The organism is Bacillus sp. ChL18, from assembly GCF_026241425.1.
In the GTDB taxonomy this organism is placed as follows: Bacteria; Bacillota; Bacilli; order Bacillales; family Bacillaceae; genus Bacillus; species Bacillus velezensis.
In genome coordinates, this window is the sequence record NZ_JAPHWE010000002.1 from 287,645 (window position 1) to 517,865 (window position 230,221).

The 230,221-nt window shown below is 46.5% G+C and carries 246 protein-coding genes and 9 pseudogenes (2 of these 255 cut by a window edge); 187 read left to right on the forward strand and 68 right to left on the reverse strand.

Features of this window, described 5'->3' with window-relative positions; genetic code table 11:
* The 3 genes from OQ477_RS12395 to OQ477_RS12405 all read left to right on the forward strand — a co-directional run.
* On the forward strand, positions 1–390 hold the 3' end of the coding sequence (locus OQ477_RS12395) for a 1,4-dihydroxy-2-naphthoate polyprenyltransferase (RefSeq protein ID WP_007614633.1). Its footprint begins 546 nt before the window's first position; the window shows 390 of its 936 coding nt (coding positions 547–936); the start codon falls outside the window, past its left edge; its stop codon occupies positions 388–390.
* Between the two features lie 130 nt (positions 391–520).
* Entirely contained in the window at positions 521–1,153 is a 633-nt protein-coding gene (locus OQ477_RS12400) for a GTP pyrophosphokinase (RefSeq protein WP_007407732.1), read from the forward strand.
* Between the two features lie 269 nt (positions 1,154–1,422).
* Positions 1,423–2,283, forward strand: coding sequence for a glycosyltransferase family 8 protein (locus OQ477_RS12405; RefSeq protein ID WP_029325753.1), 861 nt, complete (start codon positions 1,423–1,425; stop codon positions 2,281–2,283).
* A 57-nt stretch (positions 2,284–2,340) separates the two neighbouring features.
* Here OQ477_RS12405 and OQ477_RS12410 read toward each other — a convergent pair whose 3' ends face one another.
* Complete coding sequence (locus OQ477_RS12410; RefSeq protein ID WP_323054512.1) at positions 2,341–4,086, reverse strand: S8 family peptidase; 1,746 nt, start codon at positions 4,084–4,086, stop codon at positions 2,341–2,343.
* A gap of 161 nt (positions 4,087–4,247) precedes the next feature.
* Here OQ477_RS12410 and celB point away from each other — a divergent pair, with 161 nt between their 5' ends.
* Positions 4,248–5,582: a PTS cellobiose transporter subunit IIC gene (gene celB / locus OQ477_RS12415; RefSeq protein WP_061581634.1), complete on the forward strand. Its 1,335-nt coding sequence runs from the start codon at positions 4,248–4,250 to the stop codon at positions 5,580–5,582.
* Between the two features lie 29 nt (positions 5,583–5,611).
* On the opposite strand, the gene OQ477_RS12420 is transcribed toward celB, so the two are convergent.
* Complete coding sequence (locus tag OQ477_RS12420; protein WP_003150894.1) at positions 5,612–5,995, reverse strand: VOC family protein; 384 nt, start codon at positions 5,993–5,995, stop codon at positions 5,612–5,614.
* 94 nt (positions 5,996–6,089) lie between these two features.
* On the opposite strand from OQ477_RS12420, the gene OQ477_RS12425 reads away from it, so the two are divergent.
* Complete coding sequence (locus OQ477_RS12425) at positions 6,090–7,277, forward strand: class I SAM-dependent rRNA methyltransferase (RefSeq protein WP_061581635.1); 1,188 nt, start codon at positions 6,090–6,092, stop codon at positions 7,275–7,277.
* Between the two features lie 89 nt (positions 7,278–7,366).
* On the opposite strand, the gene OQ477_RS12430 is transcribed toward OQ477_RS12425, so the two are convergent.
* The 4 genes and pseudogenes from OQ477_RS12430 to OQ477_RS12445 all read right to left on the reverse strand — a co-directional run.
* Positions 7,367–8,269: a DUF2268 domain-containing protein gene (locus tag OQ477_RS12430; RefSeq protein ID WP_265972655.1), complete on the reverse strand. Its 903-nt coding sequence runs from the start codon at positions 8,267–8,269 to the stop codon at positions 7,367–7,369.
* Positions 8,256–9,017: a MerR family transcriptional regulator gene (locus OQ477_RS12435; RefSeq protein WP_072176941.1), complete on the reverse strand. Its 762-nt coding sequence runs from the start codon at positions 9,015–9,017 to the stop codon at positions 8,256–8,258. Before OQ477_RS12435 ends, OQ477_RS12430 begins: the two co-directional genes overlap by 14 nt.
* Before the next feature lie 154 nt (positions 9,018–9,171).
* Positions 9,172–9,366 (reverse strand): YwbE family protein, encoded by a 195-nt coding sequence (locus OQ477_RS12440; RefSeq protein WP_003150901.1) that lies wholly within the window; start codon positions 9,364–9,366, stop codon positions 9,172–9,174.
* Between the two features lie 129 nt (positions 9,367–9,495).
* Positions 9,496–9,687, reverse strand: a pseudogene (locus OQ477_RS12445) (LrgB family protein); the annotation flags it as partial.
* A 134-nt stretch (positions 9,688–9,821) separates the two neighbouring features.
* Here OQ477_RS12445 and OQ477_RS12450 point away from each other — a divergent pair.
* The 4 genes from OQ477_RS12450 to OQ477_RS12465 all read left to right on the forward strand — a co-directional run bounded on the left by OQ477_RS12450 (position 9,822) and on the right by OQ477_RS12465 (position 13,148).
* The gene (locus OQ477_RS12450) at positions 9,822–10,256 is read left to right on the forward strand and encodes a hypothetical protein (RefSeq protein WP_025650423.1); all 435 of its coding nucleotides are present in this window, start codon (positions 9,822–9,824) and stop codon (positions 10,254–10,256) included.
* A gap of 61 nt (positions 10,257–10,317) precedes the next feature.
* A complete protein-coding gene (locus OQ477_RS12455) occupies positions 10,318–11,115 on the forward strand; it encodes an ABC transporter permease (RefSeq protein WP_017418638.1) in 798 nt (265 codons plus the stop codon).
* 824 nt (positions 11,116–11,939) lie between these two features.
* Positions 11,940–12,494, forward strand: a complete 555-nt coding sequence (locus tag OQ477_RS12460) for an ABC transporter permease (RefSeq protein ID WP_265972656.1) — start codon at positions 11,940–11,942, stop codon at positions 12,492–12,494.
* A gap of 12 nt (positions 12,495–12,506) precedes the next feature.
* A complete protein-coding gene (locus OQ477_RS12465) occupies positions 12,507–13,148 on the forward strand; it encodes an ATP-binding cassette domain-containing protein (RefSeq protein WP_017418641.1) in 642 nt (213 codons plus the stop codon).
* An 85-nt stretch (positions 13,149–13,233) separates the two neighbouring features.
* Here the strand turns inward: OQ477_RS12465 and OQ477_RS12470 are convergent, their stop codons facing one another.
* The gene (locus OQ477_RS12470) at positions 13,234–13,911 is read right to left on the reverse strand and encodes a CidB/LrgB family autolysis modulator (protein ID WP_017418642.1); all 678 of its coding nucleotides are present in this window, start codon (positions 13,909–13,911) and stop codon (positions 13,234–13,236) included.
* A complete protein-coding gene (locus tag OQ477_RS12475) occupies positions 13,893–14,279 on the reverse strand; it encodes a CidA/LrgA family holin-like protein (RefSeq protein WP_007407725.1) in 387 nt (128 codons plus the stop codon). The genes OQ477_RS12470 and OQ477_RS12475 overlap by 19 nt, the downstream gene beginning before the upstream one ends.
* A gap of 106 nt (positions 14,280–14,385) precedes the next feature.
* On the opposite strand from OQ477_RS12475, the gene cidR reads away from it, so the two are divergent.
* The 6 genes and pseudogenes from cidR to OQ477_RS12505 all read left to right on the forward strand — a co-directional run bounded on the left by cidR (position 14,386) and on the right by OQ477_RS12505 (position 19,145).
* The gene (gene cidR / locus OQ477_RS12480) at positions 14,386–15,294 is read left to right on the forward strand and encodes a cidABC operon transcriptional activator CidR (RefSeq protein WP_044802418.1); all 909 of its coding nucleotides are present in this window, start codon (positions 14,386–14,388) and stop codon (positions 15,292–15,294) included.
* 2 nt (positions 15,295–15,296) lie between these two features.
* A complete protein-coding gene (gene thiM, locus OQ477_RS12485; protein ID WP_265972658.1) occupies positions 15,297–16,115 on the forward strand; it encodes a hydroxyethylthiazole kinase in 819 nt (272 codons plus the stop codon).
* Positions 16,112–16,786, forward strand: a complete 675-nt coding sequence (gene thiE, locus OQ477_RS12490) for a thiamine phosphate synthase (protein ID WP_265972660.1) — start codon at positions 16,112–16,114, stop codon at positions 16,784–16,786. Before thiM ends, thiE begins: the two co-directional genes overlap by 4 nt.
* 76 nt (positions 16,787–16,862) lie before the next feature.
* Positions 16,863–17,182: pseudogene (locus tag OQ477_RS12495) on the forward strand (Efem/EfeO family lipoprotein); the annotation flags it as partial.
* 18 nt (positions 17,183–17,200) lie between these two features.
* Positions 17,201–18,457 (forward strand): iron uptake transporter deferrochelatase/peroxidase subunit, encoded by a 1,257-nt coding sequence (efeB, locus tag OQ477_RS12500; protein WP_089072472.1) that lies wholly within the window; start codon positions 17,201–17,203, stop codon positions 18,455–18,457.
* A gap of 85 nt (positions 18,458–18,542) precedes the next feature.
* Positions 18,543–19,145: a DsbA family oxidoreductase gene (locus OQ477_RS12505; RefSeq protein ID WP_014419194.1), complete on the forward strand. Its 603-nt coding sequence runs from the start codon at positions 18,543–18,545 to the stop codon at positions 19,143–19,145.
* Between the two features lie 20 nt (positions 19,146–19,165).
* Here the strand turns inward: OQ477_RS12505 and OQ477_RS12510 are convergent, their stop codons facing one another.
* From OQ477_RS12510 to OQ477_RS12520, 3 genes are all read right to left on the reverse strand, one after another.
* The gene (locus OQ477_RS12510) at positions 19,166–19,840 is read right to left on the reverse strand and encodes a glycosyltransferase family protein (RefSeq protein WP_017418646.1); all 675 of its coding nucleotides are present in this window, start codon (positions 19,838–19,840) and stop codon (positions 19,166–19,168) included.
* The gene (locus OQ477_RS12515; protein ID WP_014419192.1) at positions 19,840–20,520 is read right to left on the reverse strand and encodes a class I SAM-dependent methyltransferase; all 681 of its coding nucleotides are present in this window, start codon (positions 20,518–20,520) and stop codon (positions 19,840–19,842) included. The genes OQ477_RS12510 and OQ477_RS12515 overlap by 1 nt, the downstream gene beginning before the upstream one ends.
* Before the next feature lie 217 nt (positions 20,521–20,737).
* Positions 20,738–20,899: an anti-repressor SinI family protein gene (locus OQ477_RS12520; protein ID WP_003150917.1), complete on the reverse strand. Its 162-nt coding sequence runs from the start codon at positions 20,897–20,899 to the stop codon at positions 20,738–20,740.
* Between the two features lie 335 nt (positions 20,900–21,234).
* Here OQ477_RS12520 and OQ477_RS12525 point away from each other — a divergent pair, with 335 nt between their 5' ends.
* The 4 genes and pseudogenes from OQ477_RS12525 to galT all read left to right on the forward strand — a co-directional run bounded on the left by OQ477_RS12525 (position 21,235) and on the right by galT (position 25,089).
* The gene (locus tag OQ477_RS12525) at positions 21,235–21,858 is read left to right on the forward strand and encodes a TetR/AcrR family transcriptional regulator (RefSeq protein WP_014419191.1); all 624 of its coding nucleotides are present in this window, start codon (positions 21,235–21,237) and stop codon (positions 21,856–21,858) included.
* Between the two features lie 79 nt (positions 21,859–21,937).
* Complete coding sequence (locus tag OQ477_RS12530; RefSeq protein WP_025649414.1) at positions 21,938–22,324, forward strand: GtrA family protein; 387 nt, start codon at positions 21,938–21,940, stop codon at positions 22,322–22,324.
* Between the two features lie 51 nt (positions 22,325–22,375).
* Positions 22,376–23,558 (forward strand): annotated as a pseudogene (locus tag OQ477_RS12535) (galactokinase).
* Positions 23,548–25,089, forward strand: a complete 1,542-nt coding sequence (galT, locus tag OQ477_RS12540) for a UDP-glucose--hexose-1-phosphate uridylyltransferase (protein WP_265972663.1) — start codon at positions 23,548–23,550, stop codon at positions 25,087–25,089. Before OQ477_RS12535 ends, galT begins: the two are co-directional and overlap by 11 nt.
* Positions 25,090–25,105: 16 nt before the next feature.
* Here the strand turns inward: galT and OQ477_RS12545 are convergent, their stop codons facing one another.
* Complete coding sequence (locus OQ477_RS12545; RefSeq protein ID WP_003150926.1) at positions 25,106–25,351, reverse strand: GlsB/YeaQ/YmgE family stress response membrane protein; 246 nt, start codon at positions 25,349–25,351, stop codon at positions 25,106–25,108.
* A 502-nt stretch (positions 25,352–25,853) separates the two neighbouring features.
* On the opposite strand from OQ477_RS12545, the gene qoxA reads away from it, so the two are divergent.
* Genes qoxA through qoxD form a run of 4 tightly spaced genes read left to right on the forward strand, consistent with a single transcriptional unit; the run spans position 25,854 to position 29,795 of the window.
* The gene (gene qoxA / locus OQ477_RS12550; protein ID WP_087920812.1) at positions 25,854–26,819 is read left to right on the forward strand and encodes a cytochrome aa3 quinol oxidase subunit II; all 966 of its coding nucleotides are present in this window, start codon (positions 25,854–25,856) and stop codon (positions 26,817–26,819) included.
* A 27-nt stretch (positions 26,820–26,846) separates the two neighbouring features.
* A complete protein-coding gene (gene qoxB / locus OQ477_RS12555; RefSeq protein WP_007614578.1) occupies positions 26,847–28,796 on the forward strand; it encodes a cytochrome aa3 quinol oxidase subunit I in 1,950 nt (649 codons plus the stop codon).
* A 14-nt stretch (positions 28,797–28,810) separates the two neighbouring features.
* Positions 28,811–29,425: a cytochrome aa3 quinol oxidase subunit III gene (qoxC, locus tag OQ477_RS12560; RefSeq protein ID WP_003150930.1), complete on the forward strand. Its 615-nt coding sequence runs from the start codon at positions 28,811–28,813 to the stop codon at positions 29,423–29,425.
* A gap of 1 nt (position 29,426) precedes the next feature.
* The gene (gene qoxD, locus OQ477_RS12565) at positions 29,427–29,795 is read left to right on the forward strand and encodes a cytochrome aa3 quinol oxidase subunit IV (RefSeq protein ID WP_007614576.1); all 369 of its coding nucleotides are present in this window, start codon (positions 29,427–29,429) and stop codon (positions 29,793–29,795) included.
* A gap of 43 nt (positions 29,796–29,838) precedes the next feature.
* On the opposite strand, the gene ywcE is transcribed toward qoxD, so the two are convergent.
* A complete protein-coding gene (ywcE, locus tag OQ477_RS12570; RefSeq protein ID WP_003150937.1) occupies positions 29,839–30,099 on the reverse strand; it encodes a spore morphogenesis/germination protein YwcE in 261 nt (86 codons plus the stop codon).
* A gap of 291 nt (positions 30,100–30,390) precedes the next feature.
* Here ywcE and OQ477_RS12575 point away from each other — a divergent pair, with 291 nt between their 5' ends.
* The 4 genes from OQ477_RS12575 to OQ477_RS12590 all read left to right on the forward strand — a co-directional run bounded on the left by OQ477_RS12575 (position 30,391) and on the right by OQ477_RS12590 (position 34,254).
* Entirely contained in the window at positions 30,391–30,849 is a 459-nt protein-coding gene (locus OQ477_RS12575; RefSeq protein WP_265972664.1) for a GNAT family N-acetyltransferase, read from the forward strand.
* A gap of 201 nt (positions 30,850–31,050) precedes the next feature.
* Positions 31,051–32,238 carry an FtsW/RodA/SpoVE family cell cycle protein gene (locus OQ477_RS12580; RefSeq protein WP_007407709.1) on the forward strand — a complete coding sequence of 396 codons (1,188 nt, stop codon included), beginning with the start codon at positions 31,051–31,053 and terminating at the stop codon, positions 32,236–32,238.
* Between the two features lie 102 nt (positions 32,239–32,340).
* Positions 32,341–33,090: an oxygen-insensitive NADPH nitroreductase gene (gene nfsA / locus OQ477_RS12585; RefSeq protein ID WP_007407708.1), complete on the forward strand. Its 750-nt coding sequence runs from the start codon at positions 32,341–32,343 to the stop codon at positions 33,088–33,090.
* A 162-nt stretch (positions 33,091–33,252) separates the two neighbouring features.
* Positions 33,253–34,254 carry an LLM class flavin-dependent oxidoreductase gene (locus OQ477_RS12590; RefSeq protein WP_265972665.1) on the forward strand — a complete coding sequence of 334 codons (1,002 nt, stop codon included), beginning with the start codon at positions 33,253–33,255 and terminating at the stop codon, positions 34,252–34,254.
* 41 nt (positions 34,255–34,295) lie between these two features.
* Here OQ477_RS12590 and OQ477_RS12595 read toward each other — a convergent pair whose 3' ends face one another.
* Entirely contained in the window at positions 34,296–36,707 is a 2,412-nt protein-coding gene (locus OQ477_RS12595; protein WP_174736959.1) for a S8 family peptidase, read from the reverse strand.
* A gap of 525 nt (positions 36,708–37,232) precedes the next feature.
* Between OQ477_RS12595 and OQ477_RS12600 the strand changes: the two genes are divergently transcribed.
* From OQ477_RS12600 to OQ477_RS12620, 5 genes are all read left to right on the forward strand, one after another.
* Complete coding sequence (locus OQ477_RS12600) at positions 37,233–37,547, forward strand: hypothetical protein (protein WP_265972666.1); 315 nt, start codon at positions 37,233–37,235, stop codon at positions 37,545–37,547.
* A gap of 23 nt (positions 37,548–37,570) precedes the next feature.
* Entirely contained in the window at positions 37,571–38,401 is an 831-nt protein-coding gene (locus tag OQ477_RS12605) for a PRD domain-containing protein (RefSeq protein WP_007407705.1), read from the forward strand.
* Between the two features lie 218 nt (positions 38,402–38,619).
* The gene (locus OQ477_RS12610) at positions 38,620–40,002 is read left to right on the forward strand and encodes a sucrose-specific PTS transporter subunit IIBC (protein ID WP_014419178.1); all 1,383 of its coding nucleotides are present in this window, start codon (positions 38,620–38,622) and stop codon (positions 40,000–40,002) included.
* Positions 39,999–41,438, forward strand: coding sequence for a sucrose-6-phosphate hydrolase (locus OQ477_RS12615; protein ID WP_265972667.1), 1,440 nt, complete (start codon positions 39,999–40,001; stop codon positions 41,436–41,438). Before OQ477_RS12610 ends, OQ477_RS12615 begins: the two co-directional genes overlap by 4 nt.
* A gap of 63 nt (positions 41,439–41,501) precedes the next feature.
* The gene (locus tag OQ477_RS12620) at positions 41,502–41,777 is read left to right on the forward strand and encodes a hypothetical protein (RefSeq protein ID WP_042635591.1); all 276 of its coding nucleotides are present in this window, start codon (positions 41,502–41,504) and stop codon (positions 41,775–41,777) included.
* Between the two features lie 30 nt (positions 41,778–41,807).
* Here OQ477_RS12620 and OQ477_RS12625 read toward each other — a convergent pair whose 3' ends face one another.
* Positions 41,808–42,620, reverse strand: a complete 813-nt coding sequence (locus OQ477_RS12625) for a bifunctional hydroxymethylpyrimidine kinase/phosphomethylpyrimidine kinase (protein WP_003150959.1) — start codon at positions 42,618–42,620, stop codon at positions 41,808–41,810.
* A 149-nt stretch (positions 42,621–42,769) separates the two neighbouring features.
* Here OQ477_RS12625 and OQ477_RS12630 point away from each other — a divergent pair, with 149 nt between their 5' ends.
* The 8 genes from OQ477_RS12630 to OQ477_RS12665 all read left to right on the forward strand — a co-directional run bounded on the left by OQ477_RS12630 (position 42,770) and on the right by OQ477_RS12665 (position 48,153).
* Positions 42,770–43,108, forward strand: a complete 339-nt coding sequence (locus OQ477_RS12630; protein ID WP_003150960.1) for a PadR family transcriptional regulator — start codon at positions 42,770–42,772, stop codon at positions 43,106–43,108.
* The gene (locus OQ477_RS12635; RefSeq protein WP_265972668.1) at positions 43,101–43,736 is read left to right on the forward strand and encodes a permease prefix domain 1-containing protein; all 636 of its coding nucleotides are present in this window, start codon (positions 43,101–43,103) and stop codon (positions 43,734–43,736) included. Before OQ477_RS12630 ends, OQ477_RS12635 begins: the two co-directional genes overlap by 8 nt.
* Positions 43,737–43,780: 44 nt before the next feature.
* Positions 43,781–44,308: a hypothetical protein gene (locus tag OQ477_RS12640; protein WP_100262078.1), complete on the forward strand. Its 528-nt coding sequence runs from the start codon at positions 43,781–43,783 to the stop codon at positions 44,306–44,308.
* A gap of 84 nt (positions 44,309–44,392) precedes the next feature.
* Positions 44,393–45,199 (forward strand): glycosyltransferase family 2 protein, encoded by an 807-nt coding sequence (locus tag OQ477_RS12645; RefSeq protein WP_007407698.1) that lies wholly within the window; start codon positions 44,393–44,395, stop codon positions 45,197–45,199.
* A 14-nt stretch (positions 45,200–45,213) separates the two neighbouring features.
* Complete coding sequence (locus tag OQ477_RS12650; RefSeq protein WP_265972669.1) at positions 45,214–45,897, forward strand: uracil-DNA glycosylase; 684 nt, start codon at positions 45,214–45,216, stop codon at positions 45,895–45,897.
* 60 nt (positions 45,898–45,957) lie between these two features.
* The gene (locus OQ477_RS12655) at positions 45,958–46,380 is read left to right on the forward strand and encodes a YwdI family protein (protein WP_323054513.1); all 423 of its coding nucleotides are present in this window, start codon (positions 45,958–45,960) and stop codon (positions 46,378–46,380) included.
* A gap of 18 nt (positions 46,381–46,398) precedes the next feature.
* The gene (locus tag OQ477_RS12660; RefSeq protein WP_029972904.1) at positions 46,399–47,718 is read left to right on the forward strand and encodes a purine/pyrimidine permease; all 1,320 of its coding nucleotides are present in this window, start codon (positions 46,399–46,401) and stop codon (positions 47,716–47,718) included.
* Between the two features lie 63 nt (positions 47,719–47,781).
* Positions 47,782–48,153 (forward strand): DUF423 domain-containing protein, encoded by a 372-nt coding sequence (locus OQ477_RS12665; RefSeq protein WP_003150969.1) that lies wholly within the window; start codon positions 47,782–47,784, stop codon positions 48,151–48,153.
* A gap of 46 nt (positions 48,154–48,199) precedes the next feature.
* On the opposite strand, the gene gerQ is transcribed toward OQ477_RS12665, so the two are convergent.
* Positions 48,200–48,796: a spore coat protein GerQ gene (gerQ, locus tag OQ477_RS12670; protein WP_014419171.1), complete on the reverse strand. Its 597-nt coding sequence runs from the start codon at positions 48,794–48,796 to the stop codon at positions 48,200–48,202.
* A 280-nt stretch (positions 48,797–49,076) separates the two neighbouring features.
* Between gerQ and OQ477_RS12675 the strand changes: the two genes are divergently transcribed.
* From OQ477_RS12675 to OQ477_RS12770, 20 genes are all read left to right on the forward strand, one after another.
* The gene (locus OQ477_RS12675) at positions 49,077–49,847 is read left to right on the forward strand and encodes a glycosyltransferase family 2 protein (RefSeq protein WP_014419170.1); all 771 of its coding nucleotides are present in this window, start codon (positions 49,077–49,079) and stop codon (positions 49,845–49,847) included.
* 4 nt (positions 49,848–49,851) lie between these two features.
* Positions 49,852–51,276, forward strand: coding sequence for a CDP-glycerol glycerophosphotransferase family protein (locus tag OQ477_RS12680; RefSeq protein WP_265972671.1), 1,425 nt, complete (start codon positions 49,852–49,854; stop codon positions 51,274–51,276).
* A gap of 22 nt (positions 51,277–51,298) precedes the next feature.
* A complete protein-coding gene (locus tag OQ477_RS12685; protein ID WP_265972673.1) occupies positions 51,299–52,468 on the forward strand; it encodes a DegT/DnrJ/EryC1/StrS family aminotransferase in 1,170 nt (389 codons plus the stop codon).
* The gene (locus tag OQ477_RS12690; protein ID WP_072176926.1) at positions 52,469–53,332 is read left to right on the forward strand and encodes a GNAT family N-acetyltransferase; all 864 of its coding nucleotides are present in this window, start codon (positions 52,469–52,471) and stop codon (positions 53,330–53,332) included.
* Positions 53,332–54,453 (forward strand): N-acetylneuraminate synthase family protein, encoded by a 1,122-nt coding sequence (locus tag OQ477_RS12695; protein ID WP_265972676.1) that lies wholly within the window; start codon positions 53,332–53,334, stop codon positions 54,451–54,453. Before OQ477_RS12690 ends, OQ477_RS12695 begins: the two co-directional genes overlap by 1 nt.
* Entirely contained in the window at positions 54,446–55,186 is a 741-nt protein-coding gene (locus tag OQ477_RS12700; RefSeq protein WP_265972678.1) for a cytidylyltransferase domain-containing protein, read from the forward strand. Before OQ477_RS12695 ends, OQ477_RS12700 begins: the two co-directional genes overlap by 8 nt.
* A gap of 1 nt (position 55,187) precedes the next feature.
* Positions 55,188–56,192 carry a PseG/SpsG family protein gene (locus OQ477_RS12705; RefSeq protein WP_265972680.1) on the forward strand — a complete coding sequence of 335 codons (1,005 nt, stop codon included), beginning with the start codon at positions 55,188–55,190 and terminating at the stop codon, positions 56,190–56,192.
* Positions 56,193–56,219: 27 nt separating this feature from the next.
* Positions 56,220–56,957, forward strand: coding sequence for a sugar phosphate nucleotidyltransferase (locus OQ477_RS12710; protein WP_029972897.1), 738 nt, complete (start codon positions 56,220–56,222; stop codon positions 56,955–56,957).
* A gap of 2 nt (positions 56,958–56,959) precedes the next feature.
* Positions 56,960–57,907 (forward strand): dTDP-glucose 4,6-dehydratase, encoded by a 948-nt coding sequence (rfbB, locus tag OQ477_RS12715; protein ID WP_021494763.1) that lies wholly within the window; start codon positions 56,960–56,962, stop codon positions 57,905–57,907.
* A gap of 20 nt (positions 57,908–57,927) precedes the next feature.
* Positions 57,928–58,776, forward strand: coding sequence for a dTDP-4-dehydrorhamnose reductase (gene rfbD, locus OQ477_RS12720; protein ID WP_265972683.1), 849 nt, complete (start codon positions 57,928–57,930; stop codon positions 58,774–58,776).
* Positions 58,773–59,228, forward strand: a complete 456-nt coding sequence (locus OQ477_RS12725) for a dTDP-4-dehydrorhamnose 3,5-epimerase family protein (protein ID WP_021494765.1) — start codon at positions 58,773–58,775, stop codon at positions 59,226–59,228. Before rfbD ends, OQ477_RS12725 begins: the two co-directional genes overlap by 4 nt.
* Positions 59,229–59,586: 358 nt before the next feature.
* A complete protein-coding gene (locus OQ477_RS12730) occupies positions 59,587–60,513 on the forward strand; it encodes an ABC transporter ATP-binding protein (RefSeq protein ID WP_265972684.1) in 927 nt (308 codons plus the stop codon).
* A gap of 65 nt (positions 60,514–60,578) precedes the next feature.
* Positions 60,579–61,283: an ABC transporter permease gene (locus OQ477_RS12735; protein WP_053285333.1), complete on the forward strand. Its 705-nt coding sequence runs from the start codon at positions 60,579–60,581 to the stop codon at positions 61,281–61,283.
* Positions 61,284–61,303: 20 nt separating this feature from the next.
* On the forward strand, positions 61,304–62,170 hold the full coding sequence (locus OQ477_RS12740; protein WP_265972685.1) for a DUF4097 family beta strand repeat-containing protein: 867 nt from the start codon (positions 61,304–61,306) through the stop codon (positions 62,168–62,170).
* Positions 62,171–62,361: 191 nt separating this feature from the next.
* A complete protein-coding gene (locus tag OQ477_RS12745; protein WP_265972686.1) occupies positions 62,362–63,060 on the forward strand; it encodes a response regulator transcription factor in 699 nt (232 codons plus the stop codon).
* 1 nt (position 63,061) lies between these two features.
* Positions 63,062–63,997: a sensor histidine kinase gene (locus tag OQ477_RS12750; protein WP_053285335.1), complete on the forward strand. Its 936-nt coding sequence runs from the start codon at positions 63,062–63,064 to the stop codon at positions 63,995–63,997.
* Between the two features lie 231 nt (positions 63,998–64,228).
* Entirely contained in the window at positions 64,229–65,515 is a 1,287-nt protein-coding gene (locus OQ477_RS12755; RefSeq protein WP_014419156.1) for a Glu/Leu/Phe/Val family dehydrogenase, read from the forward strand.
* Positions 65,516–65,722: 207 nt separating this feature from the next.
* Positions 65,723–67,270 (forward strand): L-glutamate gamma-semialdehyde dehydrogenase, encoded by a 1,548-nt coding sequence (pruA, locus tag OQ477_RS12760; protein WP_022553947.1) that lies wholly within the window; start codon positions 65,723–65,725, stop codon positions 67,268–67,270.
* Between the two features lie 71 nt (positions 67,271–67,341).
* Complete coding sequence (locus tag OQ477_RS12765) at positions 67,342–69,024, forward strand: M20 family metallopeptidase (protein WP_022553946.1); 1,683 nt, start codon at positions 67,342–67,344, stop codon at positions 69,022–69,024.
* Positions 69,025–69,048: 24 nt separating this feature from the next.
* Positions 69,049–70,467 carry an amino acid permease gene (locus tag OQ477_RS12770; RefSeq protein WP_265972687.1) on the forward strand — a complete coding sequence of 473 codons (1,419 nt, stop codon included), beginning with the start codon at positions 69,049–69,051 and terminating at the stop codon, positions 70,465–70,467.
* Positions 70,468–70,499: 32 nt separating this feature from the next.
* Here OQ477_RS12770 and OQ477_RS12775 read toward each other — a convergent pair whose 3' ends face one another.
* Positions 70,500–71,702, reverse strand: coding sequence for a multidrug effflux MFS transporter (locus tag OQ477_RS12775; protein WP_014419153.1), 1,203 nt, complete (start codon positions 71,700–71,702; stop codon positions 70,500–70,502).
* Between the two features lie 221 nt (positions 71,703–71,923).
* Here OQ477_RS12775 and OQ477_RS12780 point away from each other — a divergent pair, with 221 nt between their 5' ends.
* The 7 genes from OQ477_RS12780 to OQ477_RS12810 all read left to right on the forward strand — a co-directional run bounded on the left by OQ477_RS12780 (position 71,924) and on the right by OQ477_RS12810 (position 79,221).
* Entirely contained in the window at positions 71,924–73,162 is a 1,239-nt protein-coding gene (locus OQ477_RS12780) for an MFS transporter (protein WP_265972688.1), read from the forward strand.
* A gap of 160 nt (positions 73,163–73,322) precedes the next feature.
* Positions 73,323–73,937, forward strand: a complete 615-nt coding sequence (locus OQ477_RS12785; RefSeq protein ID WP_032875842.1) for a bacilysin biosynthesis protein BacA — start codon at positions 73,323–73,325, stop codon at positions 73,935–73,937.
* The gene (locus tag OQ477_RS12790) at positions 73,927–74,637 is read left to right on the forward strand and encodes a cupin domain-containing protein (RefSeq protein ID WP_265972689.1); all 711 of its coding nucleotides are present in this window, start codon (positions 73,927–73,929) and stop codon (positions 74,635–74,637) included. The genes OQ477_RS12785 and OQ477_RS12790 overlap by 11 nt, the downstream gene beginning before the upstream one ends.
* On the forward strand, positions 74,634–75,395 hold the full coding sequence (gene bacC, locus OQ477_RS12795; protein ID WP_265972690.1) for a dihydroanticapsin 7-dehydrogenase: 762 nt from the start codon (positions 74,634–74,636) through the stop codon (positions 75,393–75,395). The genes OQ477_RS12790 and bacC overlap by 4 nt, the downstream gene beginning before the upstream one ends.
* A 17-nt stretch (positions 75,396–75,412) precedes the next feature.
* A complete protein-coding gene (locus OQ477_RS12800; protein ID WP_265972691.1) occupies positions 75,413–76,831 on the forward strand; it encodes an ATP-grasp domain-containing protein in 1,419 nt (472 codons plus the stop codon).
* Positions 76,828–78,009 (forward strand): MFS transporter, encoded by a 1,182-nt coding sequence (locus OQ477_RS12805; protein ID WP_007407671.1) that lies wholly within the window; start codon positions 76,828–76,830, stop codon positions 78,007–78,009. The genes OQ477_RS12800 and OQ477_RS12805 overlap by 4 nt, the downstream gene beginning before the upstream one ends.
* A gap of 12 nt (positions 78,010–78,021) precedes the next feature.
* On the forward strand, positions 78,022–79,221 hold the full coding sequence (locus OQ477_RS12810) for a pyridoxal phosphate-dependent aminotransferase (RefSeq protein WP_265972692.1): 1,200 nt from the start codon (positions 78,022–78,024) through the stop codon (positions 79,219–79,221).
* A gap of 16 nt (positions 79,222–79,237) precedes the next feature.
* On the opposite strand, the gene OQ477_RS12815 is transcribed toward OQ477_RS12810, so the two are convergent.
* Positions 79,238–80,017: an SDR family oxidoreductase gene (locus OQ477_RS12815; protein WP_007407669.1), complete on the reverse strand. Its 780-nt coding sequence runs from the start codon at positions 80,015–80,017 to the stop codon at positions 79,238–79,240.
* Positions 80,018–80,140: 123 nt separating this feature from the next.
* Entirely contained in the window at positions 80,141–80,905 is a 765-nt protein-coding gene (hemQ, locus tag OQ477_RS12820; RefSeq protein WP_265972693.1) for a hydrogen peroxide-dependent heme synthase, read from the reverse strand.
* A 257-nt stretch (positions 80,906–81,162) separates the two neighbouring features.
* On the opposite strand from hemQ, the gene pta reads away from it, so the two are divergent.
* Positions 81,163–82,134 carry a phosphate acetyltransferase gene (gene pta, locus OQ477_RS12825; protein ID WP_003151012.1) on the forward strand — a complete coding sequence of 324 codons (972 nt, stop codon included), beginning with the start codon at positions 81,163–81,165 and terminating at the stop codon, positions 82,132–82,134.
* A 36-nt stretch (positions 82,135–82,170) separates the two neighbouring features.
* On the opposite strand, the gene OQ477_RS12830 is transcribed toward pta, so the two are convergent.
* The gene (locus OQ477_RS12830) at positions 82,171–83,148 is read right to left on the reverse strand and encodes a YeiH family protein (protein ID WP_088461824.1); all 978 of its coding nucleotides are present in this window, start codon (positions 83,146–83,148) and stop codon (positions 82,171–82,173) included.
* Between the two features lie 115 nt (positions 83,149–83,263).
* On the opposite strand from OQ477_RS12830, the gene OQ477_RS12835 reads away from it, so the two are divergent.
* The 6 genes from OQ477_RS12835 (at position 83,264) to OQ477_RS12860 (ending at position 87,970) form a co-directional block, all read left to right on the forward strand.
* Positions 83,264–84,163: a LysR family transcriptional regulator gene (locus OQ477_RS12835; protein WP_007407666.1), complete on the forward strand. Its 900-nt coding sequence runs from the start codon at positions 83,264–83,266 to the stop codon at positions 84,161–84,163.
* A 46-nt stretch (positions 84,164–84,209) separates the two neighbouring features.
* Positions 84,210–85,073 (forward strand): lipoate--protein ligase family protein, encoded by an 864-nt coding sequence (locus OQ477_RS12840; protein ID WP_265972694.1) that lies wholly within the window; start codon positions 84,210–84,212, stop codon positions 85,071–85,073.
* Between the two features lie 152 nt (positions 85,074–85,225).
* Positions 85,226–85,405, forward strand: a complete 180-nt coding sequence (locus OQ477_RS12845) for a hypothetical protein (RefSeq protein ID WP_003151018.1) — start codon at positions 85,226–85,228, stop codon at positions 85,403–85,405.
* Positions 85,406–85,453: 48 nt separating this feature from the next.
* A complete protein-coding gene (locus tag OQ477_RS12850; protein WP_265972695.1) occupies positions 85,454–86,377 on the forward strand; it encodes a DUF6895 family protein in 924 nt (307 codons plus the stop codon).
* Positions 86,346–87,143, forward strand: a complete 798-nt coding sequence (locus tag OQ477_RS12855; RefSeq protein WP_265972696.1) for a hypothetical protein — start codon at positions 86,346–86,348, stop codon at positions 87,141–87,143. The genes OQ477_RS12850 and OQ477_RS12855 overlap by 32 nt, the downstream gene beginning before the upstream one ends.
* Positions 87,134–87,970 carry a hypothetical protein gene (locus tag OQ477_RS12860; protein ID WP_265972697.1) on the forward strand — a complete coding sequence of 279 codons (837 nt, stop codon included), beginning with the start codon at positions 87,134–87,136 and terminating at the stop codon, positions 87,968–87,970. Before OQ477_RS12855 ends, OQ477_RS12860 begins: the two co-directional genes overlap by 10 nt.
* Here OQ477_RS12860 and OQ477_RS12865 read toward each other — a convergent pair.
* The 5 genes from OQ477_RS12865 to OQ477_RS12885 all read right to left on the reverse strand — a co-directional run bounded on the left by OQ477_RS12865 (position 87,960) and on the right by OQ477_RS12885 (position 91,832).
* Positions 87,960–88,913, reverse strand: a complete 954-nt coding sequence (locus OQ477_RS12865; protein WP_265972698.1) for an ABC transporter permease — start codon at positions 88,911–88,913, stop codon at positions 87,960–87,962. The two genes, OQ477_RS12860 and OQ477_RS12865, sit on opposite strands and share 11 nt — an antisense overlap.
* Positions 88,910–89,830: an ATP-binding cassette domain-containing protein gene (locus OQ477_RS12870; protein ID WP_044802454.1), complete on the reverse strand. Its 921-nt coding sequence runs from the start codon at positions 89,828–89,830 to the stop codon at positions 88,910–88,912. Before OQ477_RS12870 ends, OQ477_RS12865 begins: the two co-directional genes overlap by 4 nt.
* A 97-nt stretch (positions 89,831–89,927) precedes the next feature.
* On the reverse strand, positions 89,928–90,482 hold the full coding sequence (locus OQ477_RS12875) for an HAAS signaling domain-containing protein (protein ID WP_265972699.1): 555 nt from the start codon (positions 90,480–90,482) through the stop codon (positions 89,928–89,930).
* Positions 90,483–90,797, reverse strand: a complete 315-nt coding sequence (locus OQ477_RS12880) for a PadR family transcriptional regulator (protein ID WP_007614461.1) — start codon at positions 90,795–90,797, stop codon at positions 90,483–90,485.
* 261 nt (positions 90,798–91,058) lie between these two features.
* Entirely contained in the window at positions 91,059–91,832 is a 774-nt protein-coding gene (locus OQ477_RS12885; protein ID WP_012118695.1) for an RsfA family transcriptional regulator, read from the reverse strand.
* Positions 91,833–92,034: 202 nt separating this feature from the next.
* Here OQ477_RS12885 and OQ477_RS12890 point away from each other — a divergent pair, with 202 nt between their 5' ends.
* From OQ477_RS12890 to OQ477_RS12900, 3 genes are all read left to right on the forward strand, one after another.
* Entirely contained in the window at positions 92,035–92,259 is a 225-nt protein-coding gene (locus OQ477_RS12890; RefSeq protein ID WP_003151034.1) for a DUF1450 domain-containing protein, read from the forward strand.
* Positions 92,260–92,418: 159 nt separating this feature from the next.
* Positions 92,419–93,720, forward strand: coding sequence for an HD domain-containing protein (locus OQ477_RS12895; protein ID WP_265972700.1), 1,302 nt, complete (start codon positions 92,419–92,421; stop codon positions 93,718–93,720).
* 39 nt (positions 93,721–93,759) lie between these two features.
* On the forward strand, positions 93,760–94,260 hold the full coding sequence (locus tag OQ477_RS12900) for a YwgA family protein (RefSeq protein WP_265972701.1): 501 nt from the start codon (positions 93,760–93,762) through the stop codon (positions 94,258–94,260).
* 64 nt (positions 94,261–94,324) lie between these two features.
* On the opposite strand, the gene OQ477_RS12905 is transcribed toward OQ477_RS12900, so the two are convergent.
* Positions 94,325–95,704, reverse strand: coding sequence for an amino acid permease (locus OQ477_RS12905; RefSeq protein ID WP_032864567.1), 1,380 nt, complete (start codon positions 95,702–95,704; stop codon positions 94,325–94,327).
* 385 nt (positions 95,705–96,089) lie between these two features.
* Here OQ477_RS12905 and OQ477_RS12910 point away from each other — a divergent pair, with 385 nt between their 5' ends.
* Positions 96,090–96,509: a MarR family winged helix-turn-helix transcriptional regulator gene (locus tag OQ477_RS12910; RefSeq protein ID WP_007407650.1), complete on the forward strand. Its 420-nt coding sequence runs from the start codon at positions 96,090–96,092 to the stop codon at positions 96,507–96,509.
* A gap of 37 nt (positions 96,510–96,546) precedes the next feature.
* Here the strand turns inward: OQ477_RS12910 and OQ477_RS12915 are convergent, their stop codons facing one another.
* Complete coding sequence (locus OQ477_RS12915) at positions 96,547–96,735, reverse strand: 2-hydroxymuconate tautomerase (RefSeq protein ID WP_003151042.1); 189 nt, start codon at positions 96,733–96,735, stop codon at positions 96,547–96,549.
* 105 nt (positions 96,736–96,840) lie between these two features.
* Between OQ477_RS12915 and OQ477_RS12920 the strand changes: the two genes are divergently transcribed.
* The 3 genes and pseudogenes from OQ477_RS12920 (at position 96,841) to OQ477_RS12930 (ending at position 98,518) form a co-directional block, all read left to right on the forward strand.
* A complete protein-coding gene (locus OQ477_RS12920) occupies positions 96,841–97,500 on the forward strand; it encodes a site-2 protease family protein (protein ID WP_003151043.1) in 660 nt (219 codons plus the stop codon).
* 12 nt (positions 97,501–97,512) lie between these two features.
* Positions 97,513–98,031 (forward strand): YwhD family protein, encoded by a 519-nt coding sequence (locus tag OQ477_RS12925; protein WP_007407649.1) that lies wholly within the window; start codon positions 97,513–97,515, stop codon positions 98,029–98,031.
* Positions 98,032–98,174: 143 nt separating this feature from the next.
* Positions 98,175–98,518 (forward strand): annotated as a pseudogene (locus tag OQ477_RS12930) (hypothetical protein).
* A 24-nt stretch (positions 98,519–98,542) separates the two neighbouring features.
* On the opposite strand, the gene OQ477_RS12935 reads toward OQ477_RS12930, so the two are convergent.
* On the reverse strand, positions 98,543–100,615 hold the full coding sequence (locus tag OQ477_RS12935) for a transglycosylase domain-containing protein (protein WP_130571374.1): 2,073 nt from the start codon (positions 100,613–100,615) through the stop codon (positions 98,543–98,545).
* 199 nt (positions 100,616–100,814) lie between these two features.
* On the opposite strand from OQ477_RS12935, the gene speE reads away from it, so the two are divergent.
* The 3 genes from speE (at position 100,815) to OQ477_RS12950 (ending at position 102,963) form a co-directional block, all read left to right on the forward strand.
* On the forward strand, positions 100,815–101,645 hold the full coding sequence (gene speE / locus OQ477_RS12940) for a spermidine synthase (RefSeq protein ID WP_003151052.1): 831 nt from the start codon (positions 100,815–100,817) through the stop codon (positions 101,643–101,645).
* Positions 101,646–101,703: 58 nt separating this feature from the next.
* Entirely contained in the window at positions 101,704–102,576 is an 873-nt protein-coding gene (gene speB / locus OQ477_RS12945; protein WP_007614448.1) for an agmatinase, read from the forward strand.
* 168 nt (positions 102,577–102,744) lie between these two features.
* Entirely contained in the window at positions 102,745–102,963 is a 219-nt protein-coding gene (locus OQ477_RS12950) for a helix-turn-helix transcriptional regulator (RefSeq protein ID WP_003151056.1), read from the forward strand.
* Positions 102,964–103,553: 590 nt separating this feature from the next.
* On the opposite strand, the gene OQ477_RS12955 is transcribed toward OQ477_RS12950, so the two are convergent.
* From OQ477_RS12955 to OQ477_RS12985, 7 genes are all read right to left on the reverse strand, one after another.
* Complete coding sequence (locus tag OQ477_RS12955) at positions 103,554–104,066, reverse strand: stage II sporulation protein M (RefSeq protein WP_265972703.1); 513 nt, start codon at positions 104,064–104,066, stop codon at positions 103,554–103,556.
* A 43-nt stretch (positions 104,067–104,109) separates the two neighbouring features.
* On the reverse strand, positions 104,110–104,391 hold the full coding sequence (locus OQ477_RS12960) for a hypothetical protein (RefSeq protein ID WP_007407643.1): 282 nt from the start codon (positions 104,389–104,391) through the stop codon (positions 104,110–104,112).
* A gap of 186 nt (positions 104,392–104,577) precedes the next feature.
* Entirely contained in the window at positions 104,578–104,763 is a 186-nt protein-coding gene (locus OQ477_RS12965; RefSeq protein ID WP_029972879.1) for a DUF4177 domain-containing protein, read from the reverse strand.
* Between the two features lie 34 nt (positions 104,764–104,797).
* Positions 104,798–105,001: a hypothetical protein gene (locus OQ477_RS12970; protein WP_007407641.1), complete on the reverse strand. Its 204-nt coding sequence runs from the start codon at positions 104,999–105,001 to the stop codon at positions 104,798–104,800.
* A 13-nt stretch (positions 105,002–105,014) separates the two neighbouring features.
* Positions 105,015–105,218 carry a helix-turn-helix transcriptional regulator gene (locus tag OQ477_RS12975; RefSeq protein ID WP_003151064.1) on the reverse strand — a complete coding sequence of 68 codons (204 nt, stop codon included), beginning with the start codon at positions 105,216–105,218 and terminating at the stop codon, positions 105,015–105,017.
* A 197-nt stretch (positions 105,219–105,415) separates the two neighbouring features.
* Positions 105,416–105,535, reverse strand: coding sequence for a PhrC/PhrF family phosphatase-inhibitory pheromone (locus OQ477_RS12980; RefSeq protein ID WP_021494790.1), 120 nt, complete (start codon positions 105,533–105,535; stop codon positions 105,416–105,418).
* Positions 105,519–106,664 (reverse strand): tetratricopeptide repeat protein, encoded by a 1,146-nt coding sequence (locus OQ477_RS12985; protein ID WP_007407638.1) that lies wholly within the window; start codon positions 106,662–106,664, stop codon positions 105,519–105,521. Before OQ477_RS12985 ends, OQ477_RS12980 begins: the two co-directional genes overlap by 17 nt.
* Positions 106,665–106,894: 230 nt before the next feature.
* On the opposite strand from OQ477_RS12985, the pseudogene OQ477_RS12990 reads away from it, so the two are divergent.
* Together OQ477_RS12990 and OQ477_RS12995 are read left to right on the forward strand one after the other, a co-directional pair.
* Positions 106,895–108,249, forward strand: a pseudogene (locus OQ477_RS12990) (YncE family protein).
* 39 nt (positions 108,250–108,288) lie between these two features.
* Positions 108,289–109,665, forward strand: coding sequence for a YncE family protein (locus OQ477_RS12995; RefSeq protein WP_265972706.1), 1,377 nt, complete (start codon positions 108,289–108,291; stop codon positions 109,663–109,665).
* 6 nt (positions 109,666–109,671) lie between these two features.
* Here the strand turns inward: OQ477_RS12995 and OQ477_RS13000 are convergent.
* Positions 109,672–110,184 (reverse strand): annotated as a pseudogene (locus OQ477_RS13000) (bacteriocin biosynthesis protein AlbG); the annotation flags it as partial.
* A gap of 153 nt (positions 110,185–110,337) precedes the next feature.
* Here OQ477_RS13000 and OQ477_RS13005 point away from each other — a divergent pair.
* From OQ477_RS13005 to OQ477_RS13020, 4 genes are all read left to right on the forward strand, one after another.
* Positions 110,338–110,766, forward strand: a complete 429-nt coding sequence (locus tag OQ477_RS13005; protein WP_032869448.1) for a DUF1934 domain-containing protein — start codon at positions 110,338–110,340, stop codon at positions 110,764–110,766.
* The gene (gene argS / locus OQ477_RS13010) at positions 110,763–112,433 is read left to right on the forward strand and encodes an arginine--tRNA ligase (protein ID WP_014419127.1); all 1,671 of its coding nucleotides are present in this window, start codon (positions 110,763–110,765) and stop codon (positions 112,431–112,433) included. The genes OQ477_RS13005 and argS overlap by 4 nt, the downstream gene beginning before the upstream one ends.
* Before the next feature lie 133 nt (positions 112,434–112,566).
* Positions 112,567–113,757, forward strand: coding sequence for a nitrate transporter NarK (gene narK, locus OQ477_RS13015; RefSeq protein ID WP_032875893.1), 1,191 nt, complete (start codon positions 112,567–112,569; stop codon positions 113,755–113,757).
* A gap of 97 nt (positions 113,758–113,854) precedes the next feature.
* Positions 113,855–114,571, forward strand: a complete 717-nt coding sequence (locus OQ477_RS13020; RefSeq protein WP_265972708.1) for a Crp/Fnr family transcriptional regulator — start codon at positions 113,855–113,857, stop codon at positions 114,569–114,571.
* A 30-nt stretch (positions 114,572–114,601) separates the two neighbouring features.
* On the opposite strand, the gene OQ477_RS13025 is transcribed toward OQ477_RS13020, so the two are convergent.
* Complete coding sequence (locus OQ477_RS13025) at positions 114,602–115,321, reverse strand: YwiC-like family protein (RefSeq protein ID WP_265972710.1); 720 nt, start codon at positions 115,319–115,321, stop codon at positions 114,602–114,604.
* A 142-nt stretch (positions 115,322–115,463) separates the two neighbouring features.
* Here OQ477_RS13025 and OQ477_RS13030 point away from each other — a divergent pair, with 142 nt between their 5' ends.
* From OQ477_RS13030 to OQ477_RS13065, 8 genes are all read left to right on the forward strand, one after another.
* Positions 115,464–115,940 carry a Crp/Fnr family transcriptional regulator gene (locus OQ477_RS13030; protein WP_038460203.1) on the forward strand — a complete coding sequence of 159 codons (477 nt, stop codon included), beginning with the start codon at positions 115,464–115,466 and terminating at the stop codon, positions 115,938–115,940.
* Positions 115,941–116,118: 178 nt separating this feature from the next.
* A complete protein-coding gene (locus OQ477_RS13035) occupies positions 116,119–119,805 on the forward strand; it encodes a nitrate reductase subunit alpha (protein WP_265972713.1) in 3,687 nt (1,228 codons plus the stop codon).
* Positions 119,795–121,258 (forward strand): nitrate reductase subunit beta, encoded by a 1,464-nt coding sequence (narH, locus tag OQ477_RS13040; protein WP_265972715.1) that lies wholly within the window; start codon positions 119,795–119,797, stop codon positions 121,256–121,258. The genes OQ477_RS13035 and narH overlap by 11 nt, the downstream gene beginning before the upstream one ends.
* Before the next feature lie 25 nt (positions 121,259–121,283).
* On the forward strand, positions 121,284–121,841 hold the full coding sequence (gene narJ / locus OQ477_RS13045; RefSeq protein ID WP_265972716.1) for a nitrate reductase molybdenum cofactor assembly chaperone: 558 nt from the start codon (positions 121,284–121,286) through the stop codon (positions 121,839–121,841).
* On the forward strand, positions 121,838–122,509 hold the full coding sequence (narI, locus tag OQ477_RS13050; RefSeq protein ID WP_265972718.1) for a respiratory nitrate reductase subunit gamma: 672 nt from the start codon (positions 121,838–121,840) through the stop codon (positions 122,507–122,509). Before narJ ends, narI begins: the two co-directional genes overlap by 4 nt.
* 139 nt (positions 122,510–122,648) lie before the next feature.
* Positions 122,649–123,278, forward strand: coding sequence for a YitT family protein (locus OQ477_RS13055; RefSeq protein ID WP_265972719.1), 630 nt, complete (start codon positions 122,649–122,651; stop codon positions 123,276–123,278).
* 96 nt (positions 123,279–123,374) lie between these two features.
* Positions 123,375–124,877, forward strand: a complete 1,503-nt coding sequence (cls, locus tag OQ477_RS13060) for a cardiolipin synthase (protein ID WP_265972720.1) — start codon at positions 123,375–123,377, stop codon at positions 124,875–124,877.
* Positions 124,878–124,957: 80 nt separating this feature from the next.
* Positions 124,958–126,685: an ABC transporter ATP-binding protein gene (locus OQ477_RS13065; protein WP_007614400.1), complete on the forward strand. Its 1,728-nt coding sequence runs from the start codon at positions 124,958–124,960 to the stop codon at positions 126,683–126,685.
* 66 nt (positions 126,686–126,751) lie between these two features.
* Here the strand turns inward: OQ477_RS13065 and OQ477_RS13070 are convergent, their stop codons facing one another.
* The 3 genes from OQ477_RS13070 to cls (OQ477_RS13080) form a co-directional block, all read right to left on the reverse strand.
* Entirely contained in the window at positions 126,752–127,024 is a 273-nt protein-coding gene (locus OQ477_RS13070) for a hypothetical protein (RefSeq protein WP_003151087.1), read from the reverse strand.
* A gap of 68 nt (positions 127,025–127,092) precedes the next feature.
* The gene (gene uvsE / locus OQ477_RS13075) at positions 127,093–128,055 is read right to left on the reverse strand and encodes a UV DNA damage repair endonuclease UvsE (protein ID WP_265972721.1); all 963 of its coding nucleotides are present in this window, start codon (positions 128,053–128,055) and stop codon (positions 127,093–127,095) included.
* Between the two features lie 12 nt (positions 128,056–128,067).
* On the reverse strand, positions 128,068–129,267 hold the full coding sequence (cls, locus tag OQ477_RS13080) for a cardiolipin synthase (RefSeq protein WP_106079907.1): 1,200 nt from the start codon (positions 129,265–129,267) through the stop codon (positions 128,068–128,070).
* Between the two features lie 138 nt (positions 129,268–129,405).
* Between cls (OQ477_RS13080) and OQ477_RS13085 the strand changes: the two genes are divergently transcribed.
* From OQ477_RS13085 to pyrG, 3 genes are all read left to right on the forward strand, one after another.
* A complete protein-coding gene (locus OQ477_RS13085) occupies positions 129,406–131,514 on the forward strand; it encodes a heterodisulfide reductase-related iron-sulfur binding cluster (protein WP_265972725.1) in 2,109 nt (702 codons plus the stop codon).
* A 227-nt stretch (positions 131,515–131,741) separates the two neighbouring features.
* Positions 131,742–132,269, forward strand: a complete 528-nt coding sequence (rpoE, locus tag OQ477_RS13090; RefSeq protein ID WP_265972727.1) for a DNA-directed RNA polymerase subunit delta — start codon at positions 131,742–131,744, stop codon at positions 132,267–132,269.
* 240 nt (positions 132,270–132,509) lie between these two features.
* Entirely contained in the window at positions 132,510–134,117 is a 1,608-nt protein-coding gene (gene pyrG, locus OQ477_RS13095; protein ID WP_003151098.1) for a glutamine hydrolyzing CTP synthase, read from the forward strand.
* A gap of 47 nt (positions 134,118–134,164) precedes the next feature.
* On the opposite strand, the gene OQ477_RS13100 is transcribed toward pyrG, so the two are convergent.
* Complete coding sequence (locus tag OQ477_RS13100) at positions 134,165–134,686, reverse strand: DUF2529 domain-containing protein (RefSeq protein WP_007614394.1); 522 nt, start codon at positions 134,684–134,686, stop codon at positions 134,165–134,167.
* 164 nt (positions 134,687–134,850) lie between these two features.
* On the opposite strand from OQ477_RS13100, the gene spo0F reads away from it, so the two are divergent.
* The 11 genes and pseudogenes from spo0F to OQ477_RS13155 all read left to right on the forward strand — a co-directional run bounded on the left by spo0F (position 134,851) and on the right by OQ477_RS13155 (position 145,320).
* Positions 134,851–135,225 (forward strand): sporulation initiation phosphotransferase Spo0F, encoded by a 375-nt coding sequence (gene spo0F, locus OQ477_RS13105; RefSeq protein ID WP_012118670.1) that lies wholly within the window; start codon positions 134,851–134,853, stop codon positions 135,223–135,225.
* A gap of 175 nt (positions 135,226–135,400) precedes the next feature.
* Positions 135,401–136,258, forward strand: coding sequence for a class II fructose-bisphosphate aldolase (locus OQ477_RS13110; RefSeq protein WP_003151102.1), 858 nt, complete (start codon positions 135,401–135,403; stop codon positions 136,256–136,258).
* Between the two features lie 118 nt (positions 136,259–136,376).
* Complete coding sequence (fsa, locus tag OQ477_RS13115; protein ID WP_007407613.1) at positions 136,377–137,015, forward strand: fructose-6-phosphate aldolase; 639 nt, start codon at positions 136,377–136,379, stop codon at positions 137,013–137,015.
* Between the two features lie 309 nt (positions 137,016–137,324).
* A complete protein-coding gene (locus OQ477_RS13120; RefSeq protein ID WP_007407612.1) occupies positions 137,325–138,614 on the forward strand; it encodes a UDP-N-acetylglucosamine 1-carboxyvinyltransferase in 1,290 nt (429 codons plus the stop codon).
* 33 nt (positions 138,615–138,647) lie between these two features.
* A complete protein-coding gene (gene glpX, locus OQ477_RS13125; RefSeq protein ID WP_003151105.1) occupies positions 138,648–139,613 on the forward strand; it encodes a class II fructose-bisphosphatase in 966 nt (321 codons plus the stop codon).
* A 201-nt stretch (positions 139,614–139,814) separates the two neighbouring features.
* Positions 139,815–140,023 (forward strand): annotated as a pseudogene (locus tag OQ477_RS21070) (hypothetical protein).
* Positions 140,020–141,306: a transcription termination factor Rho gene (gene rho / locus OQ477_RS13135; RefSeq protein WP_003151107.1), complete on the forward strand. Its 1,287-nt coding sequence runs from the start codon at positions 140,020–140,022 to the stop codon at positions 141,304–141,306. The pseudogene OQ477_RS21070 and the gene rho overlap by 4 nt, the downstream one beginning before the upstream one ends.
* A 121-nt stretch (positions 141,307–141,427) precedes the next feature.
* The gene (gene rpmE / locus OQ477_RS13140) at positions 141,428–141,628 is read left to right on the forward strand and encodes a 50S ribosomal protein L31 (RefSeq protein WP_003151132.1); all 201 of its coding nucleotides are present in this window, start codon (positions 141,428–141,430) and stop codon (positions 141,626–141,628) included.
* Between the two features lie 84 nt (positions 141,629–141,712).
* Complete coding sequence (locus OQ477_RS13145) at positions 141,713–142,303, forward strand: thymidine kinase (RefSeq protein WP_038464350.1); 591 nt, start codon at positions 141,713–141,715, stop codon at positions 142,301–142,303.
* A 276-nt stretch (positions 142,304–142,579) separates the two neighbouring features.
* On the forward strand, positions 142,580–144,277 hold the full coding sequence (gene malS, locus OQ477_RS13150) for an oxaloacetate-decarboxylating malate dehydrogenase (RefSeq protein WP_007407609.1): 1,698 nt from the start codon (positions 142,580–142,582) through the stop codon (positions 144,275–144,277).
* A gap of 86 nt (positions 144,278–144,363) precedes the next feature.
* Positions 144,364–145,320, forward strand: a complete 957-nt coding sequence (locus tag OQ477_RS13155) for an AEC family transporter (RefSeq protein ID WP_007407608.1) — start codon at positions 144,364–144,366, stop codon at positions 145,318–145,320.
* 33 nt (positions 145,321–145,353) lie between these two features.
* Here OQ477_RS13155 and racA read toward each other — a convergent pair whose 3' ends face one another.
* Entirely contained in the window at positions 145,354–145,917 is a 564-nt protein-coding gene (racA, locus tag OQ477_RS13160; protein ID WP_265972728.1) for a chromosome-anchoring protein RacA, read from the reverse strand.
* A 110-nt stretch (positions 145,918–146,027) separates the two neighbouring features.
* The gene (locus OQ477_RS13165) at positions 146,028–146,411 is read right to left on the reverse strand and encodes a VOC family protein (protein WP_265972730.1); all 384 of its coding nucleotides are present in this window, start codon (positions 146,409–146,411) and stop codon (positions 146,028–146,030) included.
* Positions 146,412–146,522: 111 nt separating this feature from the next.
* Here OQ477_RS13165 and prfA point away from each other — a divergent pair, with 111 nt between their 5' ends.
* The 3 genes from prfA to OQ477_RS13180 all read left to right on the forward strand — a co-directional run bounded on the left by prfA (position 146,523) and on the right by OQ477_RS13180 (position 148,804).
* Complete coding sequence (prfA, locus tag OQ477_RS13170; RefSeq protein WP_003151139.1) at positions 146,523–147,593, forward strand: peptide chain release factor 1; 1,071 nt, start codon at positions 146,523–146,525, stop codon at positions 147,591–147,593.
* A 1-nt stretch (position 147,594) separates the two neighbouring features.
* The gene (gene prmC / locus OQ477_RS13175) at positions 147,595–148,455 is read left to right on the forward strand and encodes a peptide chain release factor N(5)-glutamine methyltransferase (protein WP_265972732.1); all 861 of its coding nucleotides are present in this window, start codon (positions 147,595–147,597) and stop codon (positions 148,453–148,455) included.
* Between the two features lie 70 nt (positions 148,456–148,525).
* Positions 148,526–148,804, forward strand: a complete 279-nt coding sequence (locus tag OQ477_RS13180; protein ID WP_265972733.1) for a DUF5316 family protein — start codon at positions 148,526–148,528, stop codon at positions 148,802–148,804.
* On the opposite strand, the gene OQ477_RS13185 is transcribed toward OQ477_RS13180, so the two are convergent.
* Positions 148,791–149,165 (reverse strand): UPF0715 family protein, encoded by a 375-nt coding sequence (locus OQ477_RS13185; RefSeq protein ID WP_032869468.1) that lies wholly within the window; start codon positions 149,163–149,165, stop codon positions 148,791–148,793. The genes OQ477_RS13180 and OQ477_RS13185 overlap by 14 nt on opposite strands.
* Before the next feature lie 160 nt (positions 149,166–149,325).
* Here OQ477_RS13185 and spoIIR point away from each other — a divergent pair, with 160 nt between their 5' ends.
* From spoIIR to OQ477_RS13275, 18 genes are all read left to right on the forward strand, one after another.
* Positions 149,326–150,006 carry a stage II sporulation protein R gene (gene spoIIR, locus OQ477_RS13190; protein WP_045209129.1) on the forward strand — a complete coding sequence of 227 codons (681 nt, stop codon included), beginning with the start codon at positions 149,326–149,328 and terminating at the stop codon, positions 150,004–150,006.
* 70 nt (positions 150,007–150,076) lie between these two features.
* Entirely contained in the window at positions 150,077–150,520 is a 444-nt protein-coding gene (locus OQ477_RS13195) for a hypothetical protein (RefSeq protein WP_007614382.1), read from the forward strand.
* A gap of 156 nt (positions 150,521–150,676) precedes the next feature.
* The gene (locus OQ477_RS13200) at positions 150,677–151,717 is read left to right on the forward strand and encodes an L-threonylcarbamoyladenylate synthase (protein WP_265972737.1); all 1,041 of its coding nucleotides are present in this window, start codon (positions 150,677–150,679) and stop codon (positions 151,715–151,717) included.
* A 68-nt stretch (positions 151,718–151,785) separates the two neighbouring features.
* On the forward strand, positions 151,786–152,343 hold the full coding sequence (locus tag OQ477_RS13205; RefSeq protein WP_015418417.1) for a manganese efflux pump MntP family protein: 558 nt from the start codon (positions 151,786–151,788) through the stop codon (positions 152,341–152,343).
* A gap of 73 nt (positions 152,344–152,416) precedes the next feature.
* Positions 152,417–152,872 (forward strand): low molecular weight protein arginine phosphatase, encoded by a 456-nt coding sequence (locus OQ477_RS13210; protein WP_029325731.1) that lies wholly within the window; start codon positions 152,417–152,419, stop codon positions 152,870–152,872.
* A gap of 133 nt (positions 152,873–153,005) precedes the next feature.
* Positions 153,006–153,455 carry a ribose 5-phosphate isomerase B gene (rpiB, locus tag OQ477_RS13215; protein WP_003151149.1) on the forward strand — a complete coding sequence of 150 codons (450 nt, stop codon included), beginning with the start codon at positions 153,006–153,008 and terminating at the stop codon, positions 153,453–153,455.
* A 13-nt stretch (positions 153,456–153,468) separates the two neighbouring features.
* Positions 153,469–154,011 carry a TIGR01440 family protein gene (locus OQ477_RS13220; RefSeq protein WP_007407598.1) on the forward strand — a complete coding sequence of 181 codons (543 nt, stop codon included), beginning with the start codon at positions 153,469–153,471 and terminating at the stop codon, positions 154,009–154,011.
* A gap of 147 nt (positions 154,012–154,158) precedes the next feature.
* Positions 154,159–155,406 (forward strand): serine hydroxymethyltransferase, encoded by a 1,248-nt coding sequence (gene glyA / locus OQ477_RS13225; RefSeq protein ID WP_007614376.1) that lies wholly within the window; start codon positions 154,159–154,161, stop codon positions 155,404–155,406.
* Between the two features lie 134 nt (positions 155,407–155,540).
* Complete coding sequence (gene upp / locus OQ477_RS13230) at positions 155,541–156,170, forward strand: uracil phosphoribosyltransferase (RefSeq protein WP_003151154.1); 630 nt, start codon at positions 155,541–155,543, stop codon at positions 156,168–156,170.
* Positions 156,171–156,591: 421 nt separating this feature from the next.
* Positions 156,592–156,975, forward strand: coding sequence for an ATP synthase subunit I (gene atpI, locus OQ477_RS13235; protein WP_003151155.1), 384 nt, complete (start codon positions 156,592–156,594; stop codon positions 156,973–156,975).
* 7 nt (positions 156,976–156,982) lie between these two features.
* Complete coding sequence (atpB, locus tag OQ477_RS13240; RefSeq protein WP_029325729.1) at positions 156,983–157,717, forward strand: F0F1 ATP synthase subunit A; 735 nt, start codon at positions 156,983–156,985, stop codon at positions 157,715–157,717.
* Positions 157,718–157,762: 45 nt separating this feature from the next.
* Positions 157,763–157,975 (forward strand): F0F1 ATP synthase subunit C, encoded by a 213-nt coding sequence (gene atpE, locus OQ477_RS13245; RefSeq protein ID WP_003151167.1) that lies wholly within the window; start codon positions 157,763–157,765, stop codon positions 157,973–157,975.
* Positions 157,976–158,117: 142 nt separating this feature from the next.
* Positions 158,118–158,630, forward strand: coding sequence for a F0F1 ATP synthase subunit B (gene atpF, locus OQ477_RS13250; protein WP_003151168.1), 513 nt, complete (start codon positions 158,118–158,120; stop codon positions 158,628–158,630).
* Positions 158,627–159,172 carry a F0F1 ATP synthase subunit delta gene (locus OQ477_RS13255; protein ID WP_003151169.1) on the forward strand — a complete coding sequence of 182 codons (546 nt, stop codon included), beginning with the start codon at positions 158,627–158,629 and terminating at the stop codon, positions 159,170–159,172. The genes atpF and OQ477_RS13255 overlap by 4 nt, the downstream gene beginning before the upstream one ends.
* 16 nt (positions 159,173–159,188) lie before the next feature.
* The gene (gene atpA / locus OQ477_RS13260; protein WP_003151170.1) at positions 159,189–160,697 is read left to right on the forward strand and encodes a F0F1 ATP synthase subunit alpha; all 1,509 of its coding nucleotides are present in this window, start codon (positions 159,189–159,191) and stop codon (positions 160,695–160,697) included.
* Positions 160,698–160,772: 75 nt separating this feature from the next.
* Positions 160,773–161,636: an ATP synthase F1 subunit gamma gene (gene atpG / locus OQ477_RS13265; RefSeq protein ID WP_003151172.1), complete on the forward strand. Its 864-nt coding sequence runs from the start codon at positions 160,773–160,775 to the stop codon at positions 161,634–161,636.
* 25 nt (positions 161,637–161,661) lie between these two features.
* Positions 161,662–163,083, forward strand: a complete 1,422-nt coding sequence (gene atpD / locus OQ477_RS13270; protein ID WP_003151173.1) for a F0F1 ATP synthase subunit beta — start codon at positions 161,662–161,664, stop codon at positions 163,081–163,083.
* A 23-nt stretch (positions 163,084–163,106) separates the two neighbouring features.
* Positions 163,107–163,505, forward strand: a complete 399-nt coding sequence (locus OQ477_RS13275; RefSeq protein ID WP_003151176.1) for a F0F1 ATP synthase subunit epsilon — start codon at positions 163,107–163,109, stop codon at positions 163,503–163,505.
* 44 nt (positions 163,506–163,549) lie between these two features.
* On the opposite strand, the gene OQ477_RS13280 is transcribed toward OQ477_RS13275, so the two are convergent.
* Positions 163,550–164,020, reverse strand: coding sequence for a hypothetical protein (locus OQ477_RS13280; protein WP_007407595.1), 471 nt, complete (start codon positions 164,018–164,020; stop codon positions 163,550–163,552).
* Positions 164,021–164,192: 172 nt separating this feature from the next.
* On the opposite strand from OQ477_RS13280, the gene OQ477_RS13285 reads away from it, so the two are divergent.
* The 16 genes from OQ477_RS13285 (at position 164,193) to OQ477_RS13360 (ending at position 177,477) form a co-directional block, all read left to right on the forward strand.
* Entirely contained in the window at positions 164,193–164,423 is a 231-nt protein-coding gene (locus OQ477_RS13285) for a DUF1146 family protein (protein WP_007614366.1), read from the forward strand.
* Positions 164,424–164,564: 141 nt separating this feature from the next.
* Positions 164,565–165,305, forward strand: coding sequence for a YwmB family TATA-box binding protein (locus OQ477_RS13290; protein WP_265972741.1), 741 nt, complete (start codon positions 164,565–164,567; stop codon positions 165,303–165,305).
* 33 nt (positions 165,306–165,338) lie between these two features.
* Positions 165,339–166,649, forward strand: a complete 1,311-nt coding sequence (gene murA / locus OQ477_RS13295) for a UDP-N-acetylglucosamine 1-carboxyvinyltransferase (RefSeq protein WP_007614362.1) — start codon at positions 165,339–165,341, stop codon at positions 166,647–166,649.
* A 199-nt stretch (positions 166,650–166,848) separates the two neighbouring features.
* Positions 166,849–167,880, forward strand: coding sequence for a stage II sporulation protein D (gene spoIID / locus OQ477_RS13300; RefSeq protein WP_265972742.1), 1,032 nt, complete (start codon positions 166,849–166,851; stop codon positions 167,878–167,880).
* Positions 167,881–168,145: 265 nt separating this feature from the next.
* A complete protein-coding gene (locus tag OQ477_RS13305) occupies positions 168,146–168,832 on the forward strand; it encodes a VWA domain-containing protein (RefSeq protein WP_007407590.1) in 687 nt (228 codons plus the stop codon).
* Positions 168,833–169,141: 309 nt separating this feature from the next.
* On the forward strand, positions 169,142–169,822 hold the full coding sequence (locus OQ477_RS13310; protein WP_012118657.1) for a VWA domain-containing protein: 681 nt from the start codon (positions 169,142–169,144) through the stop codon (positions 169,820–169,822).
* 86 nt (positions 169,823–169,908) lie between these two features.
* Positions 169,909–170,073 carry a hypothetical protein gene (locus OQ477_RS13315; protein ID WP_007407587.1) on the forward strand — a complete coding sequence of 55 codons (165 nt, stop codon included), beginning with the start codon at positions 169,909–169,911 and terminating at the stop codon, positions 170,071–170,073.
* A 94-nt stretch (positions 170,074–170,167) separates the two neighbouring features.
* On the forward strand, positions 170,168–170,956 hold the full coding sequence (gene fdhD, locus OQ477_RS13320; RefSeq protein ID WP_121984250.1) for a formate dehydrogenase accessory sulfurtransferase FdhD: 789 nt from the start codon (positions 170,168–170,170) through the stop codon (positions 170,954–170,956).
* Positions 170,957–170,973: 17 nt separating this feature from the next.
* A complete protein-coding gene (gene moaA, locus OQ477_RS13325; RefSeq protein ID WP_014419094.1) occupies positions 170,974–171,999 on the forward strand; it encodes a GTP 3',8-cyclase MoaA in 1,026 nt (341 codons plus the stop codon).
* Between the two features lie 190 nt (positions 172,000–172,189).
* On the forward strand, positions 172,190–173,320 hold the full coding sequence (locus tag OQ477_RS13330) for a tetratricopeptide repeat protein (protein ID WP_265972747.1): 1,131 nt from the start codon (positions 172,190–172,192) through the stop codon (positions 173,318–173,320).
* Positions 173,321–173,441: 121 nt separating this feature from the next.
* On the forward strand, positions 173,442–173,921 hold the full coding sequence (locus OQ477_RS13335; protein ID WP_007407583.1) for a hypothetical protein: 480 nt from the start codon (positions 173,442–173,444) through the stop codon (positions 173,919–173,921).
* Between the two features lie 74 nt (positions 173,922–173,995).
* A complete protein-coding gene (locus OQ477_RS13340) occupies positions 173,996–174,184 on the forward strand; it encodes a CsbD family protein (protein WP_032863869.1) in 189 nt (62 codons plus the stop codon).
* A gap of 352 nt (positions 174,185–174,536) precedes the next feature.
* Positions 174,537–174,854, forward strand: a complete 318-nt coding sequence (ureA, locus tag OQ477_RS13345) for an urease subunit gamma (RefSeq protein ID WP_003151198.1) — start codon at positions 174,537–174,539, stop codon at positions 174,852–174,854.
* Positions 174,851–175,225: an urease subunit beta gene (gene ureB / locus OQ477_RS13350; RefSeq protein WP_003151199.1), complete on the forward strand. Its 375-nt coding sequence runs from the start codon at positions 174,851–174,853 to the stop codon at positions 175,223–175,225. The genes ureA and ureB overlap by 4 nt, the downstream gene beginning before the upstream one ends.
* Positions 175,222–176,931, forward strand: coding sequence for an urease subunit alpha (ureC, locus tag OQ477_RS13355; protein ID WP_007614343.1), 1,710 nt, complete (start codon positions 175,222–175,224; stop codon positions 176,929–176,931). The genes ureB and ureC overlap by 4 nt, the downstream gene beginning before the upstream one ends.
* A gap of 141 nt (positions 176,932–177,072) precedes the next feature.
* Positions 177,073–177,477, forward strand: a complete 405-nt coding sequence (locus OQ477_RS13360) for an Rrf2 family transcriptional regulator (RefSeq protein WP_007614341.1) — start codon at positions 177,073–177,075, stop codon at positions 177,475–177,477.
* A gap of 354 nt (positions 177,478–177,831) precedes the next feature.
* On the opposite strand, the gene xynA is transcribed toward OQ477_RS13360, so the two are convergent.
* From xynA to cls (OQ477_RS13375), 3 genes are all read right to left on the reverse strand, one after another.
* Positions 177,832–178,473, reverse strand: coding sequence for an endo-1,4-beta-xylanase XynA (gene xynA / locus OQ477_RS13365; RefSeq protein ID WP_094296216.1), 642 nt, complete (start codon positions 178,471–178,473; stop codon positions 177,832–177,834).
* Positions 178,474–178,955: 482 nt separating this feature from the next.
* On the reverse strand, positions 178,956–179,342 hold the full coding sequence (locus OQ477_RS13370) for a DUF5362 family protein (protein WP_021494822.1): 387 nt from the start codon (positions 179,340–179,342) through the stop codon (positions 178,956–178,958).
* A 135-nt stretch (positions 179,343–179,477) separates the two neighbouring features.
* On the reverse strand, positions 179,478–180,926 hold the full coding sequence (gene cls / locus OQ477_RS13375) for a cardiolipin synthase (protein WP_007407575.1): 1,449 nt from the start codon (positions 180,924–180,926) through the stop codon (positions 179,478–179,480).
* Between the two features lie 220 nt (positions 180,927–181,146).
* Here cls (OQ477_RS13375) and OQ477_RS13380 point away from each other — a divergent pair, with 220 nt between their 5' ends.
* Positions 181,147–181,584 (forward strand): DUF5392 family protein, encoded by a 438-nt coding sequence (locus tag OQ477_RS13380; RefSeq protein ID WP_014419085.1) that lies wholly within the window; start codon positions 181,147–181,149, stop codon positions 181,582–181,584.
* Between the two features lie 31 nt (positions 181,585–181,615).
* Here the strand turns inward: OQ477_RS13380 and OQ477_RS13385 are convergent, their stop codons facing one another.
* Positions 181,616–182,065 (reverse strand): DUF5362 family protein, encoded by a 450-nt coding sequence (locus OQ477_RS13385; protein WP_007407573.1) that lies wholly within the window; start codon positions 182,063–182,065, stop codon positions 181,616–181,618.
* A complete protein-coding gene (locus OQ477_RS13390) occupies positions 182,062–182,553 on the reverse strand; it encodes a GNAT family N-acetyltransferase (protein ID WP_087920810.1) in 492 nt (163 codons plus the stop codon). Before OQ477_RS13390 ends, OQ477_RS13385 begins: the two co-directional genes overlap by 4 nt.
* Before the next feature lie 138 nt (positions 182,554–182,691).
* Between OQ477_RS13390 and OQ477_RS13395 the strand changes: the two genes are divergently transcribed.
* Together OQ477_RS13395 and OQ477_RS13400 are read left to right on the forward strand one after the other, a co-directional pair.
* Positions 182,692–183,561, forward strand: coding sequence for a M23 family metallopeptidase (locus OQ477_RS13395; protein ID WP_109567267.1), 870 nt, complete (start codon positions 182,692–182,694; stop codon positions 183,559–183,561).
* A 91-nt stretch (positions 183,562–183,652) separates the two neighbouring features.
* Positions 183,653–184,075, forward strand: coding sequence for a VanZ family protein (locus OQ477_RS13400; protein WP_014419083.1), 423 nt, complete (start codon positions 183,653–183,655; stop codon positions 184,073–184,075).
* Positions 184,076–184,091: 16 nt separating this feature from the next.
* On the opposite strand, the gene OQ477_RS13405 is transcribed toward OQ477_RS13400, so the two are convergent.
* Positions 184,092–184,667 (reverse strand): undecaprenyl-diphosphatase, encoded by a 576-nt coding sequence (locus OQ477_RS13405; protein ID WP_017418754.1) that lies wholly within the window; start codon positions 184,665–184,667, stop codon positions 184,092–184,094.
* A gap of 164 nt (positions 184,668–184,831) precedes the next feature.
* Between OQ477_RS13405 and ftsW the strand changes: the two genes are divergently transcribed.
* Positions 184,832–185,986, forward strand: a complete 1,155-nt coding sequence (gene ftsW, locus OQ477_RS13410; RefSeq protein WP_017418755.1) for a putative lipid II flippase FtsW — start codon at positions 184,832–184,834, stop codon at positions 185,984–185,986.
* A 55-nt stretch (positions 185,987–186,041) separates the two neighbouring features.
* Here the strand turns inward: ftsW and OQ477_RS13415 are convergent, their stop codons facing one another.
* A complete protein-coding gene (locus OQ477_RS13415; protein ID WP_014419080.1) occupies positions 186,042–186,392 on the reverse strand; it encodes a P-II family nitrogen regulator in 351 nt (116 codons plus the stop codon).
* A gap of 17 nt (positions 186,393–186,409) precedes the next feature.
* Positions 186,410–187,621 (reverse strand): ammonium transporter, encoded by a 1,212-nt coding sequence (locus OQ477_RS13420; RefSeq protein ID WP_003151223.1) that lies wholly within the window; start codon positions 187,619–187,621, stop codon positions 186,410–186,412.
* A 252-nt stretch (positions 187,622–187,873) separates the two neighbouring features.
* Here OQ477_RS13420 and OQ477_RS13425 point away from each other — a divergent pair, with 252 nt between their 5' ends.
* From OQ477_RS13425 to OQ477_RS13435, 3 genes are all read left to right on the forward strand, one after another.
* Positions 187,874–188,440 carry an isochorismatase family protein gene (locus OQ477_RS13425; RefSeq protein ID WP_012118644.1) on the forward strand — a complete coding sequence of 189 codons (567 nt, stop codon included), beginning with the start codon at positions 187,874–187,876 and terminating at the stop codon, positions 188,438–188,440.
* Positions 188,437–189,801 (forward strand): MFS transporter, encoded by a 1,365-nt coding sequence (locus OQ477_RS13430; RefSeq protein WP_014419079.1) that lies wholly within the window; start codon positions 188,437–188,439, stop codon positions 189,799–189,801. The genes OQ477_RS13425 and OQ477_RS13430 overlap by 4 nt, the downstream gene beginning before the upstream one ends.
* 167 nt (positions 189,802–189,968) lie before the next feature.
* Entirely contained in the window at positions 189,969–191,423 is a 1,455-nt protein-coding gene (locus tag OQ477_RS13435) for an NCS1 family nucleobase:cation symporter-1 (RefSeq protein WP_265972755.1), read from the forward strand.
* A gap of 34 nt (positions 191,424–191,457) precedes the next feature.
* Here the strand turns inward: OQ477_RS13435 and OQ477_RS13440 are convergent, their stop codons facing one another.
* A complete protein-coding gene (locus OQ477_RS13440; protein ID WP_014419077.1) occupies positions 191,458–192,654 on the reverse strand; it encodes an MFS transporter in 1,197 nt (398 codons plus the stop codon).
* Between the two features lie 24 nt (positions 192,655–192,678).
* Positions 192,679–193,092 (reverse strand): MarR family winged helix-turn-helix transcriptional regulator, encoded by a 414-nt coding sequence (locus OQ477_RS13445; protein ID WP_007407562.1) that lies wholly within the window; start codon positions 193,090–193,092, stop codon positions 192,679–192,681.
* A 331-nt stretch (positions 193,093–193,423) separates the two neighbouring features.
* Here OQ477_RS13445 and spoIIID point away from each other — a divergent pair, with 331 nt between their 5' ends.
* From spoIIID to OQ477_RS13465, 4 genes are all read left to right on the forward strand, one after another.
* On the forward strand, positions 193,424–193,705 hold the full coding sequence (gene spoIIID / locus OQ477_RS13450; protein WP_003151236.1) for a sporulation transcriptional regulator SpoIIID: 282 nt from the start codon (positions 193,424–193,426) through the stop codon (positions 193,703–193,705).
* A gap of 180 nt (positions 193,706–193,885) precedes the next feature.
* Positions 193,886–194,887, forward strand: a complete 1,002-nt coding sequence (gene mbl / locus OQ477_RS13455) for a cell shape-determining protein Mbl (RefSeq protein ID WP_003151237.1) — start codon at positions 193,886–193,888, stop codon at positions 194,885–194,887.
* 159 nt (positions 194,888–195,046) lie between these two features.
* A complete protein-coding gene (locus tag OQ477_RS13460) occupies positions 195,047–195,844 on the forward strand; it encodes a flagellar hook-basal body protein (protein ID WP_007614310.1) in 798 nt (265 codons plus the stop codon).
* Between the two features lie 24 nt (positions 195,845–195,868).
* Positions 195,869–196,690 carry a flagellar hook-basal body protein gene (locus tag OQ477_RS13465; RefSeq protein ID WP_061862598.1) on the forward strand — a complete coding sequence of 274 codons (822 nt, stop codon included), beginning with the start codon at positions 195,869–195,871 and terminating at the stop codon, positions 196,688–196,690.
* A gap of 17 nt (positions 196,691–196,707) precedes the next feature.
* Here OQ477_RS13465 and OQ477_RS13470 read toward each other — a convergent pair whose 3' ends face one another.
* Positions 196,708–197,772, reverse strand: coding sequence for a tetratricopeptide repeat protein (locus OQ477_RS13470; RefSeq protein ID WP_017418759.1), 1,065 nt, complete (start codon positions 197,770–197,772; stop codon positions 196,708–196,710).
* Between the two features lie 195 nt (positions 197,773–197,967).
* Here OQ477_RS13470 and fabZ point away from each other — a divergent pair, with 195 nt between their 5' ends.
* Together fabZ and mscL are read left to right on the forward strand one after the other, a co-directional pair.
* Positions 197,968–198,393 carry a 3-hydroxyacyl-ACP dehydratase FabZ gene (gene fabZ, locus OQ477_RS13475; protein WP_003151242.1) on the forward strand — a complete coding sequence of 142 codons (426 nt, stop codon included), beginning with the start codon at positions 197,968–197,970 and terminating at the stop codon, positions 198,391–198,393.
* 56 nt (positions 198,394–198,449) lie between these two features.
* On the forward strand, positions 198,450–198,845 hold the full coding sequence (gene mscL, locus OQ477_RS13480) for a large conductance mechanosensitive channel protein MscL (RefSeq protein WP_014419073.1): 396 nt from the start codon (positions 198,450–198,452) through the stop codon (positions 198,843–198,845).
* Positions 198,846–198,890: 45 nt separating this feature from the next.
* On the opposite strand, the gene OQ477_RS13485 is transcribed toward mscL, so the two are convergent.
* Entirely contained in the window at positions 198,891–199,301 is a 411-nt protein-coding gene (locus OQ477_RS13485) for a YwpF-like family protein (RefSeq protein WP_007407558.1), read from the reverse strand.
* A gap of 172 nt (positions 199,302–199,473) precedes the next feature.
* Here OQ477_RS13485 and OQ477_RS13490 point away from each other — a divergent pair, with 172 nt between their 5' ends.
* The 4 genes from OQ477_RS13490 to OQ477_RS13505 all read left to right on the forward strand — a co-directional run bounded on the left by OQ477_RS13490 (position 199,474) and on the right by OQ477_RS13505 (position 202,113).
* On the forward strand, positions 199,474–199,827 hold the full coding sequence (locus OQ477_RS13490) for a hypothetical protein (RefSeq protein ID WP_003151247.1): 354 nt from the start codon (positions 199,474–199,476) through the stop codon (positions 199,825–199,827).
* 97 nt (positions 199,828–199,924) lie between these two features.
* Complete coding sequence (locus OQ477_RS13495) at positions 199,925–200,266, forward strand: single-stranded DNA-binding protein (RefSeq protein ID WP_003151249.1); 342 nt, start codon at positions 199,925–199,927, stop codon at positions 200,264–200,266.
* Between the two features lie 210 nt (positions 200,267–200,476).
* On the forward strand, positions 200,477–201,259 hold the full coding sequence (locus tag OQ477_RS13500) for a DeoR/GlpR family DNA-binding transcription regulator (RefSeq protein ID WP_003151250.1): 783 nt from the start codon (positions 200,477–200,479) through the stop codon (positions 201,257–201,259).
* The gene (locus OQ477_RS13505; RefSeq protein WP_014419072.1) at positions 201,256–202,113 is read left to right on the forward strand and encodes a Cof-type HAD-IIB family hydrolase; all 858 of its coding nucleotides are present in this window, start codon (positions 201,256–201,258) and stop codon (positions 202,111–202,113) included. The genes OQ477_RS13500 and OQ477_RS13505 overlap by 4 nt, the downstream gene beginning before the upstream one ends.
* Positions 202,114–202,225: 112 nt before the next feature.
* Here the strand turns inward: OQ477_RS13505 and OQ477_RS13510 are convergent, their stop codons facing one another.
* Together OQ477_RS13510 and OQ477_RS13515 are read right to left on the reverse strand one after the other, a co-directional pair.
* Positions 202,226–205,000, reverse strand: a complete 2,775-nt coding sequence (locus OQ477_RS13510) for a DEAD/DEAH box helicase (protein ID WP_265972756.1) — start codon at positions 204,998–205,000, stop codon at positions 202,226–202,228.
* Complete coding sequence (locus OQ477_RS13515) at positions 204,987–206,597, reverse strand: SWIM zinc finger family protein (RefSeq protein ID WP_015418391.1); 1,611 nt, start codon at positions 206,595–206,597, stop codon at positions 204,987–204,989. Before OQ477_RS13515 ends, OQ477_RS13510 begins: the two co-directional genes overlap by 14 nt.
* A gap of 203 nt (positions 206,598–206,800) precedes the next feature.
* On the opposite strand from OQ477_RS13515, the gene OQ477_RS13520 reads away from it, so the two are divergent.
* From OQ477_RS13520 to OQ477_RS13590, 15 genes and pseudogenes are all read left to right on the forward strand, one after another.
* The gene (locus OQ477_RS13520) at positions 206,801–206,944 is read left to right on the forward strand and encodes a hypothetical protein (protein ID WP_003151259.1); all 144 of its coding nucleotides are present in this window, start codon (positions 206,801–206,803) and stop codon (positions 206,942–206,944) included.
* A 215-nt stretch (positions 206,945–207,159) separates the two neighbouring features.
* A complete protein-coding gene (locus OQ477_RS13525; protein ID WP_007407552.1) occupies positions 207,160–207,906 on the forward strand; it encodes a YveK family protein in 747 nt (248 codons plus the stop codon).
* Positions 207,893–208,582 (forward strand): CpsD/CapB family tyrosine-protein kinase, encoded by a 690-nt coding sequence (locus tag OQ477_RS13530; RefSeq protein ID WP_021494829.1) that lies wholly within the window; start codon positions 207,893–207,895, stop codon positions 208,580–208,582. The genes OQ477_RS13525 and OQ477_RS13530 overlap by 14 nt, the downstream gene beginning before the upstream one ends.
* Before the next feature lie 45 nt (positions 208,583–208,627).
* Entirely contained in the window at positions 208,628–209,392 is a 765-nt protein-coding gene (locus tag OQ477_RS13535; RefSeq protein ID WP_115941127.1) for a tyrosine-protein phosphatase, read from the forward strand.
* A gap of 199 nt (positions 209,393–209,591) precedes the next feature.
* Positions 209,592–210,917 carry a UDP-glucose dehydrogenase family protein gene (locus OQ477_RS13540; RefSeq protein ID WP_095270921.1) on the forward strand — a complete coding sequence of 442 codons (1,326 nt, stop codon included), beginning with the start codon at positions 209,592–209,594 and terminating at the stop codon, positions 210,915–210,917.
* A gap of 63 nt (positions 210,918–210,980) precedes the next feature.
* A complete protein-coding gene (locus OQ477_RS13545) occupies positions 210,981–211,769 on the forward strand; it encodes a YwqG family protein (RefSeq protein WP_127010453.1) in 789 nt (262 codons plus the stop codon).
* 277 nt (positions 211,770–212,046) lie between these two features.
* On the forward strand, positions 212,047–212,481 hold the full coding sequence (locus OQ477_RS13550; RefSeq protein WP_007407544.1) for a DUF5082 family protein: 435 nt from the start codon (positions 212,047–212,049) through the stop codon (positions 212,479–212,481).
* Positions 212,481–212,741 (forward strand): YwqI/YxiC family protein, encoded by a 261-nt coding sequence (locus tag OQ477_RS13555; protein WP_007614257.1) that lies wholly within the window; start codon positions 212,481–212,483, stop codon positions 212,739–212,741. Before OQ477_RS13550 ends, OQ477_RS13555 begins: the two co-directional genes overlap by 1 nt.
* A 19-nt stretch (positions 212,742–212,760) precedes the next feature.
* Positions 212,761–214,497: a ribonuclease YeeF family protein gene (locus OQ477_RS13560; RefSeq protein ID WP_265972760.1), complete on the forward strand. Its 1,737-nt coding sequence runs from the start codon at positions 212,761–212,763 to the stop codon at positions 214,495–214,497.
* Positions 214,498–214,517: 20 nt separating this feature from the next.
* Positions 214,518–215,027, forward strand: a complete 510-nt coding sequence (locus OQ477_RS13565; RefSeq protein WP_032876023.1) for a hypothetical protein — start codon at positions 214,518–214,520, stop codon at positions 215,025–215,027.
* Positions 215,028–215,315: 288 nt separating this feature from the next.
* Entirely contained in the window at positions 215,316–215,441 is a 126-nt protein-coding gene (locus OQ477_RS13570) for a hypothetical protein (protein ID WP_265972761.1), read from the forward strand.
* Between the two features lie 250 nt (positions 215,442–215,691).
* Positions 215,692–216,054, forward strand: a complete 363-nt coding sequence (locus OQ477_RS13575; protein ID WP_022553898.1) for a hypothetical protein — start codon at positions 215,692–215,694, stop codon at positions 216,052–216,054.
* A gap of 35 nt (positions 216,055–216,089) precedes the next feature.
* A pseudogene (locus OQ477_RS13580) lies at positions 216,090–216,627 on the forward strand (hypothetical protein).
* Positions 216,628–216,703: 76 nt separating this feature from the next.
* Positions 216,704–217,356: pseudogene (locus OQ477_RS13585) on the forward strand (hypothetical protein).
* Positions 217,357–217,448: 92 nt separating this feature from the next.
* Positions 217,449–218,165 carry an endonuclease V gene (locus OQ477_RS13590; protein ID WP_265972762.1) on the forward strand — a complete coding sequence of 239 codons (717 nt, stop codon included), beginning with the start codon at positions 217,449–217,451 and terminating at the stop codon, positions 218,163–218,165.
* An 87-nt stretch (positions 218,166–218,252) separates the two neighbouring features.
* On the opposite strand, the gene OQ477_RS13595 is transcribed toward OQ477_RS13590, so the two are convergent.
* The gene (locus tag OQ477_RS13595; RefSeq protein WP_265972763.1) at positions 218,253–219,134 is read right to left on the reverse strand and encodes a LysR family transcriptional regulator; all 882 of its coding nucleotides are present in this window, start codon (positions 219,132–219,134) and stop codon (positions 218,253–218,255) included.
* A 122-nt stretch (positions 219,135–219,256) separates the two neighbouring features.
* On the opposite strand from OQ477_RS13595, the gene OQ477_RS13600 reads away from it, so the two are divergent.
* Positions 219,257–219,802, forward strand: a complete 546-nt coding sequence (locus OQ477_RS13600) for a flavodoxin family protein (RefSeq protein WP_007614245.1) — start codon at positions 219,257–219,259, stop codon at positions 219,800–219,802.
* Complete coding sequence (locus OQ477_RS13605) at positions 219,799–220,017, forward strand: hypothetical protein (RefSeq protein WP_017418770.1); 219 nt, start codon at positions 219,799–219,801, stop codon at positions 220,015–220,017. The genes OQ477_RS13600 and OQ477_RS13605 overlap by 4 nt, the downstream gene beginning before the upstream one ends.
* Positions 220,018–220,043: 26 nt before the next feature.
* Here the strand turns inward: OQ477_RS13605 and chrA are convergent, their stop codons facing one another.
* The 3 genes from chrA to OQ477_RS13620 are packed head-to-tail and all read right to left on the reverse strand — an operon-like array spanning position 220,044 to position 221,657.
* The gene (gene chrA, locus OQ477_RS13610) at positions 220,044–220,580 is read right to left on the reverse strand and encodes a chromate resistance efflux protein ChrA (protein ID WP_021494837.1); all 537 of its coding nucleotides are present in this window, start codon (positions 220,578–220,580) and stop codon (positions 220,044–220,046) included.
* Positions 220,577–221,167 (reverse strand): chromate efflux transporter subunit ChrB, encoded by a 591-nt coding sequence (gene chrB, locus OQ477_RS13615; protein WP_017418772.1) that lies wholly within the window; start codon positions 221,165–221,167, stop codon positions 220,577–220,579. The genes chrA and chrB overlap by 4 nt, the downstream gene beginning before the upstream one ends.
* Before the next feature lie 13 nt (positions 221,168–221,180).
* Positions 221,181–221,657 (reverse strand): Lrp/AsnC family transcriptional regulator, encoded by a 477-nt coding sequence (locus OQ477_RS13620; RefSeq protein WP_021494839.1) that lies wholly within the window; start codon positions 221,655–221,657, stop codon positions 221,181–221,183.
* A gap of 207 nt (positions 221,658–221,864) precedes the next feature.
* Between OQ477_RS13620 and ggt the strand changes: the two genes are divergently transcribed.
* Positions 221,865–223,442, forward strand: coding sequence for a gamma-glutamyltransferase (gene ggt / locus OQ477_RS13625; RefSeq protein ID WP_021494840.1), 1,578 nt, complete (start codon positions 221,865–221,867; stop codon positions 223,440–223,442).
* A gap of 7 nt (positions 223,443–223,449) precedes the next feature.
* Here the strand turns inward: ggt and OQ477_RS13630 are convergent, their stop codons facing one another.
* The 3 genes from OQ477_RS13630 to cotG form a co-directional block, all read right to left on the reverse strand.
* The gene (locus OQ477_RS13630; RefSeq protein WP_014419052.1) at positions 223,450–223,794 is read right to left on the reverse strand and encodes a DUF4181 domain-containing protein; all 345 of its coding nucleotides are present in this window, start codon (positions 223,792–223,794) and stop codon (positions 223,450–223,452) included.
* A gap of 164 nt (positions 223,795–223,958) precedes the next feature.
* Positions 223,959–224,579 (reverse strand): flavin reductase family protein, encoded by a 621-nt coding sequence (locus tag OQ477_RS13635; protein WP_014419051.1) that lies wholly within the window; start codon positions 224,577–224,579, stop codon positions 223,959–223,961.
* A gap of 156 nt (positions 224,580–224,735) precedes the next feature.
* Positions 224,736–225,266 carry a spore coat protein CotG gene (gene cotG / locus OQ477_RS13640; protein WP_265972767.1) on the reverse strand — a complete coding sequence of 177 codons (531 nt, stop codon included), beginning with the start codon at positions 225,264–225,266 and terminating at the stop codon, positions 224,736–224,738.
* Between the two features lie 140 nt (positions 225,267–225,406).
* Here cotG and OQ477_RS13645 point away from each other — a divergent pair, with 140 nt between their 5' ends.
* From OQ477_RS13645 to OQ477_RS13655, 3 genes are all read left to right on the forward strand, one after another.
* Positions 225,407–226,501, forward strand: coding sequence for a CotH kinase family protein (locus tag OQ477_RS13645; RefSeq protein WP_265972768.1), 1,095 nt, complete (start codon positions 225,407–225,409; stop codon positions 226,499–226,501).
* A 122-nt stretch (positions 226,502–226,623) separates the two neighbouring features.
* Positions 226,624–227,517: a spore coat protein gene (locus tag OQ477_RS13650; RefSeq protein ID WP_101670490.1), complete on the forward strand. Its 894-nt coding sequence runs from the start codon at positions 226,624–226,626 to the stop codon at positions 227,515–227,517.
* 41 nt (positions 227,518–227,558) lie between these two features.
* The gene (locus tag OQ477_RS13655) at positions 227,559–228,233 is read left to right on the forward strand and encodes a hypothetical protein (RefSeq protein ID WP_007407530.1); all 675 of its coding nucleotides are present in this window, start codon (positions 227,559–227,561) and stop codon (positions 228,231–228,233) included.
* A 47-nt stretch (positions 228,234–228,280) separates the two neighbouring features.
* Here the strand turns inward: OQ477_RS13655 and OQ477_RS13660 are convergent, their stop codons facing one another.
* Together OQ477_RS13660 and alsR are read right to left on the reverse strand one after the other, a co-directional pair.
* Positions 228,281–229,612, reverse strand: coding sequence for an arsenic transporter (locus OQ477_RS13660; protein WP_007614225.1), 1,332 nt, complete (start codon positions 229,610–229,612; stop codon positions 228,281–228,283).
* A 195-nt stretch (positions 229,613–229,807) separates the two neighbouring features.
* Positions 229,808–230,221, reverse strand: partial view of an acetoin biosynthesis transcriptional regulator AlsR gene (gene alsR, locus OQ477_RS13665; RefSeq protein WP_007407528.1) — the 3' end only. The gene runs 495 nt beyond the window's last position; the window shows 414 of its 909 coding nt (coding positions 496–909); its start codon lies off the right edge, out of view; it ends in the stop codon at positions 229,808–229,810.

Sequence of the window (230,221 nt, forward strand, 5' to 3'; positions counted from 1 at the left end):
AATGAACAGAGCATTTTGATTTCTATCCCGATCGCCATCTTGGTCGGAGCGATTAATCTGTCCAACAATATCCGTGATATTGAGGAAGATAAAAAGGGCGGACGTAAAACGCTGGCCATTTTGATGGGGCATAGAGGGGCCGTCATGATACTGGCCGCATCATTTGCCATCGCTTACATCTGGATCGTCGGTCTTGTCATCATGGGTTACACAAGCCCGTGGCTGTTCCTGGTCTTCCTGAGCGTGCCGAAACCCGTTCAGGCCGTGAAAGGCTTTGTGAAAAACGAAATGCCGATGAACATGATTATTGCGATGAAATCAACGGCGCAAACCAATACATTCTTCGGATTCCTGCTTTCAATCGGACTCCTGATCAGTTATTTCCGCTGATCAAATGAAAGGCAAATGCCATAACCGGCATTTGCTTTTTTTTATGACATAATCTTCACGATTTTGTAAAGAACCTGACTGAGGACTGACACGTCTTATATACGGACAGCAAAGCAAGGAGATGAAAAAAATGGACTTGTCAACAGCCCATATGGATGATTTGAAAACGGTCATGGAAGATTGGAAAAATGAATTGTTAGTTTATAAATTCGCTTTAGATGAGCTGGATACGAAGTTTTCTATCATCAGCCAGGAATATAATCTGATTCACGGGCATAACCCGATCGAGCATACAAAATCACGCGTAAAAAGTTTCGAGAGTATCGTCAATAAACTGATGCGCAAAGGCTGCGATGTGACGACGCAGGAAATGAAAGAGCATATTCATGATATTGCGGGTGTCAGGATTATCTGTTCCTTTATTTCCGATATTTATAATGTCGCTGAGGTTTTGAAGCAGCATAAGGACCTGAAGATCGTAAAGGTGAAGGATTATATCAAACATCCGAAGCCGAACGGCTACCGCAGCCTGCATTTGATTATTGAAATTCCCGTTTATTTGACGAATCGTGTGGAATATGTGAAGGCGGAAATTCAAATCCGCACCATCGCCATGGATTTTTGGGCGAGTCTTGAACATAAAATTTATTACAAATTAAATAACGAAGTCCCAAAGCATCTGACCGACGAGCTGAAGGAAGCGGCGGACATCGCCCATTATTTAGACGAAAAGATGCTTGGGATTAAGAAAGAAGTCGATTAAACGATTGACGCATCACAAACAGCCGGACCGCTTTTATGTGCAGTCCGGCTGGTTGTTTTTATGTTTACGTGTTTTCACTTTCCCGCGCGATCTATTCTGACGGTGATTCAGGCTGAAATCCTGATTCCGAATCAGAATGAATTTGAACAGAGACTCCAATAGATATCAAATCCTACAGCACATTCCCGCAGAAAAAATGTATAAGATCAAGGTTTACTTTTTAAAAAAAGGGAAAGACATTTGTACAACAAAAAGGGAGATGAATATCAGTGGGAAAGAATGAAACAATGCATATCGTATCATGTGCAGATGATCATTATGCTCGTCATTTGGGTGGGATGTTCGCTTCTTTATTGATGAATATGGATAAAACAAGGAATGCCAAATTATATGTGATCGACGGCGGAATTACTGCCGAAAACAAGGACAAGCTTGAACAGACTGCGATGTCATTCGGAACGCCGCTTGAATTTTTAGAAGTAGACGCTGATCAATACAAGCATGCAGTCGAAAGCAGCCACATTACAAAAGCGGCTTATTACCGCATTTCCATCCCTGATTTAATTAAGGATGAGTCCGTAAAACGGATGATTTACATTGATTGCGATGCAATTGTGATGGAAGATATTTCGGTTTTATGGGATTTGGATATTTCCCCGGCAATAGTTGCGGCGGTAGAAGACGCCGGACAGCATGAAAGACTGAAAAAAATGAATATCAGCGACACTGCCAAGTATTTTAATTCCGGTATTATGATTATAGATTTCGAACCTTGGAGAAAACAAAATATTTCCGAAAAGGTGATTGATTTTATCAACGAAAACAGCTCGGAGGATTTTCTCGTGTTCCATGATCAGGACGCGCTTAACGCGATCTTATATGATCAATGGCATGAACTGCATCCGCGCTGGAACGCGCAGACGCATATTATCATGAACGAGAAAACGCCTCCTGAACTGATCGACCGTATCCGTTACAGAGAAACACGTGCCGAACCGGCCATCGTCCATTTCTGCGGCAGCGACAAGCCTTGGAATACAGGCACCTCGCACCCGTATCGTGATCATTATTTCCGATATATGTCCTTTACGAAATGGAACACGATTGACCGCCCGGCCATGAACCAATAGGCAGGTGTGATGAAAACGCTTGTGAAGCCGTTGACCGGCTCATAAGCGTTTTTTTTATTATTTCACCCGAATCGCACGCACGCGTTTTTGCAGGCCGGTCTTTTCGGCAGACGGCTTCAATCGGCTGACTGCTGTTTGCGCCGCTGATTTTGCTTTTTTCGTCTTGGTTTTTTCCGCCGCTTTTACTTTGTCTCCAGCCTGCTGCCGGTTGAGTTTATCTTTTATCCGGCCAAGCCGTTTTTCCAGAGCGGTTTTTTCTTTTCCCGGCTGGATTTCGCTGACTGCTTTTTGAGCTTTTGCGGTGCTGGCCTCAGAGGTCTTTTTTTCCGCCTGCTTGACGCTGGCCTCAGCTGTTTTCAAAAGGCTTGAATTGACAGCGTTCAGCCGTTTTTGCAGCCCTTTTTTCTCTGAACCGGCCGGTAATTTGCGAATGGCGCTTTGTGCGGCATTGACGGCGGTTTTTTTCTTTTGTTTTTCGGCAGTCCGGACTTTGTCTCTTGCGTCCGTCACATTTCTTGCCGTCTGAACTTTATTGATCCGGGACTCGAGAGCGGTTTTTCCCTTTGACTTGGACAGCTTGCTGACGGCCGTTTTTGCTTGATTGATATCTGCCTGTTTTTTCGTCTTTTCCGCTTTTATTACGGCCCGTTCGGCAAAGCTCTTTTGCTTTACGTGATATTGCACCAGGCCGTACCCAAATCGGCTGTCACGTCCGGAAGCGCCCAGATCTTTGACGTTTTGCTGCATCTGCTGCCGGAGCTGTGTATTTGTTTCCTCGGGATATTTCTGCCTGAGCAGCGCGAACATGCCGGTGACGTGGGGTGCGGCTTGAGATGTGCCGTCAGCCACGGCGTACTTTTGATTCAGGTACGTGCTCGTAATATTGGTGCCGGGTGCGGCAAACTCAATTTGTTTTCCGGTCGTGGAAAAAGCCGCGAGCCCGTTTTTTTCAGTTGACGCTGAGACTGCCGTTACGCTGCTGTAGGCGCCCGGATAATTGACGGGTTTTTTGTTGCCGTCGTTTCCTGCGGCGGCTACGATCACGATTCCTTTTTTGTATGCTTTATCTACGGCGTCGTGAAGAATTTTGCTGTCTGCGTTAGTTCCGAGACTCATATTGATGATATCCATTTTGTTGGCGATAGACCAGTCGATCGCTTTAAGCAGGCTTTTAAGATCCCCCGCACCCTTTCTGTCTAATGCTTTAACCGCATATAACCGGACATCCGGCGCGATGCCGTCAATGCCGTATCCGTCATGTTTGGCCGCAATGATTCCGGCGACATGCGTCCCGTGTCCGTTGTCATCTTTGTATGAGGATGTATAGCTGACTGCGGAATAGCCTCCGGCAATGGACAGATCATCATGAGGATAAATGCCGCTGTCAATGACAGCCACTTTCACCTTTTTCCCCGTCAAGCCTTCTTTCCATGCCTGCTTGACCTGAGTCGGTTCTATATCCCATTGCGGCAGCGCGTAACTGCTGCTTTGGGCCGCTGATAACGGGCGGATATCAGAACCGCCTGCTGCCTGAAAAGATACATTGTCTTCTACATATAAGATGTCAGGGTCCTGTTTCAGGTCTTTCACCGTTTGTGAATCGGCTGACACGGCGACTGCCGGGAGGTGCTGATAGGTCTGTTCCACATCCGCTCCGCTGTCTATAGCGGATTCCTTGCCGTTTTGATTTTTGTACACCACGATAACGTCCCGGTCGTGCGTCTCGGCGTGCGCGGGCGCCGCGGCGGAGAACAGGCTGACGCACAAGGCCGCGGCCATTATCGGTTTCAGGGTGTGATACATTGCAATTCCCCCTTTTTCTTTATATATCGGCAGTGCGGAATTCTTTTTTTCCTAAGGGATAAGGAAAATTTCTGTATGCAAATGTAAGCGTTTCCAAAATATGATGGAGAAAATGCTTTAAGACATCTGCGCAATGAACTCAAAAAGGGGGTTTTTGATAAATGAGTAAGTTCAATCGGGTCATGGAAGAAAAAATCATGCCTGTCGCCGGAAAAGTCGCCGGCCAAAGGCACTTAAGAGCTTTGCGGGACGGCATTATTTTGACTATGCCCCTTATCATCATCGGATCGGTTTTTCTGATTCTGACGAGTCTTCCGATTCCCGGTTATGCCGATTTTATGGCTGGTCTTTTCGGTGAAAATTGGGTTGAAAAGCTCGGGTATCCCGTGAATGCGTCCTTTGACATTATGGCGCTTGTCGCCGCCTTTGGGATTGCCTACCGGCTTGCGGAAAGCTATGAGGTGGATGCCCTGTCGTCGGGAGCCATTGCCCTTGCCGCCTTTTTATTGGCGACGCCGTATCAGATTCCGTTTATTCCTGACGGCTCGGCAACAGAGATTATGGTGGGAGGCGGCATTCCGATTTCGCTGCTCGGAAGCAAAGGTCTGTTTGTCGCGATGATCATTGCAATGCTGTCTACGGAAGTGTACCGGTTTATCATACAAAGAAATATCGTCATTAAGATGCCTGACGGAGTGCCGCCTGCGGTCAGCAAATCGTTCGTTGCGCTCATCCCCGGTTTCATTGTTATTACGCTTGTATGGCTGGCCCGTCTGTTTATTGAAATAACTCCTTTTAAAAGCCTCCACAATGTCGTAGGCGATCTGCTGGGCACCCCGCTGTCTATTCTGGGCGGGAGTCTCGGCGGAAGTCTTATCGCCGAATTCGTGCAAATGCTGCTTTGGTCGTGCGGCATACACGGCGCGTCCATTATCGGCGGCGTCATGTCGCCGATCTGGTACGGGGCGATGGACGCCAACCGTTTGGCTTTTCAGGCGGGAGAGGCGCTGCCGAGCATTTTTACGACACAGTTCTTTCAAATATGGATTAATGTCGGCGGAAGCGGAGCGACGCTTGCCCTTGTGCTGACCATGCTTGTGCGCTCCAGAAGCAAACAGATGAAACAGCTCGGCCGTCTCGGCATCGGGCCCGCGATTTTTAACATTAATGAACCGATCATTTTCGGGATGCCGCTCGTCATGAATCCGCTGTTAATCGTGCCCTTTATCATTGCGCCGCTCTTGACCATTACGGCGACGTACATCGGGATGAGCACGGGGATGGTGGCAAAACCGGCGGGAATCGCCGTGCCGTGGACGATGCCGCCGCTGATTTCCGGTTATTTGGCGACGGGCGGGAAAATCTCCGGTTCGGTCATGCAGCTGATCAATCTCCTGATTACATTTATCATCTATTATCCGTTTTTCCGAATTTGGGATCTTCAAAAATGGAGAGAGGAACGGGCGGCGGAACAAAACGTCACTGAAGAAACATAAAAAAAACGGGCGCCTTCGCCCGTTTTTTTTTAACGCTGGAAAAATTCGATCCATTCGCCGTCAGGTCCTTCAATGTAAAAGTAGCGGTACCCGTTCGGAAGCGTCGTGATTTCTTCATCGATAAATACGGCGCCCTGACGCTTCGCATGCGTGAACTCCGCCGCGATATCTTCAGTTAATAAAGCGACATGATGCACTTTTCCTTCTGCGGGAAGCTCGCTGCTGTAGCCCTGGATCAGCTCAATTTCTGTCTCCGGCCCTTCTTGAAAGCCGAGAAAGGCAAGTTCAATAATGCCGTTCGTATGAGTGATACGATCCTTTAACTGCATACCGAGAACGTCTTGATAAAAGGCGATGGATGTTTCAATATCTTTGACCATAATGCCTGTATGGTCGATTCTTTTGGCTGTCATGGTTTTCCCCCTGTTTTGAATTTTTCGGGACAATGCGGTGTTGATCATGTTTTATGGTACGATAAGAGAAAGCAAAACGAAAGAGGAATGCACAATGAAGCTACTTACAGTGAAAGATACATTTGCCGGAAAGCTGAAAAAAGGATTCCCCCTGATTGAAAAAGACGCTCTGTCCGGAAGCTCGGCTCATTTAACAGAGGGCGATCTTTTTGATGTGACATCCGAGAAGGGTGAGTTTATCGGAAAAGGCTATTACGGCTTGCAGAATAAAGGAGTCGGCTGGGTGCTGTCCCGCGCGAGAGATGAACGGATCGACGGACGTTTCTTTCTGGACAAGCTGAAAAAAGCGGCTGAAGCGAGAGCCCATCTGTTTAAGGCGCCCGATACGACGGCGTTCCGGCTTTTCAACGGTGAGGGCGACGGCATCGGCGGCGTCACGATTGACTTTTATGACGGTTATCTGCTGATTCAATGGTACAGTAAAGGCATTTACGCTTATAAGGACAGCATGATTGAGGCGATTGACGGACTGGAGCTTTCTTATAAAGCGATCTATGAAAAGAAACGATTCGATACGGCCGGGCAATACGTGGAAGACGACGATTTTGTCAAAGGCGAAAGAGGAGATTTTCCGGTCATTGTTCAAGAAAACGGCATACAGTACGCGGTGGATTTAAACGACGGGGCGATGACGGGCATTTTCTTAGACCAGCGTCATGTGCGCAAAGCGATTCGGGATAAGTATGCAAACGGCAGACGGGTGCTGAATACGTTCTCTTATACGGGGGCATTTTCCATCGCGGCGGCGCTTGGCGGAGCTGAGAAAACGACCAGCGTCGATGTCGCCAACCGCAGTCTCGCAAAAACGATTGAACAGTTCAGCGCCAACGGAATTGATTATGAGGCGCATGACATTAAGGTCATGGATGTTTTCAAATACTTCGGCTATGCGGCGAAAAAAGGGCTGGAGTTTGACCTCATCATCCTTGATCCGCCTTCTTTCGCCCGCACAAAAAAACGGACGTTCAGCGCGGCGAAAGATTATAAAAACCTGCTGAAGGAAACGATCGCCATCACTGCAAAAAACGGCATCATCATCGCTTCGACAAACAGCAGCGCCTTCAATATGAAGAAATTTAAAGGCTTTATAGAGACCGCCTTTAAAGAAACAAATGAGCGTTACGACATTTTGGAAGAATATACGCTTCCGGAAGATTTCAAAACGATTCCCGCGTTTAAAGAAGGGAATTATTTGAAGGTTGTTTTCTTGCGGAAAAAATAGGATGATCATTTATAGCGTGGAAAGAGGGGAAAAGAAAACCCTCTTCCATCGCTTTAATACGGGATAAAATAATCTTCATATCTTACTGTTTAAAGAAACAACCCGCTATTACTTAGTATCTCATCTGTGCCAAGTAAAGTGGCCTCTCTGATGCCCACATTGTTGGTTTTCATGAAGGATTGCACCGCTTGGTAGCCAACCGCATAACCTGCAAACGGTGATAAGCCGACAGGCTGATAACCTTGTTCGGCTGCAAAGGTGTCACCAAACATGTAACTGCTGACCTCAGCAAATCCTTTCACATTTAATGAGTCTTTGATAATTTCTTTTGAGTATTCTAAGTCTTCTTTTTCAAAAGAAGTAACCCAAGGACCTAACAGAGCTTCTCCGTAAAGTTCTTTGGCAAACGATTCTGCCAGCCCCTCTATAATTAAGTAATCACCAACCGTTACGTTCCCATAGTCCCAATTGAAATACGAAAAACGAATATTATGATGAAATTCATGTGCAATTACAGCAGGCAGTCTCGGTATGTTATATGAATTGGGGAATATTGAAACTTGAATAAATCCCGGAATTCCTCCGAATCCACAATACCCTCTATGTAATTCAAGCTTTTTTTGATTGGCCAGATACATCCCAAACCTTATTTCATCAGCATTTATTTTTAAGCGGTTTTGTTTGATAAATTCTACACAATGAGTTAAAGTGCCATATGCAATTTGAAGAGCTTGAATTTCTTTTAGATTCTCTAATGCTTTTCTTCCGGTTTCCGTATCAAATATGCTCAGATAGCCCAGCATATTTGCAGCCATGATTACATCATATCCGTTAGGTTGCTTTGCCTTTAAGGGAACATTCATCTTTTTCCACATATCTTCAAAAGGTTTCATCATTGAATACCGATAATAATCTTCTCTATTTTCAATCATTGAAAATAACGTTTCGTATTGCCCAATTGTATCCTCGATAATGATTTTAATGGGTACCACCCTTTTTTTGGTTATCTATATAAATTGTAATGGCATCACTCATGAGCTTCGCCAGCCCTTCACCATACCGGTCGATGTTCTTAGTGAAGCGTTTATCTTCAATATAGAGTTGACCTAATCCGTAAAAGGCATCAAAAGAATATTCACCAAAATTTTCATTGAGAAAATCAAACCACTCTTTGATAGCTGTTTGTACGTCTGGGGACTTGGGAGATTGGTTAATAAGGAGTGCAAATTTATTGAACATTGCAGTCCACTTATCAGATAAATCTTTTTGCTCACCATCAGTCATGCTTTTCAATCTAATATTTACCTTATCGACAGGTTGATCACCCCACCGTTTGCGAGCTTCTTGTTCATAAAGATTATGATTGAAATTCATTCCCTCAAACCGCTCTTTGTTCGTCATGCAAATCTCTCCCATCATATGTTTGATTGATTTATCGATGGTTTCAATCATCTTATCGACTCTATTCCGTTTCTCAATCAACATTTTCTTTTGTAAAATTAATGCCTCCCTCCGGTTAAATGAAGGACTATTAATGATTTCTTTAATCTCTTTTAAGGAGAAATCGAGCTCCTTGAAAAATAGTATCTGCTGCAGCTGTTCAAGATTCTCTTCAGAATAAAGCCGATAACCGGAATCGGTCGTTTCCTGAGGAGTCAATAATCCAATTTGATCGTAATGATGGAGAGTCCGTATGCTTACTCCAATCAGTTCAGCTACTTCTTTTACTTTCATACCCATCACGTTTGCCGCCTCCTTAATGGCTACTCTAAAGTATTACGCAACGTAAGAGTCAATAGTTGGTTAAAGATTTTTTGTATATAAAGGGGAACATATGAGGATTTCATTGCTGAAATTAAAGAAAAAAAGCCGGGCGTGAAGCTCCGGCTTTTTTCTATTCAATAATGTGCTGGACCCGGCCGATTCGCCCGTCTTCAAGGCGGACCTTAATGCCGCGCGGGTGGAAGCTTGAGTTCGTCAAAATATCCTTCACGATTCCTCTTGTCAGCTTTCCTGAACGCTGATCGGCTTTCAGGACGATATCGACTTCAAGTCCTTTTCTGATGCTGCTTCGCTGCTGGCCGTTCATATGACACATCCGTTCTTCAGTCTTTTCACTTCATATCTTATCATATCGTGTTTTCGTCTTTTTATGAAGGACAGACGAATCAATCCTTCATAGCAAATAAAAAAAGACCGCTCTGTAAGGAGCAGTCTTTTATGACATAAACGAAAGCAAAATCGGGGCCGCGCACAGCGTCATAATTGCGGCGAGAATCATGGACACGCTTGAGATCGTTCCTGATACGGAGCTGAGCTCAAATGCTTTAGATGTTCCCGCTCCGTGCGCGCTGGTTCCGAGCAGCACGCCCCGGGCAATTTCGTTATCAATGCGGAAATAGCGGATGACCCGGTCCGATGATCCTAGAGTAAACACCTCTTTATATAGAAAAAAGAAATAAGTCTGATAAAAATAGAAAAAAACTTGATTAAATACATTTTTTTGTATACAATCCTTATATATCAAAAAAAGGAGGATCAATAGTGAAATTCAAAAAAGTACTTACATATTCTTTCGGAACGATTGTTCTTTTGTCAGGTTTAGTTACAACTAATGCTTTGGCAAAAGGAGACACAAAAGATACAGGTTATTATCTCGAGATGCCAAAAGGATTTGGTGCCAATAACTATACAGGGTCTAGAACTAAATACAATGATTCCTCAGTATATCAAAAAAACTCATGGATAGGTAGAGACAGAAAAATAAATTTGTGGATAGTTAATAAAGATAAAAAGGATGTATCAGGCGGTCGTTACGTAGTTGTTAGTAGTGGTCAACATAAGAATATACCAAATGTTGCAATTGAGAAGAATCATGGTAAAGCACTCGGTGTAAGAATTGCTGGAGAGGTACAAGGCCCTCCAAATGCAGTAGTTATTGCAGCAAAAGGAGTTTGGAGTCCAGATAGTAGAAGATAGAATTTGATAATAACTAGAAAGAATTTTTTCTTTCTAGTTATTTGAATTGGGAGGTTTTTTTTTGTTTTATCAATTATTGAAAAATAATTTCATAGAAGTTTTAAGCTCGAAAAAATATAAATTTTCTTTATTAATTATGATTCTCCTTTTCGTTATTGATATTTTCATATCAATCTATCAAAAGTTTTCTCTTCCTTATTTTGATAAAGATCATTTGAGTTTTTCGTTGTATTTTTGGTTAGGCACGAACGACTCTGTTATTAGCGGTATCTTAATATTCTTATTTGTTTTAATTTCTTGCTTACCGTACAGTACAAATGTATTAGAAGAAAAGCAAAATGGTTATTTTCAATTTGTTATATCACGTTGTTCATTATTAAAATATTTTAGTTCCAAAGTGATAACAGCCTTTATTAGCGGCGGTTTCTTATTTGTTCTCCCTTTTGTGTTATCATTCATATTGATGTTAATAATGTTCGGAAACAAGTTGCCGTATACTGAATTTGTTGATAATTATGGAATGTTTCATCAGATTGCAGAGTATCATCCTAGTATTTACATGGCAATATATATTTTAATTTTGTTTTACTATGCAGGGTCTTTTGCAATTTTAGGAGTGTTTTTGTCTACTTTCCTAAAGAATAAATATCTTGCATATGTGTCACCGTTTTTGATTATTTTGGTTTTAGAACCTGTTTTCGAAATATTTTACCCACAGTTATCGCCTATATTGTTAATGAGTCCCATTCAAACTATTACAGGTATTTCGATTATATATCTGTTTGCGATACCATCTTTTGTTTTAGCAATTTCATTAGTAGGAACTTATATTGGGTTGAAAAGATATGTTCAACAATAACTTTCTGTATTATTTACTGAAAATAAGTTACAAAAGAATTTTATTAACATTTATAATTTTGCTGTTGTTAAATTCGGCCGTATTTTATAATAATACAATTAATTCAGCAATAGATATTAGTTTTATGAAAATTTTCTTGAACATATTAGGTGGACCTACAAGCTTTATAACAGTATGTGTATTTTTGTTGTCTTTGAATAGTTTGCATTTTTCAAATTATGTTATACCACGGTTTAATAAGAGAACTATTTTTTTTAGTTTTATTATTAAGCTTATCCTATTAAGGACTATTTTGTTTTTAGTATTAGCAGTATTAAGTACTTTACTTACAGCGTTACTTTTATCACCTGGTACATTTCTTAAAACTATAATTTATACAAATGGGACTATTGGATTGCAGCTAGTATGTTTGTTATTAGGGTGGGTAATGGTTTTATTAATTATTCAGTTAGTTATATTGATATTCGAATTGAAGTTTCCAAGATACGGAATGTTAATTGGTTCGGTTATTGTACTACTAATCCTATTTAATGATATGTATGATTATTTTTCAATCATATTTGTTCAGGCCATATCATCCACGTTTTACGATAAATTATATCTATTATTTATAATTGTTTTTACATCCTTGATTTGCTTGAAACTATCAAAGTCTTTTCAAATACTGAGGAGATAAATAAAAAATGTATTTATATGATGTGAAAAATATCTGGAGACAGAATAAATGGCAATGGATAATTTGGATTTTTGTTATTGCTTTTTTGCTATTTATGATAGTCCATAGTCTCAATATAATTAATATTAATTCTGTTTGGGAGTCGTTGATGGGAAATGAATTATTTTTCATGCCGTTCCCTTATTTCTTTATCTGTGGATTTTACTTGTTGATTAATGGTAATTATTTATATCAACAACGGAGTAAAACAATTTCTATTGTCCTTACTAGAGTATCCTCGAGGAAACAATGGTTATTTGGCAAACTCTTTTTTACTATAGTAATGTGTACTAGTTATTGTCTGTTGTTAATTTTATTAGTACATATAGCTGTTTTTTTAAAACATGGAAATTTTAGATATGACCATGATACAGCCTATACTTTTTTTACAGTTTTTTTAACTTTGTTAATTTGTGGTTTGTTTCAAACCATTTATATTTTGAAAGTAAAACCTATACAAGCTTTTTTTGTAGTGTATGGTCTATTGATACTTCCTGTATGGATTGACGTACCTTTTTTACCTGGTTACTACTCTTTTATTAGCAATACTCTTATAACTCCGCATGAAGTTAATCATAGTGGTTATTTGTTTTTCTTTACTATAATAACAATTTGTTTAATTATGCTTGCAATTAAGCAAATTAGACACAAAAACTTTTTTTAAAGGGAGAACAATATGTCTTTAACAATAAAGTTAGACCATGTCACTAAAACACTTAATTCCAATAAGGTAGTAAATGATGTTTCGCTACAGTTATTTTCAGGAAAGGTTTACGGATTTAAAGGTGTGAACGGTTCGGGGAAATCGATGCTTTTCAGAGTGATTTCTGGGCTACTCGTTCCTGAAAAGGGTGTTATAACTGTGAACCAAAGCATTTTACATAAGGATATATCGTTTCCAGAGAGCATGGGGATAGTTATTGAAAATCCGGAATTTATTCCTCACTTAACGGGCAAACAGAATTTAAAAGTGCTTGCATCAATAAAAAAGAAAGCGACGGACGCAGATATTAATAAAGCATTAGACATAGTTGGTTTGGATAAAAATGATTCAAGAAAGTATAAGAAGTTCTCACTAGGAATGAAGCAACGTCTAGCTATTGGACAAGCTATTATGGAAAATCCGGATTTGCTAATCCTTGATGAGCCAACTAATGCATTGGATGAAGAAACACTTCATAAAATAAAGACTTTTTTGATCGACTATAAAAAAAGGAACAAGTTAATTCTTATTTCAAGTCACGATAAAAACTTTCTTGAATCAATTAGTGATGAAATATTTGAAGTGAAGGATGGAGGTGTAATTGTTTCAATGTAATAGCTATTAAAATTGAGTTTACTAAAAACACCATTTCTTAAGAGAAATGGTGTTTTTAATTTAAATATAGTGAAGTTAATGAGGGTTAAAAAAACGAAAGCAAAATCGGGGCCGCGCACAGCGTCATAATTGCGGCGAGAATCATGGACACGCTTGAGATCGTCCCTGATACGGAGCTGAGCTCAAATGCTTTAGATGTTCCCGCTCCGTGCGCGCTAGTTCCGAGCAGCACGCCCCGGGCAATTTCGTTATCAATGCGGAAATAGCGGATGACCATCGGCCCGATGATCGTTCCCAATAAAGCCGTTAAAATGACGAAAACCGCTGTAACGGCCGGCATCCCGCCGATCATTTCTGAAACGTTCATGGCAATCGGCGTCGTCACGGATCGCGGCACGAGACTGTCGACTAAGCTGCTGCCGAGATGGAACCATTTCGCGATAAAGGCCGTTGACAGAATGGCGATACATGAACCGACCGCTACGTTCAAAATAATTTCCACGGCGTATTTCTTTAAAATCGGGAAATATTTATAAAGCGGGATAGCGAACGCCACTGTTGCCGGCTGAAGCATATCGGTCAGCAGTCCGCCGCCGAGATTGTATGTCTGATACGGGACATTGACAAGAAGCAGCAGTACGACCAAAACAGCGGGCGTAATCAGAAGCGGCGACGTATACACCCGCGGAAAACGAGTGTAGAGTTTTTTTGCGCCCAAATATACTAAGACAGTTAAGAATAAACTTATGATTCCGATGAACACGTTTGTTTTTTCTCCTTTCTTTTTGCTATCAGCTGTGTAAGCGTACCTGTTGAAACCATCACGACAAATGTGCTGATGACGACGACAAGTAAAATGCTTACGCCGAATTTAGACATAATATCTCCGTATTCAATCACTCCGACGGCAGACGGGATGAAAAACAGCAGCAGCTCACCGAGGAGCCATGCTGCGCCAAGCTCAATCCATTCAAGTTTGATAATCTTGAAATGCAATAATGTGAAAAGAATCACAATCCCGATTATACTGCCGGGAATATTTATATGAAGAGCCGCCGTGACCCAATTGATCAGACGCGCAAATATAAACAGCAGAGCGATTTGAATAACGGTAAGCAGCAATTTTTTCATAATGATGCCTCCCTTATATTTATATTGTACAGAAGGTTTTGCTATAGGTAAAATACATATAAAGAATAATGTGTATTCCTTTTGTCTATAGAAAGGATGAAATGTAATGGATATCCGGCACTTAACGTATTTCTTGGAAGTGGCCCGTTTGAAAAGCTTTACGAAGGCTTCACAGTCGCTGTATGTTTCACAGCCGACAATCTCAAAAATGATTAAAAACCTGGAGACGGAGCTCGGCATTAAGCTGTTTTACCGCAATGGCCGGCAAGTTGAACTGACTGACGCCGGGCAGAGCATGTATGTGCAGGCGCAGGAAATCACAAAGTCATTCCAAAACCTGACGTCAGAGCTGAACGATATTATGGAAGTGAAGAAAGGGCACGTCCGCATCGGTCTTCCGCCGATGATCGGGTCCGGCTTTTTCCCGAGAGTGCTCGGTGACTTCCGCGTCACATATCCCGATGTGACGTTTCAGCTTGTTGAGGACGGCTCTATTAAAGTGCAGCAAGGAGTGGAGGACGGCTCGCTTGATATCGGGGTCGTCGTGCTTCCCGCGAATAAAGAGATTTTTCATACGTTCACAATCGTCAAGGAAACCCTTATGCTCGTCGTCCATCCGTCACATCGGCTCGCGGACGAGAAGGAATGCAGTCTTCACGAATTGAAAGAAGAGCCGTTCATATTTTTCAGGGAGGATTTTGTCCTTCATAATCGAATTATGACGGAATGCGTGAAAGCCGGATTCAGGCCGCACGTCATTTATGAAACGTCACAGTGGGACTTTATCAGCGAAATGGTATCCGCCAATCTCGGTATCGGCCTGCTGCCGGAAAGAATCTGCCGCGGTCTTGATCCTGACAAAGTCAGAACCATTCCGCTCGTTCATCCGGTCATTCCGTGGCATTTAGCCATCATTTGGCGGAAAGACCGCTATATGTCCTTTGCCGCCAGAGCCTGGCTGGAGCATACGAAATCGTATTTATGGAATCCGAAAAAGAGAAAAAAGGATGATTAAGCATGGACGCACAAACCGCAGCTCAACACTTGAGTAAAGTGCGGGATCAAAACCCGCTCGTTCACAGTATCACCAATAATGTCGTCACGAACTTCACCGCTAACGGACTGCTCGCGCTCGGCGCATCGCCCGTTATGGCTTATGCAATTGAGGAGGCCGCCGACATGGCGAAAATCGCAGGAGCGCTCGTCCTGAATATAGGCACCCTCAGTTCGGCGTCGGTTGAAGCTATGATCGCAGCCGGAAAATCGGCCAATGAAAACGGTGTTCCGGTCATTTTTGATCCGGTAGGCGCCGGCGCCACGCCGTTTCGGACGGCATCAGCCCGCAAGATCATACAGGAGGTCCGCTTGTCCGCCATTCGCGGAAATGCCGCGGAAATCGCCAATATTGCCGGCGCCCCTGATTGGAAGATAAAAGGCGTGGATGCGGGGGAAGCCGGAGGAGATGTGGTTCACCTCGCTAAGACGGCTGCAAGCGGGCTGAAGACGGTCATTGCGATTACCGGAAAAACCGACGTCCTCTCCGACGGCACCGACACATACGCCGTACATAACGGTGATAAACTGCTGACGAAGGTGACGGGGGCGGGATGCCTGCTGACGTCTGTAATCGGAGCCTTCTGCGCAGCGGGGCAGGACGTTCTGCAAGCGGCCGTTTCAGCCGTTTCTGTATACGGAAGCGCCGCTCAGCTTGCCGCTTTGGACACCGTCCATAAGGGGCCGGGCAGCTTCCAGATTGAGCTTTTAAACAAGCTGGCAAGCATCTCAGAACAAGAAGCGGCCGAGCTTGCTGCAATTGAAAGGGTGACAGTAAAATGACGCGTATTTCTCGGGAAATGATGAAGGATATGTTATCGGTTTATTTTATTATGGGATCAAACAATACAAGCGCAGACCCCGTTTCTGTGGTGAAAAAAGCCATTGAGGGCGGCGCTACGCTTTTTCAATTTCGGGAAAAGGGGAGCGGTTCTTTAACAGGGGATGAACGTGTCCTGTTCGCGAAGCAGGTGCAGGATGTCTGCAGGCAGGCCGGGATTCCTTTCATCATTAATGATGATGTCGAATTGGGCTTGCGCCTTCAGGCGGACGGAGTGCATATCGGACAGGATGACGCAGACGCCGAAGAAACGAGAGCGGCAATCGGCGATATGATTCTGGGTGTGTCAGCACATAACGTCTCCGAGGTGAAGCGGGCGGAAGCCGCCGGAGCCGATTACGTCGGAATGGGCCCGGTCTATCCGACCGAAACAAAAAAAGATGCTGAAGCTGTGCAGGGCGTTACATTGATTGAAGAGGTGCGGCGTCAGGGCATCAGCATTCCGATTGTAGGAATCGGCGGCATTACGGCTGACAACGCGGCGCCCGTCATTGAAGCGGGTGCAGACGGCGTCAGCATGATCAGCGCCATCAGCCAAGCCGAAGATCCAAAAGCGGCAGCGCGCAAGTTTTCAGAGGAAATTCAGCACTCCAAAGCAGGGCTGTCCCGATAGGGCGGCCCTTTTTCTGTGTGCGCAAAAAGGCAGTGACGGACCTTGGAGAATATAAGCCGTATGTCAAGAACAGGGCAATCAGCTTGCAATATCGACCGAAGCGTTTGATGGCTCTATCGTTTCGCTCAAAGTGACGCCTGAACCAATCACCGCCGGCGCCGAAGGCTCAAAAGCCCTCTATAAAACAGTGAAAAGCGCGCAGTGAGAGATCATTTCGAGGTCACGGAAAAACTTAATGCGGAATTCAGCGAATTTGAAGTTTTGATGTCGAAATACAAAACGTGCGATCAATCGTATACGTCCTGTGATACATTAAGTACAGATCAAATCAGAGAGATAAGCACAAAGCTGACGGCCCTTTCTGAAACCATGTCGAAGATTGCCGATGTGCTTTAAAAGGAGTTAAGACACAGCATGAGCGATGAACATAACAAGGAAAAACAGATCCACAGACGGGATGTCCTGAAGTGGGGCGCCGTCGCGGGCGCCGCCGTTGCTGTCGGAGCGAGCGGCCTCGGAGGACTCGCGCCGCTCTTCAAACCGGCGGCCACCGCTTCAAAGAAGAGTGAAGGAAAAAGTGATCGTGATCAAATCGTTCCTTTTTACGGAAAGCACCAAGCAGGAATCACAACGGTGCATCAGACGTATGTGTATTTTGCGGCGCTTGATGTCATGTCAAGCGACAAAGCCGATGTCATCTCCCTTTTCAAACATTGGACAAGCCTGACGCAGCTGCTGACTTCAGGCGCCGTCCCGTCGGGCGAACAGAAAAATAAAGATATGCCTCCGCAGGATACCGGGGAGTCGCAGGATCTGGCACCGGCGAATTTGACCGTTACCTTCGGCTTCGGCCCCGGGTTTTTCGAGAAAGACGGGAAAGACCGCTTCGGACTGAAGGATAAAAAACCGAAGCACCTCGCCGATATTCCGCCGATGCCTAACGACAAGCTCGATAAGGAACAAGGCGGCGGTGATATCGTCATACAGGTCTGCGCGGATAATGAACAAACGGCGTTTCACGCGGTGCGCAACCTGATCAAACAGGCATCGGGGGTGTGCGAAGTCCGCTTTCTCAATAAAGGTTTCTTAAGCGGCGGGAAAAACGGAGAAACACCGCGCAACCTCTTCGGATTCAAAGACGGCACCGGCAACCAAAGCACGAAGGATGAAAACCTGATGAATTCGATCGTTTGGGTTCAATCAGGGGAGCCGGACTGGATGACGGGCGGCACGTACATGGCGTTTAGGAAAATTAAGATGTTTTTAGATATATGGGACCGTTCATCCTTGAAGGAACAAGAGGACACGTTCGGGCGGGTGAAAAGCTCGGGCGCGCCTTTCGGACAAAAAAAGGAAACCGATCCCGTGAAGCTGAATCAAATTCCCGCCGACTCGCATGTCAGCGTGGCAAAATCAACCGGCAGACAGATTCTGCGCCGGGCATTTTCCTATACGGACGGAATTGATCCGAAGACGGGCTATGTTGACGCAGGCCTGCTGTTTATCTGCTTTCAAAAAGACCCGGACCGCCAATTTGTCCCGATGCTGAAGGCTTTGGCGGCAAAGGATGCGCTGAATGAATACACACAAACGATCGGCTCTTCCTTATTCGCCTGTCCCGGCGGCTGTAAAAAAGGAGAATATATCGCCCAAAGGCTGCTGGAATCGTGACACCTTCCATATGGAGGGTGTTTTTAAAAAAACACTTGTAACTATATGTGTTACAGCTTAAAATGAATAGGAAAGGAGACTTACAATGACACTGCAGATTAAAGTATATTCTGATTATGTATGTCCGTTTTGCTTTGTCGGCAAAGCGGCGTTTGAAGAAGCAATCAAGGACAAGGACGTACAGGTGGAATGGATGCCGTTTGAATTGCGTCCGAGCCCCTCGCCGAAACTTGATCCGGTGAATGATCCCGCCAAGCGGCAGATGTGGAAAAACTCCATTGAGCCGATGGCGCAGTCGTTAGGCGTTGACATCACGTTCCCCCGCGTGTCACCGCATCCTTACACGGATTTGGCATTTGAAGGCTTTCATTTCGCAAAGGAACATGGGAAAGGAAGCGAATACCATACACGCGTTTTTCAGGCGTTCTTTCAGGAAGAACAAAATATCGGTGACGTTGGCGTGCTGACAAAGCTTGCGGAAGAAGCGGGACTTGACGGTGCTGCCTTCAAAGAGGCGCTTGAGACAAGAGCGTACAGACACGTACAGCAGGAAGCGCTCCGCCATGCTTATGAGGAAGCCGGCATTACGGCAGTGCCGACGTTTATCATCGGCGATGAGAGAATCCCTGGCGCGGCGGGAAAGGAAACCTTTGAACAAATCATTGAGCGGGAACTGAATAAACGTTAACCCGTAAAAAGCCCTCTCGATCAGCGAGAGGGCTTTGCCATATAGTGTTTGACAAATGTTTGTCTGTCCGCTTCATATGCCGCGGCGTCAAATGAGTCGCCGCAAAAATGAAGGCACCAAGGGTCTTTTTGGCAGGCGACGCCGACTTGATAGCCGTGTTTTTGAAATTCAAGCGACTGTGATGTGTCGTAAAAATGAAAGCCGCGGAACAAATCCTCCCGCCACTCCACGTCATATTGAGCCGCCATTAACAAGCCGTCAATGGCGTCAGCGGGCGTAAACAGGCCGTCTTCATCACCGTGCTCAAAGTCCAAGGGGTGATAAGCATTCCCCCGGTATTCAATCACTTTTCCCATCCGCTCTCCGCTTTCCCACCAAATGCCGTTCGGCGGCAGGGTTTTGCAGCCGGCGACACCGAGAAGGCCGAGCTCCTGATGAGATTGAAAGATATGAAGCATGTCATGAAGGAAATGCTGATGAATGATAAAAGTATCCTGATGCAGATAAATTTTATATTTGGAGGGGTGTTTCAGCGCTTTGTTGTAGGACGAGGCCATGCTTGCTGAATCGTATATCGGCATGATATCAACGGAGTATGAAGGGGGGACGGTAAGCTGCATGATATGGCTTTTGCACCGGGAGTACAGCGACTCGTCATTCACACAGACGACAAACAGAAATGAATGTGAATCCATTACATGCTCCTCTCGGCCTCAATCACATATTGATAGGCCGATGCTTCTGTCATAAAGTCATGCCTTATGCCAAGCTGTACGCATACTTCGTGCAATGATGCGATGGCTTTGTGATAAGTGGGGTGATCAACGCGGATCGCCTCAATGCGTTTCACCTCATAACCGGCGGCTTTAAATAATGAAAGCATCTCTTCCCGGGTAAAAAAACGCAGGTGGGTCTGATCCATTAATCCGGCGTCACTGTAAGTCCATTTGCCGGCTAAAAGCTCCAGCACCACTGAGATGTGGCCGACATTCGGTATGCATGCAAGCACCGTGCCGTCTTTTTTTACATAAGGACGAAGCTTTTTCAGCACTGACCAGGGGTCGACAAGATGCTCAAGAACGTCCCCGAACAGCATGCAGTCGAATTGCTCTGATTCGTACGGAAGAATGGCGGATTCAATGTCGCCGCAAAGCACGTGGCTCAATTTGCTTTCCGCCTTTTTTGCGGCTTCGGGATACGCTTCAATGCCGTAAACCGTTATTCCGCGGTCTTCGATCGCCGCTCCTAAATTGCCTGTGCCGCAGCCGACATCAAGCACTGTCCGCCAGTTTTCGTCTATTTTGTTCAATAAATAAGGATTCAGGCCTTCGTAGTAGTTCTGTTGTTTTTCATCATAATAGGGATTCGTATCCATCTGTGTATCACCTCATAAATGGGCATATACACAAGATATGCAGCGGGGGGATCTCATATCACCATGTTTGGCTGTTCAATTGCGGAATGCGGACGGGAATGGTTGTCCGGTATACGGTTTGTTCTCTGATTCCCCTCTTATTGCGGATGTTCCTTTGAAAACTCGGGTGCGGGCGGACTGTGGCAGGTCATATAGTAAAAGGATCCGCCTGTAAATCTTACCGCTGGCGGATGGTGTTTTTCATTGGTGTTTTTTTCTTCACCGCTTTTTCAGTATTTAAGAAGCGCCTCACATCGTCAATGTGCAAACCCATGATTCTAGCCTCTTGAATTAACAATTGCCAATCTTGATCTATATCTTTCATTACATGAGTTTTCATAAGAACCTCCAATTGAAAAATTGATTTGCCCAGCTACAGCAGCCAATGTATAACAAATATCACACATAGTTGGCCGGTAATCCCAAATTGAAGATGAATTCACCTACCTATTCCCTAAGAAAATGACTGAAATAACCAAAATCCTTCAAGAATTCTTACATATAATAATAAACAAATAAATACTGACTGGATAGTATGCAAATAAAAATAAATCATATGACCTATTAACATTTACCCTCAAAGCGTCGACTAGCATATTCTTTTTGCATAAAAAATACCGCAAAAGAATGATTCGGTGTAAGATAAAGTGAATGATCAAACAGCTGGGGTAAAAAATGAAAAAAAACAAATTTCAAATTAAGAGAGAAGAAACATTTGAAAGTTTTATTGACGCAGGCCTTCATCTCCTGATTGAAAGAGCTTACGATTCAGTCTCAATCGATGACATCAGTAAAGCGGCGGGTTTCAGCAAAGGCGCGTTTTACGTTCATTTTGAAAGCAAGGAAGATTTTCTGAAGCATTTATTAGACAGGCGTCAGATTAAAAAAAGGATCATCACCGGCTATCTCGACGAATTAGAAAAGCAAACCGCGCGGCCGTTGACGCTTTGTGAAGCTGCGGCAAGCGCGGCCAGCCTGTTGATGCGGTTTGTAAACAGCAAGCCTGCCTGGAATGTTGTGTCTTTTGCCGTTCATATGCCTACTTACAAAGTCGTCAGTGAATATGAAGCTTATATCCGTCTTTATAAGTTATGGATAGAAGAAAGCACCATGTACATAAATTGGCTCAAATCGAGAAATTTAATAGAAGACCATATAGATACCGAGCATACCGCTAAAATGATGTGCGCGCTCATCGACGGGATGATTAAGCAATCCAATGTGCTGGGAAGGCCGGTTACTTTCCGCAGCATGTTTGACGCGCTTTATGTTTTTGTCAGCGGCAGAAAATCAGGGTAACGTTCTTCTTGATTTGACAAAAGGTTTAGAAAAGTCTTTCAGAAAGCGAGGAACTGCCATGCGCTACAGAGAAATTATGATGTATATCATTATGGGGATATTCACGACCATCGTGAATATCGTCAGTTTTTACATTCTGACGTCGGCATTTGAGATGGATTACAAGGCGGCGACTGTCGCTGCTTGGGTTCTGTCCGTTCTATTTGCATATGTCACGAATAAACTGTATGTATTTCAGCAAAAGACCGCGGGGATGCGGAGTCTGATGAAAGAATTGACGGCCTTTTTCAGCGTGCGGGTATTGTCTCTCGCCATCGATCTCGCCATGATGATTCTTCTGGTCAGTCAATTTCATATGAACGAAACGCTGGCGAAAATCGCCGATAACGTCATTATCGTAGTCGTCAACTATGCGGCCAGCAAGTGGATTGTCTTCAGAAAAGCGAAAGAAGAGGGCGTGTCATAACGGTTTCTTTCCGCGCCCCGGGGGAAAGTGTAATGGTGAAAGGGGATGCGTATGAAGCACAAAATAAAGAAAGCGTTTGCTGATGTATTCGGGGAATCGGAGGACCTGCGCATTTTCTTTGCGCCCGGCAGAGTGAATCTCATCGGAGAGCATACGGATTATAACGGGGGCCACGTCTTTCCGTGCGCGCTGACAATCGGTACATATGCAGCCGTCCGGGAGAGAGGGGACAGGCTCGTCAGAATGTACTCTCATCATTTTAAGGAAGCGGGCATAAAGGAATGCAGTCTCGATGATATCCGCTATCAAAAAGAGGACGGGTGCCAACTATCCGAAAGGGGTCATGGCGGAATGTCTCAGCAGCGGTTTTTCCCTTCCGCACGGCTTCGATATTGTGTTCTGGGGAAACATCCCGAACGGCGCGGGGCTGTCATCTTCGGCTTCCATTGAACTTGTTACGGCGGTCATTCTCAAGGAATGCCATGAGCTTGAGGCGGATATGCCCGACTTGGTGAAGCTCGCTCAGACGGCGGAAAATTCTTTTATCGGCGTCAGCTGCGGAATGATGGATCAATTCGCCATCGGAATGGGAAAGAAACATCATGCGATTCTGCTGAATTGCGGGACGCTCAGCTTTGAATATACAAAACTCGGGCTGTCGGGGCTGTCGATCGTTATTGCAAATACCAATAAAAAACGAACGCTTGCAGACTCAGGCTATAATACGAGGCTCAAGGAGTGCGGGGAGGCGCTTTGTGATCTTCAGAAGCATCTTTCCGTTCAATCACTGGGAGAGCTGACCCCTTCCGCTTTTGACGCCCATGCGGAGCTGATTCAGAATGAAGTGAACAGACGCCGGGCGAAACACGCCGTCTATGAAAATCACCGCACAATAGAGGCCGCCGACATGTTCAGTAACAACCAGCTTCATCATATCGGTGAATTAATGAGGGATTCGCATCTCTCTTTACGCGATGATTACGAGGTGACGAGTCATGAGCTGGATACACTGGCTGAAGCGGCCTGGCGCCACGGCGGGGTGATCGGATCAAGGATGACGGGAGCCGGTTTCGGCGGCTGTACAGTCAGTATCGTCAAGGACGATGCGGTTTCGGATTTTATTGAAACGGCAGGGGCCCGCTATGAGGAGAAGACAGGGAGAAAAGCTGACTTTTACACGGCGGATGTCGGAGCCGGAGCGAGAGAACTAAAGGGGGATGACGATGGCAATTGAGCGGCACGTGGAACGTTTAATCCGGTACGGATTGCAAAAAGAGCTGATTTCCTATCTTGATATTGAATATACAAGAAACCGTTTATATGAAGCTTTGCATATCACCCATCCGGAGGTTTCAGAACAGAAAGAAAATGAATCGGCGGCATCATTGCCGGACATATTGTCCCCGATTTATGAATGGGCGGCAGAAACGGGCCGGATTGCAGCCGGTACAGACACCTATCGCGACCTGCTGAGCGCGAAGATCATGGGCTGCTTTGCCCCGCAGCCGTCCGAGATTGTCCGTCGTTTTGAAGAAACAAAGGCGGTGCACGGGCCGGAGCAGGCGACAAAGGCGTTTTACCGATTTTCAGAGGATATGTATTATATCCGTTCGGACAGAATACAGCGGAATGTCGGGTGGACGGCTGAGACGGCTTACGGAAAGCTGGACATCACGATCAACCTTTCAAAACCGGAAAAAGATCCGAAAGCAATTGCCGCTGCCAAAGAGCAGCCTCAATCCGATTATCCGAGATGTGTTCTTTGTAAAGAAAATGTCGGGTACGAGGGGAGACCGGATCACCCGGCGCGTCAAAACCTTCGTGTCATTCCGGTAATTCTCGGCGATGAGCAGTGGTTTCTGCAATTTTCTCCGTATGTGTATTACCGGGAGCATTGCATCGTTTTGAAAGACCGGCACGAACCGATGAAGATCAGCAAAAAAACGTTTGACCGGCTGCTGTCGTTCGTCAGCCAGTATCCTCATTATTTTCTCGGTTCCAATGCTGACCTGCCGATTGTCGGCGGCAGTATTTTAAGCCACGACCATTTTCAGGGGGGCAATTATGAATTCCCGATGGCGCGGGCGGAGACAGAAAGCCGGTACAGGCTGCCTGACTATCCGAAAACGATGTTGGGAATTGTGAAGTGGCCGATGTCGGTCATCCGCCTGCAAAGCGGGAGCGCGTCTGAGCTTTCCGGCGCGGCGGATGCCATCCTGCGGGCGTGGCGCGGTTATTCCGATGAGGCGGCTGATCTCCTCGCCTTTTCAGGAGAAACACCGCACAATACAATTACGCCGATTGCCCGGCGGAGAAACGGTTTATTCGAATTAGATCTCGTCCTCAGAAATAACCGCACCTCTGATGAGCATCCGCTGGGAATTTTTCATCCCCATCAGGAAGTTCATCACCTGAAAAAAGAAAATATCGGACTGATTGAGGTAATGGGGCTTGCGATTCTGCCGGGCCGCCTTGAACAAGAAATGAAATACACGGCTGAAGCGCTGTGCTCACCGGACCCGGAAGCGGTCTTAACGGCAGACCTTTCTGCGGCAGCGCATAAAGATTGGGCGCTCAGTGTGCTGCATAAGCGGAAGATAACGAAAGAAAACGCGGAACAGATTCTGAAAGAGGAAATCGGCCATGCCTTTGCGCGGATACTGGAGCATGCCGGCGTCTTTAAACAGACAGAAGAAGGCAGAGCGGCTTTCCGGCGGTTTATCCGCCATTTGGGCGCTCTACCGGAAAAAAGCCCCATCCCATAAGGGACGAGGCTTTTTTTTATCCTCTGCTTCTGGCGATCAGGCTGAATAAGAATACCACGATCGCAGCTCCGATGATTGCCGGAATGATGGCAAAGCCGGCAAGGTGAGGACCCCATGTGCCGAGCAGTCCGTGCCCGATCCATGCGCCGATCAGACCGGCGATCATTGACCCGATGATTCCTCCGGGCATACTGCCTTTTACAAATAAACTTCCGATCCAGCCGATAATAATAGCGACAATCAGAGATACGATAAAACCCATAAATATCACTTCCTATTTTTTATTATTTATGCCTATATGTTACCTTCGTTTTGTCCATATTAAACATATGAATGCGTTTTTTATAATGAACATATCAAGGCGCGTTCCGGTCTTTTTTTTCAAAATGCGTTGCGTTAAAATGGAAACCGTGTGAAAAGGTGTGAGCAAAGGAAAAAATATTTCTTTTGTAGAATGTTTAACAAAATGAAACTTTTTGTTGACCAGCGTTTTTTATTATGGTAAACCTTTATTTGGTATTATTCGTTCTCACTATCTTTTTTCTCTATATATGCTAAATGATCTAAAACTTTTTATGTTTGATTTGCGCAAGTGGAAAAAGTTCATGCATTTTTTGACGATTTTGTGACATTAGGTCGAAAAAAAGATGAACTTTAGAAAAAAATAAAGCTAATAAGGGCAGATTTTGATAGCATAACAAGGTAGATAGAGAAAAGATTTTGAGAAAGTACATTTCAGATTCACTACATCAATAGGAAGGATGGTGATCTTCTTGTTCAGAGCATTTAAACCGTTACTTTTAATAGCGATGTTGGCTGTTGTTTTCGTACTGGGCGGATGCAGCGACATTTCCGTTTTAGATCCGAAAGGACCTGTAGCAGACCAGCAGAAAGATCTGATTCTCTTGTCAATCGGATTTATGCTGTTCATTGTCGGCGTCGTATTCGTACTATTTACAATCATTTTAGTGAAATACCGCGACCGCAAAGGCAAAGACAGCGGAAATTACAAGCCCGAGATGCACGGCAACACGTTCTTAGAAGTAGTCTGGACAGTGATCCCAATTTTAATTGTTATTGCACTTTCTGTGCCTACCGTACAGACGATATATTCGTTAGAAAAAGCGCCTGAAGCGACAAAGGATAAAGAGCCTCTTGTTGTTTATGCTACTTCGGTAGACTGGAAATGGGTATTCAGCTACCCAGAGCAGGATATTGAGACGGTTAACTACCTGAACATTCCTGTAGACCGTCCGGTTTTATTTAAAATTTCTTCAGCCGATTCAATGGCATCGCTATGGATTCCTCAGCTTGGGGGACAAAAATACGCGATGGCGGGAATGCTGATGGATCAATACTTACAGGCTGACAAAGTGGGAACATATGAAGGCCGCAACGCGAACTTCACCGGCGAACACTTTGCCGACCAGAAATTCAACGTAAAAGCTGTTACGCAAAAAGACTTTAACAGCTGGGTGAAAAAAGCCCAAAGCGATTCTCCAAAGCTGACGAAAGAGAAGTATGACGAACTGATGCTTCCGGAGAATGTCGGTAAATTAACGTTCTCTTCTACACACTTAAAATACGTTGACCACGGCCAAGATGCCGAATATGCGATGGAGGCGCGCAAACGCCTTGGCTACAAAGCCGTATCACCGCACTCTAAAACAGATCCGTGGGAAAATGTAAAGAAAAACGAGTTTAAAGTATCCGACGATAAACAAGATTGAAATTGAACAAGAAAGGAGGAAGCCCGAATGAAATTGAGATGGGATGAATTTTTTGTAACAGGTGACCCATTAATTCTGGGCGCACAAGTTTCCATTGCGCTTTCCACTATCGCTATCATCGTTGTACTCACATACTTCAAAAAGTGGAAGTGGCTCTGGTCTGAATGGCTTACGTCTGTAGACCATAAGAAACTTGGAATCATGTACATTATCTCTGCTGTTATCATGCTGTTCCGCGGCGGGGTCGACGGCTTGATGATGCGCGCCCAGTTAGCGCTTCCTAATAACAGTTTTTTAGACTCAAACCACTATAATGAGATCTTTACGACTCACGGTACGATCATGATTATCTTCATGGCGATGCCGTTTTTAATCGGTCTGATCAACGTTGTCGTACCTTTGCAGATCGGTGCGCGCGACGTAGCATTCCCTTACTTGAACAACCTGAGTTTCTGGACGTTCTTCGTAGGTGCGATGCTTTTCAATATTTCTTTCGTTATCGGAGGTTCTCCGAACGCAGGCTGGACGAGTTACATGCCGCTGGCAAGCAACGACATGAGTCCCGGGCCTGGTGAGAACTTCTACCTGCTCGGTCTTCAGATTGCCGGTATCGGTACGCTGATGACGGGTATCAACTTTATGGTGACGATCCTGAAAATGCGTACGAAAGGCATGACGCTGATGCGTATGCCGATGTTCACATGGACGACGCTGATTACAATGGTTATTATCGTATTCGCCTTCCCTGTTTTGACAGTGGCATTGGCGCTGTTATCATTTGACCGTTTGTTCGGCGCTCACTTTTTCACGCTGGAAGCCGGCGGTATGCCGATGCTTTGGGCTAACTTGTTCTGGATTTGGGGACACCCTGAAGTATATATCGTTATCTTACCGGCATTCGGTATTTTCTCTGAAATTATTTCAGCGTTTGCAAGAAAGCAGTTATTCGGTTACAAAGCGATGGTCGGCTCAATTATCGCCATTTCCGTCCTGAGTTTCCTTGTATGGACTCACCACTTCTTCACAATGGGGAACAGTGCGTCCGTTAACTCTTTCTTCTCGATTACAACGATGGCGATTTCGGTTCCGACCGGGGTTAAAATCTTTAACTGGCTCTTTACGATGTATAAAGGCCGGATCAGTTTTACAACACCGATGCTGTGGGCGCTTGCGTTCATCCCGAACTTCGTTGTCGGCGGGGTAACAGGGGTTATGCTTGCGATGGCTGCAGCGGATTATCAATACCATAATACGTACTTCCTCGTATCTCACTTCCACTATGTGCTGATCGCGGGTACGGTATTTGCATGTTTCGCAGGATTTATTTTCTGGTATCCGAAAATGTTCGGCCACAAGCTGAACGAAAGAATCGGAAAATGGTTCTTCTGGATCTTTATGATCGGATTTAATGTATGTTTCTTCCCTCAATACTTCTTGGGGCTGCAAGGTATGCCTCGCCGTATTTACACTTACGGACCGAATGACGGATGGACTGCATTGAACTTTATTTCAACTGTCGGAGCCTTCATGATGGGTGTCGGATTCTTAATCCTTTGCTATAACATCTACTACAGCTTCCGCTACTCTACTCGCGAGATCAGCGGAGATTCATGGGGCGTGGGACGTACGCTTGAGTGGGCGACTTCATCTGCGATTCCGCCGCATTACAACTTTGCGGTGCTTCCTGAAGTGAAATCTCAAGATGCGTTACTGCAATTGAAAGAAGACAAAACGGATATTCATCCGGAAAGCAAGTTCAAGAAAATCCATATGCCGCACAACTCCGGAAGACCGCTTATTATGTCAGTGGCGTTCGGTATTGCAGGCTTCGGGCTTGTATTTGAATGGTTCTGGATGGGCATTGTCGGTTTGATCGGCATTCTGCTTTGCATGGTGCTTCGTTCATTTGAATATGACAATGGCTACTATATACCTGTTGAAGAAATAAAAGAGACGGAAAGAAAGATTTCCGAATAAAGGAGGCGTGATTTATGGAACATGCAGAACACGGCAATTCTAACGCGCCTATGGAATATCAATCTGAAACCGGCAGACTCAATATTCTCGGGTTTTGGATCTTTTTAGGGGCAGAGATTGTGTTGTTCTCAACACTATTTGCAACCTTCTTCGTTCTTCAAAGAAGAACAGCAGGAGGAGTCTTACCGGCTGAATTATTTGAAGTGAAGCTTGTCATGATCATGACATTCCTGCTTCTGATCAGCAGTTTCACCTGCGGGATCGCTGTTCATGAAATGCGTCGCGGAAGTTTAAAAGGCGTCGTCATTTGGACGATCATTACGCTTCTTCTCGGCGCGGGCTTCGTCGGATGTGAGCTTAACGAGTTCATCCACTATGTACATGAAGGAGCATCTCTCGGTACAAGTGCTTTCTGGTCTGGATTCTTCGTCCTTCTGGGAACGCACGGAACGCACGTAACGATCGGTATCTTCTGGATTGCCGGCATCTTACTGCAATTGAAGAAACGCGGATTAACGCCGCAGACGTCTTCAAAAATCTTTATCTCAAGTTTATACTGGCACTTCTTAGACGTTGTTTGGATCTTCATCTTTACAGGCGTCTATCTCATCGGATTGGGGGGACTATAATATGGCAAACAAATCTGCTGAACACAGCCACTTTCCGTGGAAGCATATCGTAGGTTTTGCGTTGTCTATTATTCTGACCCTGCTGGCCCTTTGGGTTGCAGTATATACGGATTTAAGCTCATCAGCAAAACTCTGGATCATTTTCGGATTCGCATTTATCCAAGCCGGTCTTCAGCTTCTCATGTTCATGCACATGACAGAAAGCGAAAACGGCGGAATTCAAGTCGGAAACACGCTCTTCGGATTTTTCGGAGCGATTGTTATCATCCTTGGTTCCATCTGGATCTTTGCGGCGCACTACCATCACGGTGACCATATGGATGGAAACCCTCCTGGCGGTGCGAAGCATCATTCCGAACATCAGGAATAAAAAGAAACCCTCTTCGTTTATGCGAAGAGGGTTTTTTGTGCCTTTATTGGCTTCTTCTCCGGCGCAGGCGCGGAAGGCCGTAAATGATAAAGGCGGCGATATGGGCAACGATGACGTTGACGGCAAACAGGATGATCATGAGTGTGTGGCCGAGAGGGGATAGGCTGCTGGTTGCGTAAAAGTAGAAGAAAACCCACATGAGAATAATTGGCGGTATGGCCGAAAGAGCGACTTTTTTGTTATCCAGCCAGATAAAGAGGGGTGTTGCGCTCGCGACCAGTAAATAAGCAAAAAACATGTCCATCTTACATGTCTCCTTTCATTTTATGGGAGCGTTTCCAAAATGAAATACAGAGAGTGAAATGTGTCTGTTTTGTGGTCGTTTTTTGAACATTTTGTTACAATTATTATACCATGTTTTCCAATTTTTGATACCGCTTTTTCGAGAAATGTATTGCAACTATTGCCTCATTTTTGGATAGGTACAAGAAACCGGAAAGGCCAAATACCCTGTCACATTTCCGGACAATGGAATGGCGCAGGCTGTGAACCTTTGCTATGGTCAAAGAAACATGCACAGCAAGGGTGGTTTGAAGTGGACGTAAGGAAAGAAGATGTCACAGCGCCGGATGTCATTGCGCTTTTGCAGGACCATTTGAAGAGCATGACCATGCATTCTCCTCCGGAAAGTATACACGCGCTCAATGCGGACCGGCTGCGTCAGCCTGACGTTACGTTTTGGAGTGCGAGGGAAAACGGCATCCTGCTCGGCTGCGGTGCCTTAAAGGAGCTAAACAGCCGGCACGGTGAGATCAAATCAATGAAAACCTCTCGGCATCATGTCAGAAAAGGCGCAGCCAACCAGATCCTCCGCCATATGCTTGAAGAAGCAAGGCGGAGGGGCTATCAGCGGATCAGCTTAGAAACCGGTTCTATGGAGGCTTTTCTCCCCGCCAGACGCCTGTATGAAAAAGTCGGGTTTCAATATTGTAATCCGTTTGCACATTATAAAGAGGACCCGAACAGCTTGTTTATGACGTTAAACATAGACTGAAACCCCTTTTCTGACGAGAAGGGGTTTTTTATCGGAAAAGTTTCGTCACGACCGAAACATTTCCTTTTCTGACACGTCATATGTCGTGTAGTCCCCAAACCGTAAAAAATAAAAAGGAAGCAACCTCATCATGTTTTCTTGAACAGTGTTCATGTATAATAAACAATAGTGACTTCCGATGAAAATGTAAGGCGGGATAGAATGAGTCGATATAAGAAACAGCAAAATCCCTATTATCAGGGGGATTTGATTTTTATATTTGGTGTGTTTTTAATAATTAGTGTGGCGGCGATTTATGCGGCCGGACAGTTCGGGCAGTACGGAGGCAGTGCCTGGATGAAACAGATTGTCTTCTATGTTATAGGTGCGGGATTCATCGGATTATTGCTGTACTTTGATTTAGAGCAGCTTGAGAAACTGAGTCTGTACGTATTGATTGCCGGCGTGCTGTCGCTGCTCCTTTTGCGTGTGGCGCCGGAATCCATCGCGCCGATTAAAAACGGAGCGAAGAGCTGGTTTCAAATCGGCAACTTTACCCTCCAGCCCTCTGAGTTTACGAAAATAGGAATTATGATGATGGTCGCGTCCATTATATCGAAGGCGGGCCCGAAGGATCAAAGGTCACTTCGGGAAGATGTGAATCTGCTTTTGAAAATTGCGGCATGGACGGTTATTCCGATCGGGATGATCGTTTTGCAGGATGCCGGAACGGGTGCGATCTGTCTGTTTATCGTTATGGTGATGGTGTTTATGTCAGGTGTAAACTGGAAGCTGATCACCATTATCGGCGGTTCGGCCGCGCTTGTGCTTGGCCTTTTCTTAGTACTGGTAATTGAATTTCCCCATGTGGCGAATTCGATCGGCATTGCGGATTATCAAATTAACCGGATTACATCGTGGATGTCTGACTCCAGTGCGGCAACGACTCAGGCAGAGAGCGATAAAAGCTGGCAGGTGGATCAGGCCGTTATGGCGATCGGATCGGGCGGCATTACCGGAAACGGCGTTCATAATCTAAAGGTGTACGTACCTGAGGGACAGACCGACTTTATCTTTGCGATTTTGGGTGAAAGTTTTGGATTTTTGGGGTGCGCCATTGCGGTTGTCATGTTTTTCTTTTTAATTTACAGACTTGTGGTGCTGATTGACCGCTTGCATGCGTTTAACCGATTTGGCGCGTTTTTTTGCGTAGGATTTACTGCACTTATCGTGATTCACACCTTCCAGAACATCGGGATGAATATCGGCATTATGCCGGTTACCGGTATTCCGCTGCTGTTTGTCAGCTATGGGGGGAGCTCGGTGCTTTCTACATTAATCAGCTTCGGGATCGTATATAACGCAAGTGTGCAGCTGACGAAATATAAAAGCTACTTGTTCAATTCTTAATGTGAGACGGCTCGTTTTCCGGGCTGTCTTTTTTTGTTTAGAGCATTTCGCTTTTGACATGATTCCCTTTCGGATATGATATAGAGAGAAGGAGGCTTTTATATGAACAATACCATCGAAACTATACTTAATCATCGGTCGATCCGATCATTTACTGACGAGCTTCTGACAGCAGAAGAGATAGATACATTAGTGAAAAGCGCCCAGGCGGCGTCAACGTCCAGTTACGTGCAGGCTTACTCCATCATCGGCGTAACTGATAAGGAGAAAAAGCGGAAGCTGGCGGCACTGGCCGGAAACCAGCCTTACGTCGAAAATAACGGGCACTTGTTTGTGTTCTGCGCTGATTTGTACCGTCATAAAAAACTTGCTGAGGAAAAAGGCGAAAACATTACCGAGCTTCTTGAGAATACGGAAATGTTTATGGTCAGCGTCATTGATGCCGCACTTGCCGCACAAAATGTAAGTGTTGCCGCGGAATCAATGGGGCTTGGCATTTGTTATATCGGAGGCATTCGAAATGAACTTGATCAGGTGACGGAAGTGCTTGGTACACCTGACCATGTGCTGCCGCTGTTCGGCTTGGTAGTCGGTCATCCCGCTCATCCGTCCGGTCAAAAGCCGCGCCTGCCGAAACAAGCCGTATATCATGAAAACACGTACGATACGAATGAAGAACACTTCCGCAGTTATATGAAGGAATATGATGAAACCATTTCCGCTTATTATGATAAACGGACAAACGGCAAGCGGGTTGAAACGTGGTCTGATCAAATTCTGCAGTTCATGAAACAAAAACCGAGAACCTATTTAAATCAATATGTAAAAGATAAAGGTTTTCAAAAGAATTAAGAAAAAACCTCTCCTGACGGGAGAGGTTTTTTTATGTTTCACGTGTAACATATTTCGACAAAATGGAACAAGGTATATAAATGTTTATCATCAGGGATGCTTATAAGCATACAGAAAGAAAAAACGGCTTAGCAGTGGTACGATGTTGATGAGGTGACAGTGATGATTTCATTAAGCATATTAGATCAATCTCCTGTATCAGAAGGGAGTTCTGCGGAAAGTGCTCTGCGGAATACAGTAAGACTGGCGCAGGAGGCGGAAAAGCTCGGATATAAGAGGTTTTGGGTGTCAGAGCATCATTTTTCAGAGCGGTTGGCGGGTTCAAGCCCTGAAGTGCTGATCAGCCATATTGCGGCGAAAACGAATGAGATTCGTGTAGGCTCGGGCGGTGTCATGCTTCCGCATTACAGCGCATATAAGGTGGCGGAGAATTTCCGCGTGCTTGAAGGGTTGACGCCGGGCAGAATCGATCTCGGATTAGGGAGAGCGCCGGGCGGAATGCCGATCGCATCATGGGCGCTGAATGACGGCGGGAAGCGTAATGCTGATCAATATCCGCAGCAGATTCGTGAGCTGACGATGTATCTGCATGATGCAGCTGATGACAATCACCGTTTTCCGAATCTGACCGCATCACCCCTTATTAAGACGGCGCCGGAAGTCTGGCTTCTCGGTTCTTCGGGGGAAAGCGCGCTTCTGAGCGCAGAAACGGGAGCAGGCTATATGTTTGCCCACTTTATTAATGGAGAAGGCGGAGAAAGCACGACGGCACAATATAAGCGCAGATTTAAACCTTCTCTATTAGGAAAAGAACCAAAAACAGCCGTGGCGGTGTTTGTGCTGTGCGCGGACACGGAAGAGAAAGCGAAGGAACTCGCGGCCGTCATGGATTATACGCTGCTTGCGGGTGAACAGGGGATTCCGCTTCACGGCGTACCGTCTTACGAAACCGTCCGCGGCAATACGTATACACCGTATGAACAAAGACGAATTGCCGATAATCGGAATCGAATGATCATCGGAACGAAGCAGCAAGTGAAAGAACAGATTCTGGCTCTCAGTAAAGCATACGGAACAGAAGAAGTGATGGCTGTAACCATTACTCATCATTTTGAAGATAAACTTCAATCATACCGCCTGCTTCGAGAAGCTTTTGACGATTAATCAGAAAGAAACCCTGCTGATGCTCCAGCAGGGTTGTTCGGTTATTCAATGATAAAAGGTTTTTCAGTCAGCACCTGGCTTGATTTCCCTTTGTTCGCGGCATAGGCCAGCATATAATATTCTCCTGCCGGCAGTGCGGTGTCACCATTGACTTTGCCGTTCCAGTCGAAATATTGATAGCCTTTATCCTGCTTTTTGTAGATGCCGGCTTGGCCGACAAAGTCAAGATTGCTGTCATATACAAGGAAGGCAAGCTCTTCGGCTCCCGCCGGAAGATAGGTTTCAATTTGGTAGGTTCCCTGCGTTGTGCCGTCCTGCACGTCGATTGACGTCACGCGCGGATAGTCCGGCTCTTTTACAATCAGCAGCGTCGGCACTTTTGCGACTGTTTTTCCGCCTTCTCGCACTGTGACGGTTCCCTCATAGGTGCCTGCCTTTACTTTTTTGGCATTGACCTTTACTTTCGCATTGACCTTTCCGGTTTGATGAGCGGGGATCACGACCCGGTCTGTGCCCGAAACGGTAATGCCCGTGCCGTTGAAAGAGTACTCGAGCTGATATGATTTTCTGATGGACGATTGGTTTTCAATCGTAAAGGTTTCTTTTTTCGTTTCATTGCCTTTGTCTTTCATAAACGTTCCGTAAGAATAACTTCCCGGGGCGACAAGGGAGTCTGCTTTGATCGCTTTCATGATTCTGATGCTTCCGGCGCCTTGCGCATTATGCGGGTATACGTCACCGTCCGCGTCCGTTAAGGTTTCGGCCGTGTTCATGAGAGCGGCTTTTATTTGCTCCGGGCTCCATTTCGGTTTGGCCTGCTTGATGACGGCAGCTGCGCCGGCTACATGCGGGGAAGCCATGCTCGTTCCCTGCTTCGATCCGTAGCCGTACGGGTCGGCCGGATCATGGGTCGGAATAGTACTGACGATATTTACGCCGGGAGCGGAGACGTCAGGTTTAATCATCCACGTGTCCATAACCGGACCGCGTGACGAAAAGTCTGCCATTTGTTCAGTGAGCGATTTAGCCACGGATAAATTGAAAGTCGCTTTTGTGCCGCCCGCTTTTAATTGGCTGACGAGTTTTTCGCCGTCTTCTGATGAAAGCTTAATCGTCGGCACGGACATGCCCGGTACGTTGGCTTCAATTTCTCCCGGGGCATTGTTATACACAACCATACCGATCGCGCCCGCTTTTTTGGCGTTGTCGGCTTTATCCACAAAGGCGATGCTGCCCCGTTTGACGACCGCGACTTTTCCTTTCAGATCTTTGCCTTCAAAATCCTTTTGCTCGCCGATACCCGCCTCTATGAGCTCTGTTTCTTTTTTATTCAGTGCTTTTATGTCATCTTCTTTGTTGTAGCCCATTACTTTCGCTGAGGAATAGGAACCGAAGGAGACGGCGTACTCGTTCAGCGGCAGCTGGGTCGCTCCGACGGAGATGGCTTCTCTGGACGTTCCCGGAGAGCCGACGGTCCAATTGTTCGGCCCGCTGTTTCCGTTTGATGTAACGGCCGTGACGCCTTCTGACATCGCCCAGTCAAGCGCCGTGCTTGTCGCCCAGTCTGGGTTATTCACAGAATTGCCGAGAGAAAGGTTCATGACATCCGCTCCGTCCTGTACCGCGCGTTCGATGCCGGCGATGACGTTCTCCGTTGTTCCGCTTCCGCCCGGACCGAGCACACGGTAGGCAAGGAGTGTAGCATCCGGCGCGACGCCTTTAATCGTCCCGTTTGCCGCTACCGTGCCCGCGACATGGGTTCCGTGGTCAGTCGACGCGCCTCTCGGATCACCGGACGGCGTTTCTTCAGGATCGTAGTCGTTATCCACAAAATCGTATCCTTTATATTGTCCGAAATTTTTCTTTAAGTCAGGGTGTTTATATTCGACACCGGTGTCAATAATGGCAACCTTGACGCCTTTACCCGTATAGCCGAGCTTCCACGCGTCATTTGCCCCTATATAAGGCGCGCTGTCATCCATCTGCGGAGACACGGCATCCTTAGATAGGGTGATGTCTTTATCTTTGAGCTGATCGGTATGATAGGTAACATTCGGATAAACCGCTTTGACATCCTGATCACTCAGCAGTTTGGGGATTTCATTTGCCGGGAGTTTCATGGAGAAGCCGGAAAACACTTGCTCGTATTCTCTGTTGATTTTTCCGTGTTTAACGGTTTTGAGCGCTTTCTTTTTCACTTTTGCGCGTTCGCTTTTCAGCTTGCTTTTTGTCTGTGCTTTGCCGAGTTCCTTTGCTTCCGCCAGTGACTTTTCCTTCAGCTCCACGATGACTGTCGTTTGTTTGCCGGTGGTCATATCAATGTCACCGAACACCTCAGCCTTCTCAAGATCCGGAGTTTGCGGTTTTGAAGCCGGCGCAGCCTGTGAACTTGTGGATAAGGTAAAGGATAAGACAAAAGCCGGAAGCAGATAACGGATGATTCCTTTTTTCAATCGTGTTTCCCCCTTTTTCTTTATCTAAATTAGAAATCTAGTATATATTTCTTGAAAATTCAAAATAATCCTTGTGACATATGACTCATTTATGGAAATTGGTCTGTGAATAAGGAGGGAGTTATACACAGAATCCTGTGCATAACTGAATAAATTTGTGTATATATATTGTTGGGAACGAATGTTCCTATACAAAATATAGATCAAGTTTGTGGATATGTGGATATACCCTGTGTTTAAGCTGTGCTTAACCAAGGGATAAAGTGTGTATAACTTTTTTTATCGGCTTTTCCATTTTTCAGGTCATTTCCATCAGCTTTCAACAAAACTTCTGAAAACTAGTTTGTTTTTTCACTCATATTGTGACAAACAATTCGCCCGGCCGCGTCTATCATAGAGTCATAGGGTTGCTAGACCCGCTAGTTTTTAGCGGAGAAGGATCGGCCGCCTTTTCCGTTAAAGCGGAGAGAAAAACAGGCCTGCGAACAAGCTGTCTGTCAAAAAGAAGCGGAGGGATGATTTGCAATGAAACGTTTGCTAGTATCTTTACGGGTGTGGATGGTCTTTCTGATGAACTGGATGGCGCCGGGTAACGGAAGATATCCATTAGCCGCCGTGTACGGAAACCAAGCGGCTTATCATAAGAAAGCGAAGCGGACGGCTGGGGCTTTTTCGTTTGTGAGCCGTGTCCGATCGGCGGATTTGACCGATGAAACGAAATCGGCCCGCGGCAGGCTGGATAAAAACCGATGGATGCCTGCCCGCAAAGAATTGCCGAAACGGGAGCGCGCGGGTCCGACACCTTTACATCATATGAAAAAGAGGGTACAATCCCACTAAACATAAGAACGGGAGCGAACCTCTTGAGAATAGACAAAGTATTAAATAACAATGCGGCGTTAATAAAAGAAGACGGACGGGAAAAGATCGTAATGGGTCCCGGAATCGCTTTTCAAAAGAGAAAAAATGATGTGATTCAAAAACATAAAATTGAAAAAATATTTGTCGTGCACGACGAAAATGAAAAGTTCAAACAAGTGTTAGAAACGCTTCCCGAAGAGCATATAGAGGCGGCTGAAGATATCATCAGTCATGCGGAGGGAGAGCTTGCGGCACCTTTGAGCGATCACATCCACATTGCGCTGGCGGACCATTTATCCTTTGCGATCGAAAGGATTCAAAACGGCCTTCAGGTGCATAACCGATTGCTTCATGAAATTAAGGCGCTTTATAAAAAAGAATATGAGATCGGCCGCTGGGCGGTTGAACACGTGAAACAAACCCTCGGTATATCATTGCCTGATGATGAGGCGGGGTATATCGCGCTTCATATCCACACTGCCAAGGCGGATGCCAAAAGCATGTATTCGGCGATGAAGCATACAACCATGATCAAAGAAATGATCGAAAAGATCGAATCCTTTTTCGAACAGAAGGTGGATGAAGACAGTATTTCCTATCAGCGCCTCGTCACGCACTTGCGGTATGCGGTCAGCCGGTTGGACTCAAATGAAGCACTCCATTCCATGGACGAGGAGATGCTTTATTTCATCCAAAAAAAGTATCCGTTTGCTTATCGGTGTGCGCTTGAACTGGCGGCGTTTTTAAAAACTGAATATGATTTGGAACTGCCGGAATCCGAGGCCGGCTATATCACGCTGCATGTCCAGCGTCTGCAAAAAAACCCGGAATAACGCGTCTGTTTCGAGAAACAGACTTTTTTTTTGAAAACATATTGACGAAAGCGCTATCATGAAATAAAATGAAAGCGCATTAAAAAACTGAATCCGGCGGGATTGTGACTGGTAATGCAGGCAAGACCTAAAATTTGCGTACATGAAAAAGGGATCATGCTGACCTTTTTCGTTGGCGAATTTTAGGTCTTTTTTGATTTTAGAAAGGGGGATACATAATGAATTATCAAGAAACGGCAAAACAGCTTATCAAACACATCGGAGGGAAATCAAATATCATCAGCGCGACACATTGCGCCACACGGCTCAGGCTCGTCATTCAAGATGAACAGAAGATCAGCCAGGCCGGCATTGAAGAGACAGAAGGAGTAAAAGGGGCTTTCAGCAGCTCGGGGCAATATCAGATTATATTCGGCACCGGCCTCGTGAATAAAGTGTATGACGCTTTTTCAAAAGAAGCCGATTTGGAGCGGGAGGATCGTGAGACACATCAGGACGCGGCGAAAAAAAAGCTGAATCCAGCCGCAAGATTTGCGAAAACACTGTCTAACATATTCGTTCCCATCATTCCGGCTATCGTGGCAAGCGGACTTTTAATGGGGCTGCTCGGCATGATGAAGGCTTTTCACTGGGTGTCTGAACAATCATCGCTGTTTAAGCTTCTAGACATGTTTTCAAGCGCGGCGTTTATCTTCCTGCCCGTATTCATCGGGTTCAGCGCGGCGAAGGAATTTGGCGGTAATGCCTTTCTCGGTGCCGTGCTCGGGGGAATTATGATCCATCCGGCGCTTTTGAATCCGTGGGGGCTTGCGGATGTACCGCCTGATTTTATGCAGCTCTTCGGCTTCGACATTGCGCTGCTCGGCTACCAAGGGACGGTCATCCCCGTACTGTTAGCCGTTTACATTATGAGCAAAGTGGAAAAGGGCACGCGAAAAATCGTGCCTCACGCATTCGATTTATTGGTCACGCCGTTTGTCACGGTGATTGTCACAGGATTTATCACCTTTATCGCAATCGGTCCGCTTGGCAGGGCGATCGGATCAGGCATTACCGTCTCGCTGACGTATGTGTATGATCATGCGGGCATTGTTGCCGGACTGCTTTTCGGAGGTCTTTATCCGCTTATTGTGCTTACCGGTGTGCATCACAGCTTTCATGCGATTGAGGCCGGCCTCATCGCTGATTTGGGCAGAAACTATATCCTTCCTATCTGGTCGATGGCGAATGTCGCTCAGGGCGCGGCGGGACTGGCTGTATTTTTCCTGACGAAAAAAGCGAAAATGAAAGAAATCGCTTTGCCTGCCGCATTTTCCGCTTTTCTCGGCGTAACCGAACCAGTCATTTTCGGTGTGAACCTAAGATACCGCAAGCCGTTTATCGCGGGAATGATCGGCGGAGCGCTGGGCGGAGCCTATGTCGTGGTGACCGGTGTCGCCGCCAATGCCTACGGTCTGACCGGAATTCCGATGATTGCCATCACGGCTCCGCTCGGTTTAGGAAATCTTATAAACTATCTGATCGGAATGGGCATCGCCTCTGTCTCGGCGTTTATTGCCGCTTACATTATGGGAGCTAAAGAAAAGGAGGCCGTCAAATGAGGACACCGGATCAAGAGCTGCGCCTGCAGGCTGAGGAAGCGAAAAAGAAGCGGCAAGAAACAGCCGCGTCAGATCCATACCGCCAGAACTATCATATTATGCCGCCGGTCGGGCTTTTAAATGATCCGAACGGCGTGATTCAATGGAACGGCGTATATCACTTGTTTTTTCAATGGCAGCCATTTCATACGGGGCACGGCGCGAAATTTTGGGCGCATGTGACGACGAAGGATTTCGTTAATTGGAAAGAGGAGGAAATCGCGCTTGCGCCGGGTGAGTGGTATGACAAAAACGGCTGTTATTCCGGAAGCGCCATCGAAAAAGACGGGCGGCTCTGCCTGATATACACAGGCAATGTCCGTGACGGAGAAGGCAATCGGGAAACGTATCAATGCCTCGCCGTATCCGAAGACGGGATCGTGTTTGAAAAAAAAGGAGTTGTCGCGCGTCTCCCGGAAGGCTATACCGCTCATTTCCGTGATCCGAAGGTTTGGAAGAAAGACGGAACATATTACATGGTGCTCGGCGCGCAGACAGAAAAGCTCACCGGAAGCGCTGTATTGTTTACATCAGAGAACTTGACGGATTGGACGTTTCTCGGTTCGATTGCGGGGGCGGAATCCGGCGGTCTCGGGTCATTCGGCTATATGTGGGAATGTCCCGACCTGTTTTCCCTTGACGGAACCGACGTGCTGCTCGTATGTCCGCAGGGGCTTGAAGCCGACGGGATAAAATATCATAACAGCCACCAGGCGGGCTATTTCCTCGGCAGGTTTCATACAGAGCCGCCAGAATTTAAGCACGGTGAATTTACGGAGCTTGACAGAGGATTTGATTTTTACGCGGCGCAGACGCTGGAAGATGATAAGGGACGGAGAATTCTGTTCGCGTGGATGGGCGTTCCGGATCAGCATGAGGACAAACATCCGACACATGCGTATCACTGGATTCACTGCTTAACGATGCCGAGACAGCTGTCACTGTCCAACGGCAGAATCATACAGCGTCCGCTTCCGGAAATGAAATCACGCCGCACGGATGAGCAAAAGCGCCGTCTTCAATTAGAGTGCTCGTCTGTAAGCCTGCCGGTGAAAGATGCGTCCCGGGCTGAAGTGCTGCTGGAAGACATCACTTGCGAATCCGGTTTTGAAATCTCAATTCGGGGCGCGGCCCGGTTTATATTTCATCAGGAAGAGGGGCTGGCTGTGCTGGAGCGCACCGCTTTCAGCGGAGAAGAAAAAGAAAAGAGAAGCTGCGCCGTCAGCGAGGTGCATTCCGTGCAGCTCTTTCTGGATGCATCCTCCATCGAATTGTTTTTGAATGATGGAGAAGAGGTATTCAGTGCCAGATATTTTCCTTTCCCGGGAAATGATGACGTAACCGTCACTTCGGTAGGAAAAACGGAAATAAATGGCTCAATTTGGACACTTTTGTAGAAAATCGTTCTTTTTTCTTATGTGAAACCTATGCCATCTGTGCTATTCTTCAAACGAAAGACTATGATTCCAGGAATAAAAGGAGTTGTTTTCTCAGTTTTGAAAAATCAGAAGATGACGCCGAAATGTTTACTTGTCAAAGCCGCAGAGCAAGTGGAAGATAAGCGGGAAGAATATAAAGAAGTACTGCTTCAGCTGAATCGCATGCTCAAGAGGGCTGAGCCGCACAATGAATGGAGTGATCGGCTGATGCATACATATGAACAGATGAAGGAATATGCGCTGTTTGTGCAGTCTATTGAGATGTTTTTGCGGTCATCCGCGAAAAAAATGAAATAATCCCCCTCGATCATGAGGGGGATATTTATTTTATTTTCCGCTAAGACGCATCGCCGAATGTTTAGTCGGTCCGATGTATTGGTTCAGCGGGAAGGATTCTTTGATTGCCGCGGTGATAAATTCTTTTGCCGCATAGATGGCTTCCTTCACTTCAGCGCCTTTGGCCAGTTCTGCCGTCACGGCGGCGGAGAATGTGCATCCGGCTCCGTGCGTGTAAGGTGTATCAATCATTTCGCTTTCTAATACTTCCGCGGTTTCTCCGTCATACAGCACGTCGATCGCTTTTTCATGTTTCAATTTGCCTCCGCCTGTAATCAATACATATTTCGCGCCGAGTTCGTGAATTTTCTTGGCCGCTTCTTTCATGTCTTCCACCGTTTTTAATTCATCCATACCGCTCAGCTGGCTTGCTTCAAACAGGTTGGGCGTGATGACGGTTGCCAGAGGCGCCAATTGGGTGCGAAGCGCTTCGGCATGCTCCGGATACAGCACTTCGTTCGCTCCTTTGCAGACCATGACAGGATCGATAACGACATTCTTCAGCTGTTTTTCTTTAATCGTTTTCGCCGCAAGCTCTATGATCTCCACGGTAGGGAGCATTCCCGTTTTCATGGCGTCTACGCCGATTCCGTCAACAATCGTCGCCAGCTGTGCGCGAATCGTATCAGCATCGATCGGAAATACTTGATGATCCCAGCTGTTCTCCGGGTCCATCGCTACGATCACGGTCAAAGCCGTCATTCCGTATACGTTTTTTTCTTGAAATGTTTTTAAATCGGCCTGAATTCCCGCGCCGCCGCTGGAATCAGAACCGGCAATAGTAAGTGCTTTGTGCATTGACATATCAATGGCCTCCATCAGTGTTTTATATCTCATTATAGTTAGATTTTCTCCCGATCACAATACGGAAGGCTTGGAGGAATGATTTGACAGCCGCGGGGGATGTGCGTACAATACCTACATAAGATTACTAGGTAAGGGTGAGAAAATAAATGCTCAACAGGGAGCTTGTAAAGGGAAGCACGGTCATTCTGGTGCTGACGCTGCTGAATGAACGGCCCATGTACGGGTATGAACTAGTGAAAGAAATGGAGAAAAGAAGCGGGAATGAACTGCAAATGAAGGAAGGCACGCTGTACCCATCGCTTCATAAGCTTGAACGCCAAAGCTATATTTCTTCTTACTGGGAAAAGCAGACCAAAGGGCCGGACCGAAAATATTACCGGATCACCGATGAAGGAAAAAACATTCTAGCCGAACGGACGAAGGAATGGAATCTGTTCTCTGCTCTGATGGACCGGATGCTGAAGCGGGGCGGGCAGAATGGATAAAGACCTTTATGTGCAGGAAATCAGAAAAGGGCTGGAAGGTAAGGCCGGAAGCCGTGAATTATTAAAAGAAATCGAAAGTCATATTCATCATGCCATACGTGATCATCTGAAAAAAGGCAAAACCGAAAGCGAGGCGATGGCGCTTATTCTGCGGGAAGTGGGGACTCCGTCTGAGATTATCTCTGCTTTTCAAAAAGCTTCGGCGGTGCCCGCGCGGACTTTTATGCTCTTTTATCTGTTCTGCAACTGCGGTCTTTTTGTGATGGGGGCGATGATTACGATGATGCACGCGTGGAAGATTCATCCCGCTGTTGACGCGCTGTGGAAAGGGATTTCCGTGTCAGTATGGCTGATTATGATCGGTTATGTGCTGTATTGGTTCCAAATCGGCTATCAAGCTGGCAAGGAGTTCGGGGCTGGCGGCAAAAAGCTTGCTGAGCGGACGGTATGGGCTTCAATGGTGCCGAATCTATGTTTTATGTTTGTCTTTTTGTTCAATCTGGTTCCGGCTGGGCTGTTTCCTTCGGCGGTCACACCGAGTTTTGCGGCAGTATGCGCCGTTGTGACGGTATGTTTTCCGTTTTGCGGCAAAATAGGTTTTTACGCAGGCAGGCAGAGACTTGCCTGATCTTTTTCACTATATACATAGGGAATCTATATAGGGGTGTTAAAATGAGATTAGGTTCGTGGATGTACGGCGCGTGCGCCCAAATAGCCGTTACCGTATTTACCGTCTGCGGCTTGATTCTTGCATTGCCCGTTGGGAGTCTTTTTATTATGGTTCTGAATGGGATGCAAGACGCTATTTTTGTTGTTTTCAGTATTTTGCTTCTTCTATTGTTTTATGCGCTGGGATGGATTTGGGCCGTTTCGTTTGCGCGTGAGTGGAAGGTGAAACTTTTCGAGCTGCAGATCAGTTCGCTCATTCCGCTGGCGGGTATATTATACTTGTACATTGACAGCGGGGTGAGTATACCGGAACTGATTCATGATTGGCATGAGGATGGATGTGCGCTTGTCCCGCCGGCTTTTGTCTGCTTGTGCACATGCTATGCGATGGTGTTGGTGCCTGTTTATCAATCAAAACTTTGGAACGCCATGGAGGCGGGCAGACTTAATGCCAAGGCGGTATGCACTGTTTGGGGAGACCTTCTGATCATTCTCGTTTTGCTGGCGGGCATGACCTGGATTTGTTTCTGAATGGGCCGAAATCAAAAATCCCCCCTGATCTCTCCGCCGCTTTATGTTTTAATAGAACATGAGAAAAAGCAGAAGGAGCGGGTCATGAATATATCAATTGTTATAGTCACGTATAACCGGATTCCGGCTTTGTGTGAGCTGCTGGAGTCGATTTCCATGCAGACCATAAAGCCTTATGAAGTCATCATCGTAAATGATGCCGGGGAATCGGTCGAACAAGCGAAGCAGCTGTACAGCGATCTGCCGATTCAGATTATTGATTTAGAACAGAATGCCGGACATGTGGAAGCGCGGAACGCAGGTGTGAAAAAAGCGTCGGGTGATTGTATCATGCTGTGCGATGATGATGATTTCATTACGCCGGGCCATTTGGAAAGAATGGCGGCTGCACTTGCTGATGCGGATTTTGTCCATTCTGACGCGGAAATTGTGTCATTTGAAGAACGGGGCGGCACGAGATACCCGGTGTCACGAAAGCCGTTCGCCTATACGGCGGATTATGCGGATATGCGGGTGTTTTCCACGTACGTTCCGTCAGGCAGCATGTACAGGCGTTCTCTGCATGACACGTTAGGGTATTTTGATCCGGATGTCCATAATTATTGGGACTGGGACTTTTATTTGCGCGCTGCGAAACAGCACCGTGTGAAGCGTGTTCCTTGCGCGAGCGTCATATATGCGTTTTTTGAGGGAGGCGGCAATCAGTCCGCGGATCTCGGCGGCAAACGGAAGCGGTACTTAGACCGGTTAAGCGAAAAGCACGGGCTTGGGGAGCTCCCGACGAAAAACTTCGCGGTTCTTCTTGAAGAGCCGGACATGAAGAGGCGGGAGGCGCCGACTGACATTGTGTGGGACGGAAAGCCCGTCCATTCAAGACTGCACAGTTCATAAGGGGGACGAACAGTTTGAAACAGCTTTTAAAAGACAGCTGGTGGAATCAGCTGGAAGATGAATTTGACAAACCGTATTATCAAGAGCTGAGAGAGATGCTGAAACAAGAATACAGCAGCCAAACGATTTATCCTGACAGCCATGATATTTTTAACGCCTTGCATTATACGCCCTATGAGGATGTAAAAGCGGTCATTCTCGGACAGGACCCGTATCACGGACCAGGACAGGCGCACGGGCTTAGTTTTTCCGTTCAGCCCGGGGTCAGACAGCCGCCGTCTTTGAAAAATATTTTCATAGAGCTTCAGGACGATATCGGCTGCTCCGTACCGAACCACGGATCGCTCGTCAGCTGGGCGAAGCAGGGAGTGCTTTTGTTAAACACAGTGCTTACGGTTCGCCGCGGTCAGGCCAATTCCCACAAAGGCAAGGGGTGGGAGCGGCTCACTGACCGCATCATTGATGTGGTGAATGAAAGAGAGAAGCCGATTGTCTTTATCCTGTGGGGGCGTCACGCGCAGATGAAAAAAGAGCGCATTGACACATCGAAACACATTATTATTGAATCGACTCATCCGAGCCCGTTTTCGGCAAGGAACGGCTTTTTCGGGAGCAGACCGTTTTCCCGTACAAACGCCGCCCTTGAAAAAATGGGGGAGCAGCCGATTGATTGGTGCATCCCCGACCTGCCGCAATAAACGTTTTTTTTGAGGCGCTTCCGCCCGGCGGAAAGCGCCTTTTTTGACGTTCCGGGCGGTATGCCGCCAGAAAAAATAACAAACTCAATTCTGCGATTCACTCAGAAATTTGATAAAATGCAGGAAGAAGACAAATTACTGCTGGAGGATTTACTCATGAACATACATATCTCTGCTTTGATTCAGAAGATGGAAGAAGAACTGAGGCAGGCGAAAACGGCGACCCGCACCGAGGAAGTCAAAATGCACGCGGCCGCCATCCGCTCTCTGTGTGATGTCGTGCTCGGCACTCAGACGCACACCGATCCGGAGCCTGTGCAGAATCCGATTCCGAAAGCGGCGCCGAAACCTTCAGCGTCTCCTTCGACAGACCCGCTGCTGCTTGAAAAAATGATGGGCAGCGCCGGGCTGAACCAATATCAGAAAAAAGTGAAAGACGAACGTGAGGAAGACGGAAACGGGGATTCCATTTTCGATTTTTAACAGGAGAGGTTGATTGACTTGAAACTGATACTCGGGGGTTTGCAATGGACGGCATTTATGATTGCGGCTGCGATTGTAGTTCCTGTCGCCATCGCACAATCATTTCACTTGAACCATGCCGATTCTGCCGCATTGATTCAGAGCACATTTTTTGTGCTTGGCGTCGCCGCGGTCATCCAATGTCTCCAGGGACATCGTCTGCCGATTAATGAAAGCCCGGCAGGCTTATGGTGGGGCGTATACACGATTTACGGCGGACTGACGGGCACGGTGTTCGCGACATTCGGCGAGACGCTGCGGGCGCTGCAGGGGGCGCTGTTATTAAGCGCTGTCTTTTTCTTTTTGTTCAGCCTTTTTAAAGTGATTGAACGGCTGGCCGTGCTGTTTACGCCGGTTGTGACCGGTGTGTATCTGCTGCTGTTGGTCATGCAGCTGAGTCAGCCGATTGTGAAAGGCCTTTTGGGCATCGGCTATTTAAAAAACAGCGTCGACGGCCTTGTATTCGGGCTCGCCATGGTTGTGACGGCGGCGATGTTCATCATGTCCCGATCGAATGTTACGTTCTTAAGACAGTATGCGATTCTCCTTTCGCTTGCCGGCGGATGGATCTTATTCGCCGTCTTTGGCGCAGCCAAACCGATTCAAATACCGGACCGCATAATTCAGCTGCCGGCTCTTTTTCCGTTTGGAAAACCCGTGTTTGACAGCGGCCTGATCATTACGTCACTCTTCATTACCGTGCTTTTGATTGTCAACATGCTCGCGAGCATCCGGGTTGTAGAAGCGGCGGTGAAAAAATTCGGCGGCACCGTTGGGAAGCGGCGTGAGCGTCCGGCTGGGTTTGCGGCTTCGATCAGCCACCTTTTGAGCGGGCTGTCAGGGGGCATTGCGCCTGTGCCGATTTCAGGGGCGGCCGGTTTTATTGAGACGACGAAGCTTCCTTCGAAAAAGCCGTTTCTTTTGGGAAGTGTATTTGTCATGATCATCAGTATGATCCCGCTATTTATGAATGCGTTTGCGAGTCTGCCCTCACCGGTTGGCTTTGCGGTAAACTTCGTCGTTTTTTCCACGATGGCGGGTCTTGCCTTTACGGAGTTTGACTCTTATGAGAAAGCGGAGCAAAAACGAATCCGCTCCATTATCGGTCTGGCGCTCCTGACGGGGGTCGGCGTAATGTTTGTGCCGGAGAGCGCGTTATCAGGGATGCACCCGATCCTGATTTCGCTCTTAAGCAACGGCCTTGTGCTCGGGACGCTGCTGGCGATAGCGATTGACCGAATCCAGCTTATCAAAAAGAAAAAATCCGACAATCTCGTGTCATCGGATGACGGACGTTGAATTTTGCCGATGTTGGGTTATGATTGAATTGGAAACTTTAACGAAAAGGCGGGAGAAAAATAGATGAAAGTGTTTATTATTCTTGGTGCGATTAACGCTTTATTGGCCGTGGCGCTGGGCGCTTTCGGCGCGCATGGGCTTGAAGGGAAAATCCCCGATAAATATTTGCAGGTGTGGCACACAGGCGTGCAATATCATATGTATCACGCGCTCGGTCTTCTGGCTGTCGCGTTTTTGGCCGAAAAGCTTTCTGGCGCAGGCAGTGTTTCTGTTGCGGGCTGGCTGATGTTTGCGGGCATCGTTCTGTTTTCAGGAAGCCTGTACGTATTGAGCGTGACGCAGATTTCCATTCTCGGCGCGATTACACCGCTCGGCGGCGTGGCGTTTATCATCTCTTGGATTATGATTATCGTCGCGGCCGTCAAATATTTATAAAGAAAAAAAGCCAATCCTCTGTCAAGTGAGCGATTGGCTTTTTGATTTATCTCGGAGAATAAGAAGACATGGAGTACGGATAAGTATAAGCGATTTCCTCATCAAACGTGATGTAATCAAGGTAAATGGTCAGAAGCAGATAGCGGGTGCCCGTTTTCGGATCGCTGATGATGATATGGTCACGTCCCGCCGCCTGAATCACACCGCGGAAAATCTTTGAATTCCATTCTTTGCTGTTTTCAAATGTCATATAAATCGTCGCCGTTTTGCCCCGGTTCAACCGCAGAATATTTTCAATGTATGACTCTTCAATCGGCAGCATGCCGGGAACGTTTTGTGACGATGATGGACCTGACGGAATCTGAAAGCTGCCGCCGCCCTGCTGCTGCGGCTGGCCGGGGAACCCCCCGCCGAAGCCCTGCTGGCCCTGCTGCTGCGGCTGGCCGGGAAACCCCCCGCCGAAGCCCTGCTGGCCTTGCTGCATCGGCATTGTCATTTGCTGCTGCATCGGCATCATTTGCGATCCTTGGCCGCCCTGAGGCTGCGGATAAGGATTAGGCCCGAGCTGCGGCTGGTATCCTTGCATATCCATTCCCATCCCCATCCCTTGCATTTGCTGATATTGATTCTTTTTCGGTTTCATATTGTTCCTCCTTTGATGAAAACCTCTTCATGCTGAAACCTCCTGACAAGTATCAGACAGCCGACAGAGAAGCTGCTGTTTTTATCTATTCCACCATATGAGCCCGCAGAAAGATTTATGCGAAAAAAGAAAATACGCTCCAATGAGTCCGGACATCAGAGCCGGTTTTTTTTGTGCGCGCAAAGCTGACTTTTCACATAATAGTCTGTATTCCTATCGCATCTTCCGCATAAGGAACATATGATAGCGGTAGTTTCAGGTGCGAAAAGGGGGTGACGAGTTGCCTAAAGTGTCAGTGATCATGACGAGCTATAACAAAAGTGACTATGTGGCCCGCTCTATTAAAAGTATTCTGTCTCAGACGTTTACGGACTTTGAGCTGTTCATTATGGATGACAACTCAAATGAAGCGACATTGGCGGAAATACGTCCTTTTCTCACGGATGCCCGCGTCCGGTTTTATCAAAGCGATGTATCGGGCGTCAAAGAAAGAACGGAAAAAACACGCTACGCCGCCTTGATTAATCAGGCAATAGAAATGGCGGAGGGCGAGTACGTGACGTATGCGACCGACGACAACACGTATGTGCCGGAACGGCTTGAGAAAATGGTGAAAGAGCTTGATGAAGACCCGGAAAAAGCCGTCGTGTATTCAAGTTCCAAAACCTATCATCTGAATCAGCGGAAAGAGACGGTGAAGGAGACGGCCAGGCCCGCCGAACGGATCGTGTGGAACGCGCCGTGCGCCATTGACCATTGTTCGGTCATGCACCGGTTTTCCGTGCTGGAACAGGTCAAATCGGCATTCGGTTCCTATTGGGATGAAAGCCCCGCGTTTTACCGGATCGGTGACGCCCGTTTCTTCTGGAGAGTGAATCATTTTTATCCGTTTTACCCGATTTCTGAGGAGCTTGATATCAATTATATTACCGATCAATCCATCCATTATCAGCTTTTCGCGGCGGAGAAAAACGAGTTTGTGAACAGCCTTCCGCAGCAGACCACGTGCCGGGAGCTGAGGGAATCATTAAAAAAGCTTGGAAAGGGGTGAGGGCTTGTCGGCATACTTAGCGAATTATTGGGTGCTGTACCGGCAGTATATTGACCTTTTTCAGTCACTTTGCTACAAAGACATCCCGCTCGCATTGATCAGTAATTTTTATCAATATATCAGTCCGGCGCTTCGGGAGAGCATGGAGCAGAACCCAGAGCTTTTCGGTCCGGCTGATCAGCATATTCCTGAAGCCGGTATACAGCCATATTATGATCAAAAAAGGCAAAACATTAAGAAAACAGATGAGAAACCGGTAAACGGAAAAGTCATTCTGCATTTCGATCATCTTCGGTTCACCGAGGGAAACTACCGGCAGTTTGATCCGGCAAAAACAGCGGTACTGGCCAGATGGAGTCTGCCTGACCATTACGGGCTGCCCGTTATCTGCAAATTGGAGCTGACGGGAATGGGGCAAAAAGGGAACCCCGTCCCTTATATTGAAAAAGCCCATTCCATTTTGAAAGAGCTTCACAGCCATCCCGCTTTCGGAAACAGAGAATTTCAGGAACGTTTGTATAAAGACATTCCATTATTTATTGAAGCGATTGACGCCGTTGATATTTTGTTTGCGGCCGAGAAGATTTCCGCCGTTGTAGTCGGCACGACGGAGGATATTTACAGCCGTGTGCTGGCGCTGATGTCAGCGAAAAAAAACGCCGTCAGCATCTGTCTGCAGCACGGAGCGCTCATGGGAGATGAAGCGTTTCTGCCCGTATTTACGGACTATCAGGCTGTATTCGGGGCTTATGAAGCGGAGTGGTATAAAGCAAAAGGCTGCAGGGGTGAACAAATCATCATCACGGGGCATCCCCGTTTCGACGAGATTTTCTCAAGAGAGCCGATAGATCAGGACACGTTTTACCGCAAACTTTCTTTTCTCCCGTCACAGCGGACGGTGCTGATCGCCACGCAGCCGTTTTCTGATGAATTTTATACGGGCGTGCTTGAAGAGCTTGCCGGCCAAAAGAACATGCAGCTCATTATTAAACCGCATCCGTGGGAAATCGGCAAAAACAAGCTGGATGCTTACAATCAGGTGCTGCGGAAATATAAAGCAGGCAAAATCATCAAAAAAGAGATGGAGCTGTATGATATTCTACCGTATGTTGACGCTGCGGTGACACAGACATCAACGGTCGGTCTTGAAGCGATGCTGTTTCAAAAGCCCGTGCTGATCGGAAAATCAGCGGGAACCCGCCGATACCCTTATTATCATTCACTTGGAGAATTTGTTTTTGAGGACCCGCAGGCACTCGCTCAGGAATTAATCCGGATATGCGAAAGCCCCGCGGAATATCAAAAAGCGGAACAGGCGCGCCGTGCTTTTGTCGCCGCGAACTACCCGGTTCAGGATTCGCTTGCCGCTTTATGCCAAGTGCTTCAGGAAAAAACCGGAGTCAGCTTCAGACGGGTTGACCCTTCATAAAAAAGATAGGAGCGCAAAGAAAATGGTGCAAAAAAGATCAGCTTTTCTTCCTTATTCATTGCCCATGATCGGGAAGGACGAAATTCAGGAGGTTATTGATACGCTTGAATCGGGCTGGCTTTCAAAGGGACCGAAAGTAGAGGCGTTTGAAAAAGCCTTTGCCGCCTGGACGGGGGCAAAGCACGCGATCGCGCTGAACTCATGTACCGCCGCTTTGTTTTTGGCCCTGAAAGCGAAAGGGATCGGTCCCGGCGATGAGGTCATCACGTCTGCCGTGACGTTCAGTTCAACAGCCAATACAATCGTGCACACAGGCGCCGTTCCGGTGTTTGTTGACATCGATCCGCTTACGCTGAATGCGGACCCTGAAAACATTGAGGCGGCCGTCACCCCGCGGACAAAGGCGATTGTACCCGTTCATTTCGCCGGCCAGTCGTGTGATATGGATGAGATTCTGGCCATTGCCGAAAAGCATCAATTATTTGTCTTAGAGGATGCCGCACATGCCGTGTATACCACTTATAAACAGAAAATGATCGGATCAATCGGTGATGCGACGGCATTCAGCTTCTACGCGACAAAAAACCTGGCAACCGGTGAAGGCGGCATGCTGACGACGGACGATGACGGGCTTGCCGATCAGATCAGGGTGCTCAGCCTTCACGGCATGAGCAAAGGCGCGTGGAACCGCTATTCTTCAAACGGAAGCTGGTACTACGAGGTCGAAACGCCCGGCTATAAAATGAATATGTTTGATCTTCAGGCAGCGCTTGGGCTTCATCAGCTGAAACGGATTGACAGCATGCAGCAAAGAAGAGCCGACATTGCGAGCCGCTACCAAGACGCCTTCAGACACATGAAAGGGCTGACCATCCCGCATGTCAGTGATGACGGACGGCATGCATGGCATCTGTATGTTCTTCAAATAGAGGAGCAGGAGGCCGGGGTCAGCCGGAACGATCTGATTTCCGCTTTAAAAGACCAATATCATATCGGCACAAGTGTTCATTTTATTCCGGTTCCGTTCCATCCGTATTATCAAAAAACGTACGGATATAAGGAAACTGACTTTCCGGCCGCGGCAGCGTATTATCACCGCACCGTGTCACTCCCTCTTTATCCGTCAATGACAGATGACGACGTTGAATACGTCATTGCAGCCGTTACGGATATCGTCAAAGGGGCTGATTAGGTGTACAGACTGAGGGAAAATCTTGCTCAGGACATGATTCATGCCTTCCTGCATCAGAAGGGCATCCAGCCGGAAGCCTATGAATCGTCGCTCTGTTTATTGGAAGAAAACAGCCTTCAAGGCGTGATTTTATATGAAAACTCTTCGTGGGAAAGTCAATTGTTCCGAAAAAATATCATCAATGTGAAGATTGCAGCCGCAAACAGCACCGGACAGCTCAAAAGGCTGTTTCAGGAATTTTACGCGGCAAGGCGGGCGGCAGGCACTGATTTTATATTTATTAAAATACCGGCTGAAGATATCGGGGCGATGCAGGTCGTTCAGCAGCTTCCGAACGCTTATTTTGTAGGGAGTCTGCTCAAGCTCGTCAGCCCGGTGCGTGTATATAACAGCACGCCGCCGTTTGAGATTACAGAAGCCGGACCCGGCGACATGGAAGCGATCAGCCGGCTGGCCCGCGACGCCTTTACAAAAAGCAGGTATTACCAAGATCCCCGCCTCAGCTATGAAAGTGCAAACCGCCTGTTTGAAGAGTGGGCGCGGAATAACGCGGGAGGCAGAGCTTCGTTACAATTCGCCGCCACATATAAGGGAGAGACCGTGGGCTTTGTTCAGGGGCTGTCTAAAGGCGATGAATTCGTCCTTGATCTGATGGCGGTAAAGCCAGGCTTTGAAGGAAAAGGAGCGGGATTCCATTTAGCGGCGCACGTGATTGAACAATCATTGCGCTTTCAGCATAAGACTGTATCAGCGGGAACGCAGCTCCACAATGTAAGAGCCATCCGCCTGTATGAAAGAATGGGATTTAAAGCGGATGCGTCCTATTACTACTATCATGTGTGGCCCGGGAAGGAGGCGGACTGATGGCATCATGCAAAATCGGAACGAAGTCAATCGGCGAAGGTTCGCCCGTATTCATCATCGCCGAAGCCGGAATTAATCATGACGGAAAACTGAGCCAGGCGTTTGAATTGATAGATGCGGCCAGTGAGGCCGGCGCGGACGCGGTCAAGTTCCAAATGTTTCAGGCTGACAAAATGTATCAGAAAGACCCCGGCTTGTACAAAACCGCTGCGGGAAAAAACGTCTCTATTTTTTCTTTGGTGCAATCCATGGAAATGCCCGCCGAGTGGATCGAACCGCTGCTTGAATATTGTAAGAAAAAAGGCGTGCTGTTTTTAAGTACGGTATGTGACGAAGGCTCTGCCGACTTACTGTATGCGACTTCCCCTTCAGCCTTTAAAATCGCCTCCTACGAGCTGAACCATCTGCCGTTATTGAAATATGTCGCGGGGCTGAAGACCCCGATTATTTTTTCCACCGCGGGCGCTGATATTTCAGATATTCAGGAGGCTTATCAAACCATTACCGGCGAGGGGAACACAGAAATTGCGATCATGCATTGTGTGGCGAAATATCCCGCGCCGCCTGAATACAGCAATCTGAGCGTCATTCCCATGCTTGCCGCCGCATTCCCGGATGCAGTGATCGGTTTCTCCGATCACAGCGCCCATCCGTATGATGTGCCGTGCGCGGCTGTCAGGCTCGGAGCGAAACTGATTGAAAAGCATTTTACGATCGATAAAAACCTGCCCGGTGCCGATCACTCCTTCGCCCTCAATCCGGTTGAATTAAAAGAAATGGTTGCGGCGATCCGCTCAGTTGAAGCGGAGCTGCGGCAGGGGCATCACTCTCCGGTTCCGGAAGTGCTGTCGGGAAGTTCCCATAAAACGACGACACCGATTGAAGGGGATATCAGAAGGTTCGCTTACAGAGGCATTTTTTCAACAGCGCCGATTCAAAAAGGCGAATGTTTTACGGCTGAAAACCTTGCCGTCCTTCGTCCCGGCCAAAAACCGCAGGGGCTCCACCCGAGATATTTTGAGCTTTTAACTGACGGCGCGCGTGCGGTCAGGGATATCCCCGCCGACACGGGCATCACTTGGGATGACCTTTTGACGAAAGGCAGCCCCTATGATGACTGACATTTTGTTTATCATTCAGGCGCGGATGGGAAGCGGGCGTCTTCCCGGTAAAGTGCTGAAACCGATCGGCGGGTATACGATCCTCGATATGATTGTCAAAAGGGTTCGGCAAAGCGAGTATTATGATCAATCGCGGGATAATCTGATCGTCGCCGCGTCTGACAGCAAGACCGACGACATTCTGTCTGCGCACTGCATCAGCAACCACTACCGTGTGCACCGCGGCAGCGAGCAGCGTGTGCTTGACCGGTTTGCACAAGTCATCGAACAAGTAAAACCGGACATCGCCATCAGACTGACGGGGGATAACCCGTTTGTCGACCCTTCGCTGCTTGATTTTCTGATTCAATCGCATTTAAATCAGCACGCAGACTACACGTATATCTGCGGTACACCGCTCGGCATCGGCGGCGAGGCGGTTAACGCGCGTCTTTTAACAGAGATCAATGCGGACAAAACGCTGGCGGACAAATATCAGGAGCATGTCACGCTTTTAATAAGAGAATCTCCTGAGAAGTACCGGCTTCTCTTTCCTGAGCCCCCGCAGGAACTCCGGGCTCCTCACTTGCGGCTGACCGTCGATACCGAAGAGGACTACAGGCTGGCCCGCGAGCTGTACGTAAAAGCGGGCTCGCGTCCTGATATTCCGGCAAAAGAATTGATCCATCTGCTGAATAGTGATCCGGAGCTCAGGGCCATTAATCAAATGATCCGGCAAAAAGAGGCTGATTAGCATGCGGGTTTTGATTTTCGCGGACGGGGGCCGTGACATCGGCATGGGGCACGCGGTCCGGATGAAGCTGCTTGCCGGTGCCATTAAGAACAATTGCGCAATAACGTTCTACACAAATAAAGAGGCTTCTTCTTATCTGTCTTCTGATCAATGGGAAGTGATCATCAAGCCTGACAAGGGACAGAAGGAATTTATTGTCCGGGAAATAAACAGGCAGGCTCCTGACCTTCTCATATTCGATCTGCTCGATATGCCGTGTGACTGGTTAGAGGAAGTCAAAAAGCATTCATCGGCACGTATCGTCTTATTTGAAGAAAAACGGGAACATGTCATTCATTTATGCGATGCCGTTATAAACGGCATTTACGGAGGGCTGAAAAGCCGGACGGTTCAAATGGGCGGCGCCGTTGTATATGAAGGCCCGGAATATATCATTCTTCATCCGGGTTTTGAAAAAGCAAAGCAGCTCTATCAGCTGAGAAAAGAATGCCGGACCATATTGGTCTCATTAGGAGGAAGCGACCCGAAGAAGCTTGTCTTTAAAGTGATGGAAGCATGCCGCCGCATCCCCGATATTCAGCGAAAACGAGTGATCATCGTCATGGGCGGCGCCGCGCCTCATGCTGATGGTGTGCGCGCGCATCTTACACAAATGCCTTATGCCGAGATGGTAAGGCAGACAAATGACATGGCCGCGCTTCTCACGAGGGCTGATATGGCCGTCGTGTCCGGCGGGATCACTTTATATGAGACCATTTGTACGGGTGTGCCCTGCATCGTACTTTCTCAAGTGGAGCATCAAACTGAGACGGCGGAAAAATTCGCCGCACGGGGGGCCGCCGTTCATCTCGGCCTTGGTGAATGCATATCAGCGGACGTTCTTGCACGGCATATGTCTGACATGGCCGCTGATTATCCGATGCGGTCCGGACTTCATCAAAACGGAAAGCCGCTGGTTGACGGCAGGGGCATCAAACGGGCGGCGGCGATTCTTTATGATTTGTGATAAAACCACACGTAAGGAAGTGTTCATGTGAAAGGTGTTATCTTAGCCGGAGGCACCGGCTCACGCCTTATGCCGCTGACAAAAGCGGTCAATAAGCATTTACTCCCTGTCGGTCCATATCCGATGATTTACTGGTCGATCATGAAGCTGGAAGAAGCGGGGATTACGGATATCTTGCTGATTACGCAAAAAGAATATATTCCGCAATTTCATAAACTTCTCGAAACCGGAGAAGAACTCGGCGTCTCAATCACATATCAGGTTCAGCCAGCCGCATCCGGCATTTCCGACGGTTTATCATACGCAAAGCGGTTTACCGGGCGCGACCCGTTTGTCCTGCTTTTGGGAGATAATATTTTTGAAGATTCATTAAAACCTTATACGGAGCGTTTCGCAAAGCAGGGAAAAGGAGCGAAAGTGCTGCTGAAAGAAGTTGACGATCCGGAGCGCTTCGGCATCGCCGAGATTGATGAGGAAAACAAACGGATCAAGTCGATCATTGAAAAGCCGGAGCAGCCGCCGACCAGACTATGCGTCACAGGGATCTACATGTACGACGCAGAAGTGTTTTCTTATATTGAACAAATTTCCCCTTCAAAACGCGGCGAACTGGAAATTACAGATGTCAATAATTTATACATTGAACACAGTGAGCTGACGTATGATGTGTTAACGGGCTGGTGGGTGGATGCGGGCACGCATGAATCGCTCTACCTCGCCGGAAGCCTGGCGCATCAGGCAATACAGAAAGGACAGGAGCATTAATCATGCCAAAATCATATTTAATTACAGGCGGCGCCGGATTTATCGGCCTTACCTTCACAAAGATGATGCTGAAAGAAACGGACGCGCAGATTACCGTCCTGGATAATCTCACGTATGCAAGCAGGCCGCTTGAAATAGAAGCCTTAAAAAAGAACGGCCGTTTCCGTTTTATCAAAGGTGACATTTCTAAAAAAGAGGACATTGACAAAGTCTTTTCCCACATGTATGACGCTGTCATTCATTTTGCGGCTGAATCCCATGTGGACAGAAGCATAAATCAGGCAGAGCCGTTTATCACAACAAATGTGATGGGCACATACCGACTGGCGGACGCGGTGTTACAGGGAAAAGCCGGCAGGCTGATTCACATTTCCACAGATGAGGTGTACGGAGATTTGGCGCCGGATGATCCCGCTTTTACAGAGACGACGCCGCTTTCTCCGAACAATCCGTATTCCGCCAGCAAGGCAAGCTCAGACCTGCTCGTCATGTCTTATGTGAAAACTCATAAGCTTCCAGCCATCATTACAAGATGCAGCAACAATTACGGGCCGTACCAGCATCACGAGAAAATGATTCCGACCATTATCAGGCATGCCGTAAACGGCACGCCGGTTCCGCTGTATGGCGACGGATTGCAGATCAGAGACTGGCTGTTTGCCGAAGATCATTGCCGCGCCATTAAGCTCGTCCTGGAAAAAGGAACACTCGGTGACATTTACAATATCGGCGGAGGAAATGAACGGACGAATAAAGAGCTTGCGTCATTTATCATGAAGGAGCTCGGTGTCGAGGAACGGTTTGCTCATGTCGAAGACAGAAAAGGGCATGACCGCCGTTACGCCATCAATGCTTCAAAGCTGAAAAATGAGCTGGGATGGCGGCAGGACGTCACATTTGAAGAAGGAATGAGAAGAACCATTCGCTGGTATACAGACAGCCAAGACTAATCGGAAAGAAGGGGATCCGATTGACGAAGGTATTAGTAACCGGAGCGGCCGGCCAGCTGGGACGGGAGTTATGCCGCCAGCTGAAGCGGGAAGGGTATGAAGTGATCGCCTTGACAAAAGCGATGATGAACATATCCGACCAGCGTTCGGTGCGGCACTCGTTCAGCCATTACAAGCCGGATATCGTCGTCAATACGGCGGCATACACCTCCGTTGACAAATGTGAAACGGAGCTCGACAAAGCTTATTTAATAAACGGAATCGGCGCTTATTATGCCGCGCTTGAGGCTGAAAACACCGGCGCGAAATTCATTCACATCAGCACCGATTACGTCTTCAGCGGCAAAGGAACACGGCCATACCAGACCGACGATCCCGCAGATCCGGGCACGATTTACGGAAAAAGCAAAAAACTCGGCGAAGAACTGATCCGGTTAACGGGAAAAAAACACACCATTATCAGAACATCGTGGGTGTACGGCAGCGGCGGGCACAACTTTGTCAATACGATGCTGAAGCTTGCGGATACACATGATCAGGTGCGTGTTGTCAGCGACCAAGTCGGAGCGCCGACGTACACAAAGGATTTAGCCGAAACGGTGATCGGTCTGTTTGACAGGCCGCCGGGCTTGTACCACGCCGCAAACAGCGGAGTGTGCAGCTGGTATGAATTTGCCAAGGCTATTTTTGAAGAAAGCGGCAGAACCGCCGCCGTGCTGCCCGTCACGACGGAGGAATACGGAAATGAGACGCCGCGCCCCGCTTATTCGGTGTTGAGTCTTGAGTCGATTGAACGGCAGGGGCTCGGCATGAGGCATTGGCGGGAAGCGCTGCAGGATTATTTACAAAGGGAGGGACAGTGCAAGTGATCGAAGGCGTAAAAATCAAAAAGCTGATCAAACACAGCGATGACCGGGGTTTTTTCTCAGAACTCGTCCGTGACGATGAACATCTCTTAGAGCATTTCGGGCAGGCTTCCTGGTCCAAAAGCTATCCCGGCGTCATTAAAGCATTTCACTATCATGAGAAACAGGATGACCTGTGGTTTTTCCCGACGGGCCACGCCCAGGTCGTGCTCCATGACCTTCGCGAAGAGTCGGCAACCAAGGGAGAAACGGATGTCTACTACATGGGAGAAGACAATCCGATGCTCCTTCTCATTCCCAAAGGCGTCGCACACGGATACAGAGTGCTGGGCGAAACCCCGCTGACCATTATTTATTTCACGACAATGTCCTACAATCCGGATCAGCCTGACGAAAAAAGAATCCCGTGGAATGATGACACCATCGGATTTGACTGGCAGACGGCTCACCGGTAGCGCACAAGACGAAGACAGCGGATGTCTTCGTTTTTTTGTGCTGATGTTAGCATTTGCTGTGAATGGAGCCAGTGAATAAGATACGACCGTCGACTATCATGATTGCTGGCCTGAAGGACAATTTCATCAAAAATGTCTTGGAAGATGTCGGTTAATCCTTAATGGAACCAAAAATTAAGAGATTCTTATGTTCTTCTCCTATGAAGAACATACATCCTAAAAAACAATAAATGATTTATTGAATGGGGATAGGATTAGGATTTAATTAGAAAAATCTTAAGAAAAAAGTAATATTTGCTTAAGGGAAAAGAGAACTTTCCTTTATATAGTAGGAGTATATATGGAAAGGGGAAAGCGAATGACATACATCTTAAAAACGAGTCAGCTTACAAAAACATTTAAAGGAAAAGAAGTTGTTTCCGGGGTTAATATGCACGTGAAAAAAGGAGAGATTTATGGATTCTTGGGTCCCAATGGTGCAGGTAAAACAACCATTATGAAAATGATTACCAATTTAATCAAGCCAACAAGTGGGGAAATAGAAATTTTCGGTGAGAAATTAACAGATACGTCATTTGAAGTTTTAAAACGAATTGGCACCATTATTGAATATCCCATTTTCTATGACAACCTCACTGCTAAAGAAAATTTAGATTTCCATTGTGAATATATGGGCTATTACGATAAAAAATCCATTGACCACGCTATCGAGCTTGTAAAGTTACATAATATTGATAATAAAAAAGTGAAAGAGTTTTCTTTAGGAATGAAACAAAGGTTAGGAATAGCCAGAGCTATTTCTACAAGACCAGAACTTCTCATTTTAGACGAGCCGATTAACGGTCTGGATCCAATAGGTATAAAAGAGTTGAGGGATCTCTTTAAGTTACTTTGCAGAGAATATGGAATTACATTATTAGTCTCCAGTCACATTTTAGCCGAAATGGAACAAATGTCAGATACTGTTGGTATCATACAGAATGGCAAGTTAATAAAAGAAGTTTCTATGAAGAGTATAAACGGAAAACAAACAGAGTATGTGGAGGTAAAAGTCCAAAATATAAAAAAAGCGTTATATATTTTAGAGCAAAATCTGGGGATAAGAAATTTTAAAATGATTGACCAGCAATTAATTCGTATCTATGAAACAGCAGTTACACAACAAGAAATCTCTAAAGCACTTATTCTGAATGACATTGGTATAGAAAGTATAAATAAAAAACACAGTTCTTTAGAAGAATACTTCTTAAATTCTATGAATGGGGAGGGAATACACACTAGATAGATTGCCTGTCTGTGTTATGCACCTATTTGCATTGTCTTAAATTCTTCTGCCGGAGGCTAATTGAAATGTTAAAACTTATGAAATTAGAGTACAAAAAACATCACTTATCACAGTATTTTAAATGGGTGGCACTTTGGATATTCATCATCTTTGCCTTAGTGGCTCTTATGGGATGGGAATCTAAAAATGAAAATGAACTTATGTTTCGTGATTATGCAGATTTTATATCTCTAACTAATATTTTAATCAGAATTGTGTTTATTTGTTTTTCTGCTGTGATTTTATCCCGTTTAGTTATTGATGAATATAAAAATAAAACAATACAATTGCTGTTTACTTATCCTTTACAAAGAAAAAAATTAATGCAAGCTAAACTATCTATTGTCTTCCTATTCTGCTTTGTAAGTATTGTTATTGCTACGTTTGTTATTAACTTGTTAATTCTCTTCGTGAGTCCGCACTTATATTTATTCGAGAAGCCTGTTGAAATGAGTGAAGTTATTTCCGCTATGCCATCGACTCTTCTCACCGCTTTTATGATGGGAGGAGTGAGTCTGATTCCTTTATTTTTCGGCATGAGAAAAAAATCAACTTCTGCTACAATCACTTGGGCTGTCATAATCGGGGTCTTTATCAATGCAACAGTTTCCGACGGAGGAGAAACAGTCAGTTTAAGTCAATTTATTATCATTCCAATTATACTTTGTTTATTTGGTTTTTTAGTGGGTTATCTTTCTTACCGTAAGGTGGATCAGAAAGATTTATTGTAGATAAAAGGAGAAATTATACAATGAAGAAGATTATAGCATCATGTGCAGTGTTAATCGTAATCGGCGGAATTGTTTTAAGCCTTTATAAGACAGATACTAAAAACTTTAAAAAGAACGTGTCCTACAATGTTGAAAAAATTGATACTTTAAAAGTATATACTGACTCATGGGATGTGAAGTTTAAAAAGAGTAATTCAAATAAGGCAACAATATCTGCTGATGGGAAACAGAAAGATAAGGCTCCAGTTACATTTCAAGAAAATGGGAGAGATTTGGTCGTTAGTCAAAAAGAACAAAAGAATGGCGGCTTTTTGGATGGATTTACTTTTGGGAAGCAGGACGGCACAATCTATATTAATGTTCCCGATTCAGGTATGAACAATATTGAAATAACCAATAAAGATGGGAATATACAATTAAGTGAAATTTCAGCTGAACATATTGTCGTTGATAATCATTCCGGTGATGAAAAAATCAATAATGTTTCGGCTCATACTGGAAAGTTTTCATCCAAGGATGGGGCGTTAAGCGTTGAAAATAGTTCTTTTGAGAAATTAAATATAACATCTGCAAGCGGCGATAACGAGATGAAGGAAATACATAGTTCCAATATAAAGGTTACTTCTAAAGATGGAGCGGTTTCAATCAAGGACATAACAGAAGGAACATCTTTATCAGTAAATACGAAATCAGGAGATATAGGTGTATCTTATACAAAAGCGCCAACTTCACTTGCTGTTTTTGCTCAGAGTAATTCTGATGTAACGTTTGATCTAGATGGGCTTAATAAGAGCCATGATGGCGTAAAACTGAAAAAAGGTGAAATTGGCGCAGGAAGTAATAAAGTGAGTCTATCTAGTGAAGATGGTTCGATAAAGGTGAGATAAAAAGAGAAAAACACAAGACAACAATTCCCGCTATTGAAGAATGGTTGTCTTATTTGTTTGTATTTAAAATATTTTGGAATATTTATCTCCTTTTGTATAAAAAATAATTATAATGAGATTAATTATCTGTATAATGATTGAAATAAACAGTGAATTAAGAATATCAGTTTTATATTTAAGGAGCGGAAAGCTTGGGTTACAAAATATTAATTGTAGAAGACGACCAATTCATAAGCGATATGGTAAGCGAAAGCTTAACGAAAGAAGGGTTTGAAGTAACAGCAGCTTTTAATGGTGAAGAAGCTTTAGACATATTGAACACCCAAAAGTTTGAGGTTATATTGTTGGATTTAATGCTTCCGAAGATAGATGGGATGGAATGTTTAAGAATGATTCGTTCCAAAAGTATGGTTCCCGTTCTTATCATGTCTGCAAAAGATGAAGATGTAGATAAGGCACTTGGTCTCGGCCTCGGGGCTGATGATTATATTTCTAAACCTTTTTCTATGCTGGAGGTAATAGCCAGAATTAAAGCAACCATTAGAAGAGAAAGACACTATAAGAGCTCCCTGTCTTCAAAGGAAGAAAAAATCATTAAAATAGGTGATTTAAGTGTTGACCTGCATGGCTTTTCTGTTGAAAAATTCAATGAAAAGATTAATCTCACAGCAAAAGAATTTAATATTTTAAAACTCTTTATTTCTAATCCTTCACAAGTATATACTAAGTCTCAACTTTATAAATCCGTATGGGAAGATGAGTATCATGGAGATGAGAATGTAATTAATGTTCATATTAGACGGCTCAGAGAGAAAATTGAGGACGATCCATCTCATCCAATGTACATAAAAACTTTGTGGGGAATCGGTTATAAGTTGGGAGATTTTTAAATTGTTTTATATGTTGGTTATTTTATTCATATGCTCTGCAGCAGTAAATATATTTCTTTTCCGAAGCCGATTAAATCTAAGGACTGAGATTAAATATATAAGAAATAAACTTCGAAAAGTTGTTAATGAAGAGACAGGCGAAAGATTATTGCTTAACACGGAAGATAAATATATAAAATCCTTGTTAATTCAAATAAACCGTCTTTTAGACCATAATCAAAAGATCAAAGGGAACTACAATAGTATTGAACTGTCCATGCGAAAAATGTTATCAAATATTTCACACGATTTAAAGACGCCTTTAACAGTTATACTAGGTTATATTGAAATGATAAATAACGATAAAAGTCTGACTTCGGAAAAGGTTATGAGTTTACTAAAAACAGTTAATTTAAAAACGGTCGAGGTATTAGCGTTAATAAACCGTTTTTTTGAACTTGTAAAATTAGAGTCAGGAGATAAAAAATTAAATTCTTCACGAATTGACATATGTGAAGTCAGCCGAAAAATAATTTTGGATTACTACGAAATTTTAATCAGCAAAGAATTTGAAGTAGTGATTGATATACCCGATGATTCTGTCTTTGTTAGCGGAGATGAAGATGCAATTGAGAGGGTTCTGAATAATTTAATTACGAATGCAATTCAATATGGTTCCGATGGTAAGATGGTGGGTTTAAAGATCAGAATAACTGATAATGATGTTTTTGTAGAAGTATCAGATAAAGGAAAAGGGATAAATGAATTGCATAAAGACCGTGTCTTTGAACGAATGTACACATTGGAGGACTCGAGAAATACCAATTATCAGGGAAGCGGATTGGGGCTGACGATTACTAAGAGATTAGTAGAGCAAATGGAAGGAAGTATATCTCTAAATAGTGTCCCCTTCAAAGAAACAACGTTTTCTGTACGTTTAAGACGTATTAAATTTTAATAAAAGCAGTAAGGTTTCTTCTGTATACGTCTTCAAATCCCCTTTCTCTTTAATCTGAGAGGCTGACAACAGCCTCTTTTTTTACACACAAAAACCTGGCATGAATCTTGCATATAAAAAGGGGCGTAACGACAATGTGAAAGGGATTGATGGGTTTTGGTGTAAAAGCGCTTACATTTTGTTCTGCCGGTAATTGAAGCTTACACGTAAAATACGATGAGGTGATAAAACATGTCAGCCAACCCGCTTTCTAAAAGCAATCAGAAAGATGAAGAAAAAGAAGTTCTTAATTTGTTCTTGTCAACACAATCGATCATAAAAGAGGCCCTGCGCAAACTGGGGTACCCTGACAATATGTATGAATTGATGAAAGAGCCGATGCGGCTTTTGACCGTCCGCATCCCCGTCAAAATGGACAATGGCTCAGTACAGGTTTTCACGGGCTACCGCTCACAGCATAATGACGCAGTCGGCCCGACAAAAGGAGGCGTGCGGTTTCATCCGGAAGTCAGTGAAGAAGAGGTTAAGGCGCTTTCGGTCTGGATGACTTTAAAATGCGGCATCACAAATCTTCCTTACGGGGGCGGAAAAGGCGGCATCATCTGTGATCCGCGGACGATGTCATTCGGAGAGCTGGAACGGCTGAGCCGCGGATATGTGCGCGCGATCAGCCAGATCGTCGGTCCGACAAAGGATATTCCGGCTCCCGACGTATATACCAACTCGCAGATTATGGCATGGATGATGGACGAATACAGCCGCCTGAGAGAATTTGATTCACCGGGATTCATTACGGGCAAACCGATCGTTCTCGGCGGTTCACAGGGGCGGGAGACGGCGACCGCGCAAGGCGTCACGATTTGTATTGAGGAAGCCGTTAAGAAAAAAGGGATTCCATTGGAAAATGCGCGGATCATCATTCAGGGGTTCGGAAATGCGGGGAGCTTTCTCGCTAAATTTATGCATGACGCCGGCGCCAAGGTGATCGGCATCTCAGACGCCCACGGCGCTTTGTATGACCCTGACGGCCTTGACATTGATTACCTGCTGGATAAGCGGGACAGCTTCGGCACGGTGACGAATCTCTTCTCGGATGTCATAACGAACCGGGAGCTGCTGGAAAAGGACTGTGATATTCTCGTGCCTGCCGCAATCTCCAATCAGATTACGGCTGAAAACGCCCATCACATTAAAGCCTCAATCATTGTGGAGGCGGCGAACGGGCCGACAACGATAGACGCCACGAAAATCCTGAATGAAAGAGGCGTGCTTCTCGTGCCGGATATTTTGGCAAGCGCCGGCGGCGTGACGGTGTCTTATTTTGAATGGGTGCAAAATAATCAAGGCTTTTACTGGTCTGAGGAGGAAGTCGCCGGAAAACTGCGCAGCGTCATGGTGAATTCGTTTGAATCCATTTATCAGACAGCGCATACCCACAAAGTCGATATGCGTTTGGCCGCCTATATGACGGGCATCAGAAAGTCGGCTGAAGCGGCCCGGTTCCGCGGCTGGGTATAAGTGTTATCCGCAAAGAGATTTTGCATCAGTTAGCTAGCAGATCGCAAAATTTCTTTGCGTTTTCAGATTGCAGCTGACAAATTCGGACAAGCTTCGTCCGCTTTCGGCAAAGATTTTCTTATTTTTATCACAAATTGCTATGCTGGTATGCTTCTTGCATCTTCATAAAGCGTGAGCACACATTACAAAATACGGGGAGGAATTCTAATGACAGTTTCATACGCACACGAACCATTTACAAATTTTCAGGAAGAGACAAATAAACAATCGTTTCAGGAAGCGCTGGCTTATGTGAATTCACAGCTCGGCAAGCATTATCCGCTTATCATCAACGGTGAAGCGATTGAAACGGATAAAAAGATCATTTCCGTCAATCCGGCAGATAAAAAAGAAGTGATCGGTTCTGTATCGGCAGCCGGAAAAGAACTTGCGGAAAAGGCCATGCTGGCTGCGCTGCAGGCATTTCAAACATGGAAAAAAGTACGGCCGGAACACCGCGCGAATGTGCTGTTTAAAGCGGCGGCGATCATCCGCAGAAGAAAGCACGAATTCTCCGCGTATCTAGTGAAAGAAGCCGGAAAACCGTGGAAGGAAGCGGATGCTGATACGGCGGAAGCGATCGACTTTTTAGAGTATTATGCCCGTCAGATGCTGAAACTGAAAGACGGTTCCCCTGTAAAGAGCCGTGACGGAGAATTTAATCAGTATCACTATGAGCCGCTTGGGGTGGGAATCGTCATTTCTCCATTCAACTTCCCGCTTGCGATCATGGCGGGAACGGCGGCGGCAGCCATCGTAACAGGCAACACGATACTGCTGAAACCGGCGGATGCGGCGCCTGTCGTGGCGGCGAAATTTGTTGAAGTGATGAAAGAAGCGGGCCTGCCGGACGGCGTGCTCCAATTCATACCGGGCGACGGAGGAGAAATCGGCGACTATCTGGTTGAGCATCCGAAGACGAGATTTGTGTCGTTTACAGGCTCCCGCGCGGTCGGATGCCGCATCTATGAACGCGCCGCAAAAGTACAGCCGGGCCAAAAGTGGCTGAAACGGGTCATTGCCGAAATGGGAGGGAAAGATACGGTGCTTGTAGACAGAGATGCTGATCTTGATCTTGCCGCTTCCTCAATCGTGTATTCCGCCTTCGGATTCTCAGGCCAAAAATGTTCAGCCGGTTCGCGTGCGGTCATTCATCAGGACGTCTATGATGAAGTTGTTGAAAAAGCCGTCGCTTTAACAAAATCACTCACCGTCGGAAGTCCGGAAGATTTTGATACATACATGGGGCCAGTCATCCACGAAGCATCTTATAATAAAGTCATGAGGTATATCGAAATCGGCAAAACAGAAGGAAAACTCCTGACGGGAGGCGAAGGTGATGATTCAAAAGGATACTTTATTCAGCCGACCATTTTTGCGGATGTTGATGAAAACGCCCGCCTGATGCAGGAGGAAATTTTCGGGCCGGTCGTCGCGATCTCAAAAGCCCGTGATTTCGACCATATGCTTGAGATTGCCAATAATACCGATTACGGACTGACGGGCGCTCTGTTATCGAAAACCCGCGCGCACATTGAACGCGCCCGCGAAGATTTTCACGTCGGGAATCTATACTTCAACCGCGGATGTACGGGAGCGATTGTCGGATACCAGCCGTTCGGCGGCTTCAATATGTCAGGAACCGATTCAAAAGCCGGAGGACCTGACTATCTGATTCTTCATATGCAGGCAAAAACAACGTCTGAAGCCTATTAATCTTTCGGAAATAGCGCGATGAAAAAGAGAGTCGCGCTATTTTCTCTATATTAGGGTAAGGAGGATGGAACATGTATCAGCAGCTCAGCAAAATGCTTCCGGAGGAGAAAATAGAAGCCATTACGAAATCACTGGTAGCGTTAAACAGCATCAACGGCACATTGGGAGAAGGAAAAAAAGCCGACTATATCAAAGATATGATCAAGAGCTTTCCCTACTTTCAGGAGAACCCGTCACATGTGTGGGAGCAGGCGATTCCTGAGGACCCTTACGGCCGCAAAAATATTTTCGCATTTATTGAGGGAAACGGCGACAGCCTGAATACGGTCATTTATCACGCTCATCTTGATACGGTCGGCATCGAGGATTTCGGCCCTTTAAAAGATATCGCTTTTGATTCCGACCGTCTCGCGGAGTATTTCTCAAACTATGAATTTGATCGTGATGTGCAGCGGGACGCCCGCTCAGGCGAGTGGATGTTCGGAAGGGGTTCGGTTGATATGCAAAGCGGTATTGCCGTTCATCTCGCCAATCTGCTTCACTTTTCTGAGCGGCGCGATCAGCTGCCGGGCCATATTCTGTTCATGGCAAACCCGGATGAAGAAAGCCAGCATTCCGGCATTTTAACGAGCATTTCTGAATTAAAACGGCTGAAACAAGAAAAGCAGCTTCGTTATTTAGCAGCGATTAATAACGATTTTATCACCCCGCTGTATGAAGGTGACACGACAAGGTACATCTACACGGGCGCGGCAGGGAAGCTTTTGCCTTGCTTTGCGATTTACGGGCGGGAGGTGCATGTCGGAGATACGCTGTCCGGCATCGACCCGAATTTGATCGCGTCAGAAATCACCAGAAGAATTCACAACAATATTCATATGGCGGAAAACATTGAAGGGGAGCTTGTGCTTCCGCCGACCTGCCTCTACCAGCGTGACAACAAGGAAGCGTATAACGTGCAGACCGCCGTCAGCAGCTATGTCTATTTTAATTATTTTATTTACGAGAAAACCGCCAAAGAAGTCATGGATCAGCTGACTGCGGTGGCTGACGAAGCCTGCAAAGAGACAGAACGAAAATTATCTGATTATTACGACGAATACTGTGAGAGAACGAGCCTGCCGAAAAAAGAGATGTCATGGAACGTTCAAGTGTACAGTCTGGAAGATTATCTGAAAAGGCTGAGAAGCCGCGGGATAGACCCGGCGCAGTGTATCGAGCAGGCATTTAAAACATATGAACATCTTGAACTGCGGATGAGATGCTTTAAAGCCGTCGAGGAACTGCAAAAACTCGATCCTGAGCAGGGAGCCAAGGTCATTATTTTCTATGCGCCGCCTTACCTTCCGCACAATTATCTGAAGGAAGAGAGCACACGGGACCGGCTTTTGCAGCATGTCATTCAAGAAGCCGTCGATAAAACAGCGGCGTCAACCGGAGAAACCTTCGCCTTTAAAAAGTTTTTCCCTTATTTAGCGGACGGAAGCTTTTTATCGCTGCATGAAACAGACGCAGAGGTCTCCGCCTTTACCGATAATTTTCCGGGCTGGGATGTCATCGGGACGATTCCTTTTAAAGAAATCAGGGAATTGAATATTCCGTCGGTCAATATAGGGGTATACGGAAAGGACGGCCATAAATGGACGGAACGCGTGTACAAGCCGTACACATTCCATGTGCTGCCGGAGCTCATTCAGCAGACGACAATGCACCTTTTGCACAGCTACCGATTAGACATACGCACAAATGGCTGACATAACGGAATAAGGGGGATGTATATGCAGGGAGATACCAATCAAACTGAATTGCAGCGCACGATGAAGGGCCGGCATTTGTTTATGATCGCCCTCGGCGGCGTGATCGGGACGGGGCTTTTTCTGGGCTCCGGTTTTACGATCAGTGAAGCGGGACCGATCGGCGCGATATTGGCTTATGTGATCGGCGGATTTTTAATGTATCTGGTGATGCTTTGTTTGGGGGAGCTCGCGGTCGCCATGCCGGTCGCAGGATCATTTCAGGCGTATGCCGCAAAGTTTCTCGGGCCGTCGACGGGTTTTACGATCGGATGGATGTACGCATTCAGCTGGGCCAATACAGTGGGGCTTGAACTGACGTCGGCGGGGATTTTAATGCAGCGGTGGTTTCCGGCCGTTCCGATTTGGGTGTGGTGCCTGGTATTCGGCGTCGTCATTTTTTCCATTAACGCGCTGTCTGCGCGGAGTTTTGCGGAAATGGAATTTTGGTTTTCCAGCATTAAGGTCATGGCCATTGTATTGTTTATTATTCTCGGCTGCGCTGCGGTATTCGGCTTTGTCGGTTTTAACGGCGGGCAGACGGCTCCGTATCTGTCAAACTTTACGACGGACAAAGGGCTTTTCCCGAACGGTGCCCAAGCCGTGCTGTTTACCCTTGTCATGGTGAATTTTTCATTCCAGGGCACCGAGCTGGTCGGAATTGCCTCGGGAGAAAGCGAAAATCCGAAAAAGACGCTTCCCCGCTCAATCCGAAACGTCATATGGCGGACGCTGTTTTTCTTCGTGCTGGCGATGTTTGTTCTCGTGTCCATTTTGCCGTACCAAACGGCAGGCGTCATCGAAAGTCCGTTTGTGGCTGTGCTGGATAAAATCGGCGTTCCCTATGCGGCTGATATCATGAACTTTGTCATTCTGACCGCCATGCTGTCGGTGGCGAATTCCGGGCTGTACGCTTCGTCCAGAATGATGTGGTCCCTGTCAAAAACTAAGATGGGCCCCGCTTCCTTAACGAAACTGACGAAAAAAGGCGTGCCTCTGAAAGCTCTTTCCATCACCATCGCTATCTCCGGTTTATCCCTGCTGACAAGTGTATTCGCGGCTGAAACGGTGTATGTGTGGCTCATTTCCATCTCCGGTATGATTACCGTCGTCGCATGGATGTCAATCTGCGCTTCACAATTCGTTTTCCGGAGACGCTTTCTCGCTGAAGGAGGAAATCTGAAAGACCTGGCATTTAAAACGCCTCTTTATCCGATCGTGCCGATTCTCGGATTTTCGGTTTACGGTCTTATCTTAATCAGTCTCATCTTTATTCCCGACCAGCGTATCGGTCTGTACTGCGGCGTCCCGCTGATGATCATCTGTTACGCGTATTATCACTTCGGTATCAAAAAACGCCTGAAGCGTGAGCCGGCTTCTTCGGAAAAAGGCGCTGCCGGATAAGAAAAAAAGCCCGCCGCTTTAAGCGGAGGGCTTTACTTTGTTTTCCGTTTTGCCGACAGCACATAGGATAGAACGGCACAGAACTCAAAACCGAAAATGCTGACGGCCATCGGCCAGGCATTTTCTTCTCCGGCAATACCGACAAGGGGAGCGGCAGCCGCACCCCCGATAAAGGGCAGGAGTCCGAGAAGAGCCGCAGCGCTTCCCGCGCCTTTCTCCTGTTTCTGCATAGCCAAAGAAAATCCCGTCGTCGTGACGATCCCGACAGAAGAAACAATGATGAATAAAGAAATGCAGACCGCCGTCAGGCCTAAACCAAACGCAAGTGATAAAAGCAAAGCGATGCTTCCGATGACGGCGATCAACAGCCCGGAGACAAACAGCTTCCGTTCATCATGTGTTTTAGCCATCCGTCCGGTGATTTGGGTGGCGCATATGATTCCCGCACCGTTTACGGCGAACAGCAGGCTGAACATTTGCGCTGATACGCCGTAGATGTTTTGCAGTACAAACGGCGACCCGGCAATGTATGCGAACATGCCGGTCATCACAAATGCCTGGCTGAGCGCAAATCCCATAAACATCCGGTCGCCAAGCAGGCCGCGAAACGTCATCAGCGTCTCCCGGAGTCCGCCGCTTGTCCGCTTTTCCGGCGGGAGTGATTCAGGCAACGCCGTAAGCACGGCGGCAGAAATGATACAGCCGATCACCGCCAGCACGATAAATACGATTTTCCAGCCGGCGAACTGAAGGATAAATCCCCCTGTAATCGGCGCTAAAATCGGCGCCGCCCCATTGACGAGCATCAGTAATGAGAAAAAAGCCGTCAATTCTTTTCCGGAATACATATCGCGTGCGGAAGCCCGTGCGATGACGATTCCGGCCGCCCCGGTGAATCCTTGAATAAACCTCATGACAATTAAAAACGAAACAGAAGGGCTGAAGGCGCATAATAAAGAAGACAGCGTATAAAGCAGCAATGACAGAATCAGCGGCTTCCGGCGCCCGATCATATCACTGAGCGGCCCGACAACGATCTGCCCGACCGCCAGCCCCAAAAGACAAAACGTCAGGCTCAGCTGCGCAAGTGACGCTGTCGTATGAAGATCGGCTGCCACTTCAGGCAAAGCGGGCAGATACATATCGAGCGAAAGCGGCCCGAATGAAGCGAGCGTCCCGAGAATCAGTACCATGCCGAGGCCTGCGCGGGCGGCCTTTGAATCAGCGTTATTCATTCCATGACCCCCACCTTAACAATGATTCTATCAATATAGCATAACCGGACGGCGTATTTTATATCATTTATTGAATACAAACTAAATATTTTATTTAAAATCTGAATGTAAATAAAAAATTGGAATTAGTTTTCATGTGAAATGTAAAATGAAATATAAGGATGCTAAACTATAAAACAACAAAAGGTAGAAAAGTTTTACGGAAGAGGTGTTCAAAGAGCATGAACAGCAAACAAACCGATCACATCGAAACGAAACGCCGATTTCCGGTCTGTCTCGCGCTTGCTTTGACATTAGGCGTATTTGCCGCCGGTTCTGAAGAGCTGGTGATTTCTCCGCTGCTTCCGGATTTAGCGCGGGCTTTCAGCTCGGATGTCAGTGTGCTGGCGCTTTCCATCAGTATTTACGGATTGATGATTTTTATCGGCGCGCCGCTTCTCGTTCCGCTGGGAGATAAATATTCCCGGGAGCTCAGCCTGATGGCGGGGCTGCTTATATTTACGGCCGGCACGGTGATCTGCGCGCTGGCGCACAATCTCTTTTTCTTCTTTCTGGGCAGGGCGCTTTCCGGGCTTGCGGCGGGTGCGTTTGTGCCGACAGCTTATGCGGTGGTCGGCGACCGTGTGCCTTATGCGTACCGCGGCAAGGTGATGGGTCTGATCGTGTCAAGCTGGTCGCTCGCTTTGATTTTCGGCGTTCCGATCGGCTCTTTTATCGGCGGCGTTTTGAATTGGCGGTGGACGTTTTGGATTTTCGCCCTGATGTCTGTCCTCGTTGCTTCGCTCATTTTCATTGAGGCGCGCCGCAGCACGGCGGATGGGGATAAAACAGAAGAGGAAAACGGACGGCAGGCAGGCACTTTCCGGGATGCGCTGAAGGTGCCACGTGTCCCTGTATACCTCACGATCACTTTTTGCAACATGATCGGTTTTTACGGCATGTATTCCTTTCTCGGCACCTATCTTCACCGCGTGCTGCCGGGGGGAAATACAGCTTCAGGGCTGCTGATCATGGTGTACGGAATCGGTTTTTCCATGAGCGTGTTCACCGGAAAAATCGCAGATAAGGCGGGGAAAATGCGCTCTTTGATCGCGGCATTGGCCGTGATCAGCATATGGCTTTCCTGTCTCGCCTATGCGCCGTCTTCAATGCCGTTTTTGGTCATCGGGTTATTCGTCTGGGGATTGATGCAAAGCCTGACGGTGACCTTGCTCAGCACCATTTTAAGTGATTGCTCACAGAGCCGCCGGGGCAAAATCATGGCATTTTACAGCCTGGCGTCCAATTTGGCCGTCACCCTGGGTTCTGCTGTCATGGGTCCGGTCTATGTCGGATACGGATATGCAGCTGTCGGATTTATTTGTGCGGCCGTCACCCTCATCGGCTTTGTCCTCAGCGTTTTCGCATACAGAAGGTATGGGAAATATGAGCATCAGGCCGACCAATCATTGTATCGGTAAAATAAAGTTTCTATAATTTTATAAATGTTAATTTTAACACCCTATGTCATAGGGTGTTTTCTAATATATAGGAATAATTATCAATATTTTCAAATAATATTGACAGCTTGAACATCTATGGATAATATTTACTTAAAATTTAACAGATTGGTTGGTGCTCATGATTATATTGGATAATAGCATTCAAACAAAAAGCAAGGCTTATTCAATATCTAAACTGATTACGATCAACACGCTCGGTCCTGAAGGGACAAGCAGTGAGTACGCAGCAAAAAACTTCATCACCAATTTTACCCTTCTCCAAGGGGTGAACAGCAAATTATCACTGCATGATACATTTGAATCGTGCATTGAAAAAACGCTTCAAAGTCCGCTGGAATACACAATTGTGCCTCACGCGTATGACGGCATTAAGCACTTCTACATGAGACCGGATCTGCAGCTTCTGCAAATTTTCAGGTGCGACACCCCGATGTACGGCCTGGCTGTCCGGCCCGGTTTTGAATATACAGATGACATGCTTGAACAGGCTGTCATCGTATCCCACCCGTCTCCTATCAATTTGATTAAGTATTTTACCCGTAAAGATGTCACGTTTGATCTGGTGAACTCGACGAGCGCAGCCGCGAAAAGAGTGAAGGACGGTTTGTCCGACATCGCGCTGACAAATGAGCTGGCCAGACAAAAGTACGGCCTTCACTTTGTCAAAACATTTAAAAGCATTCCCATGAGCTGGTCATTATTCGGAAAAGGAGAGATTCATGATGAAAACTGAACAAGATTTGCAGGAACTTTATTTCCCGACGCCTAAATTAATAGAATGGGATAACGGAGTAAGACAATATTCGTCTGTCAGAGGGGATACGGAAGTTCTGCTTTCTTACGTTCCGCCGCATACAAACGTGGAACCGCATCAGCATAAGGAAGTCCAAATCGGCCTTGTCGTTTCCGGCGAGCTGTCCATGACTGTCGGAGATGTCACAAGAAAGATGACAGCGCTGGAATCAGCCTATATCGCGCCTCCTAACGTGCCTCACGGCGCAAAAAATGAGACGGATCAAGAAGTGATCGCCATTGATATCAAACGCCTGAAAGCCGGTGAAACTTACACAAGCCCCGAGGACTATTTTTTGAATATTTTTAAAACGAGAGACTTATTGCCTGGGATGGAAGTCACGTTCTTCGTGGAAGACTGGGTGGAAATCATGCTTGCCAACATTCCGGGCAACGGGGGAGAAATGCCGTTCCATAAACACCGCAATGAACAGATCGGCATCTGCATCGGGGGCGGCTATGATATGACCATTGAAGGCTGCAAAGTGGATATGACATTCGGCACAGCTTATTTCTGCGATCCGAGAGAAGATCACGGCGCCATCAACAGATTTGAAAAAGATTCAAAATCAGTCAATATCTTTTTCCCTCCGCGCTATAACAGAGCAAAAGCGAAAAAATTAGAGGCGAAAGAGTCATGAACCTGAAGGATAAAACCGTCATCATCACAGGGGGCGCATCAGGCATCGGTTATGCCGCGGTTCAGGCGTTTCTGAATCAGCAGGCGAATGTGGTCGTCGCGGATATTGATGAGGCGCAGGGAGAAGCGATGATCCGGAAAGAAAACAATGACAGGCTGCATTTTGTCCGGACGGATATTACAGATGAACCGGCATGTCAAAACGCCATCCGGTCAGCGGCGGACAAGTTCGGCGGATTGGACGTGTTAATCAATAACGCCGGCATCGAAATTGTCGCCCCGATTCATGAGATGGAGCTGAGCGATTGGAACAAGGTGCTCAACGTCAATCTGACGGGCATGTTTCTTATGAGCAAGCACGCGCTCAAGTATATGCTCAAAAGCGGCAAGGGCAATATCATTAACACGTGCTCCGTCGGAGGAGTCGTTGCATGGCCCGACATTCCCGCATATAACGCCTCTAAAGGCGGCGTATTGCAGCTGACGCGTTCGATGGCCGTCGATTACGCCAAACACAACATCCGCGTCAATTGCGTGTGCCCGGGTATCATTGACACACCTTTGAATGAAAAGTCGTTCCTTGAAAACAACGAAGGCACGCTTGAAGAAATCAAAAAAGAAAAAGCGAAAGTGAATCCGCTGCTGAGACTCGGCAAGCCTGAAGAAATAGCGAACGTCATGCTGTTTCTCGCGTCGGATTTATCAAGCTATATGACCGGAAGCGCGATCACCGCAGACGGTGGATACACCGCACAATAGAGAAGGAGTGTTTACATATGGAGAGAAAAACAGTATTGGTTATCGCTGACCTTGGGGGATGCCCGCCGCATATGTTTTACAAAAGCGCAGCCGAAAAATACAACCTCGTCAGCTTTATTCCAAGGCCTTTTGCAATTACAGCCTCTCATGCGGCATTAATTGAAAAATACTCGGTTGCGGTCATAAAAGATAAAGACTATTTTAAGAGTCTGGCTGATTTTGAGCATCCCGATTCGATTTACTGGGCTCATGAAGATCATGACAAACCTGAGGAAGAAGTAGTCGAAGAAATCGTCAAGGCGGCCGGCATGTTCGCGGTTGACGCCATTACGACCAACAATGAACTGTTTATCGCTCCGATGGCAAAAGCGTGTGAACGTCTCGGCCTGCGGGGAGCGGGCGTACAGGCCGCTGAAAATGCCAGAGATAAAAACAAAATGAGAGCCGCCTTCAACCGGGCCGGCGTCAAATCCATCAAAAACAAACGGGTGACGACGCTGGAAGATTTCCGCGCCGCGCTTCAGGAAATTGGAACGCCGCTCATTCTGAAGCCTACATATCTGGCGAGCTCCATCGGCGTGACGCTCATCAAAGAGATGGAAACGGCCGAAGCCGAATTTAACAGAGTCAATGAATACCTGAAGTCGATCAACGTACCGAAAGCGGTCACGTTTGAAGCGCCGTTTATCGCGGAAGAATTTTTGCAGGGCGAGTATGACGACTGGTACGAAACAAGCGGTTATTCCGACTATATCAGCATAGAAGGCATCATGGCCGACGGAGAATACTTCCCTGTCGCGATTCATGATAAAACACCGCAAATCGGATTCACGGAGACATCGCATATTACGCCGTCCATCCTGGATGATGACGCGAAGCGGAAAATCGTCGAAGCAGCCAAAAAGGCGAATGAAGGACTCGGCCTCGAAAACTGCGCAACACATACAGAAATTAAATTAATGAAAAACCGGGAAGCCGGACTGATTGAATCAGCGGCACGATTTGCGGGCTGGAACATGATTCCGAATATTAAAAAGGTCTTCGGCGTCGATATGGCGCAGCTGTTATTGGATGTTCTCTGTTTCGGAAAAGAAGCCGATCTGCCGAAAGGATTATTGGAGCAGGAGCCATGCTATGTCGCCGACTGCCACTTGTATCCTCAGCATTTCAAAGAGAACGGCCAGCTGCCTGAGACGGCTGTCGATTTCGTCATTGAAAGCATTGACATTCCCGACGGCGTCTTAAAGGGAGACACCGAAATCGTTTCTTTCTCAGCGGCCGAAGCGGGTACATCCGTGGATCTGCGGCTGTTCGAAGCGTTCAACAGCATTGCGGCGTTTGAGCTGAAAGGAAGCAATTCGGGTGACGTGGCCGAATCAATCAAACAAATTCAGCAGCAGGCGAAGCTGACTGCAAAGTATGCGTTACCGGTATGAAACAGCTGAAACCGAACTCTAAGTATTTGCTTTTCGGGCAGGCGCTTTCGTTTATGGGAGACTATTGCGTTCTCCCGGCTCTGCTCATTTTGTCTACATACTATCACGACTACTGGGTGACGTCCGGCGTCATCGCGGTCCGCAGTATTCCGATGGTGTTTCAGCCGTTTTTAGGCGTGCTCGTGGACCGGCTCGACAGGGTGAAAATCATGCTGTGGACGGATGTGATCAGAGGTGTCATCTTTTTGGGGCTGACATTTCTCCCGAAAGGCGAATATCCGCTGCTTTTTCTGGCGCTGCTGTTTGTTTCTTACGGAAGCGGCGTGTTTTTTAACCCGGCACGTCTCGCGGTCATGTCGTCTTTAGAAGCGGATATTAAAAATATCAACACTTTGTTTGCAAAAGCCACGACGATTTCGATTATTGTCGGCGCTGCAGCCGGCGGACTTTTTCTGTTGGGCGGTTCTGTGGAGCTTGCCGTCGCGTTTAACGGGGTGACCTATCTTGTCTCCGCGTTTTTCATCAGCCGCATTAAGCTTCAATACGTGCCGATTCAGTCAGAAAACGTGAGAGAAGCTTTTCAGTCGTTTAAAGAAGGCCTGAAGGAAATCAAAACAAATGCTTTTGTGTTAAACGCCATGTTCACGATGATTACGATGGCGCTTTTGTGGGGTGTCGTCTACAGCTATTTCCCGATTGTCAGCCGCTTTTTAGGCGACGGGGAAATCGGCAATTTCATCCTGACGTTCTGTATCGGCTTCGGCGGCTTTATCGGCGCCGCTCTTGTCAGCAAATGGGGCTTTAACAACAATAAAGGGCTGATGTATTTTACAGTGTTATCGATCGTCTCGCTTGCGCTGTTTTTGTTTACCCCGATTTTCGCCGTGTCAGTCATTGCCGCCATTCTTTTCTTTATCGCAATGGAATACGGTGAGGTGCTGGCGAAGGTCAAAGTTCAGGAGAACGCGGCGAACCAGATTCAGGGCCGGATTTTTTCGGTGGCGGAGGCCTCCATCGGATTGTGCATCGCCGTCGGTTCCATGCTGATCAACATTGTAGACGCGGCAGTCATCATGGCGTTTATCGTCCTTTTGGTCAGCGGGCTGTTTCTGCATACAAAACTGGTCAATAAATCCTTTTCAGAACGGAATAACGAATCAGAGCAAATTCATTTATAAGGAGCCTTTCAGATGGAAATCATACCGTCCGACGTCATCAAGACACTTCCGAAACAGGAATTTTCGCTCGTTTTTCAAAAGGTAAAAGAGTTGGAGAAAACGGGAGCCCAGATTATTAACCTCGGGCAGGGGAATCCCGATCTCCCCACACCGCCGCATATCGTTGAAACATTGCGGGAGGCTGCGCTGAATCCTTCGTATCACGGATACGGCCCGTTCAGAGGCTATCCGTTTCTGAAAGAAGCCATCGCGGAATTTTATGAGAGAGAGTATGGGGTATCGGTCAATCCGGAGACAGAAGTCGCGCTGTTCGGCGGAGGGAAAGCTGGTTTGTACGTTTTGACGCAATGCCTGCTGAACCCCGGCGATATCGCCTTAGTCCCGAACCCCGGCTACCCTGAGTATTTATCGGGAATCACAATGGCCAGAGCGGAGCTGCATGAGATGCCGCTTCATCCGGAAAACGGCTATTTGCCGGATTTTGAGCGGATTGATCCCGCCGTCCTGAAAAAAGCCAAGCTGATGTTTTTGAATTACCCGAATAACCCGACGGGGGCGACTGCGGATCAGGCGTTTTATGAAAAAGCGGCAGCGTTTGCAAAAAAACATGACATCCACCTTATTCACGATTTTGCATACGGCGCGTTCGAATTTGATCAGAATCCGGCCAGCTTTCTTCAGGCGAAAGAAGCGAAAACGATCGGCGCGGAGCTTTATTCATTTTCGAAAACCTTCAATATGGCAGGCTGGAGAATGGCATTTGCCGTGGGGAATGAGAAAATCATTCAGGCGGTCAATGAGTTTCAGGATCACGTCTTCGTCGGCATGTTCGGCGGTCTTCAGCAGGCGGCAGCGGCGGCGCTGTCAGAAAATCCTGAGCATACGGAGCGTCTGAAGCGCACATATAAAGAACGGATTGACTTTTTCACGGCGTTATGTGAAAAGGAATTAGGCTGGAGCATTGAAAAACCGAAGGGGACTTTTTATGTCTGGGCTGAAATTCCGAATGAATTCGAGTCCTCACACCAGTTTTCGGACTATCTGCTGGAGCATGCCCATGTTGTCGTGACGCCCGGCGAGATTTTCGGCAGCGGCGGAAAGCGTTATGTCAGAATATCAATGGTGGCCAAGCAGGGCGATTTGAGGGAATTTGTGGTGCGGATTCAAAAGCTCGGTTTGTCCTTTCCTTCATTACAAGAAACATCCCGCTGAGAGCGGGATGTTTTTATTATATGCTTTTCATGCTGCCGCCGTCGGCTGACACTTGCTGTCCGGTAATATAGGAGGCTTCTTCAGAGGCAAGAAAGGCAGCCAGCGCCGCGGTTTCTTCCGCAGTTCCGACACGCTTCATCGGGACGCCTGAGGCAATCCGTTCTTCCGCTTCCGCTTTAGAAATGCCGTTTTGCTTCATGACATTCTTCACGAATTGGTGATAACGGTCTGTGGCGATAAACCCGGGATTCAGACAGTTGACAGTAATGTGAAAAGGCGCAAGCTGAATGGCGATGTTTTTGCTGGCATTAATTAAAGCGGCGTTCATCATGCTGTTGGTAAACATATTGGCGCCGGGTTCTTTCCATAGGTTTCCGACGATATTAATGATTCTGCCGAATTCGTGCTGTTTCATGATTGCTGCGGCCGTTTTCATAGAGTCGATATAGGCAATCGTTTTATTCGTAAAGGTATTTGTCATATCCTCTATATCACAGTTTTCAAAGGTATCCGGCGAGCCGCCCGGAATGTTGTTGATCAATACATCAAGCCGTCCGCATTGTGATCTGATCTCTTCAAAAATGCCGGCTCTTGTCTTCTGGTCCGACATATCCCCGGCCAGAACGGTGACGCCCGCATCCGGATGTTTGGCGAGGATCTCTTCTTTTACCGATTCGATATTTTCGGGAACTCGTGAATTAATGACGGTATGAAAGCCATTGTCCGCCAGTTTCAGAGCGATCGCTTTGCCGATCCCCTGACTGGCTCCCATAATAAACGCGGTTCGTTTTGACAACTGTCTGCACCCCTTTACCAAAATGGAATCTCCTTTACATCGTAAAAAAAAATGATAAAGATAGCAAATTTTATTTAAATTCTGACAAAGAAAAAACCCGCCGGACAGGCGGGTGGGTGGGTGTTACACGTGCAAAAACTTCGGAAGCGTGTCGAGGGACAAGCGGTTTCCGACAAAAAATGAACCGAATTCGCCGTAGCGCGCGCTGACTTCATCAAAGCGCATTTCGTAAACAAGTTTTTTGATCTGAAGCACATCATCGCTGAAGAGCGTGACGCCCCATTCGTAATCGTCAAAACCGACAGATCCCGTGATAATCTGTTTGACTTTGCCGGCATAACTCCGTCCGATCAAGCCGTGGCTTCTCATCAGGTTTCTGCGTTCATCCATAGAAAGCATGTACCAGTTGTCATTGCCGCTTCTTCTTTTATCCATCGGATAGAAGCAGACGTATTTCGCTTCGGGCAGCTCAGGATACAGGCGGGCGCGGACATGCGGATTTTCATACGGATCGCCTTCTCCGCTTGCGAGGTAGTTGCTCAGCTCAACCACGGACACGTAAGAGTAAGCCGGGATTGTAAATTCAGCAAGCTTTGATTTGTTAAATTCAAGCTCGATTTCGTTCAGCTCTTCCATTGTCGGGCGAAGAATCATCAGCATGAAATCAGCTTTCTGTCCGACGATGCTGTAGATGGTTTGCGAGCCTTTGCCTTCTTTTTGGGCGACGCCCCATTTTTCAAGCAGTCCCGTAAATTCGTGAATAATCGACAGGCGCTCATCGCTGGATAACATCTTCCATGACGTCCAGTCCATTGTGCGGAAATCGTGAAGCGCGTACCAGCCGTCAAGCGTTTGGGCGGCTTCGTTCGTTTTTTGCTGCTCACTCATGTATCTTCACTCCTATATCTTTTCATTGATGCCTTCACTATATCACAGTTTAACCGTTTCGGCTGTGGAGAAACCTTGAATAATCCGAAGCCTTGTGTCAGAAAATAAGCCGTGAAACAAACCGTCAATTAAATTAGTTAGAAAAATAAGATTTCTTTTTGAAAGCGCTATAATAGAAGTTGCTTATTTGAATTTAGCTGGAAGAAGAGTATGCTGTAAAAGTAAGCGTTTTTTGTCAACATAGAGGAGGGTATATCGTGGCAGATTTATTTACAAAAGTACAAGAAAAAGTCGCAGGAAAAGATGTGAAAATCGTATTTCCTGAAGGGTTGGACGAACGTATCCTGGTTGCGGTCAACAACTTGGCGGGCAACAAGGTATTAAAGCCGATCGTAGTCGGCAATAAAGAAGACATTCAAGCAAAAGCGAAAGAATTAAACCTTACGCTTGACGGCGTGGACATTTTTGACCCGCATACATATGAAGGCATGGAAGAACTCGTTCAGGCTTTCGTAGAACGCCGCAAAGGCAAAGCGACGGAAGAACAAGCCCGCAAAGCTTTGCTGGACGAAAACTATTTCGGCACGATGCTTGTGTACAAAGGTCTCGCAGACGGACTTGTCAGCGGAGCTGCACATTCTACTGCTGATACGGTGCGCCCTGCACTGCAAATCATCAAAACAAAAGAAGGCGTGAAAAAAACATCAGGCGTCTTCATCATGGCCCGCGGTGACGAGCAGTATGTGTTCGCTGATTGCGCGATCAACATTGCTCCTGACAGCCAGGACCTTGCCGAAATCGCCATTGAAAGCGCCAATACGGCTCAAATGTTTGACATTGACCCGCGCGTTGCCATGCTCAGCTTCTCTACAAAAGGATCGGCGAAATCAGACGAGACGGACAAAGTGGCTGAAGCCGTGAAAATTGCGAAGGAAAAAGCGCCTGAGCTTACGCTGGACGGCGAATTCCAATTCGACGCTGCATTTGTGCCGTCTGTCGCGGAGAAAAAAGCGCCGGACTCCGACATTAAAGGAGACGCGAATGTATTTGTATTCCCAAGCCTTGAAGCAGGTAACATCGGCTACAAAATCGCTCAGCGCTTAGGCGGCTTCGAAGCGGTCGGACCGATTCTGCAAGGATTGAATATGCCTGTAAACGATCTTTCCAGAGGATGTAATGCGGAAGACGTCTACAATCTTGCGTTAATTACGGCTGCTCAAGCGCTGTAATGCGCAAAAGCCGGTCTTTACGAGGACCGGCTTTTTTTATAGAAAGAACGCCACTGCGGCCCAGCCGAACAGGGACAAACAGAGAGAACCGATTAAGCCTGCTGCGAGCGCCCGCCAGCCGTTATGACGAAATGCCGATATATGGACTTTCAAACCGAGACCCGCCATCGCCATGCCGATTAAAACATAAGACACTTGAACAAGAAACGCGGAAAACGAGGCTGAAATAACGCCTGATGTATGGATGGCGCTCATTCCGAGAAATCCGAAGATAAACCAAGGGATGGGGAGCGAAGCGGCAGAAGCCGTCTCTGACTTTCCGCTGCGGCGCGCCCGCATTCCGAGCATGAATGCGGCCGGGACGAGCAGCGCGACCCGGGTCAGTTTGACGATCACCGCCATCTCGACGGCTGCTTTTCCTCCGGCGCTGCCGGCCGCCGCCGCATGCGCCACTTCGTGAAGCGTTGCCCCGCAAAAGGCTCCGTAAGCCGCAGGAGAAAAGCCCAATCCATGATAAGCAAGAGAATATACAACAGTAAAAACGGTTCCTAATAACGAAACGGCGGCCGCGCTGATGGCGGCTGCATTTTCATTTGATCTGATCTGCGGCGCGATCGCGGCAATGGCAGCCGCTCCGCAGATCGCTGTGCCGCAGGCTGTCAGCGTGCTGAGTGTCTGATCTATACGGAACAGCCGGGACAGTCCGTATACAACGGCACCCGCAAACATCATACAGCAGACGGCAATTGCAAATACGTGCCAGCCCGCATGATAGATATCCGCCAGATTCAGTCTCATGCCAAGCAGGATGATGCCTGCTTTCAGCAAGTATTTGCTTGAGAACGCGATCCCCGGCTCTAATGCCGCCCGCTGTCCGAATACGGCGCGCCAAAGCATGCCGATCAGCATTGCAAGGACAAGCATTCCGAGCATTTGCAAAAACGGCAGGCGGCTGACGTAGAAAGCCGCAAACGCAATTCCTGCGGTAACTGAAATACCTTTTACCATCTTCATCTCAGTCACTTCCCATTATCTTGATAACTCCACTTTACTGCGGTCTTAATCATTAGTAAAATATATTTATATGATCTAAACGATTAGGAAAAATAATGATTAGGGGCGATGCTTTTTGTATTATGGTGAACTGAAAACATTCATTGCCGTCGTGGAAGAAAAAAACTTTACAAAGGCGGCGCAGAAGCTGATGATTTCTCAGCCGAGCGTCAGCCTCCACATTAAAAACCTGGAGAAAGAATTTCAAACCGCTTTGCTGAACCGCTCTCCGAAGCACTTTACGACTACGCCGACGGGGGACATTCTCTATCAGCGCGCCAAGCAGATGGTCTTTTTGTACGAACAGGCGAAATCCGAAATTTACGCCCATCATCATTATGTCAAAGGGAAGCTCAAAATCGCCGCGAGCTTTACCATCGGCGAATATATTCTGCCGCCGCTTCTCGCAAAGCTTCATAACGAGTATCCCGAGCTGAACCTGGACGTCATGATCGGAAACACGGAGGAGGTCAGCGAAGCGGTTCGGATGCTTCAAGCCGATATCGGATTAATTGAAGGGCATACGGGGAAAAACGAGCTCGACATTCAGCCGTTTATGGAGGATGAATTGTGCATTGCCGCACCGAACGGACACCCGCTCGCCGGCAGAAAAAACATCCCGGCTGCCGAATTGCAAAATCAAGCGTGGGTGACGAGGGAGAAGGGTTCGGGAACGAGGGAATATTTAGACCACGTTCTTCAATCAAACGGACTGCGGCCGAAATCCATGATGACGATCAGCAGCAACCAGGGCGTCAAAGAAGCCGTGATCAGCGGAATGGGTCTTTCCGTTCTGTCAAAAAGCGTGCTGCAAAAGGATCTGCTTCACGGCAGCATTTCCGTGCTTGAGATAAAAGGATTCTCCTTAAAACGGAAACTGTCTATCATCCAATCTTCCATTATGGAGAACACAAAAAACAAAGAAATCTTCATCGCTCTTTTGAAAAGCCAATTTCAATCATCTCAAGCGGAGTGATATAATAAATGCATGGAAAGCCTATGACGAAAGGGATTTAATATAGATGGGAAAGCAACCGATTGATTTACTGATGCAGCCGAGCTGGAGAATCATTGACCAATCCAGCCTCGGCCCTTATTTTGATGCGAAGCAGTCATTCGCAATGGATGATACGCTGTGCGCCTCCGTAGGCAAAGGGGAATCGCCTGCGACGGCACGCTCCTGGGTGCACCACCGGACAATCGTGCTCGGCATTCAGGACACGCGCCTGCCGTTTTTAGAGGACGGCGTGAAATTGCTGGAGGACGAAGGCTACCGTGTCATTGTCCGCAATTCCGGAGGCCTCGCCGTCGTACTGGACGAAGGCGTATTGAATATCTCGCTTATTTTTGAAGATGAGAAAAAAGGCATCGACATCGACAGAGGCTACGAGGCGATGACAGAGCTGGTGCGGCGGATGCTGCGTCCGCATAATGCCGAAATTAAAGCATATGAAATTAAAGGATCGTACTGTCCGGGCAGCTACGATCTCAGCATCGGCGGCCGAAAATTCGCGGGAATCTCACAAAGGCGCCTGCGGGGCGGAACCGCGGTTCAGATTTACCTCTGCGCCGATAAAAGCGGAAGCGAACGCGCCGATCTGATCAGACGTTTCTATCAAGCCGCTTTAAAAGACAAAAGCAACGATACAAAAGGCGTATATCCCGATATCCGGCCCGAAACGATGGCTTCATTAAGCGAATTGCTGCAAACAGACATTACCGTGCAGGACTTAATGCTGGCGCTTTTGACCGAACTGAAGGAACTCAGCGGCCGCCTGTATGCAGCCGGATTATCGCCGGAAGAAGAGAAGGTATTTGAAAAAAATCTGACCCGAATGCTGGAACGGAATGAGAAGGTGTTCGGCACGCAGGAAAGCTTGGACTAAGTCCGGGCTTTTTTTGTTTTTGGTAATTATATACTATTTAGTTATAGTGAAAAAGAAGTGTTATACCAAAACTAGTTTACATTATATACCTTATTTGATTAATATATTTATGTAGGTTCCAAATAATTCTATAAACTGAAGGAGATGGAGATATGAACTTTAAAAAAATAAAAGAAGAAAAAAGAATCACAATCCCGACACATTTGTTAGCCGGAGATGCGGAACAATCAGGCAATTCTTTCGCTTGGAGCGGCTGGGTGCTTGTAGTGCCGAGCCAAGAAGACAATCAAAACCCGAATTTGAATTTCTCTGATTTAGCCGCTCAAAAATAGGATAATCACTGTTTGGAGCCTACACATCTGAGACGAGGCGGTGAGAGTTTGACACAAGAGTATATAAGAGAAATTAAGCGGGGAGCGCTGTCATGGATTGTTAAAAATATCCATTATTTTGATATGAATCATAAAGTAGCGAATGATTTCAGGTGGCGCCTTAAAACATTTATAGAACTCATTTTTCTTATCAATTACCTGATCAGAAATCAGGCAGATGATAAGGAAGTTGCTGTTTTAACGGAGTTTATTACAGAAAGGCTCCATAATGATCAGCTTGAAGAATTTATTCATTTTGATCCGGACGGTCTCGCCGGATTGGCTATTGCGGGTGAATTTCTTACCTTGACTGATCATCCGTCACGGGCTTCGGTGATATGGGAGCTGGAAAAATTCACGGCAGCACGTTTTGATTGCAGCCTTGCTAAAATTCCCTTTCGGAAAATGGATCTGAAGTACAGTCTGCAAAGAGCAGGCGTAACCTCGGAAATAACGGATTTTTCTGACTTATATCACTACACAGCAGCTGGTCAGGATGTCCCAAATACATATATGACGGATCATGATGCGTACAGTATCACTCATACGATTTTTTATATAACAGACATGGGATGTTCTTCGCTTACGGATAAAGAGTATCATCTGCCGTCCTTAAAAGAAAAGGTCCTGAAATTTCTCGGGATCTATATCTGTCTTGAGAATTTAGATATTACCAGTGAATTATTGATGTGCAGCTCTTTTTTACATATCGACATGGATAAGGATAACCATAAACCGCTCTATGAAGCAGCCTGGAATAAAATCTATCAGGGCCGAATGAAAGAGGGGAATGTCCCGAGCATCACCTATCAACATAAACCCGGTTTGAAAGGTGAACAGCGAAGAGAAGATGTGTTTAAACATTGCTATCATACAACACTTGTCGCCGCGGGTGCCGCGCATGCCTGTCTTAGAGCAGAAAGGAACGATTAACTTGAATAGATTAGCTGAAGAGACAGATCAATTTTTATTATCTTTTGCTGAACAATCGCTTCCGGATCAAAAGAGCATTCAGCTGTTTGCCGGCTTCTGCAAGTACTACAGGAAGACGAGCCATTCTTCCGCTGTAAAAGAACATACTGAAAGGATTGCCTCCGCTTTCGTTGATAAGTCATGCTGGGAAGATCTGTTTCGCTGTAACACGGCCATTGTCAATGAGTTGATTCATATCTATTTAACGGCAAAAGCTTATAAAAAGAAGCAGGGAATGGATTCGGATGATCAGGTCATACGTCACGGATTGCAAAACGGCTATCTTATAAAAAAAGAATGGCCTTATTTTAAATACGCCGAATTCGTCGGTTTGCTGAGCGAGCTGGGAATGTCAACTGACCATGAAAAAGTGCGCTTTTACAAGAATTCGATGTTTCAGCCTTTGCTCCATGACGCGTGGAAAAGAACCGCTGAAAACGAGCTGGAGTTTGTCGAGTACTGTCTTCTTCATTTAGATCAGGGAGAGCATCTGCTTCATCCCGGCTTGAAGGCTTCCATTCAAAAATGGCTTGTGTTTTGTCTCGGCAGCCGAAAAATGAAACAGCTGTGCAATATGTTATTTATCCAATCGTGTATCGATCCATTTTTTTATGGCTGTCAAGCGGCTCTTCATCATATAAATAACGAGAATCCATCCATTCATTGTGCTCCGGCTCTTCTGCCGGCGATTGAGATTCTGAATCTGGAGTGTGGAACATGCGGATAGTCAAGGAACATTTTAATATAAAAAAAACAGAAGAATGGCTGCTGGGTTTTTGGAAGAACCTTCAGCTGCAGCCGGAAGAGATGGAAGCAGATGATCTCATGCACCTGTTTTGCGGTTTAGCGGCATGTCATCACTTTGAAAAAAGAAAGGATACAGAAGAAGTCATTCTATTCTTAGACCGTTATTTTGGAGAAAAAACGCACGAATGCCATCCGGTCCTGTTCGCGTATGCGTATCATGTGTACCGCAGGATAGATGCCGCAAAAAGCATCTTTTTTCATAACGGACTTGAACAAATGGTCCGCGGTTTACAAGAGGAACTGAAATCAGAGCCTTCCTCTATGATCCTCATGGTGTTAGGGGCTTATTTTGGGGCGGTGACTCCGGAAGAACTGATCGTGTTCTTAGAAACCGGGATGAAACGTGAGGCCGATTTGCTCATGGCACCGGGCGGCATCCAGGAAGAACAGGCGGATGCCCTTTATGCCGTCTCTTATTTGCAAATGAAAGAATTGCAGCCTTTTCTCACGGAATGGTACAAAACATCAGACTTTGCTTTTTCAGGTTTAATGTTAGCCGAGTGCAGAAAGTATCACATTGACGCCGTTGCAAAATACACAGCCATTATGAAATTTCTCCAATTCGATGAGGCGCTTTTTATACGGGAAGGGCGGGAATTTCTACGCTTTCAGCAGCGAAGCAGCGGGAGCTTCGGTTATTTGAATCCATTAGCGATGGACCAAGGGGCGGTCAGCGGCAAATTGCTGGAACTTCAATATTTCCTGCCGTCCGCTCATTATGCCGCCGCCTCTCTGTCTATGCTGTAATGTCTCTCTTTTGAAAGACGGAAAAAGAAATCAATAAACAAATAAGAATGTAGATCGCTATAACCGTCACGGAATAGGGGATGTTTAACGTTGAAATCGCATCACCCGCGCTTTTATTTACATAAGCAACGAGATTTAAATGCGGAAAGAGCGTAAATTTGTACCATGTAAATTGGGCAAGCAAATCAGTTCCGCCCAATATACTGCCGGCAAACAGCAGTAAAATGGATAAGCAAAGGGAGAGCGCCTGGCTTTTGAACAATACTGACAAAGTGAACGCAATGGTGACAATGCTTATAATTGATATGAAACGCAAAAGCAGAATGATTCCGGATGCTTTGATTGAACTGATGGTATACAGACTGTCATTTAAATGAGTATAGACGAGCGGATATGAAGCATTGGAAAAACCGAATAACACGCCGCCGATCAGCAAACAGCTCACACAGTAAAATAAGTAAACCATGCCGGTAAACAGAAGAGATGCCAGAAATTTCGATGTTAAAATCCGCCATCTTCGGTTCGGGCTTGTAGCGATAAACTTAATCGTCCCAAGGGCAAACTCTTTAGAAACAACCCCGCTGACGGTTAAAATCGCGGTCAAGCTGACGAAAATCTCAAGCCCGTTTGAAGTAACCGTGCCGAAAAACCTCCAGCCGTTCCATTCATAAGGGTTGATGTTATGCTCCAAATAATAGTCTTTATTCTTAACATCAGCAGAATAATAAACGCCTGTCGTTTCAGCCGGTTTATCAATTTCTTCCTGTTTTTTTTCGGCGAGAAGCCGTTCTTTCCAATTGTTATCCGAGGAAGCATCTAACTCATGATTCATAATAAGGCCGGCCAGCAAAACGATGAGAAACAGGAAAAAAAGAGATAAAAGTGTGCCTTTTTTTCGGGTTATTTTTATGAATTCGTTCTGTGCCAGATGAAATATGCTCATACCGCGTCCTCCTGATCTGTAATCATCATGTATTTCTCTTCCAATGACAAAGTCCTTGCAGAAACGCGGGAAATCAGAATCTCTTTCTCTGCCAAAGATTTAATGACATACGGGATGGTATCTTCTTCCGCTTCCAATTCAATGATGCGGCTGTCTTTTTGCTGTACTTGAAGAATACCTTCCTGCTCTAATATTTCTTTCGCCCTTGCCGGATGATCGACCGTGACGGTAAACAGCTTTTTCTGACCAAGGTCATGTCTGTTCTTCATGTCTTCAATTCCTAAAATCCGTCCCTTTTTAATATAGGCAACCCTATCACAAATTTCCTCCATTTCCGACAATAAATGGCTTGATAATAAAATAGAAACCCCTTGCTTCGCTAAATCGGAAAGAATGGTGCGCAATTCTTTCATTCCTTTAGGATCGAGGCCGTTCATCGGTTCATCCAGAATTAATAATCCGGGATTGTGAAGAAGAGAATAAGCGAGCCCCAAGCGCTGTTTCATGCCTAATGAGAAATGTTTCACTTTTTTGCGGGCAGCCTGCTCCAATCCGACTTTTGCAAGGGTATTCATAAGCTCATCCGTTCGCAGCGAGCTGCTGCGCAGTTTAGTAAAATATTTTAGGTTTTGCAAAGCGGTCATATTCGGATACATATCCGGGCCTTCAATGATAACCCCGATATGTCTCATAAAATATTCAAAGTCGCTGTCCGGTCTGCCTCTGAATGAAATGGCTCCTTCTGTTTTTTTAATAAGCTGTACGATCATTCTGAAAATAGTGGTTTTTCCTGAGCCGTTCGGCCCTAAAAGGCCGAATATCTCACCTTTTCTCACATCGAAAGAAATTGACTGTACAATAGGGGTATGATTGATTGTTTTAGAGACATCTTTTAATATCAGGGCTGGTTCAGTCATGATATTTGCACACCTTCCTTATGATTTAGGGTAAAAGCCGTCAAAACCGAAGAACATGCTTCCGATCAGGCCGGCAACGATTAAAATGAGAGCAATGCTATACCACATTTTTCGATTCAATGGTTTCCCTCCTTACAACGCCGACATTCCATTTGAAATAGCGCAAAAAGATGCGGAATATCAGTTTCGAAAGATCAAATCCGGCCATAAACACCGCCATACCCGCTCCAAGAACCATACATCCGTTAAAAATGGCTGTTACAATCGGCACTTTTACAAGGAGAAAGAATGATCCGGTCATCAGCATCAGGCCGATCGCCATCAAACTTAACACCGCAACAGAGGCAAAAAGAAACGGTGTCAGCATAAACATGAAGTTGAACATGCCCATCCCCAGCATCAGGCCGAATGCTTTGAAAAAGGAGCGCCATGTTTTCTGCTCCTCGGCATCACTGATGAAAATATCCGCTTTTAAGGCGCGCGCAAGTGTTTTGGGGTTTCCTAAATTGCCGGCGATTTGTTCATCGCTTTTTCCTTCAGCGCCGCCCATTTGGAATATTTCGCCGATATCGGCGAGTATCTCTTTTTGCTCACGTTCCGGCAGATCTTTTATTTCCCGCCGGAGATGTTTTAAATATTGGTCTTTACACATTCATTTTCCCTCCTTAATGATGCTGTTCACTTTTTCGGACAGGTCAAGCCATTCCGATTTTAATGTTTGATGATAAAAGGCGCCTTCTTCTGTTACTTTGTAATATTTGCGTGATGGGCCTTGATCGGAAGCTGCTGTATACGTTTTTAGGTAGTTATTTTTTGTGAGTCTTCGTAATATGGGGTAGATGGTGCCCTCCGATACAGGGAACGTTTCACTTATGATCTTGATTAATTCATAACCATATAAATCTTCATAAAGAAGCAGGGATAACACACAAAGTTCCAATGCTCCTTTTCGTAATTGGCTACTCATTTACTATCATTCCCATCATATCTAATAATTGTATTCTCTATACAGTGTATTGCACAGTAGCTAATCGATCAATAATTCCCAAGAACCATTTGGGATGAGGAATTGAATCTTTATGCTTATGTGCGGGCGGGGGACCGAGATGCGCACCCCTTGCGGGAAGAAGGCCTCCTGAACAATGTTTACATTAATATAGATCAGGATGCGCGTCATTGACAAATGGCAAAAACCCCTTTTTCCATGACAAGGAAAGGGGTTTTTCCATTATTCGGCCATTTTTTCCAAATTGCCGTTCCGGTCCATTTTAAAGGACGGAGAGGCATGTTCGTCGTCTTCAAATAAAACTAGTTTTCTGGCTCTGTTCATAATTTTCACCAAGGTTTCGTAGTCTTCCTGAATGGTTTTTTGATCTTTTTCAAGCTTTTCGACGGCCGCTTCCAGCTGCTCGGTTTTAGACTGAAGTTCTTGGTTTTCCCGTTTTAAACGGTCATTTTCCATTTGCAGGGCGGAAGTTTGCTTTCCGCTGCCTTCATAGCTCTGCAGAAATTGAATGACATCTGCCATTGTGAGCTCCGCCTTTTGGCTCGGCTGCTGAGGCGCCAGCAAATGTGATAAACTAGCTAACTCTTCCTTGAAGCTTTCATCGACATAAGGCATATGTTCGCCGGACATGACGGCTTGCCGATCCTCTTTTGGCGCTTCCGTTTGAACCGTCTCTTCGGCTGCGGTTTCCTGCATGATGTCCGCATCCGGTGCAGGCGGCTGGTATAATAGTTTCTTCTTGGCCGGCTGGCCGTTTCCGAGCGCGCGCATCCGCTGTTTCCGCTGTTTTTTGGCGAGCTGAAGCGCTTTTTCGTATTGATGGCGGACGACGGCATTCCATCTGAAACCGCACGCTGCCGACGTTCTGTTTAATTTATCGCCTACCTCTTCAAAGGCGTTCAGCTGCGTGCTTCCTTCCCGAACGTGACGGAGCACGGTTTCCGCGAGCAGCAGGTCGTTTTCCTCTGACCAGGCGTCCTGTCTTTGTTTTGTCAATGTTCTCAACCCCCAATATCTTTGATGGTATTAGAATGTCCAGATTGGAAAATATTTATACAAATTGGCTGAAAGAATGAGAGATACGCAGAGCCTTGCAGGATAAGATGAATCCTTGTACAATGAGATGTGATGTGATTTTTTTCTTTTTTAAAATTAAGATTTAACATAGAGGAACATTGAATGAAGGGAAGCGTACATCATGGCTAATGAATTCCGAGTGTGTGATGATTGCCAGGCCACCAATATTAAGACTTTGCTGCCGCGTTTGAAAGAAGCTGACCCGGATGCAAAAGTGGAGGTCGGATGTCAGTCATATTGCGGGCCCGGACGCAAAAAATCGTTTGCTTTCGTAAACAACCGCCCGCTGTCGGCGCCGACTGAGGACGAGCTGATTGAGAAAGTGAAAAAGAAGATCAAAAAATAAATGTGTATTTTACGACAGCCTCGCCCGATGGGTCAGGCTTTTTTGCTTCAAAAAATCAATGTCGGAAAACTGGAACAAAACGCCGGACAAATTCAAGGATGTTTTCAAATTACAGAGCCGATATAATAGAATCACGGCTAAAAAAAAGAGGGAATGACGATGGCGTATCCAAACGGAAAATTATCAGAAGAAAAAGTGTTTAAAGATCCCGTTCACCGCTATGTTCATGTGCGGGACAAGCTGATCTGGGATTTGATCGGCACCCGTGAATTTCAGCGGCTGCGCCGGATCAAACAGCTCGGTACGACGTATTTGACGTTTCACGGCGCGGAACACAGCCGTTTTAATCATTCTCTCGGCGTCTATGAGATTGTCAGACGAATGGTTGATGATGTTTTTAAAGGGCGTCCTGAATGGGATGACAATGAACGCGAACTCTGTCTCAGCGCTGCGCTTTTGCACGATTTGGGACATGGGCCGTTTTCACATTCCTTTGAAAAGGTTTTTCATCTGGATCATGAAGACTTTACGAGGGAAATCATCCTCGGCGATACTGAGGTGAATCAGGTTCTCAGAAAGGCGGGGCCGGGATTCCCGCAGGATGTTGCCGAAGTCATTGCCAAAACATACAAAAACAAGCAGGTGGTCAGCCTGATTTCGAGTCAGATTGACGCCGACCGGATGGATTACCTTCAGCGGGACGCGTACTATACGGGCGTCAGCTACGGACATTTTGATATGGAACGGATTTTAAGGGTGATGCGTCCGCGTGAGGACCAGATCGTCATTAAGCAAAGCGGCATGCACGCCGTCGAAGACTATATTATGAGCCGCTATCAAATGTACTGGCAGGTGTATTTTCATCCCGTGACGAGAAGCGCTGAAGTCATTTTGACGAAAATTCTCCACCGTGCGAAGCAGCTCCATGAAGAAGGGTATATATTCACTCATGCTCCCGTTCATTTTTATTCCATTTTTGAAGGGAAACTGACGCTTGCGGATTATCTGAAGCTTGATGAAGCCATCATTTTATATTATTTCCAGGCTTGGGAGGAAGAAGAGGACTCGATTCTCTCCGACTTGTGCCGCCGCTTCATTAACCGCCAGCTGTTTCAATATGCCGAATTTAACCCCAACGAGGAAATGTCGGCTTATTTTGAACTGACCGCTCTGTTTAAAGAGGCGGGAATTGATCCCAATTATTATTTAGTGGTCGACTCTTCATCGGATCTGCCGTATGATTTTTACCGGCCGGGTGAAGAGGAGGAGCGTCTGCCGATTCACTTGTTAACGCAGAACGGCCAGATCAAAGAGCTGTCCAGGCAGTCCGCCATTGTCGAATCCATTTCGGGCAAACGCCGGACGGACCATAAGCTCTACTATCCGATGGACCTCATTTGCGACGATTCAGAAAACCCTGAAGCAAAATTAAAAATCCGGCAGCTGCTGGGACTGACATAGAAGGATTTTGGTAAAGAAGGAAAAGGAGATGTCGGGAATTTGTTGAAAGAACATGCAAAACTGATGAAGGTGTTCTCGGATTCTGGAGAAATCATCGGGCGGAAAAAGCTGCAGAAAATCATTTATATCGCGAAGAAAATGCAGTATCCTTTCTACGAAAAATATGATTTTCATTTTTACGGCCCGTATTCCGAAGAACTGACGCTTCGAATTGAAGAGCTGTGCAATCTTGGATTTCTGGATGAGGTGAAGGAAAAAAAGGGCGGCTACTTTCAATACCGGTACTCGCTGACGGAGACGGGAGCCGAGTTTTTACATCATGCGGAGCTTACGATGCCGGATATGAAGAAGTACATCGACAGCGTCAACAGCCGCTCATCCCGGTTTCTGGAGCTGGTGTCTACGATTTTGTATTTTGACGGCCTTGAAGCTGAGGAAAAGAAAGAGAAAGTGTTTACGATAAAAAGCAAACAGAAATATACAGATGAAGAATATGATGAGGCGCTTTACTACATAGAAGAGCTGAAACACATTTGTTAAAGGCGATGGCTTTCGTCTTTTTTGATGAAAAAACCAGGCCGCGATAAAGCGGGCCTGGTTTTGTTTATTGTCTCAATTTGCTGTGCTTGTACGAATATAAAAAGTAAACGATGACGCCGATGATCAGCCAGACGGCAAAATAAAGCCACGTTTTCAGCGGCAGATTGACCATTAAAAACAAACAGCAGATAATGGCCAAAATCGGCAGTACTGGTACAAAAGGCACTTTAAATCCCCGCGGCAGATCCTTATGGGTGCGGCGCAGAATCAGCACGGACAGACTGACCATGGCAAATGTCAAAAGCGCGCCGATATTTGAGAGATCTGACAGCTCTTTCAGATCAACAAAACCCGCGATGCAGGCGCTGATCAGTCCGATCAGCCACGTATTAAAGATCGGAGCTCCCGATTTCTTTCCGACAATGGTAAAGACTTTCGGCAGCATTCCGTCTCTTGCCATCGCAAAAGATATACGGGTCGCCGCATATGTATGGGCGAGAACGACGGCCATCAGTCCGATCACCGCACCGGCAGCGATAACGCCCGCCACCGCGTTTTGTCCTACAGTCTGTAACACATAAGACATGGCTTCCGGCACATTAAGCTGTGAATACGGAACCATACCCGTCATGACGAGACAGACGATGACGTATACAAATGTACAGATCACCAGTGAACCGATAATACCGATCGGCAGGTTGCGCTGCGGTTTTTTGACTTCTTCAGCCGAAGCGGAAATCGCGTCAAATCCGAGAAACGCAAAAAAGACGGCAGAAGCCCCTGTAATGACGCCTTTGATTCCAAAAGGCATAAAAGGATGCCAATTGCCCGGCTTTACAAAAAAGCTTCCTGTGATGATAAACAGCAAAACAATTCCGATTTTTACGAGAACCATTATATTATTAAAGGTTTTGCTCTCTTTGGAGCCGCGTGACAGAACGACGGCAATTAATAGAGTAATGATGATGGCAGGAAGGTTGACGATGCCCCCCTGGCTCGGCACGTGCAGCAGACTGTCCGGCAAAGGCATGCCGATTTCGGCTAACAGATTATTAAAATAACTTGACCAGCCGCTTGCCACCGCCGACGCCGTCACCATATAAACGGATAAGAGCGTCCAGCCCATTAAATGGCCGACAATTTCTCCCATGGTGGTATAAGAGTAAATATAGGCGCTTCCGTAAACCGGGAGAACAGAAGCGATTTCGGCATAACATAATGCTGCAAGGCTGCAGACAACGGCTGCAATGATAAAAGAAAAGATTACGGAAGGCCCGGCATTTTTCGCGGCCGTAATGCCTGTAAGAACCATGACGCCCGTCCCGATGACGGCGCCGATGCCCAGTAAAGTTAAATCAAATCCACCCATCGTTTTGGCAGTCTGCCTGTTTCTGCTTTGTTCAAGCAGCTGGGTGATGTCTTTTTTTTGTAGGATATTCCGCAACACGCATCCCTCCATCCAAAAGCAAAAGCCAAGAGGGGCTCTTTGGCTTTTACCCGTGTCACATCTTCTGTGTAATCGACAATCCTGTGTTCTGTTTCCCCGTCTGTTCCGTTTCTTTTCCAGTCATATTGTCTGCCGCATCCGATCAGATTATCCTTTCCGTCAAACGCAGTCACCCTTAATGATTTTACCTGAATCATGTCTATAAAACCAGCATTGCATAAAAGGGATAGGTGAAAAAGTAGGAGATAATAGTCTGTATAGGGCAGGATAAAAGTTGCGGGCTTTCCGGCCGAAATTTTGACTTTCCCCGCGAGGTATCAGTAAAATGTAATAAAAAACAATCAAATGATGATGGATGCATCTTGAAATGGGGAGTTTCTGCATGGAGCATGATATATTGCAAGCAAATGTACTGGATTACGCGCTCACGAAATATTTAAAGAGCACGAAAAAGCTTGATGAGGCGACAATTCCGAAGAGTATAAACAATATCAGAGGATTTATTCTCAGGATTATTTACCGGCACGGCACGTGCACGATTAAAGATATATTGCAGGAAGTCACATTATCGCCTTCGGCCACGACAACCGCTCTGAATCATTTAGAAAAAGAGGGTTTCGTGGAAAGGTCGAGAAATAACGAAGACCGACGCACGGTATGGATGACGCTTTCCGAATCGGGAAAAATGGCGGCCATGCAAATGATTGAAAACCGGCAGATGCTCATTGACGAGCTGTTTGAAGCATTGACAGAGGAAGAAAAGAACACCTTTTTCAGCCTCGTTGAAAAAGTAATGAAATAAGCCGGCCTGACATAGCAGCGCCGGCCGTTATCAAGGATTACTCCGTATCGCTGATCCGTTTGCCGGCGACGGCGTAATGATCCTTTCTCATTTCTTCAATCATGACAATGATCTTTTCTTCGGCTGCGCCTGTCGTTTCTTTTACGGCTTCTGTCACTTTTTCAACCAGATTCCGTTTTTGTTCATCTGTGCGGCCTTCAAGCATTTTAACGGTTACGAGCGGCATGGTGCTGATCCTCCTTTATCGTTTCCTCTCTTTGGAAGAGAGGTCACTTATAGTATACTGAATGAAGGACAATCTTGCATTTTTTAAAAAAGGGGATTTTTACATTTGGACAGATTTTTATATTATCCGCTGGAGCTTATGCCCTATGTCGTGATTACGCTGATCGTGGCATTTACGATGCATGAACTGGCGCACGCGTATGTCGCGTATCGGTTCGGAGACGATACCGCGGCGAGACAGGGCAGATTAACGCTCAATCCGATTAAACATCTTGATGTTTTCGGAACGATTCTAATTTTGGTAGCGGGTTTCGGCTGGGCCCGTCCGGTGCCGGTGAACCGCCGCGCCTTTAAAAGACCGCGGCTGGCGGGAGTGCTGGTTTCCGTCGCCGGGCCTGTAAGCAACCTGCTTCTTGCCTTTATCGGTTTCTTTTTGCTAGTGTTGATGCATGCTTACGGAATGGAGCTGCTTTCTGCATTCAGCATGGGGCTTGACCGCTTTTTCTCTATTTGGATTCAGCTGAATCTCGCGCTGTGTTTATTCAACCTGCTGCCGCTTCCTCCGCTTGACGGCTACCGGATTATTGAGGATCTCGTGCCGCCGCGGGTGCGCGCCAAAATGACTCAGTTTGAGAGCTACGGGATTATCGTGTTTCTCGTGCTGTTTGTGACACCGGTCGGCTCCTATGTCGTGTGGCCGCTGTTAAGCGAGGGGAGAGACTGGATTCTCAAGGTATTTGCCATTATATTTCAACCGCTTTTGTAGGAGGGTATTTTCATGGAAGAAAAAAAGAAGAAAACAATCGGATTTAATATTATTAAAAGTGATCCGACCGACGGACATGGCGGTTTTGGCGCCGGGGCGCTGAGCCTTGACAATATTTCTCCGGTATTTGTCGATGTGGAAGAGAAGGAAGCCTTCGTTGACATCGGCGCAATGCATGCCCGCAGTGTCGTTGAAAAAGGCATCAAATTCCTGCCGAACAAAGATGAAGTGCCGAACGGAAAACCGTACTGGCTCGTGTGGGTCACCATCGACAGAAAAGAAGAAGGCCCTTATTACGCGGGTGTGACGGCTTGTGAAATGACCGTGGACAGAAGTATCCGCAGAGGCTATAAGTCATTGCCGGAGCATGTGAATTTAATGGATAAATCAATGAAGCGCTGCATTATCGTGGATAAAATGGACGCCAGCTCAAAGCAGGTGCTTGCTGAATTTCTGCAGAAGCATGACCAAGGGCTCTGGGAACGTTCATCCGATGAATTGAAAACAGGTCTGCTTCCGGAAGAAAAATAATTTGTGAACTTTTTGTGAACTTTATAAATATTTGCACTATTTTACATTTGTACTGAGTAAACTGTTGATACAGAATCAGGACATGGAAAGTCCCGAGCCGAACCAAGACTCGGGGTTTTTCATGTTTACGCGGAGGTTTCATCATGTTCACCGTCTTTGAAATCGGGCCTTGGGTCATTGAAGCAGATGCGGAGGAAACGAGAAAACAAGGCTGTTTACGCAGTTTGGGATTCGTCCGTCTGTCTGTCACGATTTGGGGGAGCATGGAAAGGAAAACGGCCTGCATCATTATGCGGGCAGCTATCCGATTGTCGGCAGGTTTAGGGAAGGCTGGCCGAAGTTTCATATCGAGAGGGCGGGAGATATCCGCTTTTCGTTTTCATTGGCGAGTACAACATTTTTTATACCGAAGGGTTTTCCTGACCCCATTATCCATCTCGACTTTTCTCTTTTGCTCCCATGGGTGCTTGAGGAAGACGCGGATTAAAGCCCGGCGCGCAATGCACCGGGCTCAGTCTTTTTTGCCGAGCCACTTATCCCACCATTTTTTGCGCGGAGCTTCTTTGCGGGCGGGGGCGTGTTCCTTTTCTTTTTTAGACGGTTCCGCTCCGTAGCACACATCCGCGGGCTCAGTGCCTGCGATGAAATACGTATAATGCTTTGCGGCGCAGCCGGGTCCCGAAGTGTAGCCGGAAGCGGGATCGATATAGACGCCCGTGACGCCCTTCGGCGGTTTAAGCGCTATTTCCGGTTCTCCTTCGAGCGCCTTCTCCATAAAGTCCGCCCAAATCGTCTTCGCATAGCTTTTTTCTTCTACTGAATCAATCGTGCTGCTTTTGTCATAGCCTGTCCATACACCGGCGGCAAGAGCCGGGTTAAAGCCGATCATCCAGCTGTCTGCGCTCGTCGTGCCTGATTTACCGCCATAGGTTCGGGTCAGCCGGTCAGAAATGGTGCGTCCCGTGACGGAAGTATAGCCGTTTAAATCCTGATCAAACATGCCCGTCATCATGCTCGCCGTCACAAAAGCGGCTTTTTTATCAAGCGTCTGCTGATGTCCGCGCGGCTGTTCATACAAGACGTTGCCGGCGGTATCCGTCACTTTTGTGATAAAGGAAGGGGTGATTTGTTTTCCCCCGTTTGCGAGCATCGCGTAGGCATTAACCATCTCAATCGGGCGCACGGGTTCAGTTCCTAGCGCCAGAGACGGAAGGGGCTTTAAATGTTCGCTGATGCCGAATTCCTTTGCCGCCGACACGAGCTTATTCATGCCGAGAAAGAGATGGGTCTTCACGGCATAAATGTTGTCTGACAACGCAAGCGCCTGAAGCAGCGTAATCGGTTTATTGGCGTAGTAGCCGTTGTAATTGCTTGGAGAATAGGTTTCTCCGTTGTCGTCAATCTGGAACTCAGTGGCTTCGCTTTTCATCAGCGTGACCGGTGTAAAGCCGCTTTGAATCGCTTTGTAGTACAAAAGCGGCTTGATCGTGGAAGCCGGCTGCCGTTTCGCCTGTGTCGCCCGGTCAAACGGGCTTTTTTCGTAGTCACGTCCGCCGAGAAGCGCAAGCACGCGCCCTGTTGCCGGATCAATCGCGGAAAAGCCGACCTGAATGTCAGAGCCGGTACGGATCGTATGTGCCACAGTGTTTTCCGCAATCCGCTGCATGCGCTTATCAAGCGTCGTATAAACACGCAATCCGCTCGTTGCGAGCTGTTCGCGCGTCATGCCGAGCTTTTTCTCGAGTTCTTTCATCGCATCATCGTAAAAATAAGGCGCCGTTTTCGCTGCGGTTCTGTTTTTCAGCGGCTGATAGGCAAGCGGCATTTTCTTAAGCCTTTCCGCCTTTTCGTTTGAGATCATTTTTTGTCCGGCCATCAGTCGGAGAATGGTTTCCTGGCGCTGTTTGGCCTTCTTTTCGCTGACATATGGCGAATAGCCGGACGGGCCTTTCGGTATGCCCGCCAGAAGCACGGCTTCCGCATCGTTCAGATCTTTGGCGTGTTTGCCGAAATACAGGCGGGAGGCGGCTTCAATTCCATATGCGCCGTGGCCGTAATATATCGTATTTACATAACCTTCTAAAATCTCGTTTTTAGAATAGTTCTGTTCAAGGCGGATCGTGTAAAATGCTTCGTTCCATTTTCGTTTCCATGTCTTATCATGCTCAAGGTAGAGATTTCTCGCGTATTGCTGGGTGATGGTGCTTGCGCCCTGAACCTTGGCCATTGCCTTTATGTCAGCCAGCGCGGCGGCGGCCATCCGCCGGTAATCAAAACCGTGGTGATTGTAAAAGTTTTGATCCTCCACCGCAATCGCGGCCTGCACCGCTATCGGATTGATATCTTTTAACCGGACCCAGTAGCGCTTTTCCCCGAAATCGGTCTCACCTAGCTTTGAGCCGTCATTTGCATAAAGAATCGTAGACTGAGGAACCCGGACGGAGGGGGCCCCCTGCCATTTCGCTGCAAGAAGAACGGATGTGAAGCAGACGCCGGCCAGCATTCCGCCGATCAGTGTCAGAAAGATGCAGGCGCGGATGATTTTGAACGTGATTCTGAGCTGTTTTCCAGATACTTTATCCACTTTTGGGAACCCCCTTTTTCATGATTCTATTATTATGTGAAAAAAGGGGGTTTTTTAAACATATCAAACCGGACACTTCTTTACTTTTTTCCCTCCATCCTCTATACTTTTTCCTTAGGTGAAAATGAGATTTTAACCGGAATAAAAGCGATACAGACGCTTACAATAAATGAAATAAGCCTTGAAAGGGAGATGACAATTGAGCGAGCTTTGGTATACGGAGAAGCAGACGAAGAATTTCGGCATTACATTAAAGGTGAAACAAACATTACATACGGAACAGACGGAATTTCAGCATCTGGAAATGGTGGAGACAGAAGAATTCGGCAACATGCTGTTCTTAGACGGAATGGTCATGACTTCTGAAAAAGACGAATTCGTCTATCATGAAATGGTTGCGCACGTCCCGTTATTTACGCACCCGAATCCGGAAAACGTCCTCGTTGTCGGCGGCGGAGACGGCGGTGTCATCAGAGAGATTCTGAAGCACCCAAGCGTAAAAAAAGCGACGCTTGTCGACATTGACGGCAAGGTTATTGAATACTCTAAAAAATTCCTTCCGTCCATTGCGGGCAAGCTTGATGATCCGCGCGTCGACGTGAGAGTCGATGACGGTTTCATGCACATCGCGAAATCAGAGAATGAGTATGACGTCATCATGGTTGATTCAACAGAACCGGTCGGACCGGCCGTCAATCTGTTCTCAAAAGGCTTCTATGCCGGAATTTCCAAGGCGTTAAAAGAAGACGGCATCTTCGTCGCGCAGACGGACAACCCGTGGTTTACACCGGAACTGATTACAAACGTACAGCGTGACGTGAAAGAAATCTTCCCGATCACCCGTCTGTATACGGCTAATATCCCGACGTACCCGAGCGGCCTGTGGACATTTACGATCGGTTCTAAAAAGTACGATCCGCTTGAAGTGGAGGACAGCCGTTTCTTTGACATCGACACGAAATATTACACGAAAGAGCTTCACAAAGCGGCATTTGTTCTTCCGAAATTTGTGAGCGATTTAATCAAATAAAAACGTACGGCGCAGGAGCGAATCTTGCGCTTTTTTACAGGAAAGCGAGGGTTTTATCATGAGGTTTGATGAAGCATATTCAGGAAAAGTATTTATCGCAAGCCGCCCCGACTGGAAAGAGGCGGACGCCATCCTTTACGGCATGCCGATGGATTGGACGGTCAGCTACCGTCCGGGTTCGCGGTTCGGCCCGGGGAGAATCCGCGAGGTGTCTATCGGTCTTGAAGAATACAGCCCGTATCTCGACCGTGACTTGGCTGATTTGAATTTCTTTGACGCCGGCGACATTCCGCTCCCGTTCGGCAATCCGCAAAGAAGCCTTGATATGATTGAAGAATACGTGGACAGCATTTTAGAAAAAGGCAAGTTCCCGCTCGGCATGGGAGGGGAGCACCTTGTATCATGGCCTGTCATAAAAGCCATGTATAAGAAGTTTCCGGACCTTGCCATCATTCATTTTGACGCGCACACCGACCTGCGCACGGATTATGAAGGCGAACCGCTTTCCCACTCTACTCCGATCCGCAAAGCGGCAGAGCTCATCGGGCCGCAAAACGTATTTTCATTCGGCATCCGTTCCGGAATGAAGGAAGAATTTGAATGGGCGAAAGAAAACGGCATGCACATTTCTAAATTTGAAGTGCTTGAGCCGCTGAAAAAAGTGCTGCCGCAGCTTGCGGGACGCCCTGTTTATGTCACCATCGATATCGACGTGCTTGACCCCGCTCATGCGCCGGGCACGGGCACGGTTGACGCAGGAGGCATCACGTCTAAAGAATTGCTCGCGTCTATCCATGAAATCGCGCGCTCAGAAGTCAACGTAAAAGGCGCTGACCTCGTAGAAGTCGCGCCGGTCTATGACCACTCAGAACAAACCGCAAACACGGCAAGCAAGATGATTCGTGAAATGCTGCTTGGGTTTGTGAAATAAAAGAATTTCCCCCGCTTGAAACATGGCGGGGGATTTTTATATTGTATATAAACTACTTAGAAGTTAGTAAAAGCAACATATTATTTTACCATTAATAATTGATGTTATTGATAAAAATTATATAATAGGGTATTATTTAGTAAATACATCTTTAGAAAGGAAGTTAGAATGAAAACAGCAGTAGAAAATGAATTGGAATTAAAAAAGATTGAAATTTCTGTAATTAAACTGATAATTGCTGAAAAACCTAATAAAGAGATCGCTAAGTCATTAAACTACTCGCAGCGTAATGTCGAATATATCATAGCCGGTCTCTGTAAAAAGTGGAATGTGAGTACTAGAGTGGGTATTGTTTCGGAAGCATATAAAAGGAATTGTATACAGTGAACGAAATGAAAGAAAAACCCCTATTGAGGGGGTTTATTTATATATGCTAAAAAAACATTCTATATAGGAATGCCGTAAAAATAAAAACTGAGATTGTCAGGTAGTTCAAATTCGTTCTCCATTTCAGAAGAATAAACAAAAGAAATAAGTATGCAATATTGAACAAATCAAAGATAGAAAAAATCAAATGATTACTTGTGAAAAATAAACTAGTGTTTGGATGTTCTGCGAAAATGTTTTTGAATGATATAAGAAAAAACTTAATTGCGACCGGGATGTTAGAAAACATAAATAGGGAATAAAAGGTTTTAATCTTAATTTGAGCGCCAAGAAAATTTATAATGAGAAATAATACAAATCCTTCAAAAATCACCCCGAACATTAAAAGTAACAGTGCGGCTATCGCAATGATATAATCTAAATGTTTTACTTGCTCAACAACTTGTATAGGGATGTTTTTGGGAATTAAACTTTTCATAAAAGGCAATAGGGAACTTAAATAAAAAGCTAACCCGATAATATAAAACAAAAATGAGGACAAAAAATTAATGTTTCGGTCCTTAAATGAAGATAATTCAATTTGCATAATCCTAAGAGACTCCTTTTATAAAGATAGGTGTAATAAATGTTTCTAACATAGCTGCTATAATTAAACCGAGAAATATAATACCAATAAATTTAAAAGTGAATTTTAAATTTATTTTGAGGAGTAATAAATCCAAAGTTAATTTCATTCCTACAGAAGCTGCAAGAAGCAATACCGGGACTTCAATTATTCCATGGGGTATAACAAGCAGTAAAAGGTTTAAATTGTCTTTGATGCTTCCTATGGCATTTCCTAAAATTAATCCATTAATAATTAAAACTGCAATCGTGCCAAGTGACAGCGTCAACGGGCCTAAAAAAACAAGCAGACTCGCTACTTTAATATTATTAAAGAAAATCTGAAAAAAATCCGGACGGATATTTCGATTTAGATTATTTACATTTGAAGCGGGATCTGTATAAAAATATGCTGTAAATAAAGCAATTAAAAATAAGATCAGACAGATTATGTACAATTTGACTAAAACGTTCTTTTTAAACAAAGTATTTTCATCCATTCGTTTAAGGGACTGCCAGGGATATTGAATTTAATGTTTTATGTTAAGCTGCTGCTGTACTTGCTGCAGCCAATTGTTCTAAAACGGCTAATGGCAAGCCTGCACCAAGAGATCCTAAAACAGTAATGATAGCCAGGACTGAACCCGTTGCGGTGATAGCACTGACAATCCAACTAGGAGCTATTATTCCAGCTCTGTTTAAAATATCGATGACATCCATGCTTAAATGATTATGTTTTATACTGAAAAGAGCGAGAACAATGATACCTGATGCTACTAATGTAAAAATCGCTTTACTATTTTGTGTTTTTAAAAGTAGACTCATTTTTTCCTCCAATTTTTTCAATATCCCCAGCAAGTTAAATAATAAAATATATTGGAAGCTATTTGAATTGCGGATTTCCGAAAAAAATAGTTAAGAGGTGAAATCCGTTAAGATATCTGCTGACTTATTTCAGTACAAAGAAAGCCGGACCATATGTATGATCCGGCTTTCTTTGTACTGAAACATTTATACTTTTTTTTCAAAAATAATATCAAAATAATCGGCTGCCCCATAACCTGAAATAGGAGGAGCAAATATTTGAACCAGCTTCCACCCTTGCTGCGAATACTTTTCAATAATTTCTTTATAGTCTTCTTTAGGCTTTCCTTTCCATCGGTTTACTTCTACTTTTATGAACTTATATTCGTACATTGCTGTATAATCCTCCGGAAGTGTATTGGAATTGTTACCTTGTTTTTCGATTATGATAAACTTGAATCCATAAATAGAGCGCGCAGCCTATTAAAAGTATTGGAAATTGCCATCCTGTATTTCCGTTTTTAAAATAATCTATTAATGACCATATCAGTAAAGCGACAGTATAAAAACTAAATGCTATTCTGGCGGCTATACCCGATTGGTGTTTTTGCATCTCATCCATTTTCTTCATAAGAACCGCTCCCTTAATTTTTTTTGGCGTTATAGTTGAATACTTTATCTATTCCCGTATTTAATGCGTGAGCTATCGAAAATGCCAGACTTAAAGTTGGGTCATATTTATTATTTTCAATTGCATTGATGGTTTGTCTGGTCACATTGCAGAGCTTAGCCAGATCATTTTGTGAAATATCAGCTGCTGTTCTAAGTTTTTTTATATTGTTATCCACTAAAACCCTCCTTAAATATTTATGTTTTTATTTTAAATTTTCAAATTTATATATATTTATTTTAAATAATATATGTATATGTGTCAAATACTTTTTACACATTTGAATTTTAAGGTATACTTTTTGTTTTTGCAAATTAGTTGTTTATATAAAAAACGGCTTGCAGTTTAACCTGCAAGCCTAAAAGTAATCATCATTTAAATCATTCCGCGCTGAGCAACTTCAAATTGATGTTCCGGTGCACTTGCAATGTCGGCTGAAACAAAAATAGTGCCTATCGCTAAGCAAGTAAGTGCTAATTTATACTTCAATTTCATACAACTTCACACCTCCTTGAATCTGCTGTCTTGTTTCTTCCACCTTTAAAAAATATGCGGAAGCCTTCTCGAAATTTTCTCTTTCATGATAATATTTTGCCACATCTAAGGCAAAATCTTCAAGATCAGCATACATCGATTTATCTCTGAGAAAGTCAAAACATTCCATGATTGCTTCTTCATCAGGCTCACCGACATATAAAGATTCTAAAAATTCATACTCGGCGATATATAGGGAATCTTCTGCCTCCTCTGCATAAGATACCCCTTTGTCATGATATTGTCTGGCTATGGCCATATTTCCGATTTTATAATGTATTTGTGTGATTAAGAAATAGGCTTGCGGGAGAGAAGTGATGATGTTCCCATCTTCAAAAACAGCTATTGCCCGTTTTATGTAATCAATGGCTGGTTTGTAATTTTCTTGGCTGTTAAAACAAAGTCCGATATTATATAGAGTCCGGCCCATTAATTGAGGCTGCTGTTCTGCCTCTGCCATGGCATAAGCCTTTTTAAAATGCTGAATTGCTTCATCATATTGCTTTAAGTCAAGAAAGTTGGTAGCGAACAATGAATGGCACTGAAGCACTCTTATATTATATGCCTCCTGCTTATGATAAATTTTATAAGCCTGCCGGGCATAATCCATAGAAAAATAAGTCTGTTTCATATAATAGTAGGACTCTGACATCTTAAAATAAAATTCAGCTTTCTCGATACAATCTTTGACAAAATCAAGCTTATATTCAGCTTTCTTAAAAAACTGAATCGCTGAAAGATATTCACGGCATTCCAGCTCATACATCCCCCGGAAAAAATTAAAATAATAATCAAGACGTCCGGTCAGCCGGGCCTGCTTTTTATCAATATCCGCGAGCAGATCCGATAGTCTCGGCTGTTCTTCTATCCGCTGCGATTCCAGCGGTTCGAGGTATTCGAGCATCAGATTGTGGCGGAATTCCATGAGAGAATAGTATAGATGAAGATCCTGATCATCTTCCAGACCTGCAAGTTCTTCTTTGATTTCTCTCCGCAAGTACTCGGCGTCCGGGATGCTGAACCTTCGAATGTACATATACCATTCGTTGATTTTTTCTCCAACCGCTGAAGATGATAAAACACTCGCCACTATTCCCAATCCCTCCCTTCCACGTTATGTATATGACATATTTTATCATTTTCATTCGGAAGGATAGCGCAAAAATACCGCAATGTTTTCTTTCGTTAAAACCGCATGTCTGCGGATATCATTTCAAAAATCCACTATTATCCCCACAATTTGTACAAGCAAACAAATCCACCTTCCCATATTCTGTTGTATCTGCGTGAGCAGTGTATGTCTGAAAAGGAAGTGAAGATATGAGAAATAACAAGCTTTCCTTTAAAGAAAAAGCAGGAGCCGCACAAGAAGAATGTTTATGTTTTTGCGAGGAAGAAGCAAGCCGTGAAGCGATGTTTCAAGCGCCGATTGAATTGCCTGAGGGATTTGTTTTTGATCCGGCTGAAGCTGTTGCAAACGTGACGTGGAATGCAGACAGCCTTTCTTGTGTCATTGAACGCTGTTTCATTGAGACGGGGCCAGAGCCTGATGAAATCGGTGTTCAATTCGCAGTGCGCCTGCAGGGAACTGTTACGCTTCTCGTCAGTGTCTCACCAGTGCGAAATCAATATGGACAAGGGAACGGGTCTGTTTCTGTCATCCGCAATGCAGAGATTGACCAAGTCGTCTATTATTCCGATGAGCCTGATGATTGCCCGGATGTCAGTGACATTACGATCAGAAACTTATTGTCGTTCCGCCATTCTATGGCAGTCCTTTATCGGTGACGGGCACGATTGTGCTTGTGCCCGAACCGGAACCCGTTTATGCGTTTACAGCGAATCCAAACGATCAATCGGTTTCTGTGATAGATACAAACACTCACACCGTTGTGACAAAAATTGCTCTTCCGTACCGGCCGACAGGTATTGAAATAACTCCGGATAAAAGCGCTGTGTTTGTTTTGCACTTCAACAATAATGTGATTTCTGTCATCGATTATGACACTTTAACAGTGACAGCATCCATACTGCTGGATCAGCCGCCTGGATCGATAAAATGCATCCCAAATCATGAGTTTGCTTATGTTCTCGGCGATACTGCGATTTATGTGATTGGAATTGATACGTTAACTGTGGATAGGTCGATTCCTGTGGAAGGATTTGATTTTGCAATTGATCCCAATGGGTTATTCGCCTATGTTCTTGATTTTGGTTTAGTGCAAAAAGTGGACCTATTCACCGGTGAAGTCACAGGAACGATTGAACGAGAGCTTATCGTATCATCCATAGAAACAAACTGGCCGGAGCGGTATGCGTATGTCTTAGAACAAGAATTCTTATTCAATTATTTGACGGTTATTGACTTAAATACGTTTACGATCAGCATTACCCAAGAGCTGGAGCCTGATGGCCAATATGTAATGTTTACGAGTGGATCAGAGGTGTATTTACATGACAGCTTCAGTGGCAATTTATATGCTGTCAGTCCGAATGGTGCAGGCGTTATAGGAAATGTTCCGCAATCGGCAAGAGACTTTGCGTTTACTCCGAATGGCGAATTTCTGTATGCTGCTCATTTTTTAGAGCAGAACATCACTGTTTACAACACGGATGATTATTCTGTGGAAACTGTGATATCTCTTGGGGTTTCACCGGGAGATATTGTGATTTAACCAACTGCATGCTGTACATTTCTAAAAGGACGTGAATTCATGAAAAAGAATGATCTGCCTGCTTTACAGGAAAATTGTTTCTGTTTTTGTGATGAGGAAATTAGCAGAGAAGCGCCGTTTCAAGTGCCGATTGACATTCCCGAGGGGTTCACCATTGATTCTGCCGAAGCAGCTGCGGCGGTTACATGGAGTACTGCTCATTTATTATGTATCAGTGAGCCTTGCTTAATCCAGACTGGGCCGGAACCAGAAGATATCGGTGTTCGATATGCCGTGAGAGTAAAAGGGACCGTTACGCTTCTTGTCAGTGTGTCGCCTGTACGAAATCAATATGGACAAGGGGACGGGTCTGTTTCTGTGATTCATACTGAAGAGATTGATCAAGTTGTTTATTATGCAGCGCAGTCTGGCCGCTGTCCTGATTTCAGTCAAATAACAGTGGAAGATCTTCTCATTGTACCGCCTTTCTACGGCAGTCCGCTTACGGTGACCGGGACACTTGTTTTACCGCCATCGCCAGACCCTCAATCGTATGTGTTTACAGCCAATTCAGGAGACAGCACGGTTTCGGTTATTGATTCAGATTTAAACACTGTTGTAAAAACAATCCCTTTTTCTGACGTGCCAACTAATCTAGGCGTTACTTTCGATAAAGCTTTCACGTATGTCCTCCATGGGAATACCAACCTTGTCTCAGTGCTAGATAATAAAACATTAACCATCATAAATACCATCACTGTTGGAGGAGGGCCGAGAAAGGTTGAATTTGATTTAACAGATGAGTTCGCGTACGTGATGGCCGCCGGATCTATATATATGATCAACATGGCCTCTCAATCGGTCATTGATGTCATTCCGATACCCGGCGCTTTAGACTTTGCTCTTGATCCGAATGGACAGTATGTCTATACAGCTAATGGAAGCAGTTGGTCGGTTGATAAATATGATGTAAATACTGGGCAGTTGGTAGAAAGTATCATAGATACATTTGAATTTCCCAGTTTAATTGCCACTCCTTACGCTGGAAATTTTGCGTATGTGTTGAATGGTGAGCTGCTGCCGAAAGGTGTAACGGAGATCAGTTTGTCACCATTAAGCAGGGGAGGCGACTTCAACCGTTTATTTGAAACTCTGAGGACGATTGTATTTTCTCGCGATAGCACTAGGGCTTATTTTCTAGAGCCATATAGTGAACCGTTTCTCATTAATAACTTATACGTAGTTAATACGGCTGGACAGAGGATCATTGCAAACGTGTCTCTGCCCGGCGCCTTTGACCTCGCCGTAACACCTGATAATCAGTACATTTATGCAGCACAGCCCGACGACAATACCGTAACCGTATACCGCACGAGTGATTATACAGCCATGACGGTGATTCCGGTTGGGGCTGGTCCGTCAGCGATTGCGATGTAGCTTATTTCACAGGTTGAGAGAAGCAGAGCTGCGATAAAAAAATCGTTTATAAATAAATGAGCCGATCTGCTGGATGGCAGCCAGGATGATTAAAAACAGCAGTTCACTTATGGTGAAACTGAGCATCCACCAAACCACGGCTCCTGTCAGCGCTCCCGCAAGCCCTTTTTTGAACAGGCTGCCATGCTGGAAAAGCTGCAGCAAGTACGTCCGCATAAAATACAATAAATACAAAATCAGTAACACCGCGAGTCCCATTGATACGGCAAGGGGCGTGTGAAAGCGGAAAGGGACGGCTTTGACGATTTCGAACACGCAGCCGAATATGATGACTTGGCATAATACAGCAGCCATCACGTGTGTTTGGCGGACGTTTTTATAGCTGTCACGCAGCGCTTTGACATCGTTGGCATTTCTGCTGCACAATCCATGCTGCTGGAAGTCGCAGCAGCTTCGATGAGACTGTGTGGGTTTCTGAAAAGCTGCTGTCATGTTTTTCACGGATTGGGTGACATAGTGATATGATTTTCTCTTCTCATAAGGAACTGCTTTTTATGAGGTTTATCTTCAAATCTAATGAGCAATGATGGTAAGATAGAAGCAGTTGAAGTTTACAAACTGAAGGATTATACTATTCAAGTCAAAGCGGAATGATGAAAAGGACGTGTCAAAATGAAACAAGAGACACCGATAACACTCCATGTGAAGTCTGTGATCGAGGATGACGGAAATGAGGAAGTCATCGAATTCCGTACTACCGGATTTTACTATGTAAAACAACAAAAAGTGTATCTATCTTATTATGAAGAACACGACCTGGGCAAAGTAAAAACGATTGTGAAGGTGAGCGAAGGCGAAGTCCTGATCATGAGGTCAGGCGCTGTTAAAATGAATCAGCGTTTCATAACGGGAGCTTCCACAATTGCGAAATATAAAATGTCATTTGGTGAGCTTGAGCTGCAAACAAGCACAAAATCGATTCAATCTGATCTCGGCGAAGAAAAAGGCCGAATCAGCATCGCATATGACATGCATGTCGGAGACGAGCAGCAGCATTTACATAATATGACGATCACGTATGAGGGAGGAACTCACGCATGAATATTGCGGAACAGATGAAGGACGTGCTGAAGGAAGAGATCAAAGCGGCCGTTCTGAAAGCGGGCCTGGCGGAAGAAAGCCAGATTCCAAGCGTACTGTTAGAAACGCCGAAAGAAAAAACACACGGTGATTATTCCACAAACATGGCGATGCAGCTGGCGAGAATCGCAAAAAAAGCGCCGCGACAAATCGCTGAGGAGATCGTGGCGTCATTTGATAAAGGCAAAGCTTCCATTGAAAAGATGGATATTGCGGGGCCCGGCTTTATCAACTTTTACATGAACAACAGCTACTTAACAAAACTGATTCCGTCCGTGCTTGAAGCGGGTGAACATTACGGAGAGACAAACATCGGACAAGGCGAAAAGATTCAGGTCGAATTCGTATCGGCCAACCCGACGGGAGATCTTCACTTAGGCCATGCGCGCGGCGCGGCGGTAGGTGACGCGCTGTGCAGCGTGCTTTCTAAAGCGGGCTATGATGTGAGCCGCGAATACTATATTAATGATGCGGGCAACCAGATTAACAACCTGGCGCTTTCCGTTGAAGTCCGTTATTTTGAAGCGCTCGGTCTCGAGAAACCGATGCCGGAAGACGGCTACCGCGGCGAGGATATTATCGCCATCGGGAAAAAGCTTGCCGAAGATTTCGGCGACCGTTTCGTACATGAAGAGGAGAGCGAACGTCAGGCGTTTTTCCGTGAATACGGCTTAAAGTACGAGCTTGATAAACTTCGCTCCGACCTGGAAAATTTCCGCGTGCCGTTTGACGTATGGTATTCTGAAACGTCACTGTACGAAAACGGAAAAATTGATCAGGCGCTCGAGGCGCTTCGCGAAAAGGGCCATGTATACGAAGAGGACGGCGCGACATGGTTCCGTTCCACAACATTCGGCGACGATAAAGACCGTGTGCTGATCAAAAAAGACGGCTCATACACTTATTTGCTGCCGGATATCGCATACCATAAAGACAAACTTGACCGCGGATTCGACAAGCTCATCAATGTATGGGGCGCGGATCACCACGGGTATATTCCGCGTATGAAAGCGGCAATTGAAGCGCTCGGTTACAAGAAAGGCACATTGGAAGTTGAGATCATTCAGCTCGTTCATTTATACAAAAACGGCGAAAAAATGAAGATGAGCAAACGTACGGGGAAAGCCGTAACGATGCGCGACCTGATTGAAGAGGTCGGCCTTGACGCGGTCCGTTATTTCTTCGCGATGCGCAGCGCTGATACGCACATGGATTTTGACTTGGATCTTGCCGTATCCACATCTAACGAAAACCCTGTGTATTATGCGCAATACGCACATGCACGTATTTGCAGCATGCTTCGCCAAGGGGAAGAGCAGGGACTTAAACCGGCGGCAGATCTTGATTTCAGCCATATTCAATCAGAAAAAGAATATGACCTGCTGAAAACGATCGGCGGCTTCCCTGAGGCAGTGGCAGAAGCGGCGGAAAAACGCATTCCTCACCGTGTCACAAACTATATTTATGATCTGGCTTCCGCTCTGCACAGCTTCTACAATGCGGAGAAAGTCATCGATCCGGAAAATAAAGAGAAGAGCCGCGCGCGTCTCGCTTTAATGAAGGCGACGCAAATTACGCTGAACAATGCGCTTCAGCTGATCGGCGTATCCGCTCCGGAAAAAATGTAATGATGATCAAAGGACAAAGTCTTCGGGCTTTGTTCTTTTTTTGTACATAAAGCGTGTGATGTAATTCACAATCCCGCACACTGAGTTTTTGTATGATAAGACTGATATTGAATCAGTGAAAGGGGCAAGCCGAATGATCAATCGTCAACATATTCAATTATCGTTGCAGTCATTAAGCTTAGTGGCAGGGTTTATGGTGTGGGTGCTGATTTCATCGCTCATTTCTCAAATGACATCAGATATTCATTTAAGCAAAGGCGAGATTTCATTGGTGACGGCGATTCCCGTTATTCTCGGATCGCTTCTCCGTATTCCTTTAGGATATTTAACGAACAGGTATGGCGCGCGGCTGATGTTTATGATCAGCTTCATCCTGCTTTTGTTTCCTGTATTTTGGATCAGTATCGCGGATTCTTTATTTGATTTAATCGCGGGCGGCTTTTTCTTAGGGATCGGGGGAGCGGTATTCTCCATCGGAGTGACGTCCCTCCCGAAATATTATCCGAAAGAAAAGCACGGTGTCGTCAATGGGATTTACGGTGCCGGAAACATCGGGACCGCCGTTACTACCTTTGCGGCGCCGGTTATCGCTCAAGCCGCGGGATGGAAAGCAACCGTGCAGATGTATCTTGTTTTGCTGGCTGTTTTCGCATTACTGCATGTTTTGTTCGGCGACCGGCATGAGAAGAAAGTCAAAGTTTCCATAAAGACACAAATGAAAGCCGTTTACCGAAATCATGTGCTGTGGATGTTGAGCCTGTTTTATTTTATTACGTTCGGCGCCTTTGTCGCCTTTACCATCTATCTTCCGAATTTTTTGGTTGAGCATTTTGGGCTGAGCCCTGCGGACGCCGGTCTGCGGACGGCCGGATTTATTGCGGTCTCTACGCTGCTCAGGCCTGTGGGAGGATTTCTTGCAGATAAACTGAGTCCGCTCCGCATTCTGATGTTCGTTTTCGCAGGGCTTACGCTGTCAGGCGTCATGCTGTCATTCTCCCCGACGATCGGCCTTTATGCGTTTGGATCGTTGACGGTGGCAGTCTGCTCAGGGATTGGAAACGGGACTGTATTTAAACTGGTGCCTTTCTACTTTTCGAAGCAAGCGGGGATTGCCAACGGTATTGTGTCAGCTATGGGCGGACTGGGCGGTTTTTTCCCTCCGCTGATTCTGGCAAGTGTATTTCAGGCAACAGGCCAATACGCGATCGGGTTTATGGCGCTTTCAGAGGTCGCGTTAGCCAGCTTTGTTCTTGTAATCTGGATGTATTGGCAGGAAAAAATGAAAACACATACGGAGAGAAACAGTCAGAGCCTCAATTCATAATGATCCATTCACAAGATTGTTAGTTTTTTCTGGGTGAGTGCAAATCAAGTCACGTTACAATATACATACGCAACGTGACTTTCTTCGAGGTGAGCTCATGAATATTCTCTCTGTCCGAAAATCTGATAAAGAACTTCTTTCCCACGAACTGCATGAATTGCTGGAATCGATCAGTACGAAAAGGAAAATGAAAAAACACACGTATTTGTTTCAAGAAGGGATGGATGCAAAAGAGCTTTATCTGATTCAATCAGGACTCATTGAAATCGGCAAGCTGACGTCTGACGGAAAAGACCTGACGCTTAGAATCTGCCAAAAAAACGATATTGTCGGGGAATTGACGCTATTCACAGATGAGCCGAGATATATGCTCAGTGCGAAAGTGTTAGAGGATGGCGAGGTGCTCGTCATTAATAAAAACAAGCTGGAAAAGGAATTGATCCAAAACGGTGTTTTGACGTTTGAATTTATGAAATGGATGAGCACCCATCTTCGAAAAATCCAGTCCAAGATCAGGGACCTGCTTCTTCACGGCAAAAAGGGGGCGCTCTATTCCACCCTTATCCGCTTATCAAACAGCTACGGGGTGGAACGAAGTGACGGGATTCTGATTAACATTGTGCTGACAAATCAGGATTTGGCTAAGTTTTGCGCGGCGGCAAGGGAGAGCGTCAACCGCATGCTGGGAGACCTCCGCAAACAAGGGGTTATATCGATAGACGAAACCGGAAAAATTATTTTGCACAAGCGGGACTATTTACGATGTGAGATCGAGTGTGAAAATTGTCCGCTTGAGATCTGCAATATTGACTGAAAAAAACAAGGACAGCGCTGTCCTTGTTTTTCAGCTTGTGATACATATACACATGACGGCGAAAAAGAAGCCGGCATTTACGATTTCCAGAATGCCGATCGTTTTCACCGGCCAGTCTCTTCCGTGAAAAAACCAGGCCCGCAGACTGCTTGGGATAAAAGCGAGAAACGCCCAGCCTGCCCCGAAAAGAGCCGATAAAAAGGGGAGCAAGAGGTGATATCCCCACGACCAGTATGCAAAGGTTCTGTTTTTTCTCTCCCGTATGACCGATTTCACATAAAAAGAACTCCCGACAAAAAATAAAGCGGATTGCAAGAATAGAAACCAAGCCCAGCCGTCAAGGGTTCCCGTTCCCAGCCAGCAGCTCGCAAGCCCGCCTGAACAAAAGAACAGAACACCTGCAATATTATTCGTGAGCGCCCGTTCGTTTTTTCGGCGGGCATAATGCGTATGTATGAGAAACAGCGGCAATAAAAAAACGCCGATCCAGACGAGCTGCGGCTTATGAAAGACAGAAATGATCAAAAAGCAGCAGGCCGGAAAACCGTAATACCATATCCACTTTTGATAGGGCTGAAGCTGTTTCTTTTTCAAAGCGAGCGAAACGGGATAAACCGTCAAGTAAAGGAACAGCCAGCCCAAAAAGAGCGGAATATGCCAGAAAACCGGGCATCCCTTGACCATGCCGAGTAAAAATGGAATCAGCAGCATCGCCCATGCGCCGTGCTGCTTCGGAATCATCGCCTTCATCGAAACCCTCCTCTTTATTTCATTATAAGTGCAAACACTCTCCTGATAAGTGACTTTTATCATACAAGCTGTGAAATACATCACTGCCGCGCGGGCTCAATCGGGCTACACTAAAGCTATCCTTAGCACAGGAGGCTTTCCTATGAATCAGTGTGACTATTTATTATTTCTAAAACAACTTCCTATGTTTAATGAAGTGCCTCTGTCCATTGTCGAAACCTTGCTGAAAAACGGGACGTTTATCCGCGGCTCATCTGACCAATCTCCATCCTTTCTTCACTCACAATCCGTTTATATTGTATTAAAAGGAAATATCTGTTTTACGGACAGCAGACTCCCTGAAGGGTCGCAAACCGTTGCGCTGTGGGAAAAAGGCGATGTGTTTCCGATTGATGAAAAAGGCGGGCTCTCTTTATCGCCTTTTATCTCAGTCAATGCCTCACCGGATATTCTAGTACTCCATATTCCATATTCCGTATTTAAGCAAATGATGTCTTACCATCCGCGGCTGCAAATGAACTTTTTGGCGATGCTTCAGCAAAATGTCTTCTGTTCCTATCAGTTGTTTTTGCGATATCTGCACACATCACGGGATGAAAACGCCGAACCCGGTTCTTAAACAGAACCGGTTTTTTTTGACGACGCCGGGCGTCCTCATATCGTTTGAAAATCCTTCCTGCTGCTCTGTGTGAACGTTTTGTGAAAAAAGCAGAGTGTGTGACATAGTTCACAAGGTGATGCGCCGTCTCTGTTTATAGTGTACATAGCATCACCTGACTCGGAAGGAGTGAACGATCATGAAGAAAAAGAAAATGAGTCCGTTGCTCAGGAGATTAAACTATTTTTCTCCTATCGAACATCATTCAAATAACCATAGCCAAACGACAAGCGAAGATCGTGATTGGGAGAATGTATATAGAAACAGATGGCAGTACGACAAAGTCGTTCGCTCCACCCACGGCGTCAACTGCACCGGTTCTTGCAGCTGGAATATTTATGTGAAAAACGGAATTGTCACGTGGGAAGGACAAAACTTGAATTATCCATCAACAGGCCCGGATATGCCTGATTTCGAACCGAGAGGCTGTCCGCGGGGGGCCAGTTTTTCTTGGTACATCTACAGCCCGCTCCGTGTGAAATATCCATATGTGCGCGGTGTGCTGATCAATTTGTGGCGGGAAGCATTGCAGACGCATCAAAATCCGCTGGATGCCTGGAAATCGATCGTCGAAAACCCTGAAAAAGCGAAGTCCTATAAACAGGCAAGGGGGAAAGGCGGCTTTGTCCGCGCAGAATGGCCGGAGGTGCTGAAGCTGATTTCAGCCTCTCTGCTGTATACAGTGATGAAATACGGGCCTGACCGGAATGTCGGTTTTTCTCCGATCCCGGCGATGTCCATGATCAGCCACGCATCAGGTTCGCGATTCATGTCGTTAATCGGCGGCCCAATGCTCAGTTTTTATGACTGGTATGCGGATCTTCCGCCGGCGTCCCCGCAAATTTGGGGCGACCAGACGGACGTTCCGGAGAGCAGTGATTGGTACAATTCAGGCTATATCATCACATGGGGCTCCAACGTTCCGTTAACGAGAACGCCTGATGCGCATTTTCTGGCGGAAGCCCGCTATAAAGGCGCCAAGGTCATTTCAATCAGCCCGGATTTTGCGGAATCCTCAAAGTTTGCGGATGACTGGCTGAGTATCCGCCAGGGGACTGACGGGGCGCTTGCGATGGCGATGGGTCACGTCATTTTGCAGGAATTTTACGTGAACCAAGAAACGGAACGTTTTATTGAGTACGCGAAGCAATACACCGATTTTCCATTCTTCGTCACTCTGTCAAAAGAGAACGGCGTGTATACAGCCGGGCGGTTTCTGCATGCAAAAGACATCGGGCGGCAGACAAAAAATGATCAGTGGAAGCCGGCGGTCTGGAATGAACAGACAGGTGCGTTTGCCATACCGCAAGGAACAATGGGCTCCCGCTGGGACGGGCAGCAGAAATGGAATCTGCACATGATCGACGAAGACACCGGGGAACAGATTAAGCCCCGCCTCTCCGTGCTCGGAATAGAGGACGAAATCGGCATGGTGCGCATTCCGTATTTTTCAAATGACGGAAACAAAGTGCTGGAGAGGAATCTTCCTATTAAAAAATTGGATCTGAATGGTGAGGAGACGTACGTCACGACCGTGTTTGACTTGATATTGGCCAACTACGGCGTGAACCGGGGCATCGGCGGACAATCAGCCGCATCTTATGATGATCCCCGTCCGTTCACACCTGCCTGGCAGGAACAGATCACGGGAATTAAAAGAGAAGCCGTTATACAGATTGCCAGGGAGTTTGCCCAAAATGCGATCGATACAGACGGCAGATCCATGATTATCGTAGGGGCCGGCATTAACCATTGGTTCAACTCCGACACGATTTACCGCGCGGTGTTAAATCTTGTTTTACTCGTAGGCGCCCAAGGCGTAAACGGCGGAGGCTGGGCCCATTACGTGGGGCAGGAAAAGCTCCGTCCCGCTGAAGGGTGGCAGACGATTGCAACCGCAAAGGACTGGGAAGGCGTGCCTAAACTGCAAAACGGCACCTCGTTTTTCTACTTTGCGACAGACCAGTGGCGTTATGAAGACCAGCCGATCAGTGACTTGGCTTCACCGATCGCTTCTTCATCCCGCTACAAGCATCACGCCGATTACAATGTGCTGGCGGCGCGATTAGGGTGGCTTCCGTCTTACCCAACATTCAATCAAAACGGCATTGATCTGTACAAAGAAGCTGAGAAGGCGGGGGCGACGACACCTGAAGACGTAGGTGCGTACGTGGCCTCACGGCTTCAAGAGAAAAAACTGAAATTCGCGATTGAAGACCCAGACAATGAAGTGAATTTCCCAAGGAATCTCTTCGTATGGCGGGCCAATCTGATCTCAAGCTCAGGAAAAGGGCATGAATACTTTCTTAAGCATCTGCTGGGGACGACGAACGGTTTGATGAATGACGACAGCGACAGCATTCGCCCTGAAGAAATCAAATGGCGGGAGCAGGCACCGGAAGGAAAGCTCGACTTGTTAATCAATCTCGATTTTCGAATGGCGGGTACGGCGCTGTATTCCGATATCGTGCTGCCGGCGGCGACATGGTATGAAAAACACGATCTCAGCAGCACGGATATGCATCCGTTTATTCATCCATTTGCTCCGGCCATCTCGGCGCCGTGGGAATCGAAGTCAGACTGGGATATTTTCAAGGCGCTGTCAAAAGCCGTTTCCGATCTGGCGGAAGAAGTCGATATGGAGCCGGTGAAAGAGGTAGTCGCCACGCCGCTCCTCCACGACACGATGCAGGAATTGGCCCAGCCGTTCGGCAAAATCAATGACTGGAGCAAAGGTGAATGTGAAGCCATTCCGGGAAAAACGATGCCGAACATCCATGTCGTTGAACGGGATTACAAACACATTTTTCATAAAATGACCGCGCTTGGCCCTCATACGGCTTTAAAACCGAGCGGAACAAAAGGGATGAGCTGGTCGATTGCGGATGAATATGAATCACTCAAACAGAGACTGGGAGAAACCGATTCAAACAGCGTTGCCAAAGGATGTCCGAATATAAGTGAAGCGAAGCAGGCGGCGGAAGCGATTTTAACCCTGTCGTCCACCTCCAATGGAAAAGTCGCCGTGAAAGCATGGGAATCACTTGAAAACATCACAAACCTGAAGCTGAAAGACCTGGCGGAAGAGCGCGAGGAAGAATGCTTTACGTTCGAGCAAATTACAGCCCAGCCGAAAACGGTCATCACCTCTCCGGCCTTTACCGGCTCAGAAAAAGGAGGGCGAAGGTATTCGCCGTTTACGACGAATGTGGAAAAATTAATTCCGTGGCGGACGCTGACAGGCAGACAATCCTATTATGTCGATCATGAACTGATGATGGAATTCGGTGAAACGATGGCGACATTTAAACCGATCCTCCAGCACCGTCCGTTCCTAAGCAAGCGGCCTGATCAAGAGGGCAAAGAAATCGTTCTTAATTATTTGACGCCGCATAATAAATGGTCCGTCCACAGCATGTATTTTGATTCTCTGCCGATGCTGACGCTGTTCCGCGGCGGGCCGACCGTGTGGATGAATAAAGATGATGCTGCGGATACGGATATCAAAGACAACGATTGGATTGAATGCTTCAACCGAAACGGTGTTGTCGTCGCGAGAGCGGTTTTGTCTCATCGGATTCCTAAAGGAATGGCGTTTATGCACCATGCCCAGGACCGCCACATCAACGTGCCCGGCACAAAACTGACGAATAATCGCGGAGGCACCCATAACAGCCCGACAAGGATTCACGTCAAGCCGACCCAGATGATCGGGGGCTATGCACAGCTCAGTTACGGCTTTAACTATTACGGTCCGACGGGGAATCAGCGCGATCTGAATGTCGTCATCCGCAAGCTGAAGGAGGTCGATTGGCTTGAAGATTAAAGCGCAAATCGGGATGGTCATGAACTTGGATAAATGCATCGGCTGCCACACGTGCAGCGTCACCTGCAAAAACACGTGGACAAACCGTTCCGGTGCGGAATATATGTACTTCAATAATGTAGAAACAAAGCCTGGCATCGGCTACCCGAAGCAATGGGAGGATCAGGACAAATATAAAGGCGGCTGGACGTTGAAAAAAGGAAAGCTTGAACTGAAGTCAGGCCCGAAAACAAACCGGCTTGCAGGCCTTTTCTATAACCCGAACCAGCCGACGATTGATGACTACTATGAACCTTGGAACTATGATTATGAAACGTTAACAAACAGCCCGCAGAAAAAACACCAGCCGGTGGCGCGCCCGAAATCGTCCTTAACGGGGGATTTCATGAATATCGAATGGGGCCCGAACTGGGAAGATGATCTCGCGGGCGGCCATATTACAGGGCTTGAAGATCCAAACGTTCAAAAAATGGAGGAATCGATCAAAACGGAATTCGATGAGGTCTTTATGATGTATCTGCCCCGTATTTGCGAACACTGCATCAATCCGGCGTGCGTGTCCTCCTGCCCGTCCGGCGCCATGTACAAACGCGAGGAAGACGGCATCGTCCTCGTTGATCAAAACGCGTGCCGTTCATGGAGATATTGCGTCTCATCCTGTCCTTATAAAAAAGTCTATTTTAACTGGCAAACGAACAAAGCGGAAAAATGCACACTCTGCTTCCCGCGATTGGAGGCGGGGCTGCCGACCATCTGCTCCGAAACGTGTGTGGGCAGAATCCGCTATCTCGGCGTCATGCTGTATGATGCGGACAAAGTGGAGGAAGCGGCATCGGTTGAAAATGAAAAGGATCTCTACCATTCCCAACTGGACGTTTTTCTTGATCCGAATGATCCTGAGATTGCCAAACTGGCAAAAGAACAAGGCATCCCGGCTGAATGGATAGAGGCTGCGCAGCAATCGCCGATCTATAAAATGATCATTGACTGGAAGATTGCGCTTCCGCTTCATCCTGAGTACCGTACGCTGCCGATGGTTTGGTACATTCCTCCGCTCAGCCCGATTATGAATCTCTTTGAAGGAAAAGGCAGCGGGCAAACGGCGGAAGCGATTTTTCCGGCTATCGACCAAATGAGAATTCCGATTGACTATTTGGCGCAGTTATTAACGGCGGGGGATACGGATCATATTCGGTCCACGTTAAAGAAAATGTCTGTCATGCGCCAGTATATGAGGGCGGTGCAGACGAATAAATCAATCGATCCGGAACTGGTCTCCAGTGTCGGCTTAACCGAACAGCAAATTGAAGACATGTATCGGCTGCTGGCAATCGCCAAATATGATGACCGCTTTGTGATCCCGAGCAGCCATCGTGAAGAAGTGTCTGATTTATATGCTGAACAAGGGAGCTGCGGCTTATCATTTTCAGGCGGCCCGGGCTCTTGTTTCTAATTTTTCATAAATGAGGTGTAATAACATGAACACCACAGACCGGCAAATGACGTTCTCCGCTCTTTCCGTTCTTCTCTCATATCCGGAGGAAGAGTGGAGAGCCGGGCTTCCCGATTGGAAGGCTCTTATCCATGACATCACCAATCAGCAAATCCGTGAGAAATTGCTGCACTTTTTAGAGGCGGCAGCCGGCTTTTCTCCGCAAGCGCTGATTGAACACTATGTGTATACGTTCGATTTCGGAAAAAAAACGAATATGTATGTCACCTACTTTAACTCAGGCGAGCAGAGGGAACGCGGCATCGAATTGCTGCATTTAAAAAACACCTACCAGCAATCCGGTTTCCTGCCGACAGATAAAGAACTGCCAGATTACCTGCCGCTGATGCTGGAATTCGCCGCAGTTGCGGAGATTGAAGCGGCGAGAAGCGTGTTTGAAAAATACCTGTCCAATGTGAGAGAGCTTGCTTCCCGCCTCGAAAAAAATGACAGCATCTATGCTGAGCTGCTGCACGTGCTGCAGGCCGCGCTGGAAAACATCGGTGTACATGAAAGCACTGAAGAAGGGGCTGTTCAGGAATGAGCGGGCAGATCCTGTGGGGCGTTATGCCATACATTGTATTGACGATCTTTATCGGCGGGCATATTTACCGCTATCAGCATGACCAATTCGGCTGGACGGCGAAATCAAGCGAGCTGTTAGAAAAGAAAAAACTCGCCGCTGGCAGCACACTTTTTCATTGGGGACTGCTATGCGTTGTCGGCGGACATGTCATGGGAATTTTGATCCCGGAAGGCGTGTATGCTTCTCTTGGCATTTCCGAGCACATGTATCACAAAATAGCGATCGGCGCTGGCCTGCCGGCGGGGATTGCTGCATGTGCCGGACTTGTCATCCTGACGTACAGAAGGCTGTTTGACAAAAGAATCCGCAAAACCAGCTCGCCATCGGATATCCTGACGCTTATTCTGCTGCTGTTCATGATGCTGTCGGGCGTTGCGGCCACGTTCCTCAACATTGACTCGAAAGGATTTGATTACAGGGCAACAGTCGGGCCGTGGTTCAGGGAAATTATTTTGTTCCGCCCTGACGCTTCTTTGATGGAGAGTGTCCCGCTATGGTTTAAGTTTCATATCATCATAGGGTACGTCGTTTTTATCCTCTGGCCGTTTACAAGATTGGTTCACGTGTTCAGCCTGCCGCTCAAGTATTTGACCCGCAGCTATGTTGTCTATCGGAAACGCACGTAAAAATCCCCCCTGCAAGAGGGGGATTTTTTATGGTGAAAAAATAAAAACATAAGATATTTTCTGCCAAGGTAATGGCTGGGCGGCGGGGATTCCTGTTATGTTTTATTTGGAAATAACATCAACGAAAGGAGAGTGAAGAATGAAGCGGATTTTCCTCATTTTAGCCGCCTGTCTGATGACAAGCGCCGGCGTCCTGACACTCAGACATTCTCATGTATTAACCGGCGGAACAGCGGGACTGTCACTAAGCCTGTCATACTTGTTTCATTCCTCGTTTGCGATTATCTTCTTTCTGATTAATATCCCGTTTTATATATTTTCTCTCATCAGAATGGGAATCAAATTCACTCTATCCACCGTTTTTGCAGTCACAGTGCTGACTCTGTTTACCGGCGCGGATCACTGGCTGCCGCCGGTCTCTGTTTCACCGCTTGCCGGGGCGATTTGCGGCGGGGCGCTGATCGGGTTGGGCTTGTCGCTCATGTTTTATCATCAGGCATCGCTCGGCGGCGCCAATATCCTCGCTTTATTTCTGCAAAAGCGCTGCGGATGGAATCCGGGTGCCGTTAATTTCCTCTTCGATTTTGGCGTCGTGCTGGCCGGTATTTTTTCCATCGGATTGCTGAAAGGGCTCTTCTCCTTAGTGTCGATAGCAGTCACCGGTCTGATCATCGGCATCTTCAAAAATAAAATCAAAGGCAGCTGCTCGCTCAATCCGGCATTGCTTCAGAACATCACACCCGGCCAATCACAGGAAGCTTCATCATAAGCCTTTCCGCTCGTGCGGAGAGGCTTTTTTCATATGTTTACAGGCCGGAAAACAGAGGGTATACAGAGATATCGGATCAGATGGGAGAGAGTCGGGATGCTGAAAAGGAGACTGGAATTTTGCTTTTTATATATGATGCTTATCGGAGCATATGTCATATGGTTTTTTCCGGTTTCCAGGCTTGAGTTTTACGGAGGGGTGCTTTGCTATGCAAGCATTATTTTGTTCAGCATCTATTCGTTAATTCTTGAAAACCGCACTTCGCAGCACACGCTGTTATGGATTCATATTCTTGTGTTTTTTCCGATCGCCGGGTACTTATTTTACCTTTTTTCCGGCCAGCTTTATGAAAAAGGCAAGCTGTTCAGGTCGAAACGGACATACAACCGGGAAAAGCTGAGAACGATATTTGATATGGAACAAACTCCCGACCTGACCGGGCTGAAAGGAAATCAGAAGCGTTTCTTTCAATATTCAATCAGGGCGTCCCATATGAATATCAATACAAAAAGCAGGCTGAAGGTGCTCAAAAACGGGGACGAAACATTTCCGGAGCTGTTTGAGGCGCTCCGGGAGGCCGCGTCATTTATACATATTGAGTATTACATGTTCAAATCAGACATGCTCGGGCACAAGATGATGGACATTATGATGGAAAAGGCCCGTCAAGGCGTGGAAGTGCGGTTTTTGTTCGACGCGGCCGGCAGCCTGAAGCTGGCCGGAAAAGATATTAAAAAACTGAAACGCGCGAGCGTGAACATCGTCCCTTTTCTGCCGCTGAAATACGGTTTTTTCAACCAAAAATTCAATTTCAGAAATCACCGCAAGATCGTCATCGTTGACGGGAAAACCGGTTTTGTCGGCGGGCTGAATGTCGGCAAGGAGTATATCGGCAAAGACCAAAATGTCGGCTTTTGGCGGGACACCCATATGAAAGTCGAAGGAGAAATCGTTCAGACGCTCCACAGCATTTTTATGCTTGATTGGGAATACGTTTCGGATGAGGTGCTGATTGATCAGAAAGCATATACCCGCCCGGTTGCGGCAGAAAGCGGCGGCGTCTATCAAGTCGTTCCGACAGGGCCCGATATGAAGGAGCGGATGAGCGATCTGTATTATGCCATGATAGCGGCGGCCGAATCGTCTGTATGGATCGCGACGCCTTATTTTGTGCCGAATGAGCCGATCCGCACAGCGCTAAAGGAGGCTGCTGCCAGAGGCGTCCGGGTGTGTGTCATGGTGCCGGAAACCAATGACGGGTTTTTAACCCAGTACGCGACGAGATCGTATTTCCCCGAGCTTCTTCGCGAAGGAATCGAAGTCTATTCCTATCAAAAAGGCTTTATGCATCAAAAGGTGCTCATCACTGACGGAAACCTCGCCTCTGTCGGGACGGCGAACATGGACATGAGAAGCTTTCAGCTGAACTTTGAAGTCAATGTCTTTTTTACAGATCAAGAGGCGATCAAAGATCTTGAAGCGCATTATCTGGAGGATATGAAGGAGTCTGAAAAAATCAGCCCCGTCCGTTTCTATAAGCGCACATTATGGGAAAGAACGAAGGAATCCTTCGCACGGTTATTTTCCGGCGTTTTATAAAAAACGCTTTTAAAACTCCTTGTGTATAGTATAATTGAGAAATATTATCATTAAGAACGAGGCACAAGGAGGACGGAATCGTGCTGCGACAATTTTTTTCTTATTATAAACCGTACAAAAAGCTGTTTTTTCTCGACTTCTTTTCTGCCATCGCCGGCGGATTGATGGAGCTGAGTTTTCCTCTGATTGTCAATTACTTTATCGATACATTGCTCCCGGGGCGGGATTGGAGTCTGATTATTTTGACTTCCGCTGCTTTATTCGGAGTCTACGCCCTCAGCTCGGCGCTTCAGTATGTTGTGACGTATTGGGGCCATATGCTCGGCATTAACATTGAAACCGATATGCGGAAAAAGCTTTTCGACCATCTGCAAAAGCTTTCGTTCAAATTTTACGATAACAACAAAACGGGCAGTTTAATGTCCAAGCTCACCAATGATTTGATGTATATCGGAGAAACCGCCCACCACGGGCCTGAAGACCTGTTTATCGCGATTATGACGATTTTGGGCGCGTTCGGTGTGATGCTGTTTATTAACTGGCAGCTTGCGCTGTTGACTTTTATCATTATGCCGGTCGTCATTTGGCTTGCTTTGTATTTTAATAAAAAAATGACTTCTGCGTTTACAAAACTGAACAAAGACGTCGGGGACTTCAGCGCGAGGGTTGAAAACAATATCGGCGGCATCCGTCTTGTTCAGGCTTTCAGCAATGAAGCGTTTGAAACGCAGCGGTTTGACGTGAACAATCAGCGTTTCCGCAAAACAAAGCTGACGTCATATAAAATCATGGCGAAAAACGGCTCGATCAGTTACATGCTGACAAGATTCGTCACGCTGTTCGTCCTGTTGTGCGGGACATGGTTCGTGATCCGCGGATCGTTATCTTACGGGGAATTCGTCGCTTTTGTGCTGCTGACGAACGTTCTGTTCCGTCCGATTGATAAAATCAACGCGATTATTGAGATGTATCCGAGAGGCATTGCCGGTTTTAAAAGCTTTATAGAAATACTGGAAACGGAGCCTGATATCAAGGACGCCCCGAACGCGAGACATGTGTCCGGTTTAAAAGGGAATATCCGTTATGATCGTGTGTCATTCGGTTACGAAGAAAACAGTCCGGTTCTGTCGGGAATCAATTTGTCCATTCATGCCGGGGAGACAGTCGCATTCGTCGGGCCTTCGGGAGCGGGAAAATCAACGCTGACAAGTCTGCTGCCGCGCTTTTATGAGCCGTCTGAAGGCGTGATTTCCATTGACGGTATCGATATTAAGGACATGACGCTGTCATCTCTGCGCGGACAAATCGGCGTCGTCCAGCAGGATGTCTTTCTGTTTTCCGGCACATTGCGGGAAAACATTGCTTACGGGCGGCTCGACGCGTCTGAGGAAGAAATCTGGCAGGCCGTCCGCCAGGCGCATTTAGAGGACTTGGTAAACGGGTATCCCGACGGTTTAAACACGGTGATCGGCGAGCGCGGGGTGAAACTGTCAGGCGGGCAGAAGCAGCGGCTTTCCATCGCCAGAATGTTTTTGAAAAACCCGTCGATCTTAATTTTAGACGAGGCTACATCAGCCCTCGATACAGAAACGGAAGCCGCCATTCAAAAATCTCTGCAAGAGCTGTCTGAAGGACGCACAACGCTTGTGATCGCCCATCGGCTGGCTACGATTAAGGATGCGGACCGGATCGTCGTCGTCACGAAAGAAGGCATTGCTGAACAAGGTCATCATAAGGAACTGCTGGCATCCGGCGGCATGTACCAGAGACTCCATCAGGCCCAATTCGGCGAGCTGATACATCAATAAAAGAAAAAGGATAGACAAAAGGGGCCGGGCAGCCTCCTGTCTATCCTTTTTTTATGTAGTCCGTATTTAATGGGCTTCTTTTTGCGCAGGTTCGATGATATGTTTGAAACGGTCAACAAGCTGCACCGCTTTCTTTCCTTCCACTACAATTAAATATTCTTGTTCTTTATGGGCCATTCTGAACGTTTCCAGCTCAATGATATCTTTGATTTTGCACATCGTTTTTTTAGAGTAGATATACAGCTCGTGGCCTCCCGTGTGGCAAAGCTGATAAAGCTGAAGCATGTTTCGTAAAGTGAACTTCTTAGCGGCTATTTTCAAAGATGTAATGTTTTTCATATGTTTTCTCCTCCGTCTGATGGTCTGTTATTTCGGAAATTCCCCATATAAACGGGTGATAAACCTGGTTATGCCTTCCACCTCAGCACTCCGCCCGCCAGGCGTTTGACTCCGCGGATGGCGCTTAATTCTTCGACGATCCGGAGCAGCGCCCGGTCTTTCTCTTTTGCCTCAATCATAAAGTCGATGTCCGTATCCCATTGTCTGAACCGCTCCAGCACCGGCAGAATAAAATTCGCATCCACATAGTCCGCATGACTGCGTACGGCTGATTCCGATTTTGGCGAGGAGAGATGGACCTTCGGCTTTAAGCCGATCCGCTGCCATGTTTTGATCATCCGCGGAAGAATGTCATCTAAATCAGCGTCATCGGTCGGATTGGCGTAAAAATGGTGATAATCAAACACAAACGGAATGCCTTCTTGCTCACATATACTGAGTGTTTCCTCGGACGTATATGTTTTATCATCGTTTTCTAAAGTCATCCGCTGTTTGATGACATCGGGAAGTTCTTTCAGATTCACGCGGAATCGGCCAAGCGCGCTTTGTTTGTCACCGTAAGCGCCTCCGACATGGATGTTGATGACGGAACGGTCCGCGATGCCCATTGCGTCCAGCATGTCATAATGATAGGCCATATCCTTGACCGCATTTGCGGTAATCTCCTGTTTCGGGCTTGTAAAAAGCGTGAATTGGTTCGGATGAAAGCTCGTTCTGAGGTTATATTTTCTGACCAGCCCGCCGATCTCACGGAACTCCTGGCGAAACGGCGTAACAAAATCCCACAGCACGTCGGGGTGGGTGGCGAGCGGCACAATCGAGCTTGAGAACCTGTACAGCGGGATGCCGTGGCTGATCACATAGTGGATCGTGCGCAGCGTATTGGTGAGATTGGCTTTCGTCACAGAAAGCAGGGCGTCTTTCTGCTCACTGCGGGAAAGCTTGGTATAGCGCGCATATGTTAAGGTTTTTGCGGGGGACGCGTCCCAAAGGCACATGGCGTTTGCGACGAATCCGAATCTGAACAGCATATGGTTTCTCCTTTATAAAAAGTAAGATATGGCCTTTCCCAGCCATTCTGCAGGAAGCTGTCTGACGGAGCGCTGTTTCACTTTTTCTAATGTGAGAAGCTCGGATTTTTCGATGTCCTGCTTTATGGTTGAAAGCACTTCCTTTGTAAAGGCTTCATCATGAATGATGACATTCACCTCTTCATTCCAGAACAGGCTCCGTTTATCAAAATTCGGCGTGCCGATAATGCTGATGCGGTCATCTATAATGAAGGCTTTGACATGATAAAAGCCTTGATAATACCGATAGATGAGGCAGCCGGCCTTCAGAAGCTCGGGATAATAGGTAAAAGCTGTTTCCCGAACGAGCGGGTGGTCTGATTTCATCGGAACGATCAAGATGACTTTGACGCCTTTTCGGCAGGCTGAAATAAGCGCTTCCTGAAGCTTTTTGCTCGGTACATAATAAGGCGTGCCGATAATGATTTTTTTCTCCGCCTTACGGATGCAGTTTTCATAATGCGATTCAAGCGAAAAACCGTCAGATGCATATGTCCTATGAGAGATATTCCCTTCGGATAATGCCGGATAAACCCCGGGTGATCCGGGTGTTTTTCCGGTGTTTCGTTTCAGATCGCTTACAAAAAGAGTCTGAAGATCCGCCGTGCCTTCGCCGGTCATCCGCAGGTGATAATCCTCCCAGTTTCCGAACTTCGCTTTTTTGCCGAGGTACTCTTCAGCGATATTAAAACCGCCGACATAGCCGATTTTGCCGTCAATGACGGTCACTTTCCGGTGATTCCGTTTTTGCAGCCTGAAAAATAGAAACGGAAATGCCGGTTTATTTAGAAAATGAACGTGAACGCCGGCTTTTTTCATCGTTTGAATGGAAGGCTTTTTCACTTGGCGGCTGCCCGCCCAATCGAGCAGCAGATATACGGAGACGCCGGCCTGGGCCTTTTCCTTCAATAAATGAAACATCTCATGGCTGACTTGGTCGTTCTTCATAATAAAAAACATCATATGAATAGAAGAGACGGCTTGGCGGATATCAGCCGTCATCTGCCGCACAAGCTCGCTGCCGCAGTGAATGAGTGTAATATCACTCTTTTTCGGGTCAAAAACGGGCTCATACGCCTGTTTTTTGTACGCCGCCCGGCCAAGCAGCATATCAAGCAGCATAAGTGCGATCAATATGATAAAAATGACAAGCAACACAAAAATGACCTTCATACCGACGCTCCTTTCCGAAGTATTCGTAGTGTGCCCTGAGAATGTGAATTTAATTATTGACTGAACACTCATTCATTATTTATGATAAAGTAAAGATATGACAATGAAGAGGGGAATCAGAACAAAGGGGGAGACAAGATGAACGCATTTCTCATGGTAAACGCGCTGCTGTTTTCAGCTGTAACCGCTTACGCTGTTTATTTATTCGTTTACCTGATCAGAACGAGGATCGCTTATATTAAGCTCGGCCAAAGGGAAGAATTTGATAAACGCCTGAAAGAACGTCTTCAGAAGATATGGGTGAATGTGTTCGGACAGAAAAAATTGCTGAAAGATAAAAAGAGCGGCATCATCCACGTTCTGTTTTTTTACGGTTTTATACTCGTTCAGTTCGGCGCAATTGATTTTATTCTGAAAGGGCTGCTTCCTGACCGCCATCTGCCGTTCGGTCCGCTTTATCCGGCGTTTACCTTTTTTCAGGAAATCGTCACGTTTCTGATTTTAATCGCCGTAGTCTGGGCGTTTTACCGGCGCTACATTGAAAAACTCGTCAGACTGAAACGCGGGTTTAAAGCGGGGCTTGTCCTGCTGTTTATCGGCGGACTGATGGTGACGGTGCTTCTCGGGAACGCCATGAACCTTTTATGGCACGATCATTCTCTGTCTTGGACGGAACCGATCGCTTCCTCCATTGCGTTTGTGCTCGGCGGTCTTTCAGCGCCGGCGGCCGCCGGCGTGTTTTATGTTTCATGGTGGCTTCATCTGTTGTTTTTGCTCAGCTTTTTAGTGTACGTGCCGCAATCAAAGCATGCGCACTTAATTGCGGGTCCGGCGAATGTGTTCCTCAGCAGGCTGGATTCAAAAGGAAAGCTGGAAAAAATCGATTTCACCGATGAGACGAAAGAAAGCTACGGCGTCGGAAAGATTGAAGACTTCCGCCGCTCTCAGCTTGTCGACCTTTACGCCTGCGTCGAATGCGGCCGCTGTACAAATATGTGTCCGGCCTCCGGTACGGGCAAGATGCTCTCGCCGATGGACCTCATTTTAAAACTCAGAGACCATTTGACGGAAAAAGGCGCTGCCGTGACGTCAAAATCTCCGTGGGTGCCCGCGCCCGTTTTTCAGCACACGAAGGCGAATCAGCTCGCCGCGGCTTCCTCAGGGGGAGGATCGCGTGAAGCGGCGGCAGCCATTGATTACAACCCGAGCTTAATCGGCGAGGTCATCACGGAAGAGGAGATTTGGGCATGCACCACTTGCCGCAACTGTGAAGATCAATGTCCGGTCATGAATGAACACGTTGATAAAATTATCGATCTGCGCCGCTATCTTGTGCTTACGGAAGGGAAGATGGACAGCGACGCGCAGCGGGCCATGACAAGCATTGAAAGACAGGGAAACCCGTGGGGCTTAAACCGGAAAGAGCGGGAGAACTGGCGGGAGCAGGCCGATACAGAGATTCCGACAGTGAAAGAAATGAAAAAACAAGACAAAGAGTACGACTATTTGTTTTGGGTCGGCTCGATGGGTTCCTACGACAACAGGAGCCAAAAGATTGCCGTCTCATTTGCAAAGCTGCTTAATGAAGCGGGCGTATCCTTTGCGATTCTCGGCAATAAGGAAAAAAACTCAGGCGATACGCCGCGCCGTTTGGGCAACGAGTTTCTGTTCCAAGAGCTGGCGGAACACAACATCGGCGAATTTGAAAAACACGGGATCAAAAAAATCGTCACGATTGATCCGCACGCCTATAATATGTTCAAAAATGAATATCCTGATTTCGGATTCCGGGCCGAAGTCTATCATCATACTGAATTATTAGCCGAGCTTGTGTCACAGGGGAGACTAAAACCGCTTCACCCGGTGAATGAAACGATTACCTTCCATGACTCGTGCTATTTAGGAAGATACAATGAAGTGTATGAGCCGCCGAGAGCGATCTTAAAAGCCATTCCGGGCGTTCAATTGAAGGAAATGGAGCGCAGCCGCGAAAACGGGATGTGCTGCGGCGCCGGGGGAGGGCTCATGTGGATGGAAGAAGAAACGGGAGCGAGAATCAACACGGCCCGGACTGAGCAGGCGCTTTCTGTCAGTCCGACGGTCATCAGCTCCGGATGTCCTTACTGTCTGACCATGCTCGGTGACGGTACGAAAGCGAAAGAAGCCGAAGACGCGGTCGGCACTTATGATGTCAGTGAATTGCTCGCAATGTCTGTATTCGGCGCTGAAAAACAAGAGTCTTTATAGAAAGAAGCGGGCCGCCGGCGCATATGCCGGCGGCTTTGTTTTCGCACATCAGCTGATTTATGAAGGGACGGCTCTAAAATTTCTTAAATTACGCTGTTAAGGGTAGCATATTCTGTTTTAATTTGTTTATAATGAGAGGTATGGTTTATGAACAAAACAATACAAATTCGTTCTTATTATAGGATAGAAACAGATACATATAAGTAATAGAAAGGGAGTGTCCGACCTTGAGTATCAAACAATATTCTCAGGAACAGCTGAAGCAGATGGCTTTAGTTGAAATCGCTCACGAAATTTTCTCAGAACATAAAAAACCGGTTCCGTTCCAGGAGCTGCTGAATGAAATGATCTCCTTGCTCGGTGTTACGAAAGAGGAACTGGGCGACCGTATCGCCCAATTTTATACAGACCTGAACATTGACGGCCGCTTTATTGCTCTGTCAGACCAGACGTGGGGGCTTCGCAGCTGGTATCCGTACGATCAGCTGGACGAAGAAACACAGCCGACTGTAAAAGCGAAAAAGAAAAAAGCGAAAAAAGTCGTTGAGGAAGATCTCGACCTTGATGAATTCGAGGAAGTTGACGAAGATGACATCGATCTCGATGAAATAGAAGAAGATATTGACCTTGAAGCAGACAGCTTTGACGACGAAGATATCGATGAAGAAGATGACGACGAGCTTGAGATCGAAGACGAGATGATTGAAGAAGATGAGGAAGATGATGATGATGAGGAAGAGGATCGCAAAGACTGATTTTATATCAGCAAAACGATCTTGACTTTCATTGTCGAACTATGTAGTATGTATTTTGGGCTCTTCAAAAAGAAGAGAATTCATAAGAGTGCTACGCTCCCTTTCAAGAAATTGAAAGGGAGCTTTCTTATTTTCATCTCCCAAATTCTTTTACACATCATTTGTTTTTAGTGAAATGATTTTCTATAAAACGGCACATTTTAAGGAATGTAGCGCAGACCGAAGAGAGGAGCAAACGAAATGACGAAATATATTTTTGTAACCGGGGGAGTTGTATCATCACTCGGAAAAGGAATTGTGGCTGCGTCACTTGGCCGCCTTTTGAAAAACAGAGGCATGAGCGTCACTATCCAAAAATTTGACCCTTATATCAACGTTGACCCGGGAACGATGAGCCCGTACCAGCACGGTGAGGTATTCGTTACCGATGACGGCGCTGAGACTGACCTTGACCTAGGGCATTATGAGCGTTTCATTGACATTAATCTGAACAGATTCAGCAACGTGACGACCGGTAAAATCTATTCCGCCGTATTGAAAAAAGAGCGCCGCGGGGACTACCTCGGCGGAACGGTTCAGGTCATTCCGCATATCACAAATGAACTGAAAGACCGCGTGTACCGTGCAGGCAAAGAAACAAACGCAGATGTAGTCATTACTGAGATCGGCGGAACAGTGGGAGACATCGAATCCCTTCCGTTCCTTGAAGCCATCCGTCAAATGAAAAGCGACATCGGCCATGAAAACGTGATGTACATTCACTGTACGCTTGTTCCGTACATCAAAGCGGCGGGCGAGCTGAAAACAAAGCCGACGCAGCACAGCGTAAAAGAGCTGAGAAGCCTCGGTATTCAGCCTAATATCATCGTCGTGCGCACGGAAATGCCGATTTCTCAAGATATGAAAGATAAAATCGCGCTCTTCTGCGATATTGACACGAAAGCGGTCATCGAGTGCGAAGATGCGGACAACCTTTACTCCATCCCGCTTAACCTTCAGGAGCAGGGACTCGATAAGCTTGTCTGCGATCATATGAAATTAGAATGCAAAGACCCGGATATGACGGAATGGAAAGACCTTGTCACGAAAGTGAAAAACTTGTCTAAAACCATTACAATCAGCCTCGTCGGTAAATACGTCGAGCTTCAGGACGCTTACATTTCAGTCGTTGAATCACTGCGCCACGCCGGCTATGCGTTTGACGCTGATGTGAAGATCAAATGGATTAACGCCGAAGAAGTGACAGAAAGCAATATTCAAGAGCTGACTGGCGGCACAGACGGAATCATCGTGCCCGGCGGTTTCGGAGACCGCGGCGTAGAAGGGAAAATCATCGCCGCCAAGTATGCGCGTGAGAATAAAATTCCGTTCTTCGGCATCTGCCTCGGTATGCAGATTGCATCCATTGAATATGCGCGAAACGTATTAGGTCTGGAAGGGGCTCACTCTGCGGAGATCGATCCGTCCACTCCTTATCCGATCATCGACCTTCTGCCAGAACAAAAAGATGTCGAGGATCTTGGAGGAACGCTTCGTCTCGGACTGTACCCTTGTAAGCTTCAGGAAGACACGAAAGCCTTCGAAGCGTATGCGGATGAAGTGGTATACGAACGCCACCGCCACCGTTATGAATTCAACAACGAATACAGACAGCAAATGGAAGAGAACGGTTTTGTGTTCTCAGGAACAAGCCCTGACGGCCGTCTTGTGGAAATCATCGAGCTGAAAGACCATCCTTGGTATGTCGCTTGCCAGTTCCACCCTGAGTTCAAATCAAGACCGACAAGACCTCAGCCTTTATTCAAAGACTTTATCGGCGCTTCCGTACAAGCTGCAGAACAGAAGTAATAAAAAAAGACTTGCCTCCTTTAAAAGCGGCAAGTCTTTTTTCTGCATCAGGCATATTCCTGCATCATTTCCTTTAACGTAAAGGACAGTGCGTGATAGACATACAGGCCTGTCATTAATGAAGGAAAGCCGTATCTTGTCCCGTCTTCATCAGGCAGAAGCGGCATTTTTAATTTGCTGTCAATATGAACATCACAAAATGCCTCAATCCCGGTTTGATCTTTGATGACAGGAGATACGCCAACGAGGCCGATCCCTTTTTCATAAAGCTTTTGAGCCAGTGCCTGTTCTTCAGCCGTGCCCGGACCTGAACAAAACATCAGCACCCTGTCGCTTTCTGTAATCGAATCAGCTGTATCCGGAAACGCTTTGACGGAAGGCATCGGTTCTGAGCCGAGTTCCGCCTCGCACAAAATGCCCTGCATCTCATTTGCGCCGTATAAATAAATGGTATGACCGCTGACGGCTGCCTGCGCCAGCAGGCGCGCGCCGTCTTCTATTGCTTCGGATTCCTTATCCTGAATGCGGGAAAAAATGCCTGCAAGCTGCGTCGTAAATATCTTTAACATGAGTGAAACCTCCTTTACACATACAAGAACAGTATACAACAAAAGAGAAAATGCTCAGAAAATGTCGGAAAGTAGACTATTATAATTAAAGGAAATGTGAAAATCAAACAGAATACATAAACAACTGCTTCCTTTTGACGAAAATGATAATATTGGGGTGTAAAATGATGAATGAAAAGATTTTAATCGTAGATGACCAATACGGTATACGCATATTGCTCAATGAAGTGTTTCATAAAGAAGGGTACCAGACGTTTCAGGCCGCCAACGGCATACAGGCGCTGGACATCGTAACGAAAGAACGGCCCGATCTCGTGCTTTTAGATATGAAAATCCCCGGCATGGACGGAATCGAAATTCTCAAGCGCATGAAGATGATCGACGAATCCATCCGCGTCATTATCATGACCGCTTACGGAGAACTCGATATGATTAAGGAATCAAAAGAGCTCGGAGCGCTGACCCATTTTGCGAAACCTTTTGACATTGATGAGATCAGAGACGCGGTGAAAAAATATTTACCTCTAAAATCGAATTAATAAAATTAGAAACAATTATGTCATTGTGTTGCCGATTTGTCGAAAAGTTGGTATCCTAGAGATGGAGAAAAAGCGATCTGTTGTTTTACATATGACAGGTTTTTATGGTCATGCTATAGGTGGAAAGCTTTTTTCGAGAAGAAGCAAATCAGGCTACATAAGGAGGACTTTCGACATGCCTTTAGTTTCAATGACGGAAATGTTGAATACAGCTAAAGAAAAAGGATATGCTGTTGGACAATTTAACTTAAATAACCTTGAGTTCACTCAAGCTATTTTACAAGCAGCAGAAGAGGAAAAATCCCCGGTTATTCTTGGTGTTTCAGAAGGCGCGGGACGCTACATGGGCGGCTTCAAAACAGTGGTTGCCATGGTTAAAGCTCTTATGGAAGAATACAAAGTGACAGTTCCTGTCGCCATTCACTTAGACCACGGTTCAAGCTTTGAATCTTGTGCGAAAGCGATTCATGCAGGCTTCACTTCTGTAATGATCGACGCATCTCACCACCCGTTTGAGGAAAACGTAGCAACTACAGCTAAAGTGGTTGAGCTTGCTCATTTCCACGGCGTTTCAGTTGAAGCTGAGCTTGGAACTGTAGGCGGACAGGAAGATGACGTGATCGCTGAAGGCGTAATCTATGCTGACCCTAAAGAGTGTCAAGAACTTGTGGAGCGCACTGGCATCGACTGCCTTGCACCTGCACTGGGTTCTGTTCACGGCCCTTACAAAGGCGAACCGAACCTCGGTTTCAAAGAAATGGAAGATATCGGAAAATCAACCGGCCTTCCGTTAGTACTTCACGGCGGTACAGGAATTCCGACTGCCGACATTAAAAAATCAATCTCACTTGGTACGGCTAAAATCAACGTAAACACTGAAAACCAAATTTCTTCTGCAAAAGCTGTCCGCGAAACATTGGCAGCTAAGCCGAACGAATACGATCCTCGTAAATATCTTGGACCTGCTCGTGAAGCGATCAAAGAAACGGTTATCGGCAAAATGCGTGAGTTCGGTTCTTCAAACCAAGCTTAATCCAATGTAACATCCATAAACCGCCTGACAGCATTGACAGGCGGTTTTATGTCTTACCTTTAGAAAGCGCAATCATGTTTTACAGTTCTGAAAATTTATTACTGGGGAGGCTTTCCTTATGTTATTTTTCATTGATACAGCAAACATTGACGAGATTAAAGAAGCTTATGAACTTGGCGTTCTTGCCGGAGTTACGACAAACCCTAGTTTAGTGGCGAAAGAAGCTGACGTGTCTTTCCATGACAGACTTCGTGAGATTACGGAAGTCGTGAGCGGATCAGTAAGCGCGGAAGTCATTTCCCTGAATGCTGAAGAGATGATTGAAGAAGGTAAAGAACTTGCGAAAATCGCGCCGAATATCACGGTGAAAATCCCGATGACGTCTGAAGGGTTAAAAGCCGTAAAAGCGCTGAGCGACCTGAACATTAAAACAAATGTAACGCTCATCTTCAGTGCCAACCAGGCGCTTTTGGCGGCAAGAGCCGGAGCGACTTATGTATCTCCGTTCTTAGGCCGTCTGGATGACATCGGCCATAACGGTCTTGAACTGATTTCAGAAATCAGACAGATTTTTGACATTCATGATATTGATACACAAATCATCGCAGCTTCCATCCGTCATGCGCAGCACGTGACTGAAGCCGCTTTACGCGGTGCGCATATCGGTACGATGCCGCTTAAAGTCATTCACCAGCTGGCGAAACATCCGTTAACGGATAAAGGCATCGAGCAATTCTTGGCAGACTGGAATAAATAAGGGTGAAAAGGGCGGCAAACCGGTTGCATCCGTTTGCCGCACCCTTATGTTTTCCTGTTTGGAAGCGGGCCTTCAGTATCAAAGTGAAGAGTGTGTTTCCCCGGAATGTGAACCCGGCGGGCCTCTGTGCATCCTGTGTTAAAAATGCCCCGCAAAGCTTCGCTATTTTCTTCCTGTTATTTTATAATGTCCTTGTATTCTTTCTCTTCGAATTGGCTACATTTTGGACAAGAGCTTTATTTGCAGAGACAGAATAAAATGCCATTTTATTTACGCTCCGCAGCTATCTTCTTATGGAAGGAGACTATCATGGAAAAGTTGAATATTGCCGGCGGCGATCCGTTAAACGGAACCGTACATATCAGCGGTGCGAAAAACAGCGCCGTCGCATTGATACCCGCAACCATTCTGGCAAATTCCGAAGTAACGATCGAAGGGCTTCCGGAGATCTCAGATATTGAAACGCTGCGTGACCTGCTGAAAGAAATCGGCGGAAACGTCCATTTTGAAAAAGGAGAAATGGTCGTCGACCCTTCCCCGATGATCAGCATGCCGCTTCCCAACGGCAAAGTGAAAAAACTCCGCGCTTCCTATTACTTAATGGGCGCGATGCTGGGCCGCTTCAAACAGGCGGTCATCGGACTGCCGGGCGGATGCCATCTCGGGCCGCGGCCGATTGACCAGCACATCAAAGGATTTGAAGCGCTTGGGGCGGAAGTCACCAATGAACAAGGCGCGATTTATCTGCGCGCCGAAAGGCTGAGAGGCGCACGGATTTATTTAGATGTCGTCAGCGTCGGAGCGACGATCAATATCATGCTTGCCGCTGTACTGGCTGAAGGTAAAACCGTGATAGAAAACGCCGCCAAGGAACCTGAGATTATTGATGTTGCCACATTGCTCACCAGCATGGGCGCAAAGATCAAAGGCGCGGGAACCAATGTAATCAGAATCGACGGCGTAAAAGAGCTGCACGGATGCAGGCATACGATCATTCCGGACAGAATTGAGGCGGGCACCTTTATGATCGCCGGCGCCGCGATGGGGAAAGAAGTCATTATTGATAATGTCATACCGACTCACCTGGAGTCTTTAACGGCGAAGCTCAGGGAAATGGGTTTTCACATTGAGACGAGTGACGATCAGCTTCTTATGCTCGGCGGGCAGAAGCAGATAAAACCGGTCGACGTAAAGACGCTTGTTTACCCGGGATTCCCGACTGATCTTCAGCAGCCGATGACATCTCTGTTAACGAGAGCCAGCGGCACGAGCGTCGTAACCGACACCATCTACTCGGCCCGATTTAAACATATAGATGAGCTGAGACGGATGGGGGCCAACATGAAAGTGGAAGGCAGGTCGGCCATTATCACAGGTCCGGCCGAGCTTCAGGGCGCAAAAGTAAAGGCGAGCGATCTGCGTGCAGGCGCTTGTCTGGTCGTCGCCGGGCTCATGGCTGACGGCGTAACCGAAATTACCGGTCTCGAGCATTTAGACCGCGGCTACAGCAATCTTGAGAAAAAACTTGAAGGTCTGGGCGCCACAATCTGGCGGCAAAGACTGACGGACGAAGAGATAGAACAGCTCCAAAATTCATAGAAATGCGGACTTTTGAGAGGAGATCGTGTTGAAATGGAAAGAAGCTTATCGATGGAATTGGTTCGAGTCACTGAAGCGGCGGCTTTAGCATCTGCCAGATGGATGGGCCGCGGGAAAAAAGATGAAGCTGATGATGCGGCGACAAGCGCAATGCGTGACGTATTTGATACGGTGCCGATGAAAGGCACGGTCGTGATCGGGGAAGGCGAGATGGATGAAGCGCCGATGCTTTACATCGGCGAAAAGCTCGGAAACGGATACGGCCCGCGCGTCGATGTCGCCGTCGATCCTCTGGAAGGCACAAACATCGTAGCGAGCGGCGGCTGGAATGCGCTGACGGTGATCGCGGTCGCCGACCATGGAACACTGCTGAACGCCCCGGATATGTATATGGAAAAAATCGCGGTCGGTCCTGAAGCGGTAGGCTGCATCGATATTGAAGCGCCTGTCATTGATAACTTAAAAGCCGTTGCGAAAGCGAAAAACAAAGACATTGAAGATGTCGTGGCAACCATTTTAAATCGTGACAGACACGAAAAAATCATCTCTGAATTGCGTGAGGCGGGCGCCAGAATCAAACTGATCAACGACGGTGATGTCGCGGGCGCCATCAATACGGCCTTTGACCATACGGGAGTAGACATTCTCTTCGGTTCAGGCGGGGCTCCTGAAGGCGTGCTGTCTGCCGTTGCGTTAAAAGCGCTCGGCGGCGAAATCATCGGCAGGCTCCTGCCGCAAAGTGCGGAAGAGCAGGCCCGCTGTGAGCGAATGGGCCTTGATGTATCCAAAGTGCTCCGGATGGAGGACCTTGTGAGAGGGGATGACGCCATTTTTGCCGCAACGGGCGTCACGGACGGAGAGCTGCTGAAAGGCGTTCAGTTCAAAGGCTCCGTCGGCACGACTGAAAGTCTGGTCATCCGTGCGAAATCAGGAACGGTCCGATTCGTTGACGGAAGACACAGCCTGAAGAAAAAACCAAATCTTGTGATCCGGCCATAAATAGAGAAAAGCGGGACGGAAAGTCCCGCTTTTCTTTTGCAATAAAGAGTCAACCCTATCATTTATATGTCAAAGCATTATTTAAGTTGAATAATTTTTTGAAATGAGGTAAAAATAAAGAGTGCTGCGATTTTTCTGTGTCATTCCTTCTTTTGAGTACTGGGAAATTTTCAAATTCTACCGCATACAGACGATATAAATATTGATCTTCTCAAGTTTTTGTCCTCGCTTCCTTCAAAACTCATTAAGACATTCCTTTTTTAAAAAAGCGCCGATCATGGGTGGAAGTGTTACCGATAGAAGTTCCTTAACGTTTTATAAAAGAATGTGCTTTGGCGGAATCATGCGAAGCAGCCGATTTGAATGAAAACAGCAATACATTGACTATGAAAAGCGTGGTGTTTTTATGAAAGACGTATCTATTTCCTCTTTGGAAAATATGAAATTAAAAGAACTATATGAACTGGCAAGACATTATAAAATCTCCTACTACAGCAAACTGACTAAAAAAGAATTAATCTTTGCCATTCTGAAAGCCAACGCCGAGCAGGAGGATCTTCTGTTTATGGAAGGCGTGCTCGAAATCATCCAATCGGAAGGATTCGGCTTCCTCAGACCGATTAATTACTCGCCGAGCTCAGAAGACATCTACATTTCTGCTTCCCAGATCCGCCGCTTTGATTTAAGAAACGGTGACAAAGTATCCGGCAAGGTGCGGCCGCCGAAAGAAAACGAACGCTATTACGGACTTTTGCACGTTGAAGCGGTAAATGGAGATGATCCGGAATCTGCGAAAGAGCGCGTTCATTTTCCAGCGCTGACTCCGCTTTATCCGGACCGCCAAATGGTGCTTGAGACGAAACCGAATTATCTCTCAACAAGAATTCTCGATATGATGGCTCCCGTCGGTTTCGGCCAGCGCGGTCTGATCGTGGCGCCGCCGAAAGCCGGTAAAACCATGCTGTTGAAAGAAATCGCTAACAGCATTACGACAAATCAGCCTGACGCTGAATTGATCGTTCTCTTAATTGATGAAAGACCGGAAGAAGTAACGGATATTGAACGTTCCGTAGCGGGCGATGTCGTCAGCTCCACGTTCGATGAAGTGCCGGAAAATCACATTAAGGTAGCGGAGCTTGTGCTTGAACGGGCGATGCGTCTCGTTGAACACAAAAAAGACGTTATCATTCTGATGGACAGCATTACCCGCCTGGCACGGGCCTACAACCTCGTTATCCCGCCAAGCGGACGTACGCTTTCCGGCGGGATTGACCCGGCTGCGTTCCATCGTCCGAAGCGCTTTTTCGGTGCCGCGCGAAACATTGAAGAGGGCGGCAGTCTGACCATTTTGGCGACGGCGCTCGTAGACACGGGCTCCCGGATGGATGACGTCATCTATGAAGAGTTTAAAGGAACGGGCAACATGGAGCTTCACCTTGACCGTTCTCTTGCGGAAAGACGGATTTTCCCGGCGATCGATATCCGCCGCTCCGGCACACGGAAGGAAGAGCTGCTCGTGCCGAAAGAGCATCTTGACCGTCTATGGGCGATCCGCAAATCGATGTCTGATTCTCCGGACTTCGCAGAGAAGTTTATGAGAAAAATGAAAAAAACAAAAACGAATCAGGAATTCTTCGATTTGATCAACCAAGAATGGAAGCAGGCAAACCTTTCATCATCAGCCCGCCGCTGATAAAAAATGTATTTGCAAATGCAGTAAATGACTGATATAATTCTCTCATATGCGTTCCGGATTACTCCGGAATAATAACTCTGTTTCCACACGGGATTCAGGGCGGAAGGAGATGGATACAATGAAAGCAGGAATTCATCCTAATTTCAAAAAAGCAACAGTTAAATGCGCTTGCGGAAATGAATTTGAAACAGGCTCAGTAAAAGAAGAGGTACGCGTTGAGATTTGCTCTGAATGCCACCCATTCTACACTGGACGTCAAAAATTCGCTTCTGCTGATGGTCGTGTTGATCGCTTTAACAAAAAATACGGTCTTAAGTAATAATAGATTTTACAGGCAGGCAAGAATTGCTTCTTGCCTGTTTTTTATGTCCATAAACAGGAAAAAAAGGGGAGCGGATAGCCTATGTACATAATGAAGCAAAGCGGATGGCTTGAGCTGATATGCGGCAGCATGTTCTCTGGGAAATCAGAAGAGCTGATCCGCAGAGTGAAAAGAGCGACATATGCGAAGCAGGAGGTCAAGGTGTTCAAACCTGCTATTGATAATCGCTACAGTGAGGAGGCCGTCGTTTCTCACAACGGCACATCCATGACAAGCCACGTCATCTCGTCTTCGGCTGAAATATGGGATCATATCAGTGAAAGCACGGACGTCATCGCGGTAGATGAAGTGCAGTTTTTCGGCGAATCTATCATCGGCGACTTATCCTCGCTTGCGGATAAAGGCTATCGTGTCATCGCGGCCGGACTTGATATGGATTTCCGGGGAGAGCCTTTCGGCGTGGTGCCGAATCTGATGGCGGTTGCCGAATCGGTGACGAAGCTGCAGGCGGTCTGCTCCGTTTGCGGGTCGCCGGCAAGCCGTACGCAGCGGTTGATTGACGGGAAGCCCGCTTCCTATGATGATCCGGTCATTTTAGTCGGCGCGTCGGAGTCATACGAAGCGAGATGCAGGCATCATCACGAAGTGCCGAAAAAACAGACTGATAAATAACCCTTTTCATGAAAACATCGGTAAAAAATCCGGTGTTTTTTTGACGTTTTTTCAAAAATTGTAGTTAAATAACTTAAAAAAGAGTATGAAAAAATTAAGTAATTTTCATCTCTTGAATTTTCATTTTTACAGGCATAAAATGACTAAGTAATGTAAATAGTTATGAGACATTGTTCGAATAATTGTCAAAAAAAGATATAGCAGATCGCGATCACACTAGCCAAAATGGGTAATTACTTAACTTTGTTAACTATTTGAAGAAAGAAGGAGATTTTCTTGAATAATATTAAAGTAACGAAGGAAGGCAACTTAGAAACTACTTTAAGAGGAAAAGAAGTTCTATCTATCCCTACTTTAAATAAAGGTGTTGCGTTTTCAGCAGAAGAAAGAAAAAGCCTTGGATTAGACGGGCTGCTTCCTCCGACAATTCTGTCTCTTGATGAGCAGGCAAAACGCGCATACGAGCAGTTTCAAGCTCAGCCGGACCGCCTTCGCCAAAACGTGTATTTGAACGATTTGCAAAACCGTAACGAAGTTCTTTTCTTTAAATTGCTTCAAAACCATCTTCGTGAAATGCTGCCGGTTGTTTACACACCGACTGTCGGTGAAGCGATTCAAGAATACAGCCATGAGTACAGAAGACCTCAAGGGATTTACCTTTCTATCGACAACGTGGAAGGAATCGAAGAGGCATTTGAAAACCTTCATGCCACTGCCGGAGATATTGATCTGATCGTTGCGACAGACTCAGAAAGCATCCTCGGAATCGGTGACTGGGGTGTCGGCGGTATCAACATCGCCATCGGTAAATTAGCGGTATACACAGCTGCTGCCGGTATTGACCCAAGCCGCGTTATTCCTGTCGTTCTTGACGTCGGTACGAACAATGAAAAACTTCTGAACGATCCTTTATACATCGGTAACCGCCATGAACGTATCCAAGGCGAACGTTACGAAGCTTTCGTTGACGCTTATGTAAAAGCTGCGCTTAAATATTTCCCTAAAGCTCTTCTTCACTGGGAAGACCTTGGAAACAAAAACGCGCGCAATATCATGAAGAAATACAACCATGAAATTCTTACATTCAACGATGACATTCAAGGAACAGGCGCGATTACGCTTGCAGGTGTGCTTGCGGCTATGAAGAAAACAGGCGCGTCTATTAAAGACCAGCGTGTGGTTGTCTTCGGTGCGGGATCTGCCGGAATCGGAATCGCTGACCAAATCCGCGACACTATGGTACTTGCCGGTCTTTCTGAAGAAGAAGCCAACAAAGCGTTCTACACAATGGACTACAGAGGCTTGTTAATTGAAGGTATGGAAAACATTCTTGATTTCCAAGAGCCGTACTTGCGCACAGCTGAAGAAATTAAAGATTGGAAACGCGATGAAAACGGACAAATTCCTTTCATTGAAGTGATCCGTCAAGCGAAACCGACAATCTTAATCGGTACATCAGGCCAAAGCGGCGCGTTCAGTGAAGAAATCGTCAAAGAAATGGCAAAACACGTTGAGCGTCCGGTCATCATGCCGATGTCTAACCCGACACCGCTTGCTGAAGCCGTTCCTAGCGATCTTTTCAAATGGACTGACGGCAAAGTGCTTGTGGCGACAGGAAGCCCGTTTGACAATGTAGAGTACAATGGCGTTTCTCATGAAATCGGACAATCTAACAACGCATTCGCGTTCCCTGGACTTGGTCTCGGTTCAATCGTTGTAGAAGCAAAAGTGATTACTCCTGCAATGTTTGCGGCAACTGCTGACGCAATCGCAGAAAGCGTTGATTTTGAAACACCGGGTGCAGGCCTTCTGCCGAGCATGAGCGACTTACAAGAAGTTTCAATTAAAGTTGCGATCGCCGTAGCGGAAACTGCAATTAAAGAAGGCGTGGCAAACCGCATTCCTGAAAATGTAGAACAAGCCGTTCTTGATGCAATGTGGAAACCGCAATATAAACAAGTTGTCGCTAAATAATTTTTACGATTAATTTTACAGTCCGAGGGAAAGCTTTTATGTAAAGGCTAAAGTATACGGACATTAAGGATTTGGAGGAGAATATTTTGAGCTTCTTAGATATTTTAATCCTCCTGGCGCCGATCTTTTTCGTGATCGTGCTGGGATGGTTCGCAGGTCGCTTCGGAAGTTATGACGCGAAGTCAGCAAAAGGGGTAAGCACCTTAGTTACGAAGTACGCGCTTCCGGCGCATTTTATCGCAAGTATTTTAACCACTTCAAGAAGTGCGTTTTTATCACAGGTTCCTTTGATGGTCGCTTTGATCATTGGGATTGTCGGATTCTTTATCGTCATTCTGTTGGTTTGCAAATTTATCTTCAAGTATGATTTAACGAATTCATCTGTATTTTCTTTAAACTCTGCACAGCCGACATTTGCTTTTATGGGTATTCCCGTACTAGGAAGCTTATTCGGAGCAAGCGAAGTAGCGATTCCTATCGCCGTTACGGGTATCGTGGTTAACGCCATCCTTGACCCGCTTGCGATTATTATCGCTACTGTCGGTGAGTCATCTAAGAAAAAAGACACTGAAAACGAGAACTTCTGGAAAATGACTGGTAAGTCTATTCTTCACGGTCTTTCCGAACCGCTTGCGGCTGCACCGCTTATCAGTATCATTCTGGTACTCTGCGGTGTAACACTCCCTGGCTTGGGAGAAAAAATGCTTGATCAGCTCGGAAGCACAACATCAGGTGTTGCGCTCTTCGCCGTCGGTGTAACTGTCGGTATCCGCAACATTAAGCTCAGTCTGCCGGCTTTCGGTATCGCTTTGTTAAAAGTTGCCGTTCAGCCTGCGCTGATGTACTTGATCGCTCTTGCAGTCGGACTTCCGGCTGACCAGATCACTAAAGCGGTATTGCTCGTTGCATTCCCTGGATCTGCGGTAGCGGCGATGATTGCCACACGTTTCGAAAAACAAGAGGAAGAAACTGCGTCCGCGTTCGTGATCAGTGCGATTTTATCTCTCATCTCACTGCCGATCATCATTGCGCTGACTGCATAATGAAAAGCTCCCTGTTTCAGGGAGCTTTTTTGATTAGAATTGAAATTTAAAAGGCGAAAATCTCGTTTTTTTTCTGGGTTTCTTATGTTCTGAAGAAGCGGCTGTTTCTGAGAGGGGGGCTGTCTGGGAAAGTTCCTGGATGCGGGAGGCCAATGTCTGCAATTCGGTATTGAGGTCGTCAATTTCCCGCCTGTGCTGAAGAAGCTGATAAGACACCCCTTCATCCGCCTTTTGTTTCAGCTGGCGTTCAAGCTCCTCTATCCTTGAAAGCAGATGGTTCTCACCTTGTTTCTCTTTCGTGAGAATGTCCAGTTTGCGCTCCAGATCTGCCAATCTTTGTTCAGCGCCGCCATTGATTTTCGGACGATGCAAAATGAAGCCCGTCCGTTTTTTCGGCTGCCGTGGCACTTGAACGTCCAGAAGGGCAGTGCCTTCAGAAATTTGCCGTTTGACCGATTTCAGCACATCAAGATCCTCAGGTGTAAAGGAATAATGTCCGAGCTCATTCCGTTCAGCCGGAAGATTCAGCTGCTTGACCCACCTTTGCACCGTTTTTGCGGAGACACCGAGCTCTTTCGCGGCCATGTTTGTATTCATGATCACATACCTCCTTTTTGCTAGGTATTCGACCATGAGGCGGCGTTCCCTTCATGTTAGACAAAACAAGAAGGAATTCGCCAAAGAAAGCGGCATTTCTTCAAAAAACGTTACGCTTCATACAATTCAAGCGGAAGCTTGTCGGGATCGAAGAAAAAGGTAAACCGTTTCCCCGTCAGCGGATCGGTTCTGATCGGTTCTGTGCCGACGCCCTTTTCCTTTAAGTCCCTGACGGCTGCTTCAAGATCGTTTACGGTGAAAGCGAGATGCCGGAGACCCGCGGCTTCCGGTCTGGTCGGCCGTTCGGGCGGATCGGGAAAGGAAAACAATTCAATCGCGTACGCGCCGTCCAGCGCCAGATCTAGTTTATAAGACCCGCGATCCTTTCGGTATGTTTCTTTTATAATGCCGAAACCGAGAATCTCGGTGTAAAAAGCTTTCGACTTTTCATAATCAGAGCATATGATTGCTATATGGTGGATGGATTTCAGCATATCCGCTCCTCCTTTTTTGCTTCAGTATAACAGAGGCGAATTGCTTTTGACTGGCGATAAGCCCTATACTATAATGAGAATGTTACGCACAGGAAAACAGAGGTGAAGACCGTGTTAGACCGTTTACAGTCAATTGAACAACGATACGAAAAATTAAATGAGCTTTTAAGTGATCCGGAAGTGGTCAACGATCCGAAAAAGCTTAGAGAATATTCGAAAGAGCAATCTGATATACAAGAAACCGTTGAAGTCTATAGACAATACAGAGACGCATCAGAACAGCTTGCCGATGCGAAAGCGATGCTTGAGGAAAAGCTTGATGCCGATATGAGAGAAATGGTGAAGGAAGAAATCTCCGAACTGCAGGGAGAGACGGAAACCTTATCAGAGCGTTTGAAAGTGCTCCTCATCCCGAAAGACCCGAACGATGACAAAAACGTAATCATGGAGATCCGCGGAGCAGCGGGAGGAGAAGAAGCCGCGCTGTTTGCGGGAAATCTCTACAGAATGTACTCCCGTTACGCCGAAATCCAAGGCTGGAAGACCGAAGTCATGGAAGCAAACGTGACCGGAACGGGCGGTTATAAAGAAATCATCTTTATGATTACGGGAAAAGGCGCATACTCCAAGCTGAAGTATGAAAATGGCGCGCACCGCGTACAGCGTGTTCCGGAAACGGAATCAGGCGGCCGTATTCATACATCCACGGCGACGGTGGCGTGTCTTCCTGAAGCGGAAGAAGTAGAAGTGGACATCCACGAAAAAGACATCCGCGTCGATACATTCGCATCAAGCGGACCGGGCGGACAAAGCGTAAACACGACGATGTCGGCCGTACGCCTGACGCATTTACCGACCGGTGTTGTCGTTTCCTGTCAGGATGAAAAATCTCAGATTAAAAACAAAGAAAAAGCGATGAAGGTGCTCCGCGCCAGAATCTATGACAAATTCCAGCAGGAAGCTCAGGCTGAATATGATCAGACCCGTAAATCAGCCGTCGGTTCAGGCGACCGTTCCGAGCGTATCCGCACATACAATTTCCCGCAAAACCGTGTGACGGATCACCGCATCGGCCTGACGATTCAAAAGCTGGATCAAATCCTGGAAGGCAAGCTTGATGAAGTGGTTGAAGCGTTGATCGTAGAAGACCAGTCAAGCAAGCTCCAGCAGGCGGAAAATTAAGATGAAGACCGTTTTTGAAGCCCTAAGCTGGGCTTCTTCTTATTTAACCGAAGCGGGAAGAGAAAAAAACGCGGCCGAGCTGCTGCTGTTAAATGATACCGGAATGGATCGGAGCAAGCTTCTCGCAAGTCTGCAGGAGCCCGTCGGCGAGGACGAGCTTTACCGATTCAGACGGCACGTGGAGATGCATAAAGAAGGTATTCCGATTCAATATATTATCGGGAAAGAACAGTTTTACGGCAGGGAATTTTTTGTGAATGACGATGTTCTCATTCCGCGTCCGGAAACGGAAGAAGTCGTCTTTCATCTGCTGGACAGACAGAAGCGGGCATTTTCCGGGGCAGAACGCCTGAACGTCATTGATATCGGTACGGGGAGCGGAGCCATTGCGGTGACGCTCGCCCTTGAATGCGGACATTTTTCAGTATCGGCTTCGGATATTTCAAAAGAAGCGCTGCAGGTGGCGGAAAGAAATGCGCAAAACCTCGGAGCGGACGTGTGCTTTTTGCAGGGAGATCTGTTAACTCCTTTTATTTCATCAGGGAAAAAAGCGGATATTATTGTTTCCAATCCGCCGTATATTTCTGAAGAAGAAATGGCGGATTTGTCGGATATCGTCCGTTTCCATGAGCCGCTTCATGCACTTACGGACGGCGGTGACGGTTTGAAATTCTACAAGCGGTTTATGGAGGAGCTGCCTCTTGTCATGAAAGATAGAGCGCTTGTCGTCTTTGAAATCGGATATAATCAGGGGAAAGCCGTGAAAGACCTGTTCCGTCATTCTTTTCCGAATGCGGAAGTGGAAGTCGTACAGGACATCAACGGAAAAGACAGAACCGTATCCGCGGTCATCACATCATGAAAAAAGCCCGCCGGTGACGCACACGGCGGGCTTTTGTTACAATGGAAAGAAAATGAAAGGGGCATCCGCCTTGAAAAAAGCGTTCGCCTTCGGATGTATACTCGCCGCTGCAGCTTATGCGGCGGGGGTTGTTCTGCCGTTTGGCTTTGCCATCATTTTCGGCGCCGTTACGGCTGTTCTTATCGTCACAGCGATCATCGTTTCCGGGTTGGCCGTAAGCGGAGCGGAGCAGCGGGCCAATTATCATTCTGAAACAGAAGAAGGACGGCACGCCCGTTTAAAGATGGCCGCCGTTTTCTTTTGCGCCGCTCTCCCTTCAGCCGGCTGTCTGCTGATTACGCTTCTGTAGCCGGATTTTGTCTTTGCAGCAATACGGAATCCCATACCCAATAGACGACGGCTGTTAAAACCGCAAAGATATAAAAGGCTGAATTAGAAAACAGAGATTGGCCTGACGGCTGCAAAAGACCGAAGATGATCCCGTTTGCAATGAATGACACCCCTAAATAATAAAGAAGATACAGCGGATGAAATCTCTTCGGCTTTTTATTCAGAAAGTATTGAAGCGGCAGCGCAAAAATCAAATAAGGAAACAAAAAATAAAACGCCATCGAAATGAAAGCCGCGATAATGAATTGATGAACATACAAAATAGAATAAATGACAGACATACATGCCGCCGACAGCAGCACGGTGTAATTATATTTCATCTGAAAACCTCCTATCAAAATAATATCGTACCATATTTTGAATCTGTTAATGCAGATTATCAGCTTGCTAGATTTTTTTCTTCCCGCCGGTTTAAACCTTTTCCGTCATGTCCATAATGGGACTAGATAAAAAAAGCACGGAGAGGAACGGTGGGGACCGATGAAACAGACCATGATGATCTGCATATATATTTTTCTTTTATTATCAGGAGCGCTTGCGGGTTTGACAAAAGAAGAAACGGCGCGGGCATCAGCCAATGAGCCCGTTGTCATACCGGATGAAGCGATCCGGCTCAGGATTTTGGCCAACAGTGATAACGATGAGGATCAAAAGCTCAAGCGCCAGATCAGAGATGCTGTAAACAAGCAAATCACGGACTGGGTGAAAGATATCACTTCCATTGAAGAAGCGCGGCGGCTCATTCGTTCGAAGCTTCCTGAAATTAAAGAAATCGCCAAACAAACGATGAAAGAAAAGGGTGCGCATCAATCCGTTTCAGTTCAATTCAATAAAATCTCGTTTCCGACAAAGCTCTACGGCAATATGGTTTATCCGGCCGGAAAATATGAAGCGATTTTAATTACACTCGGCAATGGCGAGGGCGCCAACTGGTGGTGCGTCTTGTTTCCGCCGCTGTGCTTCCTTGATTTCTCAAACGGCGAAGCGGTGAAAGATCAGGAAGACGGCGGACAGAAGCAGGAAGAAACGCAGAAACAGACTAAAAAAGTGCTGGATGACGTAAAAGCAAAGGCTGATAAAGCGAAGAAAGAAAATAAAGATGATGATGATACAGAAGTGAAGTTTTTCCTCGTCGATTGGATTTCAGATCTATTTTCCTGAAGCAAAAGGCATAAATCCGGATTCGATTCATAGATTGGAAGAAAGAGTTGATCGAAACGGAGGGAAATATATGTTTTATCAGCTGAGAGTGGCAAGAGATCAAGATACGGAGGCGCTGGAAGCCTTTTTGAAAAAGGCTGATACGGCACATGCGGAAATCGATCAGCAGATCAGCCGTTTTATCGTGCTGGAAGACAGTGAAAAAAAGATTGCCGCCTGTCTCGGGATCGAAAAATTCAGCGGCGGAAAAGGGCTTCTCCGTTCACTCGTCATGTCGGACAGGCTGAATCAAAGCCATATCGTTACACTGTTTCAAAGTATGGATGTGCTATGCAAAAAACATGAGATTCAAGATGTCTACTTAGTCGCCAATCAGCCTTCATCTGCTGAGTTTCTGAATGTGATGGGATTTGAAGCGTGCGCCGATGCGCCTGATGAACTGTATACGTCCGAACATTTCCGCAACTCGTTATGCACAGAAGGTTCGTTTTTAATGGTGAAAACCTCTGCCTGATCTAACTTATACACAAGGTTATCCACTTATTAAAAAGTGTTGTCCACAGTTTGTGGATAACACTTGTTTTATTAAAGGACATCTTTTATACTTTCAAAAGGAATACACGAGAGAAAATAAAGTTTTACCGCTTTAAAATAAGGAGTTTGGTTATACATGAAAACAAAAAGATGGTTTGTGGATTGTTCGCGCGAATTATCCACAACCGATCCCCAGATTACACAAGCCGCGGAATTGCTCCGGCAGAATGAGGTTGTGGCTTTTCCGACAGAAACCGTTTACGGACTGGGCGCTAACGCTGAAAATACGGAAGCCGTAACCAAAATATATGAGGCGAAAGGAAGGCCGAGCGATAACCCGCTGATTGTGCATATATCCCATATCAGCCAGCTTGATCGTTTTATCAGCCATATTCCTGAGACGGCGAAAAAGCTTATGGAGCTATTCTGGCCGGGGGCGCTGACCCTTGTCCTGCCGTGTAAGCCCGGTGTGCTGTCACCCCGTGTCACCGCGGGACTTGAGACGGTAGCGGTCAGAATGCCTGATCATCCGGCAGCATTAGCCCTCATCAGCTCGGCCGGACTGCCGATCGCCGCGCCGAGCGCCAATTTATCAGGGAAACCGAGCCCGACGAAGGCCGAGCATGTAGCTCATGATTTAAACGGCCGCATTGCCGGTATTGTGGACGGCGGCGCGACGGGAATCGGAGTGGAATCAACCGTTCTGTCCTGTACGGGGAAACAGCCCGTGCTGCTTCGTCCGGGCGGCGTGACAAAAGAGCAGATTGAATCCGCCGCCGGTCCGGTTCTTGTGGATAAAGGGCTGACCGAAGAAGATGAGGTTCCTATTTCTCCGGGTATGAAATATACACATTACGCGCCTTCTGCGCCGATGGCTATTGCCGACGGCGGTGCCCGGAGAATTCAAGAACTGGCAGACGCATATAAAAGCCGGGGAAAACGAATCGGCATTTTGACAACAGAAGAGAACGCCGATAGTTACCAGGCTGATTATATCAAGGTCTGCGGCAGACGCGCCGACCTTGAAACAGTGGCATCCGCCTTATACGATGCGCTCCGCAGCTTTGATGAAGCGGAAGTGGACATGATTATTTCTGAGTCCTTTCCGGATACCGGAGTGGGGCTCGCCGTGATGAACAGGCTGATGAAAGCCGCAGGCGGCACCGTTATCCATTAACTTGTTCTACCCCTTATCGGACATGCATAAGCTAAACAAGCGGGCACGTCCAAGGGGGTTTTTATTTCATGTCGAATCTATTCATCGGGGAACTTGTCTCCTTAAGCATCATGGCATTTGCTTTGGGGACGGATGCCTTTTCCGTCGGGCTCGGAATGGGAATGATTCAGCTGAAGAAAAAACAGATTTTTCATATAGGGGTAGTCATCGGGCTGTTTCATGTCATGATGCCGCTTGCGGGAATGGCGGCCGGGCATCTGCTGTCCGGTTTTCTGGGGATGCTCGCCGTTTACATCGGCGGATCTCTTCTTTTCATTTTAGGGGTGCAGATGATCATCGCCGCGTTTAAACAATCAGACGGGCCGCTCATATCTCCGGCAGGCTCGGGACTGTTGCTGTTTGCGGTCGGTGTCAGTCTGGACAGCTTTTCTGTCGGGCTCAGTCTCGGGATGAACGGCTCCAATCCGTTTCTGGCCGTTACGCTGTTCGGGGTCTTCAGCACCGTTTTAACATGGGCGGGCCTCTTGGCGGGAAGAAAGGTGCAGTCGTGGCTCGGCTCCTACAGCGAAGCGCTTGGCGGAGCCATTTTGATCGGATTCGGGCTGAAACTGCTTTTACCGATATAAGATACGTAAAAAAAGAAACGAAGATGCCGTTTCTTTTTTCTTCATTTATAATAGGCAGTAAGAGGTGACGGACATGAAAATAATCTTTGTATGTACAGGCAATACATGCCGCAGTCCCATGGCTGAGGCTCTTTTTAAATCCATTGCAGAAACGAAAGGGCTGGATGTCAGCGTAAGCTCGGCCGGCGTATTCGCGTCTCCGCACGGAAAAGCGTCGGCCCATGCCGTAGAAGCGCTGTTTGAAAAACGGATCGCTCTCAATCACAGTTCATCTCCCTTATCAGAAGAACATATCGAGACGGCTGATCTGGTGCTGGCGATGACGGAACAGCATAAACAGCTGATTGAAGGCCGATATCAAAACAGTCAGGGCAAAGTCTTTACCATTAAAGAATACGTAACGGGGGAAAGCGGCGATATCTCTGACCCGTTCGGCGGTCCGCTTGATGTTTATAAACAGACGCGGGACGAACTGGAGGAGCTGCTGACCCTTTTGGCTGATCAATTGCTTGACGGAAAAAGCAAGTAATCTGTCAGAAAATCTGCAAACAGGTCATTTGCAAAACGAATGTGAAAGAGTAGAATGAAATCAACGGATTTCGTAATAAAAAGGACAAGCACACTGGGCTGTCTTCGCCCAGCCACACCTAGGAGGTAAATGAATGAAAGTAGCTATTGCGTCAGATCACGGCGGCGTCCATATCCGCGAAGAAATAAAAAGTCTTTTGGATGAATTGCAGATTGAATACATTGATATGGGCTGTGAATGCGGCGCCGGCTCTGTCGATTATTCAGACTACGCTTTTCCGGTAGCGGAAAAAGTGGTGAACGGCGAAGCTGACAGGGGAATTTTAATTTGCGGCACAGGCATCGGCATGAGCATCTCCGCAAATAAGGTAAAGGGCATACGCTGTGCGCTTGCCCATGACACCTTCAGCGCAAAAGCGACGCGTGAACACAATGACACGAATGTTCTTGCGATGGGCGAACGCGTCATCGGCCCGGGGCTGGCGCGCGAAATCGCAAAAGTCTGGCTGACGACTGAATTTACGGGCGGCCGCCACGAACGGCGGATCGGCAAAATCGCAGATTACGAAGAAAAAAATCTGTAAGAGGTGCTGGACAATGGAAGAGATGAAGCAAAAATGGACGGACATGCTGACTGAGTTTCAAGAACAGGCAGGACTGACGGACGGCAGTCTGCTGGTGATCGGGTGCAGTACAAGTGAAGCCGCCGGAAGCCGGATCGGCACCGCCGGAAGCGGGGATTGGGCTGAATTGATATACGGCGGACTTAACCGGTTTAAGGAAAAAACGGGTGTGCATCTTGCTTTTCAATGCTGCGAGCATTTAAACAGGGCGCTTGTCATTGAAGCGGAAACGGCCGAGCGGTTCAGGCTCCCCATTGTTTCAGCCGTCCCCGTCCCGAAAGCGGGCGGAGCGATGGCCTCTTATGCATACCGGCAGATGCGTTCTCCCGTGCTCGCCGAATCGATTCAGGCTGACGCCGGGATTGACATCGGTGATACGTTCATCGGCATGCATCTGAAACCCGTTGCCGTCCCTGTCCGGATATCAAGCCGTGAGCTTGGAGAAGCACATGTGACGATGGCCCGGACAAGACCGAAGCTGATAGGCGGAATTCGCGCTGTTTATGAATGCGAATGATGAAAATACTTTTCCTGTATAATGTTCGTGTTTTCTAATTAAATTTTGTGATTTTTTTAAATAAGCTGTTACATTCACCTGAAAAACCATGTACAATAAGGGTGGTAAAAATAAAGAACAGGAAACGGATAGGAGAGGATCTCGCTGATGAAACATTTACCTGTACAAGACAAACAAGTGTTTAACGCCATCAAAGATGAGCGTAAGCGTCAACAGACTAAGATCGAATTAATTGCTTCTGAAAACTTCGTGACGGAAGCGGTAATGGAAGCACAAGGCTCTGTTTTAACAAACAAATATGCTGAAGGCTACCCCGGCAAACGCTACTACGGCGGCTGTGAGCATGTTGATGTCGTTGAGGACATCGCCCGCGACCGCGCGAAAGAGATTTTCGGAGCTGAGCATGTAAACGTTCAGCCGCACTCAGGCGCTCAGGCGAACATGGCTGTTTACTTCACGATTTTAGAGCACGGCGACACGGTGCTCGGGATGAACCTCTCCCACGGCGGCCACTTAACACACGGAAGCCCGGTTAATTTCAGCGGCGTTCAATACAACTTTGTAGAATACGGTGTCGATAAAGACACGCAATATATAGATTATGAAGATGTGCGTGAAAAAGCGCTGGCGCATAAGCCGAAACTCATCGTTGCCGGAGCGAGCGCGTACCCCCGCACGATCGACTTTAAAAAATTCCGCGAAATCGCTGATGAAGTCGGCGCTTACTTCATGGTAGACATGGCGCATATCGCGGGTCTTGTCGCAGCCGGTCTTCATCCGAATCCGGTTCCTTACGCTGACTTTGTAACGACAACGACTCACAAAACACTTCGCGGACCCCGCGGAGGAATGATCCTTTGCCGTGAAGAGTTCGGCAAAAAGATTGATAAATCCATTTTCCCGGGAATCCAAGGCGGACCGCTTATGCATGTCATCGCGGCCAAAGCCGTTTCTTTCGGAGAAGTGCTTGAAGATGATTTCAAAACATATGCGCAAAACGTCATCTCGAACGCGAAGCGCCTGGCTGAGTCTCTGAACAAAGAGGGCATTCAGCTCGTATCAGGCGGAACGGATAACCACCTTGTGCTTGTCGACCTCCGTTCTCTCGGTCTGACCGGAAAAGTCGCTGAACACGTTCTTGATGAAATCGGCATTACATCTAATAAAAACGCGATCCCTTACGATCCGGAAAAACCGTTCGTCACAAGCGGAATCCGTCTTGGTACGGCAGCTGTGACAAGCCGCGGCTTTGACGGTGACGCGCTTGAAGAAGTCGGCGCCATCATCGGCCTCGCACTGAAAAATCATGAAGACGAAGCAAAACTTGAAGAAGCGAGACAGCGCGTATCTGCCTTGACTGAAAAGTTTCCTTTATATAAAGAACTGGACTATTAATAAGGAAGAAACCCGCCGGAACCTTAATCCGGCGGGTTTTTTTATGATTTTCTTGAAACTGTTTGTCTTTTTCTGTAGAATCAATAGAAGTGTGAAAAAGTCACTCGGACAACAAAAAAGGAGCTGAACACAGTATGGGAAAGGTTTACGTATTTGATCATCCTTTAATCCAGCATAAGCTGACATATATTCGGAATGAAAATACAGGCACAAAGGATTTCAGAGACCTTGTGGACGAAGTCGCATCACTGATGGCGTTTGAAATTACACGTGATCTTCCTCTTAAAGAAGTGGAAGTGAAAACACCTGTTCAAACAGCGACATCCAAAGTGATTTCAGGGAAGAAACTCGGTATCGTGCCGATCCTGAGAGCGGGTCTCGGAATGGTTGACGGCATGCTGAAATTAATCCCGGCTGCTAAAGTGGGACATGTCGGATTATACCGTGATCCGGAAACCTTAAAACCGGTGGAATACTATGTCAAGCTTCCTTCTGATGTAGAAGAACGCGAATTTATTGTCGTGGATCCGATGCTTGCTACGGGGGGGTCTGCGGTGGAAGCGATAAACAGCCTGAAAAAGCGCGGCGCGAGAAACATTCGTTTTATGTGTCTTGTAGCGGCTCCGGAAGGCGTGGAAGAGCTGCAGAAACATCACTCTGACGTTGATATTTATATCGCCGCCCTTGATGAAAAACTGAATGAAAAAGGCTATATCGTTCCGGGCCTCGGTGACGCGGGTGACAGATTGTACGGAACCAAATAAATCGGAAAACCTCATTCAGGGGGTTTTCTTTTTTTATCCAGATATTTGCTGAATGGGCAGACTTCATACATTTATAGGTGAATTTGTGAACATTCTGTGTATGCTTTCGGTATAAAAAGTTTTTTAACTTTAAACAGATTGACACATGTTAGGGGCTATTGTATGCTAAACGAGGGTATTATGAGAAGGTTTTCATTCCTTTCATTTCTAGTATCCATCCTCATTTTAAATCCTCCAAAAAACCCGTTATATGAGGATTTATCTAAGCGAATGAAACAGCATCCCGTGGCATCAGGAGGATGAGTGGTTTTTTCGAACAGGCCGTTTTGCGGGACAAAAAAAGGCCTTCTGCAAAGGGTTAACCGCATGTTTTGCCGTATCCAGGAATTATATTACATTTTCATCAGGAGACAGATAGTTGATGGACGATCCCAATCTTACATTCAGCAGACAACGGAGATATGTATTTGTGATCTTAGCAATCTATTTGCTGGGATATGGTCTTACGGCGTATAAAACTGTTTTTCTAGGCCTCTTTTTGGGAACTGTTTTCAGTTTGTTTAATTTGTGGCTCTTGACCAGAAGAATGAATGCTTTTGACAAGGCCGTGGCGAAAGGAAAGTCCATACGATCACTCGGGAGCGCAGCGCGTTGGTGCAATGCGATACTTGCGATGGCTGTCGCCTTTAAATATCCCGATAAAGTCAGTGTGGCAAGTGTGATTATTGGATTAATGACAATTTATCCCGTCATTATGATAGATTCCATTATTCAGCTCAAACGTTCATCAATGGAAGAGAGGTGAAAACCCATTGAATCACGATTACAGAACTATGGATTTGTTTGGTCTTACTTTTAATCTGACAAACATTCTGATGATTACTGTGGCAAGTGTGATTGTGCTGCTGATTGCGATTCTCACTACGAGAACGCTGTCCATCCGTCCAGGAAAAGCCCAGAACTTCATGGAATGGATTGTTGATTTTGTCCGCAATATTATAGGCAGTACAATGGATTTAAAAACAGGGGCTAACTTCTTGGCGCTTGGTGTAACCTTGCTGATGTACATATTTGTATCAAATATGCTGGGGCTGCCGTTTTCTGTAACGGTCGGACACGAGCTTTGGTGGAAATCACCGACGGCCGATCCGGCTATTACTCTGACTCTAGCCGTTATGGTTGTGTCGTTAACGCACTATTACGGCGTGAAGATGAAAGGTTTGAAGGAATACTCTAAGGATTACCTCAGACCGGTTCCGCTTATGTTCCCGATGAAGATCATTGAGGAGTTTGCGAATACGCTGACACTCGGACTTCGTCTTTACGGTAACATTTTCGCCGGGGAAATTCTTCTTGGCCTGCTTGCGAATCTGGCGACGAATTTCTACTCAAACAGCTTCTTTCTCGGTTTGGTCGGCACAGTCGGAGCCATTCTTCCGATGCTTGCATGGCAGGCGTTCAGCTTGTTCATCGGTACCATCCAGGCATTTATCTTTACGATGCTGACGATGGTGTACATGTCACACAAAATCAGTCATGATCATTAAAATCATATATCCATTCGGATAACATTTTAAAGGAGGAACTTTTTCATGAATTTAATAGCAGCTGCAATTGCAATCGGTTTAGGTGCACTTGGTGCAGGTATTGGTAACGGTCTGATCGTTTCACGTACGGTAGAGGGAATCGCCCGTCAGCCGGAAGCAGGAAAAGAACTTAGAACTCTTATGTTCATGGGTATCGCATTGGTTGAGGCCCTTCCGATTATCGCTGTCGTTATCGCGTTCTTAGCGTTCTTTGGCTAAGCAAAAAAGCCTTATATGAACTAAAAATGGCGAAGATCACTCTAAGAGAACCTTCGCCATTGCTTTATGTCTGATAAGCACGCCGTCCCGAAACGGCTTTTTATCAGCAGAGAAAACCTGCAGAAGGGAGTTGCCGTAGTAGATGTCTCAATTACCTCTTGAATTAGGACTGTCGTTTAACGGCGGAGATATCCTATTCCAATTGTTAGCTATGTTAGTTTTATTAGCGCTTCTCAAGAAATTCGCTCTTGGACCGCTATTAAATATAATGAAACAGCGTGAAGATCATATCGCCGGCGAAATTACGTCCGCTGAAGAAAGAAATAAAGAAGCGCAGAAGCTGATTGAAGAGCAGCGCGTTCTTTTAAAAGAAGCGAAACAGGAATCACAATCACTCATTGAAAATGCGAAAAAACTGGGTGAAAAGCAGAAGGAAGACATTATCCAGGCTGCACGCGCCGAGTCTGAAAGATTGAAAGAAGCGGCGAGAACCGAAATTGTTAAAGAAAAAGAACAAGCGGTTTCCGCACTTCGCGAGCAAGTCGCATCACTTTCTGTCTTAATCGCATCGAAAGTGATTGAAAAAGAGCTTGATGAACAAGCCCAGGAACAACTGATTCAGGACTATCTTAAAGAGGTAGGAGAAAGCCGATGAGTGGATCTGCTGTCTCTAAACGATACGCGTCAGCGCTTTTCGACATTGCCGTTGAAACTTCTCAAATCAATGAAATCGAAGAAGAGCTTACCGTACTAAAAGAAGTGTTCCGCAACGAAGCCGGATTACAGGAAGTGTTAAGCCATCCGAAGGTATCGGCCGCTAAGAAAAAAGAGCTGATTCAGCAATCGTTCGGCGCACTGTCTGAGTCTGTGCTGCATACGATTTTTCTTCTGATTGACCGCCGCCGGTCTTCGATTGTGCCTGATCTCACAGACGAGTTTATCAAACTTGCCAATCAGGCCCGTCAGACAGAGGACGCGGTTGTTTATTCAGTAAAACCGCTGTCAGAAGCGGAAATGTTATCATTGTCTCAAGTGTTTGCAAAAAAAGCCGGAATCGCTTCGCTCAGAATCAGAAATGAAGTGCAGACGGATTTAATAGGCGGCATTAAAGTCCGCATTGGAAACCGGATATATGACGGAAGCGTAAGCGGAAAGCTTGAGCGCATGGAACGTCAACTTGCCGGAGGAAATCGATAGAAGGGGTGAAACCTAAGTGAGCATCAAAGCTGAAGAGATTAGCACGCTGATAAAGCAGCAAATTCAAAATTACCAATCTGAAATTGAAGTTCATGACGTAGGTACAGTCATCCAAGTCGGAGACGGTATTGCGCGTGTGCACGGCCTTGACAATTGTATGGCCGGTGAACTTGTTGAGTTTTCAAACGGCGTTTTGGGTATGGCTCAAAACCTTGAAGAATCCAACGTAGGTATCGTTATCTTAGGACCTTACAGAGATATCCGTGAAGGTGATGAGGTCAAAAGAACGGGCCGCATCATGGAAGTTCCTGTAGGTGAAGAATTAATCGGACGTATCGTCAACCCGCTCGGACAGCCGGTAGACGGACTGGGTCCGATTCTGACAAGCAAAACACGTCCGATCGAAAGCCAGGCTCCAGGCGTAATGGACCGTAAATCGGTACATGAGCCGCTGCAAACGGGTATCAAAGCGATCGACGCGTTAATTCCGATCGGCCGCGGACAGCGTGAGCTGATTATCGGTGACCGTCAGACAGGTAAAACATCTGTTGCGATTGATACAATCTTAAACCAAAAAGATCAAGACATGATCTGTGTGTACGTAGCGATCGGCCAGAAAGAATCTACAGTGCGCGGCGTGGTGGAAACACTTCGTAAGCATGGCGCGCTTGATTACACGATTGTCGTGACGGCGTCCGCTTCACAGCCGGCTCCGCTTCTTTACCTTGCACCGTATGCAGGGGTGACAATGGGTGAAGAATTCATGTACAACGGCAAGCACGTTCTCGTCGTATATGATGATTTATCCAAACAAGCGGCCGCTTACCGTGAGCTGTCATTGCTTCTTCGCCGTCCGCCGGGCCGTGAAGCATTCCCTGGGGATGTATTCTATCTTCACTCCCGTCTGCTTGAGCGCGCAGCCAAGCTGAGTGACGCAAAAGGCGCAGGATCAATTACGGCGCTGCCGTTCGTCGAAACACAAGCAGGAGATATCTCCGCTTATATCCCGACAAACGTCATTTCCATTACTGACGGACAGATTTTCCTTCAATCCGACCTATTCTTCTCAGGCGTGCGTCCTGCGATCAATGCCGGATTATCCGTATCCCGTGTCGGCGGATCAGCCCAAATCAAAGCGATGAAAAAGGTAGCGGGAACATTGCGCCTTGACCTGGCTTCATACCGTGAACTTGAAGCGTTCGCCCAATTCGGATCTGATCTTGACCAGGCGACTCAGGCGAAACTGAACCGCGGTGCGCGTACAGTTGAAGTGCTGAAACAAGACTTGAATAAACCGCTTCCGGTTGAAAAACAGGTAGCCATTCTTTATGCGCTGACAAAAGGATATCTTGATGATATTCCGGTTGCGGATATCAGACGTTTTGAAGAAGAGTACTACATGTACCTTGATCAAAACCATAAAGATCTGCTTGACGGCATTGCGAAAACAGGAAACCTTCCTGCTGATGAAGACTTCAAAGCTGCAATCGAAGGCTTCAAACGCACATTTGCACCAAGCAACTAACCCTTAGAAGATGAGAGAAAAAGGTTCTCTTTTTCTCTCTTTTTACGCAAATGAAGAATAAAGGTGGTGAAATCTTTGGCCTCATTACGCGATATTAAGTCAAGGATCACGTCAACGAAAAAAACAAGCCAGATTACAAAAGCCATGCAGATGGTATCCGCTGCGAAGCTGAACCGTGCGGAAACCAACGCGAAGTCATTTGCTCCGTATATGGATAAGATCCAGGAGGTTGTGTTTAACGTCGGAAAAGGCGCGAAAAACGCGAAACACCCGATGCTTGTTTCAAGAGAAGTGAAAAAGACGGCGTATCTCGTCATTACGTCTGACCGCGGGCTTGCGGGTGCGTTTAACAGTTCGGTTTTGCGAAACGCTTACCGCACCATTCAAGAACGCCATCAGTCTAAAGATGAATACACGGTGATTGCAATCGGCAGAGTCGGCCGCGATTTCTTCAAAAAACGGGAAATGCCGATTTTGTCTGAGTTAGTGGGGCTTGGCGACGAGGTCACTTTTGCTCAGATTAAAGATTTGACCCGTCAGACGGTTCAAATGTTTATCGACGGCGCTTTTGATGAACTGCATTTGGTGTATAACCATTTCGTCAGTGCGATTTCACAGGAAGTGACGGAGAAAAAAGTGCTGCCTTTAACGGATTTCGGAACGAGCGGCGGGAAGCGCACGGCTTCTTACGAGTTCGAACCGGATGAAGAAGAGGTGCTCGAAGTGCTGCTTCCTCAATATGCGGAAAGCTTAATTTACGGCGCGCTTCTTGACAGTAAAGCAAGTGAACACGCTGCGAGAATGACAGCAATGAAAAATGCGACGGATAATGCGAAAGAACTCATTGATTCACTCTCGCTTTCATATAACCGCGCGCGTCAAGCGGCGATTACACAAGAAATTACCGAAATTGTCGGCGGTGCAGCCGCTTTAGAATAGAAAGATTTTGTCAGGAGGGATAGCGATGAAGAAAGGACGCGTAAGTCAGGTGCTTGGACCGGTTGTCGACGTACGTTTCGAGGACGGCCACTTGCCTGCGATTTATAATGCGATTAAAGTTTCACAGCCAGCTACAGGCGAAAATGAAGTAGGCATCGACCTAACGCTAGAGGTTGCTCTTCATTTAGGCGATGATACAGTCCGTACAATTGCCATGGCATCTACGGACGGAATTCAGCGCGGAATGGAAGCTGTTGATACAGGTGCGCCGATTTCCGTTCCTGTCGGTGATGTGACTCTCGGACGCGTATTTAACGTACTGGGAGATAAAATTGATTTAAATGAACCGCTGCCTGCGGATGCTCAAAAGGACCCGATCCACAGATCAGCTCCTTCATTCGATGAGCTTTCAACTGAGGTTGAAATTCTTGAAACGGGAATTAAGGTTGTTGACCTGCTCGCTCCTTACATCAAGGGCGGTAAAATCGGATTGTTCGGCGGCGCCGGCGTAGGTAAAACCGTATTAATCCAGGAATTAATCAACAACATCGCGCAAGAGCACGGCGGTATTTCCGTATTCGCCGGTGTAGGAGAGCGTACTCGTGAAGGGAACGACCTTTTCTACGAAATGAGCGATTCAGGCGTTATTAAGAAAACAGCCATGGTCTTCGGACAAATGAACGAGCCGCCGGGCGCACGTATGCGTGTAGCACTGACGGGTCTTACAATGGCTGAGCATTTCCGTGATAAACAAGGACAGGACGTACTGTTCTTTATCGATAACATTTTCCGTTTCACACAAGCGGGTTCAGAGGTTTCCGCGCTTCTCGGCCGTATGCCTTCTGCGGTTGGTTATCAGCCGACGCTTGCGACAGAAATGGGTCAGCTTCAAGAGCGTATTACGTCTACAAACGTTGGTTCAGTTACATCTATCCAGGCGATCTACGTGCCTGCCGATGACTACACTGACCCGGCTCCGGCGACAACGTTCGCTCACTTGGATGCGACGACTAACCTTGAGCGTAAATTAACTGAAATGGGTATCTACCCTGCGGTTGATCCGCTGGCTTCCACTTCCCGCGCGCTTGCTCCGGAAATTGTCGGAGAAGAGCATTATGCGGTGGCGCGTGAAGTCCAGTCAACGCTTCAGCGTTACAAAGAACTTCAGGATATTATCGCGATTCTCGGTATGGACGAATTAGGTGAAGAAGACAAGCTTGTCGTTCACCGCGCACGTCGTATCCAGTTCTTCCTTTCTCAAAACTTCCACGTAGCTGAGCAGTTTACGGGACAAAAAGGTTCTTACGTGCCTGTTAAAGAAACGGTACGAGGCTTTAAAGAAATCCTTTCCGGTAAATATGACCATCTTCCGGAAGATGCATTCCGTCTTGTGGGACGCATTGAAGAAGTCATTGAGAATGCAAAAGAGATGGGTGTAGAAGTTTAATCTGGTCCTAGGAGGGTAAAAGCATGAAGACCGTTAAAGTCAATATCGTTACTCCCGACGGCCCAGTATATGATGCTGATATTGAAATGGTAAGTGTAAGAGCCGAGAGCGGTGATCTCGGTATCTTGCCTGGCCATATTCCGACCGTGGCTCCGCTTAAAATCGGCGCTGTCCGCCTTAAAAAAGACGGGCAGACCGAATTGGCGGCTGTCAGCGGCGGATTTTTAGAAGTCCGTCCTGATCAGGTCACTATCCTTGCACAAGCCGCTGAAACAGCGGAAAGCATTGATAAAGAGCGCGCCCTTGCTGCGAAAAAGCGGGCGGAAGACCGTTTGAACAAACGATCAGATGATACTGACATTCGTCGGGCTGAGCTTGCGCTACAGCGGGCTGTAAACAGATTGGATGTTGCAGGAAACTAAAAAAGAATCCTTCTCGGCTGTCTGAGAAGGATTCTTTTTCTATATTAACGCATAAGAGATTCATAGACGCCGATAAGCGGATGATCCTCTTCTTTTTGCAGATATAAATGTTCGCAGCAGTTGTCGGTGTGCCACGTTTTGTTTCCTCTCCGCACACCCGTCGTATAAGCGCCGTCCGTATACGGATAAGGTTTGACGACCCATTCGGCATCGTCATGGTGTCTGATGGCGCAATCGATGACATACACACTGAGCATTTTCTCAAATTCGTCAATCGGCAGGTTCCAATCCGCCAAAAGCAGCTCTTGTATGCTGCGGAAGTAAAGAGCTTCCACTTCCAGCAGGCTGCCGCGTGAATAATCAAGAGAAATGTTGAAAAACTGACATAATTCTTTCAGTTCCTCTGTTTGGGACTGTCTATAATCATAGTAGAATGCTATCGCTTCCCACTCGTGGTCAAATACGGGAAGTGTTTCTCCATACTGCTTTTCCGGATGAAAAAAGGAATGATTCATATTCCCATCTCCTTTCCAAAAAAGTATATCATGCCGGAGAACGGACATTTAAGCGGGGATTGCCCCTAATTTTGGATAAAAATTCTGATGTAAAAATGATCATCTTTCTCTCTTCTTCTTATATAATAAGAGAGGATATGAGGGGCGGAAAAAATGAAAGGAGATGGGATTTGTGAATGTATTGGGGCAGCAGGCCGCAATCAGCATCCTGGTTCACCTGGTATGCATTGCGGTGACATGGTGGGCGCTTCAGGCCGTCAACTTTGATCCGCTGATCCGAAAAGGAAAAATAGTGCAGGCGAGGCTGCTGATCATTCTTCTTACCATTGCGATCGGTACGGCAGTCGCTGACTTCTTTTTAGATTATCTTACCTATTCGAAACAGCTTCCATACTTATTTTAAGATGTTTCGTCTGTTGAAATGAAGGGAATCGCTGGGTGAACAACCAATTTTTCTTCACCCGCTTGGCGAGTTTTGACGAAGTTTTCCATGTATTGCTTTCCCCGGCTCCGGCAAAAATGGGAGTAAGGGGGAGAGATCGATATGAAGAAAAAAAGAGCAGGCCGCATCATCTTGTTTTTTGTTTTTTTAAGCGCCTTAATAGCGGTATTTCATTCCATTCATGCAAGTGAGCTGTCTCCGCTTGCCCAGATTGCCGAAGGAATGGAGCGGCAGCAGGTCACTGTAGATGAATGGACGCTTCATGCGAAAAAAAATCTGAACCTGTCACTGAGTGAATTTGATGACAAGGTAAAAGAACTGAAGACGCAGTATCCGCAATATCATTGGGAATCCGCGCGGGAAGATAAAATCGTAAAGGCCATCGGCACGTATTCTGACAAAAAAAATCACACAACTTTTAAACTGCAGCTCGTCACTACCCTCAAAAACCAGAACCCAACTTCGTATTTATTATATGAGCAAATGAGCCCGGAGCAACCGGAAAACTGGAATGATACATATGAACAGTTTGAACGGCAGGCACATGACATATTTCAAAATAAAGTATTTATTTTTACTTGTCTAAAGGGTCATTTAAATGATAATATGAGTATTGTTTTGCAAAAAAAAGCAGAACAGCTCATGAAAGAATTTGAAGCAAGTCCAGTTGAACATGTAGTTGAGCCTCATTTCGTTTCTGTTTCTGCATTTACATATAAGTGGACAGATTACATCATGACATCGAAACATAAGATGAATGTGCAAGTTGCGCTTAGAAGTGCGGGAATGGGCGAAAAACATACCGTTACGGTTGGCACACCAATCGTGACGACTGAATATTAATATAGAGAATATAGGGACGCGGAGGGGAATACCTTGGAAAAAATCATCGTCCGCGGCGGTCAGAAGTTAAACGGCACAGTGAAAGTTGAAGGAGCAAAAAATGCCGTTTTACCAGTTATCGCTGCATCTTTATTAGCAAGTGAAGAAAAAAGCGTAATATGTGATGTACCTACGCTCTCCGATGTATATACAATTAATGAAGTGTTGCGTCATTTAGGAGCAGATGTGCATTTTGAGAATAATGAAGTTACCGTAAACGCTTCTTACGCTTTAGAAACAGAAGCACCTTTTGAATATGTGCGCAAAATGCGCGCGTCAGTGCTTGTTATGGGCCCTCTGTTAGCCCGTACGGGTCATTCAAGAGTAGCGCTTCCGGGCGGCTGCGCAATCGGCTCAAGACCGATTGATCAGCATTTAAAAGGCTTTGAAGCAATGGGTGCAAAAATCAAAGTAGGCAACGGCTTTATTGAAGCAGAAGTGGAAGGCCGTCTGCAGGGCGCAAAAATCTATTTAGATTTCCCAAGTGTGGGTGCGACAGAAAACTTGATTATGGCAGCTGCTTTAGCTGAAGGAACAACAACGCTTGAAAACGTGGCAAAAGAGCCTGAAATCGTTGACTTAGCGAACTATATCAATGCGATGGGCGGAAAAATCCGCGGAGCCGGCACAGGCACCATTAAAATTGAAGGTGTGGAAAAGCTTCACGGCGTAAGACACAACATCATTCCTGACCGTATTGAAGCGGGTACTTTCATGGTGGCTGCGGCGATCACGGAAGGAAATGTATTAGTCAAAGGTGCGGTTCCTGAGCATCTTACGTCTTTAATTGCGAAGATGGAAGAAATGGGAGTCAAAATTACGGATGAAGGAGAAGGCCTTCGTGTCATCGGTCCTGCCCAGCTGAAGCCGATCGACATTAAAACGATGCCTCACCCAGGATTCCCGACTGATATGCAGTCGCAAATGATGGCGCTGCTTCTCCGTGCGAGCGGAACAAGCATGATTACTGAAACTGTGTTTGAAAACCGTTTTATGCATGCTGAAGAATTCCGCCGGATGAATGGCGACATTAAAATTGAAGGACGTTCTGTGATCATTAACGGTCCTGTACAGCTGCAAGGCGCAGAAGTTGCCGCTACGGACCTGCGTGCGGGCGCGGCGCTGATTCTTGCGGGATTAGTGGCTGAAGGTCATACACGTGTCACGGAACTGAAGCACTTGGATCGCGGTTATGTGAATTTCCATCAAAAACTTGCGGCTCTCGGCGCTGACATCGAGCGTGTCGTTGATGAAACGGCCGCTGAACAAGAAAGCAAAGAAGTCGTAACTGACCTAAACGCATAATGGCTGTAAAAACAGTATGTCAATCTGGCATACTGTTTTTTTATGGTTTATCATCATTATTATGCTCTGATTTCCAAAAAAGAATACGTTTTTCGCGTGAAAAATGGAATAAAGATTCTGTCCAAAAGGAAGTCATATTAGCTTGTCCCTGCCCATAAGATGAAGTAGAGTCGAATCCCAAGCAGGAGGCAGCTGATATATGAAACCGATTGTATTTCTACTATCCGGGCTGTGTATACTAATTCTTCTTGTCCCCACCATTCTCGTCCTTCCGTTTCAGGCAGAAAAAGGAGCAGCCGTAAACAGAGAGCCCGGACACAAAACAGCACACACCACACGAGAAACAAAAGGAGCAGAAACATTGAAAGAATCACCTGTATCCATTCCGGTTTATCGGACATCCAATCATTCTGTAGAGAACATTCCGCTTGAAGAGTACGTGGTCGGTGTCGTGGCTTCCGAAATGCCCGCAAACTTTAAACCGGAGGCCTTAAAAGCCCAGGCGCTCGCCGCCCGGACATTCATCGTCAGACTGATGGTCGCTGACTCAGCCGTTCAGGCGCCGAAAGGATCACTGGTGGATGATACGCAAATGTTCCAAGTCTATCAAGGCAAAAGCCAGCTGAAAAAAGAATGGGGTTCTAAGTACGCACACAACCTCAAGAAAATCACAAACGCGGTGGCCGGCACACAAGGAAAGATTTTAACGTACGACAACAAGCCGATTGAGGCATCTTTCTTCTCTACGAGCAACGGGTATACGGAAAATGCGGAAGCCTATTGGACAAGCGCCATTCCTTATTTAAAGAGCGTGAAAAGTCCGTGGGATAAGCAATCGCCGAAATATCTCGCCACCCAGACCTTCAGTGTGCCGGAGTTTCAGCAAAAGCTCGGCGTACAGCTCTCGGGACAAAACACGGTGGGACAGATTACAGCCAGAACGCCGGGCCATCAAGTGGCGACGGCCGTCATCAACGGCAAAAAGCTGAAGGGAAGAGACATCCGGGAAAAACTCGGACTCCGTTCTGCCGACTTTGAATGGAAACGGAACGGCGGCAGCATCACCATTACGACAAAAGGATTCGGCCACGGCGTCGGCATGAGCCAGTACGGGGCCAATTACATGGCGGAGCAGGGAAAATCAGTGGCGGACATCGTCAAGCATTATTATCAGGGAGTGGACATTTCCGAAGCAGATTCATTTTTAAACAAATATATGGCGAAAAAATAGACGCTTTCATGAGCGTCTGTTTTTTTTGAAAACTATTCCATAAACGGTAAAGCAACCAACAGACTCATATAACGAAAGCCTAAAGGCTGACAAATGTCGATTGAAGGCTGAGCGCCGGGTGTAAATCACTGATAAAAATGCCGCTTCTATGTGAATATACGCAAAAATAATGAGGAACGCCGTCCTATTTATTTCCCTTATCATCTCATTTACGATAAATATTGTTCGGCGTTGAACGTAAATCTATTGAAAAGGGGAAAAAGCAATGAAAAAAACATTTTCACTCATACTCATGCTCGGATTGATGCTGACTGCTGCATCTCCTGCTTTTGCTGCCGAGAATGCAAACGAGAAGACTCTTTCATTTAAAAACAATACCGCCATTTTACTTGATGCGAGCGGCAGTATGGCAAAACGGATTGACGGTGTTTCTAAATACAACATGGCAAAAGAAGAAATTGTCCGTTTTGCGGATCAAATTAAATCTAAATCACAGGTCAGAATGACGGTTTTCGGTTCGGAAGGCAATAATAAAAACTCCGGAAAGGTTCAATCTTGTGAATCCATTCGCGGTGTGTACGGATTCCAAAGGTTTGACAGACAGAGCTTCCTTAACTCTCTTAACGGAATCGGGCCTACGGGCTGGACACCGATTGCAAAAGCATTAGAGGATGCGAAGGCTTCCTTTACCGGTTTGCACAAACTTGGCAGTAAATCCGTTTTCCTGTTGACGGACGGCGAGGAGACATGCGGAGGAGATCCTGTTAAGACAGCGAAAGAACTTCGCAAACAGCATATTAAAGTCAACGTAATCGGCTTTGACTTTAAGGAAGGCTTCAACGGCCAGCTTCACGAGATTGCCAAAGCGGGCGGAGGAAAATATTACGAAGCTCACAGCCAAAAGGATATGAACCGCATCTTTACAATGGCAGCGAGTTCATTAGCGGAATAAGAAAAGGTGCCGTTTATCGGCCCTTTTTTTTATTTTTATTTAACAAAAATTTCAAGAAAAGATGAAGAGAAAACTGTAAAAAGAATCAGATTCCGGACTTATATTACAAAAAGGGCGAAAAAGGCATTAAATCTGTCATCATTTATCCAATCTTTTTAGGATGATGCGCATAATTCTGCTCATTTTTAACGGCGTACCGCCGCTTATACAAAAGGAATCCCGCCCTATATCTTTTTGCATACTCGTCATCTAGCATAGAGAAGAGCCGGGGGCCCATCGGCCAAAAACAAACGGAGAGGAATGAAGGAAATGAAAAAAATGTTCACTGCGGGGATTGTCGGACTTTTGACGCTTTCACTCGGATCACCTGTTTTTGCAGCTGAGAAAAAGCACGAAGAAACAAACGTTGCCGTGCTGTTTGATGCAAGCGGAAGCATGATACAAAAAACAGGGGGAGAGCGTAAAATAGATGTTGCGAAAGAGTCTGTCACTTCTTTTGCGGAAGTTCTTCCTGAAGACACGAATCTGATGCTTCGGGTATTCGGACATAAGGGCAATAATAAAAACTCAGGCAAAGCCGTATCATGTAATGCGACAGAAACGTTATACGGCCTTCAGCCGTACGCCGTGACTCCATTTGAGCAATCACTCAGCAAGATTAAACCGACCGGCTGGACACCGATTGCGAAAGCGCTTTCTGATACGCGTGAAGAATTTGAGCGGGCCGGCGCCACAGGGAAAAACGTCGTATATCTGATCACAGACGGTGAAGAAACATGCGGCGGTAATCCTCAGGCCGAAATTCAAAAGCTCCGTAAAGCGAACGTCAACACGATCGTCAATATCATCGGCTTCAACTTCGGCATGAAAGGAAGCGAAAGCCTTGAAAAAGCGGCGGAAGCGGGAGGCGGCACATATGTCTCAGCTGACAGCGCGGACGAGTTCAAACAGGCTTGGGAAGACGCTGCAAAGGATTTAGCAAAAGAATAGGTTAAAAAAGGACGCCCGCGCGGCGTCTTTTTTGTTTAGAAAACAAAAACCGCGGGAATGATACGGATAAAAGGAGATGAACGCTGTTGTTAAAAGGAGCAGGCATTATATTAGTGCTGGCGGCAGTCGTTTTTGTTCTGATGGGAATTTTTCTGAAGCTTGCCGCCTTCATATTCGTCAGTATATTGGCCATTATCGCCGCAGTTATTTTATTCACCATTCTGAGCAGACATCATCGCAATGAAACATAGAGTCCGAAGAGGGCTCTTTTTTTAAACCGCAAATTCGACAAAATACAGGGATTGTGGAAGAATAAAAGAGAAGGATACTGCGGAGGGGAAAACAGTGGATGAAAAAACAACAGCGGTAAGAGACATATACCGCTATGAAAAAGGGGTATTAACAAAGACGGCAGATCGGATGGTTTCAGAGTATCCGCTGACCGTCATGGTGAACGGGCAGGAATTTGTTACGCTCGTCTGCACGCCTGACCATTTAGAGGAACTCGTCATCGGATTTCTCGCATCAGAAGGCGTCATTCGTTTTGAAAAAGAAATCAAAAGCTTTACTATAGATGAAAGTCTCGGGTTTGCATATGTTGAACTGACGAATCCCGGAGTGCTTGAGCAAAAAGACTATACGAAGAGGGTCATCGGTTCATGCTGCGGGAAAGGCCGCCATTTTTACTTTCAGCAGGATGTGAAAACGGCCAAAACCGCCGTCAGCCGTATCACCATAACTCCTGAGACGTGCCTTCGCCTGATGAAGGAGATGCAAAGCGGGAGCGGCACCTTCCGGGAAACGGGCGGTGTCCATAATGCGGCGCTGTGCGATACGGATAAGCTGCTCTTCATGAGGACGGACATCGGGCGCCACAACGCGCTGGATAAGCTGTACGGCTGCTGTTTGAAAAAGGGAATGCCGGTCCGTGACAAGCTGATCGTCTTCAGCGGCCGGATTTCCTCAGAGGTTTTATTAAAAGCCGCAAAAATCGGCGTGTCGATTGTCATTTCAAAATCGGCCCCGACGGAGCTCGCGCTGCAAATGGCGGAAGAGCTGAACATAACCGCGATAGGTTTTGTCAGAAACGGATCATTTAACGTATACACACATCCAGAACGGGTTGAACAATAGAAAGGGGTCTTGGGCTTATGAATACAGAAACGCGCCGGGTGACAGACAAAAGGGAAAGGCCGCTCAGGGATCTTCGTATCTCTGTAACCGACCGCTGCAACTTCAGATGCACGTACTGTATGCCAGCCGAATTATTCGGACCGGATTATCCATTTTTACAAAAGACGGAATTGCTCTCCTTCGAGGAGCTTGAGCGGCTTGCGAAGCTGTTTGTCGGCCGCTTCGGCGTTGAAAAAATCAGGCTGACGGGCGGAGAGCCGCTCATGAGAAAAGATATGCCTGAATTGATCAAAAAACTTGCGCGCATCCCCGGACTTAAAGATATCGCGATGACGACAAACGGCTCTCTGCTTCCCGTGTATGCGGAAAAACTGAAGCAGGCGGGGCTGCATCGCGTGACAGTCAGCCTCGATTCTTTAGAGGATGAGCGGTTTAAGGCCATTAACGGCCGCGGGGTTTCGGTGAACAAGGTGCTTGAGGGCATTGAGGCGGCAAAATCGGCCGGACTCGGTGTGAAAATCAACATGGTTGTTCAAAAGGGCGTCAATGAAAAAGATATCCTGCCGATGGCCCGCTATTTTAAAGAAAAGGGTCATATTCTCCGGTTTATTGAATTTATGGATGTCGGCAATACGAATCAATGGAATAAAAAAGACGTGATCACGAAGGCCGAGATTATTGATCTGATCAACCAGCACATGCCGACGGAGCCGATAGAAGCGAATTATAAAGGAGAGGTCGCTTCCAGGTTCCGCTATCTTGACGGTTCCGGCGAAATCGGCGTAATTTCCTCCGTCTCGGATGCATTCTGCGCCTCCTGCAACAGAGCGCGCCTGTCGGCGAGAGGCGAGCTGTTTACGTGCCTGTTTGCGTCAAGCGGCTATGATGTTCGGAAGCTCGTGCGCGGCGGTCTGACCGATGACGAATTGACGGAATCCATCGCTTCTGTCTGGAGAAATCGCACGGATCAGTATTCAATTGACCGCGCGCTTTCTAAAACGGATGGGAAAAAGAAAGTGGAGATGTCTTATATAGGCGGATGAAGAAAAGCTTGCCCGGACAAGGGCAGGCTTTTTTATTCACAATATGAGAGCGGTCTGTTCAAAAAATACCGGTAACAGCCGAAATATATGATAGGAATTTTGATGCAGGACAATCAAGTTATGCAATTCCAAAGCCATACAATATGTTAAAATATAACCAATAGAAATTAGAAAAGGTTGTGAAAGGGGCATGACCGCATACGAGATTCCGTCATCTCAAGTTGGAGTTAAGATCAACAAATGGTACAAGCACATTTTAGCGTTTCAAGCGGCTGATGCCATAAAGCTGAAAGAGGAAATTGATGAGGATATACAACGTATGGAGGAAGACCAGCTGCTGCTGTTATATTATCAGCTGATCAGCTACCGCCATCATATTATGCTTGATTACGTCAAGCCGGAATGCACCGAACAATCACAGATTCAGTACAGCGAGCTGCAAAAGACGATCGAAAGCACGGACAGCATATCGGGACTGTCTGAGTATTATTTCCATTTGTTCAGAGGGATGTATGAATTCGATCACAATAACTATGTTGCGGCTATTTCTTTTTACCGGAAAGCGGAAAAACTCCTTTCATTTGTCGAGGATGATATAGAGAGGGCGGAATTCCATTTCAAGATGTCTGAAGTGTTTTATGTCATGAAGCAGACTCATTTTTCCATGAATCACGGGATTCAGGCGCTGGATACGTATATGAAACACGATTTCTACAGAGTGCGGAGAATTCAATGCCATTTCGTCATCTCAGGAAACTACATCGACTGCAAAAACTACGACAAAGCGCTTGAGCATTTAGACGAAGCCCTCCGCCTTTCTTTGCTTGAAGGACAGCCCCGCCTGATCGGGTCTTCGCTTTACAATCTGGGGAATTGTTATTCTGAAAAGCGCGATCTGGATGAAGCGGCCCGGTACTTTAGAAAAGCGGTTCCCGTTTTTGAAGAGCATCAGCTTGAACAGCTTCCGAAGGCGCTGTTCAGCTTAACGCACACCCTTTTCAGGCTGCATGATGACCAAGCGGCCCTTACCTATTATGAAAGAGGGGTCATGATCGCGAAAGAACGGGGCGACCGATTCAGTTTAGAGAAGTATAAGTTTTTACAAGCGCTTTATTTGGAGTCACTCAATATGGATTTAATCCATGAAGTGTTTGACTATATGAATGAAAAATCGCTGTATGTGTATATTGAAGATTTCGCCTTGGAGGCCGCCATTTACACAAGCGGAGATGGGCAATATAAAGAAGCGGCGTATTTTTATGAAAAAGCGATTCGCATGAGAGAAAACATTCAAAAAGAACAGTGTTTATACGATATATAATTTTCTTAACCATCTGATCAGCAGATGGTTATTTTTTTATGCACATCATAACGTTTGACCATAGAAAAAAACGGAAAAATCGCAAAAGAGAGAAAAAAGTGCGATGGGAAGGAGGGATTTGTTGTTCGGATTCAATGATATGATAAAGTTTTTCGTATCATTTCTCATCATTCTGCCGATGGTGTCTGTCATCCATGTGTCGGGACACAGCTTTATGGCCATGCTGTTCGGAGGCAAGGCATCATTGGATATCGGAATGGGGAAACGTCTTTTAAAAGTAGGGCCGATTCAGGTTCGGCGTATCTACTTCATAGATTCTTTCTGCAAGTTCGGCGAATTGCGGATAGATAACCGCCTGACGAGCGCGCTCGTCTATTCCGGAGGCTGTCTGTTTAATCTCGCTTCTATCTTTTTAATAAATCTGCTGATCATAAAAGATGTCCTCGAGCCAAACTTATTTTTTTACCAATTTGTCTATTTTTCAACTTATTATGTTTTCTTTGCCCTTCTGCCGGTGCAATACGGGGATAATAAGCTGTCAGACGGATTGGCCGTTTACAAAGTGCTCCGCTACGGGGAACGCTGTGAAATCAATAATTGAGAGTTTACATGTTTGTGTTCAGGCTGAAAGGGAAGAAAACAAGTACACATAACAAAAAAGGAGCTGAAGAGATCATGAGTCAAGATAACGGTTTAAAAGACAAAGTAAAAGGCGGCATGAACAAAGTGAAAGGGGAAGCAAAGGACAAAGCAGGCGACATGGCAGACAAGTCCGACTTAAAAGCGGAAGGTAAAAAAGACAAAGCGAAAGGCAGCCTGCAAAAGGGTGTCGGTAAAACGAAAGATAAACTCAGTGATGATTAATTTGATAGTGAAACACAGCAAAAGCCCAAAATATTTTGGGCTTTTTGTTATGAGAAATGACAAAAATTCCAGTTCATTTGGTTAATATTTACTAAATTTTTAAATATTCTATAAATTCACCGGTAATTTCTTTATAATATTCACATAGAATGTAACCTTTCTTCACATTTAATTAAACGTTTGTTGAAGAAAAAAATCAGAAATCGGTAATTTCTGCAAAAGGAATCGGGCCGTTCACCGTCGAATAACTTTTATCACTTAACATTTCATGAGGTGAAGGGGGTGACGGCCGCCTGCATCGTTTCGTATGACCATACGGATTGTGTTTGACTATCACTGAGGGGGAATACAGATGAAACTGACACCGGTTGAACAAGAAAAATTGCTTATTTTTACGGCGGGAGAGCTCGCTAAGCAGCGGAAGGCGCGCGGCGTTCTGCTGAATTATCCCGAAGCCGCCGCATATTTGACCTGTTATCTGATGGAAGGCGCGAGAGACGGAAAAAGCGTTGCTGAGCTGATGGAATCCGGCCGCAATGTATTGACGGAAAAAGACGTTATGGAAGGCGTTGCGGAAATGCTGGACAGCATTCAGGTGGAAGCGACGTTCCCGGACGGGGTTAAGCTTGTCACCGTTCATCAGCCGATCAAAGCGGAGGTGAAGTCATGAAGCCGGGAGCGATTCAAGTCGCAAAGGGGACCATCACCATTAACGAAGGCCGGAAGACGCTGGAGGTGTCAGTCACCAATAACGGAACACGGTCAGTGCAGGTAGGATCGCATTTTCATTTTGCCGAAGCCAACGGCGCCCTTTCCTTCAATCGGGACAAAGCAATCGGCATGCGCCTTGATATCCCGTCAGGCACTTCTGTCCGTTTTGAACCGGGAGAAGAGAAAACCGTCACGCTCGTGGAAATCGGAGGGCGAAAAACGGTCAGAGGTCTCAACGGCATGGCCGATACGTATATGGATGAGCGGGGAAAAGAGAAGACGCTGTCAAATCTTAAAAAAGCCGGATGGATGGAGGAGGCGATCCGATGAAAATGTCACGTGAGCAATACGCAGAACTGTTCGGACCGACAACGGGAGACAAAGTCAGACTCGGAGATACGGATTTATGGATTGAAGTCGAAAAAGATTTCACGAATTACGGTGAAGAAATGATTTTCGGCGGGGGGAAAACAATCCGGGACGGCATGGGGCAGAACGGGCGTATCACCGGGAAAGACGGAGCGCTTGATCTGGTCATTACAAACGCCGTTATCCTGGATTATACCGGAATCGTCAAGGCGGATATCGGGGTGAAGGACGGACGGATTGTCGGCGTCGGGAAAAGCGGCAACCCGGATATTATGGATGGGGTGGACCCGCACATGATTATCGGTGCCGGAACAGAAGTCATTTCCGGTGAAGGGAAAATCGTAACGGCCGGCGGGGTGGATACGCATATCCACTTTATCTGCCCGCAGCAGATGGAAGTCGCGCTTTCTTCAGGCGTGACCACGCTTCTCGGCGGCGGAACGGGTCCTGCGACGGGAAGTAAAGCGACGACTTGTACATCCGGTGCATGGTACATGTCGAGAATGCTGGAAGCGGCCGAGGAGTTTCCGATCAACGTCGGTTTCTTAGGAAAAGGGAATGCATCCGATAAAGCGCCGCTGATCGAGCAGGTGGAAGCAGGCGCGATCGGCCTGAAGCTGCATGAAGATTGGGGATCAACGCCAAGCGCCATTAAAGCTTGCATGGAAGTCGCGGATGAGGCGGACATTCAGGTGGCGATCCACACAGACACGATTAATGAAGCGGGCTTTTTAGAAAATACGCTTGATGCGATCGGCGACCGGGTTATCCATACATATCACATAGAGGGAGCCGGCGGAGGCCACGCACCGGATATTATGAAACTCGCATCTTACGCCAATATCCTGCCGTCCTCTACGACGCCGACGATTCCATATACCGTCAACACGATGGACGAGCATCTTGATATGATGATGGTCTGCCATCATTTAGATTCAAAAGTGCCTGAAGACGTGGCGTTCAGCCATTCACGCATCAGAGCGGCCACCATTGCGGCGGAGGATATTCTGCACGATATCGGCGCGATCAGCATGACGTCATCTGACTCGCAGGCGATGGGCAGGGTGGGAGAAGTGATTATCCGGACATGGCAGGTGGCCGATAAAATGAAAAAACAGCGCGGCGCTCTATCAGGAGAAAACGGCAATGACAATGTGCGCGCCAAACGCTATATCGCCAAATACACGATAAACCCGGCCGTCACTCACGGCCTGAGCCATGAAGTCGGTTCCGTTGAAAAAGGGAAGCTCGCCGACCTCGTACTATGGGACCCGGTTTTCTTCGGCGTCAAACCTGAACTTGTGCTCAAAGGCGGCATGATCGCCCGCGCCCAAATGGGAGATCCGAATGCTTCCATTCCGACGCCTGAGCCCGTGTTTATGCGGCAGATGTACGCATCATACGGTAAAGCAAACCGAAATACCTCTATTACATTTATGTCCCAGGCCGGTATCGCAAACGGTGTGCCGGAAAAGCTCGGCCTTGAAAAAATGATTTCTCCCGTACGGAATATCCGTAAGCTGAGTAAGCTCGACATGAAGCTGAATGACGCGATGCCGAATATACAAGTCGATCCGAAAACCTATCAGGTGTTCGCCGACGGAGAAGAGCTGGCATGCCAGCCCGTCAGCTATGTTCCGCTCGGACAGCGTTATTTCTTATTTTAATCCCTCTCCGGCCGGTTTCCCGCCGGCCTGTTTACACCTCTATTGCCAACTTGATTTCATCCTGCCGCCCGTTTTAGTGTATATTAGTAGTTGACAAACAAATGAAATGTAACTATTGTGGTTACAACGGTGGTGAAAAACATGATTAACAGCCGTCTTGCTGTGGCCATTCACATTCTATCGCTGATCTCAACGGATGAACGGGCGTCATCGGACATGATTGCGGGCAGCGTAAACACCAATCCCGTCGTCGTGCGGAGAACGATCAGCCAGCTGAAAAAAGCGGGTATTCTGACATCCCGGGCGGGTGTTCCGGGAGCCAGCCTGAAAAAAGATCCGTCGGAGATCACCCTCTTAGAGGTTTACAGGGCGGTGCAGAATAGGGAAGAGCTTTTTGCGGTTCACGACAATCCGAACCCCGACTGTCCGGTCGGCAAAAATATTCAGCGCGCGCTCGATGAGACGTTCGGAAGCGTACAGCGGGCAATGGAGAATGAACTTGCGAGCAAGTCCCTTTATGATGTAATGAATCATCTCTTTTGTTAAAAAGAGATGGGTTCATGCCGCTAGCGGTGTAACAAAAATGGTTACAAGGGATAATGAGGAAATCACGGTTTTGGCTCCATATTCGGACACGCCTGGATGCGGGATTGCGATCTGTTTAATGAACTAAAGGAGGTGGTAACCGGGATATTTTTATTTTGCTTAAGGCTTATGTGAAGGTGTCTGTTGTAAGCGGGTTACCGAAAAATGACGGCACTCTTATTTTAATACGCGAAAACTGATGGAGAATATCCTGCCTCCGGTAATGCCAAAACCGTTCGCCTCTTAACAATCATTATAAAATTTCTCAAGGAACGATCAGCAGCCCGTTAGCTGCCCCTAATTAAAGATGAGCTGTTACCACACTGTTACATTAGAACTTCCGCTGCTTTTATATCCTTCTGTCGCTAAGACTTGGTAAGACCAATTACTGCCCAGATTCATTCCATGGCTCTTCCATGCGTTAACATGATTGCTGAAAGTGATTGCAGCGTTGCTTCCAGTCGGCCTCTTCGACTGGCGAACACTCCAGTACTGCGTAAAAGTAGTGTTATCGCCATCAATGGAAGGTGCGTTATAACGTGTCGTTGTATATATGTCATATGTACCTCCATCACTCTTTACAGTACCTTTATACGTTCCGGTAGGTCTGTAAGTACCCCATGAATCCACTACATAATATTCGATGAGAGGTGCTCTCGTCCAGCCATATAAAGTCAAATATCCATTGCCATTCGGCGCCCAGACTCCGGCATTATAGTTTATTGTTCTAAATGGCGAGCCTGTAGTCCAGCCTTTACCAACAACGAAATTTCCGGTATTAGACCAATTAACACTGTAATTCCCGCCAGATCCATTGACTGCGTTGACTGTTCCGCCCCCATCAGTCCAATTTTGCCAGTAATCTGTGCCAGCTGCAGAAGCGGTTGCCGAAAACATGCTGATACTCATGAAAGCTGCCGTTAATCCAACTAAGAATTTCTTTTTAAACTTAAACATATGTTACCTCCTATACTATTTTTTCTGACTTTGACATGAGGCAGCACTCGTAAATATTTAAAACAATTACGAACGCCAACGCTTTTGATCGTTCCTTTCAATATAATAGCATGAATACATGAGTGAATATTAAGAACAATTGTAAATTAATTACAAAGACCCAAAAAACTGTATGATAAGCGGTCTTGTTCCACCATGGCTTTTATCCTTATTTTGCAGAATCACAATTCTTGCTTCTAAACCTGATCAGGAACAGTCGAACAATTGAGTGATTTCAGCTGAAACTCTGAGGAAAAGCTTTTTTGATGTGACGGCGACACGTCTGGCTGAAGCCGGAATGTCTGAAAGAATATCTGCAGACAGCGTCTCAGCTGCGCTATTATGCCATCGCCGTATTGGCAAATCCAAAGCAGAAAAACTTTCCCGTTGTCGAAGAAGCGGAATAAGAAAAAATCCCGGGCGGATGCGCCGGGATTTTCTTTTTAATATGTATTGGCATCAATATTATTAAACGCGTCGTCCACGATGCCGAGCGTCATGAGGATAACGAAAAGAACGATGCCGAGAACGGACAAGCCGACCGTCACAATCAGGTAGATCCCCTGCATTTTCACGAACTTTGCATAATTCTCCAGCATATGTTCCTCTGTCAGTTCATTGAACTGCTCCGCCATCTGTCCCGCTTCATTTGCCGAGCGCATCAGAAAAATGCCGGCAATGATCTGCAAAACGCCGGGAATGGCTCCGATTAAAAAGAAAAACGCGCCTGACAGCGCCGCAAACGCACCCACGATAATAAATAAAATACCTGTCGCTTTTCCCCATTTCGAAATAGAAATAAGCGAGCGATTCACTGATTCAGGTTTCAAACTATGGCACTCCTTTACAAAAAAATACTCACTTTTCATTTATACACTATTCGGTCATTCTTTTGAATATAAAATGTGTTTTTTCATGCCGTGTCCGTTTTTGTATCAGAAAATTCCCGAGAAACACCCCGGGAATTACAAAATCGGCGAAAGAAGTCTTGAAATCGATTCTTTAATGCGGATCCGCAGCGAACGCTCCTGATATTCTTCATACGTATATTTTCTGGAGACGAGCAGATCTTCTTTAAATGAGGAAATGAGTTTTTTCGCGATGGTGACGTCATAAATAAAGGCGTTGACTTCAAAATTAAGTCTGAAGCTTCTGACGTCGATATTCGCCGTACCGACGGAAGCCGTCTCATCATCGACGACAATCGTTTTTGCATGAATAAAGCCGTTATCGTAAATGTAGACTGAGGCTCCGGCTTTTAAAAGATCGCCGATGTAAGATAAAGTCGCCCAGTAAACGAAAGCGTGATCCGGCTTGTTCGGAATCATGATTTTGACGTCGATGCCTGACAGACAGGCGATCCTGAGGGCATCTAAAAGACTTGAGTCAGGAATAAAGTAAGGCGTCTGAATCAGGATCGACCGTTTGGCCGTTGAGATCATCTTGATATAGCCGTTTTTAATTTGTTCCCATTCTGAGTCCGGTCCGCTCGTGACAATCTGCATCCCGACATTGCCCTTCGGCTCGCATTCCGGAAAATGATTCGGAACGTATGTGAGCGTATGATGATGGGAGGCTTGGTTCCAATCGAGGATAAACCGTGTCTGAATGGCGTGTACCGCCGTGCCTTGAAGCCTGAGGTGCGTATCGCGCCAGTAGCCGAATTTCGGATTCAGGCCGAGATATTCATCTCCGACGTTAAAGCCGCCGACATAGCCGGTTTCGCCGTCAATGATGACGAGCTTGCGGTGATTCCGATAATTGAGCCGCAAATTAATCGGACGAAGCCTGGAAGGAAAAAAGACTTCCACATGGCCGCCGGCGTCCCGCAGCGGTTTGAAGAATTTTTTTCTGAGTGATCTTGAACCGAGTTCATCATATAACACTCTGACTTTTACGCCTTCCCGTGCTTTTTTTACTAAGGCATCGCGCAATTTTTTTCCCAGTTCATCACCTTTATAAATATAGTATTGAAGGTGAATGTGATCTTTTGCGTTGGAAATGTCCTTCATTAAGCGTTTGAACTTATCGCGCCCGTCCGTCAAAATCTCCACCGAATTATCCTCTGTAAAGACTGCGTGGTTGTTCATGACAAGCATATAGATGAGGTCTTTATTATCCACAGTCGCTCTGTTGTTAAATTGGAATTGCCTCGACTTCAGATCTTTCAGCTGAGACTTCAGCAGCTTTTCAATCCCGATTTTTTTACGGTCCTCCCATTGGAACAGATGCTTGCGTCTCAGGTTATGGCCGAATAACAGGTATAAAATAAACCCTAAAATGGGAATAAAAAAAAGAACCAAAAGCCAAGCCCATGAAGCGCTGGCATCGCGTCTTTCTTTGAAAATCATGATGACGGCCAAAAGTATATTTAAAACGAAAAAAAATCCGAATAAAATAAATGAAATGCTCACTTTGCAACCCCGCTATATCATATTTATCAAGACTGTGCCCATTAGTATTCCGACAAGTGCAGCAATCTGATTCCCATTTCAAATTATAACATTGACATTTTGAAAGAATAAAGAGCCGGAATCAAAGATGAATGCAGTTTTCTTTCAAAGAAAGTTCCGGGTGCGGTAAAATATGCATATATGAAAAAGAAGACAAAAATGACAGCAAAGGGGAGAGGGCATGAAGCTGGAGCATGCGGAACAATTGCCGGGATTCATAAAAAAAGAAATTCAGAAAATACAAATCGCCATTGCGCCGCTGATGAAAAAAAGCATCATTTACCGTTTTCTTGCTTTCCCGCTCGCCGCTTTTAGTCTGTTTCATCTGGCATCGCTTTTGATTCAGGCCCCTTCCGGGAGAGGAGCTCTCGTGTCGGCCGGCATTTTTGCCCTCCTGGCGGCCTTGGGTCTTGCATTGTTTAAGGAAGCCGGCTATCAGCGGAAACAGGTGCAAAAAACGATCCGCCTTTATATGCTGAACAGAATCAGAAAAAGCGATATTCTGTCCGAAGAACGGAAAAGCGCCTATACCCGGCTGATTGCCGAGGAGCCGTCTGCGATGAAGAGCTTTATTGAATTTTTAACGGAAGAAGACCGGAAAAAAGAAATGCTTTATTAAAAAAGAGCTGACGCGCGATCAGCTCTTTTTGTCATTCAAACACCGGGTCGTTCTCATAGTAATATGAATCAGGCGTGTCATACGTATCAGTGCTGTGATAAGCGATAATTCCGATGACAGCGAAGATGACGACTAAAATAAAAGCGAGAATGCCCAATACCACACTGGAAGCCGCGTAAAAAAACTGCATTTTGATAAATGACGCGTAATGTGCAAGCATATTTTCTTCCGCGTTTTCTTCTAGTCCTTCCTGAAGGGCGGCCGCCGCTTTTGCCGAGCGCATCAGCATGACGCCGGAAATGATGAGCAGAACCCCCGGAATGGCTCCGAGCAGCGTCACAATGGCTGACAGAGCGGAAAGAGAGCCCGTGATGATCAGAAACACGGCAGTGATCTTTCCCCATTTGGCGATGTCGGCAAGGGAACGGGCTTTTTTATTGAGCGGCTGGTTTTCGTCTTTGTCTTTATCTATGGTGATCATGACAGTTCTCTCCCTAAAATGTTCAAGTCATATCGTTTTCCGTCCATTTCGGCGATACCCGGGAATACGCCCCATTCGGTAAAACCGAATTTTTCAAACAGCTTAATGCTCGGCACATTATGTCCGAAGATAAAAGCCATCAGGCTGCGGATGCCGATTGCCGGAGCGAGTGCCAGGGCTTCTTTCAGCAGAAAGCTTCCTGCTCCTTTGCCGCGGCAATCCTGATGCAGATAGATGCTGATCTCCGCCGTTTTGTCATAGGCCGGACGGCCGTAAAACGTTTCAAAGCTGATCCAGGCCGCCACTTTGCCGGTTTCATCTTCCGCGACCATCAGCGGGCGCCGGTCCGTGTGCCGCAGAAACCAATCCATCCGGTCTGCGGGCGTTACTTCTTCCGTATCAGCCGTTACCATTCGTGAGGCAATCGTCGAGTTGTAAATGGCCACCACCGCATCTAAATCCTCCAATACGGCTTTGCGCAGGGTCAAATTCATATTCCGGGATCTCCCTTCACATTTCATTACATAAATAAGTGCAATCTGCACATACTATTTCCAAAAAAGTTTTTTATGGATGTGTATATATTTTCAGAAAAGTGTTCAGAATGTTGCTGAGGTGATGAACAAATGAGAGAGGAAGAAAAGAAAACTTCTCAAGTCAAAAAACTTCAGCGGTTTTTTCGCAAACGCTGGATATTCCCTGCAATCTACTTAGTCAGTGCGGCCGTCATTTTAACAGCTGTCCTTTGGTATCAATCCGTTTCGAATGATGTGAAGGACAATCTGACGAACAACGGCGGAAACTCCGCGTATGACAGCGGCAAAGACGATGCCGTCGAAGTAGGCAAGTCAATGGAAAACGTCGCAATGCCGGCTGCTCATTCTGAAAATGTTTCTGTTGTGAAAAAGTTTTATGAAACTGATGCCGCAAAAAAAGAGAAAGAAGCAGCACTTGTTAACTATAATAACACGTACAGCCTCAGTAAAGGAATTGACTTAGCTGAGAAAGACGGAAAATCATTTGATGTTTCTGCTTCTCTGAGCGGTACGGTTGTTAAAGCTGCTAAAGACCCGGTACTGGGGTATGTGGTTGAAATTGAACACTCAGACGGCCTGTCTACTGTCTATCAGTCTTTATCTGAAGTCAGCGTGGATCAGGGCGACAAAGTAAAGCAGAACCAGGTCATCGGTAAATCCGGAAAAAACCTTTACAGTGAAGAAAGCGGAAATCACGTGCACTTTGAAATCCGCAAGGACGGCGTAGCGATGAACCCGCTCAATTTTATGGACAAGCCGGTAACATCTATTGAAAAAGCGGCGGCTGAAGAGAAAAACGCTTTGACAGAAGAAACGGAAGGGTCAATTCAGCAGTCTTCCGAGAAAAAAGATGTGACGCCTAAAAAAGAAACCGAAGAAAAACCGGGTGACAAAGATGACGGCACAAAAGACAAGACAGATGGTAAAGATGACGGCTCAATGAAAGATTCGGGCAAGTAATCTTGATCCCAAAGCGCCTATCAGCTCTGATAGGCGCTTTTCATATTGCCGCATGTGCCTTTATACTAGTAGAAAACGAAGGAGATGCTGAATGAATAAATGTCTGGCGGCCGGGTGGCTCGTCTTTGTTTTCGTTTCTGCTTTGACTGAAAGCTTTCACGATATGGTTGTGTCGCAGACGGTGTCCTTCCGTTTCACGCCCCATCCGGATGTGTCCGGTTTCTTTGTGTTCGATATGGCGGAGCTCGCAATACCGGAAGCGGCGATTCAAAAGCTCGGGCACGCGTTTTCATTTTTTGTGCTCGCCTATTTGTTTTTCAGAGAGAGCAGGCGCATGAAGAGGGCGGTGCTGTATGCATTGGCCGCCGCTTTCCTGACAGAAATCGTCCAGCTCTTTTTCGGCAGAAACGGATGCCTCCGCGATGTGCTGATTGACAGTCTCGGCATTGCCGCATTCTGTGCTTTACAAAGGAAAAAGCATACAGCCAAACATACAAAAACCGGCAGTCTGTGACAGACGCCGGCTTTTTTTATATATTATGGTTTGTCGATTTGTTTTTATGAACGATACTTTCATAGATTCGCACGATCAGATCGACAATCGGACGAAGCACATTTGAAAATCTGAACAGCAGGAATCCGACAATGAGGGAAACGATAATGCTTCCGAGCACATCGATCGGATAGTGGTGGCCGACCCAAATTCTTGAGAAGCCGGTCAAAAGGCCGAAAATCACAAGCGGCCAGCCGAGTTTTTTGTTGCGGAACAGAATCGCAATTGAAATCGCCAAAGCGCCTGTCGTATGGTCACTCGGAAATGAAGCATCCGCGGCATGAGGGATCAGTGTATGAACCGTATGCTCGACAAAGGGGCGCGGCTCGATATAGATCTTCGTGATGAGGTAGTTGACGATAAGCGCCGCAACACCCGTGAAGCCCGCGTACAGGGCGTTTTGTCTGCCTTTTGTGCTTCCGAACAGCCACATGGCAAGCAGGAAAAGGGCGTAGGCGTAAATGGCGTATTCCGTTATAAATACCATGATAGAGTCGAGAATGGCGCTATGGTGCGACAAACCATTGATCGCTTTAAACAGTTCGTAATTCACAAATATCACCTTTTATCTTTATTTTATATGAACAGTGTAATGCTTTTTTCTATGAGACACAATTGGTATTAAAAATAATCATAAAAAAGTAAACAGAATGAAACGTGACTGTATTACTGTGCGTCAAGTATGCGGGAAAAGAATAGCCGAAGGAGTTTTGTCCGTTGCTGAAACGTTTGAAAAATGCCGATCTGCCGCTTGTGTTTGTCATTATGCTGCTTTGCGGATTCGGCTTGTTAATGGTGTACAGCGCCAGTGATGTGATGGGGTCTCAGCGGTACGGAGATCCATCCTATTTCTTCCATAAACAAAGTACCTCTTTACTGATCGGATTATGCTTATTTCTATTTGCCGCCTGTCTGCCGTATAAGCGGTATGCGCGGCTTGTACCGCTGTTTGTGGTCGGTTCGCTGGTATTGCTGCTGCTCGTATTGATACCGGGAATCGGGCTGGAGCGGAATTTTTCCCGCAGGTGGCTGGGAGCGGGCCCGGTTGTCGTACAGCCGTCTGAATTGGCGAAGATCGCGATGATTTTGTATTTCGCTTCGATTTATACGAAAAAGCAGCCGTACATTCATCAATTTGTGAAAGGGGTTCTGCCGCCTTTAGTGATTTTGGGGACCGCTTTTCTGCTGACATTGGCGGAGCCTGATTTAGGGACGGCTTCCTTAATCCTGGCGGCGTGCGGGTCGATTTTATTATGTGCCGGCTTGAAAAAGCGCCATCTGTTCGTGCTCGGCGCGACGGCGGTGTCCGGGGTTGTTTATCTCGCATTTTCCGCTTCCTATCGTGTGAAGCGCCTCGTTTCCTTTACCAATCCGTTTGGTGACACGAACGGGGACGGCTATCAGCTGATTCAATCCTATTTTGCTATTTCCGGAGGCGGGTTTTTCGGAAGAGGGCTTGGAAACAGTGTTGAAAAAATGAACTATCTGCCTGAGGCGCATACTGATTTCATTATGGCCGTGATCAGCGAAGAGCTGGGGATATTCGGTGTTCTGATCGTTTTGGGATTATATTTTGCGTTAATGCTTCTCGGCGTAAAAACGGCCGTGCGGGCTGATGACCCGTTCGGGAAGCTTCTTGCCATCGGAATTACGTTTCAATTAATGTTTCAGGTTGTATTGAATTTGGGAGCGATGAGCGGACTCCTCCCGGTTACGGGTGTGCCGCTTCCGTTTATCAGCTACGGCGGTTCTTCATTGATTATGACGCTGTTTTTGTGCGGCATACTGGTCAATATCAGTACATATGCGAAAAAACAACCCGTACGGCATAAGCGGCCTGTCCCGCATGAAAAAAAGGTTTCTTCTTTTTAATGGAGTCCGAAAAAAAAAACGCCCGGGATATGCTGTCTCCGGGCGTTCTGTCTGTTTATAAAGCTTCTGGTCCTTCTTCTCCTGTGCGGATATTAATCGTGTTTCCGATTTCATAGACGAATATTTTTCCGTCTCCGGGCTCTCCCGTTTTCAGCACTTTTTTCGCCGTTTCCACGACTTGATCAACGGGAACCTTGCTGACAACGATTTCCACTTTCAGCCGTTCATATACATTGCTTTCAATTTTGACTCCGCGGTACAGTTCGGTGTGGGCTTTTTGAAGGCCGCAGCCGTGTACGTTGGAGAAGGTCAGCGATGTGACTCCGATTTTACCGAGTTCCTGTTTCAATGTTTCAAACTTAGCCGGACGCGTAACGATTTCTACCTTGAACATTTGACCGCTCATCTAAGCCACTCCTCACTTTATAAGTCCTGATATGCTTTTTCCCCGTGCATCGTTAAATCAAGCCCGAGTGACTCTTCTTCTTCACTGGCGCGCAGGGGAATGAACAGACCTACAATTTTAATGATAACGAAAGTGACAATAAATACAAATACATAGGTTGCCGCAATGGCCGCAATCTGCTTCCAGAGCAGTCCCGGATCGCCGTAAAACAGCCCGTTTGCCCCGCCGTCATTGACGGAAGTGGTGGCGAATAAACCCGTCGCGATGCCGCCCCATGTCCCGCCGATCCCATGCAGCCCGAAAGCGTCAAGCGCATCATCATAACCGAAAGTCTTTTTGAGCCAATAAACGCCCCAAAAGCAGACAAGCCCGCCGATGAAACCGATTACGATGGAAGAGAACGGCGTAACGAACCCGGCAGCCGGCGTAATGGCGACAAGCCCGGCGATAGCGCCTGATACAGCACCCAGCATGGTCGGTTTTTTGTTCAGCATCCATTCGATTAAAATCCAGCCGATAATTCCGGCTGCAGCCGCGGTGTTTGTGTTAATGAAAGCAAACATCGCGATACTGTCAAGCGTCAGGGCGCTGCCGACATTGAAGCCGAACCATCCGAACCAGATGAGCGCTCCGCCCAAGAACGTGTAAATTAAGTTGTGAGGGGAAGCCGCCGTGCCGTCTTTGCGTTTCCCGAGCACAATCGCCAGCACAAGCCCGGCGACCCCGGAAGAAATGTGGACGACGTTTCCGCCTGCGAAGTCAAGAGCGCCCATTTGGCCGATCCAGCCGCCGCCCCATACCCAGTGCGCAACGGGGGTATATACGAGGGAAGCCCACAAAAAGGAAAATACAAGAAAAGCACTGAATCTCATGCGTTCAGCAAATGCTCCGGAAATAATGGCCGTCGTCAGTACGGCAAACGTCATTTGGAACATCATGAACAAGGAATGCGGGATCGTATCACTGTAACTTCCGGGTTCAAAGCCGACCCCCTTCAGCCCCGCCCATTCAATCCCGCCAAGCCATGTATTGCCGGGGGCAAAAGCGAGTGAATATCCGTACAAAACCCAAACGACGGATACGATGGCGAGAGAAGAAAAACTATGCATCGCCGTGCTGAGCACGTTTTTGCTTTTTACCATTCCGCCGTAAAACAAAGCCAGCCCGGGGGTCATCAGCCACACGAGTAAAGCGCAAAAGAACATAAATACTGTATCGCCCATCTGCATGTTGTATTCCTCCGTCTCATTCAGAATGTAATTGTGATTAATTCATTATTATAGAGAAAAAAGAACGATAAAACATTTTCATGTAAGGTTATCTAACATGGTTTTTTGCGTTCATAATGTTGCTTTTTCAAATGGGTGTCGTGCGACTTTATATCCATAAAAATAGCGCCGGAGCACGGCGGAAGAAATCCTGTCCGGGAAAGAGTAAAATAAACGGGGTGAGAAACACTAACTGCATCAGGAGGAATCATTATGACAACATCATTAAATCTGCAATTTGAAAAAACGGCTTTGGTTCTTATTGATTTACAAAAAGGCATTGTGCCGATTGATAAAAGCGGTACCGTTGTGCCGAACGCGAAAAAATTAATTGATGTGTTCCGGGAAAAAGGCGGATTTATCAGCTTTGTGAACGTGGATTTTCATGACGGAGCGGATGCGCTGAAGCCGCTGACGGATGAAGAGGCGGCGGGCCATTCGGCTCCGCCGGCGGATTGGGCTGAATTTGTGCCTGACATCGGAGTGAAAGAAAACGATTATACGGTAACAAAACGGCAGTGGGGCGCGTTTTTCGGCACGGACCTGGATCTTCAGCTCAGAAGACGGGGAATCGACACGATCGTGTTATGCGGGATTGCGACAAACATCGGTGTGGAAAGCACGGCGCGGGAAGCTTTTCAGCTCGGGTATCAGCAAGTTTTCGTAACTGACGCGATGGCGACATTCAGCGATGAACAGCACGAAGCGACACTCAAGTTTATCTTCCCGAAAATCGGCAGAAGCCGGACGACGGAAGAATTTATCGCACAGACAAAATGACAATCTCCAAAAAAAGCCGCGTCCTGTTCTTGACGGCCGTGGCTTCGGGGACGATGCTGAACCCATTGAACTCGTCGATGATTTCTCTTGCGCTTCACAGTATTCAGCATGAATTTCACCTGTCGTTTACAACGGTGTCCTGGCTGATATCGTCCTTTTATCTTGCCAGTGCGGTGGCGCAGCCTGTTACCGGGAAGCTCGGTGATATGCTCGGCAGGAAGAAGCTGTTTTTGATCGGGCTTCTGCTTGTTGCCGTCTCGGCGGTCGGCGCGCCGTTTGCGCCGACTTTCATGACTTTGCTGATCATGCGGCTTTTTCAATCGATCGGTAGCAGTGCGATATATCCGTCCGGCGTCGGATTGATCCGTTCAAATATACGGGAGAAGCAGGCTTCGGCGCTGGCCGTCCTGTCAATCTTTGCATCAGCCATGACGGCGCTCGGTCCGACTCTCGGCGGTTTTCTGATCGTTTGGGGAGGGTGGCCGGCGATCTTTTTCGTCAATCTGCCGTTTATCATTCTCAGCTTTTTTCTCGGAATGTATATGTTTCCGAAAGATGAAAAACGCGAGATCGGCGGCTTGAAAGGCGTGCTCCGCCAGCTTGATACGATCGGGATACTCCTGTTTGCCGGGGCGATTATCCTTCTCCTGTCGTTTTTATTGTCCTTCAGTACGAAGCCTCATTATACAGAAGGTGTATTCGGGCTTTTGTTTGTCGGGCTGTTTATCTGGCGCGAGCTGAAAACAGAGAAGCCGTTTATTGATGTCAGGCTGTTTAAAACGCATCGGAAACTATCGTCGGTGTATATTCAATTTATTTTGCTGAATATATTCTTTTACTGCATCTTTTTCGGGCTTCCGAGCTATTTTCAGGATGAAATGCATTTGTCCGTTCAGACAAGCGGATTGATTATGCTGTTTATGTCGGGCATGAGTATTCTGGTGTCGCCTCTGACCGGAAAATGGATAGATAAGAAAGGGCTTCTTCAGCCGATTGTTGCCGGAACCTGCCTGACCGCGATCGGGGCGGTGCTGTTAACGTTTTTCTTTCTTCAGGCGCCTATGATAGGAAAAGGGCTGATCCTGTCCGTGCTGGGTGTCGGCTACGGCTTCGGAAATGTCACGTTTCAGGCGGCCATGCTGAAAACGAGCCCCGCCGACATGGTCGGAACAACGTCCGGCCTGTTTCAGACCTGCCGGTATCTCGGTTCGATTTTGTCTTCTGTCATTTTGGGCATTCTTTTCGGAAAAGAAATTACCGCCGGCCATTTTCATATGCTCGGCACGATTCTTATCGTTGTCGGCGCTGTAAGCCTTTTGATGGCATTCCGGTTTTCGGTTCTCCTCAAAAAAGCCTCTTAACAGGCAGGCGCAACAAAAAGAGACGGGCTCTCCCCGTCTCTTTTTTTGTGTAATGTGCTCAAAAATCAAAACGATTATTGTCGACAGCGACCAATGTTATTTACGGAATTTTCAGTTATATTTTTTCACATGTGATGTAAGGAAAACGTACATGCGGGAGGGAGAAAATGACAAAAACAACGAGTGATCGGCTAAGCAACAAAGATTTACTGCCTTTAGAAGACGGCGAACGGACATGGAAAGCGGTGAATTTTGCATCCATCTGGATGGGCTGTATTCATAATATCCCGACCTATGCGACTGTGGGCGGGCTCATTGCGATCGGTCTTTCTCCGTGGCAGGTGCTCGCCATTATCGTGACGGCGTCACTCATTTTGTTCGCAGCTTTGGCCTTGAACGGCCATGCCGGAACGAAATACGGCCTGCCTTTTCCGGTCATTATCAGGGCTTCTTACGGAATATACGGTGCTAACATTCCGGCGCTTCTCAGGGCGTTTACAGCCATTATGTGGCTCGGAATTCAAACATTTGCCGGGAGCACGGCTTTACACATTCTGCTTTTGAACATATGGCCGGGCTGGGGGAGCCTCGGCGGAGATTGGAATATATTCGGGCTTCATCTGCCGGGCTTTCTGTCGTTCATTTTCTTTTGGGGCATTCATCTGCTTGTGCTGCGGCACGGCATGGAATCAATCAAAAAATTTGAAGTGTGGGCGGGTCCGCTTGTTTATCTCGTCTTCGGCGGCATGGTCTGGTGGGCGATAGATATTGCCGGCGGGCTCGGACCGATTTACTCACAGCCGGGAAAGTTCCATACCTTTTCTGAAACGTTTTGGCCGTTTGCAGCAGGGGTGACGGGCATTATCGGGATATGGGCGACATTGATTTTGAATATTCCTGACTTCACCCGGTTCGCCGCGTCGCAAAAAGAACAGATTCGCGGCCAGTTTTACGGCCTGCCGGGAACGTTTGCGCTGTTCGCGTTTGCGAGCATTACAGTGACATCCGGATCACAGGTAGCATTCGGAGAACCGATTTGGGATGTGGTGGAGATTTTGGCCCGGTTTGATAATCCTTTTGTTATCGCTCTTTCGGTCATCACACTTTGCATCGCCGCCGTCTCGGTTAACGTGGCGGCAAACATCGTGTCACCGGCCTATGACTTGGCGAATGTCCTGCCGAAGTATATTACATTCAGGAGGGGAGGGTATTTGACCGCCGTTTTGGCTCTGTTCACAATACCGTGGAAGCTGATGGAGAGCGCCACGAATGTTTATGCGTTTCTGGGGCTCATCGGCGGGATGCTCGGACCGGTGGCCGGGGTGATGATGGCTGATTATTTTATCATCAGAAAAAGGCAGCTCTCAGTTGAAGACCTTTATTCGGAAACCGGACAGTACACTTATTACAAAGGCTATAATTACCGGGCCTTTGCCGCGACTTTTCTCGGCGCGTTTATTTCTTTAATCGGGATGTACGTCCCGGCGTTCGCCGGCATCTATGATATCTCCTGGTTTGCGGGTGTCATTTTGTCATGTCTCGGTTATACGGCGCTTATGTGCATTCATCCTCCTTATGCAAAAGCGGAGGGACGAATCGCGCGGGAAAGAGCGGCCGAATAAAAAAAGCCGGGGGCTGCCCCGGCTTTTTGTCATATCAGTCTGCGATTGAAACGTTTCCGTCCGCTTCAAGCGGCGTTCTTTTTTTCTGGCTCCAGCCATACAGGAGTAAAGCAATCAGGACGAACAGCCCCGCGGCCAGATAAATCGAATGGAATCCGGCCGAAGCGACGAAGAGGCCGAATACATAGGACCCGCCGGCAATCCCGCTGTCAAAGAAAGTGAAGAAGGTAGCCGTCGCAAAGCCTGAACGGTGTCCGGGCGAGTTCTGAATCGCCAGCGTCTGCATACACGGTACGATAGAGCCGTATCCGAGACCGATTACGGCACCAGACAAGAGAAGCATGAGGGCGCTGTTTGTCATCGCCAGCATGCAAAGCCCCGCGGAGAACACGATAATCGACGGATAGATGACGATTCCCGGTCCCACTCTGTCAAACAGCTTTCCTGTGAAAGGACGGGCGGCCATCATCGTTACGGCGAAACAGACGAAGAAATAGCCGCTGACATCCAACAGGTGGATCGTCTTTGCATAAACGGATAAATATGAAGTCACACTTGAATAACAGAAAGAAATGGACAACCCGACAATCGCGATTTTAAGCGCGCCTTTTTCAAACATGTCGGAGAAAGAAAAACGGAAGACAGTCGTTCCGCTGTTGTTTTGATCCGGCACACGAATCATAAAAGCAATCAGCAAGCCTAAAGAAACAAATACAGCAAAAATCGTAAAGAAAACCGGAAACGAAATGACTTTCACAAGGCTCAGCCCGAGAAAAGGACCGATCGCCATGGCAAGGTTCATAGACATCGCAAAATAACCGAGCCCCTCGCCGCGCCGCTTGGCGGGAATAATGTCAGCGGCAATTGCGCCCGTAACCGTCGTTAAAATGCTGAACCAGATGCCTTGGAAAAAACGCAGTCCGAGCAGCAGATAGAAATTGTGTATCGGCAAATACAGATAAGAAGACAGGGCGAACAGCGCCAAGGATACAATCGTCATTCTTTTCTTGCCGAACCGTTCAATAATCGCCCCTGAAAAAGGACGGGTGATAATAGCAGATAACAGGAAAAGGCTGATCAAAAGCCCTCCTTGCGATTCACTGCCGCCAAGCTCCTGAATCATATAGATAGGCAGCACGGCCAAAAATGTATAAAAGAACACAAAGACAAATAAATTCACGAGTACGACCATAATAAAATCTTTGGTCCAGATCGAGTCAGATTTACTCAAAAGTACAGCACTTCCCTTTCTTTTCTATTTCGTTAAAAACACATTCAGAAACTCAGAAAAAGCTTCCTTATCTCCATCCTGGAAATCCGCAAGCATGTCTTCCTCGAACTTCAGCATCTCTTGATTGATGCTGTCGTATTTCAATTCAGCTTCCTTCGTCAGGACGACGAGCTTTTCCCGCTTGTCTTCTCCCTGTTCCCGCTGAATCCAGCCGTTTTCTTCAAGGCGTTTGATCGTTCTGGTAACAGTCGGCGCCTCTACGTTCAGATAGGACCAGATTTCTTTTTGGGTCATCGGTCCGATCGTTTTTAAGCAATATAGGATTGACCATTGAGAGGAGTACAGGCCGAATGGTTCCAGCCGTTCATTGGCTTTCTTCGTAATCAGGCGGGCGCATTGATTGATTTGATGAATGAGGCGTCTGTTGACGTGGATCATTTCCGTTCTCCTTTTCAAAAAACTTACCTAAGTAACTAATTGTGCTGTTTCATTCTACAGCAGGATCGCGCGGATGTAAACCCCCCGTTCAAAAAGCAGAAAATTATGACCCGCCCCTTGTCCTTATTGAGTTTTTAGCATATTCCCAATTCATTGCTAATACACTGTTACAAACCTATCAAAGAGAGTGTTTGAGGTGAGGGATCGTGGGCATATTTCTAAAACCTTCTTATATAATCGGACAACGAAGAAGCTGCATCATCAGTGAATCTGTTACAGAATACGGATCTCATTTCACACTTCTCACATCCAACTGGGGAGGTCGAGTGGTGTGCACGATTACATCAAAGAGCGAACAATCAAGATTGGTAAGTATATCGTGGAGACGAAAAAAACCGTTCGTGTCATTGCGAAAGAGTTTGGTGTTTCCAAAAGTACCGTACACAAAGATCTGACGGAGCGCCTGCCTGAAATTAATCCTGACTTGGCGAATGAAGTAAAAGAAATACTCGATTATCATAAATCCATCAGACATTTAAGAGGGGGAGAGGCGACGAAATTAAAGTACAAGAAGGATGAAATTCTTGAAGGGGAGCCCGTTCAGCAGCCGTAGCGCCTGACGTCTGCCGGGCCCTTTTTTCTCCTCCCGGGCGGTTTCGCGAATATCCGCAAAATTTTGTCAAGAACTTATATCGTTCAGCAGCTTTTTTTTGATAAATTATGATAATATATATAATTAGGGCACAATGTGGATATTTTACTGTGAAACAGATATCAAGGAGGATATAAATAGATGTTTGCAAGGGATATTGGAATTGACCTCGGTACTGCAAATGTACTGATCCATGTAAAAGGAAAAGGAATTGTTCTGAATGAGCCTTCCGTTGTGGCACTTGATAAAAACAGCGGCAAAGTGCTGGCTGTCGGTGAAGAAGCCAGACGAATGGTTGGACGTACACCTGGGAATATTGTTGCGATCCGTCCGCTGAAAGACGGCGTAATCGCAGACTTCGAAGTAACAGAAGCCATGCTGAAACATTTCATTAATAAGCTGAATGTAAAAGGACTTTTCTCAAAACCGCGCATGCTGATCTGCTGCCCGACGAATATTACATCCGTTGAGCAAAAAGCGATTAAAGAAGCAGCTGAAAAAAGCGGCGGAAAGCATGTGTACCTTGAAGAAGAACCGAAAGTTGCCGCTATCGGCGCGGGTATGGAAATCTTCCAGCCGAGCGGTAACATGGTTGTTGACATCGGAGGCGGTACGACAGATATCGCAGTTATTTCTATGGGCGATATTGTCACCTCCTCTTCTATTAAGATGGCTGGGGACAAGTTTGACATGGAAATCTTAAATTATATCAAACGCGAGTATAAGCTGCTGATCGGTGAACGTACCGCTGAAGATATTAAGGTGAAGGTCGCAACGGTTTTCCCAGACGCACGTCATGAAGAAATCACCATCCGCGGCCGTGACATGGTTTCCGGTCTGCCGAGAACGATTACAGTAAACAGCAAAGAAGTAGAAGAAGCCCTTCGTGAATCAGTTGCCGTCATTGTGCAGGCCGCCAAGCAGGTTCTTGAAAGAACACCGCCTGAATTGTCCGCTGACATCATCGACCGCGGCGTTATCATTACCGGCGGGGGAGCGCTGTTAAACGGGCTTGACCAGCTTCTTGCCGAAGAGCTGAGGGTGCCTGTTCTTGTCGCTGAGAACCCGATGGATTGTGTTGCGGTCGGAACCGGCGTCATGCTGGATAACATGGACAAGCTTCCAAAACGCAAACTGAGCTGATGATAAAACCTCATTCTGAAAAAGAATGGGGTTTTTTTCTGCCAAACCCTTCACGAACGGGAATGTAAATCCGATAATAAGAAAAAATGCTGATTTTCATTATAGAACAAATGTTCCGGTGAGGCAACTGGAAATAATGCTATTTCAGAGGTGGAAGACTTGTTAAAAGGATTATATACCGCAACGTCCGCAATGATTACACAGCAGAGAAGAACGGAAATGCTGTCAAATAACATCGCAAACGCGAATACATCAGGGTACAAGGAGGATCAAGGTTCAATCCGCGCCTTTCCCGAGATGCTTCTGAGCCGAATAGAAGGCGATAAAAAAACGAAAATCGGCTCCGTCAACACAGGCGTATACATGCAGGAGCTGAAACCGTTGTTTACGCAGGGAAGCCTGAAAACGACCGATCAGCCGACGGATATCGCGCTGATGGAGAATCAGGTTCCCAAGAATGCCGAAACGAATGAAAACGCCGAGCTGTTTTATCCCGTGCAGACCGCGGGCGGCGTCCGCTATTCAAAAAGCAGCACTTTCTCATTAAATGAAAACAATCAGCTTACGATAAACGGAAACCTTGTGTTATCAACAAACGGACAGCCGATTACAGTCGACAATGAAAAATTCACCGTATCAGAAAACGGAACGGTCACGACAAACGGCCGGCCGGCGGGGCAGATTGATATCAGAATGGAAGAAGACGTGCGCAATCTGAAACGGGACGGCAATGACCTATACAGCACGGCCGACGGCTCTGAACTGCCGAGCGCGGCGGCGAATCCCCAAGTCTCGTATTCATTAAAGCAAGGCGTCTCGGAGCTTTCGAACGTGGACGTGACGAGCACGTATACAGAAATGACGGAAGCATACAGATCATTTGAAGCCAATCAGAAAGTCATTCAGGCTTACGATAAAAGCATGGATAAAGCCGCAAATGAAATCGGCAAAGTGTAACAAAATGGGGGACGTTCAATTATGATGCTCAGATCAATGCTGACGGCTTCAACAGCCTTAAATCAGCTTCAGCAGCAGATGGATACAGTCAGCAGCAACCTTTCAAACAGTGATACGACAGGCTATAAAGCGAGGGACTCCCGCTTTTCCGAGCTGATCAGACAGCAGTATGACCATATAGATGACAAAAAGGAAAATTCGCCGGACATGCGGAAAACGCCGCCCGGCCTGCGTCTCGGCGCCGGAACGGTCATGACTCCGCAGCTGGACTCAGGGCAGGGAAGCATCAAAAAAACCGACCGTGACCTTGATATCGCGTTCACATCACCTTATCAATATCTTCAGGCAGAAGCGGACGGACGGCGGGTGTATACAAGGGACGGCTCACTTTCCCTCAAGCCGGCCGGCGGAAATGACCGGCTGCTTCAGCTGATGACAGCGGGAGGCAATCCCATTCTCGATGAGAACGGTCAGCCCATACAAATTGACAGTTCGCTGAATCAGCTGAAAATCAGCAAAACCGGAACGCTGACTGCTTCAGACCAGGCGGGAACCCGTTCGCAGACGTTTAATCTCGGCATCGTCAATGTCAATAATCCTCAGGCGCTTCATGCGGAAGGGGATAATCTGTTTTCCGTAAACGGCGCGGGGGCTTCAGCGATTGAAGAGCTTACCGGCGCAAACCGGCAGGCAATCGGCATGGAGCAGGGCGCGCTTGAAAGTTCAAATGTCGATATGTCAAAAGAAATGACCGACTTAATCGTGTCTCAGCGTTCCTATCAGCTGAACAGCCGCACGATTACATTGGGAGACCAAATGCTGGGCTTAATCAACTCAGTCAGATAAAAGAAGGGGCGTTTTGATCAGCCGCGCATGATAAAAAATGCGGCTTTCTCAAAATCGCCCTTTTTTTTGTAGTAATCAGTAATATCCTGAAGCAGCACTTCCAAATCCACCCACGCTTCAATTTTCTGCAGCTCCAGCACAAGCTTCTGCAATCGGTCGTACGGGTCCTCCTGAGCGGTGTACAGTATGTTGAGCGCGGTCAGCTTCAATTTCATAATCTTGTTCTGCACTTTTTCAGATATGTATAAACCTTTCTGCAGCACGGTTTGTCCTTCGGCGGCAGATCCGGTTTTAAAAAGTGCTCTGACCGCTTCGTATACACAATGAAGGTAGGAAACGGGAGACTCTTTCTCGAAACGCTGATTGCCCAATACCTTTTTGTAAAAAGGGAGGGCCTCTTTATCTTTTTTCTGGGCGGTCTTTAAAAAACCAAAATTATAATAGGCGTGGCACAGCAGGTTATTGTCATTGATCCGGTCCGTTATCTTTATGGATTCATTAAAGAGCTGTTCTGCGTCTTCATAGCGTGCCTCGTCTATATAATTCACGGCGAGAAGCAGCCGGCAGCTGAGCGTTTTTTTGATGTAGCCGGCTTCATCTTGATAGATTTCCAGCGCTTTATTGACATATTGAATGGAGAGCGCAGGCGACTTCATCATGTAATATGCACCCGCTGTTTTATAATAAAATTCAGCGGCTTCGAAACGGTCCTGTATGGCCGGCAGGTACTGTTCAGCTTCTTTAAAGCGGCAGACAGCACGGTTCGGAGCGCCATTCACCATATGGAATAACCCTTTGAAAAAATAGAAATAATAAGTTAATTCATGATCCATCTCATCTTTGCGCCGCTTCAGCTCGCAGAACAGTTTATTCAGACCGTCTTTTTTCTCAAACAGCAGCTGAAACCGTGCGAAAAACAGCTGATATCTGAGTTTGAGCTTTGCATTCTTTTGTAATTTGGGGAGATGCTGATTGATTTGTTCGTGAAGGGAACGGGCTAGATCGAATTGGCGTTTTCCCATGGCGTCATACCACTCATTCAGCATCACCCGCGTACGTTTTTCAGTAAACTTAGCAATCATCTTCCAACCTCTTTGCATAGGGTAAAAATCTTTATTTATCATAACACATTAATGGACGAGGCTCATTGCCAGCTGGTTACAGTTTACAGCGCGGTTGAAAAAGAAATTGATTCATAATATACTTCCAAATGTACAGATTGGTTGCCACATATACCTTCTATACATACTATTGTCGATGAAGGAGATGTCAAGAGAATGCTTGATACTCAGCAAATTAAAGAAATTATTCCCCATCGCTATCCGTTTCTTCTGGTAGACAGAATTACGGAAGTCGAAGAAGGAAAACGGGCGGCGGGATATAAAAATGTGACGGCGAATGAAGATTTTTTCAACGGCCATTTTCCTGAATACCCTGTTATGCCGGGCGTATTAATCGTAGAGGCTTTGGCGCAGGTCGGAGCGGTTGCGATGCTGATTAAAGAAGAAAACCGGGGCAGACTTGCATTTTTTGCGGGGATTGATAACTGCCGTTTCAAAAAGCAGGTAAAACCGGGTGACAAGCTGGAGCTTGAGGTTGATATTACCCGCGCGCGCGGTACGATCGGACGCGGCAAAGGCGTTGCCAAAGTTGACGGCGAGCTCGTGTGTGAAGCTGAATTAACTTTTGCGCTCGGAGAATAAAAACAAACAAATGGGCTTATAAAAAAGCCCATTTTGTATAGAAAGGGGTGAATCTAATGTGGTCAGAATTTAAAAGCTTTGCGATGCGGGGCAATATCATGGATCTGGCAATCGGTGTCGTCATCGGCGGCGCTTTCGGCAAAATCGTGACGTCGCTCGTTGAAGACATCATCATGCCGCTTGTCGGCCTGCTTCTTGGCGGTCTTGACTTTTCAGGGCTGGCCGTGACATTCGGCGAGGCTCATATCAAGTACGGAAGCTTCATTCAAACGATTGTGAACTTCTTCATTATTTCATTTTCTATTTTTATCGTGATCCGCACAATAGGCAAGCTGAGACGTAAAAAAGAAGCAGAAGAAGAGGCTGAAGAAGCCGAGGAAACAGATCAGCAGACAGAACTGCTGACTGAAATCAGAGATCTGCTGAAACAGCGGGCTCCTCACAATGACTAAGGCACAAAAAAAGGCTGGATGATTAACGTCCGGCCTTTTTCATGATTATAATTTTTGTTTAAACGCTTCAATCAGCCGGCTGCCCGAGTAGCCTTCTTTCACGAGCGACTCCAGAATGCTTTCTGATCCGGGGTGGTTTCTTGACACCATTTGACCGTAAATTAAAACTTGTATACTTCTTTCCAGCTCGACGATATTTTTGATGCTTCCCGTCAGCTGGGCGGGACGGTTGCTTTTTTTCGTAATCGTTACAAACACCTTCGCTTCTTTCTGGCTTTTCATCAGCATGTCAAAAAAAGAAAAGTGTTCGGCCGGGACCAGTGCTTCAATTAACCAGTGATTTTCTCCGTCCTCTTTGTTAATAATCAATCCGTCTAAAAGGGGAAACTGCTCAATCGGCTGATCGTCTTTATCTAAACGTTCCACATTCAGATCAACCAGTTTAAAGGTTTTCATCTCTTATTTTCACCCCTGTTGTCCATGTTTTTCGTTCATTTATTATAACACATATCATTTTTCCCGGGAAAATGCTGTAAGACATGCTTCATCATTTTTGTAGGCGGTCAACATTTAATCATTTCTATTTTTTCATTATAATGTAAAAGAATATGGTCATGGAGAGATGCTTATGAATCAATTGCGCCTGAAGGAAATCTATATAGAAGACGGTTCAAGGCGAAAAGACGATCATTCCTACTTGGTATGCAAAAAGGAAGATTGTGAGGTGCATCTTAACAGAAGGGGAAATGTCGTCTTTTTATATGAAACAAAAGACCGCATGGAACAGTATAAAATTCAGCTTTCACTGACTGATAAAAAGCTGAGTTTTTACTGGTTCGCATGGGACGGCGGAAAGTTTGTCCGCATGTTTGAGAAAGACTGGCTCAAAACGAAACTTTTCTCGCGGCTGCTCAAAAATACATATTACATAAGCGGTCAAAAACAAAAGTTTTTTTTATCAGAAAGAAAAACGAAAACATAAGAGCAGCCTAAACGGATAACGGCTTTTTCCGCTTTTTGCTTTCACGAGCCCTTGTACTACAATGAAGCCAGCCTCGAAAAAGAGAGGAGGATACGGCTTGTTTAACCACGTTATGCTTGTCGGCCGGCTGACGAAAGATCCGGAGCTCCGTTTTACATCAGCGGGCATTCCCGTCGCGCATATTACGCTGGCGGTAAACCGCAATTTTAAAAGCGCGTCGGGTGAAACCGGAACCGACTTCGTCAACTGCACCATCTGGAGAAAAAACGCTGAAAACACGGCATTGTACTGCCAAAAAGGGTCAATGGTCGGTGTAAGCGGCAGAATCCAGACGAGAAGCTATGAAAAGACAGACGGCGTAAAAGTTTATGTGACCGAGGTCATGGCTGATACCGTTCGGTTTATGGATCAAAAACGGAAAGAGCCGCTGGCTGAATAGCATGCTTTTTTCCTCGATTTCCCGCCTTTTTCAGCGGGCCCCGCAATACCTCCTTCCCATTTGCCAGTCGAAAGACTGGTTTTTTTGTGCGGGAGCTAAAAAATGGTTAAAAAGAAGTGATTTCGCTTATGAATACTTAAAAACATTGAATATATCGGGATAAAAACTTATAATTACTTACAGATAAGTGACGAAAAAGGGAATGAGGACGTGTATCAAGAAGAAAGACTGATTGCGATAATGGAATATTTGAAACAGCATCGGCGGATCACCGCTGAACAGATATGTTCGCTGCTTCATATTTCAAGAGATACCGCAAGAAGGGACCTTGTAAAGCTGAAAGAGCGCGGGGCCATTATCAGAACACGGGGCGGCGCGATTCTGCCGTCGGTGAATCAGGAAGTTCCGGGCTATTCGGGCCGGCTGAAAACCGTTTCTGAAGAGAAAAACAAAATCGGCAAGCTGGCAGCATCCCTGATCCATAAAGGAGACCGGATCATTCTGGACACCTCGACAACCGTGCAGGCCTGCGCGGAGCATTTAAATGTCACCGGCTGCACTGTTATTACAAATTCGATCAATCAGGCCGATATCCTTTCCGCAAAAGAGGGAATTGATATTCACCTGCTCGGCGGAAAGCTCCAGAAGGAACACCGGTTTTTATACGGGGCTTCCGTCGTAGAAAAACTGGGGGATTATCACGCCGATAAGGTGCTGATCGGCGTTGTCGGCATCTCGGAAAACGGTCTGACGATACCTCACGAAGAAGACGGCATGGTAAAGCGTAAAATGATCCGACAGGCGGAACAGGTGATTGCGCTGAGCGATCACTCCAAGCTTGGCCGTACGAGTTTTTATCAGTATGCAGACCTGCACGAGGTTGACCTGCTGATTACCGATCGGCTGCCTGATCAGGATTTTTGCGATCTGCTCGACCGGCACGGCGTAGAATTGCTTGTAACTGAATCTGAAGAAGAGGATGAGGACATGTGAAACTGATTGCCATAGATCTGGACGGCACACTGCTGAACAGCAGTCATCAAGTAAGCGATGAAAATGAGCGGGCTTTAAGGGAAGCCCGGCAAGCGGGAATTGAAATCGTGGTTTCCACGGGACGCGCGCATTTTGACGTGCACTCCATATTCGAACCGCTCGGCATAAAAACGTGGGTCATCAGCGCAAACGGAGCCGCCATTCATGCTCCTGACGGCAGCCTGTACCACTGTGATGCGATTGAAGAAACAAGAGCCCGAGGGATTTTGTCCTGGCTTGAAGAGAATCAATATTACTATGAGGTGTTTACAAACAAAGCCATCTATACGCCTGAAACCGGCAGGCAGCTGCTCGATATCGAAATGGACCGGGTGAAAAGCGCCAATCCGGAAACCGATCTTTCCGTTTTGGAACAGGCGGCTTCAGTGCAATACAGCCAGTCCGGCTTTGCTTACATTCATTCATACCGTGAGCTCTTTGAGAAAGAAGAGCATCTGGATTTTTATAATATTCTCGGATTTTCGTTTGATGAGCGGAAGCTGAAAGCGGGCTGGGACCGATTCAGCGGTCAGAAAGATCTCACCCTTGTCAGCTCTGCCGACCACAACTTCGAACTGGCGTCTCGAAACGCCTCTAAAGGGCAGGCGCTCAAACGGCTGGCGCAAAAGCTCGGCATTCCGATGGCTGAAACCGCCGCGGTCGGTGACAGCTTAAATGACTATTCAATGCTTCAGGCGGCCGGAAAAGGCATAGCGATGGGGAATGCGAGAGAAGATATTAAGGAGATCGCTGATGCCGTTACATTGACAAATGATCAAAACGGCGTTGCGCATATGATCAGGAATTTACTGTGAAAGGTATGGCGATACTGTTCATGACTGGCGTGACGCATTCATGGCAAATGCGGCGTAACAGTAAGGACGACATAAAAGACCGGCTCTTCTGAGAGAGCCGGCCTTTTTGCGTTTAATGTGATTGCGCCGATGCGCTGAGGGTGAATAATTCTTCAAGCTCAGCGGATGACAGCTCGGTAATCCAATTTTCACTTTGGATAATCTGATCGTTCAGCGTTTGTTTCGTTTCGAGCATGGCATCAATTTTTTCTTCAATCGTTCCCGTCGTAATGAGTTTGTGAACATGGACGAACCGTTCCTGGCCGATTCGGTAGGCGCGGTCGGTCGCCTGGTTTTCCACCGCCGGATTCCACCATCTGTCATAGTGAATGACATGATTGGCAGCCGTCAGGTTCAGGCCGGTTCCGCCCGCTTTCAGTGACAAAATCAGCGTCGGGTATTCTTTCTTCTGGAACCGTTCGACGAGAGAATCGCGTTCCTGCTTGGATAGGCTTCCGTTTAAAAACTGAACCGGTTCTCCGAATGCTTTTTCCAGGAGGCGCTTCATCATGTTGCCCATCTGAATGTATTGGGTGAAAATGAGGCAGCTTTCCCCCTGTCCGCGGATCGCCGCCATTAAATCAAGCAGCTTTTCCAGTTTGACGGATCTCCCGTTTAACAGCTCTGTCTGTTCTTCCTTCAAATAGAGCGCAGGATGACCGCATATTTGCTTCAAGCGGCCGAGCATGCTCAGAATCAGCGCTTTCCGCTGCATCCCGGTCAGAGAAGCCATATGTTCAAATGTATCTTTGACAAGCTGTTCATAAAGGGATGCCTGTTCGGCTGAGAGCGGGATAAACTCTTTTTGTTCCAGCTTGTCAGGAAGATTAAGCGCCACTTCTTCATCCCGTTTTGTCCGGCGCAGTAAAAACGGCCGGATTAACTGCTGAAGCTGGTTGATTCTTTTTTCGTCACGGTCTTTTTCAATCGGCAGCACATAGCGTTTATGAAAGCCGGTCAGACTGCCGAGATAGCCTTTGTTCATAAAATCAAAGATCGACCAAAGCTCTGTCAGGCGGTTTTCCATCGGTGTTCCGCTCAGCGCGATATGATGGACGCCTTTCAGCTTTCTGATCGCGCGGGACTGCTTCGTATGCGCGTTTTTAATATTTTGCGCTTCATCAAGGCAGATGGTGCTCCATGTCACGGAAGAAAGCTCTTCCTGATCGGCGTGCGAGAGGCCGTAAGAAGTAAGAACGACGTCCGCGTCCTGATAGGCCGGGACAAATGCTTCCCCCTTCGGCCGGCGGGGGCCGTAATGAAGCACGGCCTTCAGCTGCGGCGCGAAGGTCTGGAGCTCACGCTGCCAGTTGCCGAGCACCGATGTCGGCGCAATGATTAAGGCAGGCGCTTTTTGCCGGCCGCTTTCCTTGACATGGAGAAAATAAGCGATCATCTGAATCGTCTTTCCAAGTCCCATGTCATCTGCGAGACAGGCGCCGAAGCCGTTTTCCCGTAAAAACAGAAGCCAGTTCATGCCGTACATCTGATAAGGGCGGAGCTGGCCCTGAAACGCGGCGCTGACTTCATGTTCCGGCAGATCCCGGGCTTCCGTCAGTTTGCGGATCAGGCTTCTGAGATGCTTTGATAATTCGATCTTGATCCCGGCAAATGCCGATGAGTCAATGATGTCCGTGTCCTCGGCTCCGTTTTCCCCGTGATCCATCAGTTCGCGCGCCAGCACGTCGGACATGTGGAGGCCCTCAGATTCCGCTTTTTCCATCAGTTTTTTCATCTGTTTAATAAATTGCGGATCAATTTTCACCCATTGGCCGCGGATATTGACGAGACGTCTGTTGTTTGCGACAAGCTCATTGAATTCATCCTCTGTCAGCTCAATTCCGTTTGTGGCGAATCTCCAGTTGAAATCAAGCAGAGCGTTCATGCCGACGAAGGACTCGCCCCGCGGGGAGGATGACACTTTCGCCTTGAGCATCATATTGCTGTCCCGGACAATCTGCCACCATGATGGGAGAAGAATCTCCACACCCATATCGACAAGCGTCTCACTCGCTTCCGATAAGAAGATCCAAGCCTCTTCTTCAGAAATCAGCGTCGTTCCTGAATCAAACGAAAGCCAGGGAACCGTTCTGCGGAAGCGGTCCTGTTCGCGCGCGATTTTTCCGCTGTATGCCTGCCACGCTTTTTTCAGTCCCTTCAGTCCGTCAAAAAAGGTGATGGAGCCGGTTTTTTTCTCACGTAAAAACATTTCGATTTTCCAGTCGTCACCGTCGAAATCAGGCTCGTTTAATCGAAGCCCGACGGTAAACGGCGTCAGATCGTCATGCCAGCCGATTCCCTCGAGAAAATCATCTTCATCCAAAAAGGAGCCTTTAAACGTATGAACGGCCGGTGAGCGGGTTTCGATCCGCCGCCATTTTTCCAGCAGGTCATCATTGTACTGAATGTAGTCCTGGACCGCGGCTGAGAACCAGTCTGCCGTAAAGCCTTCCAGCAAAAGCTCGCGGTCTTTGAAACGCAGGACGCCATTTTGCCAAGCCTCATAGTCCGGAAGAAAATCGCCGTCGGCAATAAATTCGTATATCGTCGAAGCCGCTTCGATTAATGGTTCCGTTTCCTTTGTCAGCTGCACGGTGCTGAATGAATTGAACGAGTTTTTTCCGAGCAGCTCGACGGTCATCCACGGGCTGAGCAGAACGGCCGGAGTGCCTATGAAGCTGACGTCTTCAAGAAACGTTCCGTAAAAGGTGGACTCATGCCATTGGAACAAATGAGTCTTCATCTGACTGAGAGTAAGCGGCTGCTCCTTCTCATCATGGCTTGACAGCGTAAATGTCCAATCTTCCATTTGTTCTACATGAATGAAAATTTCCTTAAGACTCGCCATCAATCAACTTTCCTTTCTGCAATTCTTCTTGAAGGGCGCGCAGCCTCTTGTAACTTGCGCTCAGCCGGCTGATATACCGTTCCCATACCTGCTGTTTTTTTGCCTTTTTATAAAGCGTCCGCAGTTTTTTCAGATGGCGTGCAGCCTCTTTATAGGCGCTGCGGTTTTTTTGATCGATAAAAAAGGCCGCCGCCCGGTGATAGGAGGGGATGAGCGCTTCCGGATCACTGGCGGCAATTTCCTTCAGGATGTCCTTTTCGATTTCCCAGACGGAAAAACCGACGAGGCTGTGAATCTCCACCCACTCCGCGTACCGCCGTTTTTCGTACAGGTACTGGCTGTATTCGGTAAAGGTATAGGGAAGGCAGCCGGAAGCAAACCGTTCAAACAGCTGATCATCCCGTGAGTGCCGCGCATAATCCGCCAATAGCGCAAACAGCTCTCCGATGATGTCGCGCATTTCTTTAAACGGCTTATCAAGCTTCGTATAGTTGACGGCAAGCGGTTCGATCCGGCCATACCATGCTTTCAGCCGTTTCCAGTCTTTTTTCGCGGTGAGTTCACCGAGCCATTGAAAGGTATACGGCAGCGCTTCAGGAGGGAAGCGGGACATATCTTGGAAGACCGCTTCATCATCTTTTTGCAAAAAGGCCAGATGAAGCCGTCCGAACCGCACTTCCGGTGAAAAACGGCGCCCGCTTTCCTGTGCGAGAATCTCCTGTTCGCGCGCGACCCATTTCGGCCGGTTCAAAAGGGCGCTCCACATTTCACCGAATACCCGGAGGCGTTCGTATTGAAAAAGCTCTTCTTTCACAAGCAGTCTGCGGAGCACCGGGGGCGTCCGGTCTAAAAAAGGATCGAGTGAAAAAGACAAGGCGTACGTTTTCAGTCTGTCAATGGAGGAATAAATCGTATCCATCAGCTGTTCCACGTATGGATTGATGCTGTAATAATCTTTTTCGGCATCCAATCTGCCTGACTCAATCAAAGTGAACATGTGAAGCCAGACGGCAAGCGCCGAATGAATCTGATATAAGCTTTTAAGCTCGGGTTTTTTCGGGGCGTGTTTTTTGAGCGCTGACAGATAGCCGTAATAAAGGCCCTGCATCGTCTGGCTTCCGGCCGGCGTCCGCGCCTCCCACAGCGAGAATTCCGAATCAAAAAAAGCGAGCCAGCTTGACAGCGACTCTTCATTCGGCAGCACTTTTTCCTGAAACTGCCGGCGGACAAGCTCCCTGCTTTCCTCAAGCTTTTCTCTTTCCAGCCAATGTTCGGTAAAGGTACCGACCCGCTCGAATTGGGCATATACGTAAAGAAAAACGGCCAGTACGTGGCGGCAGATCGCCTCAGACGGGCATGCGCAGCCGCTTTTCACCATGAAAAATAAGTTCAGCGTGACCCTTACAGGCACAACATCCTGCACATATGCGGAAATCTCTGTCGGGGTTTGAACCTGTATACGATAGACGGAATCCTGCCGATATAAAATGAGTGCTTTCTTCATCAGCTGAACATTGTCTTCATTGTAAGGAAGAAGTTCTTTAAGCTGTTCAGCCGCTGCGAGCACATCTTCTTTAGCAATCATATCCTGAAGCATGATTATCGCTCCTAACGAGTCACAAAATAAAAAGATTCCAATTCCTCTATTATATCGCAACACATGGCCCGGAAAAAGTTTTTCCTAAAAAAGGACATAAAAACCCGAATGTGTCGAATGATGTATTAGAGATTGCAAAACAGCACCCGACAGCATATAATAATCTTGTTTTCAATTTAATGGAAGCCGAAAGGAAACGAATGATGAAGAAAACGAAGTTAGATCAAGAGGAGTTTCTGAAGATTTTAATGCATGCGCACGACATTGGTGAGCAGTCCTCTGAGATGACCACAAAAGAAATGCTTGAGAATTTGATTTCTTATATTAAAAATGGATATGCAACATAAAATCCCGCAGGCTCTTGGCCGCGGGATTTTTTAATCTTCCTGTAACACCAGTATTTAAAGCGCTTACAAAAATAAAACAGATTGAAGTGATTGTCTATTTTTGTCGAATTTTGTCATTTGAAAAGGTTAGAAATGACAGTTTAAAGCTGTATAATCGTAATTGGAAAAGATCATTGGAGGGAATGGGAATACGCGGAAAGTGATATGGAGGTTATATGGGAGAATCTACAAGCATAAAGGAAATATTCGCAATACTGAGAAAGCGTCTGCTGTTTATACTTATTATTACCGCGGCGGCATCTGCCGCAGGCGGACTCATCAGTTTCTTCGCTCTTACGCCGGTCTATGAAAACTCAACTCAAATTTTGGTCAGCCAATCCAAAAACAATCAAAAAGAAGTCCAATTCAATGACGTTCAAACCAACCTCCAATTAATCAACACGTATAATGTCATCATCAAAAGCCCGGTCATTCTCGACGAAGTGATTAAACAGCTGCATCTGTCCATGACTTCGAAAGAGCTGGAATCGAAAATCACGGTGTCCAGCGAGCAGGATTCACAAGTCGTGACGATTGCCGTGCGGGATACGGATGCTAAGCGGGCGGCCGTTATGGCAAATGCGGTTGCAGCCGTTTTTCAGGACAAGATCACCGCCATCATGAACGTGGATAATGTCAGCATCCTTTCAAAGGCCGAAGCGGCGGACAGCCAGTCACCGGCAGAGCCTAACCGTAAGCTGAACATCGCGATTGCGTTTGCCGCCGGACTTTTGGGCGGAATCGGTCTCGCCTTTTTGCTGGAACATCTGGATAATACGATCAAATCGGAAGAACAGCTGGAATCGCTGCTCGGCATCCCGATCCTGGGAACGGTTACTTCAATCAGTACAAAAGACAGCGTTGCCAAAAACTTGAGGATGGCGGAAACCAAACAAGCGGGGGGCGGACATGTTGACGCGTAAAAAAGACAAACTCGGAAAACGAAGTGTGATTGCGATGTCTGAGCCGAAATCCATCAACTCAGAACAATATCGCACGATCCGCACAAACATTGAATTTTCTTCCGTTGATACGGAGGTGAAGTCCCTTTTGATTACATCCGCCGGCCCGGAAGAAGGAAAATCGACAACCGCGGCCAACCTTGCCGTCGTATTTGCACAGCAGGGGAAAAAAGTGCTTTTAATTGATGCGGATCTGCGCAAACCGACGGTTCATTTCACCTTCAAATTGGACAACGGAACCGGATTAACGTCACTGCTGTTAAAACAGATGCCGTTTCAGAAAGCCGTCCTGCCGGCTGATGAAGCAAACCTGGATATTTTAACGAGCGGGCCGATCCCGCCCAATCCGGCGGAGCTTTTATCGACGGGCGCCATGAAAGATCTTCTGTCAGAAGCCGGCGCAGTTTATGATAAGGTGATTTTGGATACGCCTCCCGTTTTGGCCGTAGCCGATACGAAAATATTAGGCAGCTACACTGACGGGGCCATTATGGTGATCTCAAGCGGGAAAACGGACAAGGAAAAAGCGGCCAAGGCGAAAGAAGCGCTCGATTACTGCCCGTGCAAGCTCCTTGGGGCCGTGATGAACGGGAAGAAACAAACGAAACACTCGGACTACGCCTATTACGGACAATAATGTCATAATGGGCGCGGTCCATTCTTTTTAAGGAGGGATTGAAATATGATAGATATCCATTGTCACATCCTTCCTTCCATAGACGACGGCGCGGCGGATGATACAGAAAGTCTGAAGATGGCGAGAGAAGCGGTCAGACAGGGGATTGATACGATCATCGCGACGCCGCATCATGTGAAATACCGCTATGACACGGACCGGCATACGGTCAACGAAGCGGTCAGCCTGTTAAACAAACGTTTGAACAAGGAAGGCATTCCGCTGACTGTTCTGCCCGGCCAGGAAATCAGAACAGACGGAGATCTGCTGACAGGTCTTCAAAGCGGCTCGCTTGTCCCGCTCCATAATACAAAGTATGTGCTGGCGGAATTTCCGGCGGATCATGTCCCGTCCTACGCTGAAAGGCTGTTTTATGAACTGCAGCTGAACGGATATGTCCCCGTCATCGCCCATCCGGAGCGGAACAGGGAAATTCGCGAAAACCCTTCCGTCCTTTACAATCTTGTGAAGAAAGGGGCGGCCGCCCAAGTGACGGCCGGCTGCATTGCCGGAGTATTCGGGCGGAAAGCGAAATCCTTTTCGCTGCAGCTGATTGAAGCGAATTTGATCCACTTTCTCGCATCCGACGCCCATAATCTCGGACCGAGAAATTTTTATTATCAGGAGGCGCTCGGCGTTCTGAAAAAAGAAGCAGGGGCTGAGCTGATTTACATGCTCACGGAAAATGCGGCGCTTCTCGCTGAAAACAAAGCCGTTTATAAGGAACCTCCGCTGCCTGTGGCCCGCCGTAAGCGCTGGGGTCTTTTTTAATCGTCGTCTCCATCCCGTTTAAATGAAGCGTAAGCGGCTGTTTTGCAAGATGATTCTTTTATGCTTATGCTATTATCAGCGGCCGGCGCCGTTTTTTCCTATCATGCCCTCAGGCTTCCGGCATTCCGCCGGCGCCGGGATCATATGATAATAACGGTAAGCTGCCCAGCAGCAATTTCTAAACGGTTGGGGGAACACGATGAAAATAACAGTGATCGGAACAGGCTACGTCGGTCTTGTGACAGGAGTGTCTCTTTCAGAAATCGGCCATGACGTAACATGCATAGATATTGATGAACATAAGGTTGAGCAGATGAGAAAGGGGTTGTCCCCTATCTTTGAACCGGGCCTTGAAGATATGATGAAACGAAATATCGGCCGGCATCGGCTGGCATTTGAAACGAGCTACGAAAAAGGGCTTGCGGAAGCGGACGTTATTTTTATAGCGGTCGGAACGCCGCAAAAAGAAGACGGGCACGCAAACCTTACTTATATTGAAAATGTCGCCGAACGGATTGCCGAACATATTTCTAAAGATGCGATCGTTGTGACAAAAAGCACGGTTCCCGTGGGAACGAATGACAGGATCAGAGAAGTTATTCATTCAAGGCTGAAAGCGGACGTGAACATTTCAATCGCCTCGAATCCGGAATTTCTCCGTGAAGGTTCGGCGATTCACGATACCTTTCACGGCGACCGCATCGTGATCGGGGCTGAAGACCGGCAGACGCGGGAAACGCTTGACCGGGTTTTCGCGCCGCTTGCGATTCCGGTATATCATACGGACATCAGAAGCGCTGAGATGATCAAATATGCGTCAAACGCATTTTTAGCGGCAAAAATCAGTTTTATTAATGAAATTTCTCATATATGTGAAAAAGTCGGTGCGGATGTGGAATCAGTCGCACACGGAATGGGATTGGATAAACGGATAGGCAATCAATTCTTAAGAGCCGGCATCGGTTACGGCGGTTCCTGCTTTCCGAAGGATACAAACGCCCTCGTGCAGATCGCGGGACATGTGGAGCATGATTTTGAATTGCTGAAGTCCGTCATTAAAGTCAACAATAACCAGCAGTCCATGCTGGTTGATAAAGTGCTGAACAGGCTCGGCGGTGTGACGGGGAAGACCATCGCGTTATTAGGGCTGTCTTTTAAGCCGAATACAGATGATATGCGGGATGCGCCGTCCATTGTCATTGCGGATCGTCTGGCGGCTCTTGACGCCCGGATGACAGCGTACGATCCGATCGCTTCATTCCGGGCTTCCGGGCTGCTTCCGGCTGAAGTTTCCTATCGGGAGTCCATAGAAGAAGCCGTCAGGGGAGCGGATGCCGTACTGATTCTGACAGATTGGGAACAAATTAAACACTTCCCGCTTGAAGCGTACAAAGAGCTGATGGAAACCCCGGTTATTTTCGACGGGAGAAACTGCCACTCGCTTGAGGAAGCGGAACAGGCGGGCGTGGAATATATCTCAATCGGAAGAAGAGCCGTCGTGCCTCAGACTGATTCTGTCACTTGAAAGGCCGGCGGACTGCGCCGGCCTTTTATCATACAATCATTAGAGACGAAGGGGATATTTATCGTGGAAAAAACATGGAAATTGCCGAAGCAAATGGAATCATCCCGCGGTCTGCTGGAAACGTCAGCACGGCCCTTTATCAAACTGCACGTCAAAAAAGCTGAAACGGGTCGGTATGACAGTAAAATGGCCGGAGACCCCTATTTTCCGAAACATGAACCATATCCTGAAGATGAAAGCAGCAGGCCGATGAAGCTTCTCGCTCAAATCAATTTTGCGGATATGCCCGGACTTCCTGATTTTCCGGACACCGGCATTCTTCAGTTTTACATATCGGTCAGTGATGACGTATACGGTTTGAATTTTGACGACGGGTGCGCGCAAACGGGTTTCTGCGTCAAATATTTTGAACATGTGACAGCAGAAGAAGCGGAGCTCATGGATGATTTTTCTTTCGTTCAGGTTGAAGAGGAGTACGATTTTCCGATTCAATCCGAAGCGCTGATCACCCCTGAGCTGTCTGCTGAATGGGTGCTCCCGTCTGATTTTCAATTCGGGCGGTATGCCGGGATGGATGCCTTTGACTATTTCGAGCAGTTTGACGATGAGGTGTATGACGAATATACGGCGAACGCATTCGGCCATAAAATCGGCGGCTATGCGTCCTTTACCCAGGAAGATCCGCGGTCTTACTCCCATCAAAACCATACGATTCTGCTTTTGCAAATTGATTCAGATGATGACATTGATTCGATGTGGGGAGATGTGGGAATCGCCAATTTCTTTATCAGACCGGAAGATTTGAAGAAAAAAGATTTCTCAAACGTTTTGTACAACTGGGACTGCAGTTAACGACAGTATGATGATCATGATACAAGGCAAAGGAGACGGTTCATCACTGTCTCCTTTTTTAGGGAATTTATCATGGATACATAGAGGAGATCAATGAATGGATATGCCGTTTATGTGAGTCTTTTGGCGTTAATGATGAGCATCTCGGCTGCTGAAAATAAGTCATTTAACCTATTTAAGCTGCTTTCTGTCTATTTTAAAATATAATATATGGAAATATAGTATGGAAAAGTCTGTGCTTTTTGTACGACTTTTTGCGTAAGACGAGGTGAAAAAGATGAGCCATTCAAGCACATTAAGCCATATTAACAGCACAATCAGCCATAAACTGGGCGAGGTTGAACACCAAATTGATAAATTAAAAGAAGCGAAAAGAGAGATAGAATCTCTGCAGGAAGAGGGCGTGTCTGAAATCAGGGACATCCTCAGGCCGCACCTGGACCATCATTGGACCGGCACTTTTGCTGAAGAATTTGATGACCGGCGCGATCAGGCCCATACAGAAGCATACAGAATCGTTACAGACAAATACGACGGTTATATTTACCGAATCGGCTTAAAGATGACACAGCTTGAAATTGAAAAAGGAGGGCTCCTTGCCGCCAGAAGCATCGCGAGAGAGGCAGAGCACCTGCTGACGCTGGGAGAAGAAGCCCTTGACACGGTCGGAGAAAAAATACAATCAATCAAAAGAAGCTGGAGTTGGTTTTAATGGCAGAAATAAAACTCAAATACGGAGCCGTCATGAAGCAGCTTGAATCCGTCAGCAGCGCTTTGGAGGCTGTTTCGATCGGGAACGCCGGTTCAAACGGAAAAAACAAGCTCGACTATACCTCCAAGTACCAATCCCGCGAGGCAAAGCTTGTATCGATGATCAGCGAATACAAGCAGGCCGTTCATAAGAATATCGCGGACGTTAAAGACAACGTAGATTCTTTGAAAGAACAGGACGAGGCGATCGCCGTAAAATAACGAAAGAAAGGACTTGCCGATGAGCAAAGTGTTTGAATCACAATCGTTAACGGACGAAGCAGATAAGAGAAAGAAACAATACGAAGCCCTTGAAGAGCAGCTGCGTGCGCTCAAACAAGCCTTTCAAGGTGTGGCCGATCTGGGTGATGCTTTGAAAGGGAAAGGCGCAGACAATATAAAAGATTTTTTTCAGGGACAAGCGGAAATCGCCGACAGCTGGCTGACGCTTGTCTCTGCTCAAATTGCGTTTTTAAATGGCATTTCAGGTGACATTAAAGATCAAGAACTCAGCGATACATATGTGGAGACTTCATTTTTGGAGCATGAGCTGCCCAACGCGGATTTGAAAGCTTCAGAGATTGTCTCCGCTCATAAAGCAGAAATCGATTCAATTTTGTCAGGCATCAGCGATATTATTCATCTCGACACATATACGCTGGATGATTACGCTGATAAAATGGGCGATGCCCAGAAAACCAGACGCGACACGATCACGGCAGTCGATACGCTTGATGAATCCCTGACCGCTGAATATCAAAACTTAGAATCTCTGGACAACGCAGTGCTCAGCAAATATTCCGTTCTCATGCAGGCCACCAGCAACGGGAAAAGCGCATCCCCTATGTACTATGACAAAAAAGCCTTCCACAGCAATGAAATCTACAAAAGCGTCATGGCGACAGAAAAACAGGGAACGGACTATATTGACGCAAAAGCCCAGCAGGCCGAAGCAAGACGGCTTCAGGAAAAGGCTGAAGAAGAAGCCAATAAACCATGGTACGAAAAAACATGGGACGGCATCTGCAACTTTACCGGCGAAGTCACCGGCTATTATGATTATAAAAGAGCAGCCGAAGGTGTTGATCCGGTGACCGGCGAAAAACTCTCCACCGCAGAACGCGTCACAGCAGGAGCGATGGCCGCCGCCGGATTCATACCGGTCGTCGGCTGGGCGGGCCGCGCTTTCAAAGGCGGAAAAGCCATTTACAAAACCGGAAAAACCGTCATTGCCGCAGAACATGCTTTAGATGCCTATAAAACCGGAAAATCCTTAGACATTCTCAAAATGACAGAAATGGGCGCATACGGTCTTGTCGCCTCAAACGGATTCACAGAAGCCGTCACAGGCAGAGATATGTTCGGAAACAAAGTGTCTGAGGAGAAGCGGAAGCAAGGGGCGCTGGAAGTTGCGCTGAGTTTGGTTGGAGCCGGCGCACTGGCGAAGCATGTAAACAAAGGCATACCGCTTGCAAAATCGCCACAAGCAACAAAAGTTGAAAAAGGGAAAAAGATTCTAGACCAAGTAAAAGAATTCAAAGTACCGACGAATGTAAAAATTCGTGTCCACAAGGCTGTCACACCGGATGGCGCAACTTTCCCAATCATTCATGCTGATGTAAAAACGACTGCTGTGAAAGATCTTGGGATTGTGAAGGTGGCTGGTAGTGGTGGCGGGAATAGTAAGAAACTTTTCGGTCAATATGGAACTAAAATTGCAAGTAAGACAACATGGCAAAATGGGAAGACAGAAAGAATAGACATTGAAAACCCAAATCCAGGGCAAAGAGAAGGTCAAATTCACTATCACGAGCCAAGTAATAAAAAATGGTATTTTGATGTGGAAACAAAAAAGTTTTATGACCAAAAAACAGGTGAAGATGCACCTAGCAAAATTCAAAAAGTACTTAAAGACAAGAGTGTTCAGAAAGCTATAAATAAGGGATTGAAATTTTTAGGTGAGGATCCTGTATTTTAGTATAGGAGTGAAGATTATATATGGAATATACAAATAAAAATATGAAAAGACTAAAAGAACGACTTGAAGATCTGAGCAATGCAAATAAAGTTGACCTATCTAATTTAAAGGATATTATTTCACCTAATATAGTTAAAGTAGACGATTGCTATATTCTAGATCTAGAGTATGAGTTAACTGATAAGACAACGATAAATTGGAATAGAATTTTGAAAATGTACGGGGATAAAACGGGGTATGAAGCATCGTGTAATGAGCTCCGCATAAACGATTATTTAGACTACAGTGATTTGTCTGATGAAGAGATTTCACTTTATGCGTTTCAGATAGTAGACGGTTGGGAACAACATTTAAAAGAAAAATTTCCTGAGCATAAATTTGTTGTGATTATAAGTATTGATGAAGGTTTTGCGACACTTAGATTTTATAAATATAGAGAAGAGGAAAGCAGTTGGCTAAAGGCCGACATTGAAGAGTACGGAAACGAAGCTATCCTTGTAAAAGAAATTAACTTTGATAATAAAATTTAAGTAAAAAAGCAGGTAGTTATATTGTACCTGCTTTTTTAGTTTTTACCTTTTGAAAGCAAAAAACATTACAAATGATCAAGCTTTTACAGGATTAATGGTAAAACTAATTCAAAACTGTTGATTTATAGAGAAAAAAATTAAAGTTTAAGTTTTGTGAAAAGTGAAATAAAATGATTCGAAAATATAAAGGAGAGAATTGTAATGTCGCAAGAACAGAAGTTAATTATATTGAATGAAATGTTTAAAAAGAAGGCGATGAAGAGGACGTTGAAGGGTTAACAAACAATAATGATTGATGGGGTTATCAAGCAAGTTTTTAATAAAATAAAAAATGAAAGAAATTTTAAAAATAATAATGAAGTTATGAGAGATATTATTTTTGAAGGAATTAATAGTATAGTTGAAAAATCTTGAAGGTTTTAATGCAAAATAGAAACGCCTTCATATCTCTTTTATATTTCACATGGATAGCTACGGAAACTCTGGTTAACGGATGGAAAAAAAGCTGCTGTCCACTCTACAAAATTCCCAAATGAGCATCAAGCTGGTCATGGAATAGGTTCAACAACAAACACCCAATTTAAAGGGAGAAAAAATAATAGGCTAGAATTTACTAAGGTAAACCATGAAAATAGTTTAAAACAAAACTAAAGAGGTTCTGTTAATGGTAAAATATGTTAAGTTGGATGTTCCAAAAGCAAATTTACATCCCCTAAGAATAACACAAGGTTGGAAAGTGAATTATAATCATTTTGTTGAAATAGATCCAAGAACTTTAGAACCGAATGATGATTCCTGGTTTTTGTTCACAGACAGTTTGTTGCAGCTTTATCATGAACAATCCTCAATAACGCTTGATTTAGGCTGGGTTCCTGACATTTCACCTGAAGGTAACTATCTGGTTTTAATAGTCAAAAATAATGATTGGGAAGATCCTATTAAAGAATTTTCATCAGATGATTATAAAAAAGTAATTTTATATATTGAATATTATTTAAAACAAGTAACAACAACTTGGTGGAAGTAGTTAAATAATAATGGCTGGAATAGTTCGAACATGGAATCAGATTTATTAATGAATACCCTGAAATCGGTGAACTGCTTAACCGTCTATTTGTGAATAGGGAATTAGACGAATGGTACAAGAACAAATGTGCAGATAAAATAAAAGTGCCTGATGAATTTAGTCAAATAAAAAGTCTAAAAAAATTGAAGTTAGAGATTTAAACAATCCTTCTGGAGAAATCAATATCCACATGCAAGATCTTTCTGGAGAAAATGGATTTCATCTAGAACAGCAAAACAATATGAAAGTATCTAATCTGGTTCCTGTTTATGTACCAGATTATAGTTATTCCCTTAGACATGAATTAATCGACGGGGCTTATGATATTGTAGGTACCGCTGAATCTTTAGAATTCATTCAGGGAACGAACTATATCAATAAAGTAATGCAAGAGAAAGGGTTTATCGAACTCAGTATTTGTATGATTACTACGATACTGTGTATAAGGGGAGTGAATTGCCCCATATACAGTCTTTCAATAGGAGATTAACATTAGGAGATGCCTTGTTTACTGATGTATTAGAATTGCTATAGTTAAGAGCTTGCCCTGTTGTCATCGGCAAGTTTTTTTATAGATAGTATAACAATGTGGAGTACAAGGAGAAACTGGATGGACAGAAATCAAATTTCTCAATTGCAGCCATTGAAAATCTGTAATGGCTGGTCTGTAGTACAGAACAATTTAAATTCAGAAAAAAGAATGGAAGAAAAATATGAACTGCTAAAACTACAAAATGAAAAACGTAATGCTGTTATTAAGGCAATATTTGAAAATGATCAATATCATGTCAAAGTAGCGGGCTTAAAAGCAGATAAGATTTATAAAGAAGACTCTTTTAATGAAATGGAACAATTATTGGAAGAGTTAGAATATCAAATCTGGACTGTGGGAAGTGGGGTTTTAGAGGGTTTGCAACAGCTAAGCCAATATGTTCCCAATTTCTTAAGGCTTAAGATACCGGCGGGCTGGACTGTTGATTATATTACATTAAAAGAACTGAGCCTAAAACTCTAGAGGAAAATGATGATGCTTGGTTATTTGACTTTAATCAAGACCTCCTGCAGATTTCTCATAAAACTAAAAATTTGCTGCTTGATGTAGGGTGGTACCCAGAAGGCGATCCAAACGGCAGTTATGGCATTGAACTGATAAAAAACGAAGATTGGGAAAATCCTTTAGAAGATATTATGTGTACTGAACTTAAAGAATTACTTAAACAATTGGACCTTATTTTTATGAAAGAAATGAAAAATGAATTTTAATAAAAGATATAATTTGTTGAAGGAGTCTTCGTTAGATCGAAACGCAGGACGATTGAGCACGAAGACTATTTTTAGAGAGGAAAACCAATGAAATGAAAATACATCAAATTCACGATTTTGATCTAAAAGATGAATCGGATTTTGTTCGAACACAACAATCCCTTATACATAAAATTAACCTATCTCATTCCATCACCCCAGACTCCGTCAACACCTGCGCAGGCGTCGACCTCGCTTATTGGGAGCAGGACGGGGAACCGTACGGCGTATGCAGTATCATCGTGATTGACGCTGATACAAAAGAAGTGATTGAAAAAGTGCACAGCATGGGGAAAATCGGCGTGCCGTATGTTTCCGGTTTTCTTGCGTTTCGCGAGCTGCCTTTGATCATCGAGGCGGCCGAAAAGCTGGAGGCGGAGCCGGATGTGTTTTTGTTTGATGGCAACGGGTATCTGCATTACAATCATATGGGCGTTGCCACCCATGCGGCTTTTTTTCTGGGTAAGCCGACGATTGGGATAGCGAAAACCTATCTCAAAATCAAAGGCTGCGATTTCGTGACGCCTGAAAATGAAGTCGGCGCATACACCGATATTATCATTGATGGCGAGGTATATGGACGGGCGCTGCGAACGCGGCGGGACGTGAAGCCTATCTTTTTGTCTTGCGGACATAACATTGATTTAGAAAGCAGCTATCAGATCACAATGAAAATGATCAATCGAGAAAGCAGGCTGCCGATCCCTGTCCGTCTGGCTGACCTTGAAACGCATGTTTTGCGAACGTTTTATCGGAAAAATCACGTGTAACACTTGGGGCTCTAAGCCACCAAGTGTTTTTTTTGTATGTCTGGTGTCTGCTTTATTAAAAACTTTGTCGTCCTTGCAGATAGGTTTTTATTTGAATGTTTTTCGCGTCAAATCGATAAAAGCCTTTAATGGCGCAGACATCCACTTGTCCTTATGCCATGCTAATTGAGTAAAAACAGGGCATTCATTCTGCCAGCTGAGTTCTTTCATCCGTCCTTCGGCAATATCGTCTTTTACTGTCATTTCAGGCAATAGTCCAATTCCAAGTCCGGCCATCACGCATTGTTTGATGGCTTCTATGCTGACGAATTCTAATTTGTTAGGGTAGACTCCGGCGTCATGTAAAGTGTTCTCAAAGAGCGTGCGGTATGAACAGCCGTCCTCTGTCAGCAGAAGGGTTTCGTTTTGAAGATCTTTCAATGTTGCTGGTGAGTCTGCTGGAAAAGGATGATCATTGGCGGCTACCATTTTGATTTCATCCTGAATCAAAGATTCAACGTGCAGTGCGTCTTCCGTCCGGTTCACATCCAAAATGAAAGTGATATCAAGCTGGCCCTGTAAGAGCTGTTCTTTCGCTTGTTCGTTGGAAATATACGGTTTGAATATGAGCTTTACTTGAGGAAAAGTCTGTTTAAATTCTTTTATGATAGGGGGAAGGCGATATGTGCACTGGCTTTCCGTCGCCCCGATTTTCAAGGTTCCGGTTGTTTCTCTTACTTGATTTGCGGCCATTTTTGCTTCTTCTGTTAACGCAATGATCTTCTCCGCATAGGATTTGAATGTTTTGCCGGCTTCTGTCAGGATGAGCCGCTTGCCGAGCCGTTCAAATAAAGGAGTCCCGATTTCTTCTTCAAGTGATTTGATCTGAGAGGTAACGCTTGATTGTGCATAGTTAAGCATCTTGGCGGTTAGGGTGAAGTTTACATGTTCTGCTGCGGTAATAAAGGTGATCAGCTGCTTCAATTCCATATGTTCTCGCCCTTTCTAAATCGGTTTTACAGATTGGAATAATCGAAATAATCATCTGTATTGATTGATGAATCCATTATATGATGAAGAAAATCATTCGTAAACAAAGGAGCAGATGCATCATGAAAATTGCGGTTATTCATGGCGGAACGAGGTCTGGCGGAAATACGGATATTCTTGCGGAGAAGGCTGTTCAAGGATTCGATGCGGAGCACATTCATTTGCGGAAATATCGGCTCCAGCCAATTGAAGATCTGCGTCACGCCCAAGGCGGCTTTCGTCCTGTTCAAGATGACTGCGATTCTATCATTGAGCGGATATTGCCGTGCGATATTCTTGTATTCGCCACCCCAATTTATTGGTTTGGCATGTCAGGGACATTAAAGCTGTTTATTGATCGCTGGTCACAGACGCTGAGAGATCCGAGATTTCCTGATTTTAAACAGCAAATGTCAGCGAAGCAGGCATATGTAACAGCAGTGGGAGGAGACAATCCTAAACTAAAAGGGCTGCCGCTGATTCAGCAATTTGAACATATTTTTCATTTTATGGGGATGTCCTTTAAAGGCTATGTGCTGGGAGAAGGCAATCGTCCCGGTGATATTCTTCATGATCATCAGGCGCTGAGCGCGGCGAGCAGCTTATTGAAAAGAAGTGATGCTCTATGAAACTGCTGCTGGTTATCTCTGGTATGTTGATTCTCGCACTCTTTTTAGCTTGGAAAGCGCCGACTTCTGTTTGGATACAGGCTGAAACCAATTCGCCTCAGGTTCAGCAATTTGTGAGAATGGCAGGCGCAACGCTGCAAGTCAAGCAAATCATCAAGAGTGATGCAGGCGAAGAAACAGTTGTCATATCAAATGGTATTTCTGGGCCAAAATAAAAAAGCACCTGTCCAGGTGCTTTTCTTTATAAATGAGGAACCACAAGACCTCCATACAAAAACGCCGCGATAATCAGGAAGGCCGGATGCATCTTGAATTTTGTCAAGGCAAGGAGGGAAATCCCCGCAATCACTATCGCTTGAACCCAGCCGATCGCTTTGATGCCGTCTGCGCCGATTTGCCAGGTAAGAATGAGCATCATGACGGCGATGACAGGCTGGACGGACAGCGTCATACCTTTGATGACGGGGGATTGGCGGAAGCGCTGAATGATGCGCAAGAGGACGATCAATGCGAGCGCCGACGGTACGACAGTGGCGATCAGCGCAATCAGGAACCCGGGCCACCCGCCTGCGCTGTAACCGACATACGCCGCGATTTTGGTTGCGATCGGGCCCGGCAATGCGTTCGCAAGTGCGAGCATATTTGAAAATTGATCGTTTGAGAGCCAGCTGTATCTGTTGACGACTTCTTCAAACATCAGCGGGATCGACGCCGGTCCGCCTCCATATCCGAGTACGTTTGCGACAAAAAACGCCATAAATATATAAATCATGATCATGAGGCCGACATTCCTTTATCTTTTGAACGTTTATTTGTGATTTTGTCCTTTAATTTAAAATGAAACGCGCCGTACGCCAAGAAAATGATAATGACAAAGCCGGGATTGATCTGTAACGTTTGCAGGCCGATAAAAGCGATGATAAAAAACAGGATGCCCGTGACCCAGCCGAATCCTTTAAGCGCTTTTTGGCCAAACTCGTACGCCATGATGCCGAGCATTACCGCAATCACCGGTGTTACAGCGCCAATCATGCCGGCAACAATTGCTGAGTGGCTTAAGACATTGACAGCCGCAAACAAGCCCGCCATCGCAAGACATGTAGGCAGAATGTGGGCGAGGGTCGCCGCGATTGCACCTAATGTGCCTTTCAGCTTAAAGCCCAGATACGCAGCCATTTTTGTGGCAATCGGTCCGGGAAGCGCATTAGCAATCGCTAATATTTCTCCGAATTCATCATCATCTATCCATTTGTATTTATTGACGGCTTCATGGCGGATGAGCGGGATCACCGACGGGCCGCCCCCGAATCCGAGAATGCCCGTTCGGACCATCGCCGCCGTAATGTCCCAATAGGGATGTTTCATGGCTATGTCCTCCTTACAGCTTCATGCCCGTTCTGCTTTTATACCGTTTAATCAGCATTTGGCAGTCGACGCTGACGACGCCTTTTTGCGTATAGAGCCGTTTTGTCAAAAACTCTTCCATTTCCTGATCATTTGCGAAAATGCCGTGCATATGCAGCTTGCTCGGTCCGGTCATGTGATAAAGGCTTGTCACGGCCGGCTCCTTTTCAAGCTTTAATGCGGTTTCCTCCAAATACTGCGGCTCCACCTCCACATTAAAAAACACGGACACATGACGGCCGATTTTCGTCGGGTTGATGACAGCGGTGAATTTTTCAATCACACCGGCATCCAGTAAATGCTGAATGCGGTGCTGAACCGCCACTCGCGACAGGTTAACCCGCTTTCCTACGTCTGTATAGGAAATCCTCCCTTCCTCGTGCAAAATCGAAAGAATCTGTTTATCCGTTTCATCAAGAACAAGATTCGGAATGCTGTATTCATGTTCCAACCCGCTTCACCTTCCTTCATTTGGTAGACATTATTGTATCATGAAACATTACGGTATGAAGGGAGAATTTTTTTATTGTTTTCGATGCGTAATAACTTAGAATTATTTCTTATCGAAAAGTAAATAGTGTGTGAGATTTTCTTTCAGGAATGTGGATGGCCGCGAAGCCGCTTTTTATACTTGAGAAAATTTGTAAAGGGGCTTGCCATGAATACTTCAACCATCGGAACGAAACAAATGGTCGTCAGTCCGCATTATCTCGCTTCTCAGGCGGGGGCCGGCATTCTGGAAAAGGGCGGAAACGCGTTTGACGCGGCAGTGGCGGTCAGCGCCTGTCTGGCAGTCGTGTATCCGCATATGACGGGTCTTGGCGGGGATTCATTTTGGCTCACTTACCATAAAGAAACGGGACGAATCAAAGCTTATAACGGGAGCGGCCGTTCAGGGAAGCATGTGACGAGAGACTTGTATCGGGGCAGAGAAGCGATCCCTCTGCGCGGGACAGAAAGCGCCATTACCGTTCCGGGAATGGCGGACAGCTGGGATGCCGTGCTTTCGGCGTACGGGCGTCTTTCGCTCGCTGAGGTGCTGAAGCCAGCTCTTGATTATGCGGCAAACGGATTTCCGGTGTCCGCCGACCAATGCGCCCACACAGAACGCAATCTCGCTCTTTTAGCCTCGATGCCTTACACCTCGGCCATTTTTACGAGAAACAAAAAAGCGCCCATGCCCGGTGAACGGTTTGTCCAAAAGGATCTGGCGGCCAGCTTGGAGCAGCTTGCCGAGAAAGGAAGAAGCGCTTTTTATGAAGGAGACCTCGCTCAACGCATCACATCCTTTCTGCAAAACAACGGCAGCCGTCTGACACTTGATGACTTTAAAGCCCACCGCGGCGAGTGGACGAACCCGGTATCCTCCGATTACCGCGGGTGCAAAATCTATCAGGCTCCGCCGAATTCACAGGGCTTTACAGGCTTAATGACGCTCAATATATTGGAAAACTATGATTTTTCTCAGATCGAACACGGTTCCTTTGACTATTATCATCTGCTGATCGAGGCGCTGAAGAAGAGTTTTCAGCACCGGAATGAAGTGCTGACTGATCCGGCATTTTCTCATATTCCGCTGGATCGGCTGCTTGATAAACGGTATGCAAAGCAGCTTGCGGAAGAAATCGGTAACGTGGCTGCGCCGGCGGTAAGCCGGCCGGTCGGAAGCGACACTGCTTATGCCGCCGTCGCCGATGCGGAAGGAAATGCCGTTTCCTTTATTCAGAGCCTCTATTTTGAGTTCGGATCTGCCGTTACAGCGGGGGAGACGGGCATTCTGCTGCAAAACCGCGGGTCATTTTTTTCGCTGGACGAATCCCATATCAATACACTTGAACCCGGCAAGCGGACGTTCCACACCCTCATGCCGGCGATGGCCTGTAAAGAAGGAAGGCCGCACATCCTGTACGGAACCCAGGGAGGAGAAGGCCAGCCGCAAACTCAGACAGCGATGATTACGCGCATCATTGATTACAAAATGGACCCCCAGCAGGCGATCAATGAGCCGCGCTGGGTCTGGGGACGGACATGGGGAGAGGAGTATGAAGGGCTGAGGGTTGAAAGCAGAATCAGCCCTGAAACGAGAGAAGCCCTAAGGCAGAGCGGCCACCGCGTCGAGACCGTTGGTGATTTTGACGGGCTTATGGGCCATGCGGCAGCGATCGTCATTGATGAAGAAGGCTTTCTCCAAGGCGGGGCCGACCCGCGCGGCGACGGAGCGGCCGCAGGAGTATAGAGCTGCGCTAACTGATGAAAAAAATAAGCACGCCAAGCGCGGCAGAAAGACCTGCGTAAAACGAATCGTACACATATTGCTTTTCCTCCCGCCGGTGCCGCCATTCCATTAAGCCGCTGCAGCAAAATAGCATGAAAACAACTCCCGCAAATACGTACATTTCATTGAAAAAATTCACCGCTGCGATGCCCGTAATAAGCAGTGTGATTTCGATTAATCGATGTGTGCCGTTTATCGGCTTCTGCTTTTTAACAGGCTTTGGCAAATTGAGAACTTTGACGGCAAATACTTGAAACATAAGGCTGAGCAAAATAAATACGGCTGAAAAAATCAGTAACTGAGTGAAATCCATCGTCTGCCTCCTAAAAATGTGCCACTCGTTTCATACGGGTGAGGACCTTGTAAGTTTCGGCATTCTACAAGACATTAGGCTGAGTTAAATGGTAAAAGACTCAAAAAGACCCCTTTCGAAAGGGGTCTTTTTGACTAGTTTCTTCTATTATAATGGTTCCTGCTTCAGGTCGGGCGGACAAGCGTATATGTCTTCCCGAGTCTGGCGTATTCATTCCCCGCGAGCCTTGCCGCAGGCTTCAGCTCATCTGTCCGTATGTAGCCTTTATCGGCGTCATATACTTGGTCATTCAAATGAAAACAAACGACTCTGCCGATGATGAGGTCTGTCGTCGTTTCTCCGCTGTCATTTTGGAACGGAAGATGGCGTTCGAGTATACATTCAAACCTGACCTTTGCTTCTTTTATACCGGGAACGCTGATGCAAGCGCTGTCTGTCACAGAAAGGTCTGTCATGCCAAGCTCACTGACATCAGGATCAAGCCTTGCCGCCGTTTTGTTAATGTCTTCAATAATGGACTCATCACTGACGTGCACCACGAATTCCCGATGAGCGATTGCGTTTCTCGCGGTGTCTTTCTGCCGCCCGTCCGCGCGGCTGACTGAGATGGCCAGAAGCGGCGGTTCTGCGGAGACAACGTTATAGAAACTGAAGGGCGCCGCGTTTACGGCGCCGTTGATGGATGACCGCGTAGTGACAAATGCGATCGGCCGGGGAACGACTGTGCCCGAAAGCAATTTGTAAGTGTCTTTTGCGTTCAGTTCGTCTGCTCGTAAGATATGCATGATTTCGGCCGCCTTTCTTTATCGTATGACCTGATTATACAGAAAGAAAATTCGGAAACACAACAAAAGAAAACCGGCTGCATATCTTATCACGTGGCATATATCTGATTGAGGAAAAAGGCTTCCGTTTAGCCGGCAGCCTATTAACGAATGGTGTTACTTGTAGTTTTTCTTTACAACCCAGATGTTCCCGTCTTTCCAGTACTCTGTTTTGCTGCAGTAATCGTCTTTTTTGCAAGGGTCTTTTTTATGAGGACGATAAGGTTTTTTCTGCGTGCGTTTTTTCTTGCGGCGGCATGATTTTTTGTGGCTGCGAGATTTTTTGTGAGACCGGCAAGATTTTTTACGGCTGCGGGATTTTTTGTGAGAGCGGGATTTTTTATGGCTGCGAGATTTTTTGTGAGAACGGGATTTTTTATGGCTGCGAGATTTTTTGTGAGAACGGGATTTTTTATGGCTGCGAGATCTTTTGTGAGAGCGGGATTTTTTATGGCTGCGAGATTTTTTGTGAGAGCGGCACGATTTTTTATGACTGCGAGATTTTTTGTGAGAGCGGCATGATTTTTTACGGCTGCGAGATTTTCTCTTCTTACTGCTTTTTGGTTCTTGGTACAAATAATCTTCCAATCCCTCGGTGCTTGCGGACTTTACTGCTTCTTCGATATCAGAATGGGAATAGTGGCCCATTTTGAAACCTCCTCATGATATATGTTTTAAGGATGCGATCCTTACTACCACATAGTACGCATGAATGAAAAAAGTGTATGTGTGATTCGCTGAGTTTTATATAAAAAGCACAGCCTAAATTAATACAGGGAGGGTTACTGATGAAAGACCAATCAACATTGCCTCTATACCAGCTGTTTATTCACCCGAAAGACTTAATGGAGCTGAAAAAAGACATTTGGGATGATGATCCGGTGCCCGCGGTGCTGAGAGTGAATCAAAAACGGCTTGACATTGATCTGGCGTACCGCGGCTCTCATATAAGAGATTTCAAGAAGAAATCGTATCACATCGCTTTTTATTCGCCGAAAACATTTCGCAGGGCGAAAGAGATACATTTAAACGCTGAATACAAAGATCCGTCGATGATGCGGAATAAGCTGTCTCTCGATTTCTTCGCGGAGCTTGGGACGCTGTCACCAAAGGCGAATTTCGTAACCCTGCAAATCAATGGCAGACATGAGGGGGTGTATCTTGAGCTGGAGTCAGTGGATGAATATTTTCTGGCGAAACGGAATTTGGCGGACGGCGCTGTTTTTTACGCGGTTGATGACGACGCCAATTTCTCCCTCGTCAGTGATCTGGAGCGGGATACGAAAACATCGCTCGAACTTGGTTATGAAAAGAAAACGGGAACGAAAGAAGACGATTTATACTTGCAGGATATGATCTATAAAATTAATACCGTGCCGAAGTCAGAGTTCAAGGGGGAGATCGTCAAACACTTGGACGCCGATAAGTATTTGCGGTGGCTTGCGGGCATCGTGTTTACCTCAAACTACGATGGATTTGTTCATAATTACGCTTTGTACCGGAATCATGAAACGGGACTTTTTGAAGTCATTCCGTGGGATTACGATGCGACGTGGGGAAGAGACATTCATGGTGATCGGATGGAGGCCGATTATGTCAGAATACAAGGGTTTAATACCTTGACTGCAAGGCTTCTGGATGAACCGTATTTCCGCAAAGCGTACAAACGGCTTTTGGAAGAGACGCTTCAGAACCGGTTTACCATTGAACATATGAAGCCGAAGGTCATGTCACTGTATGAGCAGATCAGGCCGCATGTCGCGAAGGATCCATATAAGAAAGAAGAGATTGATTGCTTTGACCGGGAGCCAGAAGTGATTTGCGAATACATTAAGGAGCGGTCCGCCTTCATCAGCAGTGAGTTAGAGCGGTGGAATATCTGATTTGGAGATGAAGAAAGATTTTTTACAAATAGGCTGGTGAATCAGTTCCCGAAAATAATCGTGATACGTATATATGCATTATGCTTTTTACATTATGAGAAAAATGACTAGGAGGACAATAGATGAAACGCAATACGAAGCGGCAGCGGTCTGATGACAACTTTTTGCATGCGATGGAAGGAAAAGTAATTACTGTCTACCGGGGAGGCCCGGAGTCCAAGACAGGGAGATTAGCAGACATTCAATCGGATTATATCGCTCTTCAGGTTGATAATAAAATCGTTTATTATCAATGGAAACACGTGAAAAGTGTGACGGAAAATACGAGTGAAACCGTATCGCCGGCCGAAGCGGCAGAATGTGAAAAAGCTGATGATTTTCAAGACCTGATCAGCCGGATGACCAATCGCACGGTGCAATTGAATCAGGGAGGTCCGGAATCGAAAAGAGGAAAGCTTCACGAAACAGGGGATGATTTTCTCGTGCTGGAAACGGAAGATGACGGAATCGTATATTTTAACGCCGACCATGTCAAAAGCATCAGCGCGGAACAAGAAGAGGACGGCCAAGAGGAGGAGCGCCCGGAATTTGAAATGGCTGATGATTTTCACGGCATATTTAAACGCCTGATCCACAAATGGGTATCCATCAACCGCGGAGGTCCTGAAGCCGTTGAAGGTATACTTGTGGATAATTCCGACGGCCACTACACTCTTGTGAAAGATAAAGAAGTGCTGCGGATCTATCCTTTTCATATCAAGAGCATCAGCGAAGGGGCAAAAGGAGCAGCTAAAAAAGAGGAGAATAAAGACGGCGAGAATAAAGGTGAGAAAGAGAGCGCCGAAGAAGAAAAGCCGCATGAAGAAGAATCACGCGAAGAGCAGCGTACTTCCTCTAAAAAGTCGAAAAGATCATCAAGATCCGTTCGATCCTCAAAACGGGAGGAAGAGAACTCTTATAGCTACGCCACTGTATTAAGGACAATAGATTATCGGTGGAAACACGGCCGTAAATGATTGGAAAGATTGTCCGTAAACGCGGGAGAGGGGGGAATGAAATGGCTGGATTAAGCAGATTTCTGGATAAACAAGTCGATATTGAGATATCGGGGAATACGACATTTTCAGGAACTCTTTTGGATATCGGTCAGGATATCATTGTGATTCATGACGGCCGGACGTTTCTTTATATTCCGCTGCTGCATCTTCAGAGGATGACATTGACGCTCCCGGACGAAGAGAATAAAGAACCGTACGCAAGAAAAAAAAGTCCGCATCCCGAAAAACAGGAACATTCCTTTTCTTACCGGAATACCCTCCAGCATATAAAAGGCAGATTCACAGAAATATTTGTTACGGGAGACCGTTCCATTCATGGGTATGTGACAAGTGTTTTAAATGATTATTTTGTTTTCTTCTCTCCGGTTTATAAGACTCTTTTCATCTCGATGCATCATTTGAAATGGCTGACACCCTATTCCGATGAGCAGACGCCGTATACGTTAAACAGTTCAGAGCTGCCGGTTGTTCCCGCTAATGTGCCCCTTGTCCGGAATTTTGAGGAGCAATTAAAAAGATATATCGGGAAGCTGATTATTCTGGATTTAGGAGATATACCGAATAAAGTGGGGCTGTTGCAGGATGTCTCAGATAATATTCTTGAACTGACCAATGCAGACGGCGATACTGTTTTTTGGAAATTGAATCATTTAAAAACCATGCACCTGCCATAAATGAAAAAACTGCCTCTCTTATACAGCAGGCAGTTTTTTCATGGGAGCTAAAGGTAAATCCAACTGATCCAAACATATAAAACGGTAATGGTAAACACGACGGTGAGAGGGACAACGATAATGGTCGTTTTGATATATTCTGACCAAGAAACTTTTTCGCCGTGCTGTCTGATGATATGCATCCAGATCAGCGTGGCTAATGTCCCGATCGGCAGAAGCAATGATCCGATATCACTGCCGATAATATTGGCCAGATAAATGATTTTTACGGTTAATGGGTCGATGGACATTTCCGTTAATGTCAAAGTGCTGATCATTAAGGCGGGATGGTTATTGAACAAATTAGAGAGGACGGATGTAGCGATGCCCATAATAGATGCAGCATGGGCAATACTTTGTGAGACATACGGCTCAATAGACTGAACAAGCAGCGCCGTCAGTCCGATATTATGCAGTCCGTAGATGATAATGTACATCGTGAAGGCAAAAATAAAGATATGCCAAGGCGCTTTCCTTAATAAGTCTGCCGGTCCGATTTTTAAATAAAACCATCTCCAGCCAAGCAGGATGACTGAACTGATGACAGCCACGAGCGAAACGGATATGCCGTTGTAAGAAGCTGCAAACAGACTGATCCGGACGAACAATACAAATACCAAAACACAAAACATGATGTTCGTACGGCTGTTTTGGGTCAGGTCTGGCGGAGGCTGAAGCGGATGATATCGTTTGTGTTCCAGCGAGTCAAAGTGGACCGGAATATCGGGGAGCTGTTTCGGCAAACGGCGGTAAAAAACGGCAAACAGCAGAAAGGCCATAAACACCAGTCCCAGCGTGCCGGGGATAAACATCATATTGGTGTACAAATAAAGGTCCATGCCTATCATTTTGAGAGAAATTAAATTGACGATATTACTGACGCCGATCGGGGTGCTTGCGGCCGTCGCAATTAATACGCCGCTTATTAAATACGGTGTTTTCTGATGTCTTTTAAGTCCGAGATATTGTAAGACCAATAGTAAAATAGGAGTGGTGATTAAGACGCTGCCGTCATTATTCAGAAAAAGCGTCATTGAAAAACAGAGCAGGTTGGTCAGCCAAAAAAGCCGGATGCCCGATCCCTTGGCGCGGTGAAGCAGTTTGGCCGCCGCCCAGTTAAAAAAACCGAAGCTTTCCAGCGCGATTGCCATAATCATTGTGGAGATAATGGTGATTGATGCTCCGGTGACTTTTGACCCTATATCCCCCAAATCATGAAAGGAAACGGTTCCGCATAACAAAACGAGAATGGCGCCCAGTGACGCCGGAACGGCTTCATTTAATCCCCCGGGTCTCCAAAATATAAAAATAATGGTCACAAAGAAAGAAATCAGGGTCAAAATGACGGTAATATGTGTAATGTGTTGTGCCTCCTTTTAGATGGGTCATTGCCGCCCCGTTATTTTTATCCCTCCTGATCAGTTGTACTGTATGTATACGGGTACAGGTCGTAAGGTGTACTGAGCGTTTCTACCAATTTAGTAAAAATCCATAAAAGCACAAAAAAAAGAGGCTGCTTTCGGCGGCCCTCTTTTTTATGCATTTTCCTTATCCGCCTGCAATAAAGCCTGGCGCTTATTCATAATATCCAGAAAATGTTTCAGAATCGGGTTTTGATTATCCTTGCGGTAGGCAATGACCCATTCGGCCGTGAGCTGCACCTGATTAATGCCGCGATAGGCGACTTCGAGATTAAACAGCTTTTTAGCAGAAGAAGGCACGAAGGTCACACCGATGCCGGCACTAACCAATCCGATCACCATTTGATACTCCGTCGCTTCCTGAACGATTTTCGGTTTGAAGCCCGCCTGCTCGCAGTAGTTTACAAACTCCAGGTATAAAGTCGGCCATGTTTCTTTCGACAATGTGATAATCGGTTCATTTTTTAAATCCTGAATGTCGATTGTCTGTTTAGCGGTAAGCGGGTGCTGCTTCGGCAAAGCCAGAAT

Bases quoted from the DNA above. Each gene is read 5' to 3' on its own strand.
- OQ477_RS12400 (WP_007407732.1), top strand. From the start codon at position 521: ATGGACTTGTCAACAGCCCATATGGATGATTTGAAAACGGTCATGGAA.
- OQ477_RS12410 (WP_323054512.1), bottom strand. From the start codon at position 4,086: ATGTATCACACCCTGAAACCGATAATGGCCGCGGCCTTGTGCGTCAGC.
- celB (WP_061581634.1), top strand. From the start codon at position 4,248: ATGAGTAAGTTCAATCGGGTCATGGAAGAAAAAATCATGCCTGTCGCC.
- OQ477_RS12420 (WP_003150894.1), bottom strand. From the start codon at position 5,995: ATGACAGCCAAAAGAATCGACCATACAGGCATTATGGTCAAAGATATT.
- OQ477_RS12425 (WP_061581635.1), top strand. From the start codon at position 6,090: ATGAAGCTACTTACAGTGAAAGATACATTTGCCGGAAAGCTGAAAAAA.
- OQ477_RS12435 (WP_072176941.1), bottom strand. From the start codon at position 9,017: ATGGGTATGAAAGTAAAAGAAGTAGCTGAACTGATTGGAGTAAGCATA.
- OQ477_RS12440 (WP_003150901.1), bottom strand. From the start codon at position 9,366: ATGAACGGCCAGCAGCGAAGCAGCATCAGAAAAGGACTTGAAGTCGAT.
- OQ477_RS12460 (WP_265972656.1), top strand. From the start codon at position 11,940: ATGGGAAATGAATTATTTTTCATGCCGTTCCCTTATTTCTTTATCTGT.
- OQ477_RS12465 (WP_017418641.1), top strand. From the start codon at position 12,507: ATGTCTTTAACAATAAAGTTAGACCATGTCACTAAAACACTTAATTCC.
- OQ477_RS12475 (WP_007407725.1), bottom strand. From the start codon at position 14,279: ATGAAAAAATTGCTGCTTACCGTTATTCAAATCGCTCTGCTGTTTATA.
- cidR (WP_044802418.1), top strand. From the start codon at position 14,386: ATGGATATCCGGCACTTAACGTATTTCTTGGAAGTGGCCCGTTTGAAA.
- thiM (WP_265972658.1), top strand. From the start codon at position 15,297: ATGGACGCACAAACCGCAGCTCAACACTTGAGTAAAGTGCGGGATCAA.
- thiE (WP_265972660.1), top strand. From the start codon at position 16,112: ATGACGCGTATTTCTCGGGAAATGATGAAGGATATGTTATCGGTTTAT.
- efeB (WP_089072472.1), top strand. From the start codon at position 17,201: ATGAGCGATGAACATAACAAGGAAAAACAGATCCACAGACGGGATGTC.
- OQ477_RS12505 (WP_014419194.1), top strand. From the start codon at position 18,543: ATGACACTGCAGATTAAAGTATATTCTGATTATGTATGTCCGTTTTGC.
- OQ477_RS12510 (WP_017418646.1), bottom strand. From the start codon at position 19,840: ATGGATTCACATTCATTTCTGTTTGTCGTCTGTGTGAATGACGAGTCG.
- OQ477_RS12515 (WP_014419192.1), bottom strand. From the start codon at position 20,520: ATGGATACGAATCCCTATTATGATGAAAAACAACAGAACTACTACGAA.
- OQ477_RS12520 (WP_003150917.1), bottom strand. From the start codon at position 20,899: ATGAAAACTCATGTAATGAAAGATATAGATCAAGATTGGCAATTGTTA.
- OQ477_RS12525 (WP_014419191.1), top strand. From the start codon at position 21,235: ATGAAAAAAAACAAATTTCAAATTAAGAGAGAAGAAACATTTGAAAGT.
- OQ477_RS12530 (WP_025649414.1), top strand. From the start codon at position 21,938: ATGTATATCATTATGGGGATATTCACGACCATCGTGAATATCGTCAGT.
- galT (WP_265972663.1), top strand. From the start codon at position 23,548: ATGGCAATTGAGCGGCACGTGGAACGTTTAATCCGGTACGGATTGCAA.
- OQ477_RS12545 (WP_003150926.1), bottom strand. From the start codon at position 25,351: ATGGGTTTTATCGTATCTCTGATTGTCGCTATTATTATCGGCTGGATC.
- qoxB (WP_007614578.1), top strand. From the start codon at position 26,847: ATGAAATTGAGATGGGATGAATTTTTTGTAACAGGTGACCCATTAATT.
- qoxC (WP_003150930.1), top strand. From the start codon at position 28,811: ATGGAACATGCAGAACACGGCAATTCTAACGCGCCTATGGAATATCAA.
- qoxD (WP_007614576.1), top strand. From the start codon at position 29,427: ATGGCAAACAAATCTGCTGAACACAGCCACTTTCCGTGGAAGCATATC.
- ywcE (WP_003150937.1), bottom strand. From the start codon at position 30,099: ATGGACATGTTTTTTGCTTATTTACTGGTCGCGAGCGCAACACCCCTC.
- OQ477_RS12580 (WP_007407709.1), top strand. From the start codon at position 31,051: ATGAGTCGATATAAGAAACAGCAAAATCCCTATTATCAGGGGGATTTG.
- nfsA (WP_007407708.1), top strand. From the start codon at position 32,341: ATGAACAATACCATCGAAACTATACTTAATCATCGGTCGATCCGATCA.
- OQ477_RS12590 (WP_265972665.1), top strand. From the start codon at position 33,253: ATGATTTCATTAAGCATATTAGATCAATCTCCTGTATCAGAAGGGAGT.
- OQ477_RS12600 (WP_265972666.1), top strand. From the start codon at position 37,233: ATGAAACGTTTGCTAGTATCTTTACGGGTGTGGATGGTCTTTCTGATG.
- OQ477_RS12610 (WP_014419178.1), top strand. From the start codon at position 38,620: ATGAATTATCAAGAAACGGCAAAACAGCTTATCAAACACATCGGAGGG.
- OQ477_RS12615 (WP_265972667.1), top strand. From the start codon at position 39,999: ATGAGGACACCGGATCAAGAGCTGCGCCTGCAGGCTGAGGAAGCGAAA.
- OQ477_RS12620 (WP_042635591.1), top strand. From the start codon at position 41,502: ATGATTCCAGGAATAAAAGGAGTTGTTTTCTCAGTTTTGAAAAATCAG.
- OQ477_RS12625 (WP_003150959.1), bottom strand. From the start codon at position 42,620: ATGTCAATGCACAAAGCACTTACTATTGCCGGTTCTGATTCCAGCGGC.
- OQ477_RS12630 (WP_003150960.1), top strand. From the start codon at position 42,770: ATGCTCAACAGGGAGCTTGTAAAGGGAAGCACGGTCATTCTGGTGCTG.
- OQ477_RS12635 (WP_265972668.1), top strand. From the start codon at position 43,101: ATGGATAAAGACCTTTATGTGCAGGAAATCAGAAAAGGGCTGGAAGGT.
- OQ477_RS12640 (WP_100262078.1), top strand. From the start codon at position 43,781: ATGAGATTAGGTTCGTGGATGTACGGCGCGTGCGCCCAAATAGCCGTT.
- OQ477_RS12645 (WP_007407698.1), top strand. From the start codon at position 44,393: ATGAATATATCAATTGTTATAGTCACGTATAACCGGATTCCGGCTTTG.
- OQ477_RS12655 (WP_323054513.1), top strand. From the start codon at position 45,958: ATGCCGCCAGAAAAAATAACAAACTCAATTCTGCGATTCACTCAGAAA.
- OQ477_RS12665 (WP_003150969.1), top strand. From the start codon at position 47,782: ATGAAAGTGTTTATTATTCTTGGTGCGATTAACGCTTTATTGGCCGTG.
- gerQ (WP_014419171.1), bottom strand. From the start codon at position 48,796: ATGAAACCGAAAAAGAATCAATATCAGCAAATGCAAGGGATGGGGATG.
- OQ477_RS12685 (WP_265972673.1), top strand. From the start codon at position 51,299: ATGGTGCAAAAAAGATCAGCTTTTCTTCCTTATTCATTGCCCATGATC.
- OQ477_RS12695 (WP_265972676.1), top strand. From the start codon at position 53,332: ATGGCATCATGCAAAATCGGAACGAAGTCAATCGGCGAAGGTTCGCCC.
- OQ477_RS12700 (WP_265972678.1), top strand. From the start codon at position 54,446: ATGACTGACATTTTGTTTATCATTCAGGCGCGGATGGGAAGCGGGCGT.
- OQ477_RS12705 (WP_265972680.1), top strand. From the start codon at position 55,188: ATGCGGGTTTTGATTTTCGCGGACGGGGGCCGTGACATCGGCATGGGG.
- rfbB (WP_021494763.1), top strand. From the start codon at position 56,960: ATGCCAAAATCATATTTAATTACAGGCGGCGCCGGATTTATCGGCCTT.
- OQ477_RS12730 (WP_265972684.1), top strand. From the start codon at position 59,587: ATGACATACATCTTAAAAACGAGTCAGCTTACAAAAACATTTAAAGGA.
- OQ477_RS12735 (WP_053285333.1), top strand. From the start codon at position 60,579: ATGTTAAAACTTATGAAATTAGAGTACAAAAAACATCACTTATCACAG.
- OQ477_RS12740 (WP_265972685.1), top strand. From the start codon at position 61,304: ATGAAGAAGATTATAGCATCATGTGCAGTGTTAATCGTAATCGGCGGA.
- OQ477_RS12755 (WP_014419156.1), top strand. From the start codon at position 64,229: ATGTCAGCCAACCCGCTTTCTAAAAGCAATCAGAAAGATGAAGAAAAA.
- pruA (WP_022553947.1), top strand. From the start codon at position 65,723: ATGACAGTTTCATACGCACACGAACCATTTACAAATTTTCAGGAAGAG.
- OQ477_RS12765 (WP_022553946.1), top strand. From the start codon at position 67,342: ATGTATCAGCAGCTCAGCAAAATGCTTCCGGAGGAGAAAATAGAAGCC.
- OQ477_RS12770 (WP_265972687.1), top strand. From the start codon at position 69,049: ATGCAGGGAGATACCAATCAAACTGAATTGCAGCGCACGATGAAGGGC.
- OQ477_RS12775 (WP_014419153.1), bottom strand. From the start codon at position 71,702: ATGAATAACGCTGATTCAAAGGCCGCCCGCGCAGGCCTCGGCATGGTA.
- OQ477_RS12780 (WP_265972688.1), top strand. From the start codon at position 71,924: ATGAACAGCAAACAAACCGATCACATCGAAACGAAACGCCGATTTCCG.
- OQ477_RS12785 (WP_032875842.1), top strand. From the start codon at position 73,323: ATGATTATATTGGATAATAGCATTCAAACAAAAAGCAAGGCTTATTCA.
- OQ477_RS12790 (WP_265972689.1), top strand. From the start codon at position 73,927: ATGAAAACTGAACAAGATTTGCAGGAACTTTATTTCCCGACGCCTAAA.
- bacC (WP_265972690.1), top strand. From the start codon at position 74,634: ATGAACCTGAAGGATAAAACCGTCATCATCACAGGGGGCGCATCAGGC.
- OQ477_RS12800 (WP_265972691.1), top strand. From the start codon at position 75,413: ATGGAGAGAAAAACAGTATTGGTTATCGCTGACCTTGGGGGATGCCCG.
- OQ477_RS12805 (WP_007407671.1), top strand. From the start codon at position 76,828: ATGAAACAGCTGAAACCGAACTCTAAGTATTTGCTTTTCGGGCAGGCG.
- OQ477_RS12810 (WP_265972692.1), top strand. From the start codon at position 78,022: ATGGAAATCATACCGTCCGACGTCATCAAGACACTTCCGAAACAGGAA.
- hemQ (WP_265972693.1), bottom strand. From the start codon at position 80,905: ATGAGTGAGCAGCAAAAAACGAACGAAGCCGCCCAAACGCTTGACGGC.
- OQ477_RS12830 (WP_088461824.1), bottom strand. From the start codon at position 83,148: ATGAAGATGGTAAAAGGTATTTCAGTTACCGCAGGAATTGCGTTTGCG.
- OQ477_RS12840 (WP_265972694.1), top strand. From the start codon at position 84,210: ATGGGAAAGCAACCGATTGATTTACTGATGCAGCCGAGCTGGAGAATC.
- OQ477_RS12845 (WP_003151018.1), top strand. From the start codon at position 85,226: ATGAACTTTAAAAAAATAAAAGAAGAAAAAAGAATCACAATCCCGACA.
- OQ477_RS12855 (WP_265972696.1), top strand. From the start codon at position 86,346: ATGCCTGTCTTAGAGCAGAAAGGAACGATTAACTTGAATAGATTAGCT.
- OQ477_RS12860 (WP_265972697.1), top strand. From the start codon at position 87,134: ATGCGGATAGTCAAGGAACATTTTAATATAAAAAAAACAGAAGAATGG.
- OQ477_RS12865 (WP_265972698.1), bottom strand. From the start codon at position 88,913: ATGAGCATATTTCATCTGGCACAGAACGAATTCATAAAAATAACCCGA.
- OQ477_RS12870 (WP_044802454.1), bottom strand. From the start codon at position 89,830: ATGACTGAACCAGCCCTGATATTAAAAGATGTCTCTAAAACAATCAAT.
- OQ477_RS12875 (WP_265972699.1), bottom strand. From the start codon at position 90,482: ATGTGTAAAGACCAATATTTAAAACATCTCCGGCGGGAAATAAAAGAT.
- OQ477_RS12880 (WP_007614461.1), bottom strand. From the start codon at position 90,797: ATGAGTAGCCAATTACGAAAAGGAGCATTGGAACTTTGTGTGTTATCC.
- OQ477_RS12890 (WP_003151034.1), top strand. From the start codon at position 92,035: ATGGCTAATGAATTCCGAGTGTGTGATGATTGCCAGGCCACCAATATT.
- OQ477_RS12895 (WP_265972700.1), top strand. From the start codon at position 92,419: ATGGCGTATCCAAACGGAAAATTATCAGAAGAAAAAGTGTTTAAAGAT.
- OQ477_RS12910 (WP_007407650.1), top strand. From the start codon at position 96,090: ATGGAGCATGATATATTGCAAGCAAATGTACTGGATTACGCGCTCACG.
- OQ477_RS12915 (WP_003151042.1), bottom strand. From the start codon at position 96,735: ATGCCGCTCGTAACCGTTAAAATGCTTGAAGGCCGCACAGATGAACAA.
- OQ477_RS12925 (WP_007407649.1), top strand. From the start codon at position 97,513: ATGGAAGAAAAAAAGAAGAAAACAATCGGATTTAATATTATTAAAAGT.
- speB (WP_007614448.1), top strand. From the start codon at position 101,704: ATGAGGTTTGATGAAGCATATTCAGGAAAAGTATTTATCGCAAGCCGC.
- OQ477_RS12950 (WP_003151056.1), top strand. From the start codon at position 102,745: ATGAAAACAGCAGTAGAAAATGAATTGGAATTAAAAAAGATTGAAATT.
- OQ477_RS12955 (WP_265972703.1), bottom strand. From the start codon at position 104,066: ATGGATGAAAATACTTTGTTTAAAAAGAACGTTTTAGTCAAATTGTAC.
- OQ477_RS12960 (WP_007407643.1), bottom strand. From the start codon at position 104,391: ATGAGTCTACTTTTAAAAACACAAAATAGTAAAGCGATTTTTACATTA.
- OQ477_RS12965 (WP_029972879.1), bottom strand. From the start codon at position 104,763: ATGTACGAATATAAGTTCATAAAAGTAGAAGTAAACCGATGGAAAGGA.
- OQ477_RS12970 (WP_007407641.1), bottom strand. From the start codon at position 105,001: ATGAAGAAAATGGATGAGATGCAAAAACACCAATCGGGTATAGCCGCC.
- OQ477_RS12980 (WP_021494790.1), bottom strand. From the start codon at position 105,535: ATGAAATTGAAGTATAAATTAGCACTTACTTGCTTAGCGATAGGCACT.
- OQ477_RS12995 (WP_265972706.1), top strand. From the start codon at position 108,289: ATGAAAAAGAATGATCTGCCTGCTTTACAGGAAAATTGTTTCTGTTTT.
- OQ477_RS13005 (WP_032869448.1), top strand. From the start codon at position 110,338: ATGAAACAAGAGACACCGATAACACTCCATGTGAAGTCTGTGATCGAG.
- argS (WP_014419127.1), top strand. From the start codon at position 110,763: ATGAATATTGCGGAACAGATGAAGGACGTGCTGAAGGAAGAGATCAAA.
- narK (WP_032875893.1), top strand. From the start codon at position 112,567: ATGATCAATCGTCAACATATTCAATTATCGTTGCAGTCATTAAGCTTA.
- OQ477_RS13020 (WP_265972708.1), top strand. From the start codon at position 113,855: ATGAATATTCTCTCTGTCCGAAAATCTGATAAAGAACTTCTTTCCCAC.
- OQ477_RS13025 (WP_265972710.1), bottom strand. From the start codon at position 115,321: ATGAAGGCGATGATTCCGAAGCAGCACGGCGCATGGGCGATGCTGCTG.
- OQ477_RS13030 (WP_038460203.1), top strand. From the start codon at position 115,464: ATGAATCAGTGTGACTATTTATTATTTCTAAAACAACTTCCTATGTTT.
- OQ477_RS13035 (WP_265972713.1), top strand. From the start codon at position 116,119: ATGAAGAAAAAGAAAATGAGTCCGTTGCTCAGGAGATTAAACTATTTT.
- narJ (WP_265972716.1), top strand. From the start codon at position 121,284: ATGAACACCACAGACCGGCAAATGACGTTCTCCGCTCTTTCCGTTCTT.
- narI (WP_265972718.1), top strand. From the start codon at position 121,838: ATGAGCGGGCAGATCCTGTGGGGCGTTATGCCATACATTGTATTGACG.
- OQ477_RS13055 (WP_265972719.1), top strand. From the start codon at position 122,649: ATGAAGCGGATTTTCCTCATTTTAGCCGCCTGTCTGATGACAAGCGCC.
- cls (WP_265972720.1), top strand. From the start codon at position 123,375: ATGCTGAAAAGGAGACTGGAATTTTGCTTTTTATATATGATGCTTATC.
- OQ477_RS13070 (WP_003151087.1), bottom strand. From the start codon at position 127,024: ATGAAAAACATTACATCTTTGAAAATAGCCGCTAAGAAGTTCACTTTA.
- uvsE (WP_265972721.1), bottom strand. From the start codon at position 128,055: ATGCTGTTCAGATTCGGATTCGTCGCAAACGCCATGTGCCTTTGGGAC.
- cls (WP_106079907.1), bottom strand. From the start codon at position 129,267: ATGAAGGTCATTTTTGTGTTGCTTGTCATTTTTATCATATTGATCGCA.
- OQ477_RS13085 (WP_265972725.1), top strand. From the start codon at position 129,406: ATGAACGCATTTCTCATGGTAAACGCGCTGCTGTTTTCAGCTGTAACC.
- pyrG (WP_003151098.1), top strand. From the start codon at position 132,510: ATGACGAAATATATTTTTGTAACCGGGGGAGTTGTATCATCACTCGGA.
- OQ477_RS13100 (WP_007614394.1), bottom strand. From the start codon at position 134,686: ATGTTAAAGATATTTACGACGCAGCTTGCAGGCATTTTTTCCCGCATT.
- spo0F (WP_012118670.1), top strand. From the start codon at position 134,851: ATGATGAATGAAAAGATTTTAATCGTAGATGACCAATACGGTATACGC.
- OQ477_RS13110 (WP_003151102.1), top strand. From the start codon at position 135,401: ATGCCTTTAGTTTCAATGACGGAAATGTTGAATACAGCTAAAGAAAAA.
- fsa (WP_007407613.1), top strand. From the start codon at position 136,377: ATGTTATTTTTCATTGATACAGCAAACATTGACGAGATTAAAGAAGCT.
- OQ477_RS13120 (WP_007407612.1), top strand. From the start codon at position 137,325: ATGGAAAAGTTGAATATTGCCGGCGGCGATCCGTTAAACGGAACCGTA.
- glpX (WP_003151105.1), top strand. From the start codon at position 138,648: ATGGAAAGAAGCTTATCGATGGAATTGGTTCGAGTCACTGAAGCGGCG.
- rho (WP_003151107.1), top strand. From the start codon at position 140,020: ATGAAAGACGTATCTATTTCCTCTTTGGAAAATATGAAATTAAAAGAA.
- rpmE (WP_003151132.1), top strand. From the start codon at position 141,428: ATGAAAGCAGGAATTCATCCTAATTTCAAAAAAGCAACAGTTAAATGC.
- OQ477_RS13145 (WP_038464350.1), top strand. From the start codon at position 141,713: ATGTACATAATGAAGCAAAGCGGATGGCTTGAGCTGATATGCGGCAGC.
- racA (WP_265972728.1), bottom strand. From the start codon at position 145,917: ATGAATACAAACATGGCCGCGAAAGAGCTCGGTGTCTCCGCAAAAACG.
- OQ477_RS13165 (WP_265972730.1), bottom strand. From the start codon at position 146,411: ATGCTGAAATCCATCCACCATATAGCAATCATATGCTCTGATTATGAA.
- prmC (WP_265972732.1), top strand. From the start codon at position 147,595: ATGAAGACCGTTTTTGAAGCCCTAAGCTGGGCTTCTTCTTATTTAACC.
- OQ477_RS13185 (WP_032869468.1), bottom strand. From the start codon at position 149,165: ATGAAATATAATTACACCGTGCTGCTGTCGGCGGCATGTATGTCTGTC.
- spoIIR (WP_045209129.1), top strand. From the start codon at position 149,326: ATGAAACAGACCATGATGATCTGCATATATATTTTTCTTTTATTATCA.
- OQ477_RS13195 (WP_007614382.1), top strand. From the start codon at position 150,077: ATGTTTTATCAGCTGAGAGTGGCAAGAGATCAAGATACGGAGGCGCTG.
- OQ477_RS13200 (WP_265972737.1), top strand. From the start codon at position 150,677: ATGAAAACAAAAAGATGGTTTGTGGATTGTTCGCGCGAATTATCCACA.
- OQ477_RS13205 (WP_015418417.1), top strand. From the start codon at position 151,786: ATGTCGAATCTATTCATCGGGGAACTTGTCTCCTTAAGCATCATGGCA.
- OQ477_RS13210 (WP_029325731.1), top strand. From the start codon at position 152,417: ATGAAAATAATCTTTGTATGTACAGGCAATACATGCCGCAGTCCCATG.
- rpiB (WP_003151149.1), top strand. From the start codon at position 153,006: ATGAAAGTAGCTATTGCGTCAGATCACGGCGGCGTCCATATCCGCGAA.
- OQ477_RS13220 (WP_007407598.1), top strand. From the start codon at position 153,469: ATGGAAGAGATGAAGCAAAAATGGACGGACATGCTGACTGAGTTTCAA.
- glyA (WP_007614376.1), top strand. From the start codon at position 154,159: ATGAAACATTTACCTGTACAAGACAAACAAGTGTTTAACGCCATCAAA.
- upp (WP_003151154.1), top strand. From the start codon at position 155,541: ATGGGAAAGGTTTACGTATTTGATCATCCTTTAATCCAGCATAAGCTG.
- atpI (WP_003151155.1), top strand. From the start codon at position 156,592: ATGGACGATCCCAATCTTACATTCAGCAGACAACGGAGATATGTATTT.
- atpE (WP_003151167.1), top strand. From the start codon at position 157,763: ATGAATTTAATAGCAGCTGCAATTGCAATCGGTTTAGGTGCACTTGGT.
- atpF (WP_003151168.1), top strand. From the start codon at position 158,118: ATGTCTCAATTACCTCTTGAATTAGGACTGTCGTTTAACGGCGGAGAT.
- OQ477_RS13255 (WP_003151169.1), top strand. From the start codon at position 158,627: ATGAGTGGATCTGCTGTCTCTAAACGATACGCGTCAGCGCTTTTCGAC.
- atpD (WP_003151173.1), top strand. From the start codon at position 161,662: ATGAAGAAAGGACGCGTAAGTCAGGTGCTTGGACCGGTTGTCGACGTA.
- OQ477_RS13275 (WP_003151176.1), top strand. From the start codon at position 163,107: ATGAAGACCGTTAAAGTCAATATCGTTACTCCCGACGGCCCAGTATAT.
- OQ477_RS13280 (WP_007407595.1), bottom strand. From the start codon at position 164,020: ATGAATCATTCCTTTTTTCATCCGGAAAAGCAGTATGGAGAAACACTT.
- OQ477_RS13290 (WP_265972741.1), top strand. From the start codon at position 164,565: ATGAAGAAAAAAAGAGCAGGCCGCATCATCTTGTTTTTTGTTTTTTTA.
- spoIID (WP_265972742.1), top strand. From the start codon at position 166,849: ATGAAACCGATTGTATTTCTACTATCCGGGCTGTGTATACTAATTCTT.
- OQ477_RS13305 (WP_007407590.1), top strand. From the start codon at position 168,146: ATGAAAAAAACATTTTCACTCATACTCATGCTCGGATTGATGCTGACT.
- OQ477_RS13310 (WP_012118657.1), top strand. From the start codon at position 169,142: ATGAAAAAAATGTTCACTGCGGGGATTGTCGGACTTTTGACGCTTTCA.
- moaA (WP_014419094.1), top strand. From the start codon at position 170,974: ATGAATACAGAAACGCGCCGGGTGACAGACAAAAGGGAAAGGCCGCTC.
- OQ477_RS13330 (WP_265972747.1), top strand. From the start codon at position 172,190: ATGACCGCATACGAGATTCCGTCATCTCAAGTTGGAGTTAAGATCAAC.
- OQ477_RS13340 (WP_032863869.1), top strand. From the start codon at position 173,996: ATGAGTCAAGATAACGGTTTAAAAGACAAAGTAAAAGGCGGCATGAAC.
- ureA (WP_003151198.1), top strand. From the start codon at position 174,537: ATGAAACTGACACCGGTTGAACAAGAAAAATTGCTTATTTTTACGGCG.
- ureB (WP_003151199.1), top strand. From the start codon at position 174,851: ATGAAGCCGGGAGCGATTCAAGTCGCAAAGGGGACCATCACCATTAAC.
- ureC (WP_007614343.1), top strand. From the start codon at position 175,222: ATGAAAATGTCACGTGAGCAATACGCAGAACTGTTCGGACCGACAACG.
- OQ477_RS13360 (WP_007614341.1), top strand. From the start codon at position 177,073: ATGATTAACAGCCGTCTTGCTGTGGCCATTCACATTCTATCGCTGATC.
- xynA (WP_094296216.1), bottom strand. From the start codon at position 178,473: ATGTTTAAGTTTAAAAAGAAATTCTTAGTTGGATTAACGGCAGCTTTC.
- OQ477_RS13380 (WP_014419085.1), top strand. From the start codon at position 181,147: ATGAAGCTGGAGCATGCGGAACAATTGCCGGGATTCATAAAAAAAGAA.
- OQ477_RS13385 (WP_007407573.1), bottom strand. From the start codon at position 182,065: ATGATCACCATAGATAAAGACAAAGACGAAAACCAGCCGCTCAATAAA.
- OQ477_RS13395 (WP_109567267.1), top strand. From the start codon at position 182,692: ATGAGAGAGGAAGAAAAGAAAACTTCTCAAGTCAAAAAACTTCAGCGG.
- OQ477_RS13400 (WP_014419083.1), top strand. From the start codon at position 183,653: ATGAATAAATGTCTGGCGGCCGGGTGGCTCGTCTTTGTTTTCGTTTCT.
- OQ477_RS13415 (WP_014419080.1), bottom strand. From the start codon at position 186,392: ATGAGCGGTCAAATGTTCAAGGTAGAAATCGTTACGCGTCCGGCTAAG.
- OQ477_RS13420 (WP_003151223.1), bottom strand. From the start codon at position 187,621: ATGCAGATGGGCGATACAGTATTTATGTTCTTTTGCGCTTTACTCGTG.
- OQ477_RS13425 (WP_012118644.1), top strand. From the start codon at position 187,874: ATGACAACATCATTAAATCTGCAATTTGAAAAAACGGCTTTGGTTCTT.
- OQ477_RS13430 (WP_014419079.1), top strand. From the start codon at position 188,437: ATGACAATCTCCAAAAAAAGCCGCGTCCTGTTCTTGACGGCCGTGGCT.
- OQ477_RS13435 (WP_265972755.1), top strand. From the start codon at position 189,969: ATGACAAAAACAACGAGTGATCGGCTAAGCAACAAAGATTTACTGCCT.
- OQ477_RS13445 (WP_007407562.1), bottom strand. From the start codon at position 193,092: ATGATCCACGTCAACAGACGCCTCATTCATCAAATCAATCAATGCGCC.
- mbl (WP_003151237.1), top strand. From the start codon at position 193,886: ATGTTTGCAAGGGATATTGGAATTGACCTCGGTACTGCAAATGTACTG.
- OQ477_RS13465 (WP_061862598.1), top strand. From the start codon at position 195,869: ATGCTCAGATCAATGCTGACGGCTTCAACAGCCTTAAATCAGCTTCAG.
- OQ477_RS13470 (WP_017418759.1), bottom strand. From the start codon at position 197,772: ATGATTGCTAAGTTTACTGAAAAACGTACGCGGGTGATGCTGAATGAG.
- fabZ (WP_003151242.1), top strand. From the start codon at position 197,968: ATGCTTGATACTCAGCAAATTAAAGAAATTATTCCCCATCGCTATCCG.
- mscL (WP_014419073.1), top strand. From the start codon at position 198,450: ATGTGGTCAGAATTTAAAAGCTTTGCGATGCGGGGCAATATCATGGAT.
- OQ477_RS13485 (WP_007407558.1), bottom strand. From the start codon at position 199,301: ATGAAAACCTTTAAACTGGTTGATCTGAATGTGGAACGTTTAGATAAA.
- OQ477_RS13490 (WP_003151247.1), top strand. From the start codon at position 199,474: ATGAATCAATTGCGCCTGAAGGAAATCTATATAGAAGACGGTTCAAGG.
- OQ477_RS13510 (WP_265972756.1), bottom strand. From the start codon at position 205,000: ATGGCGAGTCTTAAGGAAATTTTCATTCATGTAGAACAAATGGAAGAT.
- OQ477_RS13515 (WP_015418391.1), bottom strand. From the start codon at position 206,597: ATGCTTCAGGATATGATTGCTAAAGAAGATGTGCTCGCAGCGGCTGAA.
- OQ477_RS13520 (WP_003151259.1), top strand. From the start codon at position 206,801: ATGAAGAAAACGAAGTTAGATCAAGAGGAGTTTCTGAAGATTTTAATG.
- OQ477_RS13525 (WP_007407552.1), top strand. From the start codon at position 207,160: ATGGGAGAATCTACAAGCATAAAGGAAATATTCGCAATACTGAGAAAG.
- OQ477_RS13530 (WP_021494829.1), top strand. From the start codon at position 207,893: ATGTTGACGCGTAAAAAAGACAAACTCGGAAAACGAAGTGTGATTGCG.
- OQ477_RS13535 (WP_115941127.1), top strand. From the start codon at position 208,628: ATGATAGATATCCATTGTCACATCCTTCCTTCCATAGACGACGGCGCG.
- OQ477_RS13540 (WP_095270921.1), top strand. From the start codon at position 209,592: ATGAAAATAACAGTGATCGGAACAGGCTACGTCGGTCTTGTGACAGGA.
- OQ477_RS13550 (WP_007407544.1), top strand. From the start codon at position 212,047: ATGAGCCATTCAAGCACATTAAGCCATATTAACAGCACAATCAGCCAT.
- OQ477_RS13555 (WP_007614257.1), top strand. From the start codon at position 212,481: ATGGCAGAAATAAAACTCAAATACGGAGCCGTCATGAAGCAGCTTGAA.
- OQ477_RS13560 (WP_265972760.1), top strand. From the start codon at position 212,761: ATGAGCAAAGTGTTTGAATCACAATCGTTAACGGACGAAGCAGATAAG.
- OQ477_RS13565 (WP_032876023.1), top strand. From the start codon at position 214,518: ATGGAATATACAAATAAAAATATGAAAAGACTAAAAGAACGACTTGAA.
- OQ477_RS13570 (WP_265972761.1), top strand. From the start codon at position 215,316: ATGATTGATGGGGTTATCAAGCAAGTTTTTAATAAAATAAAAAATGAA.
- OQ477_RS13575 (WP_022553898.1), top strand. From the start codon at position 215,692: ATGGTAAAATATGTTAAGTTGGATGTTCCAAAAGCAAATTTACATCCC.
- OQ477_RS13590 (WP_265972762.1), top strand. From the start codon at position 217,449: ATGAAAATACATCAAATTCACGATTTTGATCTAAAAGATGAATCGGAT.
- OQ477_RS13595 (WP_265972763.1), bottom strand. From the start codon at position 219,134: ATGGAATTGAAGCAGCTGATCACCTTTATTACCGCAGCAGAACATGTA.
- OQ477_RS13600 (WP_007614245.1), top strand. From the start codon at position 219,257: ATGAAAATTGCGGTTATTCATGGCGGAACGAGGTCTGGCGGAAATACG.
- OQ477_RS13605 (WP_017418770.1), top strand. From the start codon at position 219,799: ATGAAACTGCTGCTGGTTATCTCTGGTATGTTGATTCTCGCACTCTTT.
- chrA (WP_021494837.1), bottom strand. From the start codon at position 220,580: ATGATCATGATTTATATATTTATGGCGTTTTTTGTCGCAAACGTACTC.
- chrB (WP_017418772.1), bottom strand. From the start codon at position 221,167: ATGAAACATCCCTATTGGGACATTACGGCGGCGATGGTCCGAACGGGC.
- ggt (WP_021494840.1), top strand. From the start codon at position 221,865: ATGAATACTTCAACCATCGGAACGAAACAAATGGTCGTCAGTCCGCAT.
- OQ477_RS13630 (WP_014419052.1), bottom strand. From the start codon at position 223,794: ATGGATTTCACTCAGTTACTGATTTTTTCAGCCGTATTTATTTTGCTC.
- OQ477_RS13635 (WP_014419051.1), bottom strand. From the start codon at position 224,579: ATGCATATCTTACGAGCAGACGAACTGAACGCAAAAGACACTTACAAA.
- cotG (WP_265972767.1), bottom strand. From the start codon at position 225,266: ATGGGCCACTATTCCCATTCTGATATCGAAGAAGCAGTAAAGTCCGCA.
- OQ477_RS13645 (WP_265972768.1), top strand. From the start codon at position 225,407: ATGAAAGACCAATCAACATTGCCTCTATACCAGCTGTTTATTCACCCG.
- OQ477_RS13650 (WP_101670490.1), top strand. From the start codon at position 226,624: ATGAAACGCAATACGAAGCGGCAGCGGTCTGATGACAACTTTTTGCAT.
- OQ477_RS13655 (WP_007407530.1), top strand. From the start codon at position 227,559: ATGGCTGGATTAAGCAGATTTCTGGATAAACAAGTCGATATTGAGATA.